The following is a 227064-nucleotide window of genomic DNA, read 5'->3' on the forward strand; positions in this document are numbered from 1 at the left end:
TTTCGTGACGGGCAGCGGCCTCGAACCGCATATCGACGTCCTGCAACACGCAGCGCAGCTGCCCCGGCTGATCGGCAACGATGCCGATGCGACCGCCGCCGTGCGCGAGCCGCGGCGCTTCTTCGCGATGCTCGATGAACTCGGCATCGCGCATCCCGATGTGGCGCTCGAGCGGCCCGAGCGTCCCGAAGGGTGGCTGCGCAAGCAGGCCGATGGCTGCGGCGGCACGCATATCCGCGCGGCGGCAAACGCAGACGCAGACGCAAACGCCGATGCAGAAGCCGACTCTTCCCGCTACTTCCAGCGAATGAGCGCAGGGCTTTCGATGTCGGCGCTCTTTATCGCCGCGCGGCGTGAAGCGTCGATCGTCGGCTACGCGGAGCAGCTTTGTGTTGCGAGCGGCGCGTTGCCTTATGTGCATGCAGGTTCGCTCGGACCGATCGATCTGCCCGCGCGCGTGACGGAACAGATCGGCTTCGCCGTGCGCTCGATTGCATCGCGCGCGAATCTGCGCGGACTTCATAGCCTCGATTTCCTGCTCGACGGCGATGACGTCAGCGTGCTCGAAGTCAACGCGCGGCCATCGTCGACGATGGCGCTGTACGAACGCGCGTCGCGCGACGCGTGGCCGCGCGGTCTGCTCGCCGCGCACATCGACGCCTGTCTGGACGATCGCCTGCCCGCCGCTCGCACGAATACGCCGATGAATACGCCGATGAACGCGCCTTCGTGCCGCGTCGCGCAACAGGTCGTGTTCGCGCCCGAAGCGTTCACGGCCACGCGCCGCTTCAGCGACGCCTTGTACGTCGATCCCGTCTGCCACGACATCCCGAACGCGGGCACGCGGATCGAAGCGGGGCAGCCCGTCTGCACCGTGCTCGTCACGGGCGATTCGCGCGCCGCGCTGCAACGCGAGCTGCAACGGCATACGCAACGTCTCCTGCAACGCATTGAAATTTGCCTCGAGCCCTCCCATGAATCCGTCGACTGACATGGCTGAACCCGACCGTCATCCACCGCCCATCGCCCGCGATGCGCCCAGCGTCAACGCATCCGCCGCGCCGCTCGTCGCGCAGCTTCTGACCGACGCAGCGCGGCTGCGCATCGCGTCGTCGCGCCATGCGTTCGGGCCGACCATCGTCGATGCGGGTGTCTCGTCGCCCGGCTGCGCGGAAGCGGGCGTACTGATCGCGCGCATCTGCATGGGCGGCCTCGGCCGCATCGAGACGCGCGTGAGCACCGAACTCGAGCCGCTCTGGCCCGCGACGATCGAAGTGCACACGTCGTCGCCCGTGCTCGCGTGCCTCGGCAGCCAGTACGCGGGCTGGAGCCTGTCCGCGACCAAGGAGCAGAACAACGGCAAGAAGTTCTTCTCGCTCGGCTCCGGTCCGGCACGCGCGCTCGCGGGCAAGGAGACGCTCTTCGACGAACTCGGCTATCGCGATCGTCACGACGCGGGCGTGCTCGTGATGGAAGTCGGCCAGCCGCCGCCGCAAGCGGTGCTGGAAAAAATCGTCAACGATTGCGGCCTCGCGCCCGAGCGGCTGACCGTGATCGTCACGCCGACACATTCTGTCGCAGGGACAGTGCAGGTCGTCGCGCGCGTCGTCGAAGTCGCGCTGCACAAGACGCATGTGCTCGGCGTGCCGCTCGCGGAGATCGTCGAAGCGAGCGGCACCGCGCCGCTGCCGCTGCCCGCGCCCGACGGGCTCGCCGCGATGGGCCGCACAAACGACGCGATCCTGTACGGCGGACGCGTGCATCTGACGGTGACGCGCGATGCCGTCGCGCGGCGGCTCGCGGCCGAGTTGCCGTCGTCGAATTCGCGCGACTATGGCCGCCCCTTCGCCGACATCTTCGCGTCGTTCAACCACGACTTCTATCAGATCGACCCGTCGCTGTTCGCGCCCGCCGAAGTATGGGTGAGCAGTCTCGAAAGCGGCACCACGTATCGCGGCGGGCGGCTCGACGCAGCGTTGCTGCAAGCGCTGTGGCAAGGCGACGCGTTCGCTTCCGCCGACGATCCCTCCGATGAAAACGCCGCCGGGCCCGGCACGCCGGGCGTCACCACGCCGGGGGCGCCATGAGCGATCCGCGATCGGGCGAACTGCTGGCGGGCGGACTGCGCGTCGCGATCATGACGGACGAAACCGGCTGGCACACGGGACGCCTCAAGAAGGCGTTTCGCGCGCGCGGCGTGGAGGCGCGCTGCGTCGATCTGGCCACGTGCCGCATCGACACGACGTGGTCCCCGTATGGCCTCGCGATTCCCGGCTTCGCGCGCGAGCTGCCCGATGCCGTCTTCGTGCGCGGCATCGCGGGCGGCACGTTCGAGCAGGTGACGCTGCGTCTCGGCATCCTGCATGCGCTGCGCGAATGCGGCATCCCCGTCTATAACGACGCGCGCGCGATCGAGCGCAGCGTCGACAAGTCGATGACGAGCTTTCTGCTGCATCGCGCCGGCGTGCCGACGCCCGCCGCATGGGCGACGGAATCGGCGGCGTTCGCGCAGCGCGTGCTGATGCGCGAGACGGCCGCGCGCCATCAGGTCGTGCTCAAGCCGCTGTTCGGCTCGCAAGGCAAGGGGCTGCGGCGGCTCGGCGCGAGCGCGGCGCGCGACGGCACGCTCAAGCCGTTGCCGTCGCTGCGCGGCTATCAGCAGGTCGCTTATCTGCAGAGGTTTGTCGACACAGCGGGCGCGGGCAGCGTCGGTGGCGCAACCCGCGGCACGAGCGCAAGCCGCGCGGGCTTCGACTGGCGCGTGCTGGTGATCGGCGGCCGCGCGGTGGCCGCAATGCGGCGCGTCGGCGGCCGCGGCTGGATACACAACGTCGCGCGCGGCGCGCAATGCGAACCCAGCGCGCTCGATCCGACACTCGCGGCCCTCGCCGAACGCGCGACGGCGGCGCTCGGCCTCGACTACGCGGGCGTCGATCTGATCCCCGACCCGTCGATGCCCGATGACGCCGGCGTGCCGCTCGTGCTCGAAGTGAACGGCGTCGCCGCATGGCGCGGATTGCAGTCGGTGACGTCGATCGATATTGCGGCGGCGCTCGTCGACGATCTGCTGGACCGCAAGCTCGCGGGCAGCCGCGCGGCGGCGCCTGCTGCATTGCCGCTCCATGCAGGCCGCTGACGATCCGCTCTCGCGCGCGCCCGACGCCTTTCTGCGCGCGTGCCGTCTCGACGTCGAAACGGCGAAGCCGGGCAACGTCAGCATCGCCAGCGCGGGGCATGGGATGGAAGCCGTGCAGTTCATCGACAGCGCCGAGGCCGCCGCGCCCGCGCTGTTCGCGCGAGGTGCGAGCGTCGGCGCGCGCATTCTCGATGCGGTGACGCGCACGCAGCAGGTCGCCGGCTGCAATACGAACCTCGGCATCGTGCTGCTGATCGCGCCGCTTGCAGCCGCGCTGGAAATCGCCGGCATCCCGAAGCATCGCGCATTGCAGGCGTCGGAATGGCACCGCTGCGCCGAACGCGTGCTCGCCGCGCTCACGGTGGACGACGCGCGCGCCGCCTATCGCGCGATCGCGCTGGCGAATCCGGGCGGGCTCGGCGACGCACCCGATCAATCGGTGCACGCGCCGCCGACCGTCGATCTGCGCGCGGCGATGGCGCTCGCCGCCGATCGCGACAGCATCGCGCGTCAATACGCGAACGGCTTCGCGGATGTGTTCGGCGCGGGCCTCGACGCGATCGCGAAGTCGCATCGCGCGACGCCCGCCGCGCTCACGCTCGATGTGTTCCTCACGTTCCTCGGCACGTGGCCCGACTCGCACATAGTGCGCAAGCATGGCGCGGCAGTGGCGCAAAGTGTCACGCGCGAGGCACGCCGGCGTCACGCTCGATGGCGCGCGACGGACGACGCGCAGAGCGTCGCGCAACTCGATGCATGGGACGCCGAACTGAAGGCGCAAGGCCTTAACCCGGGCACGAGCGCCGACCTGACTGTCGCCACGCTCTTTATCGCCGCGCTGCTCGATCCGCTGCGCTTCGCAAGCGGGCGCGGCTAGCCCGGAACGAAGGGCGCAAAACGCAGGCAAAACGCACGAAAACGCCGATTGGCATGTTTCCTGTTAGACGAGAACGCGGTGCGTCCCCCTCATACAACTCGCGGCGGGCTCCACGCGTCGCGAGTTCGTCCCACGTCGACAGATCCCAATCATTGGAGGAACAGCATGGCCAAGATCAACCGCGTCATGGTAGGCGAGTCGCTTATCGGCGAAGGCAACGAAGTGGCCCACATCGATTTGCTGATCGGGCCGAGAGGCTCCGCCGCCGAGTCGGCTTTCTGCCACGCGCTCACCAACAACAAGGACGGCTTCACTTCGCTGCTCGCCGTCGTCGCGCCAAACCTGATGACGAAGCCCAATACCGTGTTGTTCAACAAGGTGACGATCAAGGGCGCCAAGCAGGCGGTGCAGATGTTCGGCCCGGCGCAGCATGCCGTGGCGCTCGCCGTTGCGGATTGCGTCGAAGACGGCACGATCCCGAAGGACGAAGCCGATGACCTGTTCATCTGCGTCGGCGTCTTCATCCACTGGGAAGCCGACGACGACAAGAAGATCCAGGAGTTCAACTACAAGGCGACGCGCGAAGCGCTCCAGCGCGCGGTAGCAGGCGAACCGAACGCCGCCGAAGTCGTCGCGAAGAAGTCGAGCGCCGCGCACCCGTTCGCGCCGAACTAACGCGCGTTGAAGCACAGTCCGGATAGTGACAGGCGTGTTGCGTGCGCGAGGCGCGGCAGGACGGAAGCGTTCTGCGGCGCCTCGCGCCGCGCGCTAATATCGATGTATGCAGAACGCTCAAGCAGAGGCTTCGACATGACCTCATGTTGTCGCGCGGGCATCGCGGTCGCGGCGCTCGCGTGTGTTTCGCTCATCGCGCCACTCGCGTCGGCGGCCGGTTCCGCCGGCGGCGGCGCGCCACCTGCCAAAGGCTACGACTACCCGACGCAAGGCCGCGTCGAATACGTGCTCGGCTGCATGGACGACAACGGCCACGATTTCGCCAACGTCTACAAGTGCTCGTGCGCGATCGACAAGATCGCGGCCGCGCTCCCCTATGACGAATACGTCGAGCAGATGACCTTCTCGAAGTACGCGTCGCTCGGCGGCGAAGGCGGCAACGAATTCCGCGTCGACCGTGCGCGCGCGCAGACCAAAAAGTATCGCGCGTTGCAGGAAGAGGCCTATCAGTCATGCGGGCTCGCGAAGCCCTCGCCTTCCGCATCGAAGTGATGCGTGCGCGGTGAAACCCGCGCAGCGGCCGATCGAGACGGGCAACGCGTAGTGGTGCAGTTGCGCAGTTGACGACCCGCCGACACCGGCGGGCATAACGCGTGCGTGCGTATTATGCGTGGCCGTCGCCGCGCCGCCGTTCGATGATCACGCCGACGGCGGCGACGTCGTCGAACTTCGCGGGCTTGCACAGCTTCACGCGTACCCAGTGCGCGCCGAATCTAGCGATCAGCAGTTGCGCGATCCGCTCGGCCAGCGCCTCCAGCAACTGGACTTTGTGCGTTGCAAGAAGCGTGTGCAGTTCCGCGCGCACGGCGGCGTAATTGACCGTATCGCCGATCTGATCCGTCTCGCACGCGCGCAGCGACGGCACGCCGATCGACAGATCCAGCTGGATGGGCTGCGGCTCGTGCAGTTCGTCGGTGTCGATGCCGATCACCGTCTGCGCGACGAATCCCTCGATATACACGATGTCGAGCGCGACGCGCGGCGCAGTGGCCGGTTCGGTCCGCTCGGCGGGCGCGGGCATCGGGCGCGCGCTCGACGGCAGCACGACAGTGAAATGGAGAGGATTGCTGGCTGGATTGAAACGGTCCATGTGTGTGCTCCACCGTGGGCGCATCGTCGTTGATGAAGCCGCGCGCAGCGCCGCGGCGCGTTGCCGGGTTCCATCGGCCTCTGATGCAGGAAAACCCCGACTGGTAATGCGAAGCAAAAAGCACGCGCACTGGCCCATACTGGTACGACTATTTATTGATGTATCGCGACACGGGTTGTACAGTGATTGCTGAGTGCTGTTAAAGGCATTCAATCGACATATCAAGCGGTTCATCCACGCGCGCGACAGACGCGCGGCACATCGAAGTACACGGGGAAACACTTACATACAGCGCCGGCCGTCGCGCTTCGCATGTCGAAGCGGGTATCGAGCCGGACGCATCGGAGACGCCCCTGATGTCATCGCTCGTTGACATAGATTCGCACGTCCGGGATGTACTGAACATCGTCAACAACAAGTCTGCCACGTGTTCGATGAGCCCGTCGGTGGCGCAGTCGTGGACGCGCTGCCTCGTCGAATTCGGCCTGGACCCCGGACGTTTCGTGATGCCCCCGGTGCTCACGGAGCACGAACTGAGCATGGCCCGCGAAGCAGCGGGCGATCTGATCGCCTGCTCGAAACTGGAGATGACGACGCTCTATCAGCAGCTCGCCGATCCGGAACTGGCCGTGATTCTCGTCGATGCGAACGGCGTGATCGTCCATCAGGTTTCGTCGGTGCCGTTCGGCGAGACGGTCGCCGCCGACGGACTGCGCGCGGGGGCCGTCTGGAGCGAGCGCGAAGCGGGCACGAACGGCATGGGCACGTGCCTCACCGAGCGCGAATGCCTCGCCGTCTACCAGCACGAGCATTTCTATCCGCGCTATACGTCGCTCACCTGCTCGGCCGCGCCGATCTTCGACGAACGCGGCTCGATAGTCGGCGTGCTCGACGTGACGAGCCGCTCGAAGATGCTGCAGCAGCATTCGCTCGTGCTCGTCGGCATGTCGCGGCAGATGATCGAGAACCGGCTGATCGACTCGCGCTACCGGCGCGCGAACACGGTCCACTTCCATAGCCGTCCCGAGTTCGTCGGCACGCTGCACGCGGGCAAGCTCGCCGTCGACGACGAAGGCGTCGTGCTCGCGGCCAATCGCAGCGCGCTGTTCCAGCTCGACCTGCGCTCGCCCGACCAGCTGTGCGGCAAGCGCATCGAAGAAGCGTTCAGCGCGACGCTCGAAGACATGATCGCGCGCAGCATACGCGGCTCGTTCCATCCGATCACCGTGTATAGCGCGCATGCGAACAACCGCTTCTTCCTGATCGCGCAGACGCCGCGCGACGCAACCACGCTTGCGGGCGCGAATCACGCAACGTCGGGCATCGCACGCGGGCCCTGGAGCGACGTGTCGATCAATCGCAGTGCGCGCACGAAGAGCACGCGCGACGCACGCGACGCGAAACCCGCCGCAGCGGGACTCGACAAGCTGTCGCATCTGGAATTCGGCGATCCGCGCATGGCCGCGCAAAGCCAGCTGGCCGCGCGCGTGATCCAGCGGAAGATCCCGATCATCCTCAGAGGCCAGACGGGCACGGGCAAGGAAGTGTTCGCGAATGCGCTGCACAGCATCAGCCCGAACGCGGCGGGCAGCTTCGTCGCGGTGAACTGCGCGTCACTGCCTGAAACGCTGATCGAAAGCGAGCTGTTCGGCTATCGCGCGGGCGCGTTCACGGGCGCGCAGCGCGAAGGACGGCGCGGCAAGATCGTGCAGGCGAACAACGGCACGCTGTTCCTCGACGAGATCGGCGACATGCCGATGGCCTTGCAGGCGCGCCTGCTGCGCGTGCTGGAAGAGCACGAGGTGACGCCGCTCGGCGCGGAAACGACGATCAAGGTCGACTTCCAGCTGATCAGCGCGAGCCACCGCAATCTGCTCGATCTCGTGCAGCGCGGACTCTTCCGCGAAGACCTGTACTACCGCCTGAACGGCATCGAAATCAATCTGCCGCCGCTGTGCGAGCGCGCCGATCTGCTACCGCTCATTCATCATCTGCTGGAAAGCGAATCCGACGATCCGCCCGAACTCAGCGCCGAAGCGCGCCACGTGCTGCTCAACTACGCGTGGCCGGGCAACATCCGGCAACTGCGGCACGTGCTGCAAATGGCAATCGCGCTGTGCGACGGGCCGGACATCCGATGCGCGCATCTGCCGGCGGAGATCGTCGGCGAGATCAACGGCAACGGCCGCAACAGCAGTGGTAACAGCAGCGGCAACAACGCCGCGCATCCGCGCGCAGGGGCTCCCGCGCTCGCCGGACCGGCACACGCGCCCGCGCCGCCATTCGACGACGACACCGATCTTTCCGCGCTCAACGCAATCCAGGTCAAGGAGCGCGAAACAGTGCTCGCGATGCTCGACGAACATCGCTGGAACGTGAGCAACGTCGCGAAGACGCTGGGCATCAGCCGCAACACGTTGTACCGGAAGATGCACAGGCTGCACATCCGGCTTTCGCACGACGGCTCGCCCACTCCGACGGATGTTGCGCCCGGCGCATGAGTGGCATGTATGAGTGGCATGTGAATCGCGCATGAATGCACCGTCGCCCGCCCGCCGCCCCGGCGATTTCCGCCCCGACGCGCGCTTTGCGTGGTGCATCACGGGCTCGGGCCATATGCTCGAAGAATCGATCGACGTGGCGCTCGCGCTGCCGGGCGTCGATCTGTTTCTGTCGGCGGCCGGCGAAGAAGTGCTGCCGCTTTATGGCTGGCCCGTGCCGAAGCTGCGCGAGCACTTTCGCGTGATGCGCGACAACAGCGCGAGCAGCGTGCCCGTCGGCATGCTGTACGAGGGCTTCTATCACACCGTCGTGATCGCGCCCGCGACCAGCAACACGGTCGCCAAGTGCGCGCTCGGCATCTCCGACACGCTGCCGACCAATCTCTACGCGCAAGCGGGCAAGCAGTGCGTGCCCGGCATCGTTTTCGCATGCGACACCGAGCCGAGCGTCATCACGCAAAGCCCGCACGAGTGGGTCGAAGTGCGGCCGCGCGCGCTCGAACTGGAAAACGTCGAGCGGCTTGCGCGCATCGAGCACACGACCGTCGCGCGCTCGCTCGACGAATTGCGCGCGGCATTGAGCGAACGGCTATCGAATCTCGGGCTCGCATGGAACACATCGTCTTCCTGACAGGCAGGCTCGCCGAAAAAAGCGTCGTGCAGGTGCTGGAAGGCATGGCGAACGCGCCGTTCACGTGGGAAGTGCGCGAGATCGGCTTGCAGGTCGCCGCGCTGATGACGGCCGACATGATCCGCCGGCGCGTCGCGCTGCCGCTGCACGCCGATCGCATGATCGTGCCGGGCCGCTGCCGTGGCGACCTCGCCGCGTTGAGCGAGCACTTCGGCGTGCCCGTCGAACGCGGACCGGAAGAAGCGAAGGACTTGCCGCAGCACTTCGGGCAAGCTGCGCGCAAGTTCGATCTGTCGCGCTACTCGACGGAAGTCTTCGCGGAGATCGTCGATGCGCCCCGGCTCGACCTCGACGGCATCGCGGCGCGCGCGAAGGCGTATGCGGAGCAAGGCGCGGATGTAATCGACGTGGGCTGTCTGCCCGACACGCCGTTTCCGCATCTCGAAGACGCCGTGCGCATGCTGAAGGCGGACGGCTATCGTGTGAGTGTCGATTCGATGCTCGCCGAGGAGCTGTTGCGCGGCGGCCGCGCGGGCGCCGACTACCTGATGAGCCTGAACGCCGACACCCTATGGATCGCCGACGAAGTGAGCGCGACGCCGATCGTCGTCGGACGCGAGCCGCGCGATACGGCGTCGCTGCATCAGGCCATCGACACGATGCTCGAACGCGGCCGGCCCTTTCTCGCCGATCCCATTCTCGATCCGATTCCGTTTGGCTTTGCCGCGTCGATTGCGCGATATGTCGCGCTGCGCGAGCGATATCCGGATATCGCGATCATGCTCGGCATCGGCAATCTCACCGAACTGACCGAGGCCGACACGAGCGGCATCAACGCGGTGCTGCTGGGCATCGCGGCGGAGTTGAACGTGTCCGCCGTGCTGACGACATCCGTCAGCCTGCATGCGCGGCGCGCGGTGCGCGAGGCCGATGTCGCGCGGCGCGTGATGCATGTCGCGCACGACGCGCAGGTGCTGCCCAAAGGCATCGACCCTGCGCTTTCCGCGCTGCATGCGAAGCGGCCTTTTCCATACGATGCCGATGAAATCGCGGCATTCGCCGCGCAGGTGCGCGATCCGAATTTCCGCGTGCAGGTGACGACGGACGGCATTCATGTGTACAACCGCGAGATGCATCTCGTCGATGGCGATCCGTTCGCGCTGTATCCGCATCTGAAGCTCGAACACGACGGCGGCCACGCGTTCTATATGGGCGTGCAGACGGCGCGCGCCGAAATCGCGTGGGAGCTGGGCAAGCGTTTCGATCAGGATCAGCCGCTGGATTGGGGCTGCCAGGTCGACCGGCCGGAAGAGAATCTCGACGTGTGGTGCGGGCCGGGGACGACGAGGAAAAAGGGCGCCGACTAGCGTTGCTTGCGGCGTTGCTCGTGGCGTTGCGCTTCCTCGTGCGTGCAGGAAAAAAGGCTGACGGCCCCGCGCGGGGTACGGTCTACAGGCCGTCAGCCAACCACACAACCGAGACGCACGACCGAGACGCACGACAACACGCCCCCGCCAGCGTCACATATTCACGCCCTTGCCTGCCGGTCGCGCAACTGCAGGATCATCGGCGTGAAGATAAGCTGCATCGCCAGCCCCATCTTGCCGCCGGGCACGACGATCACATTCGGCCGCGACATGAACGAGTCGTGCAGCATCGTCAGCAGATACGGAAAATCGATGCCTTTCGGCTTCGAAAACCGGATCACGACGAAGCTCTCGTCGGGCTGTGGAATCTCCCGCGCGGTGAACGGATTCGACGTATCGACGGTCGGCACGCGCTGGAAATTGACATGCGTGCGCGAGAACTGCGGACAGATGTAGTTCACGTAATCCGGCATGCGCCGCAGGATCGTATCGACGACGGCCTCATGCGAATAACCGCGCAGCGTCTGGTCGCGATGCAGCTTCTGGATCCATTCGAGATTGATGATCGGCACGACGCCGACGAGCAGATCCGCATGCTGTGCGATGTCGACCTTGCTGGTCACGGCCGCACCATGAAGCCCTTCGTAAAACATCATGTCCGTGTCCGGCGCAATGTCCTGCCACGGCGTGAACGTTCCCGGGTCCTGCTTGTAGACGATGGCGTCCGCGTCGTCGTGAACATACCGGCGGAACTGGCCGGTACCCGACGCGCCATAGCTCGAAAACAGCTGCTCCAGTTCTTCGAGCAGATTCGCATCGGGACCGAAATGGCTGAAATTCCGGACGCCGTCCTGCTCGCTCCGCCGCAGCGCTTCGCGCATACCGAGACGGTCATACCGATGGAACGCATCCCCTTCGATGATCTGCGCATTGATCTTCTCCCTGCGAAAAATGTGCGCGAAGCTTTTCATGACGGTGGTCGTGCCCGCGCCGCTCGACCCTGTCACCGCGACGATCGGATGTCTGACTGACATGCGTTGTCTCCTGTCCCATTGCAAAGCTGCCGGCTGGAGTTGGCGCTTTAGCTGTCGGCTGGAGTTAGTGCTTCAGCACTTACTGCAGCCCCATGCAGAGCCCTTGCGCCAGCCCCATGCACAGCACTCACTCCCGTCCGATGCAGAGCTATCGATGGCAGCAAGCGCTTCAACGCATGCTGCCATCCCGTGCAGGCAACGCATCAAACCGACGCTTCCGGAAGGAACAACGAGCGCTCACGAAAAAGCGGCGACGTAAAAGGCGCGTCGATACCCAGATCGTGCTCGCGGTGATAGCGCCCGATGCGCGCCACTTCGTTCGCCGAGCCGAGTATCAGCGGCATGCGCTCATGGAACGCGCGCGGCGCGGCGTCGAGCACGCGCTCGCGTCCCGTCGTCGCCATGCCGCCCGCCTGCTCGACGAGAAAGCCGAGCGGCCTCGCGTCGTAGACGGCGGAAAGCCGCCCGCGCATCGCGGAGCGTGTCCGGTAATCGCGTGGCATCAGGAAGAGGCCGCCGCGCATCAGGATGCGATGCACTTCGGGCACCAGCGCATCGCTCCAGCGCAGGCTGAAATCGCGCTCGCGGCAGCCCGCGCGGCCCTCGCGGCACTCGCGCACGTAGCGGCGCACGGGCGGCTCCCAGAAGCGCTCGTTGGACGCGTCGACGGCGATCTCGGCCGTGTCGTCGGGAATGCGGATCGACGGATGCGTGAGCACGAACTCGTCCGTCTCGCCATCGAGCGTGAAGCCGTGCGTGCCGTCGCCGAGCGTGAAGACGAGCATCGTCGCGGGGCCGTAGATCGTGTAGCCGGCTGCCGCCTGTTCGCGGCCAGGCGGAAGGAGCGGCGCGCCATAAGGCTCGCCATTGTGTTCGCCGCCGGATTCGACATACGCGCCGTCGCGAAGCTCGCGGTTCGCCGCATCGCTGGCTTGCGACTGCACGCGCATCACCGAAAAGATCGAACCCGCCGTGCCGTTGACGTCCGCGTTCCAAGGGCAGTTGAGCGGATCGAATGCGAGCTGGTATGCGGGACTGCTCGCGTCGTTCGCGTTGCCGTTGCCCGAAGCCGCTTCGGCCCGCTTGCGCCGGCGCGCGGAGTACGCGAGCACGGCGCCGCTCGCGACGGAATCGGCGTGCGCGCTGTCGCCGAGCGTGCCGCGCGCGAGCGCGGCCGCGATCGCCTTCACCGATGCGGCGACTTCATGCAGCACCGCCTGCAACCCGGTGGGTGGCCGCGTCGACATCGAAAGCCCGGCATCGCCGCTCAGGAACCTCGTCAACGTGATGTTTGCGTGACGCATGATGCTCTCCTGCGAAGTGGTAAATCGGATTCGGTGGCGTGGCTCGCCTCGTCACCGATGGATTCGGAGAACACGCTGCTCGCGCGGATATCGGCGGCGTCAGCAGCGTCAGCGCGGCGGGGTCGGCGCTCGCGGCGCCACTTGGCGCACCCGCGAACAAACGATTGGCGTCGCGCAGGCGCGCGCGGTGATCGGGCGCGCTTCCGACGAGCCGCTGTGCGGCGATTTTCGCGGATACGCGTCCTGATGGGCGCGAGGCCGGACAGATCGCGGTCGAGTCCGTCCGGCTCGCCAGCGATGCCCGATTCGCGAAAGCGCGCGGGCAGATCGACTTGCGGATGCGCGCCCGGCGGTTGCGCTTTCGTCTGCGCTTTTGTCCGCGCTTTTGTTCGCGCTTTCGCGTGTGCCCTTGTCGGCGCTTTGGACGCGGTTTTGCGCTCCGCTTTGGAGTGTGCTTTCGGCTCCGCTTTGTCGTCTTCAACGACGGCGTTCATGACGATGTCTCCCTGTCGACCTCGGCTGGCGCATCGACGGGCGTTTGCGTCGACCAGAGTTTGGCGCTTTAGCGCGTTACTCCCGTTCGAGGCTTGCTCCCGTCTCTTGCGTTGCCCGGGTCCCATGCAAGATGGTTGCCGTATCGCGTTTTGGTTGGCGCGTCATGGAGGCAATCGGACGCTGGCGCGGTACGGCGTGCGCCGTCGTCGGCGAATAGCGCTGCGTGCGCCTTATCGGAAATGGGGGAAATGCTTGTGGGCATCGACGTCCGCGAGCCTTGCAGGTCACTGTAGGCGGCGTGCGGGATGAAGTGAATTCACGATTTTTTTCGGCAGGCTTAAGCGATCCGTTAACACGCGTGCACATAACGCAAAATGCGTCCACAATGGGATATCGGCTCATGAAACACTTTGCTGCGGTTCCGCTACAGTAAGGCGCGTAAGCTGGTTCGGGGCGCGTCACAGAGCACACTTCCCGGTGGGTTGGGTGTCTGGTACGACAGTTGCATCAGCAACATGGGCCGACGCGATCGGGTGTCCTGCACGTCACAGAGGGCGTCGGTCGCAATGGGACCGCCGTTTCCACTCGTAAAGGAGGACGACTATGCAATGGACTACCCCTGGCTACACCGATATGCGTTTCGGCTTTGAAGTCACGATGTATATCGCTACTAGATAGCCGGCCGGGGCCGGCCCGGTTTTCGGGCTGGCCCTTTTGCTTTTTTTTTGTCTGTGACGCTGTTTGGTTTTTCTGATGTCTGCGACGCTGTTTTCTTTTTGCCCTTAGCGCGGGCATCTGCGCTGCAGTTTTGTTTTGGTCTTTTTGGCTTGCCGCCGGCATCCGCGTTGCGCCTCGCGGCGCGGGCGTTGCCCCTGTGCGGGGCGGCACTTACTTTCTTTGCCGCCGCAAAGAAAGTAAGCAAAGAAAGCGGGCGGGCTCACACCGCCAATGCTTGACCTTTACCCACGGGCGCTCAACGTCCCCGTGTTTCTTGCGGCAATGTGCTCGCTCTCATTCGTTGCCCACGCTCTGGCCAAACGCCTGACCCGCTTCATGCACACATGGCACAACGAAGGGTATCGAAGATTCAGCGCCGCATGTCGGTAGTGAACGAGGCTGCAGTGTCGTACACGGCAACGCCCGCACTGGGTGTATCGCGTAGCGAAGGTTTCCTGTGCGGCGCGAATGCCTACACACAGTTCGCCGCAAGGGGGCTTGGGAATATTCGATGTCGCGCGCCGCAGTTCGGGTGCATGATGCAGGCGAGGCGTCAGATAAACACGTTGGCAACGCGCATGAGATAGCACGCTGCCGTATGAAACACGGGGACGTTGAGGGCCCGTGGGTAAAGGTCAAGCATTGGCGGTGTGAGCGGCTTTCTTTTGCCTACTTTTCTTTGCCGCTGCAAAGAAAAGTAGGTGCCGCCCCGCACAGGGGCAACGCCTGCGCCGCGAGGCGCATCGCGGATGCCGGCGCCAAGCTGTAAAGTCCCGAGCAAAAAGCATCGCAGACACAAACCGCATCGCGGATGCCGGCGGCACACTGAAATAGCGAAACGAACGCGGATGCCGGCAACAAACCATAAAGACCAAAACAAAAAGCCCTCGCAGACACAAAAGCCAAAAGGCAAACAGCGTCGCAGACAGAAAAGAGAAAACCCCTTCCATGATCCATGAAACAGTAATCACGACAGCGTCAAGCGATGGCCACCCCCACGTGGCGCCGATGGGTGTGCGCTTCGAACATGGTCTCGCGATCCTCGCCCCTTTCAGACCGTCGAAAACCCTCGACAACATCCTCGAAACCCAGGCCGCCGTCATCAACTTCACGACCGACGTGCGCGTCTTCGCAGGCTGCGTGACGGGCGCGCAGCGCGACTGGCCGACCCGCGCCGCAAGCCGCGTCGGCAGTGTGCGGCTGCAGCAATCGCTCGCGCACACCGAGCTGCTGCTCGACCATATCACCGACGATCCGCAACGCCCCGTGCTCCACATGCGCTGCGTGCACAGCGAAACGCACGCGCCGTTCGGTGGATTCAATCGCGCGCAGGCGGCCGTCGTCGAAGGCGCGATTCTGGTGAGCCGCCTCTTCATGCTGCCCGCCGACAAGATCGACCGCGAAATGGCCTATCTGCAGATCGCCATCGACAAGACAGCCGGCCCCGATGAGCTCACCGCGTGGCAATGGATCACGGCCGCCGTCGAACGCTTTCGCGCAACAGGCACCGCGTCGGAGAAGGGGAAAAGCAGCGCGCCCGCGCCGTCGCACGCCGGCACGACGTGATGCCGCCAACCGCACAACGCCGCGTACTGCCCACGCACCGCTCATGCGCTGCCCATGCACTGCCCACGCACGGCCTACGCACCGCCCATGCATCGCCCTACGCACCGCCCACGCTTCGCCTACGCACCGCCCATGCATCCCCTACGCACCGCCCACGCTTCGCGCAACCATCGCCAACGCATCGCACATCCGGAGACTTCGATGACCGCACTGCTCGCCAGCGTTCGCTCGACGGAAGAAGCACTCGACGCCGCCGCTGCCGGCGCCGATCTGATCGACCTGAAGGAGCCGCTCGACGGCGCGCTGGGCGGCGTGCGCATCGACGATCTCTGGCGAATTGCGCATGCGCTGCGCGCGCGCTACCCGGTCAAGCCGATCAGCGCGACGATCGGCGACCTGCCGTCCGATGCGCTCGATACGATAGCAGCGCGCGTCGCCGAAGTCGGCGATGCAGGCGTGGACTTCGTTAAAGTCGGCGTGACGCCGGGGCCGCATGCGCACGCGTGTCTGACGCACCTCGCCGGCCTGGACGCGACCGTGCTTCCCGTGCTGCTGTCCGACGACGGCGTCGACGCGTCGCTCGTCGACCATGCGGCGACGCTCGGCTTCGAAGGCATCGTGTTCGATACGGCGGGCAAGACGGGCCGCACGCTCTTCGATTGCATCGACGGCGCGACGCTCGCGCGCTACGTCGCGACGATACGCGCGTCAGGTGCGATGGCGTGCATCGCGGGCTCGCTCGGCTGGCCACAACTCGATCAGATTCGCGCGCTCGCGCCCGACGTCGCCGGATTTCGCACGGCGCTTTGCGAAAACGGCCGCATGTCGAGGCTCGATCCGCGACGCGTCGCGCAATGGGCGGACGCGCTGCATCACGCCGCGCCGAGCGCAGCCGCATGATGCGATGCGTATGCGCATACGCGGCGCGCCGTACCACCGCAGCGCCGACACGAACGCTCAAAGCCATTCAAACCGCCGACGCATTCAGCAGCCGCTCGCGCACCAGCGCGACATCCGTCTTGCTGAACAGCTCGACCTCGTAGTTCGCCTCTTTCACGTAGTGGACGAAGCTCGGATCGACCACGCCCTTCGACGCAAGCGTGACGAGCGGCACGCCTTCTCCGACGGGGCATGACTTCACGACCATCAGGCGCTCGGCGTTCAGCGTCGTCGACAGCCATGCGGCGAGGCTGTCGGACGTCGTGTCCCAGTTGGTCATCGAATCGGGCGTGACGCGCATCAGGCACACGGGCATCCACACGGCGACCTTGCCCTTGCGCAACGCTCGGCGGATCAGCTCCTCGTTCGTCGCGAGCACGAGATCGGGCAGGACGGCCTGCATCAGAAGCGCGTATTGCGTCATCGCGAGCAGACACATGTTGTGTGCGGCGAGATCGTCGAATTGCCATTCCTGCTGATACGCGCGCACGCTGTCCGCAAAGTCCCCGCCGCCGGGCACGATCACGACGCGCCCGCCGCCGACTTCCCAAAGCTGCGTGAGCCAGTCCCGCAGCGACGGGTCGTGACTCAGGCTTCCCCCGATCTTCACCACCCACATGTCTGTTACCTCGCTCTCGTTCGACTCCACTGCGGCATTTGCGCCGCGCTGATGGCCCCCTGCCTTGCCCACGCTGATGCTTGTCGGCGCCTTGCTATGCGCCACCCGCCCGATGCCGCGAGTCCGCACGCGGCCACGCGTGGAGCGCATTGACACGTGCCGCATGCCGCGCAGCGACATACGCCTGCGGAAACGTTCACGCAGCGCGCGCCACGTCCCGCAGCCACATACGCTCGGCGAAACACGCACGCAACGCGCGGCATATCGCGCAGCCACATACGCTCGCAGAAACGTTCACGCAACGCGCGTCGACGCTCGCCGTTGCTCGAACCCGTTCGCCATCAGCAATGCGACGGCGACACTCGGCGCGCACGTCGCGATCCATTCGTCCGCGTGCTCGGGCGTGCTCGCCGCCGTGCGCGTCAGCGTGCCGAAGTCCACGTATTCACGCGCGTCGGCGCGCGCCAGCGACGCCGCCAGAAATCTCCCGCATCCCGCGCCGACAATCGGCGCCCCTTGCAACGACGGATGCGCTTCACACACCTGCGCGAAACTCGCGCCGATCGCCTGCAACTGCGCGTCGCGCCATGCCTGCGCGAACTCGCGCCATTCGTGCGCGGACGCATCGGCGGCATCGCGGCCGATCATCCGCGCGAGCCGCGCGCAACTCGCGGCCACCGTCTTCGGACCGTTGTCCGCGCTCGCGTGCTGATCGTGCGGCGGCCATAGCTCGCCCGTCAGCCGGTAGACGTCGGCGCTCGTCGCGAACCATTCGTTCATCACGCCCGCCGTCTCGCCGCGAAACGCGATCCGGTGCGCGATGCCGCACAGCGGCGTGCGCACGACGCCGTGATACGCGAGCTCGCCTGTCGCGAGGCGCGCCGCATCGTTGGCGCCGCGCGCCGCGACGCGCCCCGCGACGACGGGCACGATATCCGTCGTCGTGCTGCCGATGTCGATCAGCACGCAATCGCGCATGCGCGTCGCGACGTATTGCGCCGTCGCGAGCCAGTTCGCCGATGCCACCGCTCGCCATTGCGCGACGCTCTGCGCGGCGTCGAGCCAACCGGAAGCGCCCGCAAAAAAGACCGTTTCGCTGCCGATGCGCGCGGCAAGCGTATCGACGATCGCGCGCACGCCGTGCTCGCGGTCCGCGAACAGGTCGACCATTTCGCCCGTCATCGTCACCGCGTGGCGCGAGCGCGCGTGAAACGCATCGGGCCAGCGCGCCGCCACATCGTCGATTGCGCGATGCAGATGTTCGAGCCCCTGCCATAGCGGACAGGCCCATTGGGCGATATCGTCGACGGCACCCGACGCATCGACGCGCGACACCTTCACGTGCGCCCCGCCGACATCCCAGCCGAAGATCGCGGCTTCGCTCGAAGCAGAGGACGCGCTCATGTTCCCGTTCCGCAAGTGGAGAACGCGTTGTTGGCAGCGGGACGCTCGCGGACATGCAGGCCGTGCGCCGCGAGCACATCGGCGGCGAGATTGCGGCCCAGCCGCGCCGACTGACCCGCATACGCGACGGTCGCGCGCGGATTCACTTCGATGACGACAGGGCCACGGCTTGCATGCCACACGACATCGATCCCGACGAATCCGCGCAGCCCCGGCACGGCGGCCGCGACCTGCTGCGCGAGCGCATCGAGCGCGCGGCCTTGCGCGCCGTTGCGGTCGATGCAGCCGATCTCCACGCCTTCGAAGCCGACCACCTGCCCCGGATGCCCCGCCACGGCCGCCGCCACGCCGATGCGCTGCCGGTTGATGCTGACGAGCGTCGCACGCGATCCATCGCGACCGTCGCCACCATCGCAGATCAGCGACACGCTCAGCGGATCGCCGTCCACCCATTCCTGAAGCACCGTATCGCGCCCCGCCGCGCAGCGCGCCGCATATTCGGCGCGCGCGCCGTCCGCATCGTCGAACACATGCGTGTCGAGGCCGCCCGCGCCGTCGTCGGGCTTGACGACCCAGCGCCGCTGCGTGCGCGCGTCGATCTGCGCGGCTTCGAGCGCCGGCGTCACGGCGATGCCGCGCGACGCAAGGCGCTGCGCTGTCGCGCGCTTGCTCGACGCGAGCGCGATCGCTTCCTTCGTGCAGCCTATCCAGCGCGCGGGGCCGACGGCATCGGCGAGATCGAGCATCAGGCCATCGCACTCGGGCGCGACGATCCACGCATAGTCGTGCTCGCGCGCCGCTCTCGCGACGAATTCGAGCATCGTTTCGCCGGGCTTCGCGCGACAATGCGCGACGCCTTCGTCGACGGTTTCGAAGCGCGAACTGGCGAAGCTCACCTGCACGCCGTCGAGCTGCCGCAGATCGCCGACAATCGCATCGCGCATCACGCGCCCTTCGACGACGAGCGCGCTCAGATCCGCGAGGCTGCTGTTGTCCGCGAACTGCCGGTCGATGCCGCCGCCGGTGAGATACTCATAAACCCAGAGCTTCATCAAGGAACGTCTCCGCATGCAGGTGATCCCGGTACTCGATCTGCTCGACGCTCACGCGGTGCGCGCGATACGCGGCGACCGCGCGAACTATCGGCCCATTCAGTCTTCCCTCTGCGCGTCGAGCGAACCGCTCGCCATCGCCCGCGCGCTGCTGGCCGCGAGCCGCGCGCATGTGCTGTACGTCGCCGACCTGGGCGCGATCATGTCGCGCGATGCCGACCCATCGACACTCGCCACGCTCGCCACGCGCCTCGCCGATCGACGCCGGCACGACCCGCAACAACCGCCGCTCGAAATCTGGCTCGACGCCGGCTATGCCGACTTCCCGTCGATGCTCGACCACTTCGCGCGCATCGCGTCCGCCATCGGCGCCACGCATGAACACGAGGCGATTGCGCGCATCGTGCCCGTGTTCGGCTCCGAATCGCTGCGCTCGCCCGATGCGTTGCGCGAAGCCGAGTCCGCCGGCTATGCGCCGATCCTGTCGCTCGATCATCGCGGCGGCCAGCTGATCGCGGCACCCGACATCGCCGATGCGCTGCGTTCGCCTTCGACATGGCCTGCGCGCGTGATCGTGATGACGCTCGATCAGGTCGGCGCCGATGCAGGCCCGGACCTCGATACGTTCGGCGCGATCCGTGCGCAAGCGGACCAGCGAGGCGAGCCAGGCCAGCAAGGCCAGCGCATGCTGATCGGCGCGGGCGGCATCCGTCATCGCGACGATCTCGATGCGGCGGCACGCAGCGGCGCCGATGTGTGGCTGATCGCGTCGGCGCTTCATGACGGCAGGCTCATCGACACACTTCCGACACGCGCACGATGAACGCGGACGCTTCGGCGTGATCGGCGAAACAATATCCATGCCACGCGGACTGCGTTGCAGCAACGGCGCGCGTCGCCTGCACATCGCGCGCCGTGGTGTCCCGAAGTGACACACTGTTGCAGCGCGGAGCACATACTGTGCTGCGCGCGCCGGGTCACGCTGAGCCGCGCCGAGCCGCGCAAGACGCGGAACTGATTCATTCGCAGAACACGCGCGCTCGCGTTCGACGCTTCGATGCCCTGCGCGCAAAAGCGTGACACGTGTGGCCCATCGGGTGGCCCATCGGCAAGCGCCGCGATAGCGTGCGATAGCGCGCATGCACGCGTTGCGCCACGCGAGCCGCCCCTCATGTGCGCACGACGCGCGGCATGCGCGAAATCGGCACGGACCTTGCTGAACGGCTTCTCATGCATGAGTCCAACTCCCACGTCACGAATGCCGATGCGGTGTCGCCCGCCGATGGGCCATTGACGTTCGCCGCCGCGACGACCGACTGGACCTGCCCGTTCTGCCCGCTGCTGTGCGACGACATCGAGGTCCATCCGGGCAACGACGGGACGCTCGCCGCGCCCTTCACCGATTGCCCGCGCCTCGCGCATGCCCTGACGCGCTACGACGCAAGCGACAACGTGTGCTCGCCTTCGATCGACGGCACGCCCGCATCGCTCGATGCCGCGCTCGACGAAGCCGTCACGGTGCTCGCCCGATCGCGCCGCCCGCTGTTCGGCTGCGCGACGGACATCGCGGGAACGCGCGCGCTCTATGCACTCGCGGCCGGCTGCGGCGCCATCGTCGATTCGCTGCAGGGCGACGCGATGACGGCCGCCACGCTCGCATTGCAGGATCGCGGCGCGTTCTTCACGACGCTTTCGGAAGTGCGCTCGCGCGCCGACCTGCTCGTTGTGTTCGGCTGCGAGCCGTCCGCGCAGCATCCGCGTTTCTACGAACGCATCGCGAGCGGCACGGCGATGGAGCGCGAAATACGCTTCGTCGGCTGCGAGGTCGATCCCGTGGCGAGCCGCCTCGACGATGCGCGCGCCGGTTCGATTCTTTCCACCGCGTCGCTGCACGACGTGCTCGCGCTGTGGTCGGCGATAGCCGAAGGCCGCAAGCCCGAAGCGCTCGAAGACGGCACAGGCATCGCAACGGAGCTGGCGTCGCTGATGGCGCGCATACACGAGGCGCGCTACACGGCATTCGTGATCGAGCCCGCCGCTTTGCCGCAGCCGCATGCGGCGCTGCTGATCGAAGCGCTGCACCGTATCGTCAAGGCGATCAACAGGACGAGCCGCGCGGGCGTGCTGACGCTCGGCGGCGCGGACGGCGCATTGAGCGTCAATCAGACGGTCACGTGGCTGGCGGGCTTTCCGTTACGCACGCGCGTGTCGAAGCCCGACCGGCTGCCGGGCACGCCGCCGCTCGATCACGATCCCTGGCGCTATCGGATGGCGCGCCTGCTCGCGGCAGGCGAAGTGGATGCGCTGTTGTGGATCGCGAGCTTCGAGCCGCATGCGCTGCCCGCCGAATTGCGCGACGACGTGCCCGTCGTCGTGCTCGGCGCACCCACGCTTGCATCCTCGATCGTTTCGCGCGGCGCGAAGACCGTGTTCATTCCCGTCGCTACGCCGGGCATCGACAGCGACGGACATTTGTTTCGCGTCGATGCGTCCGTCGTCATGCCGCTGCATCCCGCGCGGAACATCGCGCTGCCCAGCGTCGCGACGATCGCAGCACGTCTCGCCGACGATCTCGCCGCGCGCGCCACACTGACGCGGAGGCCGTCATGAGCATCGCGCGACTGCGAGGCGGCCGCCTCTACGATCCCGCGAACGGCGTCGACGGCGAAGTGCGCGACCTTTACATCAGCGAAGGCCGCATTGTCGCGCCGCCCGCCGATGGCGCCGTCGACGTGGACTACGACGCGCAAGGCATGGTCGTGATGGCGGGCGGCATCGATCTGCATTCGCACATCGGCGGCGGCAAGACGAACCTGTCGCGGCTGCTGTTGCCCGAGGACCACCGCGACGACGCGCCGCGCGACGCTTCATACGAAGCCGTGCAAGACGAACGGGGCCGCTATCTGCGCATGCCGTCGTGCGGCGTCTGCACGCCGGGCACGCTCGCCACCGGCTATCGCTATGCGGAGATGGGCTACACGGCCGCGTTCGAGCCCGCGATGATCGCGTCGAATGCGCGCCACGCGCATCTGGAAATGGGCGACACGCCGATCATCGATCATGGCGCTTACGTGATGCTCGGCAACGACGAGTTGTTCATGCAGATGCTCGCCGCGAAGGACGACTTCGAGCGCCTGCGCGATTACGTCGGCTGGACGATGCACGCGAGCCGCGCGCTCGGCGTGAAGGTGGTCAATCCTGGCGGCATTTCGGCGTTCAAATTCAACCAGCGCTCGCTCGATGTCGACGAGGCACACGCGCACTACGGCATCACGCCGCGCGACGTGTTGCGCACGCTGACGCGCGCGCTGACGGAACTGCGCGTGCCGCATCCGTTGCATGTTCATGCGAGCAACCTCGGCGTGCCGGGCAACATCGATTCGACAATCGCGACGATGGATGCGGCCGACGGCCTGCCCATTCATTTGACGCACATCCAGTTTCACAGCTACGGCACGGAAGGTCCGCGCAAGTTTTCGTCGGGCGCGCGCGCGATCGCGGAGGCCGCGAACGCGCGGCCCAACGTGTCGATCGACGTCGGCCAGATCATTTTCGGGCAGACGGTCACGGCATCCGGCGACACGATGATGCAGTTCAAGAACGCGCCGCTCGCGCGGCCGCATAAATGGATTGTCGGCGATATCGAATGCGATGCCGGCTGCGGCGTGGTGCCGTTTCGCTATCGCGAGCAAAGCTATGTGAACGCGCTGCAATGGATCATCGGGCTGGAAATTTTCCTGCTGATGAACGACCCGTGGCGCGTGTCGATGACGACCGATCATCCGAACGGCGGCCCGTTCACGAGCTATCCGCATCTGATTCGCCTGCTGATGGACAAGCCGTTCCGCGACGCGCAACTCGATCGGCTGCATCCCGAAGCGAAAGTCGCGAGCGCGCTCCAGGAATTGAAGCGCGAGTACTCGCTGTACGAGATCGCGATCGTCACGCGCGCGGGCCCCGCGCGACTGCTCGGCCTGAAAGACCGCGGCCATCTCGCGCCGGGAGCCGCCGCCGACATCTCCGTCTATCGCGACGACGCCGACCGCGAGCGGATGTTCACGTCGCCCGCGTATGTGTTCAAGGACGGCCAGCTGGTCGCGCGCGATGGCAACCTCGTGTCGACGCCGACGGGCGGCATCCACTTCGTCTCCCCCGACTTCGACAGGAGCATCGAAACGACGCTGCGCCAGTACAGCGAAGCGAATCTGGCCACCAATTTCGCCCATGCCGCGATCAGCGACGACGAAATCTGCGCGTGCTGTCGCGGCGGACGGCTGTTGCCCGTCGCGTGTTTCGCGCGGGCGTGAGCTTCCGACCGGGCACAACGCGCGATGCAGATCAACGACACCCTGATCGACGACACGTTCGCGGAAGCCTTCCCGATGAAGGCGACGCGGCTCGTCATCACCGCGCACACGCCGCGCTGGGCGCGCGCGGCAGCCGATTCGCTGACGGGCTTCGCGACGTCGGTGATCGACTGCGGCTGCGAGGCGGGCATCGAGCACGAAATAGCCGCCGACGCGTCGCCCGACGGCCGGCCCGGCATCTCCGTGCTGATCTTCGCGGTGTCGTCGAAGGAACTCGCGAAGCAGATCGTGCGGCGCGTCGGCCAATGCGTGCTGACGTGCCCGACGACGGCCGTCTACAACGGCATCGATCCCGCCACCACACGCGCGCCGCTGTCGGACGCGGCGCCGCTCGGCGGCTCGCTGCGCTTTTTCGGCGACGGCTGGCAGATTTCGAAGGTGCTGAACGGTGTGCGCTACTGGCGCGTGCCCGTGATGGACGGCGAGTTCGTCTGCGAGGAAACGGTGCAGACGGTGAAGGCCGTCGGCGGCGGCAATCTGCTGCTGCTCGCGCGCGATCTCGACAGCGCGCTGGCGGCAGCGGAAGCCGCCGTCGCTGCGATGCATCGACTCGCGAATGTGATTACGCCGTTTCCTGGCGGCGTCGTGCGTTCGGGGTCGAAGATCGGGTCGAAGTACAAAGGCGCCGTCGCGTCGACGAACGATGCGTTTTGTCCGACGTTGATCGGCTTGTCGCATCGCAGCGAACTCGATGCGCAGACGGGCTGCGTGCTCGAAATCGTCATCGACGGATTGACGGATGCCGACGTCGGCGAGGCCATGACGGCGGGCATCGACGCGGCATCGGCGGCAGGCAGTGGTGTCGTGCGTATTTCCGCGGGGAACTATGGCGGCAAGCTCGGGCCCTATCATTTCAGGCTGCGCGAACTGGCGGCGGGCATTGTGCAGCGCGATAGCGGCGACGCGCAGGACGACACGACGAACGACACGTCGGGCGGCGCGGCGAAGGCCACGAAGGACGGCGCGCCATGACCGCGATCACGTTGCGCGTGAAGCACGCGCCGGGCTTTCGCGTCGACGGCTCGCCGTTGCTGCCGTGCACGTTGTCGGCGCTGTCGGGCGATGCGATCGAACGGTTGCTGCTGTCCGCGGGCAACGAAGCGTTCGCGATCGGCGATCTGTTCGACGTATCGCTCGCGACGAACAATGATGAAGCGCGCGTCGTGATCGAAGGCGACGCGCGCTGGCTGGACGGCGTCGGCGCGCAACTCGATGCGGGCAGCGTGCGCGTGACGGGTTCGGTCGGCGATTACGCCGGCTTGCGAATGACGGGCGGCACGCTGGATATCGAAGGCAACGCGGGGCATTTCACCGGCTGCGAAATGCGCGGCGGACGTCTGACGGTCGAGGGCCACAGCGGCGATTTCGTTGCGGGCGCGCGGCCGGGCGGAATGGAAGGCATGACGGGCGGCACGCTGGTCGTCGCGGGCAACGCGGGCGCGCGCCTCGCCGACCGCATGCGGCGCGGCACCGTGCTGATCGGCGGCGATACGGGCGATTACGCGGCGTCGCGGCTCGTCGCGGGCACGGTCGGCATCGCTGGCCGTCTGGGTGCACACTATGGCTATGGCATGCGGCGCGGCACACTGTTGCTGCTGCAACGGCCGGAACGCGTGCCGCCCACTTTTACGGCAGGCGGACGCGGCTTCGACGTGTTCTGGTCACTGTTCGTGCGCGCGCTTGCCGCGCAATGCAGCGAGAGCGCTTGCGCATCCGCATTAATGAAGCGACGGCTTACGCCGTTCGCTGCGCTCGATGCGCACAGGCTGCCGCAGCGCTACGCAGGCGATCTTGCCGTCGACGGACGCGGCGAACTGCTGATCGTCGAATAATGCGGACGCCGCCGAATGATCGAGGGAACCGACATCATGAACGCCACACGCTCGACCGACGTCGCGCGCACGGAAAGGGAAGCGCCAATGCGCTACCCAATGCCGCTGATCGTGCTGCACTGGCTGATCGCGTTCGGCATCATCGCGATGCTCGCGATCGGCCTGTACATGGTTGGCTTGCCGCGCGGCTTGCCCTTCAAGGCCGCGCTGATCAACTTTCACAAGTCGCTTGGCTTGACGATTTTCCTGCTGGTGCTGATCCGCATCGGAGTTCTCATGGTATCCGGCAGGCCGCCGTTGCCGCCGATGCGAGCGTGGCAACGCGCCGCCGCGAGCGCCACGCAGGTTCTTTTATACGTTTCGATGATCGCGATGCCGGTGACGGGCTATCTGGGCTCGTCGTTCAACACCTACGGCACGCGCTTCTGGGGCATCCTGCTGCCGAAGTGGGGCTGGGACGACAAGTCGATGCGCGAACTGTGGTTCGGCATTCATGAGATCGTCGCATGGATCTTCATCGTCATGATCGCGCTGCACATCGCGGGCGCGATCAAGCACCAACTGATCGATCGCGACGGGCTGTTGCGCAGGATGCTGCCATGACACGCAATGCTCATCAATTGAAGCGCTATTTCACGGGATATTCAGGAGCGCGCGGACAATGAAGATCAAGGTGCTCGGTTCGTCGGCGGGCGGCGGCTTTCCGCAATGGAACTGCAACTGCCACAACTGCGACGGCGTGCGCAAGGGTACGCTCAATGCGCGGCGGCGCACGCAGTCGTCGATTGCGGTGAGCGTCGACGGCATTGCGTGGCTGCTCGTGAACGCGTCGCCCGACATCCTCGCGCAGATCGCCGCGAATCCGGAGATGCAGCCCGCCCGCCATGCCCGCGACACGGGCATCGCCGCCGTGCTGCTGATGGATGCGCAGATCGACCACGTGACGGGCCTGCTGATGCTGCGCGAGAACAGCGCGCCGCTTGCGCTGCATGCGACCGAAGCCGTGTGGCAAGACCTGTCGACGGGCTTTCCGATCGTCTCGATCCTGTCGCACTACTGCCGCACCGAGCGCCACACGATCGCGCTCGACGCGGGTCCGTTCGAGATCGGCGCGCTGCCCGGCGTGCGCATCGACGCGCTGCCGCTGTCGAGCAAGGCGCCGCCCTACTCGCCGCATCGCGCGGCGCCCGAGCGCGGCGACAACATCGGCTTGCTGCTCACCGCGCCCGATTCGGGCAAGCGCGTGTTCTATGCGCCCGGTCTCGGCGTGCTCGAACCGCACATCCGCGAGGCGATGCGCAGCGCCGATCTGCTGCTCGTCGACGGCACGACGTGGACGAACGACGAAATGATCGAGCTGGGTCTGTCGAAGAAAACGGCCGCAGACATGGGCCATCTCGCGCAAACGGGCGCGGGCGGCATGATCGACGTGCTGGATTCGCTCGATAGGCCGAACGCGCGAAAGGTGCTAATACATATCAACAACACCAACCCGATCCTGATCGACGACGGGCCCGAGCGGCGCATCCTCGCGCAGCACGGCATCGAAGTCGCGCACGACGGGATGCTGTTCGAACTGTAGGCAGCGAGCGCTGCCAGTACAGACCTGGAAACGGAGAAGCGATCGATGCCCCTCAAGAGCGACACCGGCCCCGCATGGACCCGCGAAGAATTCGAGGCGCAGTTGCGCGCAAAGGGTCAGGCGTATCACATCCATCACCCGTTCAACGTGAAGATGAACAGCGGCGGATGCTCGCGCGAGCAGATTCGCGGCTGGGTCGCGAACCGCTTCTACTATCAGATCAACATTCCGCTGAAGGATGCTGCGATCCTCACCAATTGCCCTGATCGCGCGACGCGCCGCCGCTGGGTGCTGCGCATTCTCGATCACGATGGCTACGGCGACGACGAAGGCGGCATCGAAACATGGGCGCGCCTGGGCGATGCCGTCGGGTTATCGCGCGACGAATTGTGGTCGCTCGAACATGTGGTGCCCGGCGTGCGCTTCGCCGTCGACGCGTATGTGAACTTCGCGCGCCGCGCGCCGTGGCAGGAAGCCGTCTGCTCGTCGCTGACGGAAATCTTCGCGCCGCAAATTCACAAGGACAGGCTCGCCACATGGCCCGAGCACTATATGTGGATCAAGCCCGAAGGACTCGCGTATTTCCGCTCGCGCATCTCGCTTGCGCAGCGCGATGTCGAGCATGGCCTCGCCGTCACGCTCGATCATTTCCGCACGCGCGAGCAACAGGAACGCGCGCTCGACATCCTGCAGTTCAAGCTCGACATTCTGTGGACCATGCTCGACGCGATCGAAAAGGCTTTCCCCGCATGAACACGCCCACGAACACTCCGCACGACAGCGCCGCGCAAAGCAGTGAAAAGCGCGGCCCGAAACTCAGCAGCCTGTTCCGTCTGCAATGGGAACCGGCGCAGGACGCGCATGTGCTGCTGTATCCCGAAGGCATGGTGAAGCTGAACCAGAGCGCCGCGCAAATCCTGTTGCGCTGTGACGGCACGCGCGACATCCCGACGCTCGTCGCCGAACTCGAACAGGCGTTCAACGCGACGGGCCTCGCGCCCGAAGTCCAGGCATTCGTCGACCACGCGCGCTCGCGTGGCTGGCTGGAGTAACAGCATGAGCGATCTCGCGATTGCAGAACGGGAGCACGCGCAGCAGGCGGCGCGAAGCGACGTCGGCCCGCCGTTGTGGCTGCTGGCGGAACTGACGTACCGCTGTCCGCTGCATTGCGCATTCTGCTACAACCCGGTCGATTACACGGACCATCGCGACGAGTTGAGCACCGAGCAATGGATCGGCGTATTGCGCGAGGCGCGCAAGCTCGGCGCCGCGCAACTCGGCTTTTCAGGCGGCGAGCCGCTGATGCGCGACGATCTCGAAGAACTCGTCGCCGAAGCGCACAAGCTCGGCTTCTACACGAACCTGATCACATCGGGCGTCGGGCTGACGGATGCGCGGCTCGGCGTGCTCAAGGCGAACGGGCTCGATCACATCCAGTTGTCGTTTCAGGATTCGACCCAGGAGCTGAACGACTTTCTGAGCAGCACGCGCACGTTCGACCTGAAGAACCGCGTCGCGCGCTCGATCAAGGCGCACGGCTTTCCGATGGTGCTCAACTGTGTGCTGCATCGCTATAACCTGCCGCACGTCGACAAGATCATCGACATGGCGCTCGCGATGGGCGCCGAATATCTGGAGCTTGCGAACACGCAGTACTACGGCTGGGCGCACACGAACCGCGCGCAACTGATGCCGACCGCCGGGCAGCTGCGCGAAGCGGAAGCCGTCGTCGAACGGTATCGCAAGGAGATCGGCAATCGCTGCAAGATCTTCTTCGTCGTGCCCGACTACTTCGAAACGCGGCCCAAGCGCTGCATGAACGGCTGGGGCTCGGTGTTCCTCGGCGTCGCGCCCGATGGCGCCGCGCTGCCCTGCCATTCGGCGCGCTCGCTCCCCGGCCTGACGTTTCCGAACGTGAAGGAGATGCCGCTCGCCGACATCTGGTACGCGAGCGACGCGTTCAACCGCTTTCGCGGCTTCGAATGGATGAAGGAGCCGTGCCGCAGTTGCGACGAAAAGACCAAAGACCTCGGCGGCTGCCGCTGTCAGGCGTATCTGCTGACACACGATGCCGCCAATGCCGATCCCGTCTGCGACAAGTCGGAGCATCACGAGCAGGTGGTGAAGGTGGTGCGCGACGCGGCGAAACGCGGCGCGTCGCTCGCACCCGACGAACAGCCCGTCATGTTCCGCAACGATGCGAATTCGCGGCGGTTCGCTGTCGATGCACAAGGCGGCGCGGAAAGCGGCACGTATGGCGGCACGCGCGCGGCTACAACAACGACAACGACGCCCCCCAAAGAGAAAACGCGATCATGACGACGCCCGCCATCTCCGTGCTTCTCGTCGACGATCATGCCGTCGTGCGCGAAGGCTATCGACGTCTGCTCGAACTGAGCCCCGATGTGCGCGTCGCGGGCGAAGCGGCCGACGCGATGAAGGCTTACCAGTGCTTCTGCGCGTTGCAGCCGGATGTCGTCGTGATGGATCTCGCGATGCCGGGCGCAAGCGGCATCGAAGCGATGCGCCGGATGCTCGCGCGCGAGCCAGATGCGCGCGTGCTGATCTTCAGCGTCCACGAAGAGGCGCTTTTCGTGCGCCGCGCGTTCGATGCGGGCGCGAGCGGCTATGTGACGAAGGCGAGCGCGCCCGATGTGCTCGTAGAAGCGGTGCGCGCCGTCGCGCGGCGCGTGCGCTATCTGAGCGCGGACGTATCGCACGCGCTCGCGTTGCGGACCATGTTCAACGAAGGGCCGCCCGGACGGCAGTTGTCCGCGCGCGAGTTCGAAGTGCTGCGTCTGCTCGTGCAGGGCTATACGTTGCCCGTGATCGCGGAGCGGCTCGGCCTGAGCCAGAAGACGATTGCCAATCATCAGTCCGCGATACGTCAGAAGTTCGGCGCGAACAACGGCGTGCAGCTCGTGCAGATCGCGCAGCGTCTCGGACTTCAGTTCTCCGAACTCGCCTCGCCACACGAGCTTTTCGGATCGTCGGGTTCGATGGGTACGCTCGGACCGCTGGGCTCGGGCAGCCCGACATGAGGCTGCACGCGCGCGCATAGGAGGAAACCTCGTCCCGGCTCGCTCGCGACATGGAACTCGCCGCCGAGCGCCTCGACGCGCTCGCGCATGCCGACAAGCCCTAGCCCCGCGCGAGGCTTCGACAGATCGGCGCCGGGGCCGTCGTCGGCGACCGTCACGACGATCTCGCCGCCGCGCTCGCCGTCAAGCGGCGCTCTCACCAGATAGATCTCGACGCTCGACTCGCGCGCGAACTTCGACACGTTCGTCAGCGCTTCCTGCACGAAGCGGTAGAGCGTGATGTTGAGCGCGTCGGTGAAGCCGTCGAAGTCGCCGTCGATGGTGAGCTTGAACGACGCATCGGGCAGCCGCTCGCGCCAGCCTTCGACACAATGTTCGAGCGCGCTCGGCAAGCCGAGTTCATCGAGGCCGATGGGCCGCAGCTTGCGGATCATTCCGCCGATCTGCCGGTAGACGAAACTCGCGCTCTGCATCACGGCAAGCGACGCGCGATGAATTTCGGGCTCGCGATTCGCCGACAGATCGCGAATCCGCCCGGCATCGAGCGCGATTGCGTTCAGGTACTGGCCCAGTTCGTCGTGCAACTCGCGCGCGAGATGACGGCGCTCCGCTTCCTGCGCTTCGATGCCTTCGCTCGCGAGGCGCCGGTTGTCGGCGAGCAGCCGCTCGGCCTCCTCCTCCGCTGCGCGCCTGCGCAGCAATTCCCTTTGCGATTCCCGATAGCGCCGCCATGCGAACCACGCGCAGCCCGCCGCGAGCACGAACATCGTGACGGGCAGTTCGTCGAGCTGATAGCGCTCGGCATTGCGAGTCCAGCGATACGCAAGCTCGCTGACGTCGAACGTCGCGCAGAGCGCCCAGACGATCGCCGTCAGCATCACGACGCACGCGAACTCGATCCATGCGGTTGAGTGCGACTCTTTTGCCCGGCCCTGGTCGTGGGCTTTCGCGTGACTTTTGGCGCGGCCTTTCGCGTGACCCTCAGCCTCGCGCGATGGCGTCGCGCACTGCTGCGCGGCGGGCGCTTGCGTCGCGCTCGCCGTATCGGCTCGGCTGCCTGCTGCTTGCCGCGGGTCCGGTGCGGGGTTAGCCGGATTCACTGAAGAGAGGGCTTCGGGCATGAGCGTATCGATGGAAGCAGTGACTCATTCTACTCATCCGACGGGCGCTTTTCGCGTCGTCGATACCTCAGGGAAGGCTTCCCGAAAGAATCGGGAAAGCTTCCCGGGCCTTGGACGCTCTTCATATGCGACTCTGCACCGAACGGCAAACAAGGCGGAAAGCAGGCAACAAGCAGGCAACAAGCAGCAGACCGGGCATTCATGCGCAGCCCGAACGACCTGCCGCCGCCGACAAGGCTAGAACAACCCGCTGGAGACGACAACCATGAAACAGACGCGGCGCACATCGCGGCGTGCGCGCTCGCATGCGCGCAAGGGCGCTTTTCAGATCGTAGTCGGCAGCGCGCTCGCGAGTCTCTGTGCGGCCGCGTGGTCGCAGGAAGCCGCGACGACGCCCGACAGCGTGCGGCAAGCGACGACGCAGGAAGCGCCACAAAACACGGCGCAAAACGAGTCGCAAGGCGGTTCGCAACAGGTGGCGCAAAACCAGAGCCCTCCGCAGGAAACCGAACAGCCGTCGATTCTCGTGATCGGCACGACGCCGCTCGTCGGCATCGGCACGGCCATCGAGCTCGTGCCCGCGAACGTGCAGACCATACGCGGCCGCGAGATCGCCGGGCAGCATCCGAACACGCTCACCGACTACTTCGCGAGCAATCTGCAAAGCGTCGATATCAACGATGCACAAGGCAACCCTTCGCAAGTCGACATCAACTATCGCGGCTTCACCGCTTCTCCGCTGGTCGGCACGCCACAGGGGCTGTCCGTGTTTCTCGATGGCGTGCGCGTCAACGAGCCGTTCGGCGACGTCGTCAACTGGGACCTGATACCGCAAGCCGCCATCGAAACGATCCAGCTGATTCCCGGCTCGAATCCGACCTTCGGCCTCAACACGCTCGGCGGCGCAATCGCGATCACGACGAAGAACGGCAGCACGTCGCCGGGCGGCGAGGCCGAGATCAGCGGCGGCTCGTGGGGGCGCAAGAGCGCGCAGATCCAGCAAGGCGGAATGATCGGCAGCAACCTCGACTATTACTTCACGGCGAACGCGACCAACGACGACGGCTGGGCCGATCACAACGGCAGCCGTCTGCCCCAGGCATTCGGCAAGCTGCGCTATCACGATGCCGACAACACGCTGTCGATCTCGGCGGGCGCCGCGGACAACACGCTCGACGGCTCGCAGACGATTCCGCGCTCGTTCCTCGACAATCGTTCGCAGGCTTACACGTTTCCGGATCAGAACAAGAACGAGGTCGGCTATCTGACGATCGCGGGCGAGCACTACTTCACGCCCAATATCCAGCTGAGCGGCAATCTCTACTATCGCCACTACCGCAACGAGAACGTGAGCAGCAACGTCAACGACGACTTCGATCCCGACGATCCCGACGATGCGCCGCCCGCGAACAACCTGCAGTCGACGATCTTCACCGAAGGCTATGGCGGCAGCCTGCAACTGTCGCTGCTGCAACAGCTCTTCGGCAAACGCAACGAGCTGGTGCTCGGCGTGGCAGCCGATCTGGCGAACTCGCATTTCACGCAGTCGTCGCAAGACGCGGTCTTCACCGACACGCGCGCGACCATCGGCACGGGTCCGTTCGTGCCGACGACCGATGCGAAGACGCGCAACGAAACATACGGCATCTATTTCAACGACACGTTCTCGTTCAACGAGCAATGGTCGATGACGCTTGCGGGCCGCTACAACTGGTCGCGCACGACGATCGGCGACGAGAGCGGCCAGCAGCCGCTGCTCGATGGCCGCCATGTGTTCTCGCGCTTCAATCCCGCTGTCGGCGTCAACTGGAATCCGACCGACGACTTCACCGCCTACGCGACCTACAACGAAGGCATGCGCTCTCCGACGTCGATCGAACTCGCATGCGCGGACCCGAACGCGCCATGCTCGCTGCCGAACGACTTCATCGCCGACCCGGCTCTGAAACCCGTGATCTCGAAGACCTTCGAAATCGGCGCGCGCGGAAGGCTCGGCGGGAATACGACATGGAGCGCGGCGCTCTATCGCACGACGCTCGACGACGACATTCAGTTCGTCAGCAGCAATGGCGCGTCGAGCACGCTCGGCTTCTTTCAGAATGTCGGCAAGACGCGCCGTCAAGGCATCGAACTCGCGGCGCGCACGAAGTACGGCCCCGTCGGCGTGAGCGCGAGCTATAGCTATGTGGACGCGACGTATCAATCGACGTGGACGGAGAGCAGCGCGAGCAATTCGAGCGCCGACGCGAACGGCAACATCACGGTGAAGCCGGGCGACCGCATTCCGGGCATCCCCGCCAATACCGTGAAGCTGCGCGTCGACTACACGCCGATCGCGCAGTGGAACATCGGCACGAACCTCACGTATCGCGGCAGTATCTTCGCGCGCGGCGACGAGAGCAATCAGGATGTGAACGGCACAGTGGCCGGCTATTTCCTGATCGATCTCGATACGACGTACAACGTGACGAAGCAGCTACAGGTATTCGCGACCGTCAAGAATCTGCTGAACAAGCACTATGCGAACTTTGCGATTCTCGGCGAGAACTTCTTCAACGGGCCGAACCATACATTTGATCCGAACAATGTCACCAACGAGCAGTTCCTCGGAATCGGCGCGCCGCGCGGCGTGTGGGTCGGCTTGCGCTACGCGTGGAAGTAATCGAAAGCGCCCGCTTTATATTCCCGCATACCACCAAAGTCATATAGGCCCAGGCGCGCGCGAAAACCATACTGGGTTCAAGCCGCGTGGCTGCACAGTCATCTTTCGCATGGCCGAGCTTTCGCGAGGCTGACTACGTGTCAACGAATTCAATCCTGTCTTGCTACAGATTCTGATGGTTGTGCACGTCTAAAAGTCGGCGTGGCCGTCCGCTTTCTTCGAATGCGACCCACGCTTTCGTCTCGGTCCGGCGCAACCGCGTAATGCGCTGCAATAGTTCGAAGGAGACTCAAATGAAGACGATGCTCATCCTCTGCGGCGGCGTGCTCTGCCTGTCGGCGTTGCAAGCGTATGCGCAGGAAAGCGCTACCAACACGGCAACCTCGACGTCCACGACGCCGGAAACCGTCGTCAACTCGGAAGGCCCCGGCATGTCGTCGACGTCGATGTCCGGCAGCGCCATCTCGCATGGAAAGACGCGCGCTGAGGTCTATCAGGATCTCGTCCGCTCGCAAAAGAACGGCGAAGCCGCGCGCCTGAACGACCTCTTCAAGGGCGGCAACTGAGCGCAACGATTGCATGCCGTTCGAAAGCCCGGCACGAAGCGGGGCCTGTCAGCGATGACAGGCCCCGCTGCATGTTCCCGTTATGAATCGATGCCGCGCTTCTTCGATCGGCGTGACTTGAAGCGCCCCGCGCCGCCCCGCTCCGCTGGCAGTCTCGGCAGCCACGCATGCTCGCCGACGGGCACGGTAGGCGGGCGCTCCGTGCCAGGACAGGTGCTGACAAGCACATGCGGCGATGCGCCCAACTTGGCCGGGTCTTCATTGGCCGCTTTCTGCGCGATCCACTTGCGGCTTGCGAGTGGGTTCATCGTCGTCGGCGCGATCTTCGCTGTTTTCTTCGACGCATTCTTCGCTGCTTTCTTCGCCGCATTCTTCGCTGCATTCATCGGCGTGATGACTACGGCGTCGCCCGTCACCTTCGCCTGCGCGAATAGACGCGACACTTGCGGCGCGGCCGCGCTCGTCCCCGTGATGGCGGCAAGACTCCCGCTGCGCGTGCTCGCGCCGAGCACGCCGGCGCAGGCGGGCGAGTCCTCGCTGACGGCCGTCGCATCGGGTCCGTTTCTCTGCTTCGTGCGAAGCGAAGGTCCCGTCGATGAATAGAGCGCCGCTTTGCCATCCGTGCGCCGATAAGCGCCGACGACAACGGTATAGTCACCCGTCGCGATCGAACTCAATGTGCTGCTGCGTCTTATCCACGAGTCCGTGTTGCCTTTGTCGAAGTCCCTCACATGCGAGCCCGAAAAGAAGCGCTTGTAACGCGGATCGTCGAAGCGCGACTGGCGTCCGCGCATCGGGTAGCCGAACGCCGTTTCATTGCGCTGTACCCACGCGTGCAAGGTCAGCGCGTCGCCGTGGCGCGCCGTGTTCGACACCGTCACGCTCCAGTTGCCAGCGGGCGTCGCATCGCGTGAAGGATCGCGCGTGAGCGTGGGCGCGAGCGCGATCAGGATCATCCCGTTGTCGCCCGTCGCGACGCGGTCCAGATACACGGACGCGCACAGCACATTGCCGCCCGGTTGCCACGCGTAGAAATTTTTCACCGACATGACGGGGCTTTTATCGCCCGTCGGCGGACAGACCTGGATTTTGACCTTCGACGGATCGGCATGCTCGGGCAACCATATCTCCAGAAAACTGGGCGTCGCGCAATCGGGCAACACACGCCATGTGAGGCTCTTCGATTCGCCATGCGCAAGCTCGATATTCGCGTGACAGCGCAGCACGTTGCTGTTTCCAGCAGGCACCACGACGCACAGATCGCGATGCTGATCGATCAGCTCGTCGATGGCTCGTTCGATGATCGAGCTGCCGTCATGCGGTCCCGCCATATAGCCGTAGCTCAGATTGAGCACCACGCAGTAGTCGTGTGCATGGCTTTGGGCGAGATCGTCGGCGCGGCGCAGGATGTAGCGCATCGCATCGAGCGCATGCGTGGCGAACCAGAGTCCCGATGTATCGCGCACCGTTCGCCCAGGCGTCCTGAACTGCACGCCGATCAGATGCACTTTCTCGAGCGCCTTCCTGTCGTCGCCCAGCCGCTGAAGGAAAGCCGCGTGCAGATCGCCGGGCCGCACGCCGCCCGCGAGATCCATCGCTTCCGTGCCGTGCGCCCAGCGCTTGCGCACGCCGATGTAGCCCGCCTCCCGATATACCGCGTCTTCGTCGATCAATCCGCCTTGCGTGTAACGCGCAAGCATATCGTCGATCCCGGCCTTCGAGAGTTCGCGTCCGTAGTGCAAGCCGGGCGGCGTGCCGGGCGCGTCGTCCTGATTCCAGAAGCATTCGATCCGCGTCGCCGACGGATTGCCGGAAGAACGAAAGCGTTCGTGCGCGAATGCGAGGCCGTCGTCCATCACGCCGAGGAACACGATGCGCTCGCGCTTCGCGCCCGCTGCCCTGGTTTTTGGCTGGGAAGCGGCCGTGAACTGCGGGCCCGTGCCCGTTGCGAGCGCCGTCGTGGCCTGCGATGCGTTAGCAGGTTGATCGTCGGGCACGACAGGCATGCCGAGTTCGAAGCGCTTCACGAAGCCCTTTAGCGTCGTGTCGAGCTTCGCAAAGAACACCTTCGTCACGGCGGCCGTCAGGAAATGCGTGTTCTCGAGATCGCGCGGCGGATAGCGATAGAGCGACGACACCCGTATCCACGCTTTCCACGCCGCGTGCGTGCTTTCGAGACTCTCCGCGAACGACTGTGCCGTGAGCGGCGTGCCACCGGGCCCAAGCTCTTCGAGTTCGATGATGACGCGCACCCAGCCCGCGGGCAGTCCGCCCAGATCGGCGAATAGCGTCGCATCGGCCCATGCGAGATACGGGTCGGCGCGCGCCGTCCCGTTCCCGCGCCCCGTCCAGTCCAGGCCGCTCCACGCGCCGGCCTTCCCCGTCAACGATTGCCAGGTCATCGCCCACCTCGCTCGAACAGGATGAAGACGCTAGAACGCCGTGTTCGCGAGGCCGTTGCCGTTCCACTCGCTCTCGGCCTGATTCCACAGCCACGACAGAATGTTCGAACCGTCGACGGATTGCGCGCCCGGCTTCTTCCAGCCGAGAAACGGAAACTTCGCCAACACGGCCGCCTTCGACATCTTGTGCGCCTTTGCGTATGCATCGACATCGTCGTCGCTCAGCGGCTCGTGATAATCGAAATCCGGATTGCCGTCCGGGTTCTTCGCCGACAGCACATGCCCCTTGAACTCGCGCGACGTGATCTTGCCGTCTGCGAGCGGATCGCGCTTCGCGTTCGGACCGCCTTTCGGCTTCTTCAGGTTGCGCGTGCAGCGCGCGACGAAGTACTCGCCGAGCGCGGTGCCGAGCACATGGCCCGCAATGCTGTCGATGGGGAAATGAACGCCCGCTACGGTCCGATTGACGGCGACGCGATACGCCTGGCGCATCGCCTGCTGGTAGTAGACGGTATGGCGGTCCTGCTTGAACAGCGCGCACAGCACGACGGCGATGATGAACGCCTGGGTCGAGTGGCCGCTCGGCAGCGAGCCATGCCCCGGCGTCTGGATCATCGGCTGCACCTGTTGCGAGTACTCCAGCGCCCTTGGCGCCGCAATCGCGTGCTTGAAGCGGATCTCGACGAAAATCGCGAGGCGCACTGCCGTGTCGAGCAGTTCGATCGTCTTCGGCGTGCGGCTCGGATGCAGATAGATCAGCATGCCCCAGAAGGCCAGTTGCGGCCCCATCTGGCAGAGTATTTCCGCCGAGCGATCTTCGCGAAGGTCCGCATAGAAGTCGAGCCATTCGGCCTGCTTCGCGAACACGTCCTTGTCCGGGCGATGCAGGCTCACGATATCGACTTCGGCGCCGCCCTTCGCCGGCCGGTGCGATAGCTGCGGATACGCGAGCGTTTTGCTCGCTTCGTTCTGTATCCGGAAGTGCAGGTTCGACAGGAGCTCGAAATCGAACGCCGTCGCGCGCACCCACGGCTCCCATCGCCATAGCTGACGGTAGTCGTCGATTGGACAGAAGTTCTGCTTGTCGTAATCGACCGTGACGCGTTCCGGCGGATGCCAGCTGCCGACAATGCCATCGCGATGCCCGATCAGCGCCCCGGCAAGAAGCGGCCCATCCGACGACCCGCCGCCCACATCGTATACGCCGCCCGCGCCGCCGCCGCCCGAAGGCACGCCTGCGCCGCCCGCTCCACCTGCGCCTCCTGCACCGCCCGCACCACCCGCTCCGCCTGCTCCGCCCGCTCCTCCTGCACCGCCAAGTCCGCTCACGATAGGCCTCCTCTGTCAGGAATCCAGCACCGCATTCAAACCTTCTTCTACGCAGGCAAGCCTGCTTGCCGCAATGCTTCCGACCATATCTTCCCGGTCTTGTACGCGCCGCTCGGCGAGCGTTCAAGATAGCGCGTGACCGTCAGCGTCGGCTCGATCGCGAGCACTTCGTTGAGCGTCAGCCTCGCGGCATCGAGATCGCCGAGCAGCGATTGCGCGATCGCCAGTGCGCGCAACGTCGATGTATGGGTGCGGTTCACGCGCAACGAGCGCTGCGCGAGTTCGACGGCACGCTCGTAACGTCCCGCCGACAGCGCCGCCGTCGCACCCAGTGATTCGTAGAAGTAGCGCAACGGATCGAGCGGCGACAGGCGCAGCGCGCGCTCGGTCGCGTCGACGGCGTCATCGCCAACGCCTTCGAATGCGAGCAGCGTGCCTTTGAGCAGCCACGCAAGCGAATCGTTTGGGTTGACCGCGAGCGCGCTTTCGTAGCGCCGCTGTCCGACGTCGAGTTGCTTGAGCAGGTTCGTATGCACGAAGCCGTCGATCGTCATCGCGAGCGAGCATTCGGGATCGGCGTCGAGCGCGCGGCGCGTGCAGCCAAGCGCGGCCTGCGCTTCGGCAGCGCGATCGTTGGTCCAGCCGCGATTGAAACGCAGTACGTGCCATTTCCCGAGCCACGCATGCGGCAAGGCCTGTCTGCGCGCGCGCTCGATCAGCGCTTCGAGCATGTCGCGCGCGCGGTTGAAGTCATGAGAGACGCCACGATGCATCAGCACGATCGCGCTCATCAGCAGCGTCGAGCTTTCGAGCGTCGGCAGCGCCTGCGAGCGCGCGCGCTGCAACTCGCGGTCGATGATCGCGCCGCTCGTTTCGGCGACGATGCGATCGATCATTTCATCCTCGCCGAGCATGATGTGCGTCGCGCGGCCTTTGATGCTCGCCGTCCACAGAATGTGGCGCGACTTCGCTTCCGCGAGTTCGGCGACCAGCACGACCTGATCGCCCGACGTGCGATACGCGCCCGACAGAACGTAGCGCGCGCCGAGAAACGCACTGATTTCGTCGAGCGTCGCGTCGCGCTCGCGAAACGCCGTCGTCGACAGACGCGAGATCACTTGCAGCTCGGCCGTGCGCGACAGCGACGAGATGATCTCGTCCGCCATCACTTCGCCGAGCACCTGTTGCCCCGGCTCGCCGCCGCGCGACACGAAAGGAATCACGGCGATCGTCGGCCGCAGCTCGGGCAGAAACGCAGTCCCGCGCTCGATCACGGGACGCGGACCAGGCGGGCCGATCCGATACGCGCGCACAGGCTGTTCGAAATGCTTGACGTGGCATTCGCCCAGATCTTCGATGTCGGCATCGAGATCGGGTGTGAGCTGATCCCGCACCTGCGCGGAAACGACGATCTCGCCGGGCCCCGCGAGCGTATAGAGCCGCGCGGCCAGATTGACGCCGCGACCGTATACATCGCGCTCGTCTTCGTAAAGCTCGGTGACGTGCAGGCACATGCGCAACAACATGTGCTGCTGCGGCGGCAGCCCTGTGTTGGCTTCGCCCGACGCGTGCTGGATCTCGAAGGTCGCCGCGAGTCCATCGCGCAATTCGACGAACGTGACCATCAGTCCGTCGCCTTCCGTTCTTATCAGACGTCCGTGATGCGCGGGTACGATGTCGTTCTCGATGTGCGCCTTGAACTTGCGCCACCGTCCCGCTGCTTCCACTTCGTTGTCCTGGATCAGCCGGCACGATTCCACGAGGTCCATGAACAGAACCGTGCGGACGACACGCGCCAATCCGTCGGATGGGCAGGAAGAATCTGTGATCACTTTCTTCAAGCCTTTTTAAAGAGCACCTGCTGCCGGCTCACGATCCGCTTCATGGCGATAAGGCAACTCTGCGAATGTCTCGCAATGCAACTGCGGCACACGCGCCATGCGGCGCTGCGCAGAGTTGATCGAACAAACGGATGGTCCGCCCTGTCTTGCCGGGAGCAGTGGAATGCGCGCCCGACACCTCGGAACGACGTGCGATTGCTATGTGTTATAGATCAAAAAGCACCGTTTAAAACGGCCTTTTTTTTCAAAGCACTCGCGACATTCAATGGTGGGAAGCATCGCATCGCGATTGACGTCGCGTATGTAAATAAACCGCTGCAATCGAAACTAATTTTTCGAACGCAGCTTGTCCGCTTCGAGTCGTCGCGTGATCAGGTGAATCAGATAGGTGGCGAACTCGGGGTCCTGGTAGTAGAGGCGCATCGCGTCGGTGGCCGACACCATCAGCAGTTCGCAATCGCTGATGCAGCGCGCGGTGCAGGTGCGCCGATGGTCCGGCGAGAAGAGTCCGATCTCGCCGAGTATCGCGCCGCGTCCCACTTCGATGTTGATCTCCGCGAGACTCACGGTGCCGCGCACGACGTAGTACAGCGCATCGCTGGGATCGTTCTTGTGAAAGAGCACTTCGCCGGACTTGAAGCGCGTGGGCGTCGTGAACGCGAGCAGCCTGCCGACGGAAAGCTGGCCGTCGAGCGCGCGATGCAACTGCGCGTCGCCGATCTGCCGCAGCCGCGCGGCCGCCACGCTCGCCTGCCCGCGGCTGCCGACCTTCAGCGCCTTGTACACGGTGTACAGATGCACCTTGACGGTGCCCTCCGTGATGTTCAACTGCTTCGCAATCGACTTGTTCGTCTCGCCGCGCGCCGCCAGCGCGAGCACCTGGATCTGGCGCGGCGTCAGCACGTGCTCTTTCATTTCGTCAGCGAGCGCATCGGATGCGCGCACATCGTTTGCGGATTCGGGCAGCGCTGCTTCATCCGGCGCGAGCGGCGTCGAAGCGGGATAACGACTGCCCGCGAGCAGAAGTCGCAGCGCATCCAGCAGCGCCTCGCCCGATTCCGATTTGTCGAGATGGCCCGCGACGCCCGCCGCGACGTATTCGTCGACGGTCTGCGAATCGACGGCCGTCAGCAGCACGAGCACGGGCAGTCCCGTTTGCAGCCGCTGCGACGCGTTCGCTACGCTGAGCGCATCGGGCACGCTGTCGCCGTCGAGCACGACGAGATCGGCGAGGCGCTCATCGTCGAGTATGTTCGAGGCGAAGTCAGCGCATTTCACTTCGACGCACTCGGCCAGGTCGCCGAGCAGACGCGCGACGCCATCGCGAAACAGACCTGCAGGAGCGATGAAAAGAATCAGCATGCGCGTGACGTGCTTTTCGGATGGTCCAGATTCCGTACGCACTGCTTGCAGCCGTCTTTATCGTATGAATATAGTGTCGTGACGAGATGAAAGCGTGCGCGTCGCTAACCGTTATAGGCGACGCAAGCCGATGCGTCTCGCTGCCGATCAGGTTTCAGTGCTTCAACGCACGAACGTCTCGACGATTCCCGCCCCTGCGCACAACATCACGACAAGCAATGGCCGCACGTTCCAGCGCGTGAGCAAGAACAGCGACACGACTGCGACGGCGAAATCGGTTGCCGACAAGATGGCGCTCGTCCATACGGGCGCATAGAAAGCGCTCGCAAGCAGCCCGACGACAGCGGCATTCGCGCCCGCAAGCAGCGCCGCAACGGACGGACGCGTTCTCAACGCCTGCCAGTGCGGCAACACGGCGATGACGAGCAACAGTCCCGGCAGAAAGATGCCGACGGTTGCGCAGAGCGCGCCGAACCAGTGCGCGGATGAAGGGCTCATCATCCAGCCGAGGTACGACGCGAATGTGAAGAGCGGACCCGGAACGGCCTGCGCCGCGCCGTAGCCCGCGAGAAAATCATTCGCGGAGATCCATCCGCTTGCGACCGTCGCCTGTTGCAACAGCGGCAGCACGACATGGCCGCCGCCGAACACGAGCGCGCCCGAGCGATAGAACACGTCGAAGATCCTGATCGTCCACGTGGCGGGCAGAAGCGCTTCCAGTGCGGGCAAGCCAGCGAGCAACGCGAAGAACAGCACGAGCGCGATGCCGCTTGCGGCGCGCGGCAACGCGAATGCGTGCGCGTCGGCGGATGCGCTGCCTGCAACGGGTGCCGACGTTGCCGACGCCATTCGCCACACGACGACGCCGAGCAACGCGCCGCCGCCGATCACGATGAGCTGCGCGTACACCGTATCGAGCACGCTCAGGAGCGCGAGCGCGGCGAGCGCGATGGCGGCGCGCGCACGGTCGGGACACAGGCGGCGCGCCATGTCCCAGATCGCCTGCGCGACGACGGCCACCGCGACGAGCTTCAGCCCGTGAACGAGTCCTTTGCCGAGCGTGTTGTCGAGCAGTCGTGCAAGGCTCGCGTAACCGGTCAGCAAGACGGCCGACGGCAACGTGAAACCCAGCCACGCCGCGAGTCCGCCCCACCATCCCGCGCGCAGCAAGCCAATCGAAAAGCCGACCTGACTGCTGGCCGGTCCGGGCAGAAACTGGCACAGCGCAATGAGATCGGTGTATGTCATATCGTCGAGCCAGCGGCGGCGCTCGACGAACTCGCGGCGGAAATATCCGAGATGCGCAATCGGCCCGCCGAAGCAGGTGCAGCCCATTTGCAGGAATACCCATAGCACTTCGAATGCGTTGCCTGCGCGCGTCCGCTGACGCGACGTGCTTTCACTTTCCATAGAGGTCGCCGACGGGCGTGAGGTTCGGATTGGGGGATCGCGCCGATACGCATGCCGATGGCGATGCGCGCATCACTCTAACGCAAACCGCGAGCGCGAGGTGTTATCCAACGTGCGTGAATGCGTGGGCAGTGAGATGCGCGGGAAACAGCGCGGCGAGTCTTGCGCCCGAAGCCGGCGTGCAGTGCGGGCATCGTGTGCCGATTGCCCGCCCTGCTTCGCGCTTCACTTGAGATCGACGGTCACGAAGCTGCGCGCGTGATTGCGCTGGATCAGCAACGCGGCCTTCTTGCCCGCCTTCGCCGCGAGCGACGCGAGTTCATCCTGCGACGCGACCAGCGTGCCGTTCAGCGACAGCACGACATCGCCGGGCTTGATGCCGGCGCTGCCCGCCGTCCCCGACACGTCGTCGACCATCAGGCCTTCGGCGAGGCCCGTGGTGCGCCGCTCGTCATCCGTGAGGGGATGCATCGTGAGGCCGAGATGATCCAGCGGACCTGCGCCGCTCATGCTCGTGCTCACTTCCGTGCCCCCGGCGGCATCCGGCTGTTGCGCCGAGGCGCCCACGCCGACCATCACCGTCATCTGTTTGCGATTGCGAATGAGCGTCAACGGGACTTTCGTTCCCGATTGCAACGCATCGTCCTGCGCGGAGAAATCGGCTGCGTGCTCGACCGGCTTGTCAGCGAGCTTCACGATCACGTCGCCGGGCTTGAGGTTGCTCGCCGCCGCAGGGCTGCCCGGCTCGACGGCGATCACGAGCGCGCCCGCCGCGCGCGGCAGGCCGAATGCGCCCGCCAGCCCCGGATCGACGTCCTGCACCTGGATGCCCAGGCTGCCGCGCGCATTCTTGTCCTGGCTTTGCAACTGCGCGCGCACCTTGTTCGCCATATTGATCGGGATTGCGAACGTCAGGCTCTGGGAGCGCTCTCCGTCGCCGTACACCTGCACGTCGATCCCGACCACTTCTCCCGCGCGATTGAACACGGGGCCGCCCGAATTGTCGGGGTTCAACGAAACATCCGTCTGGAAGAACGGGAACGTGCTGCCATCGGCGAGCTTGCGCGACGTCGCGCTGACGATCCCCGCCGTCACCGTGTTCTGGTAGCTGTCGGGCGAGCCGATCGTCATCACCTGCTCGCCGACTCGCACGCGCGTCGAGTCGCCGAGCTTGACGGTCGGCAGCTTTGTCGCGTCGATCTGGATCAGGGCGATGTCGCTCTGCGTATCGACGGCCACCACTTTGGCCTTGAACTCGCGCCGGTCGGTCAGGCGAACGGTCACGTCATCGGATTGATCGACGACATGCGCCGTCGTCAGAATGAGGCCGTTCGGGCTCACGATAAAACCCGAGCCGACACCTGAGATCGCGCGCGGCGAACTACTCTGGCCGTCCTGCGAATGCGGCGTCGCCTGCCTGAAGAACGCGAAGAGAGGATCGTCGCCGTCGATCGCCTCGGAGCCCGGCCCCGAAGCGGGCGCCGAGGCCGAAGCGGGCGCCGCGCCCGCCGCCGTCTTGTCCTGCACCACCGCGCGGATATTCACGACAGCCGGCCCATAACGCTCGACGATCATCGGAAAGTCGATGGACGTACTCGCCTGTGAGGTCCGTTTCTCTTTCACCGGCGTGACGGCCGCCGCCGATGCGGACGCGGCGGCGGGAGACGCGGTCGCCGCGTATGCGCCGGCGCAGGGATAACCGGCGAGACATGCCGTCGTCACGGCGATGTAAAACACGGTGCGGGATAGGGTCGGGTGAAGCACAGCGCACCTCCATGGCGGTCGTTATGCCTGGCACTGTGAAGAAATTATTTCGCGCGCGGCGGCGAGCGAGTGTGACGCAGCACACCGATGAAGTCGAAAAGAAAAGGAGCCCCGTCAGCCGGCGCGACGGAAAGAGCCGGGCGCTCCATACGCGAGCGCGTATGGATGAGATCGACCCGTTATGCGTTCTTCGGCGGATCGAAGCCGACGTGAGGTTCAGCTGCATGTTTGCCGCGATGGACGATCAGGATGCGAGCGATACGCTCGCACGCGCGTTCCCACGGCTCGGCCGTTGTGAAGAACGCAGCGTTCGTCCTGATTGATTTATAGGGAAGCGCAAAGAAAATTGCAGCGAGTACAAATCCTGGCGTGCGGCGAATGCACGGCTGCCGGTACGTCGATCATTTCAGGTGCGTTGAATGCCAAGCCGTCACGGCTTGCTTGCGATCACGCTTGCGCGATCACGCAGAACGCATCGCCGTCCTTCAGTGTCAGTTTTGCGTCGGCGAAACGGGCGCCCGTCACGCGTTCGACAAGGCCGCTTTGCTGCTGACCCGAATGGATCGTGAAGGCGAGCGCGAGCGTTGCGCCCGGCTTCATCACGCGCCGCAGCTCGGCAAGCCCCGCAGCCGGGTCGGGCCAGACCTGCATCGAGTTGACCGCGAGCGCCTTGTCGAATGTGCCGTCGTCGAACGGGAGGCGCTCGGCGGAGCCCTGGCGCAGATCGACCTGTCCGCGCGCGATCGCTTGAGCGTTGCGCGCGGCGGCCTGCGCGAGCATCTCCGCCGACGGATCGACGCCCGCGATCGTGCCCGCCGTCGCCTGCTGCGCGAGAAGCTGAATGCCGACGCCCGGTCCGAAGCCGATCTCGATCACACGGTCGCTTGCGCGGACGTCGAGCAGGCCGATCGCCCACGCCGCGCACGGCGCGTTCATGTTCGCCATGATCTTGCCGCCGATACGTCCCAGCGCGCCTTGCGGACGGCCGAACGCTCGCAGCAAGACACCTTTGAAAAAGCTCACGTCCGCTCCTCTGGCCAGGTCAAAAAAAGGCGCCGGCAAGCACGCGCTTGCCAGCGCTCCGACATTTGCGGCGAACCGCTATTGCGCACTCTGCAAGTCCGCGATGGTGGCCGCGAGAAACCGCGCCGCCTCGCCGCCCGTGACGACGCGATGATCGAACGTGAGGCTGAGCGGCAGGATGCGGTGCACGGCGGGCACGCCCTCCGCCGCGACGACCTGCTCGTGGATGCGCCCCGCGCCGAGGATCGCGACGGTCGGCGGCACGACGACGGGCGCCGCGTATTTGCCCGCGATCATCCCGAAGTTCGACAGCGTGATCGTGTTGCCGCGCATCTCTTCGGGCGGAATCTTGCGCGCGCGGATATCGGCGCGCATCCGGTCGAGCCCGCCGCGCAGATCGGCGGCGTCGCGATGCGCGACGTTGCGCAGCACGGGGACGAAGAGCCCGTCGGGCAGATCGACGGCGATACCGAGATCGATTTTCTCCAGCACGTGACGCCGCCCCGTATGGCCGTCGAACCACGCGTTCAAACCCGGCTCCGCGCGGCAGCCGGCAACCAGCGCGCGGATCAGCCGGATCGTCACGTCGGTGCGCGGCGGCCACGCGTGGATGTCGGCGTCGTCGATCACGGTCGCCGCGGCCACTTCGCTCTGCGCGCGCGCCATGTTGTGCGCCATCGCGCGACGCACGCCGCGCAGCACTTCGGGCGGCCCGAGTTCGCCGAGTATCTTCGCGACGCGCTGCACGTCCGCCGCCGTGATGACGCCTTCGGGCCCCGACGGCGTCACCATCGACAGATCGACATCGAGCTTGCGCGCGAGCGCGCGCGCGGCCGGAATCGCCTTGATCGCGCCGCCCGCGCCCACACCCGACGTGAGTGACGCGGGCGACTCCTGCACGACGTGCTGGCCGACTTCCATATGGCCGACCACGGTGCCCGCGTCGGCGGCGTCCTCGCCCTCACCTTCGAACGCGACGAGCGGCGCGCCGAGATGCACGATGTCGCCCGTCTGTCCGAACAGCTTCGCGATGCGGCCGGACTGCGGCGACGGAATATCGACGATCGCCTTCGCCGTCTCGACCGCCAGCAACGGTTGATCCGCGCGGACTTCGTCGCCGCTCTTCACGTGCCACTCGACGATTTCCGCTTCCTGCAAGCCTTCGCCCAGGTCGGGCAGTTTGAAGATCTTCATGGCCTCACGACGCCTCCAGAGCCTGCCGGACGGCCGCGACGATGCGCGCGACGCCGGGCATGTATTGATTCTCCAGCCGGTACAGCGGCACGACGACGTCGTAGCCGGTCACGCGCTGCACGGGCGCGAGCAGCGAGTAAAGCCCGCGCTCCGCGATGTTCGCGGCGATCTCCGCACCGATGCCGCCCGTGCGCGAGCCCTCGTGCACGATCACGCAGCGGCCCGTCTTCGCGACCGATGTGAGAATCGTGTTCATGTCGATCGGCTTGAGCGTCGCGACGTCGATCACCTCGGCCATCACGCCTTCCTGCGCGAGCAGATCGGCGGCGGCCTGCGCGTCCTGCACCGCGCCGCCCCAGCTGACGAGCGTGACATCGGAGCCGTCGCGCAACGTGAAGCAGGTGTCGAGCGGCAGCGCTTCGCCGTTGTCCTCGACCGTTTGCCGGTACAGGCGATAGAGGCGCGTCGGCTCGAAGAAGATCACCGGGTCGGGATCGCGGATCGCCGCGAGCAACAGGCCATACGCGCGCGCCGGCGACGACGGCGTCACGACGCGCAAGCCCGGAATGTGCGCGAACAGCGCCTCGGGGCTTTCGGAGTGATGCTCGGGCGCGTGGATGCCCGCGCCGCACGGCGCGCGGATCACGAGCGGACACGCGAGGCGTCCGCGCGTGCGGTGCCGCAGGCGCGATGCGTGATTCAGCACGTGATCGATCGTCGGATAGAGAAAGCCGCTGAACTGGATCTCCGCGACGGGCCGCAGCCCCATCGCCGCCATGCCGATCGCCGCGCCCGCGATCCCCGTTTCGGCGAGCGGCGTATCGAGCACGCGTTGCGCGCCGAAGCGCGCCTGCAAGCCGGCCGTCGCGCGAAACACGCCGCCGTTCACGCCGATGTCTTCGCCGAGCAGCACGACGGCGGGATCGTGTTCGAGCTCGTAGGCAAGCGCCTGATTGAGCGCATCGATCATGTTGAGATCAGCCATGACCGTTCTCCTGACCGTTGCCTTGCCCACTCGCCTGGCCATTCGCCTGGCCATTCGCCCGGCCGTTCGCCTGTCCATTCGCAGCAACGGGCGCGAAGCGCTGCGCGGCTTCGAGCTGCTCGCGCAACGCGTGAGGCAGGCTCTCGTACAGGTGATCGAACATCGCGGACACATCGGGCGGCGGCACGGCGAGATACGCTTCGACGGCCTCTTCGACTTGCGCATGACAGGCCTTGCCGAGTTCTTCGTCCTGCGCCTTGTCCCAGACGTTCATCCGCATCAGGTACGTGCGCAGACGCAAGAGCGGCTCATGCGCCCATTGCTGGCGAATGACTTCGGAATCGCGATAGCGCGTGGCGTCGTCGGCCGTCGTGTGATCGCCGAGGCGATAGCTGAGCGCTTCGATCAGTGTCGGGCCATCGCCGCGCCGCGCTTTTTCGAGCGCCGCATACACGACCTGATGCATCGCGATCACGTCGTTGCCGTCGACCTGCAAGCCGTCGATGCCCGCCGCGATCGCTTTCTGCGCGAGCGTCTGCGACGCGCTCTGCATGCCGCGCGGCACCGAGATCGCCCACTGGTTGTTGTTGATGACGAGCACGAGCGGCGCCTGCCAGACGCCCGCCATGTTCATCGCTTCGTAGAAGTCGCCTTTCGACGTGCTGCCGTCGCCGAAGATCGCGACGGCCACGCGCGGCTCGCCGCGCAGCTTGAACGCGTAGGCCGCGCCCGCCGCATGACAGACCTGTGTGCCGATCGGCACGCAGTTCGGAAAGTCGAGACGGGGCCCGCTGAAATCGCTGCCGCGCTCGTCGCCGCCCCAGTACAGCAGGCTTTCCGTCATCGTGACGCCGCGCAGCAATTGCGCGGCATGATCGCGGTAGGACGGAAACAGGACGTCGTCGGCGTGCATCGCGCTCGCGACGCCGACACCGATCGCCTCTTGCCCAACCGACGAAGCGAACGTCCCGAGCTTGCCGGTGCGCTGCAGCGCGACCGCTTTGGTATCGAAGGCGCGCGTCAGCACCATCGCGCGATAGAGCGGGATCAGCGCCGCCGGTTCCCGCGCGAAGGCCGGCAGGGGCTGCACGGGCTCGCCGTCGGAGCCGAGGTATTGCGTATACCCGATGTGAAAACTGGCAGTCGTGGTCATGACCGCCCTCCTTGTTCGTTCAGATCTGAATGCGTGCAGGAGCTCACGTGCACATCCTGTGCCGGTTGGCGCGGGCGTGCCCGGCTGCCGGGGACGCGAGTCCGGACAGCCTCTTCCTTTGACAGCCGAAGCAGGCATAAGGTGCGAACTTTTTGGCGATTTACACGTAACGGGGACGCATGGGCGTGTGGGCGTGTGGGCGTGTGGGCGTGTGGGCGTGTGGGCGTGTGGGCGTGTGGGCGCGTGGGCGCGTGGGCGCATGGGCGCATGGGCGCATGGGCGCGTGGGAGCATCGGCGCATAGGCGCGCGGCCGATGCCGCAATGCAATAAATGCTTCGCTTCGTGATGACCGTTTCAACGTGTTCATTCCGCGTGACGAACGCCTTGCATCCGTTGTTGAAAAACAGAAACCCTGCCTAAACTCACGCGATCCAAACCGGCCGCAGCCAGCACCGAGAACGCAGAAATGGCGCCGGTGTCCGTTGTCGGTATCGACACGAGGGGGTGATCGGATGCGCATTGGAATCTCTGTCCTCAGCCACAAGGACCAGAGCATCTGGCAAAACGGCATTGGACAGAATGTCGTGTTTCTCGCGCTGACATTGCAGCGGTTGCGGTGCGTGCAGTCGGTGCTGTTGATCGACGTCGGCAGCGAGCAGCAACTGCCCCGAGAAGTCAGCGCAATCGCCCCTTCTCTTCGTATCGTCACGCAACGCGAAGCGACCGATGAAGTCGACGTCATCGTCGAAATGGCGGGCGCCCTCGACCCTCAATGGCTCGCGTTGATGCGCGCACGCGGCCGCAAAGCGGTGTTTCTCTGTTGCGGCCAGCCTTATGTCGCGCTGATCGAGCCGGCCATCTTCGGGCGGCCCGTCTATGCGGCCCGGCCGGAGCGTTGCGACGAAGTGTGGTTGATGCCGAAAGACCGCGCCCATATTCCGCTGATGCGCACGCTGCATCGCTGCCCCGTGCATGTCGTGCCCTTCCTCTGGCATCCCGCGTTCGTCGAGGCGCGCGTCGCCGAAATCGAAGCGCTCGGGTATCGCTACGGCTACGACGCGGATCGCTCGGCTCGCACCGAATCCGGTTCAGGGCTGCGTGTCGCGATCTTCGAGCCGAACATTTCCGTGGTGAAAACGGCCAGCATTCCGATGCTGATCTGCGATGAAGCCTATCGCGCCGACCGTCACGGCATCTCGGCGATGCATGCCCTCAACACATTGCATATGAAAGATCATTCGACCATGCTGCATCTCGCCAACTCGCTCGACATCGTGAAAGAACATCGGGCGACTTTTCACGGACGTCACGATACAGTCGGCTTCATGGCGCAGCATGCGGACGCCGTGGTCGCGCATCAGTGGGAAAACGACCAGAACTACAGTTATCTCGATGTGCTGTATGGCGACTATCCGCTGATCCACAACTCGCCGTGGCTGCGCGATGCGGGCTACTACTACGCCGGTTTCGACGCGCAGGACGGCGGTCGTCAGTTGCAAGCGGCAGCGCTTCATCATCACGGGCAACTGGATGCATACCGCTCGCGCTCGCGCACGGTATTCGATGCCGTCAGCCCTTTCCAGCAGCGCAATGTCGACGCATACGAAGCGCGGCTGCAATCGCTCGTTTGCGGCACCGGCTTTGGATACGCGGCGTGAGCGGCGCGGCTCGATCGGCGAAGCGGCTTCGTGTCGGCGTCTCGCTCTATGTGCGCAAGGGCGAGCAATCGCTGTGGGAAAACGGCATTTTTCAGAACTGCCTGTTTCTCGTGACGCTGCTCAAGCGGATTCCGTCCGTGCAGGAAGCGAGCATCGTCGTGGGCGGCGGCGGCGATGTGACGGACGCGCGACGGTTCATCGAAGATACGGATGTCGCGTTGATCGACATGCAACATGCGGCGTTGCATCTGGACGTGATGATCGAAATGAGCGCGCAACTCGATCGCGAATGGGCCGTCAGGTTTCGCGAGCGCGGCGGAAAGCTGGTCACGATGCGCGTCGGCAATGACTACGTGATCGACATCGAGCGGATGATCTTCGACAAGCCGCACGCGCTGCTGATCAGCGGGTCGCCGTATCACGAAGTCTGGACGCTTGCCGAGTACGAGCGCACCTGCGCGCCGTACTATCGCAGTGCGATACGCGCGCCCGTGCGCATCGTGCCGCACCTGTGGAGTCCGCTCGTGCTCGAACGCGGGGCCGCAAGCCTGCCGCCCGGTCAATCATTCGGCTACCATCCGGGGCGCAGGCGCTGGCGCGTCGGCATCTTCGAACCCAATGTCTGCATGGTCAAGACAAGCCACTTGCCGATGCTCTGTTGCGAAGCGGCGCATCGCGTCAACGCCGATGCGATCGAACACGTCTGGGTCTGCAACACACTCGGCATGAAAGAGCACGCCGGCTTCGATGCGTTTGCACGCAGCCTCGATATCGTCCGGCATGGACTGACTACGTTCGAAGGGCGCTTTCCCACCTATCAGCTATTGAGCGAACACGTCGATGCCGTCGTCGCCCATCAATGGGAAAACGCGCAGAACTACCTCTACTATGAGGCGCTGCATGGCGGATACCCGCTCATTCACAACTCACATCTGATCGGCGATTGCGGTTACCGCTACGACGCATTCGATTGCGAAGAAGGAGGCGCCGCGCTTCTGCACGCGTTCGCCGCGCATGACGTCAATCTGGGCGAGTATCGCCGCACGGCACGTGCGTTCTTGCAAACGCTCGACCCGGAGAATGAACACAATGTCAGGTCGTACAGTGAAGCGATCGCTTCTCTGTTTTCCGCAGAGGTGCCGACATGAGCCGTCATATAGCGTTGACTGCCTGCCTGGGCGCGCTTGCCGCATTTGCCGCGCTCGCTGCAAGCTGGCTTGTTACGGCGAACTATGGTTTCGCGCAGGGCGTGCTTGCCCAACCCGGTACGCCGGCTGAAACACGCGATCCCCTCTCGATCGCCGCCGCCAACGCGGGCGTGCGCCAGTGCGCGCCTGTGCTGGGCGCGCTGTCGTCCATCGGCGGGCGTGACGCCCGCAACAGCGATGTGCTGTTCGACTGGGACCGCCGGCGCGCCGACGTGGCCGCGGCGTTCACGCTAGTCGGTCTGGAATATGCGCAAGGCAACGCAGCGCTTTCGCTCACGGCCGTTCCGGAGGCGGACGGCTCGTGCTCGGTCGCAGCAGAGCGGATCGCGTTCGATCTTCACGCATGCAAGGAGATCGCGCAGCGCGAACTGCATGGGTATCAGGCGACGCCATTGCTCGCGCACATGACCGTCTACACGAGAGCGCAGGATCGAGGCTCTTCCGTCTCGCTGATCGACTCGCCGCCCGGTTGCCTGACGATACGCCGCTATGTGAAGTACTCGACGCGCTCAACGGCTATTTCCGCCGGCAGCGGAGCGTCGCCATGAGCGGGGTGTCGTGCATCGGCATTACGATCGGACTTCACCAGCCCGACGAAACGCTCTGGAACAACGGCATCAAACAGAACGCGGCGTTTCTTGCCGAGACGTTGCGTTACTGTGATGGCGTCAACGAGACCTTGCTCGTCAATACCACTGAAGTACCCGTTTCTTCTGCGTTGCCCTGGGATCTCGCGACGTGGCCTACCGTTGCATTCGACGAGGCCAGGGACCGCGTCGACGTCATCATCGAACTCGGCGGTCAACTCGACGAAGCGCGAACGGATTATCTGAAGCGGCGCGGCGTGCGCGTCGTGTCCTACTGCTGCGGATTCGAATATATCCATGCAGTGGAAAGCATGCTCGCGGGCAAGCAGATGTTTGGCAAAAACCTCTTCATCAATCGGCGATATGACGACATCTGGGTTATTCCGCAGGTCGCGGGAAACAGTCAGTCGTTCTTCGAAGTGCTGCGCCGGCACCCCGCTCGAGTCGTGCCGTTCGTGTGGAGCCCCGTGTTTATCGAGGAACGCGCGGACAAGCTGCCCAATCGCGGGCTGTTCGAGCGCCGCGAAAAACCCGTTCGGCTGACGGTGATGGAGCCGAATATCAACATCGTGAAGTTTTGCCTGTATCCGGCATTGATAGCGGAACTCGCGTATCGCGAACGTCCCGGCGACATCGCGTTGCTGCAAGTCACCAATGCATTGACGCTCGCGCAGAACAACATCGATTTCATCGCGCTGATGAATCAGCTCGACATCGTTCGACAGCACAAGGCGGTGTTTCTCGGGCGCTACGATACGCCCGATTTTCTGGCGTCCAGCACGGAAATCGTCGTCTCGCACCAGTTCGACAATCCGCTGAACTACTTCTACCTGGAAGTATCGTGGCAAGGCTATCCGCTCGTGCACAACGCGCCGCTGTGCGCCGATCTCGGCTACTACTATCAGGGCAACGACGTGCACGACGGCGCTCGCCGCGTGCTGGATATTCTCGATGCGAGCGAGTTCGATGCGCATGCCTATCGAGAGCGCCAGCGACGGTTGATCGAACGCTACCTTCCGCACAACCGCGAGGTCGTGGCGACATATAGCGCGCTGCTTCAGGAGTTGCTGCGGCGGCCGGTCCGGTAGCGTGACTCGTGCACGCGAACGCAATGCGCGTTTGCCGATGCGGCATTTCCGGGCCGGCGCGGTATCACCATGAATAACCCATGCCTGCGTTGACCAGCACGCGGCTTCCGCCCGTTGCGCTCACGCCGAGCTTCACCACGGTAGACTGGGTCACGTGCGCACTCGCGCCCAACGCCAGCGCGGCGTAACCGCCATAGCTGCCGACGCCTGCTCCGATCTGGAACGTCTTGCCCGCTTCCACCTGCGGCAGGCCGGCCAGCGCGCCGGCCATCGCGACGCCCGAGTAGGCATAACGGGCGACGTTATTGACATCGCGCTGAACGCCCTGCAATTGCGACACATTGACGGCATCGGTTGGGTTGATACCGGGCGCGACGTTGGTGATGCGACGCTCGTTGCCGGGAGAACCGACCGAGACCGTATTGGGTTGATCCGCAATGGAGTTCGCGCCGATTGCGACGCTCGACGGCGCGGTGGCGCTCGCATTCGCGCCGAGCGCGACGGCGTTCGATCCGGATGCGATCGTGTTCGCGCCGACCGCGACGGTCGGATCGCCCAACGCCCGGCTTTGATAGCCCAGCGCGACCGAGCCTTCGTTCATCGCGGTGGCTCTGAAACCGATTGCGGTGGTGTTGGTGTCCTGCGCGAGGGATTGCGAGCCGTATGCCGTCGCGCCATTCGCGACCGTCGTGGCCGTTGCGCCGTTGACGTTGGCGATGCTGCCGGCACTGGCGCAGAGACCCGTCGCCGTCGTGTCGGTGCCGTTGGCGACGCCGCAGCCTGCCGCCAGTACGCCGCGCGCCTGCGTGCTGCCGAACGACCTGCCTTGAGTCGTCATTGCTCCGCCCGGACCCGCACCGCCCGACAGCGTGCCGGCCAGCGCCGCGCCGCGATTGGAGGCGACGTCCGATGCCGCGCTCAATTCCACCAGCGATGTCGAGAGCCTCGTGACGTTGAGGTTGGTCGAACTGATGCCCGCGACTGTGCTGCTGATCGTGCTCAGGCCCGTCGACAACGAAACGATGCCCGTCGATGTGGACGTCGAGAGACTGCCGAGCGCGCTGTTGGTTGCGTTGAGGCCCGTCGAGAGCGAGTCGATTCCCGTCGACAGCGATGCTATGCCTGTCGAGGTCGACGTCGAGAGGCTCGTCACGGTGCTGCTGGTCGTGCTGAGGCCCGTCGAAAGCGAGCTGATGCCTGTCGATGTGGACGTCGACAGAGAAGTCAGCTGGCTGTAGTTGACGGCGTCTGTCGGTTGAACGCCCGCCGCCACGTTGGTCAATGCCACCGGGGCGGAAGCGCCGGGGCCGCCCAGGGTGATCCTCGAGTGATCGGCGCCGTCGTACTGGACTGAATTGGCGACGCCAGTGGAAAGGGATGCGATGTTGCTGTTGGTTGTGCTCAGGCCTGTTGATAGAGAATTGACTCCGCTTTGTGCGGTGCTGATGCCTGTTGAGGTCGACGTCGAGAGTGACGTTATGTTGCTGTTTGTCGTGCTCAGGCCTGTTGATAGGGAATTCACTCCGCTTTGTGCGGTGCTGATGCCCGTCGACAGCGAACTCAGTCCCGTCGAAGTCGAGGTCGACAAAGACGCGACGTTGCTGTTCGTCGTGCTCAGGCCTGTTGATAGGGAATTCACGCCGCTCTGTGCGGTGCTGATGCCTGTTGAGGTCGACGTCGAGAGTGACGTCACATTGCTGTTTGTCGTACTCAGGCCTGTTGATAGTGAATTCACTCCGCTCTGTGCGGTGCTGATGCCTGTTGAGGTCGACGTCGAGAGTGACGCTACGTTGCTGTTTGTCGTGCTCAGGCCTGTTGATAGTGAATTCACTCCGCTCTGTGCGGTGCTGATCCCCGTCGACGCCGACGTCGACAGCGACGTCACGTTGCTGTTTGTCGTACTCAGGCCTGTTGATAGCGAATTCACGCCGCTCTGTGCGGTACTGATCCCCGTCGACGCCGACGTCGACAGCGACGTCACGTTGCTGTTTGTCGTACTCAGGCCTGTTGATAGCGAATTCACGCCGCTCTGTGCGGTACTGATCCCCGTCGACGCCGAGGTAGAAAGTGACGTCACATTGCTGTTTGTCGTACTTAGCCCCGTCGATAGTGAATTCACGCCGCTTTGCGCGGTGCTGATGCCCGTCGACAGAGAACTCAGTCCCGTGGAAGTCGAGGTCGACAAAGACGCGACGTTGCTGTTCGTCGTGCTCAGGCCTGTTGATAGCGAATTCACGCCACTCTGTGCGGTGCTGATCCCCGTCGACGCCGACGTCGACAGCGACGTCACATTGCTGTTTGTCGTACTCAGGCCTGTTGATAGTGAATTCACTCCGCTCTGTGCGGTGCTGATCCCCGTCGACGCCGACGTCGACAGCGACGTCACGTTGCTGTTTGTCGTACTTAGCCCCGTCGATAGGGAATTCACTCCGCTTTGCGCGGTGCTGACACCCGTCGACAGCGAACTCAGTCCCGTGGAAGTCGAGGTCGACAAAGACGCGACGTTGCTGTTCGTCGTGCTCAGGCCTGTCGATAGTGAATTCACGCCGCTCTGTGCCGTGCTGATGCCCGTCGAGGTCGACGTCGACAGCGACGTCACGTTGCTGTTTGTCGTACTTAGCCCCGTCGATAGTGAATTCACTCCGCTTTGCGCGGTGCTGACACCCGTCGACAGCGAACTCAGTCCCGTGGAAGTCGAGGTCGACAAAGACGCGACGTTGCTGTTTGTCGTACTCAGGCCTGTTGATAGCGAATTCACACCGCTCTGTGCCGTGCTGATTCCCGTCGACGCCGACGTCGAGAGTGACGTCACATTGCTGTTTGTCGTACTCAGCCCCGTCGATAGTGAATCCACCCCGCTTTGCGCCGTGCTGACACCCGTCGACAACGACGTCACGTTGCTGTTTGTCGTACTCAACCCTGTCGACAGCGAATCCACCCCGCTTTGTGCCGTGCTGATCCCCGTCGACAAAGAACTGAGTCCCGTGGAAGTCGACGTCGACAGCGACGCCACGTTGCTGTTCGTCGTGCTCAGGCCTGTCGATACGGAATTCACGCCGCTCTGTGCCGTGCTGATTCCCGTCGAGCTCGACGTCGAGAGTGACGTTACATTGCTGTTCGTCGTGCTCAGGCCTGTCGATACGGAATTCACGCCGCTCTGTGCCGTGCTGATGCCCGTCGAGGTCGACGTCGACAGCGACGCCACGTTGCTGTTCGTCGTACTCAACCCCGTCGACAGCGAATTCACGCCGGTTTGTGCAGCACTGATGCCCGTAGAAGTCGACGTCGACAAGGAAGCCACGTTACTATTCGCCGTACTCAACCCTGTCGACAGCGAATTCACACCACTCTGTGCTGTGCTAATCCCCGTCGATGCCGACGTCGACAAGGAAGCCACATTACTATTCGTCGTGCTCAACCCCGTCGACAACGAACTAATCCCCGTGGAAGTCGACGTCGACAGCGATGTCAGCTGCGAAACGTTGACGGCATCGGTGGGATTCACACCTGCCGCCAGATTTGTTATCTGGTGATCGTTAAGGGATGTCGTGCCATTCAGCGTAATCCCGGCCGGCCCATATAGCGTGATCGCTCCCGACGCGTTGTTCCCGGTCTGGCCTATCCACATGTAGGCCTGCGACCCGGCAACGCCTGCGTTAGCACTCGGGGCTTCCGTGAGGATCACCCCAGTTCCCGTTCCGCAATTGCCTTCAGCGAAACTAAAGTTCGCACCTGTATTCCACGCGCCGCTACCGGCGTTACTACGGCTATTAGCAGTGTTTGTAGCCGTTCCGGAACAGTTGGCGATCGCCCCAGCCCATGCGACATTCACTGCCCACATTGCAGCGACCGCGACTGCCACCCCTCTCGCGATCGGCCTTTTCATCCACACCCGCTTTACGTCTGAACGTCTGCCGCGACTGCTTCCGGATATCTTTCCACGAGCCCGCGCCAGTTCTGAAACAGCGACCCACGCACCCAATGCATCATTCCAGATCGACCGATACGCTGTGTTCATTTAAAACCTCATTGTTCGCCGATTGCAGAGCACGCGTGTCAATTCGCATATCTACGTTTCATCTTTCACACCTATATTTGTCGTATGGTTATTTAGCAAACAAGGGTCGCGATATCAGACCAACAGATCCTCTCGACGGAAGTCATCGAGAGAACGCCGCCAACTGAAACATAGGTTGATCTGCTGGACATGTTGAGAGCATCACGAGATCTTTTGAAAAAACGCAAATTTCGTGTACTCAAAGTCCTTCAGAGTGCCTCACAAGCCCGCGCTCAAATGAGCAGCTCGACCGAATACATGACGCGTCGAATATGGGGCGTACTGGTCCATGCTTCGTCGCGAATGATGCCGACCATCGAATCATCGAGTCGCTCGCTAACGGGGATCGCGCAAAGCGCATCACGCGATGCACAGAGTTCGATGAGCGGCCAGGGAAAGAGGCTCACCATATCCGTTCTTTGCAAGATCGCAACGGCGACGGCTAGCGAGTGCAGGAAATGGATGCTGCTTGGCACGGGCAGATTGTGTTGAGCAAACATCTTGTACGATGCGGAGCCCTCGGTCTCCGGGTCATCGACAATTGACGTTAGACACGCGAATGGAGGACACCATGCAAAGGCTTCGATAAACTGTGATCGGAGAATGCAGCTATCCGCCGATAAGCCGACAACCGCCCGCACTCGCGGCCTCACCGATCAATGCGAGGTTGAGCATGGAAACGAAACTGACTGCCCACTTGCCGACCGTCGATGTGGAAATCACTCGACGCAAGCTGCCCGATCTTGGCGCAGAAAGCATCGCGATTCACATCACGGCCGTACCGACCATCGAAGCGGCCGCGCAGTGGTTCTTTCAACCCGCCCTCTTTTCGCTGATGTCGCCCCTCATGTCGCCGATGTCGACGTGGGCAATCTGGATGCGCGCCTGGCAACCGTGGCTCGCCTCCATCGCCGTGCCCGAACGCGCGGCGCAAGGACGCGAAAAACGGCTCCGGGATGACAACGCCGCCCCTGATACGCGTTGACGCAAACGCACGCCGCCACAGCGCGCTAACATGCATGTTGCAGATGGGAATCGGCGTGCCGCATGACGCGGCTGCGCGATTCGATCGGCAGCGGCCATCGCCTGCTTAGTGCGAGGAGGATTGATCATGCGCGCCATGGTTTTCGACGGTTCGAGTCCGCAGCTCGCCGAACGCGATCTGCCTGACCGCGCGCCGGCAGCAGGCGAACTGCTGATCGACGTTCACGCGTGCGGCGTGTGCAGAACCGATCTGCATGTCGTCGATGGCGAGTTGAGCGAGCCGAAGCGTCCCTTGATTCCGGGCCATGAAATCGTCGGCAGAGTCGCGGCGCGTGGCGCGGACGTGACCGCGTTCGAAATCGGCGACCGCGTCGGCGTGCCGTGGCTCGGCAAGACATGCGGCGTCTGTCCATACTGCGCGGGCGGCCGTGAAAATCTCTGCGATGCGCCCGCCTTTACCGGCTACACGATCGACGGCGGTTACGCCGAACAGGTTGTCGCCGATAGCCGCTACTGCCTGCACCTGCCCGCGAACTACGACGACGCGCAAGCAGCGCCGCTGCTGTGCGCCGGGCTCATCGGCTACCGCACGCTGAGCATGGCGGGCGATGCGCGGCGCGTCGGCATCTACGGATTCGGCGCGGCAGCGCATATCGTCGCGCAGGTCGCGCGTCATCAGGGCCGCAGCGTGTACGCGTTCACGCGCCCCAGCGACACCACCGCACAACGGCTCGCGCGCAGACTCGGCGCCGTTTGGGCGGGCGGCAGCGACGAAACCGCGCCCGATCCGCTCGACGCCGCGTTGATCTTCGCGCCCGTCGGCGCGCTCGTGCCGGCCGCGCTGAAGGCCGTCGCGAAAGGCGGCATCGTGGTGTGCGGCGGCATCCACATGAGCGACATCCCCGCGTTCCCCTATGCGTTCCTGTGGGGCGAGCGCCGCGTGGTGTCGGTAGCGAATCTGACGCGAGCCGATGGCGCGGCGTTCATGAAGATCGCCGGGGAAACGCAGCTCGATATCGAAGTCACGCGCTATCCGCTCGCCGAAGCGAACCGCGCGCTCGACGATCTGCGCAACGGCCGCGTGTCAGGCGCGGCTGTGCTGATCGTGCGTGAGTGAAAAGCGAAGACTGATCGCGGCCGGAAACACGGCGATTTCACGGCTTACGGTGCGGACTTGTCCCCTCTCGCACGAAGCGCGGTGAGAATGCCCCTAAGCAGATCGACGGGCGGCGGCGGACAGCCCGGTATGGTGACATCCACGGGAAGAAGATTCGACAGCGGCCCGCACACCGCGTAACTGCCGCCGAAGATGCCGCCCGTGCATGCACAATCGCCGGCGGCAACCACCAGCTTCGGATGAGGCGTGGCCTCCCACGCGCGGCGCACGGCTTCCTTCATGTTCAGCGACAGCGGTCCTGTGACCAGCAGCATGTCCGCATGCCGCGGACTCGCGACGAATTTGATGCCGAGGCCCTCGATGTTGTAGTACGGGTTGTTCAGCGCATGGATTTCCAGCTCGCATCCGTTGCACGAGCCGGCGTCGATCTGTCGAATGCACAGCGCGCGGCCGAGCACGTCGAGAATGTCTGCGTGGAGTTGCTGATGCTCGGTTCGCCACGCATCGTTGTCGGTGGGGATGCGCTGGGACGGAATATCAGTCCGCGCGATCTGCTTGAGAAGTTGCCACATTAGAGATCGTGCCCCGCGTAGTTCAGATTGAACGACTTGTTGATCAACGGGAAATCCGGAACGATGTTGCCGATGATCGCGTGCTCCAGCGCCGGCCAGTTCTGCCAGGACGGATCATGGCAATGACAGCGCGCGATCGTCCCGTTTTCGCCCGTCTCGATCGCGACGAACACATCGCCACGCCAGCCTTCGACCCAGCCGACGCCGCAAGACGGCGGCTGGCCGGCGTCGATCGGTTCCGCAATGTCGCCATCTGGCAGAGCGTCGAGAAACGCGCCAATCAACCGCAGCGACTCGTAGACCTCGTTGAACCGCACAGCGACACGCGCGGCCACGTCGCAACGGTTGTCGGTGACGGCTTGCGCCTCGACTTCGTGATACGGCGCATACGGATGATCGACGCGCACGTCGATACGCAGCCCGCTCGCCCGTGCCGCGAGGCCGCATACGCTGAAATGTGACGCTACCTTCGCGGCGAGCTTGCCCGCGCCCGCAAAGCGGTCCTGCAAGCCCGACTGGTCGTCGTAGATGCGCTGCATCACGCGGACTTCGACCTCGATCCGTTCGCACTGCTCCGCGAGGGCCGCGATCAAATCCGCCGTCACGTCACGCGCGACACCACCCGGGATTATCTGATCCATCAGATATCGATGGCCAAACACCCGATCGTTCAGGCGCAGCCAGTCTTCCTTCATTCGGGAAAATTGCGCGAGGCCGAATGCGAATCCCGCATCGTTGCCGAGCGCGCCCAGATCACCCAGGTGATTGGCAACGCGCTCGCGTTCGAGCAATAGCGCTCTCAGCCACTGCGCGCGCGGCGGAACGAAAACGTTCCATGCACGCTCGACGGCCATGCAATAGGCCCACGAAAAGGCAACCGTCGTGTCGCCGGCAATGCGCGCGGCGAGGCGCTGGCCGCGCAGCACGGGCGTCTGCTCGAAGAGCCGCTCGATGCCCCGATGCGCGTAGCCAAGCCGCTCCTCCAGCCGCAACACCTTCTCTCCGACGACCGAAAAGCGAAAGTGCCCCGGCTCGATCGTGCCCGCATGAATCGGCCCGACCGCTATCTCATGCACACCGTCGCCGGCAACGGGCACGAACGGATAGTCCGCTTCCCGCGACTCGAAGCGCTCGTTTCCGGACGACTGCTTCTGAAGCGGAAAATAATCGGCGGGCCAGTTGCCGTGGTTCAGCCAGGGCCGCGTATCGGCGGCGCCCGTTGCGCGCACGCCGAGCAGATCGTAGACCGCGCGCTGCATCCGCGATGCACACGCAAAGATGCCGGAAAGATCCGGATAGCCGGCGTCTTTGCCGCCATCTCGCGCGACGGGCAATTGCGCCCACAGCAGGCCATCTTCCATTGCATAGGCAGCCGAAACGACGAACGCGCCCGTCGCCGCTTCCTTGCCCCACAGCGAGATCAGGCGCCCGCCGTGCTCCCGGACGGCGCCCGCGATGCGAACCCACGTCACGGAATCGACTTGCGCCAGAAACGCCGACGCCTTGCCGGTGAACATCGACAGCCGCACGACATCAGAAAGTCCGAGTTCGTCGATTCGCATGCATCACCCCGCGAGCATCGCCGCCGCCTGCCGATACCACGTCGCAAGATAAGGCGGAATGTAAAGCCCGAGCATCAGACCCAAACCCAGGTGAACGAATACGGGCAGCAGCGCCGGCGGATGCTCGAGCGCCGTCGCCGTGGTCTTGCCGAACACCATGTGCTGCACGCGCGCGAAGATGATCGCGAACGCCACCGCAAGCGCGAGCAGCAGAAACGGCGTCGCCCACGGCAGTTCGCTGATTGCCGTCGTGAGGATCAGGAACTCGCTCGCGAACACGCCGAACGGCGGCATGCCGAGAATCGCGAGCGCGCCGAGCATCATGCCCCACCCGACCGTCGGGCTCACGCGCAACAGTCCGCGTATGTCGTCGATCACCTGCGTGTGCGCCTTCTGCGCCGCGTGCCCGACGGCGAAGAAGATCGCCGACTTGACGAGCGAATGGACCGTCATATGCAGCAGACCCGCGAACGTCGCGGTAGGGCCGCCGAGCCCGAACGCGAATGTCATCAGCCCCATGTGCTCAATCGACGAATACGAGAACAGGCGCTTGACGTCCTTCTGACGCAGCAGCGAAAACGTCGCGACCAGCACCGACACCAGTCCGAATCCGATCAGCAGCCGGCCCGGCAGACCGTTTTGCAGCGCGCCGTCGGCGAGCACCTTGCAGCGGAGCACCGCGTACAGCGCGACGTTGAGCAGCAGGCCGGAAAGCACAGCGGAAATCGGCGTGGGGCCTTCGGCGTGCGCGTCGGGCAACCAGTTGTGCATCGGCACGAGGCCGACTTTCGTGCCATAGCCGATCAGCAGGAACACAAACGCCAGCGACATGATCGTCGGATCGAGTTGGCCCTTGACCGCGTTCAGGCTGCTCCACAGCAAGGCATCGCCGCCGCTCAGATGACGGCTCGCGGCGAGATAGAGCAGGATCGTGCCGAACAGCGCCTGCGCGATGCCGACGCCGCACAGGATGAAGTACTTCCACGCCGCTTCGAGACTCGCCGCCGTGCGATACACACTGACGAGCAAAACGGTGGCGAGCGTCGCGGCTTCCATCGCGACCCACAGGATGCCGACGTTGTTGGTCAGCAGCGCCAGCAGCATCGCGAACACGAACAGCTGATACATGCTGTGATAAAGGCGCATGCGCGCGCCCGTCATCTTGCCGCGGCTCTGTTCGATCCGCATGTAGGGCCGCGAAAAGATCGACGTCGTCCAGCCGACGAAGGCCGTCAACGCAACGAGAAAGACGTTGAGCGGATCGACGAAGAAGAGCTTGCCGAGCGCAAACGCGGGCCCGTGCGCGACCGTTTGCTCAGCGAGCACCATCGCGGCGATGAAGGTGAGGAAACTGAATCCGACGTTGAGATCCGGCGCCACGGCATGCTGCCCAACGAGCGCGAGAACGGCTCCCGCGCACAATGGAATCGCGAATACGAGCAGCAGTACCCAGGCGTCAGTCATCTTTGAGCTTTTCCAGGTGATGAATGTCGAGGCTGTCGAACTGCTCGCGAATCTGGAACATGAAGACGCCGAGAATCAGAATGCCGACCAGCACATCGAGCCCGATGCCGAGTTCGACGATCATCGGCATGCCGTTGGTCGCTGCTGCGGCGGCGAAAAAGAGGCCGTTCTCCATCGAAAGAAAGCCGATCACCTGCGGTATCGCCTTCGAGCGCGTGATCATCATCATGAACGACAGCAGCACGCACGCGAGCGCGATGCCGAGCGTGCCGCGCGCAACGGACGACGCGAGCTGACTGATCGGCGTCGCGACGTTGAACGCGACGATCACCAGCACGATGCCGATCAGCAGCGTCGTCGGGATGTTGAGCAGCGTCTCGACATCCGTTTTCACGTTGAGGCGCTGCACCAGCCTGTAGAGAATCCACGGAATCACGCCAACCTTGAGCACGAGCGTCAGCAGCCCGGAAATGTAGAGGTGAAGGTCGTCCGTGACGAAGCCGAGCACGAAGTTCGCCGAAACGAGCGCGATGCCCTGTAGCGTGTAGAGATGGATCAGCGAGAGGATTCGCCGCTGGCTGAGCATCGCGAACGACACCATCAGCAGAACGGCGGCCAGCAGGTTGATGATCTGCGTCGCGAGACCGTGCATTCACGCCCCCAGCAGAAAATGCACAAGCATGCCGATCACAGCGAGCAGGAACGCTGTGGCGAGAAACTCCGGCACACGGAAGATGCGCATCTTCGCGTTCGTGGTCTCCACGACCGCGAGCGCCGCGCCGCCGACCAGCAGCTTGACGAACAGCGCGGGAATCGCGAGCAGCAGCGCAACGGGATTGCCGGCCTCGGCAATGCCCCACGGCACGAAGAGCGCAAGCCCGATGCACGAATACGCAAACAGTTTCAGACTCGCGGCCAACTCCATCAGCGCGAGATGCCGGCCCGAATACTCGAGGATCAGCGCTTCGTGAATCATCGTCAGCTCGAGGTGCGTCGTCGGATTGTCGACGGGCAATCGTGCGTTTTCTGCGAGCGACACCATCGTGAACGCAATGCCCGCGAACGCGAGGCTCGGGTAGATCGCGAGTTCCTGGTGGCTCAACGTGCCGACGATCTGCGTGAGCAATGTGGAATGCGTGATTAGCGATGCGGAGAACAGCACCATCAGCAGGGCCGGTTCTGCGAGAAAGCCCACCAGCATTTCGCGGCGCGCGCCGAGCGTGCCGAATGCCGTGCCGACATCCATCGCCGCCAGCGAGATTGCGACGCGCGCCAGTGCGAAGAGCCCGACGAGAGCGATTGCATCGGCGGCAGGCGACAGCGGCAGTTCCGTCGACAGCGTCGGCACGATTGCACACGCGAGCGTCATGCACGCGCAGATCACATACGGCGCGCCGCGAAACACGGGACTCGCATGTTGAGCGACGATCGATTCCTTGTTGAACAGCTTGTGCAGCGTTCGGTACGGCTGCCAGATGGAAGGCGCGCGTTTGTTCTGCAGCCACGCGCGGCACATGGTGATCCAGCCGGACAACAGCGGAGCGGCCGCCAGCGCCAGCACGATTTCGAGCATCTGCGAGAGCAGTCCGGAGGGCGTCATCATCGTCGCACCAGGATCAGCAGGACAATGAGCACAAGGAAGCTGTACATCAGATACACGGCGATGCGGCCTGTCTGGAGCAAGCCCGCCACGGCCGCGATACGCGTGACGATGCGCTCGATCGGCTGGTAGATCAGCGTCCATGCGCGATCCGTTACGGCCACGCGATACACGGGGCGTGCATCGAAAGGCGAAGGCAACTGCCGTTCGATCCTGAAGAGCGGCGCAAAGATTTCGCGGATCGGCTGCCCGAAGCCCTCTGCCGTATCCTGCATGCGCGCGTTCACGAACGGATGGCCGCACGCCCACGGAATCGAGCGGCGCAAGCGCCCGTGATAGAAGCGGCGCACCAGTATCCACACCAGCGCGCAGCACGCAAGGAAGAACAGCAGAAACGCGACGGGCATGTAGCTCGCGCGTTCGATATTGACGGGCGCGAGCAGCAGCCAGCCGTTGCGGGCGACCGTCTCGCCGATGCCCGCGCCGATCATCGCATGCGTCACGCGGTCGAGCACCACAACGAACTGCACCGGCAACAGCCCGAGCAACACGCACATCGCCGCGAGCCACACGAAGCCGGCCCGCTCCCACGGGCTCGCGTCGTGGGCGTCACTCAGCTTTGCTTCGCGCGGCTGTCCGAGAAAGATGATCCCGAAGAACTTGACCATCGTGTAGCCGGCGAGCGCGGCAACGAGTGCGATCAGCGCCGCGACGAGCGGAACGATCATGTTCAGGAACGAGTTGGGCAGATCCGGCGTGAACAGGAAGCTCTGCAGCAGCAGCCATTCGGAGACGAATCCGCTCAAGGGCGGCAAGCCCGCGCTCGCGAGCGCGCCCAGCAGCGCGACCCACGCGGTCCATGGCATGAAGCGGATCAGGCCGCCGAGGCGTCCAAGATTGCGTTCACCCGTTGCGTGCAAGACGGAGCCCGTCGCGATGAACAGCAGGCTCTTGAAGGCCGCGTGGCTCGCGATCTGATAGAGCAGCGCGGTCAGCGACAACGCCGCGAGTGCCGGCATGTCGAACGCACGGAAAAGAATGGCCAGCCCCATGCTGACGAACATCAGACCGATGTTGTCGATCGACGAGTATGCGAGCAGCCTCTTCATGTCGGTCTGGATCGCGCTGAACACGACGCCGAACAGCGCCGTGAAGAGCCCGAGCGCGAGCAGCACCACGCCCCACCACGCGATCTGCACATGCAGCAGGTCGAACACCGTGCGCAGCACGCCGTAGAGCCCTGCCTTCAGGACAAAGCCGCTCATCAATGCCGATACGGGCGATGGCGCGGCCGGATGCGCCTCCGGCAACCAGACGTGCAGCGGAAAGATGCCCGCTTTCGCGCCGAATCCGAACAGCGCAAGAACAAATGCGATTGAGGCCCAGAACGCGTCCAGATGCTGCTGCCGCATGCCGGCAAACGTGTAGTCCCCCGTATTCGCCTGCAGCAAGCCGAAACACAGCAGCAAACCGAGCGCGCCGACGTGCGAGATCAGGAAGTACAGATATCCGGCACGGCGGATTTCGTCGATGCGATGGTTGCTCATCACGAGAAACGTTGCCGCCAGCGTCATCGTTTCCCATGCAACCATGAAGCAGTAGGCATCGTTCGCCACGAGCACGAGCGCGAGGCCCGCGAGGCACACGTGATATTCGAAGCAGAGCAGACCGGGGGGCGTGCCTTCGCCCTTGCGGAAGTAGCCGGCGGAGAACGCGCTGACGCCGGCGCCGACCATGCCGAGCACGGCAAGAAAATACGAGGACAGGCCATCGAGCCGCACATGAAACGGCAAACCGGGCAACCCGAGCGGCAGGATCGTTTCCTGAGGGGCGGAAAACACGCCGGCAAGTCCCAGCGCGCACAACAGGACCCCAAACGCCGCGCCAGCCGGAAACAACCCGTGCGCCACGACGCGCGTGCGGCGCAGGCTGGCGAGCCCCAGCACCGCGATGGCGAGCCAGCCCGCAATCACGAGCAACACGGCCTGAAGGATGGTGGGAGAAGCCATCGCGTGTCGTATCTACTTGCGCGCCTGGCGGCCCACAGCGACGACGCCGGCCCATAACGGACGATCAGCGGCTCTCGCACAGCCTTCACTGCACCGTGAACGCGAGCGCTTTCCTTCGCGTCCTTCCGTTTGAACAGGCTGTCCGTCTGCCGCAAATCCGCACTGCATGGGATGTCTCCGCTCGATGTCGGGACCCAAAACATCGGTCCCGCGTCAGGAACATACCGTTATCAGAGTATGATAATGGCGTTATCATCCTATCAGTTTTGCCCGCAGGATTCCATACAACGTCGACGACGCGCGCCGCTTAATGCCGGCCCCTCCGCCCTCGCCGCTGCTTCACTGCGATCCGTGCTTTGGACCCAAGGCCAGCGTGAAATCCGACGCTAAGGAGATCACGCCCCAACCGTACACGTGTACACGCCACGACAGCAGTCGATCTCACATGCCAGCACAGTTTTTTCGAACATTGACAGGAAAGGACCGGAGTACCGCGGCAAACAGGCGCCTCGGGTTTTCACTTGCGTTCGTCGCGGGCGCGGCGAACGCAGGCGGATATCTCGCCGTCAGGCAGTATACGTCGCACATGAGCGGCGTGGTCTCCTCGATCGCCGACGACGCCGTGCTCGGCGACTTCGCGCTGGTGCTCGCGGGCGTCGGCTCGCTGATTTCGTTTCTGCTGGGCGCCGCGTGCTCGGCCGTGCTCGTCAACTGGGGACGCCGCCAGCGCCTGCACAGTCAATATGCTTCGCCGCTTCTGCTGGAAGCGTCGCTGCTGCTGTGCTTCGGATTGCTCGGCAGCCATCTGGCGCTTTGGGACACGCTATTCGTCCCCGCAACCGTCATGCTGCTGTGTTTCATCATGGGCCTGCAGAACGCGATGATCACCAAGCTGTCGGGCGCGGAGATCCGCACCACCCATATGACAGGCATCGTCACGGACATCGGCATCGAACTCGGCAAGCTCTGCTACTGGAACGCATCTCGCGACGACCCGGCGCTCACGCCCGTACTCGCCAACAGGGAGCGGCTGAAGGTGCACGCCCGCATGCTCGCGAGTTTCTTCGCGGGCGGCGTAACGGGCGCACTGGGCTTCAAGCATGTCGGCTACGCGGCGACCATTCCGTTGGCCTGCGTGCTCACGGTGCTCGCGATCATTCCGCTGCTCGACGATCTGCGCGAGCGAACGTGGGGGCCCGCCCGCAGGCCTGAGTGAGCGCGTCATCGAGCAAGCGGGCGGCATGCATGGACGTTTGCGAGGCCTATCGACACGCACATGGTATTATCATGTCATTAACATATAATTCTGATCGATAACGGGTGAAATTGACGGACTGAACCTGCTGCGGCAAGCCATGAAGCAGTGCGGCACCGCTGGTTCGCGAAGTCCGTGCGAAAGCAAGGAACTCAATGTGATTGACCCTGGCGCAGCTCTGCTGTCATACGACCATGCGTGTCGTCTCGTACGGGATGTGACCGGCGATCACGGTCTGATCGTGATCGGCGTCGGCACGGCTGGGGAACGCGGGTTCCAGATGCTCTACCGGTTTGCGGAAGTTTGCGACCGGCTCGAAGCCCAGGGGATCAACGTCATCTTCGTTTATCCGAAGGCATCGGCACGCCATGTGTTCGATGCGATGTCGGTGCGCGGTTCCCGGTATCGAGGAAAGACATGCCTGTTTCTCGACGGCGATGGCCGGCTCTTTCGCAAGCCGGTTCAGCCGCGGGCGTTGCGTGCGGTGTATCTCGACGCCAGGATGCGACAGGCGGGAACGGCAGACGTAACGCTCGACAGCGAAACGTGGGACGAACAGTTGCGCAGTTTCTTTTCAGACGTCGTCGGTCGGCGACTGCATTGAATCGGGTTGGCGAATGATCGTCAGTAATTGTCAATGCGCGCGATTGTGAATGCCGTGCCGGACGATTATTCGCTAATGACATTCTCCTGATGTTACGCAGGCACGCGATCTATTATAATTTGATTAACATACCTGATCCCGCTCCCGCCATGGAAACGAAAAGTGCCCGATTAACCGTCCTGATCGACCCTGTCAAGAAAGAGGCGTTCGAGAAACTCTGCGCCGCACAGGATCTGACGCCCTCCCAGGTGGTTCGGCAGCTTATCAGAGAGTACCTCGAGCAGCACGGCGTGACCTGGAAGACGCGAAGCGCAATAGGTTCGCGCACACGGCAGAAGGCGGAGTAAAGCCGCGCACGCTTCGCTATAAGGCTAAAAGGTCGAAGAGGTACTTACCCCGGCTTTCGACAGCGCATGGTCATTGTCTTTTGACACGGTCCTTTTCTCCCTGACTATCTGCGCATACAGGTCTTCGCCATAGCTCGCCACCAGTTTCGTGCGCATGGCCAACATCTGTTCCGGAAACTGGCAGACAGTATTCAGAACTTCGCTGCGCTCGCAATCGCGCATCACGATCTGTGGATATTCGATCGCCCGTGGGTCGGTAGGCGGAATGCAAAAGTATTCATCCCGCTCGCGAATCGCTCAATCGATGATCTTGTCGAGGTCAACTCGGAAGCCCGCAAATAAAAATGCCTACTGTCCCGGCACATCCGGGACCATCATCTGCCGCGCACGATCGGCGGCGGATATAGGCAAGAGGTCGCTATACGCACAGTTGCAGCGGTCTAGTCTGCGCCTCCTTTGCGAAACAGCGAGAACTTCTTCGGATGATGCTGCGGATCGTCTTCACCCAGCACCCCGAACTCGATCGGCATACGCGTATAGAAAACGTGTACGCGCTCCGCGCGGACGACGTCGAGCAAGCGCTGCGCCTCTTCGTCGGTGACGGCAACGATGATCTGCACCGGCTGGTCGGCAAGCTTGAGCATGTGCGCAGCGTGATGAGCGCCCGCGTGTCCGACGCCCTCGCTGCCGCTGATGACCGTCGCGCCGCATATGCCCAGCGCCTTCACCTCATGCAGCAGCCACTCGCAAACCGTCCTGTGACCGTGCCGTTTGTTCTGCTCGGTATAGAACGTCAGTTGATATCCGTTCATACGAATCTCCGTGGACGGACCGGACCCGCTGGGCCACAAAGCCACGGTCCTTCCCGGCAACAGGCGCGCCGGAACCATGACCCATTTCATTCTAATGCAGGCCGTCGCGCGCATGCGGATTGTGCTGCTCGATGACCGCGCCCCGTATTCCGTCAAGAGAGCTTCTTGCGGAATTCCGTGGTCGTTCGCTTAGAGGTCCGGCTGCGGCCCGCCAGGCTCGCCGAGCATTTCGAATTCAACGGGACAACGCGTGTAGAACATTCGAACGCCACCGGCGTCGAGATTCGCAAGCAACACATCGATCTGCTCGTCCGCCGCCGCAACCATGACGGCGACGGACTGATCGGCGAGCTCGAAAAAGCGCGCAGCGTGATATTTTCCGTGGGCTTCGATTCCCTCGCTGACCTCGGTCACTGTCGCACCGTGGATGCCAACTTTCGCGATTCCACCGAGCACCCACTCGACGACCGTCGAATGCAGTTTGTGATGACTCGCGTTGGATGCGTAGAGTGTGAGCTGGCTGCCCTTCGTCACGAGAACCTCCTGTGAATTTCACCGATGGTCCGATACTGAACTTCGCCGGACGCGAATCCGCAACCGTCGTCAATACGACGAGCATTCGATCCGCGACAAAAAGACCGACAGGAGACAGAAAGCGGAGACATCGAACCAGACCTGAAAAGACGATCAAATCTGGGCAGCAGGACGCTGAAGGACGAACCTACGACTTCCTGACCCAGGAACCGTAGGCATCATTAGCCGGCAATCCGGCGGTTACGGGAGGAATGCCATCTCCGTGAATTAATACTAGCACGCGATATTTGCGTTCGTATCGATCGCGTTGTAACGCAAGCAAAACGCAAAGAAACAAAACGCAAAGCGGATCACGACGTGCGTGATCCGCTTGCAACGTCGAACGTATTAGCGCGCCGACATCCACTCTTCTTCTGAAAGACCGCTCGTCGCGTACTCAGCCTCTTTTGCGCGAATCGTGTCGCGCTCGTCGAGATAGGCTGAGCGATAGCCCGTATGCACGCCCCAGTAATAGAACACGAGCGAGAACACGATCACGACCAGCATGTCCCAGCCATACGGCAACAGCCCCATCCCGCCGAACTGCTTGCTGCCGATCAGCGACAGGATCGCCATGCCCGGCAGGTACGCGACCAGCCACCACGCCGCCTTCAGATCCTGGTTGAAGCCCGTGAAGCCCGACTTCGCCTGGAAGTAGAAAAACACCGGCAGCGCGACGATCATCAGCAGGATGATCTCGCCCGTCAGCGGCCACTTCGCCCAGTACAGGATCAGCGACGCGCACACGAACGCGAACGGCGCAATCACGCCCATGCCCGGAATGTGCAGCGGGCGCTCGAGGTCCGTCGCCGAGCGGCGCAGCGACATCAGGCTGATCGGGCCCGTCAGGTACGAGATCACCGTCGCCACCGAAATCACCGCCGCCAGCGAGCTCCAGCCGCGGAAGAAGAACAGGAAGATGAACGACACCAGCAGGTTGAACCACATCGCCGGACGCGGCACGCCGTACAGCGGATGCACGCTGCCGAACATCTTCGGCATCGTGTTGTTGCGCTCCATCGCGTAGATCATGCGCGTGGTCGTCGCCATGTAGGTCGTGCCCGTGCCGCTCGGGCTGATGAACGCGTCGACGTACAGCAGGATCGCCAGCCAGTTCAGGTTCAGCGCGATCGCCAGCTCCGCGAACGGCGACTTGAAGTTGAACTGGTTCCAGCCCTTCATCACATCGCCCGGGCTCACCGCGCCGATGTACGCAATCTGCAGCAGCACGTAGATCACCAGCGCCAGCAGGATCGAGCCGATCACCGCGAACGGCACGCTCTTCGCCGGATTGCGCGCCTCGCCCGCCAGGTTGACGGGACTCTGGAAGCCGTTGAACGCGAACACGATGCCGCTCGTCGCCACGGCTGTCAGCACCGCCGACCAGCCATACGGCGCGAACGTGCTCACCTCGCCGAGGTTTTCCTTGTGGAAGCCGCTCATCATCAGGCCGAGAATCGTCAGGCCCGGAATGATGAACTTGAAGATCGTGATCGCCGTGTTGGCGCGCGCAAAGACCTTCACGCCCCAGTAGTTCAGCAGGAAGTAGATGACCACCAGCACCGCCGACAGCAGCAACCCCGGTGTCGTCAGTTCGCCGTTGATGAACAGGTTGTGCGCCCACTCGTACGGCCACGTGCTCATGTACTGGATGGAGGCCTCGGCCTCGATCGGAATCACCGACACGATCGCGATCCAGTTGGCCCATGCACTGATGAAGCCCACCAGCGCGCCGTGCGAATAGCGCGCGTAGCGCACCATGCCGCCCGACTCGGGGAACATCGACCCGAGTTCGGCATACGTCAGCGCGATCGCGAGAATCACGACAGCGCCGATCACCCACGCGCAGATCGCGGCCGGACCTGCAATCTTGGCCGCCTTCCAGGCGCCGAACAGCCAGCCCGATCCGATGATCGAGCCGAGCCCCGTCAGCATCAGCGCGAATGGGCCGATGTGCCGTTGAATAGAGCTATTCAATTGTCTTCCTCATATCCCAGATGCACGGAACCGCCAGGTCGCTTCGTCCTGACGCTGAATATTCCGGCTTTCCTTGTAATTCGATAGCGAAGCGCGACAGTTGTCGCGATGTGCGCTGCGAGACGTGTTGTCGATAGAGCGCATGCCATCGAGCGAGTGCCGGATAGTCCCCGGAATGACACTGCGCCGTCCAATGCAAATTGAGCATGAGGGTCATGTCGAATAAACATAACGTCGCGCGAACGCCGATGCGACGGGGCGCGGCGGCGAGCGTCCGGAAGCCGCGACAGGAAAACAGGCACGGCATCTACCCGCGATTGCATGCGTGCTGGGTCGCGTTGCAATTGCCGAAAGGCTAGTGAGTACTCGTGCGGTCGCTGACGATGTGCATTCACCCACTATCAACGAGCTTTCAACGAATGAAGCATCGCACTCACTATCCGGACGCATCTCTCATCAAGCGCGCCGGGCCGGGTAAAAACGCCCGTCGACGTGCGAGAGCAGCTTGCGCGACAGTTGCGTCGCGCGGCCCTGTATCAGCCGGTCAGAGAGACGCGAGAACCCATACGACGCAGCGAGCGCGATCAATACAGTCGCGACGAATAGCGCAATCGACATGTCCTGGTCGCTCTGCCTGAATACGTCCGCGAAGAAATGAAATGTCGCGTACACGCAGATGAAGTGCCACAAATAAATGCCATAACTTTCGCGGCCTAACGCCGCTGCACATCGACGGAAGACGAACGCACCGCGCGATTTCATCAGATCGCGAATCGCATCGCACTGCGAGCCCACGAACAACAGGAACGCAACCGCGCTGAATGCGGCGAATACGGGCGCGAATTGATGTCCCTTTGCGAGCCATACGCCGAGCGCGGCCGTCGCAAACGCAAAGCCGAGAGCAAGACCGAAATAGAGCCACGCCGCGCGTCGCGTGACGTTGGACGTACCCATCAAATGCGAACGAAAGCCATACCACGCCCACATCCCGACGATAAAGCACGGCCCTTGCACGGGCGGCCAGAAATAACTGAACGAGTTGTTTCTGACGTGACAGTCGAGTGTGCCGTGGCAATCGCCGATCAACATCGATGCTACCGAAAGTGCCAGCAACACTAACGTCGCCAGCACGAGCCGCACGCGATTCATCGCTGCGAAGAACAAGAGCGGCGCGATCAGATAGAACAGCATCTCGACGCCGATCGACCATCCACCAGGCACGACGTTGTTGATTGCCGTCGGTGACAGCGCGTGAAGAAACAGTATGTTCAGCAGAACATCGAAGGGACCGTGCGAGCCGAGCACCCATGCACGCTCGTACCCCGACTGCATTGCGCCATAGCTTATCAGCCCGTAGACGGCAATCGCGACGTAATACAGCGGAGCGATGCGAAAGAAGCGTTTGATATAGAAACGCAATGTGACGTGACGCGCATCCACGCAACGTGCGTGATCGGTTTCGAGCGTCATGAAGATCGTGATCGCGCTGATCACGAAGAACAGCTGCACGCCGTATTGGCCCATGCGGGCCAGCAACGTCACGGCATGCGGCAGGTTGGGAAACTGAAACGACAGGTGTACGGCGACAACCCCGACGATCGCGAGCGCCCGACCGGCATCGAGCGCGGCAACGCGGCTTTTGTCCATCTGCAAGCCTCCTCGCGCTTTGACTGTGAATTACGCCCAATAAAGGGCCGCGAGGTTCGTCGACAAAATATGTTCGGCGGAAGTTCCTGGTTTTTTGTTTCGATGTTTTCCCGCTGTCTTTTTCGTTGGCGACTGAGGGCACCCGCAGTCGCGCTCGAACAGATCAGGCTGCTGCCGGCTGCTCCGCGAGATGCAGCGCGTCCCGGCTCGCCTTGTGCTCGTCGATCAGCCGATAAACCGTTTCACCCGGCACTGTCTCCGACTCCAGCAACTGGTTTGCAATCGCGCGCAGCACCGGCTCGTTGTCGCGCAACAGCGCATAGCAGGCTTCGTTCAGTTCCTTGAGCAAAATGTTCGCGTGTTCGATCGCGTTCTTCATCTGCAATCCCGCGTATTGCGCAGGCAGCGCGGCAAGACTGAACAGATTGCCCTCGGCGTTAAAGCCGAATTTCGACACCATGTCCAGACTGATTCGCGACGCTTCCTGCAAGTCCTGCGCCGCGCCACTCGATGCTTCCGAGAACATCAGCAATTCGGCATTGCGGCCGCCCAACAGCACCTGAATTTCATTGCGCATTTCGGTCTCGCGATACAGATGCTTGTCCTGCGTCTTCGTGATCAGCGCGACGCCCAATGCGCCGCCTCGCGGCAAAATTGTGACCTCTTCGAGTACGCCGGTGCCAAGCAGCGCGGCAACGAGTCCGTGGCCGGCCTCGTGAACCGCGATACGGGTACGCTCGTCTTCCGTGAGCGCGCGCTCCGCGCCATTCACGTCGCCGATACGCGCGATCTTGATCGCCTCGACAAAATGCTTCGACGCGATCACGTCGTCACCCGCCTTGCGCGCGACGAGTCCCGCCTGGTTGACGACCATCGCGAGCGTCGCGGGCGAAAGTCCCGTGGTCAATCGCGCGAGCTGGTTGAAGTCGATGTCGTCGGCTTTCGATTTCAGCTTCTCGGCATAGAAACGGATGATGTCCGCACGATCTTCGAGATCGGGCAAACGCACTTGCACTGTGCGATCGAAACGGCCTGGACGGCGCAACGCTTCGTCGAGATTGTCCGGGTGATTCGTCGCCGCGACGATGATCACGCCTTCATTCGACTCGAAGCCATCCATCTCCGCGAGCAACTGGTTGATGATGCGATTGCTCTCCGCTTCGACAGGACCGCCGCCCGTGTCTGTGCGTTTGGCGAGGCCGTCCGCTTCGTCGATGAAGATGACGGTCGGCGTATTTTTGCGCGCAAGCTCGAACAGGTGCTTGACCTTCTGAATTCCGACGCCGTAGTACTTCGCGCTGAAATAGCTACCCGTAATCGAAATGAAATTCGCGCCGCACTCGCCCGCGAGCGCCTGCGCGAGTCGCGTCTTGCCCACGCCGGGGCCGCCCGTCATCAGGATGCCGCACGGCGCGCGCACGCCCATGCCGGTGAACTGCTTCGGGTTCGTCAAATAGGCCTGAATGTCGGCCAACGCGGCCTTTGCTTCGCCCGCGCCGATTACGTCGTCGAAGGACAGTGCGGGTGTCTTTTCGAGCAGCCGCGCGCTGCCCGTCATTTCACGGCGCATGAACCACGCGAGCCCGCCGATCAGCAACAACGGCAACAGCAGGCTGAGCACATCGCGCGTCTTGTCGAATGCATCCGCCCAGCGCGCGGAACCCGTGTGGACATTCGCATCGGGCAGCCATACGAGTTGATATGGAGAAAGCGCGTCCGCCTTCATCTCGCCGAGAAGCAGTGCATTCGAAAAGGCTGCGTTGTGATCGGTGACGTAGTACTTCGCTCCGTCGCCCGTCGACACGAGGATCGCATTCGGGCTCACGCCGATGGCCGTCACGTTGTGATCGCGAATGTCGCGCAGCATTTCGGACGCGTCCCTTTCCTGATGGGTCCACGGCGACGTGTCTTTGCGCATTTCGCTCGCGACACCTCCGAGCACTGGCGACGCCATTGCATTGCGCTGCTCGTGGCGTAGATGCAAAAACGTGACAAGCGCCGCGAAGGCCGCCGCGATCACGCCAAGCATCACATAGCGGCCATAACGGGACCAGAACGTATTCTTTGCCGGTTTCATCAGTTGATTCCTAAAACGGGCCAAATCGCGGCCTTCACGAATGAGCGTGAAAAAAATAATAGGGAGCGCACTGCGCGCGATGCGCGCAACGAGGCTGGGTGGAATTGGCCGGGCTGCGTCGGAGCCACGAGCGAGGAAGGGACCAGCTCTTAGTGCAATGACGGTCGGTAAAAAAGAAACGTCCCTTTTTCAACGGCCGTGTACAACCAGCATTATGCCCAGGCCAGCGCCATTTCCAAAACGTAGAAAAGGGCCTGTTTCAGGGTTGATTCCGTTATTTGCCGTGTTTGGAATTGGCGTGGCGGATGAAGGCAGATCGAACGTCGGCCGGAGTGGATGGAATAGATAAAACCGGATGGGTCAGATGCGCACGCGATCGCGCCGGCGCACGAGTGCGTATGCATTGCATACACGCGCCTATACGAACGTATGAAGGATTGACGCCATCGATCAACCGGGTATCCCAATGTAGGGATAGTCGATTTCCTCGCCTCGCTTTATCGTTCATTCAGGCGGCAAAGCATTCATCAGCGAGCGGCCAGTTCGTGATCGACGATATCGAGGTGGCCGGACTTGCCGCGCTTGCCAGTGCGCGCATCCCGACATTGCCTGTTCATTGCATCGCCGACGATATTCGCAATAGAAGGCTCGTTCGGTTATTCGCTGATTCGCACCTTCAAAACATCCGCGTATTTGCCGTCTATTCATGTAGACGTCATGTCGACGCGAAGATCAAAACGCTTATCGATTTTCAGACGTCGTACTGTAGACAAATGCTCGACAGCATTCTTCTGGACGAGCACAAGGACGAGACGCCTGGCCGTCTCGCGCGCGCAGTGGAGAACGTATGATGCACACGATCAGCTTCCCTCACTTTCAGGCACGTTATGCCATTGCGGTTTGCGGTGTCGCGCTTGCCGTGACGTGCGCGTATCAGGCACCGGGTCTGATGCAGGCGATTCTCGTCGTCGGAGCAAATGCACAATTGCCGCTCGAACGCCTTGCCGCTGAAGCCGCATCGCCTGCGCCCGCTTCGGCGACAGTCGTTCCGGAACGCGAGCGAGCGCAGCCACAGAGACCCGAAGGATACGGCCGGGCTGCAGCGCGCAAGCGTCGTGAACCTCATGACATTCACGGCTATGAGCGCAGTGTGAGCGACCATAAGTACTGGACGTAAGCGCACTGCGCATTCTCTATTCGTCACGTCGCCCATACATAAACAAAAACGCGGCGTGTTTCCCTCAGAGCGGATTCGCATTCCTCAGCACAGACGCCAGTATCAACGCGTCGGCCTTTTTCCGTACTGCCGGCGGTTACGCGAACCGCCCTTCTCCCGCTGCGGGATGTTCGCGCGCAACGGCTCCCGTCAGTACATCCAGTACGAAGTCGCTCACGAGCGCGCGCACATCGCCCGACGTATTGCCGAACTCCGCGCCGATCAGTGTTTCGCCGCCCTTCGTGCGCCGGTTGCGCGCAATGCAGTTCAGCGGCGCCGTGCGCACACGGCCCGCGCGCGCGAGTGGGAGCGAGAGCTTGAAGTGCTCGCCGGGCGCGGGCGAATTCGCATTCACGAGCAGGCCCACGCCTGTCGAGCTGAGATCGACCGCGCGTACTTCCGTGCCCGCCATCGGCCGGTCGTTTCTCGACAGACGCGCAGCGACGTCGATGCCCACGCGAACATTGCGTCGCAGCGTGCGCGAGCGGACCTCCGCGGGATAGCGCAAATAGAGCACTTCGAACGGCATCGCGTGTCGGCCGATCACTTCCGACTGGAATGAATAGCGGTAACGCCCCGCGATGAACTGACCGTCGATGGGTGCGCCCGTCGTGAACGCGGGATCGATGTCATTGCCAGTGAGGAGAACACTGACCTTCTCCAGCAGGCCAACGAACTGCGTGCGTGCCGAAATTCCGCTGTCGTCCGCTAGCGTGACGATGAAATCCTCGGGCACGCACCCCGTCGTCGGAAAGCTTCCGATGAAGTCCTGCTCGTCGTAATTGCGGTGCGCGCGCGCGGCGGGTGTGGGCGCGTCGTCTGTCGGCTTCGCATCGTCGCGGTGCTCGCCGGGAAAGGTGTGCCGGTATGCGCCTAAAGCAAACAGCTTCTGGCACTGCGCTTCGCTGTGAACGACATGTCCCCGGCCTATCAGCAGCTTGCCGTCCGCCGTGTAGACGGAGAACGGCAACGGAACCCCGATCGTAACTTCCCGTTGCGACAGCGGCACCAACGGCATGGCTGGTCTTCTCCTCTCGTGGTGTTGTTCGAATTCATCGCACTGCACCGAGATGCCCATTCTCCAATGCGTGCAGTTTGCAAGTATGCACGACGACGAAGTTCACACCAACAGCGCAAACGTTTGTATCGAGCAAGTTTTTGCAGACGCAAGCGCTTGCCCTGGATGGTTGGGTCGGCTAGCCGCGTCGTCACGCGTGCTATCCCGCTCATTGCGGCGCGGCGGGCACCAGTCCGTAGGCGGACATGACGGCAAGGAGCTTCGTGCGATCAGGCGGACCGCCGGCATCGATCACCGCGCCGACATCGCGAAAGTACTGCGCCCCGATATCAGGTGTGAGAACGATAAGCGCGCGTGCCGTTGCGCCGTGCGGATTGCTGAAGGCATGCACCGATCCACGCGGCGTGTGCATCCAGTCGCCAGGCGCGAGATCGCGCACGACGCCATCGACGGCATAGCGCAGCGTGCCCTCCAGCACATAGACGCACTCTTCATTGTTCGTGTGACTATGCGGCGGCGGCACGCGCGAGCCAGTCGGCACCGTCAACTCGAATACGCCCATTCCGCCCGTCGCGGCTCCGTCGATCAGATACCGGATCGTCAATCCGCCGACTGTGATCGGCTCATTTGACGCCGCTGTTGTGTTGTCTGTCATTCCCGGCTCCTTATGTCGCGCCTGCGAGCGCCTGAGTATGATCAAGTGTAGATGAGGGCCGCGCGGCTGCAATAGACGCGTATTCCAGCACCAGCATCGCCGCGAAGCGTTTGCATCATGAGCCGTGACGCGGCACCCGCCATACGATGCGTCAGCACGATGCCCCGATCGCAAATCTCCGTTTCTTTTCGCTCAAGAATCTTTGCGAGCTCGCGTTCCTATAATTGCATCGATCGCGCCGCAAGCCGCGATCGCCCCGACTGCATAGGAAAACCCGACAATGACGACTCAACCGATCACCGCCGGTATCGATCACGTGGGACTAACCGTCGCGAGCTGAACGTGACGCGTGACTTCTTCATCAATTGCCTCGGCTGGACACAGGTCGGCGAAAAACCGGACTACCCTGCCGCTTTCGTATCGGACGGCAAGACCATGGTGACGCTCTGGCAAGTCGCCGATGCCGCCAACCGCATCGAATTCGACCGCAAGACGAATGTCGGGCTGCATCATCTGGCGTTTCGCGTTCGCAGTGAAGAGGAACTCGGCGCAGTGTTCGAGCGTGTGTCCCGATGGCCTGGCGTCAAGGTCGACTTTGCGCCGGAGAACCTCGGCGCGGGACCCAAGCGGCACACGATGATCTACGAACCCGGCGGCATCAGGCTCGAATTCGATTTCGATCCGCGCATTCAGATACAGGCGTGAACAGCACTAGCGGCCGGATTCGCGTTCCATTCTTCAGCGAGACCGCTCGGTTCGTTAGCTATCTCTCGCGGTGATACCCCTATCAAAACAAACCGCGCGTTCTCCCCGGAATCCATTGCTAGAGTAATGGCAGTGCTGTGAAGCAGCAATGGAACGGGAGTTGGACATGGACCAGCTTTACATGTTGAGAGCATTCGTCGCGGCCGCGCAGCATCAGAGCTTCAGCAAGGCGGCCGCGTCGCTCGGCGTCACAACGGGGTCCATTTCAAAGGCCATTGCAAAGCTCGAAGCGTCGATCCAGACCCGCGTGCTTCATCGCACGACGCGATCCGTCACGCTCACGGAAGAAGCGCAATCGTATTACGTAAGCTGCTGCCGCCTGCTCGAAGAACTCGACGAAGCCAATCGCCGCATTACTCGCGAGCGTGAAGTCGACAGCGGTAAGCTGCGCCTTGCCGTTCATCCGACGCTGATCGGCGAGACGTTCTCGCAGTTTCTGGCCGGCTATCGTGCGATTGCGCCCAACGTCAATCTTGTCGCGTCGATACACGAAGGCGCCGTCAATCTCTATGACGGACAGTTCGACATGGCGATGCTTCCGCCGCATCAGGTCGAACAGTCGGCCGTGATCCGGCGGACATTGTTCAAGTCACCGCGAATGCTCACGGCATCGCCCGATTACTTTGCCCGATACGGCACGCCTCGTTGTGCCGCCGATCTCACTGCGCACTTCCTGCTATTGCCTTCGCAGTCGCGTCAGCAAAACTCGAACTACGTGCAGATGATCGAAGACGGCGAGCCGGTGCAGGTAATTCCCGCGTCGTCGATGGATGGCAATGATGTGGTACTGCGTGCGGCGGCGCTCGCGGGTGCCGGCATTGCAGAGCTCCCCGAAGCGATGGTGCGTGAAGATCTCGCGAAGGGCAAGCTCATTCCCGTTCTGCCGAGCTGTTCGCTGTCGGACAGCGAAGTTGAAATCTGCTTGTTCTATTCGCATCGAGAACTGCTTCCCGCGCGATTCAGAACATTCGTCGACTATTGCACCGAGTTCTTTCGCCGCAATAGCATCAGCCGGCGCACCAGGCTCGTTGATACCCGCGCGCAAGCAGCCTAGGCTGCCGCCATTACAACGGGGCCGAGCCCAGAACGCGCCACTTCGACGAATGCCTGCATGGCGCTCGATACATAAGCATCGTGTCGGCGGATGAAGAGCGTCGAGACGCGCGCCGTGCTCGCGGCAACGGAGTGGATCGCGACGATATCCTGTTCGGCTGCGCGCGTGACGACGCCGCGAGGCAGCAGCGTAATGCCGATGCCGGCCGCGATACACGCGATGATCGCATCCAGCGAACCGAACTCGAGCGGTGTCGCGGTGACGATGCCCATTTCCGCAAGCAGCGCTTCGAGCCGCTGACGATACGAGCAGCCCAGCCGAAACACGATCGTCTTGAGTTCCTTGACGGCGGGTAGTGCATCGACCGAACGCACCGTGCGCGGCGTCACCAGCACGAGTTCTTCTTCGAAGATCGTCTCGGCATGCAAATCCGGATGATCGACAGGCCCTGCAACGAATGCGCCGTCGAGCCTGCATTCCGCAACATCTCCCGTGAGACTGCAACTCGTGCCCGTCGTCAGCGACAGGCGGACTTGCGGATACACGCGCGCGAAATTGCTCAATATGGGTGACAGCCTGAGCGCCGCCGTGGTTTCCAGCGTGCCCAATGCAAGTGTGCCCGAGGGCGGTCCGTCATCGAGCGCGGCGAGCTTCGCGTCAGCAAGCAGCTTTGTCATGCGCGCGGCGTACGGCAGCATCCGTTGCCCGGCGGGCGTGAGGCTGACACCGCGTACATGACGATGAAACAGCGCGACACCGATTTCCCGTTCGAGAGAGCGGATTCGCGCCGTTACGTTGGACTGGACCGTATGAAGTTCGGCGGCCGCCCGGTTCATGCTGCCGTGACGGGCAACCGCCTCGAACACCTTGAGGTCGGCGACATCCATGCTGTGCACCTCTATGAGATCGACAGGGCCGTTCGCTGCGAACGGCAACGCAAGGTGGACCTCATCGTACACCAAAGCCTGAATGCGCACTGTCGGAATAAATGTACCGTCACGCATGTCACGCATGCAATCAGCCGCTATTTACTTTCCTGAAGTCCTCTCCATTGATACGGCTCGACACGCTGATATTGGCGGGCGGATGTTCATGCAGGATCACGTTGATGATCTTCGGGTCCGAGCCGATCGAGTCGTGCGTCACCTGGATGATGTCGCGAATGAGCTGCTCGCGGCGCGCGAGCGTCAAGCCCTGTGTGATATGGCATTCGATAAAAGGCACAATGGTTCTCCTGTCTCGTGCAAAGGCTATTTGAGGCGGCTAATCAGGTCTTTGTCATTCGCCGCACCTTCGACGTACTCGGGAAGATGCTCGCCGTGCTCGACGAAGTTGATGCCTCTGCCTCCGCGAAAGACGATGAAGATATCGTTCTTCGTCTCGCATGTCGCCTCGCTGACGACCCGCAGTAGACCCGCTGCCAGCCGGCGTTTCTGCTCGTCTGTTCTGCCGTACCGCATATCGCATGAAATAAGGGCCATTCGAATCTCCTGATTGCCTGAATCGACTATTGAATGCCCGGGTGTGTTGCCCGGAATCCTGCAACTGGACTCGCCTTCGCGAGGAGTTGCATCAACTCCGCGACGGAGTGCGCTTCCAGCGTGGAGACCAGATCGATGACCTGGCCTCGAAGCGCTTCATCTGCGTATTGCTCGCTCAGCCAGTTGAACTTCTCGACGGTGCGTTCCCATGTCAATGGATTATCAAGTCCGCCTTCAAAGCCCACATGTTCTTTCGAATACACGCGGCCATCACGGCATCTGATCGTTATGCGCGTGTTCAAGGCATGCGGATATCGAGCGGAGAACGCCGCGTCGGGGCGTATCGTCACTCTCTTCAGCAATGCCTGGGCATCGGCGGCCTGAACGCGCGCTGGCTCCAGCTGCGCGGGCCCGACCTGATCGTCGAGTAGCGCCGCCGCGATCAGATACTTGAGGTTGTAGTCGGCCTGCTCTTTCGTCTGCGGGTCGTCTTTTGCACCGAAGCCTCCGCCGCCCGCGATGTCGTATCCCGTCTGAAAGATGTCGCACACTACTTCTTCTATATCGCTACTCGTCAGGCCATGTTTGCGCTTGAGTTCCAGTGTCGCTTCAAGCACGGGCTGACCGTGAATCAGCGAGCAGTACTTCTTCATGATCGTCTGATGCACGACGTCGAGCCGTTTGTCGTCCCAGTCGATATCGAGCGGCTGATCGAACATGCGCACGAGCCCATTGGGGCCTTCGAACAGTCGAAGCGGGCCCGTGAATCCGCGTTTGGCCAACGAAGCCGAATACACGGCCCGCATGCCCGTGATGCCCGGCGAAAAGCCCTTCCATTGCGACACGGGTTCGGAATGCACGCAGGAAAGTGAGATGTTGTCGACGGTTGCGATCGCGATCGCGTGCGCGATCTGATCGGCGCTCAGGCCGAACAGCTTGCCCGCGCCTGCCGCCGACGAGATCGCGAGTTGAATCGCGTGATTGAAGCCCTTCCCCATCACGGGGACGATCGCGGTGATTCGGCATCCGATCTCGTATGCAATCGCCAGCGCGAGCATGAAATCCTCGCCGCTCGCCGATGCATGTTCGGCGGCTGCGAGTATCGCGCCGAAGTTGTCGCTCGGATGACAGAGGCCGCCTGGCGACATATAGCTGTCGAGCAGATCCACGTATCGCACGAGACCCGAGTTGTATAGCGCGGCCTGGTCGGGCGTAGTCGTGCCGCCGCCTATCAGCGTGCACGTGCCGCCGCCGCGATACTCGTCGAACTGTTCTCTGAGCGCCTTGAATGGCGTGCCTGGCAGTGCGGCGATTGCGCAGCCGAGGCTGTCGAGGATGTTGCGCCTGAACGCCTGACGAGCCTGCGGCGTGAGATCGAAGAAGCGTGCTTCGTCGGCGAATCTGCCTATACGTTGCGCAGTGGTCAGGGTGCTCATTGGCCGGAAGTCTCATGAAAAACTGATGACTCAATGTCGCACCCGTCATGCAGAAGATCAAGCGAAGGGTTTGAATACGGCTATCTGCACGGCAGATACCTCGCTTGCCCTCCGCGTCGAAGCTCTGCTTCGACTTCGACGCGTCAACACGTGTCGATCAAGAGTGGGCGTAAACAGGACCGAGCCCGATGATCTCTTTCGCCTTCGCAGGCACCCACGATGCCGATGCCGTATCCGCAGGCGCGCCATATGAGTTCGCCACGGCATCGCGCTGTGCATCGATACGCGTGAGAGCGGCCTGGATGTTCTGCGGATATTGCGTCTCGTCGCTCGCCGGGTTGTAGCCGGCCTTTTGCAATTCGACCAGTTGCGCGCGCACTTCGGCACGCGTGACGGGTTGATTCGATTGAGCGAACGAAATAGCGGGAAGAGCGACGACGGCGGCAATAATGAGCGAGCGGAGTTTCATGGTTTCTACCTCACGAAATGAATTGATTCAAAAAGTGGATCGCCATCGATTTCAGACTTCGATCAGTAGCGATCCCTGACGTGTAGATAGTTAAACCGGTGAAAGTATCTGCTTTGTGTCCGGCGTGAATCCGTATTGCAGCATTGAGTATCCGACTGTGTCGCCTATACGTATCGATACAAACTCCGCGCGGCCGCGATCTTTCGATCGCGCTACGTCCGGGATTTCCGGCGCTTTTCGGAAGGCTGGCTCGCGCTGATCAGCGAACACTGAACGGGGTGCGCGATTTCGACGGCGAGTCCACCAGCAAGCAAGAAGAAGATAGCCAACAGACGTTTCATGTTTTGCTCCATCGTTTGTCAACGCCTGTTTATAGCCCAATCGGCACGGTCATTTGTGTCCCAATGTATCGGGCGCGGCCTCCGATACATGACGATTCAAATGCCCGACAGTCCGACACAGCCCGGATACGCGCAGCCGCTTCAATACGGTCATTCCTTCTCGATTGTCACTCACTAAAGGACGCCGACATGTTCACCCGACTCAAGACCGTGACTACCATTGCCGCATTGGCCGCTATCGCTGCGTTGGGCACGATGGTCGCCAACAGCGGCGCTGCGACGACGATGCCCGTCGAACAGAACAAGCCCGCACCGGAATTCACGCGCATCGACAAATGGCTCAATAGCGAACCGCTCACGATGCAGCAGTTGCGCGGCAAAGTCGTGCTGGTCGACTTCTGGACTTATACGTGCATCAACTGCATTCATACGCTACCTCAGGTCGAGAGCTGGCATCAGAAGTACAAGAACCAGGGCCTCGTGGTAGTCGGCGTTCACACGCCGGAGTACCCGTTCGAGCGCGACACGAAAAAGGTCAGCACGGCCATCGCTCAATATGGATTGCACTACCCCGTCGCGCAGGACAACCAGTACGCAACCTGGAACGCGTACGGCAATCAGTATTGGCCGGCGTTCTATCTGATCGACAAGAAGGGACGCGTGGTCTATAGCCACTTTGGCGAAGGCGACTACGAGAAGACGGAAGCCGCCATCCGCGAACAACTGGCCAAAGCGGACTGACGAAGACCGGGCGTTATCCGTGGCGAGCGGAGCGGATAACGCTTGACGGCGGACTTGCTTGCGCTCGATGCATGCGGTTAAAACGCGCTCCGATATGCGTACAGCCCAGGCAGGCCGCCCGTCATCACGAACAGCACTTTCGAGCGTGGCGCGAATGCGTTGCTTCTGACGCTCTGTAAAAGGCCGGCGAACGCCTTCCCGCTGTACACAGGATCGAGCAGCAGACCTTCGACGCTTGCCAACAGTCGCACGGCTTCACGCATCGCATCGGTCGGCATGCCATAGCCTTCGCCGCGCTGGCCGTCCTCGACGATGACGCTTCCTTCCGGCAACGTCATGCCGGGCCGCAGCAGCGCAAAGGTTTCAGCCGCCTTTACCTGCGTATTGGACAACGTGTGCTCATGCGTCGCCAGAACGTTGTACGCGAGTACACGCGTCGGGTCTTCGCCCATCGCCGCCATGCCCGCGACGAGGCCGGCCTGCGTGCCGCCGCTGCCATTGGGCAATACGATGCGTTCGAAGGAAAGACTGGCGTCGTGTGCTTGCGCCAGGATCTCAGCGGCACACGCCGCATAGCCGAGGCATCCCGTCGCCGACGAACCACCGAGCGGAGCGAGATACACGTTGTGACCGGCCTGGCGCAACTCGTCCGCGCGTGTCGTCGCGAATGCCATCGCGTCGGCATTGCCCGGCAAATCGTGGATGCGAGCGCCCAGCAGCGTATCGAGCAGGATGTTGCCGTTATCGAGGTAGTCGCTGTCATAGCGTGGCACCGCGCGCGTCAGCACCAGTTCGCACGCGAGACCGGCCTTCGCAGCCGCAGCCGCCGTGAGCCGCGCGTGATTCGATTGGCGCGCTCCAACCGTGACGATCGTATCCGCGCCCTGCGCGATCGCTTCACCCATGAGGAACTCCAGTTTCCTGAGCTTGTTGCCTCCGCCGCCGAGCCCCATGAGGTCGTCGCGCTTCACGTAGATATCGACATCGCCCAGCGCCTTGCTCAAACGGCTCAGATGCTGAATAGGCGTTGGCCCTTCGATCAACGGGTAGCGCGGAAATGCGGTGAGATCGAGTGAACGCGGTGCCGACATGCTGATGTCTCCGGGCGTGATGTGTGTAGTGTCGGACGCATGTTATCCGAAAGTATGCTGCTTTCGCCGATGGAATCGCAGCGCGAATGCGTTCGTCGTCGGCAGGAATGCGCGAGCTTTGCAACACAGCTTTGAAACACTATAGGCGGTGCTCGTCGAGTGTCCAGCGACGAACGCGGTGTCGCGAAAGCGGGGTGCCGCTCGCGAGTGTCGCGCCATTGCGCACCACAGGGCCTATCGTCAGTCGCGTCAATGGCGATGTATCGGCGTTGCAGTTGGAACGCCGTGACCGACTCCATAGAGGATCGGGAATAATGCGGGCGCCACGTGTCATCTAACGTCAGATGAACCTATAAGTCTGGCGGCCCTCTTCTCTTTTGAGGGCCGCACCACGCGCAAAGATCGGATCGCGCGTTACGTCGCAGTCGGCATTGCGAACTCCGCGCCCTTTTCGATGCTCTCGGGCCAACGCTGCATGATCGACTTCTGCTTCGTATAGAAGCGCACGCCTTCTTCGCCATACGCGTGCGTGTCGCCGAACAGGCTGCGCTTCCAGCCGCCGAAGCCGTGCCATGCCATCGGCACGGGAATCGGCACATTGATGCCGACCATCCCGACCTCGATCCGGCGGCCGAATTCGCGGGCAATGTGGCCATCGCGCGTGAAGCACGCGACGCCGTTGCCGAATTCGTGCGCGTTGATCAGATCGACGGCTTCAGTGAAATCCTTCACGCGCACACAAGCGAGCACCGGCCCGAAGATTTCTTCCTTGTAGATGCGCATCTCGGGCGTGACGTTGTCGAAGAGCGTGCCGCCCGTGAAGAAGCCGTCTTCATGGCCGGGCACCTTCAGGCCGCGCCCATCGACGACGAGCGTCGCGCCTTCCTTCACGCCCTCGGCGATATAGCCTTCGATCCGCTCCAGCGCCTGCCGCGTGACGATCGGGCCCATTTCCGCATCGGCTTCCATGCCGTTCTTGACGATCAGATTGCGCGCACGTTCCGCGAGCTTCGGGACGATCTTGTCCGCCACATCGCCGACGAGCAGCGCCACCGAAATCGCCATGCAGCGCTCGCCAGCGGAGCCGTATGCCGCGCCGACGAGTGCGTCGATGGTCTTGTCGAGATCGGCGTCCGGCATCACGACCATGTGATTCTTCGCGCCGCCGAGCGCCTGCACGCGCTTGCCGTGCTTCGCGCCCGTCTCGTAGATATAGTTTGCGATGGGCGTCGAGCCGACGAAGCTCACCGCCCTCACGTCCGGATGCGTGAGCAACGCATCGACGACGATCTTGTCGCCCTGCACGACGTTGAATACGCCGTCGGGCAAGCCCGCCTGGTTCAGCAGATCAGCCATGAAAAGCGCTGCGGACGGATCGCGCTCACTCGGCTTCAGAATGAACGAATTGCCCGCCGCGATCGCCACGGGGAACATCCAGCACGGCACCATGCACGGAAAGTTGAACGGCGTGATCCCCGCGACGACGCCGAGCGGCTGCCGCGTCGTCCAGTTGTCGATGCCCGTCGAGACCTGCTCCGTGTAATCGCCTTTGAGCAGTTGCGGAATGCCGCACGCGAACTCGATCACGTCGATGCCGCGCGACACTTCGCCTTGCGCATCGGAGAACACCTTGCCGTGCTCGGCCGTGATGATGGCCGCGAGTTCGTCGCGATGCCGGTTCATCAATTCGAGGAAGCGCAGCATGACGCGCGCGCGGCGGATCGGCGGCGTATCGCGCCACTTCGGAAACGCGGCCTTCGCGCTCGCGACGGCGGCTTCGACATCGGCGGCCTCGCCCAGCAGCAGCTTGCGGGCCCGCGCGCCCGTCGCCGGGTTGAAGACGGATTGGCTGCGCGTTCCCGTTCCGTTGACTCGTTCGCCGTGGATGAAATGTCCCACGTCTGCGCTGTCGATATAGGCTTGCATGTCGGCTCCTTCGTGATTGGCGTCAGAAGCAGTGTATGAAGCAGCGCACGCGCTGGAAAGACGCTACCATTGAAATCAATGTTTTCTATGGTGAACAATCGCTGTATGGATACGCAAAATATCGAGGAACTCTGGACACATCTGCATTGGCTCACGATGCTCGCCGAACAGGGCACCTATACGGCGGCCGCCGCGCGCCTCGGCGTCAGCAAGGCGGCGATGAGCCAGCGCATCGCCGAGCTGGAGCGCGCAGCGGGCATCTCGCTCGTGCAGCGCACGACGCGCAGCGTCCGCCTGACGGAAGCGGGCCAGCAACTCGTCGACAGCACGCGCGGCCAGTATGCGCAGATCGCCGCCAGCTTCGCGCAGGTCCGCGAACTGTCGGGCGTGCCACGCGGACTGGTGCGCGTCACGGCGCCCGTCGCCTTCGCGCGGCAGCAGCTCGTGCCGAAACTCCAGGCGTTCCTGCTGGCCAACCCCGAAGTGCGCGTTCAGCTCGAAGTGTCCGACAGGCTCGTCTCGCTCGCGACGGAGGGCTTCGACCTCGCGATACGCCACAGCGCCGAACCGCCCGATACGCACGTGGCCTGGAAGCTCTGCGACACGTACTCGGTGATCGTCGCGACGCGTGCATATCTGCGCAAACGCGGCACGCCGAAGACGCCCGAAGACCTGGCCGCGCACGATTGCCTGTTCTATCCGCGTTCGACGGGAGAGCCGATGTGGTCCTTCGAGCGCAAGAGCGCGCGAAAAAAGGCCGCGCAGCTTGTCACGCTGCCCGTCAACGGACAGTTTTCGGCCAACAACAGTGAAGCGTTGCGGGACGCTGCAATCGAAGGCCTTGGCATTGCGCTGGTGCCCGACTTCACGGCTCAGGCGGCCGTGCAGGCGGGCAAGCTGGTCGTCGTGCTTCCCGACTGGCGCGTGACGGGCGCGTTCGCGGAACAGCTCTATATCTTGCGGCCGTATGCGTCGCATGTTCCGCGCGCGGTCGGACTCTTTGTCGGTTATCTGCGAGAGCGTTTTGCCGACGGGTTTCCCGTCTAGTCGCGTTATCGGCCGTTGCCGTTCGCGTATCGCGAGCATGAGCGCTATTTCGACCTGAGCGCTACTACTAAATCGGAGCGCTGCGAAGAAAGCGATATGGGTATCGGCGGTCCATATCGCCCAGTAGGTTCTTCGCGAAGCACTCCCGTCTCTCGTCTGTTTTCCATGCACGCTGACTGCTGCCTATGATGTAGCCGCTCTTCTCCGCATTGAATCTCCCGACTTATTTCACATCCGGCGCGCAGAACCGCCTCTTCGCGCGTTGCATCGCTCGCGGCGCGAACGGCATTCGCTTTTTATAATCGATCTGATTCGAATGCAGGCGCGCGCAACCAATTGTGCAATGGACGAAGTGTTGGACGAAGAGTTGGACGCAGGAAACCGCCAGCGTGTATAACCGTCGAAAGAGCGCCTCGCTTGTCCATGCACCGCGCATAGCCGGACTGCATGCACGGCGCCGTTGGGTGCATCGCGAAAGCCGGACGATTCAGGTACGGCGTCTGCGACGCTTTCTCAAGCGACCGCCTGCTGGCGTCGAACGGAGCCGCCGACGATGAATGGCAGTCAGGATCGACAGATCGACATCACCGATATCGCCGCGCAACTCAATTGCGAGCGCTCGGCCAATACGCGGCTGCGCAAGCTGATCGACGCGCACTCGCGTATCGCCGCCGCGAAGCTCGACCTCGACCGCTTCCTGTCCCTCGTCACCGATGCGCTGCTCGAACTCGTGCCCACCGCGCATGCGTCGGTGGTCGAATGGGTAGAGGGCGACGAGATGGTGTATCGCGCGTGCAGCGGCACGATTGCGCATCATGTCGGGCTGCGCCTTAAGCGCGACGGCAGCCTGTCGGGATTGTGCTCGCGCGAAAAGCATCTTTTGTACAGCAGCGATACGTCGAACGACCCGCGCGTCGATGCGCAGGCGTGCGAGCGTGTCGGCGCGATGTCGATGGTGGTCGCGCCGCTGCTCTATCACGCCGAAGTGGCAGGCGTCGTCAAACTGATGTCGGGCAGGCGCGACGGGTTTTGCGCCGACGACGTCGAAACGCTGGAGCGCATTACGTCGCTGGTCGCATCGGGCATGGCGCATCAGCGCGTGTTCGCGGAGAACCGCGCGCTCATCGAACAGAATACGATCACGATCGCGCGGCTGCGCACCGAAATCAGTCTGCGCGAAGCCGCGGACAGCAAGCTCGAAGCATCGCTGCTGCGCCGCCGGCTCGTGCTCGATACGACGCACGACGCATTCGTGTGCACCGACACGGACGGCATCATCATCGACTGGAACGACGCGGCGACGCGCACGTTCGGCTATGCGCGCGATGCGGTGATGGGGCGCGCGATACTCGACACGCTGTTTCCGGCGCGCTGCAATTCGCATTACGCCACGCTCGACGTGTTCAAGCTCGCATCGGAGCGCGGCGCGGAAAGCGGCACGACAGGCGGCACGACAGGCGCAATAAGCGGCTCGGGAAGCGGCGGCTCGGGAAGCGGTGCCGAAAAGAACGCGAGCAAAGATTCGAGCGGCCACGCGAGCCGCAGCCGCACCGAGCTTGTCGCGCGCCGCATCGACGGCACGGAGTTTCCCGCCGAAGTGTCGATGTGTCCCGTGCATTTCGACGGCCGCGTCGAGCTTGCGTATTTCGTGCGCGACGTCACCGAGCGCTTCAACGCGCACGAACTCGACAAGCGCTTTCGCGTGCTCGTCGACGCGATCAAGGACTACGCGATCACGATGCTCGACGCGCAAGGTCATATCACGACGTGGAGCGCGGGATCGACGCAGGTGATGGGCTATCAGTCGCATGAAGTGATGGGCGAACCGGCGGCCTTGCTCTACACGCCCGAAGACGTCGCCGCAGGCAGGCCGCAGCGCGACCTGGAGCTTGCCGCGCGCGAAGGCCGCATCGAAGTGGAAGAGTGGCGCGTGCGCAAGAACGGGACGATCTTCTGGGCGAACGTCATCACGACGGCGCTGCGCGATCCGAACGGCACGCTGCACGGGTTCGCGAAGATCACGCGCGACATGTCGCGCCGCCGCCGGCTCGAAGAACTCGAAGCATCGAGCCAGCGGATGAGCCAGTTCCTCGCGCTGCTCGGACACGAGTTGCGCAATCCGCTCGCGCCGCTGCGCAACGCGGTCAGCATGCTGCAATTGAAGTCGGCGGATCATAGGGCGTATGTGCCCGAGCACGAACTGATCGACCGGCAACTGTCGCATCTCACGCGGCTCGTCGACGATCTGCTCGACGCAGGCCGTGTCACGCTCGGACGCGTGCAGATCGAGCCGAAGCCGGTGTCGATGCAGGCCATCGCGCAGTTGAGCATCGAAGGCAGCGCGCCGCTTCTCGCCGCGCGAGGACAGACGCTGAACGTATCGCTGCCCGATGCGCCGATGCACATCGAAGGCGATCTCACGCGCATGGTCCAGGTGGTGCAGAACCTGTTGAACAATGCGTCGAAGTTCAGTCCGGAGGGCGCGTCGATCGGCATGCACGTGTTCCGCTCGGGCCGCCTCGTCGCGATCCGTGTCGAGGACTCGGGGCGCGGCATCGATCCCGCCGCCATCGACGCGATCTTCAATCTCTTCGTGCAGGAAACGCCGACGGAAGAACAGGCGAACAAGAGCGGGCTCGGCATCGGCCTGACGCTTGCGCGCGCAATCGTCGATCTGCATGGCGGGCATATCGAAGCGCACAGCGAAGGCCGCGGCAAGGGAAGCGCGTTCACCGTATGGCTGCCCGAATACACGCAGACCGTCGCCGACGAAGACACGCATGATGACAAGCCGGCGCCCGCGCAGCACGCCGATCTGAAGGTGATGGTGGTCGACGACAACATCGATTCCGCCGATAGCATGGCGACGCTTGTCGGGGTGCTCGGTCACGAAGCGCATGCCGTCTATGACGGCGAGGCCGCGATCGAATGCGCGCAGACGCTGCAACCGAATCTCGTGCTGCTCGATCTGTCGATGCCCAAGATGACGGGCTTCGAAGCGCTGCCGCATATCCGCAAGGCGCTTGCGACGCCGGGCACGATCATCGCCGCGATGACGGGGCTCGGCACGAGCGAAGACCGCGCGAAAACCGAGGCCGCGGGCTTCGATTTGCATCTGACGAAACCCGTCGGCTTGCCCGAACTCGAAAACGTGTTGCAACTGGCCGTGACGCACGCTCGCGATTGAAGCGCCCCGCGCGGTCCAGACAGCAAGCGATTTGTCGCGCTCCTTAAAGAAAACGTTTAACTTTTCTTGCCTCTGAACAACACCTCCACCGCGCCCCAACGCGCACGGCATAGCTGAAAACACGTACTAGCCAAGCGGTGCCAAACCCTCTATTCTTAGAAAAACGTTTTCCAAAGCAGACGGAAACACGCCCGCACGGCACGCCCGCGCCGCGTGATGCGTTCCGTCCCGGTGCTCGTCGCCGGCCATGAAAAAGACGCGGCGCGACGAGCGGCGCCGCGAACGGAGACATACATGCAATCTGCCGTCGTCGGCGTCGTGCGCGTCGCCAGCCGCTTCCGCTGGACCGTCTGTGCGCTCCTCTTCTTCGCGACTGTCATCAACTACATGGACCGGCAGATTCTCGGTCTGCTCGCGCCGCTGCTCCAGCATGAAATCGGCTGGACGCAGGTGCAGTACGGCCGCATCGTGATCGCCTTTTCCGCGTTCTATGCGATCGGGCTGCTGTGCTTCGGACGCGTCGTCGACTGGCTCGGCACGCGCCTGTCGTATGCGGGCGCGATGCTCGTATGGAGCGTGGCCGCGATGCTGCACGCGGCCGTCGGCTCGGTGATGGGCTTCGCGGCCGTGCGCGCGCTGCTCGGCATCGGCGAAGGCGGCAACTTTCCGGCCGCGATCAAGACCACGGCCGAATGGTTTCCGCGCCGCGAACGCGCGCTCGCGACGGGCATCTTCAACTCGGGCGCGAACATCGGCGCGGTGTTCGCGCCCGCGATCATTCCGCCCATCGCGGTGATCTACGGCTGGCGCGCGGCGTTCATCATCATCGGCGCGATCGGCATCGTGTGGCTGGCCGCGTGGCTCGCGATCTATCGCCCCGCCGAGCGCAGCGTGCAAGACGAGGCCTTCGACGAACCGCGCGACGAAGTCGAAGCGCTCGACGCCCGCAACGCGAGCGCCCGCGCGCCCGGCTGGGGCGAACTCATCAGGAAGCGCGAGACGTGGGCGTTCCTGATCGGCAAGTTCCTGACCGATCCCGTCTGGTGGTTCTATCTGTTCTGGCTGCCGAAGTGGCTCAACGAGTCGCGCGGCATGGACATGCAGCACATCGGCCCGCCCCTCGTCGTCATCTATGCGATCACGACGGTCGGCAGCATCGGCGGCGGCTGGATCTCGTCGACGCTGCTGCGCAAGGGCTGGAGCGTGAACGCCGCGCGCAAGACGGCCATGCTGATCTGCGCGTGCTGCGTGCTGCCCATCGCGTTCGTGTCGCAAGCCGAGAACCTGTGGGTCGCCGTCGGCATCGTGGGTCTTGCTGCGGCCGCGCATCAAGGCTGGTCGGCAAATCTGTTCACGACGGCATCCGATCTCTTTCCGCGCCGCGCGCTCGGCGCCGTGGTCGGCATCGGCGGGATGGCGGGCTCGATCGGCGGCGTGCTGTTCTCTGAAGTGATCGGCCAGGTGTTGCAACGCACGGGCCACTACTGGGTGCTGTTCGCGATCGGCGCGCTGGCCTATCTGCTCGCGCTCGCAATCATGCACGCGCTGACGCCGCGCATGGCGCCCGCGAAGCTCGATGCATGAGCGTACATGGCGTGCGATCCGTGCATGGCGCGCGATCTGTGCGACCCGTGCGTCGCGCGCAAGCCGCGCCGTATCGCGCGGCGCGCATGCCGGAACGAAGCGCGCGAGTCAGACGTCAGCCGCAAGCTGCCGTCGACTCGCGCACGATGAGGCGAGGCTCGAACATCGAATGCTCCGCATCGGATCGACCCGCGAGTCCGTCGATCAGTTTCTGCATCGCCAGTTCGCCCATCTTCTCGCTTTGAATGTCAATGGTGGTCAGCGCGGGCGCCGCGTATTCGCCGTAAGGCACGTTGTCGATGCCCGTCACCGACACGTCGCGCGGCAGCTTGAAACCCAGCGACGCCGCCTCTTTCATGAAGCCGAGCGCGATCAGGTCGTTGTAGCAGATCACCGCCTGCGGCCGCTGCGGCCCGAGCATCACGCGCGAGCATGCCTGCTCACCCGCCTTCGCCGTCGGCGCATGGGCGTCGTGCACGTCGAGCGTGAGCCCCGCTTCATCGAGACATTCGCGCGCGCCGCGAATGCGCTCGTCGTTGATGCGTGCCTGGCCAAAGCCGAGATAGGCGATGCGCCGATGCCCGAGATTCAGCAGATGCCGCGCGAGCATGTATGTCGAGAGCCGGTTGTCGATGCCGACGCTCGGAATCGACAGACCTGGGCTGCGCCGCAGGAGCACGAGTGGCTTGTTGAGATCGAGCATCCACTGCGACTCTTCGTCGGGCATCCGCGAACTGACGATGAGTCCGTCGACGCGCTGCGCAAGCGCTTCGATCAGCGATCGCTCGCGCGCCTGGTTCTCTTCGGTATCGACGAGCAGCAGCGTGTAGTCGTGCTGGAGCGCGATGCGGTTCGCGCCCTTCACGACGTTCGTGAAGTGCGGATTGCTGATATCGAGGATCGCGAGGCCGATGGTGCGCGTGCGCCCCGTGATCATCGAGCGCGCGAGCGGATTCGAACGATAGCCGAGCCGCTCGATCGCTTCCTTGAGCCGCGCTTCGACAGCAGGAGAAAACCGCTGCGTGCCGTTCATGTATTTCGACACCGTGGCAACCGATACGCCGGCCTCGACAGCGACATCGCGAATCGTCGGGGAAACTTTTTTCATGCGAAGGGTAACGTTTTCTTTTCTCGTGAGGCGATTGTCGCAGAAAACGCATACGCGGGACATGCCGCGTTTCCCTTTACCGCTTGCAAGTGCGGCGATTGACGCGCCGTCGCCGTCACCCTTATAGTTTGGAAAACGTTTTCCTTATCTAACTCGAAGGAACCTCAATGAACGAATCATCCGCTGTGCGGCGCAAGCCGTTCCGTCGTCTGCTGCTGACGGGCGCGGCCGGCAACCTTGGCCGCCAGGTGCGCGGCGCGCTCGCCGATTGGGCCGACATCGTTCACGTGACCGACATCGTCCCGCACGGCGATGCGGCCGCGCACGAAGAAACGAGCGTCGTCGATCTCGCGGATCGCGAGGCGGTGATGCATATGGTCGAGGGAGTCGACGCGATCGTGCATCTCGGCGGCATTTCGATCGACGCGCCCTTCGACGATCTGCTCGAAGCGAATATCCGCGGCACGTACAACCTGTACGAAGCAGCGCGCAAGCACGGCGTGAAGCGCATCGTGTTCGCCAGCTCGAATCACGCGATCGGCTTTCATCCCGTCGCCGAAGTGCTCGACGCGGATTCACCGCATCGTCCGGACAGTCTGTACGGCGTGTCGAAGTGCTTCGGCGAATCGCTGTCGCGCTACTACTACGACCGCTTCGGCATCGAGACGGTGTGCGTGCGCATCGGCTCGTCGTTCGAAGAGCCGAAGAATCCGCGCATGCTCGTCACGTATCTGAGCTATCGCGACTTCATCGAACTGGTGCGCTGCTCGCTGTTCACGAATCGCGTCGGCCATGTGGTCGTCTACGGCGCATCCGACAATCCCGTCAAGTGGTGGGACAACACGAAGGCCGGCTTCCTCGGCTTCCGTCCGCGCGACAGCTCCGAGCAATTCGCGGAACGCTTCCCCGTCAGAGCGCCGACAGCCGAACGGGATGACCCGGCGCAGCGCTTTCAGGGCGGCGCATTCGTGCTCGGCGAGCCGCTCGCGCGCGAGCGTTGAACGTTGAATGGCCGTCGAACGGCAGTTGAATGGCTGCTGAACGGCCGTTGAACGATCGTTGAACGGCTGCCCCCGTCGCAGCGCATCAAACCATAGAGCGCAAAAAAGGGGCGTGCGGCAAGCGCGGCACGTCCCGTCGAAGTCCCCCTGAAACGCAGTCAATCTCCGCCAACCGTTCATTGCATAGCCGCAATCGAATTGCCCCCACAGTTTCGCAGCGTGTACCATGTGACCAGGGCAAAACCCAGTGGAGCATGATCATGGACAGGCACGCCGTGCATTACCGTCGCCATCTCATCATTCCACTAGCGTCCGTCGGCGTCCGCGGCTACGCTGCCAGCGTATTCGTCACGGGTCCAAGCGGACGGCGCAAAGCCTTTGGAATCCTCGGCTATTTTTCTTCCGAGGAAGAGGCGATTGAGTACGCGACGTCATGCGCGAAAGCGCGCATCGAAGGAAACCGGATGCCGGGCTTGCCGCGCAAGCTCAGTGCCGTCCGGCACTGGTTCATGCGTCACGGCATGCGTAGGCCGGGACTGTCCGACCCCACCGCGTGGGATTGATCGGACAAATGCGCGTCGAGCGGCGCGCGTCGTCGACATGTAAACTAAACCGAAGCGTTCGATAATCGGGAGGCTTCGACTGGCTCGCGGCATCGCGTGCGTGGCCGTCAACGCCCTTTTGAGAAGGTTTCGTTCTTCCGATATCGCTCGTCTGTTCCAACCTCATCAGGTCCGCCAATGGCTGGCTTTCGTCTGATGATAGGCGTGGGCAGTCGTCTATGATGGCTGCTCTCGTCGCTGAACGACTCGCACGTATGATGAATACCAGTAAAGTTTTGATGATCCTCGGAGGGCTTCTCGTCGGCGCGGCAGGCACGTCGTACATGATGCTTCTCCAGGCAGATCACCGCGCAGCAGATGAAGCGCGAGCCGGCATGGATGACTCGTCCTTGCAAGCTCCGAGCGCCAATTCCCGCGTCGGCGACAATCAGGTGACGCAAGGCAGTATCGATTCGTCGCAAGCGTCCGGTGCGATCACGAAGGGGGCTTCGATCCCGCCTTCGGTTGCACAGCAGCCGGCTGCGCCTGCTCCAGCGCCTGCGCCCGCGCCTAAAAAGGCCGCGCCAGAATCGGCTCCGCCTGCCGCGCAAGCGATGACTCAGCCGCAGTCGGCTCCGCCTGCCCCGCAAGCGATGACTCAGCCGCAGCCTGCCGCGCCTGCCTCGCAAATGACAGCTCCGCAGCGGCCCGCCGAGCCTACCGTGCAAGCGTTGACGCAGCCGCAACCGGCTGCACCGGCTCCGCAAGCAACTGCGCCCGCGCCGCAGCCCGCCGCGCCTGCCACACAAGCGATGGCTGCACCGCAACCGGCTGCTCCCGCGGCGCAATCCGCGCCTGCGCCGCGACCCGCTGCACAACCGAAGCAGGCTCCGTCTACGGCTGTCGCGTCCGTCAATTCGCGGGATTCGTCGCGCGTGAAGGTGTCACCCGCGCCGCGCGCGCAGCGTGAACGCGACGATCTGGATCGACGCGTGATGACGCTCCAGGGCGCAACGCCGGAAACGGAACAGTTGGTCCGGGAATCGGCCAAGCTCGATCCTTCGCTGCCGGCGCCGGACATGTCCGCGCTTCGTTCGACCCCGGAAGTGCACGCGCCATATCAATCGAATCCGCCGATGATCGGGACCACGGGTCAGCCGGCGCATGAGTCGAAGGCCGATCCCGCGTTGCCGCCGCCGGACACGACGGCCACTCGCGCCGCAATGAGCCGCGCCGCGACGACGGACCAGCCGGTCAGCTCGAGGTCGGGCACGCATTCGAACCCGGTTGCCGCTGCAATGACGGATCAACTGGTCAAGGGTTCGGCCATGCTCGATCCGTCGCTGCCGCCGCCGAAGTAAGCCGGCCAGCGCCGATCACGCGATCGGTGCAACGCGAACGCAAACGCATCGGCGCCCCCTGCTTTCGCAGCGGGCGCCGATTCATTTCCGTGCCGACAAACCAATCGTTCACCGGTCCATTAACGACCGACGACCGGTCGCGACTCAGACAGCGAAGTCGGTCGATTGCGACAACGCCTTCCACGTCTGCGTTTCCGCCGTCACATACGCGTTCTTGTCCGCGATGGCTTTCAGCGTGTCCGTGCCCAGCGGCAAGCGCAGCGGCGGCGTTTGCGCATCCGCGAGCGTGACGAGCGCGGTCGCCAGTTTCTCCGGATCGCCGGGCTGGTTGTGGTTCATCCCGACCGCAAAGCGGCGCACCTTGCCCGACGTGTCGTCATAGTCGTCGATGATGTCCTTGCCGACCACCAGCGACGACGCATCGAGGAAATCCGTGCGGAAGTAGCCCGGCTCGACGACGGTCGCGTGAATGCCCAGCGGCGCCAGCTCGGCGTGCAGCGCTTCCGTGATGCCTTCGACGGCGAACTTCGTCGAGCTATACACGCCGAATCCCGCCGCCGCGCGATAACCGCCAATCGACGACATGTTGATCACGTGCCCCGTGCGTTGCTTGCGCATCACGGGCAACACGGCGCGCGTCACATTCAGCAGACCAAAGACGTTGGTGTCATACATGCGGCGCACGTCGGCGTCGCCCGATTCCTCGACGGCCGCGAGCAGGCCGAACCCGGCGTTGTTGACGAGCACATCGATGCGCCCGAACTTCTCGACGGCCGCCGCGACGGCCGCTTTCGCTTGCGCCTCGTCGGTCACGTCGAGCGCGACGGGCAGGAGCGCGGGCGATTTGCCGAGACGCTCGACGATCGCGTCGATCTTGCGCCCCGCTGCGACGACGGCATTGCCATCGGCCAGCGCAGCCTGCGCGATCAGCGCGCCGAGGCCGCGCGATGCGCCCGTGATGAACCAGACGCGCTTGAACTGCTGTTTCGTGACGTTGTTCATGATCTGCTCCTTCGTTCGTGGTGAAAGTGAAACGAAGGATAGGACGTCCGATTCGCACAAACTAGCCGTGTATTGCTAGACTGATAATCAACGTTTATTTGCGAATCGGAGCTACCGATGAACGAGGTCCGCGCGATTTCGATTTTCGTCCGCGCCGCGACGCTGGGGAATTTGCGCAAGGCGGCCGTCGATCAGGGCATCTCGCCGCAAGCGGCCAGTCACGCGGTGATGCAACTGGAAAAGGCGCTGGGCGTGCGGCTGTTTCATCGGACGACGCGCAAGCTGAGCCTGACGGAAGAGGGACAACGGCTGCTGCAAAACGTGGAGCCCGCGCTCGCGATACTGTCGTCGGCCATCGACGACGCCCGCCACTCGAAAGAGGAAGTCGCGGGACCGCTGCGCGTGAGCGCGCCGAAGGCGTTGGGGCGCGCGGTGCTGTGGCCTTCGATCCTCGAATTCGCGGCACTCTATCCGGACGTGCAACTGGACGTGCGCTTCGACGATCAATTCACCGATCTCGTCGCCGATCGCGCGGATGTCGGCTTTCGCGGCGGATCGCCGCCTTCGGGCGGCTCGATCGCGCGACGCCTGCTTCCCATTCAGTTGATCGTCTGCGCGTCGCCAGACTATCTCAAACGGCACGGCAAGCCGAAGACCGTCGACGATCTCGACGCGCATCGCTGCACGAGCTATCGCCGCGCGAACACGGGCAAGCAGGCGCCATGGGAGTTCCTGATCGGCAACGAGATTGTCTATCGCGAGATTGCGGCGGCGCTGTGCGCGAACGATATCGACGCGGAAACGGAAGCCGTGCTCGCAGGTCTCGCGATTGGCCAGCTAGGCAGTTTCTCGGCTGCGTCGCACATTCGCGGCGGACAGCTCGTGCCCTTGCTCACGCAACACGTGACCCAGCGCGAGTCCATCTACATCTACTACCGGCATCGCACGGAACAGCCGTTGCGCGTGAGAACGTTCATCGATTTCATGATCGAACGGCTCGCGAACAACAGGGACTTCTTTCTCGATCCGTCCGAATTGCGCGCTTGATTGCGTCCCGAGCGCGCGCGAATAAAGACGCGAAAAAATGTTCGATAAAGTCATTCCCGGCTCATTCCGGCGATGCCAAACGACTGAATAAGAATTCCGGAAGTGAGTTCACGGCTTCCATATCGCGTATGCATAAAAGCACAAATGCACTTTAAACCGGAGATAAAGTTCTTATCGCGGCCTTTTAAAGTGACGCGGCAATTCGCATCGATCAGGAATACCGACGTATTGCCCTGTTTATCAGTGTGCTGGTACAAAACATGCGAATGGTTCGCGTGCTATATTGGTCCGATTATCACAACCGCACACGCAATGCGGTGAGGCGAACCGCGCATGTCTGCAATTCCGTATTACCGCCGGACCCCGATGTGAGAAAGCTTTTCGCTTTTCACAAACCCGCATTTACCGGACGTGGACTTACCCCGACGCTTGCGCTCATCGTCGCGGTGGCGTGTGGAATATGCGTCATAGCAACGGCCGTCATCTGGGGAAAGCACGCCGGCGACGAATCTGTGCGGGAGCGCGAGAGCCTGATCGCGCGCGACATGGTCGTGTCGATCGATCGCATACTCGACAACGTCGTCACGCGGCGGCGTGTAGAACTGCGCGGTCTTCCCGGGCAATCGTGCGCGCTCGTCGCGCATCGTCTCGCCGAATTGAAGACCTACGTTCACTATGTGCGCGCGATCAATCTCGTCGCGCATCGGCGTCTATATTGCTCGTCGGCACTCGGGCCGATCGACGTTCCGCTGTCGGACTATCTGAAACCGGCGCCGTCGGGTATCTCAATCGGACTGGCAGCCGGCACGTTCAATCAGCCTGATACGCCCGTGTTGCCGTTGTATGTCTCGACAGGGCCCGACACAGGCTTGCTCTACGTCGTCGAGGCAGCCTATCTCTCCGATACGCTCGCGCACGGCGTGCGCTATGAAGCGGATCACGTCGTCCTCGTCGTGTCCAATGCGGGCGCGCTGAACAACAGCGGCAACATGATTCCCGCCGACAGCGCAGCCGCGCGGCGAGGCACGCGCGCATCGTCGACGCGCTGGGCCTTCTCGATCGCCGTCGTCGCCGCGCAGGAATTTGTTTCGCAGATGCACTGGAAGTACGGTTTGCTGGCAGGCGCAGCGGCCCTGCTCGTGAATCTGCTGATCGCCGCCGCCTGGCTGATCGCGTTCGCTCCGCGCCGCCTGATGCTCGCCGCCGTGCGACGCGGCCTGAAGCACGGACAACTTCACCTCGCGTATCAGCCCGTCGTCGAAATCGCGACGCGCCGCATCGCAGGCGTTGAAGCACTGATCCGCTGGACGCATCCGAAGTGGGGCCCTGTCAATCCCGGCGTATTCATGGTCGAAGTCGAGCGCAGCAGCCTGCTGCCTCGCATCACGCGTTTCGCGCTCGAGCACGCGTCGGATGAAATCGCGCAGAAGACGAAGGTCCGTCCGCTACGCCTTGCAGTGAACATCGCGCCGATGGATCTGGAGCGCGACGGCTTCGTCGCCGACGTGCTGGCCGTGAACCAGAAGCTCCCCGACGACATCACGCTCGTGCTCGAACTGACCGAGCGGCTGTTGCTCCAGAAACATCCGCGAACGGAAGCGATTTTCCAGCGCCTCAAGGCGCACGGCGTGAAGTTCGCCATCGACGATTTCGGCACGCAGCACAGCAATCTCGATCTGCTCGGCCGTTTCCCGTTCGATTACGTGAAGATCGACGGGCAGTTCGTGCGGCAGATCGACAAGAAAGGATACGAACTGATCCGCGCGATCGCTGGCGTGGCCAGGCATTACGGCATGGAAGTGATTGCCGAAGGCGTGGAAACAGCAGCCCAGCACGAAGCGCTGCGCAGCCTCGACATTCCATTCGGGCAGGGCTATTTCTATCAGCGCCCGGTGCCCGTCTCCGCGCTTTTCATCGATGCCGATGCGGCATCGCAAGGCGCTAGCGTCGTTCCATAGAACGGCGTCACTGCCAGGACATGCTGTCGGCTCGCATCACGTGTCGATCTCTTCGCCTTGCGCATCGCGCGCCGCAATCTTGAGCTGACGCAGCTTGTGATAGAGCGTCTTCTTCGGCATGCCGAGCGCGTCGCTCGCATCGGCGACGTTGCCGTGATGACGGCGCAGCATGTCTTCGATCAGCATGCGCTCGAAGTACGCCATCTGTTCCGCGAGCGTGCCGCCTTTTGCGTCGCCCTTGTTCGGATCGCTGCCTTCCGTCAGCAGACTGTCGCCCGTCAACCCGAGCACGAAGCGGTCCGCGACGTTCTGCAGTTCGCGCACATTGCCCGGCCACTGATGCGTCATCAGCTCCGACACCTGCGCCGCCGACACGATGGGCGCAGGCTGCCCGAACCGGCGCGCGGCCGCGAGCACGAAATGCTCGAACAGCAGCGGCACGTCTTCACGACGCTCGCGCAAAGGCGGCAGTTCGATCTGCGCGACGTTCAATCGATACAGCAGATCCGCGCGAAAACGTCCGTCGGCGGATAGCTCTGCGAGATCGGCCTTCGATGCCGCGATCACCCTGCAATCGACCGATATCGATTCGTTCGCGCCCAGCCGCTCCAGCGTGCGCTCCTGCAACACGCGCAGCATCTTGATCTGCAGCGCGACGGGCATCGTTTCGATCTCGTCGAGGAAGAGCGTGCCGCCGTTCGCCCACTCGATCTTGCCGACGCGCTTCTTGATCGCGCCCGTGAACGCGCCCGCTTCGTGGCCGAACAGTTCGCTTTCGAAAATCTGCTCCGGCAGGCCGCCGCAATTGAGCGCAACGAAATGGTTATCGCGCCGCCCGCCGAAATCGTGCAGACTGCGCGCGATCAGTTCCTTGCCCGTGCCCGTCTCGCCTGTGATCAGCACCGACACCGACGTATCGGCGAGACGCAAGATTTTCTTGCGCACGTCGGCCATCGCGGGCGACTTGCCGAGCACCATCGCCTCGATGCCCTGCCAGTTGTGCAGCGCGGCCCGCAAGCCTTGCACTTCGAGCGTGAGCCGCCGCTTCTCGACGGCGCGCGCCACGCGGCCCGCGATATGGTCGGAAGAGAACGGCTTCTCGATGAAGTCATATGCGCCCACCTGCATCGCGCCCACGGCCGTCGATATGTCGGCGTGCCCGCTGATCAGCACGACAGGGATCTGCGAATCGATCGCCATCACCTTGTCGAGCAGTTGCAGTCCGTCGATGCCCGGCATCCGCACATCCGAAACGATCACGAGCGGCGCGCGCGGTACGACTTCAGCGAGCGCGTCTTTCGCCGACGCATACGCGCTGACGGGAAAGCCCGCCAGCGCAACCGCCTGCTCGACGCCGAAGCGAACGTTCTCGTCGTCCTCGACGACGAGCACTCGAATCTCATCTCCCATGAGCCATCCTCTGCGACGTCGCCGCCGCGAATTCGATAGTGAATTGTGCGCCGCTGTGTGGCTGGTTCGCAGCGGTGATCTTCGCGCCGAAGCCTTCGACGATGCGCGACGTGATCGCGAGCCCCAAGCCGAGTCCATGCCCGCGCGGCTTGGTCGTGACGAACGGCTCGAACAGATGCGCGAGCACTTCGGGCGCGATGCCCGCGCCGCTATCGGCGATCGTGAAGAGCACGCGCTCGCGTTCGTCGGGCTCGCCGGCGGCGATCGTGATGACGCGCTTGTCCTGGTTGCGCACGGCATCGAGCGCGTTGCCGAGCAGATTCACAATGACCTGCTGCAACTGGCTCGACTCCGCCCACACCATCGTTCCCGATGCAATCTTCACGTCGAGTCGCACGTCTTCGTCGCGAATGCGCGCATCGTAAATGAGCCGTGCATGCGCGACCGCTTCGTTGAGCGACACCGCGACGCGCTCGACCTCCGGCTTGCGCGCGAACGTCTTCAGTTCGGCCGTCAACACGGCCATGCTCTCGACGAGTTTCGCAACGCGTTCGAGATTCGCGACGGCCTGCGCCGGCTGGTTGCGCTCGAAGAAAGTGCGTGCGTTATCGCACAACGTCCGGATGGCGACGAGCGGCTGATTCAGTTCGTGCGTGAGGCCCGCGGCCATCTGCCCGAGCACGGCCAGCTTGCCCGCGTGCACGACTTCCTGCTGCGTATCGCGCAGACGCTGCTCCGTGCGCTTGCGCTCGACGATTTCCCGCTGCATGCGTTCGTTCGTCGCCGTCAATGCCGCCGTGCGCTGCGCGACGGTGATCTCGAGCTGATCGTTCGCGCGACGCAACGCATCTTGCGCGTTGAGCTTTTCGGCGATCGTCCGGCGGCGCTGGATCGCGTACAGCGTATAGAGACCGGCGATCAGGAAGGCGCCCGTCACGAACGCGAGCGCAAGCTGCTGCTGATGCCGCGCGCCCGCGACGTCGAGCAGCACCATCACCGAATCGCCCGCTTGTGGCGCGGACCGCGACATCGCGAGAAAGCGCGTCGTCTTGCCCGGACGCCGCCAGTCGGGAAAGCGTCCGAGCCACGCGTTGCCGTTCCAGTCGCCGACGCGTTGATATGACAGCGCATCGACGTTGCGGCCCGCGTATTGACGCGAAGCCTGAATCTCGCGCTGCTGCTGCGCGGTGATGGGCCGCAGCGCGGTGAACTTCCACGCGGGCACTGTCGAGATGACGACCACGCCGTTGCCGTCGATGACCATCGCCGCTTCGCCGGGCGTGCGCCATGCGGATTCGAGCGCATCGACGCTCACCTTCACGGCCGCCGCGCCGATCGGCTTGCCCGCGTCGCGCACCGCGCTCGCGAAGTACAGCCCGGGCATGCCCGTGTTCGTGCCGATGCCGAAGAAGCGCCCCGAGCCGTGCGCGAGCGCGTCCTTGAAGTACGGCCGATACGAAACGTTGGTGCCGACGAAGCTGAGCTTCTGGTTCCAGTTGCTCGCGGCGATCACGGAGCCTTGCAGGTCGATCACGTCGACAGCGAGGCTGCCCGCATCGTCGCTCACCGCTTCGAGGTAGGTGTCGACTTCGTGCAGCAGTTCGGGCGACGCGACGGGGCCCGCGCCCAGCAACGCGCGCACGCTGTCCTGCCGTGCGACGATGGCGGGCATCATCTCGAAGCGGCCTAGCTCGCTCTTCAGGCTCGCCGTGTACAGGTCCAGCCGATGCGCGCCGACTTCAGCGAGCGCATCGATCGCGCGGTCCCACGCAAACTCGACGGCCGCCGCAGCCACGCCGAAATACAGCGCGGCCGCGGCGGCCCATCCCCACAACGGTATCCCTCTTATTCTCACGCGCACGTTCAGCCTCATCGGTACGCAATGCCTGTTGGCGAAAGGCGCGTGAGCCGCGCTCGACACCCGGCGACGCCCGCGCCGCGCGTTGCCGCATGGTCGGGCCGCGTCGGGCGACGGCGCATCAACCGAAATGCGCAAGCAGGATCAGCGTCAGCGTGACCACGATCGCGCCGCCGATACGCGTGGCGATCTGCGCGAACGGCATCAGCGTCATGCGGTTCGCGGCCGTCAGGATCGCGACGTCGCCCGTCCCGCCCTGGCCGCTGTGGCAGGCGTTCACGATCGCCGTGTCGATAGGGTACATCTTCAACAGACGCGCAACCACAAAGCCCGTGCCCATCAGCGTCGCGACCGTCGCGACGATCGTCACGATGTTGGCGAACGTGAATGCGGCGATCAGCTTGTCCCACGGCGTCATCGCGACGCCGATCGCGAACAGCAACGGATACGTGACGGCCGTCGAGAAGAACTTGTAGACGACGAACGCGCCTTCCTGCAACTGCGGCGACACGGCGCGCGCGAGCTTCACGAGCACAGCGAGGAACAGCATCGCGACGGGCGCGGGCAAGCCGAACAGGTCGCGGCACGCCAGGCCGAGCAGATACAGCGTGATCGCCGTGATGCCGGCCGCTGCAATATGCGTCACGTCGATATGGCCGGTGATTTCTTCTTTCACGGGGTCCATTTCATCCGTCTCGCCGACCTGCAGACGCCCTTTGCCCGTCAGATGCGGAAGGCGCTTGCCGAGCATGTCGAGCGCGCCGGCGAGCACGATCGCCGTGAGGCTGCCGAGCATCACGGGCGGCAGCACCTGCGCGAACAGCTCGCCTTGCGGCAGATGCATGATCTCCGAGTAGCCGACCGACAGCGGAATCGCGCCCTCGCCCACGCCGCCCGCCATGATGGGGACGACGATATACAGCAGCGTGTGACGCACGCCAAGCCCGAACGCCGCGCCGACTGCGGTGCCGACGAGCGCAGCCGCGATCGAACCGGCAGCGAGCGGCACGAAGATCTTCACGAAGCCCTGAACCAGCACGCGCCGGTCCATGCTCAGAATGCTGCCGACGATGATCGACGCGATGAACAGGTACAGGAAGTTCGTCTGCTTGGTGAATTCGGTGGTGAGGTGAAGGATGGGCTTCGGCAGCAGGTGATAGAAGGTCAGCGCGGAAGGCACGAAGGTCGCGCAGATCGCGGCGGCGCCGATGTTGCGAAGAATCGGCAGACGTTTGCCCAGTTCGGCGCACGTGAAGCCGAAAAACGCGAGCACGGCGATCGCCATCGATATCTCGCCGGGCACCTTGCCCGTCACGGCGAAGCCCGCGATCAGCGCGAGCAGGATGAAATAGACTGGCAGCGGAATGATGCCGATCCGGTATTCCATCAGCTTCCACCAGCCTTCCGGCCAGAAGCGGGTCTTGCTGTCGGATGGCTGCGCGGGGATCGTCTGCGAGTGGCGCGGGGCGTGGGAACTCGTTTGCAAAGCATGTCTCCTTGATTTGAGTGCGCGGACTGCGTCGCGGCGTCGCGCATCGTCGTGGTGGCCGCGTGGCCAGTGGGCGGCTATACCGCAAGGGCCATGCCAGAATTTGCCCGGCGCGCATCGCTCCGTCTGATTGATTTGATTGAATTTTTGTCGAGCCAGAAAGTGCGGGCGGCCGCGTCGTTCTGAGAGTTCAGAATCACGCCGATCGGTAGGCTGAGATTTCAGCCATTCGCTAGAATCTCCGGGATGGCTTCAACGCGGAGGAACGATGGACAGCACGTGGCAATTCCAGATCCGGATCACCGTGGCCGACGACCGGGCCAGCGCGTTGCGCGCGGACCCCGCGTCGGACAGCTATCCGCCGCTGCGCGACATCTTGCGCCGGCACAAGGCGTCGCTGAAATGCCAGTTCGACGCATTCGCCGATTACGTCAAGGAAGCGGAAGCGATGGGCACGTCGGCGTACCGGCTATACGAATGGACCCGCCAAACAATCGAGAACCCCGAGAAGAAGGCGAAGTACTTGCGGTCCTTTACCGTGTATGTCGAAGGCGAAGATGTCTACGACGAGGACATCGCCGATTCGCTCGAATCGGCACTGTCGGCGCTGCCCGCCGATGCGGGCATCGAGCGCGTTTTCAAATACGACACCGATCCGGCGAATAATCCGCAACCGCCGCAGGCGAATCGCGGTTGAATCGGTCCGCTGATCCGTCCAATGAAAAGGACGTCGCGGACCGAGTCAAACACATCAAGCAAGCGCGATTTCAACGTCAATATTGCCGCGCGTCGCCTTCGAATACGGGCAGGTCTGATGTGCCGCATCGACGAGCGCTTGCGCGACGTCGCGTGCCACGCCCGGCAGGCTGACGTTCAGACGCGCCTGCAGGAAGTAACCGCCCTCGCCCGTGCCGAGATCCACTTCGGCGTCGACGCTCGCGTCGGCGGGCAACGTCACCTTCAGTTCACGCGCCGCGAGGCCCATCGCGCCGATGAAGCAGGCCGACCAGCCCGCCGCAAAAAGCTGCTCGGGGTTCGTGCCCTTGCCGTTCGTGCCGGGCGACGAAAGCTGGATATTCAGCCGGCCATCCGAACTGCGCGACGCGCCTTCCCGCCCACCCGACGTGTGGGTCTTGCCTGTGTAGAGTACGTTGTCGATGCGTGCCATGATCGTTTCCTTTGCGAGTTGTGTGTGATTAGTGATGCTTGAAGGTCGAGCCGATGTCGCTGGCGATCACGCGATGACCTGACTGAACGGTCGAATCCGCTACGCCGCCCACTGTAGCCATGTTCTCGTTGCCCGTCGCTTCGCGGCCGGCGTCTGCAACGATCGCGGCGGCGCCTTGCTGTGAAGCCGGCGCGCCTTGAATCGGGTTGTAGTGCGGCGCAGAACCGTATCCGCTCGCGAATGCGGAAGCAGAGGCAGCAACGCTCGCTGCAACGAAAACTGCGGCTTTGAAGAACTTGTTCATCATTTCTCTCCGGTAGTTGAAGACCCTCGGTCGAGGGCACTCTGTCTGTCTACAAATCGCTGATCGATGCGGACTGGCGCTTTCGGTTGCTCACCGCCCGACTTAACAGCGCACGCGATTCAATCGCATGCGATGCATTCTAAACAAAGCCAGATGCATGTCAAGCATGCGATTCAATCGCGTGCGATCATTTTTTGAAAAAGACTTGTGCGAAAAGAATGCATGGAGATCGGCACTGGGACAGGCGCGCGTAAACGCACAGCGCGGGCGCGGCAGATATGCCGGGCCCGCGCTGCATCAAGCGGAAATACCGATTATTGCTGCTCGTTTACCGCTTTGACCAGGTTGTTGCGCAGCGTAACGATCGCTTTCTGCACCTTCGAGAATTCATCGGGCGAGAGGCCCGTCGCCTCGACGAGATCCATGTTGAGCGCCTTCTCGCGCAGGCGCCGACCGCTCTTCGTCAGACTGACGCGCACCTGGCGCTCGTCTTCGGGATCGCGTTGCCGCTCCAGATAGCCCATGCTTTCGAGCTTCTTCAGGATCGGCGTCAGCGTGTTCGATTCGAGGAACAGCTTTTCGCCGAGGCTGCTGACAGTCTGATCATCCTCTTCCCACAACGCGATCACCGTGATGTATTGCGTATAGGTCAGCCCGAGTTCTTCGAGAATCGGCTTGTACGCCTTGCCGAATGCGAGATTCGCCGAATAAACGGCGAAGCACAGGAAATCGGCGAGCTTCGGGTTCGCGGCGTCTGCCTTGGCGGTGGTCTTCATATGCGTCCTCGTCGGCGTGAGACGGATGTTTCGTCAGAAGCGCATTATACATCGCATGCGATTTAATCGCAAAAGCCTGACATTGAGCGAGGGTTGCGCATCGCACGTATCATCGAAACGATTTTGGCTGCATGATAGCTGCCGATGGACATGGACTCGAAGCGCATCAAGGGGCACACCATGGACGATTCGACGAACACGGCGCGCGACTTCATCGTGCGCACGATGACAGCCGGCGAAGCGGATCGCGCGATCGAATGGGCCGCGAACGAAGGCTGGAATCCCGGCATCCACGACGCCCACTGCTTTCGCGCGGCCGATCCCGACAGGTTCTTCGTCGGCGTATGGCGCGGCGAACCGGTCGGCTCGATTTCCGCCGTCGCATACGACGCGCATTTCGGCTTTATCGGGCTGTATATCGTCAAGCCAGCGTTTCGCGGCAAGGGGCTCGGCCTGCGCATCTGGCAGCATGGCATCGCGTATCTCGGCGAGCGCAACATCGGGCTCGATGGCGTGGTCGCGCAACAGCCGAACTATCGAAAGTCGGGCTTCGCGCTTGCGTACCGGAACATACGGTTTCAGGGCATTGCAAAGGCTGGCATCGCGGGCAGCGTGGCGTTCGCCGATGCGCGCGAATTGCCATTCGATCAATTGAACGCCTACGACCGACAGTTCTTCCCTGCGTCGCGCAACAGCTTTCTGCGCGCGTGGATCGATCAGCCGGATGCCGTCGCGCTGGCGCACGTCGTCGATGGACAGATGCGCGGCTATGGCGTGCTGCGCCGTTGCCGCGAAGGCCGCAAGATCGGGCCGCTGTTCGCCGACGACGCACCGATCGCCGAAACGCTGTTCACCGCGCTCGTCGCGCATTGTCCCGGCGAAACCGTGACGCTCGACGTGCCCGAGCCCAATCCGGCAGCCATCGCGCTTGCCGTGCGCCACGGCATGACGAGCGTGTTTGAAACGGCACGCATGTACACGAAAAAGGCGCCGGACATTCCGCTCGCGCAGGTGTTCGGCGTCACGTCGTTCGAATTGGGCTAACGGCTTTAGCGCTTCTGATCGTAGCGATAGACGCCGTGTCCCGTCTTGCGGCCCAGCCGCCCAGCCGCGACGAGTTCGCGCAGCAACGGACACGCGCGATACTTCGAATCGCCGAAGTCCTTCAGGAACACATCCATCACGGACAGGCACACGTCGAGCCCGATGAGATCCGCGAGCGCGAGCGGCCCGATCGGGTGATTCGCACCGAGACGCATGCCTTCGTCGATTTCCTCCGCCGTCGCGATGCCGTCCGCCAGCGCGAAGAACGCTTCGTTGATCATCGGCACGAGAATCCGGTTGACCACGAAACCCGGCGCGTTCTTCACGTTGACAGGCGTCTTGCCGAGACGCTGCGTCAGCTCGCGCACGGTGGCGGCCGTATCGTCGCCCGTCTGCACGCCGCGAATCACTTCGACGAGCGGCAGCAGCGGCACGGGATTGAAGAAGTGCATTCCGACGAAACGCTCGGGCTTCGCGAGCGTCGCGGCGAGCGCGGTGATCGAGATCGACGACGTATTCGACGCGATGATCGTCTCGCCGCTCACGATGGATTCGATCTGCCGCAGGATGCGGACCTTCAGCTCGACGTTCTCCGTCGCTGCTTCGACGACGATATCCGCGCCGGCGAGGCGCTGATAGTCGGTCGACGTTTCGATGCGCGTGAGCGCCGCATCGCGCGCCGATCCGTCGATCTTGCCCTTCTCGACCAGCTTCGCGAGACTCGCTGTGAGCGTCGCGACGCCCTTTTCGAGCGCTGCATCCGTGACGTCGATGAGCACCACCTTGAGGCCCGCCACCGCCGACACCTGCGCGATTCCGTTGCCCATCGTGCCTGCGCCGACGATGCCTATCGTTTCGATCTTCGTTGCCATTGCTACTCCTCTGTTTGCTGATTTGTGCGGATAACCGGGAATGCCGTCGATGCGTTGCAGCGCGTCATCCGCGATACGATACCTGTTTCTCGTGGGCATTCACGTGAAACCGGGCATGCGCGATTGGCGTCAAAGGGAACTGATCGAAGCGAGCGGCTATATCATCGAGGGCAACCGATTCATCGAAGGTCTCACCATGTTGTCCGTCGATCTGAACCCGAAACGAAAACGCGAGAACCCGCTGCTGTGGATTTTCGATCCTCTCGAACGAGACCCCGGCTATTCGCGCGAACGATTCTTCAACATGCAGGCCGCCTGGCTCGACGGCCTGCTCTATCTCGCGGTCGCAAGCGGTGACGAGCCGTGGAATGGGCTCCTCGTGTGCACGTCACACGACCGGCAAGCGGGGTTGCTGCACGCGTACCCCGCGCTCGTCCCACATCCCGTGCTCGGCAAGTGGCTGTATGTGTCGCAGAGCCATCCCGAGTTCGAAACGGTTGTGCAGGATATGGTCGCGCTCGCACGCGAACGCGATCCGCGCATGGGTGTCGTGCCGGGCAAACGCAAGCGGTCGCCCGATGTGATCGAGATGAAGGCCTCGTCGGCGAAAAGGAAAAAGTAGGCGTCGCGCGTTTGACCGTAGGATCGGGCCTTTTCGTGCAAGGCCGGAATTGCCGCCGAAGGCGCATCGAGTGTGCGGTGGCGGAAGACCGGTAGTTGCGTTTTCGCTCGACAGCATGAGTCGTCTGCACACATGCTGTGGCCCTCGAATGGATAAGATGAACGGCCGCCTTTCAGCTGATGCGGCTAGCGCGACGCCGTCCCTCCCAAAACAGTCGCGACCATTGGCTTGTTCCTTCAAGGCCTGAAAATATTCGATGGAATAGAACGCGTGGGCAGGTGTCGCCGCTCGCGTTATCGGGAAGCACTGTGATTGCGATTGCGCGCGTCGAGTACGCTGCGGATCGATGCCCCCACGGAAGCTCCCGCGCCTTGTTCGCAGAGGTCCGCCCATCGGCTCAATGTTTCGGGATCGGCGCATCCGCTTTCGCAAAGCGCTGCAAAGCGCGCAAGCGCCGCCTCCGAGCCGACCACGCTATGAAACCGCTGGCTGCCGATGCACGCATCGAGCAGCACGGCCATGCCTGCCTCGCGGGCTTTGTCGAGAACGTCTTGCATGATGGTCTCCTGCGCAAATCCTTGTCTGCTGATCTGAGAACAGTGTTTCTCGCGCGCGTATTCCCCAAATGCCGGCAAAAAAATTGGCGAAATGCGCCCGAATAAATTGGCGCATCGAGTGTTATGTCGATATATGCGCGGCCCTGGAAGGAGTGGCGTCGATGAACGAAGAAGATTTGCCGACCATCCTGCCGACGCTTCTGCCGCGACTATGGCGCTTCGCGCTGCGCCTGACACAGAACCCTCACGACGCGGAGGATCTCGTCCAGCGCGCGTGCGTGCGCGCACTCGAGAGGCACCAGCAGTTGCAGAACGGCACGTCGGCGCTCGGCTGGCTGTTCGCGATCGTCCATACCACTTGGATCAACGAGTTGCGCGCCCGCACCATTCGCAGCAGAGGCAACATCAACTGGCACGACGACGAGATCGAAAGCCTTGCTGATCCGTCCGGTCACACGCCCGAGATCGACCTCATGCATCGGCAGGTCATCGATGCGGTCGAGGCATTGCCGGATGCGCAGCGCGCCGTGATGGTACTCGTCGCCATCGAGGGCCTCAGCTATCGCGAAGCTGCGGACGTGCTGGACGTGCCGATCGGCACGATCATGAGCCGGCTCTCGCGCGCCCGTCTGACGATCGGGCAGCGGTTCAGCGCGCAATCGTCTGCGGCTGTGCGCAAGGGAGAATCAATATGAAGAATATCGACGACTCGATGTTGATGATGTACGTCGACGGCGAGCTACCGCCCGAACAGCGGACGGAAGTCGAAGCCGCCGTCGCGCATTCGCACGATCTCGGCGCGCGCGTCGATGCTTTGCGCGCGTCGTGCCTGCCGTATCGCGCGGCATTCGAGCGGCAGCGATTGCCGCCCGTGCCGGAAAATCTGGTGCGGCGTGTCGATGAACTCGTCGCCGTCAGCGCGTCGCGGCAGCGCGGCGATGTGCGCCGCAACGCGCCCGCCATGCCCTGGCTCGCGGCCGCGTTCGTTGCGGGCGCGGTCGTCTCCGGCGTGCTGACGGGCTACCTGGGACCGCTCGCGCCGTTCCGCCATGAGGCGGTGTCGCCGTGGGTGCGCAGCGTCGCCGACTATCAGGTGCTGTACGGGCGCGAAACGATCGCGAGCATCCGGGACGATCCGGCGAATACCGAGCAGATTCTCGCGGATATCCGTCAGCGCGACGGCATGCCCGTGCGCGTGCCGGATCTGCAGCAGGCGGGCCTGAAGTTCAAGCGCGTGCAGCGGCTGAATTACGACAACCGTCCGTTGATTCAGATCGTGTATCTGCCGGAACGGGGCGACCCTGTCGCGCTGTGCGTGCTGGAGGATTCGCACGCCGATGAACCCGTGCGCGCGCAGCAGGTCGGTCAAATGAAAACGGTCACCTGGCGTTCGAACAAGCTTGCTTACGTGTTGCTTGCGAAGAACACGCCCGTCGATCTGCAGCAGATGGCGAAGCAGATTGCGAATGGCAAAGTGTCGTATCTGTATGGCAATGCGTAGAAAGATCTCGTCACATGAGCCGTCATTCGACGAAGAAAGAGTCGTCACGGTTTGAAAATAAAACTCGCAGCAATGTTGGGGCCGGTATTGCTGACGCAGGCCGGCTGACCTCCCCGCTCGCCTTTGTGGCGCCGCTGCCCCATCGCCCCATCGCGGACGCCTTTATCGTCTTTAGCATTCTACGGACGCGTAACCGTCCGATTTCCCCTCTCCCTTCGCAGCGGGCCAGCCGCAAACGGCGTATGGTTTATCGCTTGCTCATCCACATTTGCGAAACCCACGAGGACACGGGTTCGCCTGTTTAACGGTCGTCATCCGCCGACGAATACCTATGAGGGAGCCATCCATGGAAATGAGCACTGCGGGCTCGCGCTTCGTTTGTACAGCCGCTCTGGCCGCGACGTTTGCGCTTATCGAGGCGGATGCCGCCGCTCGGACCGAATGCCCTGATTTTGTCGAATTGCCATCGGGAAGCAGCTTCAACGTCGCGCGTCTGATCTACGACAGCGGTTCTCCCGATGCGGCGCTCCAAAAAGTGCGCCAGATGTTCGCTAGAGCGTCTGAAGGCGGATGCCCGAGATCGGAGAAGCCTGCTGCGTGCGACGAAACGTTGGCGGTTGCAAAGAAGGCCATCACGGCACTGGAACTTTGCACTGCCGATACCTCTGCCGCTAACCCGGGGCACAAGGGTGGAAGCGTTACCCCGAGATAGTCGCCGCAAGCTTCATCGGTTCAATAGCTCGACACCGTGCGGAAAACGAACACGGTGTACGTCGACGCAATTCATGCGCCCCATTCAGCCGAGCCGCAAAGCCATCCGATACAACGCCTCGCCCACGCCCGACACGAGTCGCGTGGCATTGCCGTCCTTCAACCGGCCTTGCGCGTCGAAGGCTTCATGCGCCATGCCCAACGCGAACGCTTGAGGAATGACGAGCATACCGAGCTTGTCGAGAACGGCGCGCATGCCCGTTTGAGAGCGCAACCCGCCGAGTGGCCCCGGCGATGCGGACACCAGCGCCGCCACCTTGCCCGCCATCAGTGCGACACCACTCGACCCGTCGCCGCGCGGCCGGCTGATCCAGTCGATTGCGTTCTTCAGCAGGGCCGTATACCCGCCGTTGTATTCCGGCGTCGCGATTATTAGCGCATCGTGCATCTCCATCAAAGACTGAAGCTTGCGTGCGCCATTGGGCAAACCGCGTTCGGCTTCGAGGTCTCCGTAATAGATCGGCAGATCGAAGTCGGCGAGCCGCGCCTGCGTCACCTCGGCGCCGGCATCGCGCGCGCCTTGCACGGCAATGTCCAGCAGTTTCTGATTCAGCGACTCGCGGCGCGAACTTCCGTTGATCGCAAGAATTCTGACACCCATAACCACTCCAGATACGTTTAAGGTTCGCACGCGCGCCGGCTCAATTGGCGGGCGGCGTGCGGTATTCGATTTCGCCGCCGGGCAGGAAATACATCATCAGTGCCCGGCCTGTTACGGTTGGAAAATGCTCGCTCATCGGCGGGAACACGCGCCAGCCCGCGCCGTGCCCGCAAAACTGGGCGCCTTCTTCGAGCGGAACGATCATGTTGATTTCGCCGTTCGTGTGGCAGTGGTACTGGCCTTTCACATCGCGCAGCAAGCCGCTTTCGACGCTCATATCCGACGTTTCGTGCGACGGTTCCGCGATACGGCCACGGCGATAGTCCTTGCCCTCGATATCCGCATAGGCTACCCAGCCCTCTTCGACACCGAGCTTCAATAGCTCCGCGAGCCGCGTGTACGCTTCGGTGCCTTCGCCATACTTGCTGTTCAGGCGCGCTTCGAGCGCTGCGTCGAGCGGCATCGCGCGAATGTCTTCGCACAAGCTGCGCAGCAGTTTCATCAGTTCTGCCTTGTGAGGTCCCGAAGGCAACATGTTCGTCTCCATTGAATGTACTTGTCAGGCGGCTGTCTTCGCGATGGTCAGACGGAAGAACTGCGCGGCATTTTCGCCGAGCATGCGCTGCTTCGCCCGCTCGCTCAGCGCCGGATGGTTTTCGATCAGATGTCCGATGCGCTGCTCGCCAAGCGGATATGGATAGTCCGAGCCGAGCAGCACACGCTCTTCGCCCATCACATTGACCAGCAGTTGCAACGCGCGCGGATCGAACACCGCACTATCCACCGAAAACCGGTCGACATATGAGGACGGCAGATGCGGACAGTCCTCACGCACGATGTCGCGCTCACGCCATGCGTTATCGACACGGCCAAGCAGAAAAGCGAAGCTGCCGCCGCCATGGGCGAAGCACAACTTCAGCGAACGCGGTATGCGTTCGAACGCACCCGACAAGATCAGCGACAGAATGCTCAACTGCGTTTCCGCCGGCATCGCGACCAGCCACGGCAGCATCCACTTCTTCATGCGTCCGTCCGTCATCATGTCCCATGGATGCACGAGCACGGGAATGCCCTCATTCGCGCAATGCGTGAGGAACTGCACGAGGCCCTCGTCGTCGAGATCTTTCGGGCCGACATGATTGCCGATCTGCACGCCGCGATGTCCAGCGGCAAAAGCCCGCGACGCCTCCGCGCAAGCCAGTTCGACATCCTGCAGCGGCACCTGGGCCAGCACCGCAAGCCGCTGCGGCGCGACGGCGCACAGCTCGAGCGCGTGATCGTTCATCCGCTGCGCCCATTGCAGCGCAGTCTTCGCGTCGTTGCGGTAGCCGAACATCACGGGCGTCGCGCACATCAGTTGCACGTCGATACCGAGTGCGTCCATATCCTCGATGCGCCGCGCAGGGTCCCACAATGCGCGCGTGACGGGCCGGAATGCGCGCTCGCCTGTCATGATCATGCCCGTCTCGCCGCCTGTATCGATCGCGAGCCACGGCGTATCCGCCGCACCGACGCGTGCGGCCTCTTCACGCGAGATACGCGGGAAGAAGTGTGAGTGCATGTCGATTCGCAATGTCATAACGATTGCCCTGAACCTTGTTGTTCCATCTGATTTGTTACGCTTCGCCGCGCGTCGTGAATTCGGCCTGGCCGAAGCGGTTCACCACGCATTGCACGTGCAGCCCCGGCGTCAATGGCTGGGCTGCCGTCGCGGCGCCCGCCATGATCAGCGTGCCGGCGGGCAGCACGACCTGGGCATCGGCGGCGACGCGCGATGCCTGCACGATCGAGCGCATCGGGTCGCCGAGTATCGCGGCCGTTGTTCCCACCTGCACGTCCCTGCCGTCGAAGCGCATGATGACGCCCGCATTGCGAAGACCATCGAATCGATTCGACCAGCCGCCGATCACGAGGCCCGCGCTGGAGCAGTTGTCGGTGATGACGTCTTCGAGCGTGAAGCGAAACGCCTTGTAGCGCGAGTCGATGATCTCCATCGCGGGCGCGACGGCTTCGAGATACGACTGCGCCTCGAGCGCGGTGAGCGGACGGTCGATATCGCGCTTCGTGAGAAAGCACACCTCCGGCTCGACGCGCGGATGAATGAAGCGCCGCAGATCGACGGGCGCGCCCTCTTCTTCGAGCATCGCGTCCGTCAACCAGCCCCAGATCAAACTATCGACGCCCATCTGGAGCATCTTCGCGCGGCTCGTGAAGCCGAGCTTGATGCCGATGATCCGCTCGCCGCGCGCCTTGCGCAGCTCGATCGACGCGCGCTGGATGCGATACGCGTCCTCGACAGAAAACGGTTCGTTCGCGCTCATCTGTTCGATCGCACTGCTGTGCCGCGCAGCATCGTCGACGCGTCGTGCCGCTGCTTCGATATTCATCGTGCCGCCTCCGCTACGCGATTCGTGCGCTTCAGCAGATCGAGCGCGACATCGACGATCATGTCCTCCTGCCCGCCAACCATGCGCCGCCGCCCCAGCTCCACCATGATGTCGAACGCCGACAGGCCATACTTCTGCGCGGCCGTCTCCGTATGACGCAGGAAGCTCGAATAGACGCCCGCATAGCCCAGCGCCAGCGTTTCGCGATCGACGCGAACTGGCCGCTCCTGCAACGGACGCACGATATCGTCGGCGGCATCGATCAGCTTCTTCACGTCGCAGCCGTGATTCCACTGCATCCTGTCGACCGCTGCGATAAACACCTCGAGCGGCGCATTGCCCGCGCCCGCCCCCATGCCGGCAAGGCTCGCGTCGATGCGGTCGCATCCTTCCTCCAGCGCGACGATCGAGTTCGCGACGCCGAAGCTCAGGTTGTGATGCGCGTGCATGCCCGTTTGCGTCGTGTCGTCCAGCACGTCCTTGAACGCCCTGACCCGCGCACGCACGTCGTTCATGTTCATCGCGCCGCCGGAATCCACCACGTAGATGCACGTCGCGCCATAGCTCTCCATCTTCTTCGCTTCGGCGGCGAGGTTTTGCGGCGTCGTCATGTGGCTCATCATCAGAAAGCCGACGGTGTCCATGCCCAGTTCGCGCGCGTACCCGATGTGCTGCTTTGCGATGTCCGCCTCCGTGCAATGCGTCGCGATGCGCACCACGCGCGCGCCCGCATCGTATGCGGCGCGCAGGTCGTGCACCGTGCCGATGCCTGGCAGCAACAGCGTCGCCACCTTCGCGCGCTCGACGGTCTGCGCGACGGCCTCGATCCATTCGATATCGGTATGCGCGCCAAACCCATAATTGAAGCTGGAGCCCGAAAGTCCATCACCATGTGCCACTTCGATGCTGTCGACGCCGGCCTCATCGAGCGCTCGCGCGATCACAACCGCCTGGTCGAGCGAGTACTGATGGCGAATGGCATGCATGCCGTCGCGCAACGTCACATCGGATACGTAGATTTTTTTCGTGTCGAGATTCGTCATGTCATCGCTCCGTTCACGCTGCGATCCGGCTGGCCGCGAGTTGCTCGGCCGCGCGCAAGGCCGCGGACGTCATGATGTCGAGATTGCCCGCATACGAAGGCAGGTAGTGCGCGGCGCCTTCGACTTCGAGAAACACGCTTGCTTTCAGCGCGAAATCCGGATTGCCGAAACGGCCTGCAAATTGCGGCGGAAACGGAATGCGATCGAACTGCACCGCCTGCTTGAGCCGGTAGCCGGGCACATAGGCGGCGACGTCGCGCACCATCGCGTCGACGGATGCTTCGATGCGCTCGCGATCCGCGTGCTCGTCGACGAGGCAATAAACGGTATCGCGCATCATCAGCGGCGGCTCGGCCGGGTTCAGCACGATGATCGCTTTGCCCACCGCCGCCCCGCCCACGCTTTCGATCGCGCGCGACGTGGTCTCGGTGAATTCGTCGATATTGGCGCGCGTGCCGGGGCCTGCCGAACGGCTCGAAATCGACGCGACGATCTCCGCGTAATGCACGGGCGTCACGCGTGAAACGGCGCGCACGACAGGAATGGTCGCCTGGCCGCCGCACGTCACCATGTTGATGTTCGGTGCGTCGAGATGCTGGTCGAGATTGACCACGGGAACGACAAAGGGACCAATGGCGGCGGGCGTCAGGTCGATCGCCGTGACGCCGCGCCGAGCCAGGATTTCGGCGTGACGGCGATGCGCGCCCGCCGACGTCGCGTCGAAGACGATGCGCACGTCGTCGAACTCGGGCATCGCCAGAAGACCGTCGATGCCGCCGGCCGTTGTCGCCACGCCCATGCGCGCGGCGCGCGCAAGGCCGTCGGAGGCGGCGTCGATGCCGACCATCGCGCCCATCTCGAGGTGCTTCGCATGTCGCAGGATCTTGATCATGAGGTCCGTGCCGATGTTGCCCGAACCGATCACCGCGACTGAGAGTCGAGTGTTGTCTTTCACGTTGCTGATTCCGTCTGATTGGAGAACAGTGCGCGCACGGCGCCGAGACCTTCGATGTGCGCGGCGAACGCGTCGCCGGGATGCACGGCGGCCATCGGGCCGAGCGCGCCCGTCAATACGATGTCCCCGGCACGCAGCGGCGCGCCCACGCGGACCATCGTGTTCGCGAGCCAGATGGCAGCATTGAGCGGATTGCCGAGGCACGCCGCGCCCGCACCGACGCTAACCTGATCGCCGCCGCGCTCCATCACCATGCCGCAGCCGACGATATCGAATGCGTCGAGCTTGACGGGCCGGCTGCCGAGCACGAACAGGCCGCTCGACGCGTTGTCCGCAACGGTGTCCGCGAGCCGGATATCCCAGTTCGCGATGCGGCTGCCCACGACCTCGATGGCGGGCAGCGCGAAAGTCGTTGCGCGCAGGATGTCCGCGACCGTGTGCCGTTCATGCAGCAGATCGCGTTCGACGACGAGTGCGATCTCCGCCTCGACCTTCGGTTGCTGCGTGAGGGCAAACGGAATTTCTTCGCCATCGCCATACGCCATGTGATCGAACAGCATGCCGAAGTCGGGCTGATCGACACCGAGCTGTGTCTGCACCGCGCGCGAGGTCAGGCCGATTTTCCGCCCGACGAGACGCGCGCCGGCTTCGATTTGCCGCTGCGTGTTGATCTGTTGAACGCGGTACGCGTTATCGAGCGAGTCGCCGCCGAGCGCGCCGATGGCATCGCGAACAGGCGGCGCCGCTTTGAACGGATGCTGCCGCTGCGCTTGCCAGAGCGTGTCGGCGATCGCCTGAAGGGTCTGTGCGTGCGTCATGTCAGGCCACCTTCACGCAAACGTTGGTCAGTTCCGAGTAGAAGTCCATCGAATGACGGCCGCCTTCGCGCCCGAAGCCCGAGAGCTTCGCGCCGCCGAACGGCGTGCGCAGATCGCGGACGAACCATGCGTTAACCCACACGATGCCCGTCTCAATCCGCGGCGCGACGCGATGCGCACGCGACAGGTTCGTCGTCCAGATGCTGGCTGCGAGCCCATAGGCGCTGTCGTTGACGCGCTGGACCACTTCGTCTTCGTTGTCGAAAGGCGCAATGTGACAGACGGGGCCGAAGATTTCTTCCGTCACGCAGCGCGCGTCATCGGGCAGTCCCGTCCAGATGGTCGGCTGCACGAACGCGCCGTCGTCGCATGCATTGCCGAACTTCGGCACGCCGCCGCCCGTGACGACCGTCGCGCCCTCGGCGACGGCGAGCTCGTAATAGCCGAGCACTTTGTCGCGATGGCCCTTCGAGATCATCGGTCCCGTCGTCGTGCCCGCTTCGTAAGGCGAGCCGACCACGAGCGCTTCCGTCTTGTTCTTCAGCGCCGCGACGAACCGCTCGAAGATGGGCCGCTCGACATACACGCGTTCCGAACACAGGCACACCTGCCCGGCATTCGTGAAGCTCGAGCGCAGCACGCCTTCGACGGCCGCGTCGAAATCGGCATCCGCGAACACGACGGCCGCGTTCTTGCCGCCGAGTTCGAACGACACGTTTTTCACGCCGTCAGCGACGGCTTTCATGATCGCGCTGCCCGTCTTCGATTCGCCCGTGAACGTGATGGCGTCGATATCCGGATGACGCGTGAGCCATTCGCCCGCCGCATGGGCGCCGTGACCGTGGATCAGGTTGAACACGCCTCGCGGCAGCCCGATATCGCGCATGACCTCGGCAAGCAGCGTCGCCGAGGTCGGCGTCTCTTCCGATGGCTTCGCGACGACGCAGTTGCCCATCGCGAGCGCGGGCGCCACTTTCCACGTGAACAGCAGCAACGGCAGATTCCACGGCGAGATCACGCCCACCACGCCGAGCGGCTTGCGCGTCACATAGTTGAGCATCTGGCCGTCGGCCGTAGACGTTTCGAAGAACTCGCCATGCGCGGTGTGCACCAGATCGGCGAACGTGCGGAAGTTGGCGATGCCGCGCGCGATGTCGAGACTGCGCGCCTGTGCAACAGGCCGGCCCGTGTCGGCAACTTCGGCCGCGACGAAGTCGTCGAAGCGCGCTTCGATGCCATCGGCGATCCGATGCAGCCATGCAGCGCGCTTCTGTGCGCTCAGGCTGCGCCACGGGCCTTGCTGCGCGCGCCGCGCGGCTTTGACGGCGGCATCGACGGCCGCCGCGTCCGCCTCTGCGACACGCGAAAGTTCGTGGCCGTCGACGGGGCTCACATTCGCGAAGGTATGCGCCGACCCGACGAATTCACCGTCGATGAAATGCCGCAGGCGCTGCGGCAACTCTGCTTGCGCGTTGGAATTCATCAAAACTCCTGCTGACTGGATGCGTTACAGCCAGTGTAGGAGCGACCGTTCACGCTGAATAATCAAACATTGAGCGGCTGATATGAGCGACTGGAATACCGGCGTTGCCGCGTTCAAACCTGGGTCGAAGCCTCGGCCACTTCACGCAGGCACGCGACGAACGCCTCGCACGCCGGGCTCAGTTCCTTGTTCGAGCGCACGGAATAACCCACTGTGCCGAACGACCCCGTCTCGGGTATATCGAGAATGCGCAGCAGCCCCGCCCGCACGAATTGCGTGGCGGCTACGCGCGGCATCACCGCGACGCGCGGGCTTTCGATGAGCAAGCCCAGGTTCGTCAGCACGGACAGCGATTCAACGAGATCGGCGGGCAGCGCGAGCCCCGCCTCGCGAAACATCCGTTCGACGGAAAGGCGCAGCGGCGACTCGCTCGTCGGCAGGATCCACGGTACACCGGCGAGTTCGCGCAACGACCCGATCGGCTCGCTTGCGAAGGCGTGCGCGCGGCCGACGACGATCGTCATCGCGTCGTCGAAGAGCGCATGATGCGTCAGCGCAAAGGCATCGGAGATCGGCAGCTCGACCTCGGGCAAGCGGCCGACGACGATATCCAGTTCACCCGTTGCGAGCGACGGAAAAAGCTGCGCGGTGGGCCCTTCGCGCACGGTGACGAGCACGTCGGGCGAGCGCGCCTTCAATCGCGTGATGGCCATCGGCAACAGATGCGCGGACGCCGAGATCAGCGTGCCGACGATCACATGACCCGCCGTGCCGAAGCGGAAGTGGTCGAGTTCGTCCGTCATATGACGAAATTCGGCCAGCAGCGATTTCACTCGTCGCCCGACCACGCGCCCCAGGTCCGTCGGCACGACGCCGCGATTCGAGCGTTCGAACAGCACGCCGCCGAGCGACGACTCCAGTTCCTGAATGACTTTCGTGACGGCGGGCTGGGTGAGGCCCAGATCGTTCGCGGCCCGCAGGATCGAGCCCGTCTCGATGACGCGATCGAAGATGAGCAGCTGGCTCAGCTTCAGATTGCGGCTCAAGCCGATCTGGCTAAGGGGAAACCGATGCATGGCGGCGGCGGGCGGGAAGAGGAACGAGCCTTGATCTTAGCAGCGCGACGGCCCGTTGGCGCCTGCGCCGCTCACTCGCGCGCGACGCCGACGGCAGGCATGTAGGTCGGCACCCTCAATTGCACGCGATCGGTCGAGCGGCAATAGTTCGGGCCGCCGAGGCGTCCATAGGGCTCGAAGCGATCGACGCGTATGCGCAGTTTCTCTGCATCGAACAGATCTTCGCGGACAACCATGCCGACGATCTCGCCGAATACGATCGAGCGTTGCTTCGAGAATTCGAGTACCTTGTAGAGCCTGCATTCCCACGCGATGGGCGCCTCCGATACGCGCGGCACACTGACGGAAGTCGACGCGGCGAGCGATAAGCCCACCGCCTCGGGCTCCGAAACATGCGCGGGAAAATCGCTGCCGCACTGCACGGCGCGCTCGACGATCGCCTCGTCGACCATGTTCACGACGAACTGCTCGCGCTCGACGATGTTCTTCAACGTGTCCTTCATCTCGCCGGGACGATGGCTTTCTTCACCGTAGTGATCGACGGCGATGGCGAAGAGGGGTGGATCTTCGCCCATGTAGTTGAACGCGCTATACGGCGCCGCGTTGCAAAGCCCATCGCGATTCAGGCTCGTCACCAGCGCGATGGGTCTCGGCCCGACGCTCCCCGTGATCAGCCAGTACTTCTGCATGGTGGACAGATTCGCCAGTGCAATGTGCGTCATAAGAACTCCCGTCTTCAGAAACTTTGCTGGAGGCGGCAGCCAGGCTCGCTGCCGCGCTTGCAACCGCAAGGCAATCGCCGGATCACTGACTGACGTCTATGTCCTTCGTTTCGCGCATGAAGAGCGCGCCGATCACGACCGAGACGCCTCCCACGATGATCGCGTACCACAGTCCGCTGTAGACATTGCCCGTCTTCACAGCGAGCGCCGTCGACATGAAAGGAGCAAGCCCGCCGAAGTATCCGGCGCCGATGTTGTAGGGCACCGAAATCGACGTGTAGCGCACCTTCGCCGGAAAGAGTTCGACGTAATAGGCGGACATGGGTCCATAGGCCATGGCGCCCCAGATCATCAGCAGCGCGAGCAACGCATACATTAGCGGACGGTTGATCTGCGTGACGTCGGCGCCGGACGGATAGCCCGCGTCCTTTAGCGCGCCACGGTAGGCTTTTTCATCGAACCCCGCGAGCCGCCGATCACCGACATGCGTGACAAGGCCACTCGACGACGCCGGGCGATCCACCTGGTACGACAGGCCGGCTGTCGTCAGAAAGTCTCGCGCCTTGTCGCAATCCGATGCCGGCGTGCCGAACAGGCTCGCGTTGCAATCGCTCGCTTCGAGCCGGATCGGGACCGCTTGCGCAAACTGCACGAGACGCGGGTTCACCGCATGCGAAAGGTGCGTGAAGATCGGCAGGAACGTCGCCACGGCAAGCGCACAACCCGACAGCACAATCCACTTGCGGCCCACCTTGTCCGATAGCCAGCCGAACAGCACGTAAAGCGGCAGACTGAACACCAGCATCGCCGCAATGAATGCATAGGCATCGCCTGTCGGCACCCTCAGCGTCGTGGTCAGAAAGTACAGTGCATAGAAGTTGCACGTGTACCAGACGACGCCGACGGCCGCTTGCGCGCCGAACAGCACCACGAGCATCGAGCGCACGTTGCGCCAGACCAGAAAGCTGTCGCGCAACGGGTCGCTAGAGAGGCGCTGCTCGCTTTTCATCTTCGCGAACACGGGCGACTCGGAAAGCGTCGTGCGGATATACACGGAGATCGCGAGCAGGATCAGCGACGCAACGAACGGCAGACGCCATCCCCACGACGCGAACTCATCCGCCGACACCCACGCGCGACACACGAGCGTGACGGCAAGCGAAAGCAGAAAACCGACGGTCGCCGTGGTTTGCAACCAACCCGTCGCGAAGCCACGTCGGCCCGGCTGCGTGTGTTCGGCGATGTACGTCGCCGCGCCGCCATATTCGCCGCCCAGCGCGAGCCCCTGGAAGAGCCGCAGCGCAATCAGAATGGCGGGCGACGCCCAACCGATACTGTGGTATGACGGCAGCAGACCGATGCCGACCGTCGCGAGCCCCATCACCGCAATCGTTGCGAGAAAGGTGGCCTTGCGTCCCACCTTGTCGCCGAAACGTCCGAACAGCACTGCGCCGAGCGGCCGGATCACGAAGCCGATGCCGAACGTCGCGAGCGACGCGAGATAGCCCGCCGTGGCGCTCCCCGCAGGGAAGAAATGCGAACTGAAGAATACGGCGAGACTGCCGTAAAGAAAGAAGTCATACCACTCGAGGACCGTCCCGACGGACGCACCCACCACTACCTTGATTTCATCGCGCCTCGTCGTACGGCACGCTCCTTCGATCACCAGTTCCGCATTCATATGTCCCCTACCTGTCGTAAGCAAATGAGTGATGAGTCGAGTCTAGGAAGGGCAAAAAAGGCGCGGTAATCAAAGATTGGCGGCTGGGTATTCGTGGCGGGAATACCGGTGTTCCCTGGCCCGCGAAATCGCTTCACGCCGAGTCGAGCATGACAAAGGCCAACGCCACACCGGCGCTATGCGAGCGCGGGTGTGGCATCGGCAATCACAGCGCTCCCGGCGAAGCCCGTGCTTCAGCGCGCATTAGCGTGCGTGCGCCGTCGCGTCGCGACCGGGATGAACCGCGCCGCAATGCGGACAGCGACGCTTGTCCTCGGAATCGTAGAAAGCGGCGAAGAGCGGCGGCAGATCGTCGACGATGCTCTTCAGTTGCACTTCGACGCGATGCACGAGCCGATCGCAATTGCCGCAATACCATTCGAAGCCGTCGATGGCGCCCGGCGCGCGCTGCCGCTCGATCACAAGGCATGCGCTGCCCGCCTCGGGCCGCTGTGGCGAATGGCGCAAATGCGGCGGCAACAGAAATACATCGCCCTCGCGCAGATCGACACGTTCGCGCTTGCCGTCGACGATCAGGTTCAGATACGCGTTGCCGGCGATCTGATAGAAGAACTCTTCGTGCGGATCGTCATGGTAATCGGTCCGATGATTGGGACCGCCGACCACAGTGACAATCAGATCGCTATCCTGCCAGATCTGCTGATTGCCGACGGGCGGCTTCAACAGATGCGCGTGCTCCTCGATCCAGCCCGCAAAGTTGAATGGCTTGCCGTACTTCAACATGCACGTTCTCCTCTTTACCCGGGACGGCCGTTTGCCTCAGCAGCCCGCGGCACCCAGGCAATCGCCTTGATCTCGATCGCGAGCAGCGGATGCGGCAGTTGATGCACGGCGACCGTCGTGCGAGCCGGACCCGTTTCGTCGAAGAACTCGCCATAGACTTCGTTATAGCCGCCAAAGTCGTTCATGTTGATGAGAAATGCCGTCACCTCGATGAGGTTCGACAGATCGGCGCCCTCCGCGCGGAGGATGTCGCGAATATTCTCGATGACGGCGCGCGTCTGCGCGCGAATATCGACTGAGGCCGTTCCGAACCCGTCCGCCGAAGCGCCGATAAAGGTATTGTCGGTTCGTCTCGAACTGGTACCCGACACGAAAATAAAGTCGCCGGCACGGACCACGTGAGGAAATCGTCCGCGCGGTGTCGCCTTTCCGGGGACAACCTGGCTTTGCGCTGTCTCGTTCATTCGCTGCTCCTGGCTCCTGCATTGGGTTCACAGGCGCCACTCTCATTGCATTGCAGCACCCGGTTCAGGCCAGTTTAGGGCGACGCGCGATGGCGTGATAATGAAATTTCACCGCGCTGATATTCCAATGCTTGATACCGTGGGCCGTTTCTTCGTTCTGGTTCTGGTCACGGCTCTGGTCACGGTCGCAACGGCCGTTGGCAAGCGTGGTGACGTCGCGTTCAGAAGTTCAGGCAGCCACGTACCGCTGCGCCAGCGCTTCATAAAGCGGTGGCGCAAAGAGCTTCGACACCTGGCTGGAAATCAGCGCCGTCGCCATCAACGAAAGCACCAGCGCGTGTCCGTTGATCATCTCGATCACGATCACGAATGCCGTGATCGGACTTTGCGTAACGGCCGCGAGATAACCGACCATACCGAGCGCGATCAGCATCGGCAGTTGCATCTGCCCGAACATCAGGTGCAGCGCGTTGCCGATGCCCGCACCGATCGCAAGCGAAGGCGCAAACAGTCCGCCCGGCGCACCAGGCAGATACGAGCCGATCATCGACGCCATCTTCAGCAGCGGATAGCTCGCGCCGAGTTGCGTATTGCCTTCGAGCATGCCGCGCGCTTCTGCATAGCCGCTGCCGAACGTATGACCGCCGGCGGCCACGCCGAGCGCTGCAATGAACAGCCCGCACGCGGCGCCGAACGCCACCGGATGTCTCTTGCGCCACGCTCCGAATCGCGCCGGCATCCAGCGCTCGGTGTTCAGCAGCAGCCAGCAGAACGCGCCACCCGCAACGCCCGTCACAGCGCCCAGCATCACGACAGCGACGGCAAGCAGATCGGGAAAGTGCCCGTCGACGTCGATCGTGCCGAAATACGTGTAGTTGCCCTGCAAACCGAGCGAGACGATGCCCGCAAAAATAATCGCCGTGATCAGGACGCCGCTCGTTCTCTGCTCGAAGCTGCGCGTCAGTTCTTCGATCGCGAAGACGACGCCGGCAAGCGGCGCATTGAACGCGGCCGACAAACCGGCGGCAGCGCCCGCCAGCGCGAGCTTGCGATCGAGTCCCGCGCCGCGAATATTGCGGAAGCGCACCGGATAAAAGCGCCGCAAGCTGAACATCAGCGCAGCGCCGACGTGTATCGTCGGCCCTTCGCGGCCGATGGTGAAGCCGCCGAGAATCGACAGAAACGACACGGCGATCTTGCCGACAAGAATGCGCATGTTCAAGAGACGCGGTCCGAGTTCACCGCCCTCGTGCAGCGTCGCGATGACCTGCGGAATGCCGCTGCCTTCAGCGCCCGCAAACCAGCGCCGCGTAATCCAGACGCCGAATGCGGCAACCGCCGGCGTGAGCAGCAGCGGCAGCCACCAGAACGAAGTCGCATAGCGCAGAAACGTCGCGTAGCCGAAATCGATCAGCCGCGCGTACATCACGGCGACGAGCCCGGTCGCGATCGCACCGAGCCAGAACACGCCGTAGTGCAGCCAAAGCCGCCTGCCGCGCATGATCGTGCGTCGGTCGATGAATCCGGGAATGCGCATTGAAGAGATTGTCTGGTCGAAGCAAAGTAAGGCAGATTGTGACATAAATCATCAAGCCACCGCGCCGACCCGCCTATCCACTCACGCACAACTAAGCGCCGCTATCGCCGAACACCCAGCCGAACGATCCGTAATGCGCCTTGTGCTCGGCGGCAAGCTTGAGCAGGCAACGTTCGCCCTTTCGCGTCAGATGCACCTGCACCTGACGTCGATCGCTCGCATCGGGCTTGCGCGCCACGAGCCCAGCCGATTCGCAGCGCGAGACGAGCGCGGCCGTGCCGTTCGGTGCGGCCTGGAGGCGTTCCGCGAGTTCGCCGACCGTGGCCCACTGCCGCCCCTCGAACCCGCGCACGTGCAGCAACAACTGATACTGAAGCGTCGTGACACCTGCGGCATTGGAGATTTGCTCCGACATGCGCAGAAACTTGCGCAGCTCATAGCGGAATGCCGACATGGCTTCCAGTTCCTCTTTGCCCGGAAGCGCGCTTCCGGGTTGCCTGCCTGAACTCATTCGAAGTCCTCGTGGGTTGATAGGCCTGCTAGTCACGCAATGCTTCAGCGAGATCGCCGGCGACGTTCGCGGATCATACACACGATGCAAACGGCCGCGACTACCTGCACTTTGTCTTTCGCCAATTTTTCTTCTTCCTATACTTTGCATGGGCGAGGCCGGCCCATCGTCGGCAATGCGGCAGCGCCTGTTTCGTCCGATCAATTCTGCCTTCGTTACGGAGGTGGCACATGCAATACGACGAACAGAAAGTGCAGGACTTCATGGGGCGCATGGTCGAAGAGTTCGGCGCAGTGGCATCCGCGCCGCTCATCGCGCTGGGTGACAGGCTCGGCCTTTACAAGGCCATGACCGAACAGGGCTGGATGACCTCGGAGCAGGTTGCGGAGCGCACGGGTCTTGCCGAGCGATACGTGCGCGAGTGGCTCGCAGCGCAGGCCGCATCGGGCTTCATCAGTTACGACGCAGCGACCGCGCGTTACCGGCTCGAAAACGAAATGGCGATGTGCTTTGCGGAAGAGACGAGCCCAACCTTCGTTCCGGGCTTCTGCGACTGCGCCGAAGCGATGTTCCGTGCGATACCCAAACTGGAAGCGGCGTTTCGCACGGGCCTGGGCGTCGGATGGCACCAGCATCATCCGTCGCTGTTCAAGGGCACCGAGCGGTTCTTCCGGCCTGGCTACGCGGTGCATCTCGTCGACGAATGGATTCCCGCGCTCGACGGCGTCGAAGCGGTCCTGAAAGGGCACGGCGCGAAAGTCGCCGACGTCGGTTGCGGACACGGCACGTCGACGATCCTGATGGCGCAGGCCTATCCGAACGCCACGTTCGTCGGCTTCGATTATCACGAGCCGTCCATCGAAAGAGCGCGCGAACTGGCTGGTGAAGCGGACGTCGCCGGTCGCGTCACGTTCGAAGTGGCCAGTGCGCAGCAATACCCAGGAAGCGGTTACGACCTCGTCGCATTCTTCGACTGCCTTCACGACATGGGCGACCCGACAGGCGCTGCGGCCCATGTGCTGCAGTCGTTGAAGCCCGATGGCTCGTGGATGATCGTCGAGCCCTTCGCAAACGATCGGCTGGAAGACAATCTGAACCCGGTCGGCCGCGTGTTCTACTCGGCGTCGACGATGATCTGCACGGCCGCGTCGCTATCGCAGGAAGGCCGAAAGGCGCTCGGCGCGCAAGCAGGCGAAGCACGGCTCAAGGAAGTCGTGACGGCGGGCGGCTTCACCCGCTTCAGGCGCGCAACGCAGACGCCGTTCAATCTGGTGTTTCAGGCGCAGGCGTGAACGGATACGCCGACACATGAAACGGCTATGGAAACGGGCCGGGCGCGCATGCACGCCCGGTCTCGCTCGCCGCCCCAAACCTACTCGGACATCGCGCCTGACGCGGGATGATCCATTTTCATCGAATCGTTCTTCTTCATCTTGTGGCTCTTGCTCATCTTGTCGTGAGACATGTCGCCCTTGCTCATCTTGTCGTGAGACATGCCGCCCTTGCCCATCGTGTCGTGTGACATCTGATCGTTCGACATCGCGCCGCTCGCCTGCGCGAATGCAGCGGATGTACCCATCGCCAGCGTTGCCGCGACTACTGCCGTCATCAGTCGTTTCATTGCTCATCTCCTTGGGGTTGAAAGTGGCATCCGGAAATACCGGAACCAGAAAGCGCGGCGGTGCTCACGAACCGCCGAACCAGTTGTAGCCCTGGTCGACCCAATAGCCGCCGGGATACGTGTTGGTGACGAAGATCTCGACGATATGCTTCGGGTTCTTGTAGCCGAGTTTGGTCGGCATGCGCAGTTTCATTGGATAGCCGTATTTCGCGGGCAGACGCTCGCCGTCGTAGTCGAACGTGAGCAGGGTCTGCGGATGCAGCGCCGTCGGCATGTCGATGCTTTCGTAGTAGTCGTCCGCGCATCGAAAGCCGACGTATTTCGCCGTCGTGTCGGCGCCCACGCGGCGCAGGAATTCCCGGAACGGCGTGCCGCCCCAGCGCCCGATCGCGCTCCAGCCTTCCACGCAGATATGCCGGGTGATCTGCTCCGCGTGCGGCAGCGCGTATAGCTCCGGCAGCGTCCACACGCGCTGCCCGCTCACGAGGCCGCTCACTTTCAGTCGATAGTCGCTGCCGTTCACCTCGGGCACTTCATCGATGCCGTAGTACGCGTTGAACGGAAACGGCCGCGTGATCTGCGCTTGGGTGTAAGTCGGCGCGAGTCGGTTCGGATCGAACAGCAGCGCCTGCGCTCGGTCGTTCAGGCGCGAGACCGCCATCAGAAACTTGTTGACCGACTCGTCATCGGTGATCGAGCAGCCTGTCAGCAGCGACAGGCCGCCCAACGTCAACAGCCGCTTGCCGAACAGACGGCGCGACGGCATGTCCAGTTCGCGGCTCGCATCCGCCAGAATCGCGGCGCGGTCGAGCTTGATGATTTTTCTGTCGTTGATGCTCATGGCGTGTGTCCTCGACAAAGATCAGCGGCCGCGCAGCATCGTCAGCAGCGAGCGTGGCACGAGCGCGACCATCGCGATGTGCACGACGACGAACGCCGCCATCACCGCCATCGCGCAGAAGTGAACGATGCGTGCGTTGTCGTAGCCGCCCATCAGTTCACGCAACAGCGGAAATTGCACGGACTTCCAGATCGCGAGCCCCGACAGCACGAGCACGACAAGATCGATGATGATGACGAGATACGCGAGCTTCTGCACCGCGTTGTAGTGGCGCAAGTCCGCGTGCGAGAGCTTGCCGCTCAATGCGGCGATCAAATCGCGCAGCACGTCGCGCGGCGACAGCGGAAAGAACTTCGACACAAAGCGCCCGCTCGCGATGTTGAGCGCGAGATAGACCAGCCCGTTGAACACCAGCAGCCACATCGCCGCGAAGTGCCATTGCAGCGCGCCGCCAAGCCAGCCGCCCAGGGTGATCGACGGCGGAATCACGATGTTATGAAACACCGGCGAAGCGTCGTAGATGCGCCAGCCGGAAAACATCATGATCAGCGCGGCCAATGCATTGAGCCAATGCGTGATGCGCAGCCAGAGCGGATGAATCAGCGGATTGCGTGGCGAAATCTCGCGCGCTGGCGTGAGAGGCGCTTTCATCGTTTCCATGTCGATCACCATGACGGTCGGATACCTGTCAATTCGCTGCCGACGCGCAATTGGTTACAGCGTCGCGCCAATCATGCGCAGATTCGTCCGGCGTTTTTGATCCGCATGAAAAATTTCGCGCGCGGTGTAACCGGCATCCGCGAAAGCGCGAACTAGCGTGATAAAGGAAGCGGGTGACGACGATGGACCACGACCGCGCTATAGTGGCGCATCACGGCTTCGGCTGTTCCGAAACGATCGATCTGAAACTGGGCGGCGCGCTCGCGTCTGCGGACGCGGGCTATTCGCATGGGTCGTCGACTCGTCGTCTCGCCAATAGGGGAACCATGTTGCAAGACGCGGAAAGCCGCCTGAAAGCGCTATTCGTCAGCGGTCTCGACGGCGATGCCGACGCTTATCGCAGCTTTCTGCAAGCGCTCACCCGGCATTTGCGCGGCTACTTGCGCAAGCGCATTCCGAACTACCGCGACGATATCGAAGACCTCGTCCAGGAGATTCTGCTCGCCGTGCACAACGCGCGTCACACGTATCGCGCGGACGAACCGCTGACTGCCTGGCTGCACGCGATCGCCCGCTACAAGCTGATGGACTTCTTCCGCTCGCGCGCGCGCCGCGAATCGTTGAACGATCCGCTCGACGATCACGCCGACCTGCTCGCCGACACCGACGACGAACCCGCGCAGGCGCGTCACGACATCGGCAAGCTGCTTGCGCATCTGCCGGACAAGCAGCGGCTGCCCATTGTCCATATGAAACTCGAAGGCTTGTCGGTGACGGAAACGGCACGCATCACCGGCCTTTCCGAATCGGCCGTCAAGGTGGGCGTGCATCGCGGTCTGAAGGCACTGGCTGCACTCATCCGGGGGCTGCGATGAAGACCGACGATCTCATTAGCCTCCTGTCGAATCAGGTGACGCGAGTCGATCGGGTGGCCGTCGCGCGCCGCTTCATCAAGGCGATGCTGCTCGGCGCGTTGGGCTCGCTGATCCTGATGACCATCGTGTTCGGCGTGCGGCACGACCTCGGCAGTGTCGCGCGCACGAGCATCTTCTGGGCGAAGGTCGCGTATCCGCTCGCGATTGCCGTCGGCGCGATGCTCGCCGTGATGCGGCTCGGGCGTCCGGGCGCACGCGCAGGTTATACGTGGGCGCTTGTCGCGCTGCCGTTCGTCGCGGTGTGGGTCGCAGGCGCGCTCGTGCTCGACGGCGCGGCACCCGCGGGACGCTGGCCACTCGTGCTCGGTCAAACATGGCGCACGTGTCCGTTCAACATCCTGCTGCTTTCCGTGCCGACGTTTCCTGCCGTGTTCTGGGCCGTCAAAGCGCTCGCGCCGACACATCTGCGGCTCGCGGGCGCCGCCGCCGGCCTGCTCGCGAGTTCCACCGCAACGGTCATCTACTGCCTGCATTGTCCCGAGATGAGCCCGGCATTCTGGAGCGTCTGGTACGCAATCGGGATGTTGATGCCGGCGGGCATCGGCGCGTGGCTCGGGCCGAAGCTGTTGCGATGGTAGGACGCGCTTCATCGCCGATTTGCACGCTAGAAAGCCCGTGGCGTCTTCATCGCGCTTACGCGTCTGTTCAATCTACGCATTGCGCGCGAGTGGTCGCGTGAGCTTCGCATTGTTGCCGACGGCCGGCCGCCGCGCCGAAGGTCAGAAAACTCGCCGCCGCAAGTATCCACACGCCCGTGCCGCCATACAGCATCACCCATCGGGCTTGCGCGCATTCCGTCCTGGCTGCTCGCGCGATATGTGAAAACGGGAGAGCTGGTGCTGGTCAAGGGACGTTGCAGCCTGCCGCCACAGGAGATCAACGTCGTCTGGCCGCGAACCCGCTATATGCCCTCTAAAACGCGTTGCGCGATCGATGCGCTCGTCGAGGAGATTCCTGCGATGATCGACGAATGAACGCGGCCAGTGCCCGTCACTCCTTTCGCGAGATGGCCTGCAGCAGGGAATCGCCGTGGACGGTCAGGCGCGGACGCAGAACGCCGCCCGCGATCTCTTCGAGTGCGACAAGCTGTTGTTCGAGCAGTTGATCCAGTTCCGCACGGTCAAGCTCGATCTGGTCGGGCGCGGACTTCACCAGCATCAAGGTTGCGAACTCATGAGGGCTCAGCATGTCGTGTCTCCGTCATATCGGTTAGTTTTTTTGCCGTGATAGAAACGACTAGCTCATCGCTTGCGGAGGCAATGGGTAAGACGCGACGAACAGTGCCGCGTCACGCCGGCCGCGCGCAATCAGCTTGTTGGCCAGGCTGCCGCGGAATTCCGCAAAGCGGCCGGGACCGTGAATCTGCAGGAAACACTGCACCGTCTCTTCCACCTGATCGCGCAAGCTCGCCTCGGTCTCGCAGTTCGCGATGCAAGACGCGCCTTGTGACAGTTCCAGTTGAAAATCGATTTCACACTGCCTGTAGAAAAGCCGCTTGCTTATAGTGTCATTCGACATTTTTGGCCTCGGCGCGCTGTCATCAGGGACATTAGATTTTATGTGGCCCCGGATATAAATGTTAAGTGCCTGGCTCTGTCCGTATCTCGTACTTTACGGACATACGAGCCTGCTCAAGGGCGACGGGCGATGCACGGCCGCCATCCATTTCCTTGCTAGTCACGAGAGGCTTCGGCGCAATTATTTCCGCCACTCTGGATGGCGGTGTACTTTTTACGGACTTCGGATACTGGACCGTTGCAAAGGGTTCGTTGCCGTTATTCATCAGCCAGCCTCCGCCCGCTTGCATCGGGGATACAAAACGGTATATATAGTTTTTAAGCGCTGCTGACAGACACGCGGCACGACGTCCATCTCGACGCAACCGTATTCGTTGTAGAGCTTTAGAGCAAAGGAGTTCGCCATGCCCGACAAGCATCTTTCCAGTCAGTTCGACGCTGCGCTCGACATGCTTTCGACTGATCTCCTGAAGATGGGCGGCCTTGTCGAAAGGCAGATTGCTCGCTGCCTCGAACTGCTGAACACATACGATCCCACGCTGGTCATGGAGGTTCGCGAGAGCGAGCGACAGGTGAACGCGCTCGAACTCGACATTGACGAAGAGATTCATCGCGTCATTGCCCGTCGACAACCCGCCGCACGCGACCTGCGCCTGCTGATGGCGATGTCGAAATGCGTGACGAACCTCGAACGCATCGGCGACGAGGCGCGCAAGATTGCGAAACGCGCGCGCCGCATCGACGAGACGGGCGCCGCGCCTGCGGCTCGCGTCATCGGACTCGAAAAATGCGGTGCGATGGCCGCGTCCATCCTGCATCAGGCACTCGATGCGTTCGCGCGGATGGATGCCGCCGCTGCTGCGCAGGTCGTTCGCGACGACAGGGCCGTCGACGAAACATTTCGCGATCTCGTCCGCACGCTCGTTACGCGGATGCAGGAAGCGCCCGGGACGGTTTCAGTCGCACTGGATTATCTGTTCATCGCCAAGGCGTTCGAACGCATAGGCGACCATGCGAAAAATATCGCTGAATTCATCGTCTATGCGGTTCGGGGCCGCGATGTGCGTCACGTCCCGCTAAGGGAACTCGAACGCGAGGCGTTCGAGACCTGAGGCAGCAACGTCCACCGTGTGTGCGGATGCCGGCCCTGTCCCGCGACAGGGCCACGACGGAGCCTGACAGGCAATGCAGCATCCACTTCCCCGCTCTCGCAATAGGTCCTCATGCGGCATTTCGCTTGCTGTTTCAAACAGCAGAGCATTCGATTACGGTTTCGATGGAAGTGCGCGAACCGTTCCCCGACATCCTCCGGAACGTCACGGCCCAGATTGAAAAGTATTCCCGGATTTAGCCATTTCATTGGGAAACTTCAGGCGCAACGTCGGGCGGGGCAAACAGTGATTTGCTTTTCGCTCGGCACCCGTTTTCGCGGCGCTCATCAGGCCCTATGCTTTCAATCGGATGAACGGAGCACGGATAGTCGCCATGGGTACACGCGAGGCATTCGATGCATCGCTGCGACTGGTCAATTTCGCGTTTGACGCAATGAACGTCGCATGCAATACATTCGGCGAGGGCTCGGTCGAGTTTGCGCGAGCGCGGGAACGCTACCGCATTGCGCTGCTCGCGTTGCGAGCCGACCACGTCTCGCTCGTTGCGGATGGAGCGCGCGCCCGGCTCCAGAACATCGGCGATGGACGGCGCCTGCTCGTGCTTCGCGACCCGCCCGAACCGATTGCGGAGTCCATTTTCGTTCTATCGCTGGTCCGAGGATTTGCATCGACTTGTGAAGCGTGTAGCAACGCGGCGCAAGCGGCGGATGCGAGCCGCTCGCAACTCGCATTCCTCGATGGAAACTGCCACATCGCGGCCAAGGTAAGAGCAATCGAGCGAGTCAAACAGCACAGCCCTCAGTGCATCACCGCGATCCTGTCGACGGCGCCTTCGCCATTCGAAGGCTGGCCTGGCGTGGATGCCATCATCGACAGCCCGGCGTCGGCGAAACACATATTGGAGCGTCTTTGCCAGCTGGTCGAACCGTCGGCATACGCGCCTCCGATGTGCACGCACAATGTTTCGGCCAATCAGGACAACCGGCTCGAGGCAGGCTAGGCATTGTCCAGGCTGTCGCCGCTGCGCCCGCTCGCGCGTCGAGGCGCGGCACGCGGACAGCGCACGCATGTCGATCGACATGCCGGAATCACTTCCACCCTTCTAGCCTGAGCGTCGCCCGTATCAGCCGCTGTTCTTCCTGTTCAATTTCCTGAAGGCTTTCGCGCACGCCGTTGATGTGATCCGCGGCTGCCCGATATGCCTGCTCGGGCAGCTTGCCCGTCACCGCGTTGTAGAGACGCGCATGCTGCCGGTCGATGCGCTTGCGATGCGGTTGCCGGTGATAAAGATTGTTCACCGATGCAAACACCGAACTCAGCAGCAGTTCCGTCAACGACCGCAACGTATGAACGAGCACGGGATTGTGCGAAGCCTCGCAGATCGCGAGATGAAACGCGTGATCGAGGCGCGCATGTGTCGCCGGATCGGTTTCGACGTTGTGCGCGGCGAGCATTTCTTCATAGCGCCGCGTAATCATCATGTAGTCGGCGGGCGTGCCGCGCAATGCCGCGAGCCGCGCCGACTCCGCCTCCAGCATGCCGCGCACTTCGAACAGGTCGAACAGCGTGCGCGGTTGCGACGCGAGCAAGTGCATCAGCGGCGATTGCGGCGGCTGCGCAGTCAGATTCGCGACGAACGAGCCCTTGCCGTGCGCCGTCTCGATGATGCCGCGCGCGCGCAGCAGCTTGAGCCCTTCGCGCAGTGCGGTTCTCGATACGCCGAGCTTGTCCGTGAGCCGCCGCTCCGATGGCAGCGCCTGCCCCGACCTCAATACGCCGTCCACGATCAGGCGTTCGATGCGCTCGGCGACCACATCGGCAATCTTGCGATCGGGCTCGTTGACCTCGTTTTCCGTGCTTGAAATCACTGGTATGACCACTTGATAAGCGAGTTGCGCGTGTCCGCCATGATACCGCCGATTCTGTCGTAGCGCCCGATTGCGCGGCTTCGGCGCGGCATTGACGCAGTGAAAAAACTGGTACGACCACTTGCGGCGTCCATCGACAGCGGAAGGCGAAACGGCAACAATCGGCGGCAATACGGATAAGCAGCGCGTGGAAGCCAGTCCCCGCGCTCATGGAGACACCCGATGAGCTATGCCTACGACGAACGGATCGACGGCACGCTTCCCTCGCATGACAAGGCCACGCTGGTCGCCGAACTTCAACGCCTCGTGCCCGGCATGCAGCTGCTGCACGACAAGGAAGATCTGCGCCCGTTCGAATGCGATGGCCTCGCCGCCTATCGCACCACACCGATGATGGTCGCGCTGCCCGACTCGATCGAGCAGGTGCAAGCGCTGTTGAAATTCGCCGCCGCGCGCAAGGTGCCCGTGGTCGCGCGCGGCGCGGGCACGGGCCTGTCGGGCGGCGCGCTGCCGCTCGAAAAAGGCATCCTGCTCGTGATGGCGCGCTTCAACCGCATTCTGCACATCGACCCCGAAGCATCGATTGCGCGCGTGCAGCCCGGCGTGCGCAATCTCGCGATCTCGCAGGCGGCCGCGATTCACGGCCTCTACTACGCGCCCGATCCGTCGTCGCAAATCGCGTGCTCGATCGGCGGCAATGTCGCCGAGAACGCGGGCGGCGTGCATTGCCTGAAATACGGCCTGACGGTGCACAACATCCTGAAGCTCGAAGTGCTGACCATCGACGGCGAGCATCTGACGATCGGCTCGGAAGCGCTCGACTCGCCCGGCTTCGATCTGCTCGCGCTGTTGACGGGCTCCGAAGGCATGCTCGGCATCGTGACGGAAGTGACAGTGAAGCTGTTGACCAAGCCGCAGAGCGCGAAAGTGCTGCTCGCGAGCTTCGACGACGTGGAGAAAGCAGGCGATGCCGTCGCGCAGATCATCGGCGCGGGCGTGATTCCGGGCGGCCTCGAAATGATGGACAACCTCGCGATCCGCGCCGCCGAAGACTTCATCCACGCGGACTATCCCGTCGACGCCGAAGCGATCCTGCTGTGCGAACTGGACGGCGCGGAATCCGACGTGCAGGAAGACTGCGATCGCGTCGGCGCGCTGCTGCGCGAAGCGGGCGCAACCGATATCCGCATCGCGAAGGACGAAGCCGAGCGTCAGCGCTTCTGGGCTGGCCGCAAGAACGCGTTCCCCGCCGTGGGGCGCATCTCGCCCGACTACTACTGCATGGACGGCACGATCCCGCGCCGCGAGCTGGCGCGCGTGCTGCGCGGCATCGCCGAACTGTCGAAGGAATACGGGCTGCGCGTCGCGAACGTCTTTCATGCGGGCGACGGCAACATGCATCCGCTGATCCTGTTCGATGCGAACGCACCCGGCGAAATGGAGCGCGCCGAAACGCTCGGCGCGAAGATTCTCGAACTGTGCGTCGAAGTGGGCGGCAGCATCACGGGCGAACACGGCGTCGGACGCGAGAAGATCAATCAGATGTGCGTGCAGTTCAGCAGCGAAGAACTCACGCTGTTCCATTCGCTGAAGGCCGCGTTCGATCCCGACGGGCTGCTCAATCCCGGCAAGAACATTCCGACGCTGCATCGCTGCGCTGAATTCGGCGCAATGCACATTCATCACGGCAAGCTGCCGTTTCCCGAGCTGGAGCGCTTCTGATGCGACGCGAATTCGATTCAACCGACGACAGCGCGCGCCTCATCGCACAGGTCCAGCGCGCGATCGCGGAGCACACGCCGTTGCGCATTCGCGGCAGCGACAGCAAGCGTTTTCTCGGGCGCGACGTGCAAGGCGAGGAGCTCGACACGCGCACGCATCGCGGCATCGTCGCGTATGACCCGACGGAACTCGTGATCACCGCGCGCGCGGGCACGCCGCTCACCGAACTGCACACCGTGCTCGACGACGCGAACCAGATGCTGCCGTGCGAACCGCCGCTCTTCAACGGCACGGGCACCATCGGCGGTGCGGTTGCGTGTGGCCTGTCGGGGCCGCGTCGTCCGTGGGCGGGCTCGATGCGCGATTTCGTGCTCGGCTGCCGCGTGATCACGGGCGATGGAGACCATCTGCGCTTCGGCGGCCAGGTGATGAAGAACGTCGCTGGCTACGACATGTCGCGTCTGCTCGCGGGCAGTTTCGGTTCGCTCGGCGTGCTGACGGAAGTGTCGCTGAAGGTGCTGCCGAAGCCGCGCGAGCACCGCACGTTCACGCTCATGCTCGGCGCCGACGAAGCGATGCAGGAACTGTCGGCATGGCGCAAGGCCGCGCTGCCCGTGACGGGCGCGTGCTATTTCGACGGCAAGCTGCATGTGCGGCTCGAAGGCGGCAGCGGATCGGTGAAGTCGGCGGTGGACCGGATCGGCGGCGAAGAAATCGACTGCGCGTTCTGGGATGCGCTGCGCGATCATCGTCTGCCGTTTTTCGACGACCGTACCGACACGAGGCCGCTGTGGCGTCTGTCGCTGCCGAACGCGACGCCGCTGATGCCGCTGCCCGGCGACGTGCTGATCGACTGGGCGGGCGCGCAACGCTGGCTCAGGAGCGACGCGCCCGCCGTCGACATTCGCCAGCTTGCGCACGCGGCGGGCGGACACGCGACGTGCTTCGCGCCGTCGCCGGAGCGTGAGCCGTTTCACCCGCTCGCCGCGCCGCTGCTGCGCTATCAGCATCAACTGAAACGCCGCCTCGATCCGAGCGGCGTGCTGAACCCCGGCCGCCTGTACGCCGACCTCTGAAGCGAGCGCAATCATGCAAACGAATCTCGACTCCCACGCGAAAGCGCTGCCCGACGCCGCGGAAGCGGAAAGCATCTTGCGTTCGTGCGTGCATTGCGGCTTCTGCAATGCGACGTGCCCGACGTATCAACTGCTCGGCAACGAACTCGACGGGCCGCGCGGGCGCATCTATCTGATCAAGCAACTGCTCGAAGGCGAGCCCGTCAGCGACAAGACGCAACTGCATCTCGACCGCTGCCTCACGTGCCGCAATTGCGAAACGACGTGTCCATCGGGCGTCACGTATCACCGGCTGCTCGACATCGGACGCGCGGAGCTGGAGCGCCGCGTCGAGCGGCCCGTCGGCGAGCGGTTGACGCGCCAGGGCCTGCGCGCGGTGATTCCGCGGCCCGCCGTGTTCGATGCGCTGCTCAAGACAGGGCGCGCGGTGCGGCCTCTCCTGCCCGCCGCCGTGCAGGCGAAGATTCCGACGCGCGCCGCCGCGCCCGCGAAGCCGCGCCCGGCGCCGCGTCACGCGCGGCGCGTGCTGATGCTCGAAGGCTGCGTGCAGCCGTCGCTGTCGCCGAACACGAACGCGGCGGCGGCGCGCGTGCTCGATCGGCTCGGCATCAGCGTGACGCCCATCAGCGAAGCGGGCTGCTGCGGCGCGACCGACTATCACCTGAATGCGCAGGACGCGGGACTCGATCGCGCGCGCCGCAACATCGACGCATGGTGGCCCGCAATCGAAGCCGGCGCCGAAGCGATCGTGCAGACGGCGAGCGGCTGCGGCGCGTTCGTGAAGGAATACGGGCACCTGTTGCGCAACGATCCCGTCTACGCGGCGAAGGCCGCGCGCGTGAGCGCGCTCGCGCGCGATCTCGTCGAAGTGCTGGCGGCCGAGCCGCTCGACGCATTGCAGCCCGCCGACGATGCCGCGGCGGCGCGCATCGCGTTCCACTGCCCTTGCACGCTGCAGCATGCGCAAAAGCTCGGCGGCGCGGTGGAAAGCGTGCTCACGCGGCTCGGCTTCGATCTTTCATCCGTGCCCGACGCGCATCTGTGCTGCGGATCGGCGGGCACGTATTCGATCACGCAGCCCGAACTCGCGCAGAAACTGCGCGACAACAAGATGGCCGCGCTCGAAAGCGGACAGCCAGACGTCATCGCGACGGCGAATATCGGCTGCCAGATGCATCTGGATGGCGCGGGCAGAACGCGCGTGTGTCACTGGATCGAGCTGGTGGAGGACGCGCTCGATGCGTCGATTGCGCAGACGCGTTCGACGCGCAAAAGCGCGGCAGCGGAGCCTGCTTGATGGCGGCCGTTGAGGCCGCTGAGGCCATTGAGGCGGCACAGGCCGCACAGGCCGCTCAGATCCCCGGCGGCATCGCAGCGAGCCGCTCGGCCGAAGCGCGCAATCCACCGAAGATGCGCTCCGCGACGCGCGCCGGGAAACCGTCGGGCAACGTGGCGGCGACCTTGTCGATGGCGGCGGGCGTGTCTTCGATCAGTCTGCCGATCAGCGGCTCGGCGTCGGGACCGTAGAAGCAGCGCGATGCCATCGCGTTGAAGTTGCGGCGCTGGATGTCCTTCATCAGGTAGTGCCGGTTCTTGCCCGCGACCGCCATCGCGAGCTTCGCCTTGTGCCAGGACCACTGGTTGCCGGCGTCGCCTTCGACGGGCCAGATCGACATGATGTCGTATAGCGGCGTGAGCGCGTAGCGCCCGCCCGCCAACAGATGCACGCTGAAGTTCTTCGCGTGGCCATCCGGCGCGGCAAGCATCCAGAACAGAATCTGCGTGGTGAGGAATGTCGCGAGATCGGCGTCGGGCCGCTGCGACTGGCGCAGCACGGCGGCGATGTCGACCATGCCGGGGCCGCCGTCCGCTTCGTACCGCTGATGCGACGGCTTGCCGAGCACCTGGCAAAAATCTTCTTGCGGCAGCCGCAAGATCCATTGCCTCGAAGGATGCAGCCGGCGATCGAAGCGCTCGACGGCCAGCACCTTCTGCTCGCCGAACGTCAGGATGTCGGCATTCGGCACGGGCAAACCGAACGCCCTGAAGAGCGCGAGACACAGCCATTCGTTTTCGACGGACGTCGTCCAGTCCGCCTTCTTGTTGCCGACGAGTCCCAGCGGCAGCTTGAAGATGTGCGTGGTGGGCGTCGCGCCATGCGGGCGCATCCACTTTCCGTCGTGCCGGAGAAACGCCGTCTTTTCCTGCGCGCCCGCAAGCGAGATGCGAAAGTCGTCGTGGTCTCCTCCCGCGCCAGGACCGCCCGACGCGACCGTGCGCGCCAGCATCTGCTCGATCTCTTCGTCCGACATCGGCGTGCCGTCGATGCCGTCGTACCCTTCCGGCTGCGCGTCCTCGGGAAGCAGTTGCGCCGCGCCCACGCAGTCGCGTCCGATGGCTTCGAGCAGATCGAAGGCGTCGGTGGTGGCCGTCCGGAAGCGGGTCGCGAGGCGCCGCCGGATCGGCTCGCTGTCGGGCAGCAGGTTGTCGAAGTAGTTGCGCACACGCTCGCCGCGCAACGGCGCATCGTCGATACCGAACGGCAGCGACAGCGACAGCGGCCGTCCCGTGGACGACGTCATCCAGCCGCGATCGTACTGAAGCTCCATGTCGCCACGCGACGGAATGCGCCACGTGCCGACCCGCAGCCCGTTGGACCATACCGACAGCGCGCGCGCGTGAGACGGCCGGCCCATGACTACCAGTCCTCCCTCGACGGCTCTGCGCGCGTGGGCCGGGTCTGCACCGCCAGTTCGAGGCCGTACATGGCCAGCAGCGTGAAAAGTTGCGCGGTTGTGATCGAGTCGGGATTGAGCTCCATCGCCGACAGCCGGCTCTGGCTCAAGCCCACGCGCGACGCCGCCTGGGCCTGCGAAAGCCCTTTCGCGCGCCGTGCGGTACGAAGGATATGGCCAAGCTGGCGCGGAGTGATCAGCGTGCGGTTCATCGAGGTGGCTTGCGGGATACCTGTATGGCAGGTAAGTGCATTTTACTCGCAAAACGGGTAATTGCAAGATAGCTGCTTTAAGGGTAAATGGCGATTAACTGTTTTACAGGTAACGCGTAGTCGCCGTCACGTCATCGCGAGTCAGTCATGGTGCGCGTGGGTCTCGGTGACGGACAAGATAGAACGGCCATACTCGACTTCATCGCACTCTGCGGCTGTTCTGCCATTGCAGATGTTCGACAATGCGGCTGTCACTACGGTCAGTTCCGCACCCGGATCGACGCGCCAGTTGACTACAATCAAGCAGTGACAGTGGGCTGTGAGACCACCGTGAAAAGGAGGATCGCGCCATGACTGCATACCTTATTGCCGATGTCGACGTAAAAGACGCCGCCGTTTTTGAAGAATACAAACGGGAAGTACCTGCTACCGAGGCGCGCTACGGCGGAAAATATTTGGGCCGTGGTGGTCTAACCAAAGTTCTCGAAGGCGATTGGCAGCCGCATCGACTCGTCATCATCGAGTTCCCGGACATGGATTCCTTAATGGCTTGGTATGACTCGCCAGAGTATGGCCGTCTCAAGGCGATCCGTGAAAAATGCGCGACCACAAGGATCATCGCGCTGGAAGGGGTTGCGCACGTAGCCTCGTAGCAAGTGATTCAGATGGAAGGGTTGTCGGTTTAAACCGCCCCTCGAAAGGCGGTCCTTCCTTGGCGAAATTAAGCACGCTTGACTTGCAGAGGAACTCAATTGACTCCCGGAAAATTAACCAGATAACGTCCACTTTGGCCAGATTCCGACGTCAAAACGGCCCTCGTTCACCGGGTCTGTTACCCAAATAACTTCCGGCGTCGGCAGGTTTCCACTGCAGGTATTCCATCGTCGTTCGGCGCACCGGCATCACGTCCGACCAGTTCCTTGAACGCCTCCTCCGACATGACGACATCATGCGCGCACCCCGCGCTGACGAAGCCGATTTTCTGGCCGCCTCGCTCCATTGTGGCGTAGCGCCCCGCTTTGGCGCGCGACACCGGCACCACTATTGCTCCTCTGGCTGGCCCCCTATCCCCGCCCGTTCTCGCGCTCCAACGCGTCCGTAATTACCCGGAGCCCCCGCAAACAGGCTTGCCATTTTAACTAGATATCTAATAGACTTTGGCAACACCTGTTGATGAAGGCGACCTCTCGCCGGGAGACAAACATGCTGACCCATGAAGAGAATGAACTGCTGTGCCGTGTTGAAGGCGATGCCCCGATGGGGCAGTTGATGCGCCGCCACTGGACCCCCGTCTGCCTGATCGAGGAAGTGAGCGAGCCGGACGGCGCGCCGGTAAAAGCGCGCGTGTTTGGCGAGGATCTGGTCGTATTCCGCGATACGGAAGGCCGCGTCGGCGTGATGGACGAGTATTGCCCGCACCGCCGTGCGTCGCTGGTTTATGGCCGCAACGAAGACTGCGGTCTGCGCTGCCTGTACCACGGCTGGAAGTTCGACGTGCTCGGCAACGTGATCGAAATGGTGTCCGAGCCCGCTTCGAGTTGCATGACCGACAAGGTCAAGCACAAAGCCTTTCCGACTCACGAATGGGGCGGCATGGTGTGGGCATACATGGGCCCGCAGGACGCCGTGCCGGAATTCGTTCCGCCCGCGTGGGCGCCGAGCGCGGACACCCGCGTGAGCATCGCAAAGGCGCTGCTGCCCTGTAACTGGGCGCAGATTCTCGAAGGCGCGATCGATTCCGCGCACAGTTCGAGCCTTCATTCGTCAGACTTCGTGCCGGCGCGCGTTGGCGGCGCTGAGGCAACTTCGAAAAACTGGCTGCGTCCCTCCACCGACAAGGCGCCGCGCCTGCAGGTCGAGCGCACCGGTTACGGCTTTCGCTACGCCGCGCTGCGCCGCCCGATCGTCAACGCCAACACGCACGACTACGTGCGCTCCACGGTATTCGTTGCACCTGCAACCGTGCTGATTCCGCCGAACAATCTCTACAACGTCGCGAACATCAACGTGCCGATGGACGACACGAACACCGCGTTCTACTTCATCGCATGGGGCGATCCGGCGACCACGCCTGAAACCGAAACGTGGCGCAAATTCCTGCGTCAGCAGGTCGGTGTCGATCTGGACGAACGCTACCGTCCGCTGCGCAATCACGAGAACCGCTTCTGGCAGGACCGCGCGGCGATGGCGACCGGAAACTTCACTGGCATCACGGGCTTCCCGAACCAGGACATCGCGATGTGGGTCACGATGGGCCCGATCGCGAACCGTTCGGACGAGCGTCTCGGCGCGAGCGATCTCGCCATCGTCGAATTCCGCCGGCGCATGCTCGACGCGCTCGCCGAGTTCCAGCAGGGTGACGAAGCGATCGGCACGGGCGCGAAAGCGATTGCACAAGACGTCTGCTCGTATCAGGCAGTCGTGTCCAAGGAAATCGACTGGCGCACCTATGAGGCCCGCTATGTCAGCGCGAAGCATGCGCTGCCCGACGACCAGTCAGCCGTAGTCGCGACCGACTATCAGGTCTCGCAATAACGGAGGGCCCAAGGCCATGGAAGATCGCCGCTTGCGCATTGGGGTAGCAGGACTCGGGCGGGCGTTTTCGCTGATGTTGCCCACCTTCCTGCGCGACCCGAGAGTCCAGCTCGTTGCCGCGTGCGATCCGCGTGAAGAAGCGCGGCGGCAGTTCGCCGCCGACTTCGACGCGCGAACCTACGCAGACGTGCTGCAACTGGCCGACGATCCCAACGTGGAAGTCGTCTACGTGGCGAGCCCACATCAGTTCCACGCGCAGCACACGGAAATTGCCGCGGCGAAAGGCAAACACGTGCTGGTCGAAAAACCGATGGCGCTCGACGCGGCCGACTGCGAACGCATGATCGCCGCGTGCCGCGCCGCGAACGTGCATCTGATCGTCGGCCATTGCCACAGCTTCGACACGCCCTATCTGCGCACACGCGAACTGATCCGGGAAGGCGATTTCGGCGCGGTGAAGATGATCCAGGCGGTCAACTACACCGACTACCTCTACCGGCCGCGCCGGCCCGAGGAGCTGATGACGGCCGAAGGCGGCGGCGCTGTTTTCAGCCAGGCGGCTCACCAGGTCGATATCGTGCGCATGCTCGCCGGCTCTCGCGCGGTTCGGCTGCGTGCGAGCGTCGGCCGGTGGGACCCGGCGCGCCCCACGGAAGGCGCGTACTCCGCGCTGATCTGGTTCGAAAACGGCGCTTACGCGTCCCTCTCCTACAACGGATACGGCCATTTCAACAGCGACGAGTGGACGGGCTGGATCGGCGAGATGGGCGACCAGACGAGCCCGGACGCGTATGGCAATGCCCGCAGGCGTCTGGCGACGCTCGCCTCGTCGAACGACGAAGCCAGGCTGAAGGCTGCCGGCACGTACGGCGGATCGGCATATAAAGCGCCTGGCGCCGCTGCGGACGAACCGCCGCGGTTTCATCAGCATTTCGGTCCCGTCATCGTCTCGTGCGAACGCGCGGACCTGCGACCCTTGCCCGACTCGATCGTCGTGTACGGCGAGCGGCGCGAGACGCTGCCGCTTTCGCGCCCCGCCGTGCCGCGCGCCGAGGTCATCGACGAACTGTATGGCGCCGTTGTCGAAGGACGACCGCCCCTTCATGACGGAGAATGGGCAAAGGGCACGCTGGAAATTTGCCTCGCCATACTGAAGTCGAGCGAGGCAGGCGGAGACGTCCTGCTCTGATACTTTGATATCGACGTGCTGCTCCGCCAACCGTCGGCAACAAAAAAGCCTTCGCATGCGAAGGCTTTTTTACTTCTGTGCGAACGTCACTGATCCACCAATCCACTGAACCACCGCTATGCGGCGCACTCGCGCGCCACGTCGCGCTGCGCGACGTCCGCCCCGACGTAAGCCCCAAAGCGCAGCGAAAAATCGACTGCCCTCACGTTCTTCGTGAGCCCACCCATGGAAACGCGATTCACGCCCGTCTCGGCAATCGCGCGCAGCGTTTCCGGCGTGACGCCGCCCGACACCTCCAGACTGGCACGCCCCTCGTTGACACGCACGGCCTCGCGCATGGCATCGAGCGAGAAGTTGTCGAGCAGGATCGAACTGGCGCCGGATTCCAGCGCTTCCGCCAGCTCGTCGAGCGTTTCCACCTCGACCTGAAGCGGCACTTCCGCACCAAGCGCCTGGGCGGCGCGAATCGTCGGCGCAATGCCGCCGCCCGCTGCAATGTGGTTTTCCTTGATCAGAATGCCGTCGTAAAGTCCGCGCCGATGGTTCTCTCCACCGCCCACGCGCACCGCGTACTTTTGCGCGAGGCGCAGTCCCGGCAGCGTTTTTCTCGTATCGAGAATGCGCGCCGCCGTGCCTTCGACAATGCGCGCCATCGCGTGCGTTGCCGTGGCCACGCCCGAAAGCAGCTGGAGAAAGTTGAGCGCGGTGCGCTCGGCGGTAAGCATGCTGCGCGCGGGCCCGGCGATCCTGCACACGGCCTGCCCTTCGCGCATCCATTCGCCTTCGCCGACGAACCATTCGACAGTGATGCGCGGGTCCGTCTGCAAAAGCGTTTCGTCGAACCACGGCCTGCCGCACAGGAGCGCGGCCTCGCGCACGGTGAGGACCGCCTCGGCCGAACCGGCGGCGTCGATCAGTTGTGAAGTCCAGTCGTTATCGCCGACATCTTCCGCGAGCGCTTCGCGGACATTGCGCGTCATGGCCGCACGGGTCATTGCATCCATTTCAGGGTCCCTATATTGAGCGGGAAAGCAGCGTGAAGCCACCTGCTGCCACGCCTTATGCGTAGCCGTCAATATTACTAGAGATTTAATAAAATGGAACCTGGCAAACGACCTGCGAAATCATGAAACCACTGGCCTCAGTTGCTCTCGTACTCCTCGCCGCGCGCAGCGATCAGGTTGCCCATTTCCCGCGTTGACGGAATGCGGCGCGCCGGATCGCTCGACTCGGCTTCGTCGCGCGCCATGTTTTCGATAATCGTCAGCAGGACCTTGCGCGCGACGTTGATCTCGGTCGCTTTCAATCCGGCGACACTGATCTCGTTGACTTCTTCCGCAAGCGGAACAAGCTTTTTTTTCAGGCTCCGGCCGCGCGGAGTGAGATAGACGTGCGTGTTCTTGCGATTGCCGGGCGCATAGCGGCGCTCGACATACCCGAGCTTTTCCATTGCCGACACCGCGCTGAACGTGGTGGGCGTCGTGGTGCCCGTCTCGTCGCTGAGTTCCTTCTGCGTGAGCCCGTCCGTGACCCACAGCACACGCAGAAACGCCCAGTGGCCGAACGAGACTTCGTGCTGCGCCAGGCGCATTTGCAGACCGCGAATCATCGCGCGGCCCGCATCCTTCACCAGGTGAGCAAGACGATCATCCGGCACCGCCTCGCGCCAGTGCCGCAGGATAGGGTCCTCGCTCGCGACCCCGCCCTTTCCCGAAGTACCTGCTGCCATACCTTCCTCGCCGTTATTGTGATCAGACTGGCGACAATCATAGCGCTTTAGCCGGCGCGAGAGGCACTGTTCTGCAGCGCCCGCCGCTCAGAAGGTGTGGCGAATGCCCACCGTGACGCCCGCCTGATCCATGCCGGGCGCGATGTCCACGCCCGTCCCCCGAATGCCGACATTGGAAAATGAACGATTGGAGACATACGCGCCTTCCGCGTACACATCGGTGCGCTTCGAGAGCGCGTAGTCGACCAGCAACGCCCCCATCGTCGGGCCGCCGTGCGGATTGCGAAACTGCGTGTGATAGACGCTGGCGGAAATGGAGAGCGGCGTATTCACTCGCCAGGTCACGCCGCCCCAATAGAGCATCGAACTGGGCGGCACGTCCGTGTTGCGCGTGTTCAGCCAGCGCAGGCCCGCAAGCGCCCTGACAGGCCCGATGTCGTACGAAAGGCCGAACAGCGCGCGCTGCTGCGTGTTGCTCTGCGTGGCGATCGAGGTGCCCTGCAACTGGTCGTACGTCACGCCGATGCTGAACGGCCCACGGTCGTACAGCACCGCGGCGCTCATCTCGCGGCCCACTTTCGTCGCGCCGGGCACGTTCGCGCCGTTTGGAATCGTCGAGTCGAAGCCCGTGCTGTACAGCGCCGCGAACGTCACGTCGCCGAGATGCACGCCGTAGCGCACCGAATTGTCCGCGCGGTTCACGAACTGGCTGTCCATGCTTTGCGCGGAATAGCTCGGATTGAACGTCAGCGCGTCGTACTTGTACATCAGCTCGTAGAGCAGATTCTGGTGACGCCCGAGCGTGAGCGTGCCGTACGGTGTCGCGAGGCCGACGAACGCCTTACGGCCGAACAGCCGCCCGCTCTGGCCGAGCGTTCCGTTGTTCACGTTGAATCCGCCCTCGAGCGTGAACACGGCCTTGTAGCCGCCGCCAAGATCCTCCGAGCCCTTGAGCCCCCAGCGCGATCCGGCAAGATTGCCCGACTGCTCCCGGATCACCGAGCCCGTCTGTTTGCCTTGGGGCACCCGGTTGACGTATTCGACGCCCGCATCGACGATGCCGTACAGCGTGATCGAACTTTGCGCATGAGCCGCCGTGCAGGCGAGCGCCAGCAGCCCGCCGCACGCGAGCGGGAATGTGTGTCCCTTCATGTTCATTTGTATTTTGGAGTCCGTATTATATTGAGTTGTCCCCTTCCACACATGCGTCGCGCAACCGTCAACGAACGGATGCGCAACGCCAGGACTACCGCGGGAGGTCAGATCTTGAAGCTTTCCAGGCTGGCTGGGTGGAACAGCTCAGCGGGCTGAAGGCGCCGGCTCGACAGGCCCTCGGCATGGTGCTGCGCAAGGAAGCGGTCGATCACGTGCTCATTGCCGGCGAATCCGTACGACCAGAAGTCGGAACCCATCAAGCGTCGCGCGTTGCGCAACTGGTCTTCGATGAACGGCAGCGTCACCTTGGTCGCCGAGGTGTCGCTCAAACGCGCGAGCGCCACCTGCTTCGCGTGCTCGAACGCCTTCGCGACCGCGCCCGGCAGCCACGGATGCTGCTCCGCCAGCGTCTTGCGGATGCCGAGCGTGTGCATGATCGGAAAGAGCTTCCTGCGCTCGTACCACTCGGCGGCGCGCTGCTGGGGGTCATCGAAGAGATACTTGACCTTGGGATGCCCGCGCTCGAAGCACGACGGCGCACGCGGCCCGATCACGCCGTCGATCTCGCCGTCGGCGAGCAGGTTCGAGATCGTCTGCCCTTCGGGCGCGTTTTCCAGCACGACGCCTTCCGGCAGCTTGAGCGCGATCTTCTCGACGCGCGTCGGGTCCTCGTAGCCGCCGCGCACCCAGCGGATATCCGAAGCCTTCACGCCATATTCCTCTTCGAGAAAGAGCCGCACCCACACGTTGGCCGTGAGCTGGTATTCCGGCACACCGATGCGCTTGCCCTTCAGGTCCTCGGGCCGGTCGATGCCACGGTCGGAACGCACGTAGATCGAGCTGTGCCGGAACGCGCGCGACGGAAACACCGGCACCGCGATGTAAGGCGAGGTGCCCGCGGCCGTCTTCACCGAATAGCTGCTGAGCGAAAGCTCGCAAATGTCGTAATCCGCGTGCCGGAACGCGCGAAAGAAGATTTCCTCCGGGTCCTGCAGCATGAACACAGGATCGACGCCGTCGATCTGAACGTCGCCGTCGATCAGCGGCCGCATCCGGTCGTAATTGCCCACGGCGATCGAAAGTTGAAGCTTGCTCATTCCTGCTCCTGTCTGACTGTCAAAATGCGATCCGTCGCGTGCATCGTCACGCGCCGGACTGAGGCGCCTGCCGCTCGCGCGGTACGCCGAAGAAGACGGCGATGCCGCCAATGAAAACGAGCGCCGCGACCAGCAGGATGCCGGCCGAGAAGCTGCCGGTGACGCTCTTCACCCAGCCGAGGACGATCGGCGCGAAGAACGCGCCCACCTGCCCGAGGCTGCTGATGACGCCGATTCCGCCCGCAGCCGCCTCGCCCTTGAGGTAGTTCGGCGGAATGGTCCAGATGATGGCGGCGGCCGCGAAATAGCTCACGGCAACGAGACTCAGGCACGCGATTGCGGCAACCGAGTTGTGCGTGAGAATCGTGAGCAGCACCGCGCCCGTTGCGCCCGCTGTCGTCGACAACACGAAGTGCCAACGGCGCTCGAGCCGCAGATCGGAGCTGCGCGCGATCAGCAGCATGGCGACCGCGCCGACGATGTATGGCAGCGCGGACAGCAAGCCGATCTGCAACATGTTGGAGACGCCCGCCTGCTTGATGATGGTAGGCGTCCAGTAATTGAGGATGGTCCCGCAAATGGGCACCGTGGCCCAGCCAGCGGCGATCACATACACCCGCGGGTCGCGCAGCGCGACGAGCAGACGGCTCGGCGCGTCGTGCGGCTTCTGCCGGTGCTCTTCCTCGAGCGCCTCCGTGACGATGCGCTTTTGCTCATCCGTGAGCCACGCCGCGTCCTGCGGCCTGTCCGTCAGGTAAAACCACGCGACCACGCCAGCAATCACGGCAGGCAAGCCTTCGAGAAAGAACAGCCACTGCCAGTTGCGAAAGCCCCATACATCCATGAAGTTCTGGAGGATCAGCCCCGAAAGCGGGCCGCCGATAATGCCTGCGGCGGCAATCGCGAGCAGAAATCGCGATGTGATACGGGCACGGCGTTTCGACGGATACCAGTACGAGAGATAGAGAATGATCCCTGGCCAGAAGCCCGCCTCCGCGGCGCCGAGCAGCGTCCGGGCGAGGTAGAACTGCCAGGGCGCGGTCATGAACGCCATGGCGGTGGAAATGACGCCCCACAGCAGCATGATTCGCGTAACGGTCCGGCGAGCGCCGATGCGCCTGAGCAGCAGCGTGCTCGGCACTTCCAGCAGGATGTAGCCGATGAAAAACAGGCTCACGCCGAGCCCATACGCGGCATCGCTCAGGCCAAGGTCGTGCTTCAACTGCAACTGCGCGAAGCTGACGTTGACACGATCGAGATAGTTCAGGACCCAGCAAAAGAAAAGAAAGGTCATCAACCTTAGTGTGACCTTGCGATACGTCGCCTCGACGACCGCCGAATCGGCGACTCGAAGCGGGGGCGCATCCTCGTAGCTCAACGTTGAATCTGTCATGTCCGGGGCTCTCCTGGTTTCAGACTTTTTGTCTACGTAAACCGACAGGCTATCCCTCCCGATGAGGGGTATTGTGTCCGCGTTCCGCATAATTAGACGTCTAGCAATTAGGCTACGGGTCCTCGATTACGCTGGCAAGTGGGGGTTTATACCGACCAAAAATTTGCGGTGGATCAACTTGCGTAATTAGATCTCTAGCAATAAGATACGATCCATGGTAGCGAAACGAGTCGAGCAGAAGGAGACGGACATGACCACCCCCGAAGGCGGTTTTCTGCATCTGAAGATTGCAGAAAAGGAGAAAATTGCGCGCGACATCTGGCGCTTTGAGCTAACCGACCCGCAGGGCGCCCTGTTGCCGCCGTTCGAAGCGGGGTCGAATCTGACCGTCGTCGTGCCCAACGGCGCGCGTCGCAGCTATTCGCTCTGCAACGACTCGCAGGAGCGGGATCGCTACGTCATTGCGGTGAAGCGGGACAGCAATGGGCGAGGCGGGTCGATGAGCCTCGTCGACGAAACCTCCGCAGGGGACGTGATCGAGGTCTCGCTGCCGCGAAACGAGTTTCCGCTCGACGAGCGGGCGAAATCGTTCATTCTCGTCGCGGGAGGCATCGGCATTACGCCCATGCTGTCGATGGCGCGCCAGCTCCGCGCGGAAGGTCTGAGGCAGTTCAAGCTGTATTATCTGGCCCGCGATCCGGAGGGCACCGCGTTTCTCGACGAACTCAGCGACGCAGAGTGGCGCCCGGCGGCAACGATTCACCACGACTTCGGCGAGCTGGCGAAATCGTTCGACTTTTGGCCTGTATTCGAACGGTCGAAGTCGGCGCAACACGTGTACTGCTGCGGGCCGCAAGCGCTGATGGACACCGTGCGCGACATGACGGGCCATTGGCCGTCCGGCACCGTGCACTTCGAGAGCTTCGGCGCGAGCAACGCGAATGCACGGGAAAGTACCCCATTTACGGTTCGGCTCAAGCGCAGCGGCACTTCTCTGGAAATCCCCGCCGACCGCTCGATCCTCGACGTACTGCGCGCCACGAACGTGCGAGTGCCAAGCTCGTGCGAAAGCGGCACCTGTGGGTCATGCCGCACAGGACTATGCTCGGGAGAAGCCGACCATCGCGATCTCGTACTGCGCGACGACGAAAAGGAAACTCAGATCATGGTCTGTGTTTCGCGCGCAAAGTCGGCGGAGCTGGTGCTGGATCTCTGAACACGCAACGCGGCATCGGCGCACCTTTCGATGGCGCAAAGCCTGATAGCCGCTACAACCCCCACCTCTGCGACGGCGTATGCATCGGACTATCCCAATGCCGCGGTCATTTCGTCGTCCAGCACAACGTAAGCTAATCGACGCACCCGCCATTTCCAGCGAGGTCGTCAGCGAACCGGCCTGCACGCGCGAGATCTTCAGATCGCGCTGTTGCAACCATAAGCGGGCGGAATTGATCGACGGGTACAGTTCGCCGAGCGCCGTACCGCCCAACCGGTGGATCAGGACCGGCAACTCCGGGCCACTCGCTGGCTTCAGGCCGGCGACGATCGCGGTCAGCAGTGCTTCGGCAATAGCATCGGTCGCGGCAAAACGCGCGCATCGCAGCCCACGTTCGCCATGAATTCCTGCGCCGACCTCGATTCCTTCGGACTCCGACTGTTCGAGGCCGTAGCGCTCGCCCAGTCACGTGCCTGCGAGCGCTCGACGTTCAACCCGCGCGCGCAAGAAACAGCCGTATTTCATCGACGAGCCAGTCGCGCAACGCACACACTTTCGGATCGTCCCGGCTGCCGATGCGATAGACGAGGTCATGGCCACGCTCGGCCTTGAGGCGAAACTGCGGGAATGGAGCAACCAGACGTCCGGCTGCGATGTCGTCCGCCACGATCACGCTGCGTCCCAGTGCGACGCCTTCGCCACGAATCGCCGCCTCGATGGCCAGGCTCCCGTGGCTGTACGCCGATCCGCGATCGCTACGCACGCTGCTGACTCCCGTCAGCGCGAACCATTGCTCCCAGTTCGCGAGCATGCCGTCCTCGTGCAACAAGGTACAACCGGCGAGACTCGCCACCGACGACAATCCCCCCATTTTCTCCCGATAGGCGGGACTGCAAACGGGCGTCACGGTCTCTTCCAGAACCCGCTCGGCGAGGACGCGCGGATAGCGACCGCTCCCGTAACGTATCGCCACATCCACTTCTCTGTCGTTGAGATCGACATATGTGTCGGTGACGTCGAGGTGAACGTCGAGTTCCGGGTGCAGCGCCTTCAGCCGATGCAGCCGTGGCGCGAGCCACTTGTTCGCGAACGAAACGCTGGCGTTGATCTTCAGGCGCGCGACGTTGTCATGCGCACGAAGGCGTTCGGCCTCGCTCGTCAGTTCTCCCAGCGCGCGAGTCACGACCAGCAGAAACTCAGCCCCGGCTTCCGTCAGGATGATCCGCCGGGTCAGGCGCTGAAACAGCGCGACACCGAGATGCTCTTCGAGCGTCTTGATATGCCGGCTCACCGCGCCGTGCGTGACGTGCAGTTCCTCCGCCGCCAGCGTCATGCTCAATAACCGCCCGGTTGCTTCGAAGGCGCGCAGCGTTTGCAGAGGGGGAAGCCGGTCGAACATAGATAGATACGTGTGAGTTTCGCTCACGCATTATATGACGACAAATGGTTTGTCAGCCGGGGCGGCGGCCCTCAATATCTACATACGGAAGCGGTGGACGCGCCCCTGGCCCGGATGTACCGGCTGGCGCTTCGGTCGCGCCCGGGTGGGTGATGTCGTTGTCGTCGGAACCACACTCGCTTTGCCTGTGCCGCGGATTCGCCCCGCGCGCGGCCTCCAGAGCCGGCATCCTTTTCATTGTTCGCAAATCATGAATCTTCTTGCTTTCAAGCTCATCGTTACGCCGCTGTTGCTGTTGGGTGCTTCTATGGCCGTTCGCCGCTGGGGCGAGGCGATCGGCGGGCTGGTGGTCGCGCTGCCGCTGACGTCGGGGCCGATCTCGCTTTTCCTGACGCTCGAGCATGGATCTGCGTTTGCCGCGCAGGCTACGGCGGGGTCGCTCGTCGCGACGGCTGCGCAAGCGGCGTTCTGTTTCGTCTATTGCAGACTGGCGGCCCAGGGATGGCCTGTGGCCCTCGCCGGCGCTTGCGCGACGTTTTCCATCGTCGCCGGTCTTTTGCAACACATCGCGCTCCCGGAAACGGGCCTCTTTCTTGTCGCTATCCTGGCCGCCATGCTTGCGCTCAGCGCCATCCCCAATACGGCAGCCAAGACCGGCAGGCTCGATGCGCCGTGGTGGGATCTGCCGACGCGTATGGCGCTCATCGCCGGCCTCGTCGTCAGCGTGACGTTGACCGCGCCTTACGTCGGACCGGAAGCGAGCGGCGTGCTCGCGTCCTTCCCGTTCATGGGGATCATTCTTGCCGTTTTCAGTCATCGGATGATGGGCCATGCAGCCGCGCAGCAAGTGTTGCGCGGCATGGTGGCGGGACTTCTCGCCTTCGCCGCGTTTTTCTATGTGCTCGGCCTGACGTTGACGCGGTTCAATCTGCTCGTCGCATACGGCGGCGCGATTCTCTGCACGCTCGCGATACAAGCCGTCTCCCTGTACCGGATGCGCGTCCCCGCCACCGTGCCTGCGGAGTCAGCGCGAGTGCAATGAATCGGCGAACATCGCGATTCCAATCGTTCACGCAACTACGCGCACGGCACGATCGGCCGCGTCTTCTCAGGGCGTGAGACGTCTCAGAGGAACGGCGAAATGTTCGCGATCGCGCGCGTCACGTACGTCTCCTTCTCTCCCACTGGCGCGACGTAGTGAATCGCGCTGCGCGCAGCCTCGACGCCGTCCAGACGCGCGATGAACCACGCCGCCAGATACTGCGACGACAGACAGCCGCCTGCCGTCGCGACGTTTCCCCTCGCCACGAACGGCTGATTCAGCACAGCCACACCCGCTTCTTCGACCCACGGCCTGGTGGTCAGGTCAGTACAGGCCGGCACACCGTTCAACAGACCCAGCTTCGCGAGTATCAATGTGCCCGAGCATTGCGCGCCCAGTAGCTGGCGCGCCGGATCGAGCTTCAATTGCGACATCAACGCCGCATCGCCGACGACGTCACGGGTCTGTATTCCGCTGCCGACCAGCACCGCGTCGGCCTCGCAAGCGTCCTTCAGCGACGCTTGCGCCTCCAGCACCACGCCGTTCATCGAACGCACCTTCGCGGCCGGACTCGCGATCGACACCCGCCATCCCGGCTTTTTGACCCGGTTGAGGATGCCGAATGCGATCAGCGAGTCGAGTTCGTTGAAGCCTTCAAAGGTCAGGATGGCGATGTGCATGGCGTCCTCGTGCGGGTGGAGACGTTGGATCGCTTCATCGTAGAGCCGACAATCAATACAATCAAATAATTGTCATGGATACATTCAGGCATGCCTCAGCCCCGCTACAAGGAACTGGTCGACCGCCTCGCGGCCGACATCCGTGCAGGCCGCCTGCGTCCCGGGACGCGTCTGCCGACTCACCGCGACCTCGCTGCGCGCGAAGGCCTCGCATTGGTCACGGCCACGCGCGTCTATGCGGAGCTGCAGGCAATGGGTCTGGTGAGCGGCGAAGCCGGCCGCGGCACGTTCGTCAAGGAGCCTCTGCCTCGCGGTCAGGGCATCGACCTGCATGCGTGGAGCACGGACATCGTCGACCTGAGCTTCAACTATCCGTCTGCGCCGGGCCAGACCGATCTTCTCAGGGCCGCGCTGCGTCAGCTTGCGGCAGCAGGTGATCTGGAGTCCCTGCTTCGATATCAGCCGCACGGCGGGCGCGAGCACGAGCGGAGGACGGTCGCGCGTCATCTGGCCAGCCGTGGAGTGCCCGCAACCGCCGACACCACATTGCTCGTGAGCGGCGCGCAGCATGGACTGACGACGACCGCCATGGCGCTATTCGAGCCCGGCGACGTCGTAGCCGTCGATGCGCTGACTTACCCGGGATTCAAGCTGGCCGCCGAGGCCAATCGTCTGGAGCTTGCGCCGATCCCGGCCGCTGGGCGCGGACCCGATCTGGATGCACTGGCGGCCCTGTGCAAGCGACGGCGAGTACGCGCCGTCTACGCGATGCCGACGCTGCACAATCCGCTCGGCTGGGTGATGAGCGCGACGCGGCGTCGCGAGCTTGTCGCCCTCGCTCGACACCACGGACTGATCCTCATCGAAGACGCGGCCTACGCATTCCTGGCCGAAGACGCGCCGCCGCCGTTGGCATCGCTTGCTCCCGAGACAACGGTGTATGTGTCGAGCCTGTCGAAGAGTGTCGCGACCGGGCTGCGCGTCGGTTTCGTCTGTGCGCCGCGCGAATGGATTGCCAGGCTCGAACGGACGATCAGGGCGACGACGTGGAACACGCCCGCGACCATGACGGCCATTGCGTGCGGCTGGATGGAGGACGACACCGTGGACCGGCTCGAAGCCGAAAAGCGGCGGGACGCGCGGATACGTCAAAGCCTCGCCACGGAGGTCCTGGGCCGGATCAAGCGGATCAGCCATCCGGCGTCGTACTTCGTCTGGCTTCCTCTGCCGCCGGAGGTTCGCGCGGACACGATTGCGATGGCGTTGATGCGCGAGCGGGTTTCGGTGTCGACGGCGCAGCCGTTTTCGACGTCGGCGCATGTGCCTCACGCCATCCGGCTGGCGCTCGGCTCCGTCGATCTCGACACGCTCAGGCGCTCTCTGGAAACCGTGGCACGGGTTGTCGCCGACCATACCTACTGACCGCGACTCGCGACGCTGCTCTTCAGCTCCGATGCAGCGGACACGTCCCCTGATTCGAAAGCGTTGGGCGTATCATCTCGCAGGAGACAACGAACGCCACACGGCATGCGTGGCGTCTCGACGTAACGCAGCGCAATCGCCCGTGACACGGGAGCGCGATCGCAAGTACAGAAAAAATGACAGTCAGATTCAACGGGAACGCGAGGAGCAGCCGATGCACGTGACAGAACGGGTGCCCACCACGAGCCCGCCGCTCATCCTCGCGACGAAGGTCTGTCCACCGCGCCTGCCCGCCGGCCTGATCGACCGGCCGCGGCTCGTCGCGCTGGCCGACAACGCGCAATCCAAACGACTCACGGTTATCAAGGCACCTGCCGGTTTCGGCAAGACATCGCTGGCGCTCACGTGGCTCGACCGGCTGACGGCAAGCGGCGCCTTCATCGCCTGGCTTTCGCTCGACAGCGACGACGACGAGCCCGCGCGCTTCTTCCATCATCTCGCGCGGGCATTGCGCAACGCGTGTAGCAGCGTTGGCGCGTCCGCGATCAGCCTGACGACGGAGGCATCGCTGCTGCCCACGCAGTCGATCGTATCGACGCTGATCAATGAACTGGTCGAGGTCGACGACGAGGTGTATCTGTTCATCGACGACTATCACGCGATCAGCCTGCCCGCGATTCACGATGCGATGTCGTACTTCATCGAGAATATCCCGTCGAACACGCATGTCGTGCTCTGCACGCGCACCGATCCTCCGCTGCCGCTCGCGCAACTGCGCGCGAAGAACGATCTGCTGGAAGTTGATGCCGCCGCGCTGCGCTTCAACTTCGACGAAACGCGCAGCTTTGTCGAACACGAATGCCCCGGCGGCTTGCACGCGGGCAGCGTCAAGTCGCTGTTCGCGCGCACGGGAGGCTGGGCGGCCGCGCTGCGCATTTGCGCGTCGGTGCTCTCGCGTGACGAAGGCCGGTCCGCTCAGGACGTGAGCCCGCTGTCCGGTGCTTCGCGGCCGTTCGCGGCCTACCTCGAAGACATGCTCAAGCGCCTGCCGGCCGACATGGTCGGCTTCATGCTGCGCACGTCGATACTCGATCGCCTGTGCGCGCCGCTATGCGAAGCCGTCACGGGCATCGCCGCCGAGCAAGGCCTGCTGGACACGATCGCCGCGCGCCAGTTGCTGCTCGACCCGCTCGACATCGAAGGACATTGGTTTCGCTATCACCATCTGATGGGCGAGTACCTGCTGCGTCGGCTCGAAACCCAGCATCGCGAAGAACTGGCCGGTCTGCATCGGCGCGCATGCCAGTGGTACGCCGAACAGAAACAATGGACGGATGCGGTCAAGCATGCGATAGCCGCAGGCGACATGGAACACGCCGTCTCCCTGATGGGCCACTGCGCCAGGACGCTCGTCGCGAAAGGCGACCTGCTCACGCTGCTCGGCTGGCAGCGCCAGTTCCCGGCGCATCTGATGCGCGGACAGGTCAAGGTCACGCTCGCGATCGCATGGGGCATGGCGCTCGCGATGCGTTTCGACGAAGCGCTCGCGATGCTCGGCGACATCGAGCGCGACGCGAGCACACGCACGGACGAGACCGCCGAAAGGATCGGCTGGGAATGCCGGGCGATCCGCTCGGTGATCGCCGGGCTACAGGACGATGCGCCGCGCGCGCTCGACATCGCGCAACACTGTCTCGAGCATCCGCCCGCTGACAGCTGGACCACCAACGTTGCATCCAACGTCGTGCGCTTCGGGCACTGGAAAGCTGGCAACCTCGGCGCGCTGTATGCAACGCCGTGGATTCCCGATTCCATCTACGACGACCACCGCAATGTGTTCGCATCCGTCTACCGGTTGTGCCTGCTTGGTCACGCGGAGATGCAGCAGATGCACTTCGTGCTTGCGGAACGCTACTTCACCGAGTCGATCCAGCTCGCCGAGCGGCATTCGGGCCCGAAGTCGATTGCGGCCGCGCTCTGCACGCCGATGATCGCGCAGATCTGGTACGAGCAGGGGCGGCTCGACGAAGCCGAAGCGCTGCTCGTCGACCTGATGCCCGTCATCGACCTCGCGGTTCTGCTCGACAGCACGTTCTTCGCGTATCGGGTGCTGGTGCGCATCGCCATCTCGCGCGCCGATTTCGAGCAGGCCTATGCACTGCTCGATCACGCGCTGGCACTCGGCTACACACGGCGATGGGACCGGATGATCGCGGGCGTCCATGCGGAACGCACACGGCTTTATCTGCGGGAGGGCAGGATCACGGAAGCGTCGGCGTGTGTCGCTCAACTGGATCGGCTGGTGGACACGCGCGCCGCCGCTTCGAAACCGGCGTCACCGGAAATCGAGACTTTCCGCGCGGTTGCGGTTGCGTCGCTGGCAATGGCGCAGCAGCGGACAGAGGAAGCCGTCGAGTCGCTCGAGTCCGCGTTGCGAAGCGTAGAAAGCCGGCACAACGACTACCTCGCGTTACGCCTGCGCACCGTGCTCGCACTCGTCTGGCTGCGCGCGAACGACCAGGCGCGCGCAGTCGAGATCTTTCGCGACGTGCTGAACGCCAATCGCGACATCTACCGCTCGATTCTCGACCAGGGGCCGGAAATCAGGCAGCTGCTGCAAGCATCACGCGACGACACGTGCGCCGTATCGATGACGAAGGACACCATCGCGTATATCGACCGTCTGCTCGATGGCGCGCGAGCGCTGTACGAGCCCGGCGCGACACCCGACCGCGACAGCAGCCGCGAGCCGTTGAGCACGAGAGAGCGCAGCATCGTCGAGTTGATCGCGCGAGGGCAATCGAACAAGGAAATCGCGCGCACGCTCGGGATCGCGCCTGAGACTGTGAAGACGCACGTCAAGAACATCTTCGCGAAGCTCGATGTCGACAAGCGCGCGCAGGCCGTTGCACGCGCGCAGGCGTTGGGACTGGTTGCGGCCGGCTGAGGCGATTTGGGCCTCGATCTTCCGCTCACTTTGTCCGCGTTCGCGACGCTGCATTCCTCGATGCTCATCGCGTTCGCGCCTTGCGAGGGTCAGGCGAACTGCTCGCGCAACCACTTCTTGTTCGTCTTGCCCACGCTCGTCTTCTGCAGCGCATCCACGAACTTGACGATCTGCGGCACCGCGTACTTCGAGATCTGCCCCGTCTTGCTGAAGCCCATCACGTGCTGCCGGACGTCGTCTTCCGTGACCACCGCGTCCTGCCTGAGCACCACGAGCGCAACGGGACGCTCGCCCCATTTGTCGTCCTTGATGCCGATCACCGCGACTTCCGAAACGCCCGGATGCAGTGAAATCAGGCTTTCTATTTCGAGCGAAGAAATCCACTCGCCGCCCGACTTGATGACGTCCTTGATGCGATCGGTAATCTGGACGTTGCCGGTCGTGTCGATGTTCGCGATGTCCTGCGTATGCAGATAGCCGCCTGCCCACAGTTGCGCCGACGCATCCGGATTGTTCAGATAGCCCTGCGTCAGCCACGGCGCGCGCACGACGATTTCGCCGTATGCCTTGCCGTCATGCTCGACGTCTTCCATGTGTTCGTTGACGATGCGCATGTCGACGAGCGGCACGGGATAACCGGTCTTGCAGCGCAGGCGCACTTCTTCATCGAGATCGAGCGGCTCCGTCTGCGGCTGGAGTTGCGCAAGGCTCAGCACGGGACATGTTTCCGACATGCCATAGCCCGTGAAGACATCGATGCCGCGATCGAGCGCGGCGCGCGCGAGACCATGCGGCAGCGCGCCGCCGCCGATCACGATCTTCCATTTGCTGAGGTCGACATGTTTCGCTTCGTCACACGAAAGCAGCATGTGCAGGATCGTGCTGACACAGTGCGAAAACGTGACGCCTTCGTCGCGCACCAGTTGCACGAGACGCTCGGGCACATAACGGCCCGGATAGACCTGCTTCACGCCGAGCATCGTCGCGATATAGGGCATGCCCCACGCGTGGACATGGAACATCGGCGTGAGCGGCATGTAGACGTCGCCGCGATGAAAGCGCTGGCCCGATACCGGGCTCGACAGCGCGGCCATCAGCGTGATCGTGTGCAGGACCAGTTGTCGATGCGAGAAGTACACACCCTTGGGCAAGCCCGTCGTTCCCGTCGTGTAGAACGTGGTCGCGCGAGTGTTCTCGTCGAAGTCGGGAAAGTCGTAGCTCGTCGCGCTTGCCGCGAGCATCGCCTCGTATTCCGTCGCGAACGGAATGGTGTGCGCGCACGCGTCGCTGCCCGGTTCGTCGATCCATACGAAAGTGCGGACCGAGTGAAGCTGATCCCTGATCGCTTCGACGACAGGCAGGAAGTCGGTGTGGACTAACAGCACTTCCGCGCCCGCGTGGTTGATCGTATAGGCGATCTCCGCTTGCGACAGCCGCACGTTGACGGTCTGAAGCACGGCGCCCATCATCGGAACCGCGAAGTACGACTCCAGATAGCGATGACTGTCCCAGTCCATCACGGCCACCGTGGCGCCGTGGCGCACACCCAGTCGATGCAGGCCGCTGGCGAGCTGCGCGATGCGTTCGCGCAGCGTCGTATAGGTCATCCGCAACTCGCCGCGATAGACGATTTCCTGGTCGCGCGCCTGAACGAACGGCGTATGCAGCAGATGCTTGATCAGCAGCGGATAAGCGTAGGGTGATGGCGTCGAATCGTGCCCGGCGTCCTGCATCGATGTCTCCTCATGTCGGGTGATGGGTCGGGTACGCACAGGTCCTTCGATGCTTGTCGCGCCTGGTGCGTCCCGAGTGAGGCCATGATCGGATTGTTCGGAGGGACGCGACATCCCCTGAACGGGGGAGCCACAAGATGCGCCCGCCTGGCGACAATGCCTTGCAGGAAATCCCCACGCCTGCCTGCATGGCGACTAGTGCTTTCATCGACTCACATGGCGCTCATGACGAACACGTCCGAAGCAATGCGGACAAACCTGTGGTTCAGTTCCTTGCCGCTTGCAATGCAAGAGGCGCTCATGCGCTTGTGCGAGCCGATCACGCTGCATGCCGGCGAGTACGTGTTCCGCCGGGGCGACGCGCCCAACGGATTCTTCGGCCTCGAAAGCGGCAGGCTTAAGGCCTGCACGCTTCGCGAAGACGGCAAGGAAGCGATTCTCGCCGTCGTCGAGGCCGGCAACTGGTTTGGGCAAACGAGCATGGCAGCCCGACATCCGCGGCTGCGCGATGTCGTCGCGCTCGAACGATCCAGCTTGTTCGTCGTCAGGACACGGGCCTTCGACGAGTTGATGAAGAATCAGGTCTTCTTCCGCGCGATCGCCGAATTGCAGTCGATCCATATGAACTGGCTTTATCGCATGGTCGAAGACGCAACGCTGCATTCGACGCGCGCGCGCATTGCCCGCAGGCTGCTGCTGCTCGCATCGGGTGACGTGACGATGCTGTCGCAGAGTCGCGCTAATGTCGATGTCTCGCAGGACACGCTTGCGATGATGCTCGGTATCACGCGACAGACGCTCTCGCTGGAACTCAAGGCGATGGCGGAGAAAGGAGCGATCGCACTCCGCTATGGTCGAATCGAGATCTGCTCGAAAGACGTGCTGTCCTCTTTTCAGGAATGACACCGATCGCTCCCGCCAGGTTCCGCTCGCCTAGAACATATGACGCAAGCCGGCCATGATGCCCAGTTGCGTCGTACCGAACGCGAAACTCAAGCCATTGATGCCCTGGAACTGCGCACCGACCATTCCGCCGCGATATAGCGAGTAGTCGGCTTCGAGATACGTATCCGTGCGTTTAGACAAGTTGTAGTCCGCAACGAGCTGGAATTGCGTCGAGTTCCCGTCGCCGGATTGTGCCTTCCCCGTCTGGATCGTGCGCCACACGTTGGCCGAAAGATGCGTTGTATCGCCTATCTGCTGCGTGACGCCGCCGAAGAACATCTTGCGGGCGCTGAATGTATTGAACTTCAGCGCGGTCAGTTCCGGCTGGCTAAACGGCCCGTTGGGGAAATTGCCGACGAAGCCGTTGTCCTGCCGGTTCACTGCCCAGCCTGCCATCACCGTGGTGCTGCCGAATGAATATGAGCCACCCGCCGTCCACGATTTGAGGTGCGCCGACGAGTTGACCGCGTCGCGCGAATCAAGGTACGCGGCACCAAGACGCAGCGGTTCGCCGGGCAAATAAAGAAGCGACGCGCCGATCTGACTACCCGCGCCGAACGCGCCCGCATTGCCGCCAAACACATACGACACCTCGGCTGTCAGGTATTGCCATCGCGCTGCATACTTGACCATGTTGCTGGTCCATACGCCCTGCGCCATCATGACTTCCGGACGAAACTGATAAAAGGTCGGCAACCACGGGTTAGTGACGAAAGCGCTCAGTACCGCATCGGAAAGCGGATTGAGCTGACGACCCATCGTCAGCTTGCCATAGCTGCTGGACTGCACGCCGACGAGAGCCGTATTGAAGAACGGATAAGCCGGATCGATTACACCGGAGTTCGGGAAGAACCGATCCTCTAGCTGGAATACCACCTTCGTGCCGCCGCCAATATCTTCCGTTCCCTTGAAGCCGAAAGTACTCTCGGTCGCTCCGCCGTTAGCGAGTCGAATAGCCGAATCGCCATTCGGGTTCGCGTGAGTCGTGTAGCGAATGCCCGTATCGACAACACCGTAGAACGTCACGAGCGATTGCGCACTCGCTGGAACAGCGTAAAGCGTCGCTGTCGATATGACGCCCGCCAATATTCCGCCTCTCCGGGCGGTTTTGCAGAACACTCTCCTTGCCTTCATCATGCATCGTCTCCAACCATTATGATTATGTCGTGCTACGTAATATGTTCGGGCTCGACGGCAATTTCATCGCAATCGCGACTCGCGGCAATCAGCGCTTCGCGCCACACCCACACGTTGCCCGGAAATAATCGCGGCAACTGCCAGAAAAATTACAATTGGCGGCGGGCGGTTCCTGGGACGTCGAAGCCGGAGAACCTTGCGGCCCGCTTCTAAAATCGGTGTAAAGACACGACGCTGACGAGTAAACGCGCCATATAGATCGCCATAATTTTTCGCGCGCAGGCGCTTTTTTTACGCGAACTTTATTCGCGTGGCGCTACGCTAGGTTCGTCTCGACTAACTGAAGCTGGACTCAACGATATGGGCTTCGCACAAGTTCTCACCCGACACGACACCGTCCCGGATATCCAACCCCGATCGCGCTCCAACGTCGTTCCTCTGCGCGCCCCGCGCGTGCGACTCGAAGTTCTTCTCACCGGCACGCAACCCGAAAGATTGCGCACCAATCTCGCAACGCTGTTCCATTCCCCACTCGGCGTCTACGTCTCGCATACCGAGGTATCGCGCAACGACGTATGCGTGCATTTCAACATTGCACCCGAAGACCTCGACTTCACTCTCCACACGCTGATCACAACATTGTCCGAAGCGACGATCGGCCGCATCACGCGCGTCGGCATGCGCACGGAGGGCTGACATGTATTCGGGAATCTGGCTTCCGCTCGTTACGCCGTTTCGATCAGGCGAAGTCGATGTGGAAGCGCTTCAGGCGCTTACCGAGCACTACGCGCGCACAGGTATCGCCGGTATCGTCGCGTTGGGCACGACGGGAGAAGCCGCGCTTCTTTCGGAGATCGAGCGCGTCACGGTTCTGCAATCGATCGGCGACGTCGTCGCGGGCCGCTTGCCCGTACTCGTCGGCGTCGGCGGATTCGATACGCGCGAGTTCGTGCGAGAAATCCAGCGCTTCGATCGCTGGGACGTGACAGGCTTTCTGGTCTCCGCGCCCGCGTATGTCTGCCCGGATCAGCTGGGCATCGCACGGCACTTCGAGCAGATTGCGCGTGCAACGGAGCGGCCCATCGTGCTCTACGACGTGCCTCACCGAACGGGCGTATCGATCGAGCCCGACACGGTTCGCCGGCTAGCGGAATGCGAAAACATCGTGGCCATCAAGGCGTGCGCGAGCCGTCACTTCGACGCGCTGTGCGATCTGCCCATCAACGTGCTGTGCGGTACGGACGAAGCGCTCATCGACTGTCTCGCGGCGGGCGGGGACGGCGGCATTCTTGCGAGCGCGCATGTGTGCGCGGATCTGCTCGTCGAAGTGCATTCGCTGATGCAGGCTGGAGACGGCGATACGGCACGCCGCATTTTCAGCCTGCTCAAGCCTGTGATCAAACTGTTGTTCGCTGCGCCCAATCCATCGGCAATCAAGTCGATGCTGTCACTCGAAGGCCGCATCTCCGACGAAGTTCGAATGCCGCTCACGCCGGCTTCAGCCGAACTGGTCGAGCAACTAAGACAAAGTTTCGCGGTGCTGCAAGACCTGCGAGCCGAGTTCGCGGTGGCCGTGCAGTAGGCTCGATCGAATCGACATCACGCTGCGCGCGCCGAAGCACGATGCTCCGGATGACGACGCAGCGTTCCGTCGATCGCGTGGGCGATGGCTTATACCGGGAACGGATTGAGTTCCGGGAATCCTTCCTGGTGCCAATAGGGATACGCGGGCCTGACCTTGCTCGCCTCGTCGAGTTTCGCGACCTGCTCCCGCGTGAGATTCCAGCCGACCGCGCCGAGGTTTTGACGCAACTGTTCCTCGTTGCGCGCCCCGACGAGCACGGTCGCGACAGTAGGACGCTGCAGCAGCCAGTTCAACGCAATCTGCGGAACGGTCTTGCCGGTTTCCTTGGCGATATCGTCCAGCGCATCGACCACACGATAAAGGTACTCGTCAGGCACGGGCGGTCCGATGTCGGCCGTCTTGTGCAAGCGGCTCTGCGCGGGCAGCGGCTGGCCTCTGCGGATCTTTCCCGTCAGACGGCCCCAACCCAGCGGGCTCCACACTACTGCACCGACGCCCTGATCGATGCCGAGCGGCATCAGTTCCCACTCGTAGTCGCGGCCGATCAGCGAATAGTAGGTTTGATTCGCGACGTAGCGCGGATAGCCATAGCGGTCCGCCACATCCAGCGATTTCTGCAAGTGCCAGCCGGAGAAATTCGACACACCGGTGTAACGGATCTTGCCTGCGCGCACGAGATCGTCGAGCGTCGAAAGCGTTTCCTGCACCGGCGTCTTCGCATCAAAGCCATGCAACTGGAACAGATCGATGTAATCCGTCTGCAGGCGCTTCAACGCGGCGTCGACCGCCTTGATCAGATGAAAGCGCGATGAGCCGACATCGTTCGGGTCGCTCTCGGAGAAGCGGAAAGTGGCCTTCGTCGAGACGATCACCTCGTCGCGCCGCCCCTTGAGCGCTTCGCCCAATATGGACTCCGATGCGCCGCTCGAATAGATGTCGGCGCTGTCGAACATCGTCACGCCGGCGTCGAGACAGATATCGACGAGCTTGCGCGCCTCCGCGACATCCGTTTCTCCCCACGCCTGAAAGAGCTCGCCCTTTCCTCCGAACGTTCCCGTGCCGAAACTCAGTACGGGAACCTTGAATCCCGATGCGCCGAGATGACGATATTCCATGCTGGCCTCATTGATGAATGAACCGTAATGAACGAATGAACCGGACTGGATGATGCGCGTCCGCATCGTGCGATGCGGCGCAAAGCAAAACGCCGAGCCGACAGCCTACTCCATCCATTTCCGATGTGCAGGACAGGCAACGTCAACGGCATGAAAGACGAAGCGCGCTTGCGCCGCCAGCTAGCCGCCCGCCTTTGTCACGCGCCAGATGGTATTGCCGACGCCGTCGGCGATGAAGACATTAGCGCAAGTTGCACAGACCGCCAGCAGACACAGACACACACATCAGCGCAAAAAACTTCCACGTCCACGGATACTTTTCCTCGCCTCAGGCATCATAGGTAGCGTTACCTCGAACGCAGCATGCTGCGCACTGGAGGCCGGATGAAAGGTAGACGCATATTCGTTGCAGGTGCGACCATCGTCGTTCTTGCTCTCGCGGCTGCATACGGTGGCCGCGCCGCGCATGCGTGGCAATCGCGACTCGAACCCGTATCGATACCGTCGGCGCCCGCAGGCGATGCGGCGGCCGTGGCGCGCGGCGCAAAGCTCGCGGCAATCGGCGACTGCATCGGCTGCCACACCGCGCCCGACGGTCAACCGTTCGCGGGCGGACTGCCGTTGCAAACGCCGTATGGCGTCATCTATTCGACCAATATCACACCCGATAAGGACACGGGCATCGGCCTCTGGTCGCTCGACGCATTCACACGCGCGATGCGTCACGGTGTTTCGCGCGATGGCCATCTGCTCTATCCCGCGTTTCCGTATCCGCACTTCACGCGCATGAGCGACGCGGACATCGCATCGCTCTACGCGTGGCTGATGAGCCGCGAAGCCGTCAACGCACGCGCGCCGAAAAACGAGTTGCGGTTTCCGCTCGGCTTCCGGCCGATCATGGCCGCGTGGAATTTGCTGTATCTGCATCCGGGGCCTGACGAACCGTCGTCCAGCACCGCCGATCCGCAAATCGCGCGCGGGCGCTATCTCGTCGACAGCGTCGGCCACTGCGGCGCATGCCACACGCCGCTCAACCGCCAGGGTGCGGAGCAACGCGACAGCGCGTTGCAAGGCGGCACGCTGGAAGGCTGGGATGCGCCCGCGCTGACGAATCTCTCGGCGCGTCCCACGCCCTGGACGCAAGCGCAGCTCGTCAGCTACTTGCGCACGGGCTTCGCCAGCGAACACGGCGCTTCGGCTGGACCGATGCGCCCCGTCACGCGCCTGCTCGCCGATGCGTCCGCAGAGGACGTTCAGGCGATGGCCGCTTATCTGATCGCGTTGCAATCGAATGCGCGCGCAGCGCCCGGCGATGCCGCCGCTTCTTCCGCTTCGTCGATGAATTCCGCTGCTTCCATCTCGCACGTCAGCGTCGCGGCCCAGCCCGGAAACGGCGCGAGCCTGTTCGTCGCGGCCTGCGCATCGTGCCACGGCATCAGCGCGCCGATGTCGGGCGGCCAAGGCCATCCGCCGCTGTCGCTCGGCACGGCCGTCAATGCCGACAGCCCGCGCAACATGGTCCGCATCATCCTCGATGGAATCGACTGGGACGACAGCGCGTCGGCGCAGTTCATGCCGCCTTTTGCAAGCACCTTCACCGATGCGCAAATCGCCGAGCTTGCGAACTACACGCGCACGCGCTTCACCGCTCGCGGCCCGTGGCCCTCGCTCGATGCCGACGCGGTCGCCCGTCTTCGAAAGGAAAGCTCACAACGATGATCACGCTCAACGTCAATGGAGTCAGTCACACACTCGATGTCGACCCGTCCACGCCGCTGCTCTATGTGCTGCGCAACCAGTTGCAGTTGAACGGCGCGAAGTTCGGCTGCGGACTCGGCCAATGCGGCGCGTGCACGGTCAGCGTCGGCGGCGACGCGGTGTTCTCTTGCCTGATGCCCGTCGTGGCCGTCGGCGAGCGGCCGGTGCGCACCGTCGAAGGACTCGGCACGGCGGACCATCCGGGACGGCTGCAACAAGCGTTCATCGATCAGCAAGCCGCCCAATGCGGCTACTGCATCGCGGGCATGATCATGCGCGCGCAGACGCTGCTCGACCGCACGCCGCATCCGACCGACGAACAGATCCGCCGCCACATGCAGCCCAACCTGTGCCGCTGCGGAACGCATATGCGGATACTCGCCGCGATCCGCGAAGTAGCGGCGACTGCGTCGCAGGCAAACGACGGAGCGAAGTCATGAGCAACGATCACCGCTATACGACCGCTGCCGGCGACGCACCAGGCGATGCGGGACGGCGCCGCTTCCTCGTCGGCGGCTCGCTGATGGTGAGCTTCGCGATCGTGCCCGGCGCGGCCGCAATCGCGCAAACCACGACGGAAGCGGGCACCTTCAACGCGAGCGCCCCGAAGCTGCCCGGCAGCCTCAAGACCACGCCGTTGCTCGACGCGTGGATCAAGATCGATCCCGACGGCCGCGTGAGCGCATGCACCGGCAAGGCGGAGCTCGGCACAGGCGTGCGCACGGCCCTGTTGCAGCTCGCCGCGGAAGAACTCGACCTGCCGCCGGATGCGATCGACCTGATCACCGCCGATACGGGCGCGACGCCGAACGAGGGCTATACGGCAGGCAGCCACACGATGGCGGACAGCGGCACCGCGATCCTCAACGCGGCGGCTCAGGTGCGCGCGCTGCTCGTCGCGAGCGCGGCCTCGCAGTTGGGTGCCGACGCAGCGATACTCACGACGCGCGATGGCGCGATCGTCGCGGCGGATGGACGCCGCGTCACATATGGCGAAGCCGTCCGTCACGCGAACCTGCACCAGAACGCACAGCCCGATGCGCCGAAGAAAGCGCCAGCGCGTTACGCGGTGATCGGCCGCACGCTGCCGCGCATCGATATCCCCGGCAAGGTGACGGGCGGCACTAGCTACGTGCAGGACTTGCGTCTGCCCGGAATGCTGCATGCCCGCGTCGTCAGGCCGCCGGCTTATGGCGCGACGCTCGCTTCCGTCGATACCAGGCGCGTCGAAGCGCTGCCCGGCGTCGTCAAGGTCGTGCGCAACGGCAGTTATCTCGCCGTGGCCGCCGATGACGAATGGCGCGCGATCGTCGCGATGCGCGAGCTGATGCTCGCCGCGCAATGGCACGCGGGGCCGCCGCTGCCCGATCCCGCGAAGATTCACGACGTGCTGATGCGCCTGCCGGCGCAAGAGATCGGCGTGGCCGATCGACACGCTTCCGACGCCGCGCCCGCGACGACGCTGCGAGCCCGCTATTCGAAGCCCTATCTGACGCACGGCTCGATCGGGCCGTCGTGTGCGCTCGCGCATCTGGACAACGGCGTGATGACGGTGTGGACCCACACGCAGGGCGTCTATCCGCTGCGCGCGGGCCTCGCCGAACTGCTCTCGATGCCGCGCGACAAGGTGCGCTGCGTACACATCGAAGGCTCGGGCTGCTATGGCCACAACGGCGCCGACGACGTCGCCGCGGACGCCGCACTGATCGCGCGCGAGCTGCCCGGACGCCCCGTACGCGTGCAGTTGATGCGCGAGCAGGAGCACACATGGGAGCCTTTCGGCCCCGCGATGACCGTCGATGCCAGCGCGTCGCTCGACGCCAGTGGCGCGATCGTCGACTGGCGTTACGAACTGTGGAGCAACACGCACAACAACCGCATCGAGAATGCGGGCCGCCTGTTGCCCGCGCAACTGCTCGAGCATCCGTTCACGCCCGCGCCGCCCAAGCCGATTCCGATGCCCGAAGGCGGCGGCGATCGCAACAGCATTCCGCTTTACCGCGCACCGAACCTGCATGTGCAGCATCACTTTCTGCCCGACATGCCGATACGCGTGTCCGCGATGCGCTCGCTCGGCGCGCACATGAACGTGTTCGCGATCGAGAGCTTCATCGACGAACTCGCCGGCGCGGCGCACGCCGATCCCGTCGCGTTTCGCGTCAAGCATCTGGACGATCCGCGCGCGCTCGATGTCATTCGCGCGACGGCCAAACAATTCGACTGGCAACCGCGCGCGGCACGCATAGTGAAAACGGGCACGAGTCCGCGCGGCACCGGCTTCGCGTTCGCTCAATACAAGAACCTGATGGCGTACCTTGCGATCGCGATGGACGTGACCGTCATGCGCGATACCGGCGAGGTTCGCATCGAACGCGTGGTGGCCGCAGTCGATTGCGGACAGATCGTCAATCCCGATGGCGTGCGCAATCAGATCGAAGGCGGCATCCTGCAGACGAGCAGCTGGACGCTGTTCGAAGAAACGCGTTTCGACACGGAGCGCATCACGAGCGCCGACTGGAGCACGTATCCGATCATGCGGTTTTCATCGGTGCCGAAACGTGTCGAGGTCACGTTGATCGATCGTCCGGGCTTGCCTTTTCTCGGCGTCGGAGAAGCGGCGCAAGGTCCGGCCGCTGCGGCGCTTGCGAATGCGATCTACGATGCGACGGGCGTGAGAGTGCGCGACATGCCGCTGCTTGCAGCGAAATCGAAGGATGCGCTGAAAGCGTAGTGCATGGGCTCACATCGATTGAAATCAGCCCCGGCGTCCCGGATTGCGCTCGTCGAGCAGGCCATCGCGCCGGTCGAGCAGATAGCGCGCGCGTTCGATGCCCGCGCGAAGTGCTTCGGCGCGCGTCGCCCAAAACGGGACTGCGCTTTCTGGCGCGTCGAGTTCCACTTGTTGTCCGTCGCGCTCGACATCGATCGCGGGCAGCCAGTTCTCACCGTCCTGGCTCGTCGCGCCGACCGTCACCGTATAGCCGTGATACACGTAGCATGCGCCGTCGGCCGAGGTTGTAGATGGGTTCATAGTCGTCACCTCATTTGAAACGAGAGCCTGCTCTCGATGAGCAAGCGGTGTGCCCCTCGCGAAGGCTTCGCGACGGCATCGCGACACTAAGGGTTTGTTAAGAAAACATCGGTAGCCTGTCGCCTTGCGCCGCTGGCAGCCCGCCGATTTGCGCATGGGTTCGACAGCAATCGACGACAGCAGCGAGCGGTTTTATCGATCAACATGTCTCACTGAATTTCACGCTAACGCCATGGAAAAAGCGAACAACGCGATAGTCAAGGTTCCCGAGGTCACACTCGCATTCTGGATCATCAAGATCGCCGCAACGACGCTCGGCGAAACGGGCGGAGATGCCGTCTCGATGTCGATGAATCTGGGTTATCTGATCGGCACGATCATCTTCGCCGCGATATTTCTCGTAGCGGTCGTTGCACAAATGAAAGCGGATCGCTTCAGCCCCGCGCTGTACTGGGTCACGATAATCGCGACCACAACGGTCGGCACGACGCTCGCGGATTTTGTCGACCGGTCGCTCGGCATCGGTTATGCGGGCGGCAGCACGCTGCTCGTGTTCCTGCTGCTCGCCTCGCTCTTCGTCTGGTATCGCACGATGGGCTCGGTGTCCGTCACGACGGTGTCGTCGAGCAAGGCCGAGGTGTTCTACTGGGTCACGATCATGTTTTCGCAGACGCTCGGCACCGCGCTGGGCGACTGGACAGCCGACACGGTAGGTGTCGGCTATTCCGGTGCCGCGCTGATCTTCGGCGGATTGCTGCTCGTGCTCGTCATTGCGTATTACGCAACGGAGATTCCGCGCACGCTGCTCTTCTGGGCCGCGTTCATCCTGACCCGGCCGCTCGGCGCCGTCGTCGGCGACTTTCTCGACAAGCCGATCGCCAACGGCGGTCTTGCAATGAGCCGCTATCACGCGTCGATTGCGCTCGTGCTGTTCATTCTGGTCTGCGGTTCCGTGTTCAGGCAACGGCCCGCTGAGGCATCGCACTAGCGTGCAATCCATCGCGCGACGTTCATCATGCCGCGCGATGGGCAATGCGATGGGTAATGCGATGTGTAGCGCGTTATCGCAGCCGATAGCCGATGCGACTTATTCGGCGAACAGATCCGGCCCGAACACCTCGTAGTGAATCTTCGATTCGTGGATGTCCATGCTCTTCAGCTTGTCGTGCTGCATGCGCATGAACGGAATCGGCCCGCAAATGTAGTAGTCGGCGTCGGGCAGCATGACCTCGCTCGCAATCCGGTCGAGTTCGATGAAGCCGGAATGGTCGTAGTCCTGTCCCTGCACGTCGGCGGGCAGCGGCGAATCGTAGAAGATGATCGCGCGGAAGTTCGAATGCGTCGCGACGGTCTGCTTCAGCTTGTCACGCATCGCGTGGACGGCGCTGTTGCGCGCGCCATGCACGAACACGACGCGGCGCGCCGGGTCCTGGATCGCGCGCTTGAGCATGCTGATCATCGGCGTGAGGCCGACGCCGCCGCTGATGAGCACGATCGGCGTCTTCGCGTCGACGTCGATATGAAAGCTGCCGTAAGGCGCGGCGAGTTGCAGTTCGTCGCCGACTTTCACCTGTTCGTGCAGCAGCGACGACACGTAGCCTTCGCGCCGTTGCGCGTCGCCCGCTTCGCGCTTGACGGTGATCCGGTACGTCCTGCCGTTGGGCATGTCGGACAGACTGTACTGGCGAATCTGCTGCAGCCCCAGCGCGGGCACGCGCACCGCGACGCTCGTGTACTGGCCCGGCTCGAAGTTGACGACAGGCTTGCCGTCGGTGGGCTCCAGCACGAATGACGTGATGACGCTGCTTTCAGCGCGCTTCTCCGTCACGACGAACGTGCGCCAGCCCGTCCAGCCGCCTAGCTGCGCGGCTGTCTCTTCACGCAATTCGCTTTCCATGCCCATCAGCACATCCGCGAGATTGCCGTAGGCCTGCGCCCAGGCAGAAATGATCTCGTCGGTAGCCGCGTCGCCGAGCACGTCCTTGATCGCGCCGAGCAGATGCTCGCCGACGATCGGATAGTGTTCGGCACGCACATCGAGGCTCGCGTGCTTGTTCGCAATGTTCCTCAGCACGGCCGCCAGGCTGCGCGGGTCTTCGATATTTTCCGCATACGCATAGACGGCGCGCGCGAGCGCCTGTTGCTGCTGCCCCTGCTCCTGGTGCGCCATGTTGAACACGTTCTTCAACTCGGGATGCGCGTCGAACAGCCTCGTATAGAAGCGCTGGATGATCGGGTATCCATGTTCGGCGAGCACGGGAGCCGTCGCCTTGACAATGTCCTTCGTACGCTGTGTGAGCATCGTTCCCTCCATTTGGTGGTCGCATTGCATCGCGCGTGCGCCGCATACGGGATGCCTCGCCCGCGCTGGTCTTGCCGCCTTCTCGTCGAATGAAACCGGCTGGCGTCGGCCGATTCTCATCGCGAAATCGATCGACCGCCTATCAAGTTTTCAATTAAGCGCCCGTTAACAAAACCGCGGCGATACGTTGCTGCCTCTCGCGCTCGTGACGAGCCAGATTCACGGCTCATTTTCGAAAAGACAACTATGAAATTGAAAGATCTGCCCGTGCGAACGGGTTTTATCGCAGTGCTCGCGCTATTTGGGACGCTGGTTCTGGCGACCGCGTTGTTCGGCATCTACTCGCTCACGCGGACCAACGCGTTGTCCGAGCAGATCAATACGCTCAACGCCGAAACCGTCCACCTCAAGGATGTATATATCAACAATCTGAAGACCCGTAGTGCGTTGAGCCGCGCCTACATCGCGCTTTCCGCGAATCCCGCGGACAAGGATACTGCCGTCGCGGCCGCGCAAGGCTACTACGACGTGGCGAAGAAGGCGTTCAGCGCCTTCGAGTCCATCCCCAAGGAAACGGCGGATCAGCAGCAGGCGGCCAATCGCGTCGCCGACGCATTCCATACGCACGCGAATGCGATCGACCAGCTCTTCAGCGCGATCGGCAAGAACGATGTGACCGCGTATGCGCAGACGAACGAAGGGCCGATGACCAGCACGAGCGCGGCGTTCGGCAAATCGGCGGACGCGTTCTTTGCGGTGGCCTCGCGTGAATCGGCGCAACTTCAGAACGCCAAGGCACGGAACGCAGCCTTGCTGAAAGGTATCGCCATCGGCCTGCTGGCGTTGTCGTGCGCGCTGATCGTGCTCGTCTACTACGCGCTCGATCACACCGTCGTGCTTCCGCTGAGGGAAGCGATGAACGTGCTCGCGCACGTGTCGCGCGGCGATCTGACCGTCGCGATTCGTCATGAATCGACCAACGAGATCGGTAAGCTCTTCGAGTCGATGCGGGACATGAAGCGCAGCCTGGGCGGCATCGTGCAGGCCGTGCATGGCGGCACCGACACCATTGCGACAGGCGTTCATCAGATGGCGAGCGGCAATACGGATCTGTCGCAGCGCACCGAGGAACAGGCCGCCGCGTTGCAGGAGACGGCCTCGTCGATGGAGCAGTTGACGGGCACGGTGCGCCAGAACGCCGACAACGCGAAGCAGGCGACGCAGCTCGTGCGCAGCACCGCGCTCATCACGGAACAGGGCAATCGCGCGGCGCACGACGTCGTGCTGACAATGCAGGGGCTGTCGGACCTGTCGGGAAAGATTGCGGACATTACGAACGTGATCGAAGGCATTGCGTTCCAGACCAACATCCTGTCGCTCAACGCTGCCGTGGAAGCCGCGCGCGCCGGTGAAGAAGGGCGCGGCTTCGCGGTCGTCGCGAGCGAAGTCCGTTCGCTTGCCCAGCGCAGCGCCAGCGCGGCGAAGGAAATCAAGGAACGCATCACCGATTCGCTCGGCCGCGTCGAAGCGGGCACGCAGCAAGCCCGACAGGCAAGCCAGGTGATGGCCGATATTTTGACCTCGGTAAACAGGGTCAACGATCCGATGGGCGAAATCGCGGCTGCTTCCGAAGAGCAATCGTCGGGCATCGAACAGGTCAACCGCGCGATCGCGCAGATGGATCAGGTGACGCAGCAAAACGCGGCACTCGTCGAGCAGGCTTCGGCAGCCGCGCTTGCGCTCGATGAGCAAACACTCGCGCTGAAAGGTTCGGTCTCGGTATTTCGCGTCGAAGGCGCGCGAACCTGACAGGCCCGCTGCGCCGCCTTGACATCCAATGCGCATCAGACGAATAATGAGCCGCCGTTCGTTTATCGAAGTAACGTTCGAGTAGCGAACGCCCTGCCGAAGCGTGCAGCGCGGTCAGCAGGCGCGGGCTCGGCGAGGACGCATCGCGTTCCCGTCGGCTTGCGCACAGAGTCGTGACCTCTTTCCCTCATCAACGGAATCAGACCAGGCTTGCCGGCATGCGTGCGTCGCTTATCGGCAGGCCGCGTATCCCTCTTCTTCTCGCCGGTCCGCAAACGGCCGGGCCCTACACAGGGCAATACCGCAGAGCAATGCACATGAAGCGAGACACCTACCCTACCCCCGCTGCAAGCCAGCCTGCCGGCTCACGAGGGGTCGTCGAAGGCCTGGTTTATGTTTTCGAGCGTGTCATGCCAGATCCGTTCGTGCTGTCCATCGCCCTTACGTTCGTCGTGGCCGTGCTGGCGCTTGTCATCGCGCCGCAAGGCAAGATGCCGACGCTGCTCGACGCGTGGTACACGGGCACCTTCGGCATTCTGGGCTTCGCGCTGCAGATGATCCTGATTCTCGCGACGGGCTACGCGATCGCAGAGGCCCCGATCGTCCAGCGCGGATTGCGCGCGCTCGCCGCCCATGCGCAGACGCCCGCGCGCGCCGCGCTGCTCGTGTTTCCCGTCGTCGCGATCGCGGCGTGGTTGAACTGGGGGCTCGGCCTGATCGTCGGCGCGATGCTGTCGCGCGAGATTGCCCGCCGCGTCAAGGTCGACTTCGCATGGCTCGTTGCCGGCAGCTATTCGGCCTGGTCGATCTGCAACAGCGGGCTTTCGAGTTCGATCGCACTTTCGCAGGCCTCGCATGGCAACGCGCTGAATCTCGTCGAAAAGGCGACGGGCCACGTCGTGCCGCTGAGCGAAACCATTTTCGCGCCGTTCGTTTTCATTCCGACGCTGCTCGTCGTGATCGTGATGACGGTCATCTTCATCAAGATGCATCCGAAGCCGGAGAACGTCGTCGCGTTCCACAACGCCGATGAAGACGCAGGCAACGCGGCCGACGCCGACCCGCATGCGCGCACGGGCGAATCCGCATCGTTTGCAGCGCGCCTCGAACAGTCGATGCTCGGCACGCTGCTTCTGCTCGCGCTCGGCATCGGCTACCTGTGGATGGCGTGGCACGGAAAAGAGTTCGACCTCGACATCAACACGACGATCCTGATCTTCCTGCTGATCGGTCTCGCGCTCCAGCGCACGCCGATCGCGTATGCGAACGCGATCCGCCGCGCCGCGCGTCAGACGGGCTCGATGCTGCTGCAATATCCCGTCTACGGCGGCATCATGGGCATCATGAAGGGCACGGGGCTCGCATCGATGATCGCGAAAGCGTTCGTGACGATCGCCTCGCCCGCGATGCTGCCGATGTGGAGCTTCCTGAGTTCGCTGATCATCACGCTGCTGGTGCCGAGCGCGGGCGGCCACTGGGCCGTGCAGGGGCCGTTCGTGCTGCCTGCTGCGATGAGCCTGCATGCATCGGTGCCGCGCACCGCGATGGGCGTCGCGATGGCGGAGAACGTCTCCAACATGCTGCAGCCGTTCTGGGCCGTGCCGATCGTTGCGATTGCCGGCATCCGCATTCAGCGCGTGATGGGCTATACGGCCGTCACGTTCGCCGTTTCGCTCGTGATTTATGCTGTCGCGCTGTGGCTCGTGCCGTAAGCATTCGAACGACAAAATGTCGACCGTTCGCGGCGAGCTTCCGATTCGCTAGAAGCGCGTCGATACGCCGATGCGCGCGAGCGTCTGCGAACGGTTGCTTGCTGCCGCGCCCGGTTGCAGCAGTGCATTGATCCATGCCTGTGTCACCGCGTTGTCGCCGCTCGCGCGCTGATAGATGACCTGCCCGTAGACTAACGTGCGCTTCGACAGGTGGTACTGGAGCGCGCCGCTGATCTGATGCGCGCGGTTGTGGTCGAGCGTCTCGTTGCCGTGCATGAACGTGTAGTCGAGACCCGCCGACCACGGCCCGCCGATCTCCCACTGCGCGCCCGTCTTGTACACGTCGATCTGCGCGCCCGTCGCCGTGTTCTTCGTATTCGTGTACAGCAGCATCGCGAGCACGCTGCCGAGCTTGCTGTCGAACTGATAGTGCGCGCCGAAGCCGAAGTTGCGGATGCCGTCGTGGCCGTTGCCAAGCTGCGGATACTTGACCTCGACATACGCGGCCCCTAACCCGAGCGGACCGTTTGCATAGTTGAGGCCGAAGCTCATCGTCGAATCCGCCGAGAACGAGCCCGGCACGCCGCCGAATCCATACAACGCGCCGAACCGCAGTCCTGAGATTTCGGGGCTGCGGTACTTGACCGAGTTCGGCACGCGCGTCGCGCCCGCCATACGGTCGAAATCGAATGAGCCCGTGGGGTTGTCGGGCACGCCCAGCGCCGTGAACGGCCCTTGCCGGAAGTCGTAAATGCCACCCGCGAGAAACGCGCCGTCGAAGAGCCCGAGCGTCAGCGATTCGAACATGAAGTCGTACTGGCTGCCGAACGTCACCGTGCCGAAGCGGTCGTTCGACAGCCCGACGAACGCCGTGCGATTGAAGAGCTGATTCGCGCCCGGAATCGTCGAGCCGTTGCCGAGATCGAATTGCGACGTCAGCTCGAACAGCGCCTTGTTGCCGCCGCCGAGGTCTTCGGCGCCCTTGAAGGTCAACAGGTTCGGTGCGTACACGCCGCTGTCGAACAGCGTCACCGCGCCGCCGTGCTGGTTGTTCACGTAGGTGACGCCCGCGTCGATCATGCCCGTCAGCGTCACGCTGCTTTGCGCTGAAGCAGCCGCCGGCGATGACAAAGCGATTGCGCCGACCCACAGCGAAATTCCCGTTCGTTTCATTCCGGCTTTCTCCGATGCCCTGCGTTGCCCCTGCGTTGTCACGCAATGCCCCGCGTTGTCCCGCGTTGCCCTCGTGACTGGCGGCATAGCGTGCCAGAGTCAGAGCATTCACGTCGGCGAGGGTCCCGATTCGACGTCGAGCGCGAGACGGGCGTGACGCCAGGGCATGACGCTAGTGGTCCCAGTCACCTTCGTGGCCGAAGGTCGGCACGCAACTCGACGGCGCGAAAAAATTGCCGACACACGACAGCCGAAGGCTCGATGAATGCATCCGTGCAACTCGCCGGCGAAATCGCTGCGGAAGGGGCAAACTAGGAATGACCATCCCGCAAGAAAGAGGAGTTCTTCATGCCCGCTCAATCGCTCAGCCTGAACGATCGCGTCGCTCTCGTCACAGGCGGCTCGCGCGGAATCGGACGCGCCATTTCGATTGCGCTTGCGTCAGCCGGCGCCGCCGTCGCCGTCAACTACCGGCAACGCGAGAGCGAAGCCGCTGACGTCGTCGCGGAAATCGAGCGCGCCGGAGGCCGCGCGATCGCGGTCCGCGCCGACGTATCGATAGCAGATGAAGTCAAGGCGATGATGCAGGAAGTGGGAAGCCGCCTCGGCGCTGTCGATGTGCTCGTGAACAACGCGGGCACCGCGACGATCGTCGACATCGACGATCTCACGGAAGCGGAATTCGATCGGACGCTCGCCGTCAATCTGAAGTCGGCGTTTCTCTGCACGCAAGCCGTGTTGCACGGCATGCGGGCGAAACGGTGGGGACGCATCGTCAACCTGTCGTCGGCGGCCGCGCGCGGCGCGGGGCTGGTCGGCATTCACTACAACGCGTCGAAAGCCGGCATCGAAGGTCTCACGCGCGGCTATGCGGCACGCCTCGCGCGCGAAGGAATCACCGTCAACGCGGTTGCGCCGGGACCCATCGACACGGAAATGGCCGGGCCGCTCAAGGCGGCCAATGTCGCGGAACGGCTGCCCGTCGGGCGCCTGGGCGAAGCGAGCGAGGTCGCGGATGTCGTGCTGATGCTCGTCGGCAACGCGTTCGTCACGGGCCAAACGATTCCTGTCAACGGCGGGATTAGTTTCGTGTAGTCGCTTTGTGGTGCGGCTTTGTATTGCGGCTGAGTATAGCGGCTTTGTGTTGCGGCTGTGTGTTGCCGCTTTGTTTTGCGGCCCGATATTGCGGCTGTGTAGTGCGGCTTCGTGTTACCGCTTCGTGTTACCGCTTCGTGTTACCGCTTCGTGTTACCGCTTCGTGTTACCGCTTCGTGTTACCGCTTCGTGTTACCGCTTCGTGTTACCGCTTCGTGTTACCGCTTCGTGTTACCGCTTCGTATTTCCGCTTCGTATTTCCGCTTCGTGTTGCAGCTCGGTGTTGCCGCTTCGTACAAGCTCGCAGCCGCAACGCTCGCGCAATGCAAGTGCCGATGCGCGAGCCCAGCATTGCGCTCACTTCATGCCGCAACGGATTACGTCTTTTGCTCGCATGCGCTCGCAGCAGGATAGGGCTCCAGCAGAGCGATCGACCCCGTCTCCAGCAGCGACTTGAGATTGGAAATGACCTTCGGCCATCCACCGGACACCGCGTCGATCAGCTTCGACTGTTCGCGCTCGATCGTGTGCGTGATCGAGAGCTTGACGGCCGATCCGCTGGGCTCCAGTTCCATCGTGCACAGCGACGCGCCTTCGGCTTTCAGTTCGGGCTTGTTCTCGTGCTGCCAGCGGATCACGAGACGCCGTGGCGGTTCGGCCTCGACGATCTCGCCGGCATCGAAGAGTTGCCCCGCGCTGGACACCAGCTTCCACGCCGATCCCGCCTTCCACTCGCTTTCGCAGTGCATGCCGAACCAGTACTGCTTCATGAACTCCGCATCGGTCAGCGCCGACCACAGCTTTTCCGGCGTGGTGCGGATGTAGGTCACGTAGACAAAGGTCGATCTAGTCATTGCCTTTCTCCAGACGTCGCTTCAGTTTCGAAAGCGCCTTGAGGCGCGGCTTCTCAAACTTGGCAATCCAGCGCTCGTAGATTTCCTGTAGCGGCACCGGATTGAGGAAGTGCAGCTTTTCGCGCCCGCGCCGCACGGTGGCGACGAGGTTCGCCGCCTCCAGCAAATCCAGATGCTGCGTGACGCCTTGCCGCGTCATGTCCATGTGCTCGCACAAGTCGTTGAGCGTGCGGCCGTCGTGCGCGTGCAGCAAGTCCAGCAGCTTGCGCCGGCTCGGATCGGCGAGGGCTTTGAACAGCAGGTTGTCATCCGGGCGTTCGGCCATGAACGGCGATATGCAAGTGATCTCTTGCACGAATAATAGGCAAGCGATTGCTTGCATGTCAAGTGGTCGTTTGCGATTGACCGTGCGCGTTGCAACGCGTCGCGCAAATGCTGAACGACGTCACATCACCTGCATATGCCGATGATGTGACGTCGTTCGGAAAGCAAAAGCGCCGACGCGTTCAAGGAAGCAGCGCCGACACGTCGAGGTCGGCCATCTTGTCGAGTTCGTCGCGGCGCGAATCGCAGGCTCGACGTATCCGCGCGCCTTGCGCAATCCACACGGCCAATGAGATCGCCGCGAGGCTGCCTAGCGCGACAAACGCAAGCGAAAAGCCGAAGCGGCTCGCGAGCCATCCGCCCAGCAACGGACTCAAAGAGGCGCCCGCCGCTTCCACGCCCTTCACTGCGCCTTGACCGAGATTCACGCGGCCGCTGCCATGCAGCAGATGCACGACGAGCGCGGGTATCGCGACGCTTTGCAGGCCGGAGCCGACGCCATCGAATATCTGCACGGGCAAGATGCCCAGAGGCGTCGTGAGCCAGGCAGCGGTGAATGCTCGCAGAGGCAATGTGATCAACGTCGCGAGGATGATCCACCAGAAGCCCCAGCGGCGAATGAGACGGCTCGCGTACACCGCTGCGATCAACATCACGACCTGCGAAATGATGATGTTGGCCGCTGTGATCTGGCTTGCGCCGTCCTGGTGAGCCGCCGCGGCTGCGAGGCTGTAGAGCGGCAACATCGCGGAATTGCCGAGGTTGAATGCGGCGAGCACGACGGCAAGCACCAGCAGCGGCCGGCAGCGCAGCAGCACGCGCATGCTGTCCGCGTGTACTTGCGACGGGTCCTGCTCGTCGTCGTGCGCGAGGCCGCGCGCATAGTGTCGGTGCACGGCGCGCGGCGGAATCAGCAGCACGGAGCCGATGCACGCGAGACCGAACGCGGCGGAAAGCGCGAACACGTATTCAATGCCGAGCCACCATCCGAGCACGCCCGACAACGCCGCCGCCGCGATGTTGCCCGCATGGTTCGCGACCTGATTGCGGCCATACTGCCGGTCGAAGTTCTTGCGCCCGGCCATGCCGAGCGTCAGGCCGGCCAGCGTGGGACCCATCGCCGCGCCGGCAATCGCCGTCGCGATCTGTGACAACGTGACGGGCCAGAAGCGTTGCGACAGCCAGATCACGCACGCGGCGGCGATCGTCAGCGCGCCCGCGCCGACGACGATCGCGCGCCGATGAGACGTCGCATCGACGAGCGCGCCAGCAGGCGCCGTCACGAGCATGCCGACGATTCCGCCGAGCGTCAGCACGGTGCCGATCGTATCGGGCGTCCATCCTCGCGCCTGCAAGTAGATGCCGAGAAACGGGCCCACGCCCGCCTGCACGTCGGCCGCGAAGAAACTGACGGCCAGTAGCGGTTTGGTGGGCTTCACGTGCGTGGCGAACGCGTCGACGGGTCCCGCTGACGCGCCTGCGCCGCGTTCACCCGCTGCGCTGCCTCGCGCCATTCGACGGACAGATCGTAGTCAGGGTCCGCGCAACCCGCGCCCGCCTTCTGCGTGACGGGCGCCTTGCGGCCCTCCTGATACGCCTGCCACGCAATCGCTTCGAGGCGCGCGATGGCATCGTCTTCGGCGCGGAAAGCGGGATCGTAATAGCGCGCGTTGAAGCGCTCGCGAAACGCCTCGCGCGTCATTTTCTGCGTCACCTGTCCTTTGATCACGACAGGCCGCTCACCGTCGGACTTCTTTGTCGGGCTCGTCACGAGATTCAATCCTGCTTCGATCGCCGCCATGACGCGCGCAAAGGCGCGCGAACGCTACCCTTCCTGCAAGCAGCGTACCCACGCCGATTCGATCGTCCGATGACCGTCGATGACGCGAACTTCAGACGCCGAACGGATAGAGGTCTGGCGCGCGCTCGGTGGCGCGCGTGGCAAGCGGCGCGATCGCGTGTGACGAGTCGAACCATACGAACGCGTCGAACTGTTCGGAGAGCGTCGCTTCCATGTAGTGACTGTGCATCTCCGTATCGGGCCGGTAGATGACGCCGATGAAGCGTTCGAGTCGCGACTCCCGCAGGCGCTCGCGCAACTGCGGATGCGCCGTGCCCGTCAGATCGACCACGCAGCGCGTCTGGCCGGATGCATGGAACTGATGCTCGTAACTGTCGGGCCGCGAAGGCCGCACGACCCTGATCTGCATCGGACCGTCCCAGTCGGACGCGGCGGCCACGGTGCCCACATGCGTGCCGAATCCCACGAGCGCGACGGCGTCGCCGAAGCGCTCGCGGCAAAGCTGGCCGACGTTAAGTTCGTCGCGCACGCGGCCCATCTCGGTTGCGGCCGCATCGCCGATGTGCGAGTTGTGCGCCCACACGACCGCCTTGCCATCGGGTCCACGCGATTCGAGCAGATGCTCAAGCGTTTCGAACATATGGGTGTCGCGCAGATTCCAGCTATCGGCGGCGCTCCGGTACATCATCCGGTAGTAGCGCTCGGCCGATGCGACGAGCCGCGCGTTCTGCGCTGCGTCGAACCAGGTTTCGGCATCCTCATGCGCGTCGTCGAGACGCGTGCGCAATAGTTGCCGCAATTGCTCGACGACGGCATCTTCGCAGGTCTTGAAGCCCGTCGAGAACGCCGCCCGCCCATACACCTGAGGGTCTTTCTGCCAGGGCGTCAGGCAACCGTAGCGCTCGCGCGCAACGGCTGCCGCTTCGGGATCGGTGCGATCGAGATAATCGAGCACGGCCGCCACCGACGCCGCCAGGCTATACATGTCGAGACCGTAGAAGCCGCAGCGCTGCCGCGCGTCGAGCGGCTCGTTGTGGCCGCGCAGCCAGCGAACGAAGGCGGCGAATTCTTCGTTGCGCCACATCCATGCGGGAAAGCGCTGGAATGGAAGCGCGTCGCTTCGCCCATCGCGCTGCCGCACGTAACGATCGACGCTGGCCGCGTCCGGCCAGTCCGCCTCGACAGCGACGATATCGAAGCCGTGCCGTTCGACGAGACGCCGCGTGATCGCCGCACGCGCGTCGTAGAACTCCGACGTGCCGTGAGTGTTCTCGCCCAGCAACACGATGCGCTTCGCCGCGAGGAAATCGAAGACACCGCCGAAAGATGCATCGTCGAATGCGGGCAACGGACGCGCCGCCTCCGCAATCAGGCCCGCGAGCGACATCGCTTGCGATCGCTCGCGCTCCGATGTACGCGCGGCTTGCGGCGATGCGGCGAGCGCATCGTCGATCTCCGGCCAGCCCTGCTCGCCGATCAGCGGCACGAAATGCACTTCGCCCAGGTCCTCTTCGTCGAACTGCGTCGCGCTCTTGCGCGTGAGCTTGATGAGCCGCTGACGCTCGCGATGCACGCCGATCGGCATCACCAGCCGTCCGCCCATCGCGAGCTGTTCACGCCATGCGGGCGGCACGTCCGGGCCGCCCGCAGCCGCAATGATTGCGTCGAACGGCGCGCGCGCAGCCCAGCCGAGCGTGCCGTCCGCGTCATGCACGTCGATATTGGAGAAGCCGTTGGCAGACAGCGTTTGCCTCGCCGATGCCGCGAGCGACGTATCGCGCTCGATGCTGTCCACATGCGATGCAAGCCGCGATGCGACAGCGGCCGCGTAGCCCGACCCCGTGCCGACGTCGAGCACGCGATCTTGCGGCGACAGTTCCGCCGCCTCGATCATCTTCGCGACGATGAACGGCTGCGAAATGGTTTGACCGCCCACTAGTGGCAACGGCGTGTCGCTGTAAGCAAATTCCGTCAAGTGGTCCGGCACGAACACATGTCGCGGCAACGTGCGCATCGCATCCAGAACACGCGGATCGCGAACGCCTCGCGATGCGATCTGCCTGTCCACCATTTGCTGCCGCTCGAAATCGAATGCTTCCATTTTTTGCAGGGACGTTATTGATGAATACACCTGCATTGCGAGCATCGGCTGTTCCCCGAATATACTGTCGCGCTTGTGAGAGCACTTCGGCTGCTTACGTGCGCCACGACCTGCTCGATGCCGAGCGCCAGCTTTCGCAGGCCCGCCAGCAACATGCACAGGCGACGATGCAGGGGTCCACCGATCTCGTCTCGCTGTACAAGGCGCCTGGCGGCGGCTGGCAGGAGGATGCCGTCCGCGAGTTACAGCCTCGCTGACGTGACGCATCGTCGTTCTCCATAGCGCCCGATGCAATGGCCGCGCGCCGTTTGCACGCGATGCGGCTCACGTCACTCGCTCACGTCACTCTTCGTCGTCGGGCAAGACCTGGCCGGGCTCCAGATCCTGAATCTCAACCAGCTCGCCGTCGATGACCATTTCCGCCCCTGGCTCGATCGTCTCACCCAACACCGGGTCGCCGTCCACGATCAGGCGGATGGGCGTGTCACCCTCATTGGTCACTCTCACTTTCATCGCAGTGCTCCTTGACGTCATTAAAGTCCGATGATCAACCGGCTCCTGCATGTACCTGCAAGAACGCGGCCCGCTCCTTGCGGCGTGTACGTCGCCGCAAAGAGCCCATGTGCACCATCCGCGACGGGGCGAACGCTGGAATATGCGTTGCTATACCGACTATATACGGACGGGCGCGCGTCGTCAGGCGCCATACCGTTCGCAAAGGAGCTTCCGACATGAAACTCATCGCGCGTCATTTCGCTGTCGCGCTCGCAGCCGCCGCGTTTGCATTCGGCACAGCCGCTTGCAAAAAGGTCGACGATAAAAATGCCAACAGCGACGCCAGCAGCATGGGCTCGGGCAGCAGCGGCGTGATGAGCAACACGGCGAGCATGAGCGGCACGCCGGGGCAAAGCGCGGCGGCTAAAGGCGCCAGCGGCAACGCGCCCGCTGCGAGCATGCCGTCCCCATCGAGCGAGGCGCCCGTCGCCAGCAGACCTTCGGCGGGTGCAAGTGCCGTGCCTTCCGGGGCCAGCCGATAGACGATCATGAAGACCATCACGACGTAGACCACCAGGACGCAAACCGATTGGAGAACCGATATGCCGATAATCGCCCGAGTCATCGAAACCTTGACGGAAGCCAATGCGGCGCGCGACGCCGTACTGCGCTGCGGCGTGCCGCCCGACTGCGTGACGCTATGGTCGCAAGCCGACGAAGCAGGCGGCGTGCGCGGCAACTTCCTGACGGGCGACTGCGAAACGGGACGTTCGGAACCTGACGAATACGACCGCAGATTTAAAGACGTCGATACGGGCGCAAGGTTCACGCTCAGTGTGGACGCGAGCGACGAGCAGATGCCATCGGTGGAAGCCGCGCTCGAGGCGAGCAAGCACGACGGCCGATGACGCGGTCCCGTCCATTCGCGCCGCCCGTCAGTTCGCAGTCACTTCGAGGTCACTTCGAGCTCGCTTTGAGCTCAATTCGCCCCGCGATCGAACGCGGGGCTACCGTCGCCGGCGAGCTTGCTGCCCGCCGCCGCCAGTCTTTTCATCAGCAGTTCCTTTTGCGTGGCGAGTTCCTCGCCGAGCGTCACGAGATCGATACCGCTCTTGAGCAACTCGGGAAACAGAACCGATTCCTCTTCCTCGATGTGATGACGCACGATCCCCGACAACACTTCGAACGTCGCATCGAAACCGCGGTCGCCGGGCTTCAGCCATTCGAATCGTGCGACCAGCGTTTTCATCACGAAGTGCTCGACGTAGGCTTCATCCACGTCGATTTCCTCTGACTGCTGCAACGCGTTGTACGCGGCGGGATAAAGAATCTTTTCCTCGATCAGCGTGTGAACGGTCAGTTCTTCGCATGCGCGCTGCACGAGCGCGCGCTTCGCTTCGTGGTCGGTGTCCGCTATCCGGTGGAATGCGTCGAAGAGTTGCTCGGCAATCCGATGGTCTGCCTTAAGCACTTCGATGGCGTCGTGCGCCGCGTTTTCCACGGCGGCCTCGGCTGCGAGTTCCTTGTTTGCGTCTTCGCTCATGATTGCCTCCTGGAAAATTTCGCTAATAGATAAACACGGCGTCGATCGACGTGTCTAGCAAACGCCATTCCGGACGTCTCCGCGATGCGTGCCCGCTCGCGCACGGGTACGGTGATTGCGCGAAGCAGCAAGGTCACGAACCACGCACTGACTGTAGAGGAAGATCATGAAACAACGCTCCGACCATTCACGCGTACAGGATACACACCACAAGAAAAACCCACCGGCCGACGCTGCGCAACAGGCAAAGGACGAGAAGGAAAGAAGCAAACATCCGGCATCGGAAAACGCACTCGAATCGACGCAGGAGAAGAATCCTGTGCCGGACGAATCGAAACGCCAGGCCGATGTTGCCGGATTCGTCACGCCGCGCGCGTTCGTCCGAAGCGGCACATCGATTGCAGCGTGAAGGGTTCATGGATCGCAATCCATGTGAACGCAGGGAGGCCGCGATGGTGAACTGGTTCGAAGGCAAAGTCGCGATCGTCAAAGGCGCCGGGTTCGGCATCTGATGACCTCGAACGGGCAGCCACGTGAAGCGTGAGCACGCGCGCCGAGCATGCGGTTCACTGCTTGCTCCAGTCTTCAATGAAGTTAACCGCTCATCGGCCAGACAGGTTCGATGCACAACTCAGGGAGGAAATAGATGAAGCTCAAATACGCGATCATTTGCACGAGCCTCTATGCGGGCGCGCTCGCTGTTTCGCCGCTAGCCGCGGCGCAAACGGAAGCCGCTTCGACCACATCCGCCAATCCGCTTGCGCAGGCCGACAAGGACTTCGTGCAGGCGGCGTCGATGTCGTCATCGACAGAGATCGACGCGGCCAAACTGGCCACCAAGCATTCGCAGGACAAGGATGTGAAGTCGTTCGCGCATCACATGATGCTCGATCACACCAAGCTGACCGTTCAACTGAAAATGGCCGCGCCTCATGGCGTGACGGTGCCGAAGGACAACTCCGACACGGAACTGGTCGGCGCGCTGCGCAAACTCAATAACAAGGCATTCGATCAGGAATACATCACGAAGGTGGGCCTCGAAGGCCACAAGGAAGCCGTCGCGGCATTCGAGAAAGAGATCTCGGACGGCCAGGACGCGAAGCTGAAGAAGGCGGCGCAAGACGCATTGCCGACCATCCAGAAGCACTATCAGATGGCGCAGGATCTTGCGGCCAAGAAGGGGGTTTCAGAGTAGCGGCGGCAGCGTCGATAGCATAACGGCCGCAATAACAGGCTGGCATCGCGTATGCAACTTCTCGCAGATCGCGGCAGGCAACACGATCCGCGCTGCGTTGATAACCAGGGAGAAAGCTCATGTCACAGCATCCGGCTCGTTCGCAGGATCAACGTCATCCGGGACAACCCAACCCTATCGACATCCAGAAGGCGCTCTCGGGCGTCGACTATCCGACCACGCGCGAGAAGCTCGTCGAACGGGCTCGCCATAATCACGCGAACACGGACATCGTGGATCTGATCGACAAGCTTCCCGATCACAACTACGACAGTCCGGCGGCGGTGTCGAAAGAAATTTCGCGCATCCAGTGATGCAAGCCAGCGCTTCTAGCGATGCGCAACGGCGTGCGGGCTCGCGCATCAGCGTCGTCGTACTGACGCACAACCGGGCCTCACGCCTTCTCGATACATTGCGGCGTCTGCGCGCGCTGCCCGAGCGTCCCCCCATCGTCGTCGCGGACAATGCGTCCACCGACGAGACAGTGCTGATGGTCGACCTCACCTATCCCGACGTACACATCGTCCAATGCGAGGGCAACATGGGCGCGGCGGGCCGCAATCGCGCGGTCGAATGGGTCGATACCGAGTACGTCGCGTTCTGCGACGACGACACATGGTGGGAGCCGGGCTCGCTCGAGCAGGCGGTGCAACTGCTCGACGCGCACACTGAAATCGGCGTGCTCAACGCGCGCATCGAAGTCGGCGAGTCGGGCGATACAGACGCGACGTGTCTGTTGATGCAGCACAGCCCGCTCGATTCGGGCTCGCTGCCCGGCCCGTCGCTCATCGGCTATATGGCGGGCGCCTGCGTGTTCCGGACTGCCGTGTTCCGCGAGGCAGGCGGCTACGATGCGCGCCTTTTCATCGGCGGCGAAGAAGAACTCGTTGCGCTCGACGTGCTCGCGAATGGACACGCGATCGTCTATCGCGACGCGCTTCTGGTCAGGCATCACCCGTCGCCGGCACGCGACAGCGCGTTGCGCCGGCGCACGCTCGCGCGCAACGCGGCGTGGATCGGATGGATGCGTCTTCCTGTTGCGGAGGCATTGACGCGGACGCTGCGCGCATTCTCGATCTTCAGGCGCGAGCGCACGCTATGGCACGACGGCTGTGCGATGCTGCGCGGCCTGCGCTGGGCGCTGCGCGAACGCAAGCGCTTGCCCGATAGCGTGCTTGCGATGCGCCGCGTGGTCCAGCGTCGCGAACGCAATCTGCAATCGATGCCGCAGCCGGTCCAAACCGCGAACACGGGCGAATCGCACACGACACAGTACGAAGAAACGACCGGGCGATAAGTTCTCCATTCCTTATGACGCAAGCGACTCGTCTCGTCTGTCGGCAACATCGCGAATCGCGGCGATCAACGCGGGCGCCGCAATGGGCTTGGTCAGATGCGCGGCGAAGCCGGCCCTGGCCGCGCGGTCGCCATCGTCCGTTTGTGTGTAGCCCGTCAACGCAATCGCGGGCAGACGTCGTTGAGAACACGCTTCATGGTGCGCTTCAAACGCTCTGACGCGTTCGAGTACCTGATAGCCATCTTCCGCGCCCAGCACGATATCGCACAGCAGGACATCCGGCCATTGCTGCGCCGGTGTGCCGGCGAGCACGGCCAGTGCCTCGTCGCCGGACGCCGCGAGTCGCACGCGCGCGCCGCTCGCGTCAAGCACGGCTTCGAGCGCATCGCGCGCATCTTCCTGATCATCGATGGCGAGCACGCACAAGTCCTTCAGCGGCGCCTGCATGTCGAGCGTCCGTCCGTTGCTGACGGCCGGCGGCGCTTCGCGCGGCAAAGCCGCGGCATCGTCGTCGAGAACGGGTCGCAGCGGCAAGACCATCACGTACGCGATGTGGTTGTCGACGGGCATCACGGTGAGTCTGCCCCCAAGCGCGGCGAGCTTCGCTTCCATCGTTCGCGCGGCTTCCTGCGAGAGCTGAACGGAGCCCTCACGCGCGCCCGTCACGCTGATCCACGCATGATTCTGCCGACGCTCGACGCGCAATTCGACACGCCCGCCGATGCGCGTCTGCTCGATTTCGCTCTGGCACAGCATGCCGATCGCCTGTTGCAGTTCGACTGGATCGCCCGTGACCCGCAACTCTTCCGGTGGCACGACCATCCGCCACGTGATGTGCCTTTGCGCGATGGCGGCTTGCAGCGGCGCCATTGCATCGGAGATCACCACATCGAGGCGCAGCGATTGCGCGGATACCTTGCGCTGCAGATGCTCCAGTTCTCCCTGCTGCCATTGAAGCGCCCACATCTTCGCGTAGACGGCGTTGCGCGGCAGCAACTCGTCGTGCGTGCCTTGTTCGACGATGCGCCCATGCTCCATCACGAGTATCCAGTCTGCGTCGACGACGGTCGACAGACGATGTGCGATCGAGATCGACGTGCGCCCTTGCGCGAGCCGGTTCAGCTCGCTCTGGATCGCGCGCTCGGAGCGGGTATCGAGCGCCGATGTCGCCTCGTCGAACACGATGATGCGCGGGTTCTTGAGGATCGCGCGCGCAATCGCGATGCGCTGCCGCTCCCCGCCCGACAGCCGCACGCCGCGTTCGCCGACTCGCGTGTCGTAGTGATCGGGCAGGCGCTCGATGAATTCGTCGAGCTGCGCCGCTCTCGCCGCGCGCACCACATCGGCGCGCGATGCGCCCTGTTTGCCATAGGCGATGTTGTACGCAATCGTGTCGTTGAACAGCACCGTGTCTTGCGGCACGATTCCGATCGCTTCGCGCAGGCTCTTCTGCGTGACGACTTGCAGATCCTGGCCGTCGATCAGCACGCGGCCCGACGTCGGCTGATAGATGCGGAACAGCAGCTTGATCAGCGTCGATTTGCCCGAGCCGCTGCCGCCCACGACGGCAAGACGGTGCCCGGGATGAACGCGGAACGTCACGTCGCGCAGCACCTGGCGCGCGGGATCGTAGCCGAAGTTCACGTGCTCGAACTCGATTGCGCCGTCCGTGATCGCGAGCGGCCGCGCGTTCGGCAAGTCGACGTCCTCGCCCGGCACGCCGCGCGCGACAAGAATCGCAAACATGCGCTCGACGTTGACCTTCGCGTCGTTGGTCTCGCGAAACACGAAGCCGAGCGTATTGAGCGGCATGCACACCTGGATGATGTACGCGTTGATCAGCACCAGATCGCCGACGCTCATCGCGCCCGTCATCACATGCTGCACGGCGAGCAGCAGAACGGCCGCAATGCCCATCGCGATCACGGCGCTCTGTCCGACGTGCAGTGTAGTGAGCGCGCGCTGGTTCGCGATGCGCGCCTCCACCCATTGCGCGAGCACAGCGCCCAGTCGGCGCGTTTCCGTCTCTTCCGTCGCGAAGAACCTGACCGTGTCGTAGTTCAGCAGACTGTCGACGAGCCGCCCGTCCGACTGCGCCTCGATTTCGTTGACGCGGCGCTGCACGACGAGACGCCGCTGCGTAAAGATGTACGTGTAGATCGCATAGCTCGCAAAAGTTGCCGCAATGATGATCGTGAAGGTCCACGAGTAGTTGCGCATCACGATCGCGACGATCGTGCCGATCTCGATGAAGGTCGGCACGATCGAAAAGAGCGCTGTACCGAGCAGGAAGCCGATCCCGTCCGTGCCCTTCTGCACGTCGCGCACGACGCCGCCCGTTTCGCGCTGCGCATGAAAGCGCGCGCCGAGCCGATGCAGATGCGCGAAGGTCCGCTCGGCGAAATCCGCAACCGTGCGCTGGGTGACGGCGCTGAACACCACGTCGCGCGCCTCGTTCAGCGCATCGGCGAAAAAGCGCAGCAGCGCATACGCAAGCACCAGAAACACGGGGAATACGACGGGCGATTCCGGGTGGCTCAATTCGTCGACGATATGTTTGAGCGTCAGCGGAATCGCGACTGCGGAGAGCTTCGCGAAGATCATCAGCGCGAATGACGCGGCCGTGATGGTCCGGTAGCGGAGCATCGCGCGCAGCAGGTCGCCGACGATCAAACCTCGGATGCGCGAAACAGATTGGCTGGCGTGAGTCGTATCCATCGTCCTGTGCCGCCAGCATGCCGTGCGCCCGGCGCCGTGCCCAACGGCCTCCCACATTGCGAAGCGATTTTTACACGAGGCTTGTAATTCGGGGCGCGCCACAGCGCTTCGAGCGATGCGCGTTCAACGAAATAACCATCCGCCCCGAGCGCAACGATGGAAACGCGCGTTCTCACCCAGCGGCACATCGCATGCTGAAACGAAGGTACGCACTGCTCAACTGCGATTGCGAAGAAGCAGCGCCATTCCGATCAACTGCCCTATGTCCATCAGCACACGGGCCATGAAGGAACCAAAAGGGATCACGATGAAGATTGCCATCATCAGCGAACACGCGTCTCCCCTTGCCGTTGCGGGTGGCGTCGACAGCGGCGGACAGAACATCTATGTCGCGAACGTCGCAAGACAGCTGCAGCGTAGCGGCCATCAGGTCGACGTCTTCACGCGGCGCGACCGCGCGTTGCTGCCGTCCATCTCGAACATGGACGGAATCCGCGTGATCCATGCGCCGGCGGGCCCGCCGCTGCAACTGCCCAAGGAGCAGTTGCTGCCGTACATGGGCGCGTTCGCCGACTTTCTGATCGGCTTTTTCCGCCGCGAGAAAACGCCGTATCACGTGATGCACGCGAACTTCTTCATGTCCGGGCTGGCTGGCCTCAAGGTCAGGCGCGCGCTCGGCGTGCCGCTCGTCACGACGTTTCATGCGCTCGGACGCGTGCGCCGGCTTCATCAGGGCACCGACGACGGCTTTCCCGACGAGCGCTTTGCGATCGAGGACGAACTCGTCCGGCGTTCGGACGCGATCATCGCCGAGTGTCCGCAAGACGAAGCCGATCTGATCGACCTGTATCACGCGGACGCCGAACGCATCGACATCGTGCCTTGCGGCTTCGACGCCGACGAATTTCATCCGATGGACCGCGACGCCGCGCGCGATGCACTAGGCTGGCCGCGCGACCGGTTCATCGTGTTGCAGCTCGGGCGCATCGTGCAGCGCAAGGGCATCGACAACGTGATTCGCGGCGTCGGCGCGCTCAAGATGCAACATGGCATCGATGCGCGGCTTTACATCGTCGGCGGCAATTCCGACGCGCCGAATGAAATCGCCACGCCCGAAATCGCGCGGCTGCGCGGCATCGCGACTCAGGAACAGATTGCGAACGAAACGGTCTTCGTCGGCCGTCGCGGACGACGGCGTCTGCGCATGTTCTATAGCGCGGCGAACGTATTCGTGACGACGCCGTGGTACGAGCCGTTCGGCATCACGCCCGTCGAGGCGATGGCATGCGGCACGCCTGTGATCGGCGCGGACGTCGGCGGCATCCGCCATTCGGTGAAGCACGGCGAGACCGGCTGGCTCGTGCCGCCGCGCGACCCCGCCGCGCTCGCGATGAAGCTCGCCACGCTGCAACGCGATCCCGAGCTTGCGCGCCGGATGGGTGAAGCAGGGCTCGCGCGCGCGCAAGCGGAGTTCACGTGGAGCGGCGTGGCCGACTCGCTGACGGACATCTACCGGCGCGTCGCCGACGTGAACACGGTCTTTGCCCGAAGCGAATCGACAGAGGCGCTGCGCTCGGCGGCGGGCGGCGCGGCCGGATAGCGACGCACAACGTCCGAATAGCGTCCGCTCATCTTCCCCACGTCGAGTCACATCCGATATCCGATCCAGCCGAGGTTGCAATGCTTACGCCCTCCCGCATGTCGCACGTCAAGCCGTCTGTCAATCCACATCAGTCGGCCGTCTTTATCGACAAGGACGGCACGCTGCTCGAGGACGTACCGTACAACGTCGATCCGCAGCAGATGCGTTTCGCGCCCGGCGCATGCGAAGCGCTATGCGCGCTCGCGTGCTGTCCGTTCAAGCTGATCGTCATCAGCAATCAGAGCGGGGTCGCGCTGGGGCGCTTCGATATCGGCGCGCTGGATGTCGTCGAAGCGAAGCTGCGCGCGATGTTTGCGTCGTGCGGCGCGACGCTCGACGGCGTGTACTGGTGTCCGCACCATCCCGAAGGCAGCGTGCCGACCTACGCGCAGTCATGCGACTGCCGCAAGCCCGCGCCGGGCATGCTGTTGAGGGCCGCCCGCGAGCACGGCATCGACTTGGGCACGTCGTGGTTCGTCGGCGACATACTCGATGACGTCGAGGCGGGCAACGTCGCGGGCTGCAAGACGATCCTGCTCGACAACGGTCACGAGACGGTATGGCGCCACACGCAAACGCGCGTACCGACCGCTTATGCGCGCGACCTCCATCGCGCGGCGCTGATGATCTTGCAGTACCACGAAAAATGCAGTGCGAGCGCATCCGATCTGTCCGGCCAGGCGGCATGATGAAGAGTCTCGCGCTGCTTCCACCGCCCGGCGCGGCGCATGCGAGCGTCGCGGCATCGCGCGCGCTCGCGCCGTGGGGCGACGACGTCAAGCGCATCCTCTGCGTGCGCACGGACAATCTCGGCGACGTGCTGATGACGACGCCCGCCTTTCACGCATTGCGCGCCGCGTGCCCCGGGCGTCACCTGACGATGCTCGCCTCGTCGGCCGGCGCGGCCCTTGCGCCCTTCCTGCCCGATATCGACGACGTGATCCACTATGAAGCGCCGTGGTCGCGCGCACGCCCGCCGCGCTCGCATCCCGCCGATCTGGCCATACGCGCGTTGCTCGAAGAACGGCGATTCGATGCCGCCGTGATCTTCACCGTCTACAGCCAGAACCCGTTGCCCGCCGCGACGATGTGTTATCTCGCGGGCATTCGGCACCGGCTCGCGCGTTGCCGCGAGAACCCGTATGCGCTGCTCAACGACTGGGTGCGCGAGACGGAGCCGGAACAAGGCACGCAGCACGAAGTCGAACGGCAGCTGACGCTCGTGCAGGCCGTTGGAGCGAGCACGAATGACACGCGCATGCGCATGCGTCTGCACGAACTCGATCGCAGGACACTGGCCGCGACGCTCGCCCGGCGACATATCGATGCCGACGTTCCCTTCATCGTCATTCATCCCGGTGCGAGCGCCGAGTCGCGCCGTTATCCCGCCGAACGCTTCGGCGCGGCCGCCGCGCAGTGTGTTCGCGCGACGGGGATGAACGTGCTGGTCACGGGCAGCGAAAGCGAAGCGTCACTGGTACGCGCCGTGATCGATGCCGCAGGCCCGTCCGCGCGGCCGTTCATGCACGATCTGACGGATGCGTTCGACCTCGGCGCGTTCGCCGCGCTGATCGAAAAAGCGGCGGTCGTGGTGTCGAACAACAGCGGGCCGGTTCATATCGCGTGCGCGTTCGGCACGCCCGTCGTCGATCTGTATGCGCTGACCAATCCGCAGCATGGGCCGTGGCAAACACCGCATCGCGTGCTGTTCAACGATGTCGAATGCCGCTGGTGCTATCGCAGCGTCTGTCCCCAGGGACATCACGCGTGCCTGCGCGGCATCCCGCCCGCCGAAGTCGCAATGGCCGCGCTCGATCTGCTCGACGAAACGAGCCGGCCCTCGTCGGGCGCGCCACTCGCATCCAATGTAATCGCAGCTCAAACGGGGTGACGTTCATGTACACACTGGGAATCAATGCCGTCTATCACGACAGCGCCGCCGTGCTCGTGCGCGATGGCGTCGTGCTGGCCGCCGCCGAGGACGAGCGGTTCACGCACGTCAAGCACGCGAAGCGGCCCGTGCCTTTTTCGACGTGGCAACTGCCGTTCGATGCAATCGACTACTGCCTGGGCGCCGCCGGCATCGCGCTGAAGGACGTCGATCACGTCGCGTACTCTTACGATCCCGCGCTGTTCGCGGGCATGCCGAAGGAGCCGCAAGCGACGATCGCGCTTCCGTTCGATCCCGCGCAATCCATTATCGAAAACCCGTCGGAGTCGCCGTGGGACCCGCTCTTTCTGAGCTATATCGCGAACGCGAAAGGGCAACTGCTCGACGGCGCGCCGCATCATCTGTCGAAGCGATTCAAAGGCATCGATCGCAACGACTGTTTCGAGTGGCACTTCGTCGATCACCATCTCGCGCATGAAGCGAGCGCCTTTCTCGCGAGTCCCTTCGACGATACGGCCGTGCTGACGATGGATGGCCGTGGCGAAGGCGTGACGACGAGCATGGGGCAGTTCGTCGGCGGCAGGTACACGCGGCTGCGTCAGGTGGAGTTGCCGCATTCGCTGGGGCTGCTGTATGAAGCCGTGACGGCATGGCTCGGCTTTCTTCACTCATCCGACGAGTACAAGGTGATGGCGCTCGCGTCGTATGGCAAGCCCGTCTATGTCGATCAGTTCCGTGCGATCGTCAAGGTGAGACAGGACGGCACGTACACCGTCGATGCGCCGCGTCTCGTCGAACGCTTCGGCGCGCCGCGCGAACGGGGCGCCGCGCTGGAGCAGCGCCACTTCGACATCGCGCATTCGCTGCAATGCGTGCTGGAGGAAACGGTGTTGCATCTCGCGCGCTGGCTGCATCGGCGGACGGGTTTGACGCGGCTGTGCATGGCGGGCGGCGTCGCGCTCAACTGCGTGATGAACTCGAAGATTCGCGACCAGGGGCCATTCGACGAAGTGTGGGTTCAGCCCGCCGCCGGCGATGCGGGCACCGCGCTCGGCGCCGCGCTATGGACCGACTATCGCGAGCGCGGCGACAACACGCGCCACTGGATCATGGACCACGCGTACCTCGGTCCCGACTACGCAGACGATGAAATCGAGCGCTTCCTGAAGTGGTCGAAGATACCGTATCGGCGCGCGAAAGATGTCGTGAACGAAGCCGCCGACATGCTCGCCGGCAACAAGGTGATCGGCTGGTATCAGGGGCGCACGGAGTTCGGGCCGCGCGCGCTGGGCGCCCGCTCGATACTCGCGTCGCCGGTCGATGCGGGCATGCAGGCAAGGCTCAACGAGATCAAGGACCGCGAAGATTTCCGCCCCGTCGCGCCCGTCGTGATGGAAGAGCACGCGGCGCAATGGTTCGTCGGCGGGCAGCGCGCGCCCTTCATGCTGTTCGTGTTCGATGTTCGCGATGAACAGGCGTCGCGCATTCCGGCCGTGCGGCATGTCGACGGCACCGCTCGGGTGCAGACGGTGAACCGCGCGCAGCACGCGCTCTATTACGATCTGCTCGACGCGTTCCGGCAGCGCACGGGCGTGCCCGTGCTGGTCAATACGTCGTTCAATACGCGCGGCGAGCCGATGGTCAATTCGCCGCGCGATGCCGTCGAATCGTTCTGGACGTCCCCGCTCGATGCCCTCGTGATCGGGCCGTTCATCATCGAAAAGGCGGGCTCGGCGCGTTCGGAGTCGGCGACATGAATGCGCGCAGCTTCGATACTTTCGATCACGGCTCCGCGCGACATGACGCCGGGGCGGGCGCGGCGGGCGCCGACTGCGCACAGTGCGATATCTCCGTAGTCGTGCCCACTTATAGACGGCCCGCGCTGCTCATCGTCTGCCTGAACGCGCTGGCCGTGCAGGACTTCGACGTGCATCGCTATGAAATCATCGTGTGCGACGACGGCCCCGACGACGCGACGCAATTGACGGTGCAGCGTTTCGCGGATCAGGTGTCGGCGCGCGGGCTCACGGTCCGCTACGTGCCCGTGCGGGCGACGCAAGGGCCAGCGGGGGCGCGCAACGCGGGCTGGCGCGCGGCCCGCTCGCCGCTGATCGCCTTCACCGACGACGATACGATTCCCGATCCGCACTGGCTCACGGCGGGCGCCGCCGCGCTCGCGACGGGCGCCGACGCTGCCTCGGGCACGATCGCCGTGCCGCTGCCCGATACGCCCAGCGATTACGAACTCGATGCGAGCGGCCTCTCGCACGCCGAGTTCGCCACCGCCAATGCGTTCGTGCGCCGCTCGCGGCTCGCCGCAATGGGCGGCTTCGACGAGCGGTTCACATCGGCATGGCGCGAGGACTCCGATTTGCAGTTCGCGGTGATGCAGGCGGGCGGCCGCATCGTGCGCGCCTACGATGCCGTCGTCGTGCATCCCGTGCGTCCCGCGCGCTGGGGCGTGAGCCTCGCGCAGCAGAAGAAGAGCCAGTTCGAAGCGCTGCTGTTTCGCAAGCATCCCGCTTTGTACCGGCAGCGGATCGATGCGGGGCCGCCGCACCTCTATTACGCGATCGTCGCGAGCATGCTGTGCGCGTGCTTCGCGGCGCTCACGGGGCACGGACTGCTCACAGCGGCCGCGCTGACCCTATGGGCGCTGCTGACCGCGAGCTTCTGCGTCGCGCGTCTGCGCCGCACGCGACGCGATCTTCCGCATATCGCCGAAATGGCATGGACGTCGATGCTCATTCCGTTTCTTTCGATCTACTGGCGCCTGCGCGGCGCGATCCGTTACAAGGTGTTCTTCCTGTGAGTTCCTTCATCGATCGACTCGCCCCGCAACGCATCGTGATCTTTCGCGCGCTGCAACTCGGGGACATGTTGTGCAGCGTTCCCGCGTTGCGCGCGCTGCGGCGCGCGGCGCCGCGTGCGCATATCGCGCTGATCGGTTTGCCGTGGGCTCAGGTGTTCGTCGACCGATACCCTGCGCTGCTCGACGAACTGATCGTTTTTCCGGGCGCAACCGGCTTTCCCGAACGGCGCGAAGACGACAGCGCGCTGCCCGCGTTCATCGACGCGATGCGGCAGCGCACGTTCGATCTCGCGATCCAGTTGCACGGCAGCGGCGGCATTGCGAACGACATCGTGTGCCGCTTCGGCGCGCGCGCGTATGCGGGCTTCGTGCAGCCCGGCGAGATTGCGCGCCCGGGCTGCTTTATCGAATGGCCGGACATGCTGCCGGAGCCGCATCGCTATCTCGCGCTGACGAATGCAATGGGCGCGCCGTGCGAAAGCGATGCGCTCTCGTTCGATCTGACTGCGCGGGACGAAGCCGAATATGTGTCGCTCGCCGCCGCGCAAGGGATCGACGCGCATCGGCTCGTGCTGATTCACCCAGGCGCGCAATTGCCGTCGCGCCGCTGGCCCGCCGCGCGCTTCGCGCAAGTCGCCGATGCGCTCGCTGCCGACGGCTGGCAGATCGCCGTGACGGGCACGGCTGCAGAGGCGGAGTTGACGGCCACCGTGCTCGGCCTGATGGCCGCGCCCGCGCTGCATCTGGCGGGCTCGACTTCGCTCGGCTCGCTGGCGGCACTGGTCGATCGCGCGCGGCTCGTCGTCTGCAACGACACAGGCATGTCGCACATCGCGGCCGCGATGCGCACGCCGAGTGTCGTCGTCGCGTCGGGCAGCGACACGCGGCGCTGGGCGCCACTCGATCGCGAGCGGCATCGCGTGCTCGCGGACTATCCGCACTGCCGTCCGTGCGCGTTTCGCGTGTGTCCTTATGGGCACGAGTGCGCGTTGAACATCGCCGTGCCGGATGTCGTGCAGGCAGCGCGCGACATGCTCGCGCTCGACCGCGATGCGAATCCGGCCGCGCCCTGCACGTTGCACGCGGCCCATGCTTCCGATCCGTCTGCTGATGAGGAGGTGCGCCATGTTGCATAGCTGTCGCCGACTGCGGGTGCTGACCTGGCATGTGCACGGCAACTATCTGTACTACCTCACGCAGGCGCCGCACGATTTCTATCTCGTCACCAGGCCCGGCAATCCGCCGGGTTATGCGGGCGCGAACGGCACGCTGCCGTGGGGCGACAACGTGCACGAGGTGAGCATCGACGACGTGGCGTCGAAAGAATTCGACGTCGTGCTGTATCAGCATCGCCAGCATTGGGACCATGACCGCGAGCATGTGCTCTCCGATGCGCAGCGCCGCTTGCCGCGCATCTATGTCGAGCACGATCCGCCGATGGAGAACCCCTATCAGCAATGGCACTGGGTCGACGATCCCGATACGCTGCTCGTCCATGTCACGCACTTCAACCAGTTGATGTGGGATTGCGGCGTGACGCCGACGCGCGTCATCGAGCATGGCGTGGTCGTGCCCGAGGGCGTCCGGTATAGCGGCGAGCGCGAATCCGGGATCGTCGTCGTCAATCATCTTGCGCAGCGCGGACGGCGCCTCGGCTGCGATGTATTCACGCAGCTGCGCTCGCGCGTGCCGCTCGATCTCGTCGGCATGGATGCGCAAAGCTGCGGCGGCATCGGTGAAATTTCGAATCTCGAGCTTGCCGCGTTCATCGCGCGCTACCGCTTCTTTTTCAATCCGATCCGCTGGACGAGCCTCGGGCTCGCTATCGTCGAGGCGATGACGATCGGCATGCCGATCGTCGGCCTTGCGACGACGGAGTTGTCGACGGTGATCCGCAACGGCGAAAACGGCTTCATCGACACCAGCACGGACGCGCTCGCCGATGCGATGCACACGCTGATACGCGATCCGGCGCTCGCGCGCTCGCTGGGCGACAACGCGCGGCGCACCGCGCTCGAACGTTTTCATATCGACCGTTTCGTGCAGGGCTGGCACGACACGCTAACGCAGGTCACGGCCTGACACGGAGCACGACGATGAAAGAGATATCGCGCAAACGCATTCTCGTGACGGGAGGCGCCGGATTTATCGGCTCGCATCTGTGCGAGCGGCTCGTCGCGCAAGGCCACGACGTGCTGTGCGTCGACAACTTCTATACGGGCACCAAGGACAACATCGCGCATCTGCTCGACTGCGCGAACTTCGAACTGATGCGTCACGATGTGACATTTCCGCTATACGTGGAAGTCGATGAAATCTATAACCTCGCCTGCCCCGCTTCGCCGATTCACTATCAGCACGATCCCGTGCAGACGACCAAGACCAGCGTGCACGGCGCGATCAATATGCTGGGGCTCGCGAAGCGCGTGAAGGCGAAGATCTTTCAGGCGTCGACGAGCGAAGTCTATGGCGACGCGCGCGTGCATCCGCAAAAGGAGGACTACTGGGGCCACGTGAATCCCATCGGCCCGCGCTCGTGCTACGACGAAGGCAAGCGCTGCGCGGAAACGCTCTTCGTCGATTACCGGCGGCAGCATGGGCTCGATATTCGCATCGCGCGCATCTTCAACACATATGGACCGCGCATGCATCCCGCCGATGGACGCGTGGTGTCGAACTTCGTGATCCAGGCACTGAGCGGCGAACCGCTGACCGTCTATGGCGACGGCTCGCAGACACGCTCGTTCTGTTTCGTCGACGATATGATCGATGCGTTCATCCGGCTGATGAACCTTGACGAAGATCCCAACGGACCCGTCAATCTGGGGAATCCGCACGAAGTGTCGATGCTCGCGATCGCGCAACGGATCGTCGAGATGACGGGTTCGTCGTCGGTCATCGAGTTTCGCCCGCTGCCTGTAGACGATCCGTGGCATCGGCAGCCGGATATCGGCCGTGCAAGACAGTTGCTGGCGTGGGAGCCGCACACGTCGCTGAACGAAGGGCTCGACGCGACGATCCGCTATTTTTCGGCGCTGCTACGCGCGACGCCGCGCACGCGTCACGTTGCGCGCGATGCTGGCGCGACGGCGTCGATGATGCAGCCGTAGCATTCGCGCATTCAATGCCCGTCGGCGGATAGGCTGCTCCATTCTCTTTGCAGCGTGGCGGCGAGAATCATGTCGAGCGCGTTCAACGGCTTCGCGCCTGCGCGAACGAGCGGCCGGAATACGGGATCGCCGCGCCGCACGGGCGCGCCCGTCAGCCCGCAGACGCCGGACGTGCGCGCAAAGCCTGCCCGCCACATCTGATCCCGATACCGGCCGAACGTCGAGTCGCTCCACGAAACGAGTATTGTCGACGTCGTCTGCCGCTCGATGCGATCGATCGACGCTGCGTTCGCAACGGGGGCCCGCGCCGGACGACAGAGTTCGCGAGACTCTCGCATATCGGGAGCCTGCCCGCGCAACCAGCCAACGATCTGAGACCACGGATCACAACCGTTCATGTTCGACCTCCTTCGCTGCTGCGCACGCGCGGCGTTACGCTTCGTCAGCGCCATCCGCCCGCGCGAGCACGACGACGTTTTCGATGCCTTGCCGCGCCATCTTCGTGTACGGGCAAAGGCGTTCCGTGTCGCGCACCAGTTGCTCCGCCAGCGCGCGCTCGACACCCGGCAAGCGGATGCGCGTATTGGCGGCCAGCAGGAACAGGCCATCGACGGGGTCACGGCCGAATTCGACTGTGACCTCCACCGATGCATCAGCAGCCGGAACGCCTGCCCGCGTTGCAAGCAGGCTCAACGCGCCGTGAAAACAGGCCGCGTATGCAGCCGCGAACAACTGCTCGGGGTTCGCGCCGCCGCCGGGTCCGCCGAGCGCTTCGGGCAAGCGCAACTCGATCGCGAGATTGCCGTCGTCGGAACGCACGATGCCCGACGCGCGTCCATGACCCGCATCGCCGCCCGTCACGCAGACCTTCGCCGAGTACAGCGTTCGAGCGTCTTTACCGCTGTACTTGTCGAGCATCGTCAATGGCGGTGGACGTAATGCGGTCACGGCGCGCGTCATCCGTTCAAGCTGTGACTGCCGCTTGGCGCGATGGCCTTGCTGCCGATCAGTTCCATGCTGCCGGTCACTACGATCTTCATTCACTTTCCTTGTGAGCTTGTGCGCGGCCACGACGCCGCTACTGCGCGCGAATCGCCAATTGCGAATTGCGCGCTCCGTATGTGCTCCGTATGTGAAGCATCGTAGGCTCGCGCGCCGCCCGGCAGAAGAGCTGCGGAAGGCCCCATCGTGTTGCGTCACGGGCACCAATCGCAACGAACCGCTATGTCGAGGAAGGTCGATGCCGGGCGCGTCGTCAATCGACGACGGATTCGACTTCGGGCATCTCGTGCGTCGTGATCAGATACTGGAGATCGAGTGCTCTCGTGTGCTCGGTCATGTAGTCGACGAACACGCGGATTCTCGCGGGAAGATGCTTGCGGCTCAGATAGCAGATGTAGTGGCCGCCGTCGTCGGGCGCGTATTGCGGCAGACAGCTGAGCAGCCGGCCCTGCTTGAGCAGGTCGCACACCTGATACGCCGGCAGTTGCGCGATGCCCTCGCCGTCGAGCACGGCCTGCAAGATCAGTTCGGCGTCGTTGAACGTGTGCTGCGCGGCCGGCTGGCGGCGCAGCGGCAAGCCATCGACCTTGAATTCCCATTCCCTGATGCGGCCCGACGTCATGCGGAAGTTGATGCAGTCGTGAGCGGCCAGCTCGCCGACATCGCGCGGCAGGCCGTAGACCTGCGCATACGCGGGCGATGCGCAGACGATCATCTGCATCGGTATCAGCTGGCGCGCGACGATCTCGCTGTCCTCCATGCGTCCGTCGCGAAACGCCACGTCGATGCGGTCGGCCGTGAAGTCGGTGGGACGGTCGTTCAGCAGCAGTTCAAGCGCGATGTCGGGATAGCGCGCGCGAAAGCCGCGCAACAACGGCGCGACGATCTTGCGGCCGAAGCCCGGTGTCGAGCCGACGCGCAGACGGCCGCGCGGCGGCCCGTTGCGCAGCTCGCGCATGTCTTCCAGCGCCTGCGCGATGCGCTCGACGCCCGGCTGGCACTTCTCATAGAACAGTTCGCCCTCGCGCGTCAGCGACGTGCTGCGCGTCGTGCGAAAAAAGAGCCGCGCATCGAGCTGGGCCTCGAGCTTCTGCACATTGCGGCTGACAGAAGAGCGGCCGATGCCCAGGCGATCGCCCGCGCGAGCAAAGCTGCCTTCATTGGCGACGGCCAGAAAAGAGACGACGCCGGCGTAACTGGTCGCGAAGCTGCTGGCGATCGGATCGTCGGCGCTTAAGGCCGAACTGCGTGGTGAGTAGTCTGACATGGCGCGCATAGTCGGTGGGTCGATATCCGACTAGACGTATGAGCGCCCCCGCTTGTGACATCGCTCGCGACTTTTCACGCAGATTTTTTCATCGGCCCGGCTCGCCACCGCCCGCCGCGCTCACTTCTCCGGCACGAGAATGGGCGCGCCCTTGTTCTTCAGGAACACCACGAGGAATTTGGCCGGCTGTGTCTGGCTCGCGTTGCGCCCGACCGTGTGCACATCGTTCGGCCCTTCATAGAAGCTCTGCCCGGGCTTGAGCGTGACTTCCTTTCCGCCCTTCACCTGCATCACGATCGACCCTTCCAGCACGTAGATGAACCCGTGCGCGTAATGGCGATGAACGGGATCGACGGACCCGGGCGGATATTCGACCGTGATCATCAGCGCTTCCTTGCCGGGATAGTCATCGAGCGGCTGTGTCATCACAGGCGTAACGATGGCCTCCGGCGCCGCGGCGCGGGCCGCCTGTCCCATCAATGCGCCCGTGACGACGAGCAAGGACATGATGGATCTCTTCGAGCGAAACATGGTGTGCTCCTCAAAGACGCGGCCCACGCGCGCGGGCCGGGATAGCGAACAGACAGCGCGCCTCAGGCGAGGTTGGCCTTGTCGAGGCCGTATGCCTTGTCCTGCGAACCGGGCACTGTCCTGAACGCGATGTTGGCACGATTCCATCCGTTGATGGCCATCACTTCGTACGTCAGGTCCGACAATTCCTTTTCGGAGAACTGGCCGCGCACGCGCTCGTAGATATCGTCATCGACGCCGTGCTCAGACAGCTTCGTCAGCACTTCCACCCATGCGAGCGCGGCACGTTCGCGCGAGGAGAAGAGCGTCGACTCGCGCCACGTCGGAAGATGATGGATGCGCAGTTCGCGCTCGCCGTGCATGCGCGCTTCCTTCACGTGCATGTCGAGGCAGAACGCACATCCGTTGATCTGCGACGCGCGGATCGAGATCAGGTCGCGGATCGTCTCTTCGATCGCGCTGTCCTTCAACAGCGTCGTGAATTCGAGGTACTTCTTGAACAGTTCCGGCGATTGCTGAACGTAGTTAATGCGCTGGGTCATGATGTCTCCTGGCGACGATGAGAGAAACACCCGCACTTCCAGGGTGCCATGAACGGCGATGAGCCGCATGAAGTGATGGTAGGTGTGCGGGGTGAGCGGCGGTAGACATGGGATCGGGCTCACGCTGTTGCCCGTGAAGCACCAATCGGCGCATCGGTCATCTGGTACTCGCCGCGCGTGCGCGCAGGATGGACGCTCAGGGATTGCCGTGCGCGGCGACGATGCGCGCCAGCTTGTCGGGATTGCGCTGGACGTGGATGCCGACGATGCGTTGGCCGTCCGTCTCGAACGTCTGCGCCGATTCGAGCTGGCCTTCGAAATAGCGCAGCAGCGCCCATTCGCCGTTCAGCATCACGAGCTTCACGCGAAGCTCGCTCTTGTAACGCAGCGACGACGCGTAGAAAAGCTGCGCGATGCGCCGGCCGCCGAGCATCGGACGCGGGAAGCTGGGCACCTTGCCGCCGCCGTCGCCGATCAGCGTCGCGTCTTCGGCGAGCAGCGCGTTGATCGACGCGAAGTCGCCGCCTTCGCACGCCTGCGCGAATGTCTTCAGCAGCCGGCGATGCGTCTCGCGCGGCACCGCATGACGCGGGCGCGCCTCGCGCAGTTGCGCCTTGGCGCGGCTCACCAGTTGACGGCACGCCGCTTCCGTCTTGCCGATGATATCGGCGATGTCGGCATAGTCCGCGTCGAAGACCTCGCGCAGCAGAAACGCCGCGCGTGCCTCCGGCGTCAGCCGTTCGAGCAGCATCAGGAAGGCCACGGAGACATCGTCGGCGCGCTCGGTCACTTCCTCGGGTGTCGCCGGCGGCTCTGTCAGCAGCGGCTCGGGCAGCCAGATGCCCGCGTAGTGTTCGCGCTGGATTTTCGCCGCGCGCAGACGGTCGATCGACATTCTCGTCGTGACCGCGACGAGCCAGGCTTCCGCATTGTCGATGCCCTCGCGGGCCGCCGAATGCCAGCGCAGCCATACGTCCTGCACGATATCCTCGGCTTCGGCCACGGACCCGAGCATTCGATACGCAATCTTCTGCAAACGCGGGCGAAGCTGATTAAACGCATACGCGTCGTCGTCCATCACGGTTTCCTCTTTTGCACGGAAAAGCCCAAACGCCGCACGAACGTCGTGCCAGCAGTCAGATATTGCCATGGTAACTATTACGACCTGAGCGGCGCGAATCAGGCGGGCGCGTGGACAACGCGGCAAGACCGCGCCATATCGTGCCGCGCCGCGATGGACATGGTTTTCGGAGTGCGGCGGGATATCGCGGGCAGCGTCGGCCGCCGCCCTGAAAAACGACAGGGCGCGTGTCACTTCACGCGCCCTGCCCGGTGCTGCTTTATCTTCTGATCAACCGTTGACGGCTTCGCACTCGCGAGTGGCCGGCCTGGTCTTGCGGCGCAGTTCCTCCGTGGTTTCGCCGCCGCCGTCGGGCAGCCAGCCGGGCGGCTGGATCACGTGGTTGATCGCGATCCACACGCTCTTCGCCTTCACGACGTCCCGAACCAGCGTCGCCCAGTGCTCGAACTCGACGACGAACGGATTGCGCGACGTGGTCGGCGTGACGAGACCGTAGACGCAGGGCTCGTCGGCGCGTTCTTCGACGTAGGTGCCGAACAGCCGGTCGAAGACGATCAGCACGCCGCCGTAGTTCGCATCCAGATAGTCGACGTTCGACGCATGGTGGACTCGATGCGAGGACGGCGTATTGAACACGTACTCGAGCCAGCCGAGCTTCGGAATCCACGTCGTATGCAGCCAGAACTGATACAGCAGGTTGATCGAGAGCGTCATCAGCACGACTTCGGGACGCACGCCGAGCCAGACCAGCGGCACGAAGAACACGGCCGCACCCGACACCTTGCCCGTGATGCCGAGACGGTACGCGGTGGACAGCGTCAGCTGGTTCGGCGAGTGGTGCACGGCGTGCGTGGCCCAGAAGTAGCGCACGCGATGCGACGCGCGGTGATACCAGTAGTAGCAGAATTCCTGGCCGACGAAGAGCGCCAGCACCATCAGCGCGCTATTGAGTTCCACCGTGAAGAGGCGGTGGTCCCAGGCGAAGGCGAAAACAGGTGCCGCGAGCGAGAGCGGCAGCAGCGCAAGCAGCTTGCGCGCGACCAGATCGACGATCGACAGCCAGACTTCGTACCATGCAAACGGCGTGGCCGTATTGCGGTTCTTGCGGGTGAGCCACACAGCTTCGATCATCGATACGACGATGACGAAAGCCGTGACGTACAACGTGAATTTCCCAAGATTTTCCATGACGATGCCATAACGGTTGTGGCGGGAGGTATCGTCTGCGGTGAAGTGGTAGGTCAGTGCATCGCATCCGATATGCGCACTGTAGTGATGGGCGCCGTTACAGGCTATGCGGAAGTTATTTCACCGTGTGTCATCGGGCGGAGAGCCTTGCTGGGCGGGCGTTTCGGGCGCTTTCGACACGCGATGGAATGCGCTGGAATTGCGCGAATGTGGGGGCGTCGGATGGCGGGCATCGCTCTGAGCCCGGTCGGCGGAAATTCGCGCGTGGGAGTGCGCTTGTGCTTCATGGACAGGCCGGTTGCATCGCCGGCGCATTTGGGCCTCGGATGCAACCGCCGTCGTTCGTCAGATCATTGGGATGTTCGCGGCCAACGTCGGGAGCGCCCGCCAGTCAAGCAGCGGACGCCTCGACGATGCACACCCGCGCGATCACGACATGGGCACGCTTTTCGGAAAGTCCCATTTGCCGTCGAGAACTTCAGGGCGCGGACGATAGAGACGTACCGTGTAGTTCCAGCCGGGCTCGATCGGCAGGCAGTTGTCGCGCTTGCCGTCGCATCCGCCGAACTGCACGTCCACCGCGCCGTCGGCGCCTCTCTTCGCGCCAACGCTGTTGATCGTGTAGGCGTTCAGCGGATTCGGGTCGATATAGCCCGACGCGTTATAGACCGTGACCGACCAGAAGCCATCGACGGGAACATCGCGTACATGAAGCTTGTACGACGTCTTGCCATCGTTCCTGGGCGGCGTGACGGTCAGATAGACGGCATCCTTGTCGGGATTGCCGCCCCAGAGCACGGCCGCCCCGATGAGATGGCGTATCGGCGAAACCTCGCCCTTCCGGCCGAAGGCCTGCCGCGTGTCCGGCACGGTCGAACCCAGGACTCTGAGCGCGTCACGCACCTTCTTGTGGCTTGCGGGGTCCCAGTTGGGCACTTCGAACTGGCCCGCGCCGCGCTGCTCGACCTTGATTCCGTCCTGCAGCGCATGAGCCTGCTTGAGATCCTCGGCGTTTGCCGGATCGACCAGCGTTCGGACTGCCACCAGCACGTAGCGCGTACCGATCTTGTCCTTCGTGAGCGTGTACTTGCCCTTGTCGTAGACCACCTCCTGCGCGTAGTGATCCTGGTTGATGACGATCATCGAGCGGAAACGCTTGCCCGCATCGGGAAGGTCGATCGTGACGGGGCCTGCGTCGAGATCGAATACCGCCGTCGAATACAGCGTGTCGCGATTGACGCGCACGACGATCTGCCGGCTCAACGGCGCAAGTTCGCGAAGATGTCCGAAACGCCCAAGGCCGTTCATTTTGACGACTGCGGCAAACTCCATGTCCGACTCGGCACGGACAAAGTTGTCTACCGTCACGGGGACTGTCGGCGTTGACGAACCGGCCGTCTGCGCCGATGCCTGCAAGGCACCGCAGATCAGAGTCAGTCCGAGAAGAAAACGCTTTACCGGGAACATCGGAACTCCTGGAAAGTAGACGGAACGAGAGAGATGGGTGGCACGCCCGCTCACACTGCGGGAGCGATGAACGCAGACACGTCAGGGAGGTTAGTACGGGCGGCGCGGGCGGACCCCTGCCGTTTCGAGGGGTGACAAACCACGCAGACGCGAGAGACGGGCTTGCGATGACGTGGCCCGCCGATCAGGACGGCAACGCGCAATGGCAGGCGATCCGCTGCGCGAGGCAGCTATCGATACCAGTCGATTCGCGACATCAATCCGCAATCCCCCCTCGTCGCGGGCGAAAAAAATCGCCTCACGAAAGGAGGCGATCAGAAAAAGCGTCCGGTTTTGCAGCCTATCGGCTCACCACGCCGGGATGCGCGTCCGTCGCGTGTTGTCGGTGCCGTTTGTTCTTCCAGGCGCCGCGCATCGCGAATGCGATCTGCGCGACGATCAGCAGTGTGCAAACGCCGATGAATCCCGCGCTGATCGGATGCTGCACGAAAACCAGCATGTTGCCGTGCGAAAGCAGCAGCGAGCGACGAAAGTTCTCTTCGAGCATCGGGCCGAGCACGAAGCCCAGCAGAATGGGCGCGATCGGAAAGTCGAGCGCAAGCAGGATGGCGCCCACGACGCCGAATACCAGCACCTCGCCCACTTCGAACAGGCTGTTGTTCGTGCTGTACACGCCGACGGCAATGAAGAAGAGCGCCGACGGATACAGATACCGATACGGCACGCGAAGGAACCTGACCCACAGGCCGATCAACGGCACGTTCAGGATCATCAGCAGCACATTGCCGACCCAGAAGCTCGCGACGAGTCCCCAGAACAGATCGGCATGCTCGGCGATCAGCATCGGGCCCGGCTGAATGCCCTGGATCAGCAGCGCGCCGAGGATCAGCGCCATCACGGGATCGCCGGGAATGCCGAGGCTCATGGTCGGAATGAAGTCGACCTGGGTCTTCGAGTGCGACGCCGCTTCGGGCGACGCGACGCCTTCCAGCGCGCCGTGCCCGAAGCGCGACGGCGTCTTCGACACTTTCTTCTCGACCGCGTAGGCGATGAACGTCGTGATCGTCGGCCCCGTGCCCGGCATCGCGCCGAACAACGTGCCGACCAGCGTGCCGCGCAACATCGGACTGAACGCCTTCTTCAACTCGGCCTTGCTCGGACGCATGTCGCGCAGCCTGACCTTCAGGCCGCTGCCCGCCACCTCGATCCGGTTCACGTTGCGCAGGAATTCCGCGACCCCGAAGAGGCCGAGCGCCAGCGCAACCAGCTGGATGCCGTCCGCGAGCGGCGGCAAGCCGAAGGTAAAGCGCATCGTGCCGCTGTTGACGTCGGTGCCGACCACGCCGAGCAGCAGGCCGAAGACGGTCATCGGCACGCCTTTGAGCGGCGAGCCGCGCGACATCGTGCCTCCCGCGAGCAGGCCCAGCAGCATGATCGAGAACAGTTCGGCGGGGCCCAGCTTGAACGCCACCTGCACGAGCAGCGGCGACGCGAAAATCATCACGACGATGCCGAACGACGCCGCGAAAAACGACGAGATCATCGCCACGCCGAGCGCCGTTCCGCCCTTGCCCTGCTGGGTCAGCGGGTAGCCGTCGAGGCAGGTCACGGCGTGAGGCGGATGACACGGCAGATTCAGCAGAATCGCGCCGATCGCGCCGCCGTACTGCGAGCCGTAGAAGATGCCCGCGAGCATCAGGACCGCCGAGACGGGGTGCATCGTATAGGTCAACGGCAGCAGGATCGAGATGGCCGAGAGCGGCCCCATCCCCGGCAACACGCCGATGAGATTGCCCATCAGAACGCCGAAGAACGACCACATCAGGTTGTGGACTTCGAGCGCGACGCCGAAGCCCTGCCACAAATCCGCAAGCGACTGGCCGATCATAGGTTCCCCCACGCGAACAGCGGAAACTGCAGTTGCAGCCCCAGGCGGAAAACGAGCACGGACACCACCGACATGCACACCGCCAGCAAGAGCGCGCCCTTGAACGAGTTATCGCGATCGCCGATCGCCGAAATGAACACGACCGCGAACGTGGCGGGCACCAGTCCGCCGAATCTCCCGAGGATCACGAACGCCGCGATCGCCGCGAGAATATGAAGCCAGGCCACCCACTGACGAGGCAGCTTCTTTTCCTCTCCCGGCACCGGCGCCGACAGGCCCGATGCAACCAGAAGCGCCACGCCGCACAATGCCAAGATGACACCCAGCGCCATCGGAAAGAAGCCGGGGCCCATTTCGACGAGCGATCCCGTTCGATAGCTCCAGCCCTGCAACGCGGCGCCGAGGCCGATGAGAAGCAGCAGCATGCCGCCGAGATAATCGCGGCGGTTCTTGTTGAACAGATTCAGCATCGAATGTCTCCTCGAATGCAGTCTTCCGGTTAGATGCGCTCACGCGGGCGGCCGTGGTTTTTTATCGTTATGCCCTCGTGTCCCGCCTTTGCAGCGCATCTTTGCAGCGCATCTTTGCAGCGCATCTTTGCAGCACATCTTTGCAGCACATCTTTGCATCGCACCTTCGCATCACACCGTCACCACGCCTTTGCATCCGTCACGCCGCTGCTTCGTTTCGATGCGTTGCACCGTCGAATGCGGGCGCAACGCATCGCAGCGATCCGTCTCACTGCGCCCGGATGTTGTTCTCCTTCGCGAGCGAGTCCCAACGCTTGAACTCGGCGTCGAGGAACTTCTTGAAATCGGCTTGCGAATCGCCCACCACATCGACGCCCGCCGTTTCGAGCGCATGCTTGACCTTCGCGTCCTGCACGACTTCCTGGAAGTTCTTCGACAGCTGATCGACCACGGCAGGCGGCGTGCCCTTCGGCACATAGGCGCCCGCCCATTCGAGCACGACAAAGCCGGGGAACCCCGATTCTTCGAGCGTCGGCACATCGGGCAGACGTGGATTGCGCTGCGCCGACGTCACGGCCAGCGCGCGCAGCTTGCCGCTCCTGATGTACTCCATCGCCGAGCCGAGGTTGGCGAAGTACGACGTGATCTGTCCGCCGATCAGATCGACGTAGACGGCCGCGCCCGCCTTGTACGGCACGTGCAGGATGTCGACGTGCGCGCGGTCGCGAAACAGCTCGCCCGTCATGTGCTGGCCGGTGCCGATGCCCGCCGAGCCGAACGTGATCTTGCCCGGACGGTCCTTCGCCGCCTTGATGTAGTCCTGCAGCGTCTTGATGGGAGAGTTGGCCGCCACGACGAGCACGTTCGGCTGGCTCACGGACAGCGACAGCGGAATGAAGTCGTTGACGGGATCGTAGGAAAGCTTGCGAATCGCGGGATTGACCGTGAACGAAGCCGAGTCGTACAGGATGCTGTAGCCGTCGGCGGGCGACTTCGCGGCGATGTTGTCACCGATCAGGCCCGCCGCGCCCGGATGGTTTTCCACGACGACGGCCTGCCCGAGTTTCTTGCTGAGACCGTCCGCGATGATGCGGCCCGTGATGTCGGTCCCGCCGCCCGGCGCGTTCGAAATGATGAGCTTGATAGGGTGATCCGGATACTCCCCGGCACTGGCGTACGCAGACGCCGCGCAAACCGCAATCACGACTGCGGCCTTCAGGAACTTGAGCATGCTTGTCTCCTTTCAACCTAGCGTTGGTCGCTATGTATAAGCGGCGCGCGCCCCGCGCGCCGGGGCACGACTTATTGCACCACCGCTTCGAGATTCGGCCGCGGGATCTTCGGTCCCTGGCCCTTCCGGAAGATCATCATCGTTCGGTGGAAGCTGATGACGACCGTGCCATGCTGGTTGAAGCCTATCGTCGACACCTTCAGGATGCCGATGTTCGGACGCGACTTCGAATCGCGCAGGTCCAGCACTTCCGAGCGCGAGTAGATCGTGTCGCCCTCGAAGACGGGCTTCGGCAGACGCACCTGGTCCCAGCCCAGGTTCGCAAAGACGTTCTGCGACAGATCCGTCACGCTCTGTCCCGTCACCAGCGCGAGGATGAACGTCGAGTTGACGACGGGCTTCTCCCACTGCGTCTGACCCGCGTAGCAGTGGTCGAAGTGAATCGGCGCAGGTGCCTGCGTCAGCAACGTGAACCACGTGTTGTCCGCCGGCAGGACCGTGCGGCCCAATGGGTGCTCGTACACATCGCCTACCGTGAAATCCTCGAAAAACCGGCCTGACCATCCTTCCTTCTTCATGTCCAGATCTCCCATCCATTCGTTTGTGAAGGCACTGCTAAGAACAGGCACCGACCCCGCCCGCGTGATCGTCGGAGGTGATCGCCGCGCCGCGTTGCGCAGACTCGTCGATGGCCCGGCCCGGGTGCGCCGGCTTCGCGGCACGAAGCGAAACGTCCTCCGTGCATTGCATCGCCGAACCGTTTGCGTAGAACTCGTTGATCTGCTGCTCGCTGAAATCCAGCTCGGACAGCACGCGGTGCGTGTCTTCTCCGAGCGCGGGGACACGTCCCATGACCGCTTCGAAGCCGTCGAACGTCGCGGGCGGCAGCAACGCATGAATCTTTCCGCCGCCGGGAATGGCGACCTCGCGCCATCTGTCGCGCGCGATCAGTTGCGGGTGCTCCCACAGGTCCTTCGGCGCGTTCAGCCTGCCGTTCGCAATGCCCGCCTTGTCCAGCAGATCGACCACTTCGAGCGACGACAGGTCCGCGAATTTCGCTTCGATCAGCTGCGTCAATGCCTTCACGTTCGCGACTCGCGCGGTGTTCGAGCCGTATTCGCCGGAATGCGTCAGCTCGGGCATCGCCAGAACGAGTTCGCAAAAGGCCCGCCACTCGCGCTCGTTCTGCACGCTGAACACCACTGCGCCGTCGCGTGTAGCATGAGCGCCGTATGGCGCGATCCACGGATTGTTCATCGCCTGGCGCGGTATCACGCTGTTGTTGTACGCGTGCCGGTACATCGGGTAATGCATCCATTCGGCCAGCGCGTCGAGCATCGCGACCTGCACGTGGCTGCCGCGCCCCGTCTTGCCGCGCCGGATCAGCGCCGTGAGGATCGCATTCTGCGTGTAGAGACCTGTCGCGAGATCGGCAACCGAGATGCCGACGCGCGCAGGCGTATCCGCAGCCCCGTTGATGCTGATGAGCCCTGACTCCGCCTGGATCAGCATGTCGTAGGCTTTCTTTTCAGCGAACGGACCGCTATCGCCGTAGCCGGAAATGTCGGCGACGATCAGCCGCTCGTTGATCGCGCTGAGCCGCTCGTAGCTGAGCCCGGCGCGTGCCGCCGCGCCGGGCGCGAGGTTTTGCACGAGCACGTCGGCCGATGCCGCGAGCCGGTCCAGCACCATCCTGCCGCCTTGCGTCTTCACGTTGAGCGCGAGGCTGCGCTTGCCCCGGTTCAGCCACACGAAGTAAGTGGACTGCCCGTGAACATACGTGTCGTAGCTGCGCGAGAAGTCGCCGCCATCGATTCGTTCCACCTTGATGACCTCGGCGCCGAGGTCCGCCAGATGACGCGAGCAAAGCGGAGCCGCCAGCGCATGCTCGAGAGAGATGACGCGGATGCCTTCTAGCGGCCTGTCCCCGGCCGCTGATGGTGTGCTTTCGGACATAGGATTCGTAGGCTGTCGAGAGAGTCGGTTCGATGGCAGGACACGACCGTTCATCGAAGCGGTGTGTGTCCACGATCAGCGTTTGGCACTCGCTTGCGCTCAATAGGGGGCGTAGGTATGCACGAGGTCGAGCGCTGTCGCGTAGTCGCCGAACGGCTTCAGGTCGATCGTGTCTTCGAGCGGCGCGCGCGCATCCACGAGGCCGATGAAGTCGATGCCCGCTCCCGTGTCGTGGGCGAACACGCGAACCTGGATCGTCTGCGGCCGCCGCTCGAAATTCGCGCGCATGCCCGCGACGATGGTTTCCTGCGCGTGCCCATCGAGTCCGCTGAAGCGCAGCATCAGCACGCGCGCCGCGCGCGGCGTCAACGCGTTGCCCGGATAGACCTGCGCGCCCGCCAGACGGTTGACTCGCGCGCGGCTCGTGACGCGCTTCGTCCACGGACTCGATCTGTCGAAGGACACGGCGAGATACGCATCGCTTTCGAGCACTGCGGGACTCTCCATGTCGTAGACGGCGAGATAGCCGGGGCACCCGGAAATGCACACATAGCGACGCGCCGCCTCGAAGCCGGGAACGGACATCCGCTCCGGCAGATGCTCGGTGTCGTACCACGCGTTGAACTCTTCTTCGAGGTGAGGCGCCGGATGCGCGAGGACGATGAGAAAACCCTTGTTCTTCACGGTTGCAGTGCTCCAGGTAGTCTGATGCGCGCGGCTTCGCTCAGAAACGCGAGGACTTGCGTGGCGAATTCGATCGGCATCTGATAGGGAACGAAATGAGCTGCGTCTTCGAACAGCGCGTAGCGCGCGCGAGCGATGCGGTTGTGGACCTGCCGCGCGTCGTCCGGCGGAAACAGTACGTCATGTCCGCCCGCGACGATGAGCGCCGGACAACGGATCGCGGCAAGTTCCGCCTCGACGTTCGCATCGACGACGCCGAGCACCGACGTTGCATACGCGGCCGGGTCCTGGCGCGCGAAGCGGGCGGCGTAGCGGGCGCGCCGGTCGTCGTCGGGACGACCGACGAACGGCCGCTCGACGGCGCCCGGCAGGATGGCCTGCATGCCGCCGCGTTGCACCTGCTGCGCGCGTTCGGACAGGCGGCGCGCCGCTTCCTCCGACGACCTCGCGGCGGGATTGGACAGCACGAGCGCGGCCGTATGCTCGGGATACGTCGCCGCATAAGCGGCTGCGATCATCGCGCCGATCGCGCAACCGACAGGCACCACAGATGCAATCCCCAGCGACAGCCGCAGCGCTTCCAGATCGGCAACGTGCGTTGCGATCGAAGGCGGCTCGCCGGAGCGCGGCGATTCGCCCGCGCAGCGCAAGTCGCACGCGAGCGTCGAAATCCTGTCCCGCCAGATGTCCGCGCACTCGTCCCAGAACGTGTGGTCGGCGCCTAGCGGGTGAATCAGCATGAGCGTCGGGAGCGTCGCATCGCCGACATGCGATACGTGATGCAACGCCGCGACGGATCGATCTTGCGTGTTCATCGCGATGTCCTTCGCGATACCGTCGATGTGTGATCAAAAGCGCGATCGAATGCGCTTTCGAGGAACGCCGTCACGACGGCATTGAGTGCGGCGCTGTTTTCGAGCTGCATCATGTGCGGCGCGTTCGGCAGCGCGACCCATTGCGCGCCGGGAATCGCAGCGGCGAGCTGCCGTGTCGCGGCGAGCGGCGTCGCGGCATCGCATTCGCCTGCCACGACGAGAGCAGGGACCGAAACCTCACCGAGACGCGGCAGCATGTCGTGCAGCGCAATGGCGTCCCACGTGGCCGACCAGTTCGACACGCGGTCATTCAGCAGACGCTCACGCGCCGCGTCCGCGAACGGGCCGTGCCGGGCCTCGGCCGTGAACCAGCGGTCGAGCGTCGCCTCGACGACGGCACTCATGCCGCCCCGCTCGGCTAAGCGTCCCCGCTCGCGCAGAATGTCACGGACCTCGGCAGGAAACGTCGCCGCGCAGCCGCAGAGCACGAGCGCGGATACCGCTTGCGGATGCAGGCAGGCGAGAGTCTGCGCGACCATGCCGCCCAGCGACACGCCCAGCACCACGGCCGCCTCGTCGCAATGACGGGCGATCGTTGCGCGCACATCGGCGGCCCAGTCCGCGAGGCGCGAGCCTGCCGGCGCATCCGGCGACGCACCGTGCCCGCGCAGATCGACCGACACCACGCGATACGCGCGCGCCAGATGATCCGCGACGGCGTTCATCGACGCATGGTCGAGCCCCGCCGGATGCAGCAGCACGACATCGCGGCCCGCGCCCCGAACGTTGCAATGCAGTTCCATACCGTTGTCCGACATGATCAGACCGAGAAGATGTGAACGGCGCACACGCCGTGATCGAAGCCGCTGATGCCGCCACCCGTCGCATGCGTGAGTCCGACCTTCGCGTTCGCGACCTGGCGGCTGCCGCATCGGCCCTGAAGCTGGCGCACCACTTCGACGACCTGCGCGGCGCCTGTCGCGGCGACGGGATGTCCCTTCGACAGCAGTCCGCCGCTCGGATTGACGGGAATGCGCCCGCCCAGCGACGTCGCGCCGCTTTCCAGCAGTTGCGCGGCTTCGCCTCGCTCGCAGAAGCCGAACGCCTCGTAGTACATGAGCTCGGCGCTCGTGAACGCGTCATGGACTTCGGCGACGTCGATGTCTTCCGGGCCGATGCCCGCCTCTTCATACGTGTCCTTCGCGCAGCGCACCGTGATCTCCGGGCTCGTCATGTCGCGGAACCCGCCTTCGAAAATGCCCGAAGCGACGTGCGACGCCGCCACGTTCACCGGCCTGTCGCTGTACTTGCGCGCGAGATCGCTGGCGCACAGGATGACGGCCGCGGCGCCGTCGCCCGTCGGACAGCACTGGAACAGCGTGAAGGGATCGGCGATCATCCGCGAGGCCAGCACTTCGTCGACGCTCGTCTCCTTGCGCAACTGCGCATCCGGATTCAGCGCGGCATGGCGGCGCGACTTCACGACCACGCTCGCCAGCTGCTCCTTCGTGAGGCCGTAGTCGTGCATGTAGCGCCGGGCGCGCATCGCATAGAGCGCGGGCATCACGAGGCCGTTGCTGACTTCCCAGTCCTCTTTTTCGAGTGGAATCGTGCCGCCGTTGAACTTGGTGAGCTTCTCGACGCCCATCACCATGACGACGTCGTAGCGTCCGCTCGCAATCGCCGTATAGCCGAGGCTCAACGCGGACGATCCGCTGGAGCATGCGTTCTCGACGTTGATGATGGGAAGCCCCGCAATGCCCAGCCGTCCGAAGATGCGCTGGCCAGGCATCGGCCCACCGAGGCCCGTGCCGCAATAGAGCGCGTCGATGTCGCGTGCTTCGATGCCGGCGTCCCTGATCGCCTGCTTCACGGCGGGCCAGCCGAGATCGGCGAGGCTCACATCGGAATACTTGCCGAACTTGATCATTCCCGTTCCGATCACTGAGACTTTGCGCATCACGCGTTCTCCCCGGCGACAGGATTGAAAGTGAAAAGCGGCGTGCCGGCCGGCCGCTCTTCCGAAACGGGCGTGGCCGCATGCAGGCGCACGGGCATATCCACGCGCAACACCTGTGGATCGCCGCCGATATGCGAGAACACGCGCACCGTATCCGACAGATCGACATAGCCGATCACGTATGGCGTCACCCAGGGCTTCGGCGCGACATGGACGACCGACCAGCTATAGAGCGTGCCGTGCGCGGGCAGCGCGACATCGACGACGCGCTCCGATTGACATCCCGGGCAGATGCCCGTTTTCGGAAACAGCGCCTTGCCGCAATCTTCACAGTGCTGTCCGATCAGATGAACGCCCGTGCCGTCGGATCGCAGATAGTCCGCCGACAAGCCGGGATTCGCTTGTGGAACGATGGGTGTCTCGAATTCCATGTCTGATTCCTCGTTGATGTCCTGACGACGTGACGAACGCCTCGGCGTTTCGCCTGTGCTTCCGCGTGACGCGGCGCGACGACGCATAGGGCCTCGCGGCGCTACGCGATCACGCCGCGTTCCTTCAACCTGCCCACTTCATCGGCTGCATATTCGAGTTCGCGCATGATTTCATCCGTATGCTGGCCAAGCAGCGGCGGACTGCGAAACGTCCCGCACGGCGAGCGCGACAGCTTGATCGGATTGCCCAGCACGTCGATCTCGCCGCCCAGCTGATGGGTCAGCGAGCGCACCATGCCGCGATGCCGGACCTGCGGATCGATGAGCGCATCCGCGACCGTATTGACGGGCGCACACGGCACGCCTTTCGCAGTCAGGAGTTCGAGCCATTGATCGCGCGAGCGGCGCAGAAATGCCTGCGTGAGCAAGGGCTCCAGTGCGTCGCGGTGCGTGTGACGCAGTTCGTTCGTGAGAAAGCGCGCGTCGAGCAGCAGTTCCGGTTGCTCCAGCACTTCGCAGAGCCCTTGCCACATCTTTTCGGTGTTCGCGCAGATCAGCACGTCGTTGCCGTCGGCGGCCTCGAACGATGCATAGGTGGGAATGGACGCGTGGCCCCTGCCCTGACGTCCGGGCACTTCACCCGAGAACAGGTGATAGACGCCCTGATACGACAGCATCGCCACCTGCACGTCGAGCATCGAGATGTCGATGAATTGCCCCTTGCCCGACACTTCGCGCTCCGTGAGCGCTGCCAGGATGCCGATCACGGCGTGAAGCCCCGCGCAGATATCGCCGATCGGAATGCCCGCCCGCACCGCGCGCGCACCGGGCTCGCCCGTCAGGCTCATGCCGCCCGACAGGGCCTGCACGATCATGTCGTAGGCGGGCCGTTTCGCGTATGGGCCGTCTTGTCCGTAGCCGGATATCGAACAGCACACGATGCGCGGATTGATCTCCGACAGCGTCGCGAAGTCGACGCCCAGCTTCGCGGTTACGCCGGGCCGGAAGTTATCGACGACGACATCCGCGCCCGTCACGAGCCGGTGAAAAACCTCGCGCCCTTCGGGCTGCGCGAGATCGAGCACCATGCCCCGCTTCGAACGGTTGGCGCTCAGGAAGTAAAGGCTCTCGCCCTTGTGAAAGTGCGGAGGCAACGCGCGCGTGGAGTCTCCGTTCCTGGGCTCGATCTTGATGATGTCCGCACCCAGATCGGCGAGTTGCTGTGTACAGAATGGCCCGGCAAGGAACATCGACAAATCGAGGATGCGCACGCCTCTCAGCGGAGGCTTCGACTCATCGTTGCGCCGGCTGTCGCGGTTTTCGAAAGATAGGGTCATCGCTTCTCTTCTGGTCAGCCTCGACCGGGCACGCCTGTGCTCGAGTCCGGGATAAGGGTTTGGCCAAGTGTCGACACATTTAACGTGACTGCACGGCAATACTACCCCTCTTGCGCGCCTTGTCAATCTTTCTGTCGACACTTTAGAGAATTTTTCGTTGAAGCCCGAAAACACACCATGCGTGCCGGAATAGCGGATCGACGAGACGAATCGGCGCGCGCGCCCGTAGAAATGCGCTACGGGCGATGCCGCCGATATGCTGGGCGCCAGAAAAGACGAGGAAAAGCTGTTACGTGGCCAATCGTCCGGCGCTCAAAGTGGATACACTTTTGTCCCGATTCGGGCGCTAGATGCCCTTGAACTGCGGCCTTCGCTTCTCGTTGAACGCAAGCACGCCTTCGAGCCGGTCTTGCGTGGGAATAGTCCGGTAATACGATTCGAGTTCGAAGCGATACCCGCTCGACAGGTCCGACTGCGTCGCCATGTTCAACGACTTCCTGGCCTGCCGCACGGCGATGGGCGCGTTGTTCGCGATCCGCTGCGCCGTCTCCAGCGTCTGCGCGAAAAGATCGTCCGGCGCGCACACCTTGTTGACGACGCCCCATTCGAGCGCTTCCTGCGCCGTGAACGGCAGGCCAGTCAGCGCGATTTCCTTCGCTCGCCGGATGCCGCATGCGCGCGGCAGATTTTGCGTGCCACCCGCGCCCGGGATGATGCCGAGCGTCACTTCGGTAAGAGCGAAGCGCGCCGTTTCGCTTGCGTACGCGAAATCCACGGCGACAGCCAGTTCGCAGCCGCCGCCGAACGCCGCGCCGTTCACGGCCGCAATGACGGGAATCGGGCACTCCTGCAAGTGGCGCATCATCTGCTCGGTCAGCGCGTGCTGACGACGCCACGCTTCCTCGGTCATGCCCTTGCGCTCTTTCAGGTCGCCGCCCGCGCAAAAGATCCGCTCTCCCGCGCCCGTCAGCACGATGCAGCGCACGTCCGACGGATCGACGTAGAGCGACGCGAACAGATCCACGACTTCCGTCAGCATCTGCGTGTTGAGCGCGTTGCCCGCGTCGGGCCGGTTCAGGACGATCGTCAGCACATGTCCGTCCTGCTTCTGGAGCAAGGTTTCGTAATGTTTCATCGGTCTCCTCCGACTCAAAGTGTGTACACTTTAGGTCATTAAACCATGAATCGCTGACTTATCCTCGGAGATTTTCGTTGTTTTGTATGCAGTTCGTGCGCCTGTACACACTTCGCAGTGATGCCCGGCAATGAGAGGCGTGCAAGAAAACGGTGCCGGGCGATTACCGGATGGAGCGCGGCCTACTTGTCGAGGCTATGCTCCAGCGCCTTCAGCGCGGACTGGATGTTGCTGCGAATGATCGCCGACGCGAGCGTCGGGTTGCGTTCCTCGAAGGCGCGCATGAGCAGGCAATGGTCTTCGAGCGAACGCTTGATGCGGCCTGTCTGCGAAAGCGATTGATAGCGCAGGTTGAACGTCGTGAGGCCGAGCAGGTCGAGCGAGCGTTGCAGCATCGGGTTGCGGCAGATGTCCGTCGCGGTATCGTGAAACGCCATGTTCGCGACGAAATACTGGTGCACGTCGCCCGATTCCGCAGCTTCGCGCATCGCTTCGAAGGCGCGCCGAAGCAGCGCGATATCGTCGTCGCTCGCGCGCTCGGCGACGAGTTCGCACACGAGCGCATGCATTGCGGCGCGGATTTCGTAGATGTTGCGCAGTTCCTCGATACTGACGCCGCGCACGCGGGGCCGGCGACGCGGCAGCACCTCGACGAGACCTTGCTTCTCGAGAAGCGCCAACGCTTCGCGCACAGGTGTGCGGCTAATGGAGAAGCGCTCGGCGAGATCGACCGAGTTGAGATCGTCGCCAGGCTTGAGCCGGCCTTCGATGATGTCGAGCCCCAGTTCGTAGGCGATCGACACGACGAGCGAATCAGAAGGGTTCTCTCCCGTCAGCAGCCTGCGGAGCGTCGCGGCGACTCCGGACACGGTCTGAGCCGCATTGCCTTCGGCGCGTTGCAGGGCCGACATGCGTTTTGCCTTCACGCCCGCGAGTTCCTCGTCATGCGACTTCGTTTTCTTCGACATTGTTGCTCCGCGATATTGGCCTGATCCCAGGAGCGCCGATTTTACCTTTATGGATCGCAGCCACGGGAGCGGCTTGTCGTTGAAGAGCATTCGATGGCCGCGCGCGGAGCGGGCCGCTTCGTCGATTAACTTGCGCAATTCGCCCGGCACGATGCGAGCCGTCGCGATGTTGCGCGAACATCGTGACGAATGCAAAGGCGACACGCGATGCAACATCGTGTGAGCAACGTTCATGGCAATTCCTCGAGTGGCGCGCGCCCGCATGACGCGAGCTGCACACTTAGACAGATCGCGATTTAGATTGCAATCCTCATCGATAAAGAAGTTCGCCTGATCGGCCGATGCCAAATCCTAATTGCGGATGTTCTGGATGAACCACTCGCGCGGCAACCTCATGCCGACGCCCTGCCTGACTGCCTCGCGGTACACATGTCCGCCGACGGCCGCGAACTGCACGCCCCAGTTGCCGACCGTGTAGTAGAACGTGATCTGCTCCGCGCTCGTGCGGCCTGGCGTGCGGCCCGTTATCACGTCGGTATAGATGGGCCAGCCGCTCGTATCCACGCGCTCGCCGCGAGAAACGGGCAGCCGTCGCCGTTCGTCAGTGCTGCCGCCGACGAACGCATTCGGGCTTCCCGAGATACGCTGGCTGAACCGCTCGCTCTCGTCCAACGGCAAGCGCTCGCGGCCCTGCGCAATCGCGACGTCGAAGCGCTGCGCGACGCTCGCGTCGAACTCGCGCGGCGTCAACGCGACAACGTGCATGCCCGGTTCGAGCCACGCGGCGTCGAGTACGGGCGACATGCTGTCCGTACAGGTCGCGACGATATCCGCGCCACGCACCGCATCGCGAGCGCTGTCCACGGCTTCGATGTCGATCTGCAACCTGTCCGCCATCGCGCGAGCGAAACGCCGGCGGTTCTCTTCGCGCCGGCTGTACACGCGCACGCGGCGAATTTCACGCACGCAGCACAGCGCATCGAGAAACGTTTCGGCCATGCCGCCCGAGCCGATCATGCCGATGGTGTGCGCATCTTCGCGCGCGAGCAGACGCGTGCCGAGCCCCGCCGCGCCGCCGACGCGCATATGCTGCAGATGACCATCGTTGATGATCGCGAGCGGCGCGCCGTTCTCGGTGCTGAAGAGCATCACGAGCCCGCAATACGTGCCCGGCTCGATGCAGTACTTCTGCTCGCTGCCCGCGCGATGCGATCCCCGCTGACCGGCGCCGCCATCCTGATCCCGAGGCCACACCATCACGTCCGACTTGAGCCGCACGGCGAGAATGCCGTCCGTCGCGCCGTCGACGGAACCGAAACGATAGTAGCCGTCGTCGCGCGCGGTCGGCACATAAGTGTCGAAGCGCGGGCGGCCGATCGACGCGCCAGCGGGCAGCCCCGCAAACGCGCGCGCCTGCGCGTCGATACAGTCGCGCATCGTCAGCAGACGCGCGACGCAATCGTTGTCCAGCAGCAGCATTGGAAAGCGCCCTCCGCTATGCAGCGATCAGCGAGCGACGAGGCGCGCCGCGCCTTCGCCCGCGAGCCTGCCGAACACGACGCCCGCGACCAGTCCCGTGCCGCTGCCGTAGTTGTGATAGTAAAGACCGCCGACGATTTCGCCCGCCGCGTAAAGCCCCGGAATCGGCGCACCCGACACGTCGAGCACTTCCGCATCCGTCGATACCCGCAGCCCGCCGAACGTGAAGGTCACGCCCGCCGTCACGCCATATGCTTCGTAAGGCGGCGTATCGAGCCGGTTCGCCCAGTTGGTCTTGTCGATCGCGAGCCCGCGCGTGCGCAAGCCGTCGTGCACGTTCGGATTGAACGACACGTCGGGACGCTCGGCGGCGTTGTACGCGCGCACCGTGCGCAGAAAACCTTCGGGGTCGACACCCGTCAGCTTCTGCGCGAGTTCTTCGAGCGTATTCGCCGTTTCCTTCGTGATGCGCGCAATGCGGTATTCGTCGCGCAACAGCTTCACCACTTTCTGATCGAAGATCTGCCATGCGAACAGGCCCGGCTGGCGAAGCACTTCGTGGCCGTACTTCGCGTACGTGAAGCTGTGAAAGTCGAGCCCTTCGTCGAGGAAGCGCTCGCCCTTTGCGTTCACCAGAATCCCGAACGGATAGTTGTGCTTCTGGAAGCGATCGCCGATCGTCAGGTCGCCATACTCGGGCGCATTCATGTCCCACTGCACGGCGTGCGCGCCGGACCAGTGACCCGTCACGGCCGCGCCGACCTCCATCGCCATCCGATGACCCCAGCCCGTGTTGTAGCGCGTGCCGCGCACTTTCGCGAGATCCCAGTTCGGACCGAGATAGCGGGCGCGCATCTCCGGGTTCGATTCGAAGCCGCCGCACGCGAGCACGACAGCCTTCGCGCGAATTTCGACGGGACGTCCGCGATGCAACGCACGCACGCCTTCGATGCGACCGTCGCCATACAGCAGCCCCGTCGCCTGCGTCTGATAGACGACGCCGACTTCCGCGCGCTTGAGCGCGTCGTGCAGCGTTTCGACGAGATGCGTGCCGCCGCCGAGGATATGGCACGCAAGGCCGCCCCAGAAACGAAACTTGCCTTCGACGCGAAACGCCTGGCGTCCGAGCGCCGGCTGAAAGCGCACGCCGTGCCGCTTGAGCCACAGCGCGGCTTCATAGCTGTTGCCGATCAGCACTTCCGTCAGGTCAGGGTCGGCGCGATATTCGGTCAGGCGGCCCACGTCATCGAAATACTGCTCGCGCGTATAGGTGCCGAAATCGATGTTCGGCAGATCGAGTTCGGCAATGTCGGGCGCGAGCTTCAGCAAGTCGTCGACCGACTCGTAGACGAAACGGAACGCGCCGCCCGTGAATGCCGAGTTGCCGCCACGCGCATTTTCGGGCGCGCTTTCGAGCATCGCGACGCGGCGCGCGCCGCCTTCGCGCGCGGCCAGTGCCGCATTCGCGGCGGCATTGCCGGCGCCGATCACGAGTACGTCGATATCGTTGAGTTCGTCGAGAGTCATCAGTCAAGTCTCCAGTGCGTAGTCAGCGGCGTGGATAGTCGGCAAGCGGCTGCAGCGACGCATCGCCCGTTGCGTTCGGATCGACGGCGGGGCTCAGCGTTTCGAGGCTGCGGCCCGTCGTGCGCGGACCGAACACCAATGTGATCAGCGCGGTGAGCGCCCACGCGCCTGCGATGTACATGAACACCGTCACATAGCCGTAGCTGGTGTAGATCGCCGCGATCACGAAGGCGTTCGCCACGTTGGCAACGCGGCCCGCGCCATACGTCAGGCCCGTCGCGCTGTTGCGCACGCCCGTCGGAAACTGCTCGGGCGTGTACGAGTACAGGAGCGTCGCGAAGGTCTGCGTCAACATGCCGACCGCGAAACCGAACGTGACGATCAGAACCGGCTGGAAGCTCAGCCCGTACAGCAAGCCAAAGCACGCGATCAAAAACGCGACGAGCGCGATCAGATGCTTGCGCTCGAAACGATCCGCGAACGCGACTGCAATCAACGCACCCAGCGGCGCGCCGACGTTGATCAGCGTGAAGTACGTGAGACTGCGCGCGACCGTGATGCCGTGATGCACGAGCAGCGTCGGCACCCACGCTTCGAAACCGTAGAAGCCGATCGTCTGCAGCAGCCAGATCGCGCACAGCGTGAGCGTGCGGCGGCGGTAGAGGCTGTTGAACATCGCGGTCCACGGCTCGCGCGCTTCGGGCGCACGCGCGACGACGGCAGGCGATGAGAGCGCATGCCCTTCGGCCGTCACGCGCGCTTCCATTGCGGCGATTGCTGCTTCGGCGTCGTCGAAGCGGCCGACGCGAGCGCTCCAGCGCGGCGATTCGGGCAAGCGCCGCACGATCAGCGGAAACACGATGCCGAGCGCGCCCCATACGAACACCCAGCGCCAGCCGTCCGGACCGAACGGCACGACGAGCCGCGCGACGAGATTCGTCAACGGAATCGCGCAAAGGTTGATCACCATCGCCCACGATTGCCACGTGCCGCGCGACCTCGCCGGAAACAACTCGGCGATGTACGTCATCACCGTCACCATGCCCGCGGAAATGCCGAAGCCCGTCACCACGCGCGCCGCGAACAGCCAGGGAACGCCCGGCACGAGCGCGGTCGCGAGCGAGCCGAGCGACGAAATCAGCACGAACACCGTCAGCGAGCGCCGGCGTCCCATGCGGTCAGACAGCATCCCACCCAACGTCGCGCCGAAGAACATGCCGATAAAGCTCGCGGACGTGATCAGCGCGATTTCGTTGATCGCGATATGCCAATGCCGGATCAGCGCGGGCGCAGCGGAAGCAAACGTGTTGATGTCGCAGCTGTCGAAAAACAGCGGGATCGCAAACAGCAGCATCCATTCGCGATGCATCCGCGAGTTCGGCAAACGGTCGACGCGCGCGGCGACGAGTGAATCGTTCATGCCTGTCTCCTTCGAATCCGCGCGTTCGTGGCCGCGCGATTTGCTATCGGGTCTGCGGGACGGTGCGTTGCTCATCCGCTGGCGTGCTTCAACCGGGCTTCAAATCGGGCTTTAAATCAGGCTTCAAGCCGGCCTCCATCTGCGCAGTGAAACCGGCGATATCTTCGAGTCGCTCGACCTGCCACAGCGCAGCGAGCGCACGCGCGCTCGCATCTGTCGTCAGCGCGTGCGAAGCGCAATCCAGAAACTTCGTCTCGATACGCGCGTCCGGCAGCGGATTCGCCGACGTGCGCCCCGCCGCGCGCGCGACGCGCTTCGACACACGGCGTCCATCGCGCAACTCGACGACCACTTCCGCGCCGAAATGATCGGGCTGCTGGTCCGCGAGCGGATCGGGCTCGGCCGTCACTTTCTTCATCACGGCCTGGATCGATGCGTTCGCATACGCATCGCCTTCGAAATCGGACAGCACGACGCGGCCTTGCGCGAGCGCTCTGGCAACGCAGTACTGCACGCTGAACTTCGCGTCGAGCGCGCTCTTCGGCTGCGGACGGTTCGTATGCTGCAAGCGGCGCGGATGCGTGCGCGAGATCACGCGCTCG

General features: G+C 63.6%; 213 protein-coding genes, 4 pseudogenes and 1 riboswitch (2 of these 218 cut by a window edge). Of the genes and pseudogenes, 95 read left to right on the plus strand and 122 right to left on the minus strand.

What is annotated here, in order from left to right; translation table 11 throughout:
- The 6 genes from VSR68_RS04575 to VSR68_RS04600 form a co-directional block, all read left to right on the plus strand.
- Window positions 1-991 carry the 3' portion of an ATP-grasp domain-containing protein gene (locus tag VSR68_RS04575; protein WP_342938978.1) on the plus strand. It extends 272 nt beyond the left edge of the window, so 991 of the gene's 1263 nt are visible here — the last part of the coding sequence; its start codon lies off the left edge, out of view; it ends in the stop codon at window positions 989-991.
- A complete protein-coding gene (gene mch / locus VSR68_RS04580; protein ID WP_342938654.1) occupies window positions 975-2087 on the plus strand; it encodes a methenyltetrahydromethanopterin cyclohydrolase in 1113 nt (370 codons plus the stop codon). The genes VSR68_RS04575 and mch overlap by 17 nt, the downstream gene beginning before the upstream one ends.
- Entirely contained in the window at window positions 2084-3136 is a 1053-nt protein-coding gene (locus tag VSR68_RS04585; RefSeq protein ID WP_342938655.1) for a RimK family alpha-L-glutamate ligase, read from the plus strand. Before mch ends, VSR68_RS04585 begins: the two co-directional genes overlap by 4 nt.
- Complete coding sequence (locus VSR68_RS04590) at window positions 3123-4013, plus strand: triphosphoribosyl-dephospho-CoA synthase (protein ID WP_342938656.1); 891 nt, start codon at window positions 3123-3125, stop codon at window positions 4011-4013. Before VSR68_RS04585 ends, VSR68_RS04590 begins: the two co-directional genes overlap by 14 nt.
- Before the next feature lie 165 nt (window positions 4014-4178).
- Window positions 4179-4688 (plus strand): formaldehyde-activating enzyme, encoded by a 510-nt coding sequence (gene fae / locus VSR68_RS04595; protein WP_342938657.1) that lies wholly within the window; start codon window positions 4179-4181, stop codon window positions 4686-4688.
- A 135-nt stretch (window positions 4689-4823) separates the two neighbouring features.
- The gene (locus tag VSR68_RS04600) at window positions 4824-5240 is read left to right on the plus strand and encodes a hypothetical protein (protein ID WP_342938658.1); all 417 of its coding nucleotides are present in this window, start codon (window positions 4824-4826) and stop codon (window positions 5238-5240) included.
- Between the two features lie 112 nt (window positions 5241-5352).
- Here VSR68_RS04600 and VSR68_RS04605 read toward each other — a convergent pair whose 3' ends face one another.
- A complete protein-coding gene (locus tag VSR68_RS04605) occupies window positions 5353-5838 on the minus strand; it encodes a dihydroneopterin aldolase (RefSeq protein WP_342938659.1) in 486 nt (161 codons plus the stop codon).
- A 356-nt stretch (window positions 5839-6194) separates the two neighbouring features.
- Here VSR68_RS04605 and VSR68_RS04610 point away from each other — a divergent pair, with 356 nt between their 5' ends.
- From VSR68_RS04610 to VSR68_RS04620, 3 genes are read left to right on the plus strand one after another with little or no spacing between them, the layout of a single operon-like run.
- Window positions 6195-8339, plus strand: a complete 2145-nt coding sequence (locus VSR68_RS04610) for a sigma-54-dependent Fis family transcriptional regulator (RefSeq protein WP_342938660.1) — start codon at window positions 6195-6197, stop codon at window positions 8337-8339.
- Between the two features lie 31 nt (window positions 8340-8370).
- Complete coding sequence (locus VSR68_RS04615) at window positions 8371-8970, plus strand: flavoprotein (protein WP_152762993.1); 600 nt, start codon at window positions 8371-8373, stop codon at window positions 8968-8970.
- The gene (locus VSR68_RS04620) at window positions 8949-10337 is read left to right on the plus strand and encodes a DUF6513 domain-containing protein (RefSeq protein ID WP_342938661.1); all 1389 of its coding nucleotides are present in this window, start codon (window positions 8949-8951) and stop codon (window positions 10335-10337) included. Before VSR68_RS04615 ends, VSR68_RS04620 begins: the two co-directional genes overlap by 22 nt.
- Window positions 10338-10498: 161 nt before the next feature.
- Here VSR68_RS04620 and VSR68_RS04625 read toward each other — a convergent pair whose 3' ends face one another.
- Window positions 10499-11371, minus strand: coding sequence for a phosphoribulokinase (locus VSR68_RS04625; RefSeq protein WP_342938662.1), 873 nt, complete (start codon window positions 11369-11371; stop codon window positions 10499-10501).
- A gap of 203 nt (window positions 11372-11574) precedes the next feature.
- On the minus strand, window positions 11575-12675 hold the full coding sequence (locus VSR68_RS04630; protein ID WP_342938663.1) for a class 1 fructose-bisphosphatase: 1101 nt from the start codon (window positions 12673-12675) through the stop codon (window positions 11575-11577).
- A 1098-nt stretch (window positions 12676-13773) separates the two neighbouring features.
- Between VSR68_RS04630 and pqqA the strand changes: the two genes are divergently transcribed.
- The 3 genes from pqqA to VSR68_RS04645 all read left to right on the plus strand — a co-directional run bounded on the left by pqqA (window position 13774) and on the right by VSR68_RS04645 (window position 16353).
- Window positions 13774-13848 carry a pyrroloquinoline quinone precursor peptide PqqA gene (pqqA, locus tag VSR68_RS04635; RefSeq protein WP_082426903.1) on the plus strand — a complete coding sequence of 25 codons (75 nt, stop codon included), beginning with the start codon at window positions 13774-13776 and terminating at the stop codon, window positions 13846-13848.
- Window positions 13849-14835: 987 nt separating this feature from the next.
- Entirely contained in the window at window positions 14836-15453 is a 618-nt protein-coding gene (locus tag VSR68_RS04640) for a DUF447 domain-containing protein (protein ID WP_342938664.1), read from the plus strand.
- Between the two features lie 201 nt (window positions 15454-15654).
- Entirely contained in the window at window positions 15655-16353 is a 699-nt protein-coding gene (locus VSR68_RS04645; protein WP_342938665.1) for a (5-formylfuran-3-yl)methyl phosphate synthase, read from the plus strand.
- A gap of 67 nt (window positions 16354-16420) precedes the next feature.
- Here the strand turns inward: VSR68_RS04645 and VSR68_RS04650 are convergent, their stop codons facing one another.
- The 3 genes from VSR68_RS04650 to VSR68_RS04660 all read right to left on the minus strand — a co-directional run bounded on the left by VSR68_RS04650 (window position 16421) and on the right by VSR68_RS04660 (window position 19467).
- On the minus strand, window positions 16421-17011 hold the full coding sequence (locus VSR68_RS04650; RefSeq protein ID WP_087736475.1) for an aspartate kinase: 591 nt from the start codon (window positions 17009-17011) through the stop codon (window positions 16421-16423).
- Between the two features lie 294 nt (window positions 17012-17305).
- Window positions 17306-18415 (minus strand): hydantoinase/oxoprolinase family protein, encoded by a 1110-nt coding sequence (locus VSR68_RS04655; RefSeq protein ID WP_342938666.1) that lies wholly within the window; start codon window positions 18413-18415, stop codon window positions 17306-17308.
- A complete protein-coding gene (locus VSR68_RS04660; protein ID WP_342938667.1) occupies window positions 18412-19467 on the minus strand; it encodes an ATP-grasp domain-containing protein in 1056 nt (351 codons plus the stop codon). Before VSR68_RS04660 ends, VSR68_RS04655 begins: the two co-directional genes overlap by 4 nt.
- Before the next feature lie 16 nt (window positions 19468-19483).
- Here VSR68_RS04660 and VSR68_RS04665 point away from each other — a divergent pair, with 16 nt between their 5' ends.
- The 11 genes from VSR68_RS04665 to VSR68_RS04715 all read left to right on the plus strand — a co-directional run bounded on the left by VSR68_RS04665 (window position 19484) and on the right by VSR68_RS04715 (window position 30289).
- A complete protein-coding gene (locus VSR68_RS04665; protein WP_342938668.1) occupies window positions 19484-20290 on the plus strand; it encodes a HisA/HisF-related TIM barrel protein in 807 nt (268 codons plus the stop codon).
- Window positions 20291-20697: 407 nt separating this feature from the next.
- Window positions 20698-22077 carry a formylmethanofuran dehydrogenase gene (locus VSR68_RS04670; protein ID WP_342938669.1) on the plus strand — a complete coding sequence of 460 codons (1380 nt, stop codon included), beginning with the start codon at window positions 20698-20700 and terminating at the stop codon, window positions 22075-22077.
- Complete coding sequence (locus VSR68_RS04675) at window positions 22074-23774, plus strand: formylmethanofuran dehydrogenase subunit A (RefSeq protein ID WP_342938670.1); 1701 nt, start codon at window positions 22074-22076, stop codon at window positions 23772-23774. Before VSR68_RS04670 ends, VSR68_RS04675 begins: the two co-directional genes overlap by 4 nt.
- A 24-nt stretch (window positions 23775-23798) precedes the next feature.
- Entirely contained in the window at window positions 23799-24806 is a 1008-nt protein-coding gene (gene fhcD, locus VSR68_RS04680) for a formylmethanofuran--tetrahydromethanopterin N-formyltransferase (protein WP_342938671.1), read from the plus strand.
- Window positions 24803-25666 carry a formylmethanofuran dehydrogenase subunit C gene (locus VSR68_RS04685; RefSeq protein WP_342938672.1) on the plus strand — a complete coding sequence of 288 codons (864 nt, stop codon included), beginning with the start codon at window positions 24803-24805 and terminating at the stop codon, window positions 25664-25666. Before fhcD ends, VSR68_RS04685 begins: the two co-directional genes overlap by 4 nt.
- 36 nt (window positions 25667-25702) lie before the next feature.
- A complete protein-coding gene (locus tag VSR68_RS04690; RefSeq protein ID WP_342938673.1) occupies window positions 25703-26269 on the plus strand; it encodes a cytochrome b in 567 nt (188 codons plus the stop codon).
- Window positions 26270-26327: 58 nt separating this feature from the next.
- Window positions 26328-27248: a pyrroloquinoline quinone biosynthesis protein PqqB gene (gene pqqB / locus VSR68_RS04695; protein WP_342938674.1), complete on the plus strand. Its 921-nt coding sequence runs from the start codon at window positions 26328-26330 to the stop codon at window positions 27246-27248.
- Between the two features lie 45 nt (window positions 27249-27293).
- Window positions 27294-28001, plus strand: a complete 708-nt coding sequence (gene pqqC, locus VSR68_RS04700) for a pyrroloquinoline-quinone synthase PqqC (RefSeq protein ID WP_342938675.1) — start codon at window positions 27294-27296, stop codon at window positions 27999-28001.
- Complete coding sequence (pqqD, locus tag VSR68_RS04705) at window positions 27998-28300, plus strand: pyrroloquinoline quinone biosynthesis peptide chaperone PqqD (protein ID WP_342938676.1); 303 nt, start codon at window positions 27998-28000, stop codon at window positions 28298-28300. Before pqqC ends, pqqD begins: the two co-directional genes overlap by 4 nt.
- 4 nt (window positions 28301-28304) lie before the next feature.
- Window positions 28305-29567 (plus strand): pyrroloquinoline quinone biosynthesis protein PqqE, encoded by a 1263-nt coding sequence (gene pqqE / locus VSR68_RS04710; protein ID WP_342938677.1) that lies wholly within the window; start codon window positions 28305-28307, stop codon window positions 29565-29567.
- Window positions 29564-30289 (plus strand): response regulator transcription factor, encoded by a 726-nt coding sequence (locus VSR68_RS04715; protein ID WP_342938678.1) that lies wholly within the window; start codon window positions 29564-29566, stop codon window positions 30287-30289. Before pqqE ends, VSR68_RS04715 begins: the two co-directional genes overlap by 4 nt.
- Here the strand turns inward: VSR68_RS04715 and VSR68_RS04720 are convergent.
- Complete coding sequence (locus tag VSR68_RS04720) at window positions 30196-31167, minus strand: sensor histidine kinase (RefSeq protein WP_342938979.1); 972 nt, start codon at window positions 31165-31167, stop codon at window positions 30196-30198. The genes VSR68_RS04715 and VSR68_RS04720 overlap by 94 nt on opposite strands.
- Before the next feature lie 508 nt (window positions 31168-31675).
- On the opposite strand from VSR68_RS04720, the gene VSR68_RS04725 reads away from it, so the two are divergent.
- Together VSR68_RS04725 and VSR68_RS04730 are read left to right on the plus strand one after the other, a co-directional pair.
- Complete coding sequence (locus tag VSR68_RS04725; RefSeq protein WP_342938679.1) at window positions 31676-34072, plus strand: TonB-dependent receptor; 2397 nt, start codon at window positions 31676-31678, stop codon at window positions 34070-34072.
- Window positions 34073-34365: 293 nt separating this feature from the next.
- On the plus strand, window positions 34366-34638 hold the full coding sequence (locus VSR68_RS04730; protein WP_342938680.1) for a hypothetical protein: 273 nt from the start codon (window positions 34366-34368) through the stop codon (window positions 34636-34638).
- 80 nt (window positions 34639-34718) lie between these two features.
- Here the strand turns inward: VSR68_RS04730 and VSR68_RS04735 are convergent, their stop codons facing one another.
- The 6 genes from VSR68_RS04735 to VSR68_RS04760 all read right to left on the minus strand — a co-directional run bounded on the left by VSR68_RS04735 (window position 34719) and on the right by VSR68_RS04760 (window position 44746).
- Window positions 34719-37040, minus strand: a complete 2322-nt coding sequence (locus VSR68_RS04735) for a S8 family serine peptidase (RefSeq protein WP_342938681.1) — start codon at window positions 37038-37040, stop codon at window positions 34719-34721.
- 30 nt (window positions 37041-37070) lie between these two features.
- Window positions 37071-38369, minus strand: a complete 1299-nt coding sequence (locus VSR68_RS04740) for a phosphatase PAP2 family protein (RefSeq protein ID WP_342938682.1) — start codon at window positions 38367-38369, stop codon at window positions 37071-37073.
- A gap of 47 nt (window positions 38370-38416) precedes the next feature.
- On the minus strand, window positions 38417-40138 hold the full coding sequence (locus VSR68_RS04745; protein ID WP_342938683.1) for an adenylate/guanylate cyclase domain-containing protein: 1722 nt from the start codon (window positions 40136-40138) through the stop codon (window positions 38417-38419).
- A 399-nt stretch (window positions 40139-40537) separates the two neighbouring features.
- A complete protein-coding gene (locus VSR68_RS04750; protein ID WP_342938684.1) occupies window positions 40538-41572 on the minus strand; it encodes a LuxR C-terminal-related transcriptional regulator in 1035 nt (344 codons plus the stop codon).
- Window positions 41573-41734: 162 nt separating this feature from the next.
- A complete protein-coding gene (gene chrA / locus VSR68_RS04755; protein ID WP_342938685.1) occupies window positions 41735-42982 on the minus strand; it encodes a chromate efflux transporter in 1248 nt (415 codons plus the stop codon).
- Window positions 42983-43207: 225 nt separating this feature from the next.
- Window positions 43208-44746, minus strand: a complete 1539-nt coding sequence (locus tag VSR68_RS04760; protein WP_342938686.1) for a trypsin-like peptidase domain-containing protein — start codon at window positions 44744-44746, stop codon at window positions 43208-43210.
- A gap of 161 nt (window positions 44747-44907) precedes the next feature.
- Between VSR68_RS04760 and VSR68_RS04765 the strand changes: the two genes are divergently transcribed.
- Complete coding sequence (locus tag VSR68_RS04765) at window positions 44908-45069, plus strand: hypothetical protein (protein WP_342938687.1); 162 nt, start codon at window positions 44908-44910, stop codon at window positions 45067-45069.
- 124 nt (window positions 45070-45193) lie between these two features.
- On the opposite strand, the gene VSR68_RS04770 is transcribed toward VSR68_RS04765, so the two are convergent.
- The 4 genes from VSR68_RS04770 to pdhA all read right to left on the minus strand — a co-directional run bounded on the left by VSR68_RS04770 (window position 45194) and on the right by pdhA (window position 49101).
- Window positions 45194-45769 carry a class I SAM-dependent methyltransferase gene (locus VSR68_RS04770; protein WP_342938688.1) on the minus strand — a complete coding sequence of 192 codons (576 nt, stop codon included), beginning with the start codon at window positions 45767-45769 and terminating at the stop codon, window positions 45194-45196.
- 78 nt (window positions 45770-45847) lie between these two features.
- Entirely contained in the window at window positions 45848-46963 is a 1116-nt protein-coding gene (locus VSR68_RS04775) for a dihydrolipoamide acetyltransferase family protein (protein WP_342938689.1), read from the minus strand.
- A 4-nt stretch (window positions 46964-46967) separates the two neighbouring features.
- Entirely contained in the window at window positions 46968-47948 is a 981-nt protein-coding gene (locus VSR68_RS04780; protein WP_342938690.1) for an alpha-ketoacid dehydrogenase subunit beta, read from the minus strand.
- Window positions 47941-49101 carry a pyruvate dehydrogenase (acetyl-transferring) E1 component subunit alpha gene (gene pdhA, locus VSR68_RS04785; RefSeq protein WP_342938691.1) on the minus strand — a complete coding sequence of 387 codons (1161 nt, stop codon included), beginning with the start codon at window positions 49099-49101 and terminating at the stop codon, window positions 47941-47943. Before pdhA ends, VSR68_RS04780 begins: the two co-directional genes overlap by 8 nt.
- A 513-nt stretch (window positions 49102-49614) precedes the next feature.
- On the opposite strand from pdhA, the gene VSR68_RS04790 reads away from it, so the two are divergent.
- The 4 genes from VSR68_RS04790 to VSR68_RS04805 are packed head-to-tail and all read left to right on the plus strand — an operon-like array spanning window position 49615 to window position 53643.
- Window positions 49615-50760 (plus strand): DUF2827 domain-containing protein, encoded by a 1146-nt coding sequence (locus VSR68_RS04790; RefSeq protein ID WP_342938692.1) that lies wholly within the window; start codon window positions 49615-49617, stop codon window positions 50758-50760.
- Complete coding sequence (locus tag VSR68_RS04795) at window positions 50757-51908, plus strand: DUF2827 domain-containing protein (RefSeq protein WP_342938693.1); 1152 nt, start codon at window positions 50757-50759, stop codon at window positions 51906-51908. Before VSR68_RS04790 ends, VSR68_RS04795 begins: the two co-directional genes overlap by 4 nt.
- Window positions 51905-52516 (plus strand): hypothetical protein, encoded by a 612-nt coding sequence (locus tag VSR68_RS04800; protein WP_342938694.1) that lies wholly within the window; start codon window positions 51905-51907, stop codon window positions 52514-52516. Before VSR68_RS04795 ends, VSR68_RS04800 begins: the two co-directional genes overlap by 4 nt.
- Window positions 52513-53643, plus strand: a complete 1131-nt coding sequence (locus tag VSR68_RS04805; protein WP_342938695.1) for a DUF2827 domain-containing protein — start codon at window positions 52513-52515, stop codon at window positions 53641-53643. Before VSR68_RS04800 ends, VSR68_RS04805 begins: the two co-directional genes overlap by 4 nt.
- Window positions 53644-53707: 64 nt before the next feature.
- On the opposite strand, the gene VSR68_RS42735 is transcribed toward VSR68_RS04805, so the two are convergent.
- The 3 genes and pseudogenes from VSR68_RS42735 to VSR68_RS04830 form a co-directional block, all read right to left on the minus strand.
- Window positions 53708-57271, minus strand: a complete 3564-nt coding sequence (locus VSR68_RS42735) for a YadA-like family protein (RefSeq protein WP_428983465.1) — start codon at window positions 57269-57271, stop codon at window positions 53708-53710.
- A 324-nt stretch (window positions 57272-57595) separates the two neighbouring features.
- A pseudogene (locus tag VSR68_RS42740) lies at window positions 57596-57661 on the minus strand (ESPR domain-containing protein); the annotation flags it as partial.
- 272 nt (window positions 57662-57933) lie between these two features.
- Complete coding sequence (locus VSR68_RS04830; RefSeq protein ID WP_342938698.1) at window positions 57934-58341, minus strand: hypothetical protein; 408 nt, start codon at window positions 58339-58341, stop codon at window positions 57934-57936.
- 32 nt (window positions 58342-58373) lie between these two features.
- Here VSR68_RS04830 and VSR68_RS04835 point away from each other — a divergent pair, with 32 nt between their 5' ends.
- The gene (locus tag VSR68_RS04835; protein WP_342938699.1) at window positions 58374-58685 is read left to right on the plus strand and encodes a hypothetical protein; all 312 of its coding nucleotides are present in this window, start codon (window positions 58374-58376) and stop codon (window positions 58683-58685) included.
- 126 nt (window positions 58686-58811) lie between these two features.
- Window positions 58812-59801 carry a zinc-dependent alcohol dehydrogenase family protein gene (locus VSR68_RS04840; RefSeq protein WP_342938700.1) on the plus strand — a complete coding sequence of 330 codons (990 nt, stop codon included), beginning with the start codon at window positions 58812-58814 and terminating at the stop codon, window positions 59799-59801.
- 44 nt (window positions 59802-59845) lie between these two features.
- On the opposite strand, the gene VSR68_RS04845 is transcribed toward VSR68_RS04840, so the two are convergent.
- From VSR68_RS04845 to hyfB, 6 genes are read right to left on the minus strand one after another with little or no spacing between them, the layout of a single operon-like run.
- Window positions 59846-60373: an NADH-quinone oxidoreductase subunit B family protein gene (locus VSR68_RS04845; RefSeq protein WP_342938701.1), complete on the minus strand. Its 528-nt coding sequence runs from the start codon at window positions 60371-60373 to the stop codon at window positions 59846-59848.
- Window positions 60373-61935 carry an NADH-quinone oxidoreductase subunit C gene (locus VSR68_RS04850; RefSeq protein WP_342938702.1) on the minus strand — a complete coding sequence of 521 codons (1563 nt, stop codon included), beginning with the start codon at window positions 61933-61935 and terminating at the stop codon, window positions 60373-60375. The genes VSR68_RS04845 and VSR68_RS04850 overlap by 1 nt, the downstream gene beginning before the upstream one ends.
- A 3-nt stretch (window positions 61936-61938) precedes the next feature.
- Window positions 61939-63399, minus strand: a complete 1461-nt coding sequence (locus VSR68_RS04855) for a hydrogenase 4 subunit F (RefSeq protein WP_342938703.1) — start codon at window positions 63397-63399, stop codon at window positions 61939-61941.
- Entirely contained in the window at window positions 63392-64051 is a 660-nt protein-coding gene (locus tag VSR68_RS04860; RefSeq protein WP_342938704.1) for a formate hydrogenlyase, read from the minus strand. The genes VSR68_RS04855 and VSR68_RS04860 overlap by 8 nt, the downstream gene beginning before the upstream one ends.
- Window positions 64052-65002 (minus strand): respiratory chain complex I subunit 1 family protein, encoded by a 951-nt coding sequence (locus VSR68_RS04865; protein ID WP_342938705.1) that lies wholly within the window; start codon window positions 65000-65002, stop codon window positions 64052-64054.
- Window positions 64999-67008: a hydrogenase 4 subunit B gene (gene hyfB / locus VSR68_RS04870; RefSeq protein ID WP_342938706.1), complete on the minus strand. Its 2010-nt coding sequence runs from the start codon at window positions 67006-67008 to the stop codon at window positions 64999-65001. Before hyfB ends, VSR68_RS04865 begins: the two co-directional genes overlap by 4 nt.
- 445 nt (window positions 67009-67453) lie before the next feature.
- Between hyfB and VSR68_RS04875 the strand changes: the two genes are divergently transcribed.
- From VSR68_RS04875 to VSR68_RS04885, 3 genes are all read left to right on the plus strand, one after another.
- A complete protein-coding gene (locus tag VSR68_RS04875) occupies window positions 67454-68224 on the plus strand; it encodes a YoaK family protein (RefSeq protein ID WP_342938707.1) in 771 nt (256 codons plus the stop codon).
- Window positions 68225-68420: 196 nt separating this feature from the next.
- The gene (locus VSR68_RS04880) at window positions 68421-68867 is read left to right on the plus strand and encodes a hypothetical protein (protein ID WP_428983454.1); all 447 of its coding nucleotides are present in this window, start codon (window positions 68421-68423) and stop codon (window positions 68865-68867) included.
- A 149-nt stretch (window positions 68868-69016) separates the two neighbouring features.
- The gene (locus VSR68_RS04885; RefSeq protein WP_087736466.1) at window positions 69017-69214 is read left to right on the plus strand and encodes a ribbon-helix-helix protein, CopG family; all 198 of its coding nucleotides are present in this window, start codon (window positions 69017-69019) and stop codon (window positions 69212-69214) included.
- Between the two features lie 440 nt (window positions 69215-69654).
- Here the strand turns inward: VSR68_RS04885 and VSR68_RS04890 are convergent, their stop codons facing one another.
- From VSR68_RS04890 to VSR68_RS04910, 5 genes are all read right to left on the minus strand, one after another.
- Window positions 69655-70026 carry a DUF190 domain-containing protein gene (locus VSR68_RS04890; protein ID WP_342938709.1) on the minus strand — a complete coding sequence of 124 codons (372 nt, stop codon included), beginning with the start codon at window positions 70024-70026 and terminating at the stop codon, window positions 69655-69657.
- A 189-nt stretch (window positions 70027-70215) separates the two neighbouring features.
- On the minus strand, window positions 70216-70560 hold the full coding sequence (locus VSR68_RS04895; protein ID WP_342938710.1) for a DUF190 domain-containing protein: 345 nt from the start codon (window positions 70558-70560) through the stop codon (window positions 70216-70218).
- Window positions 70561-70765: 205 nt separating this feature from the next.
- Window positions 70766-70831, minus strand: a riboswitch (Fluoride riboswitch).
- Between the two features lie 116 nt (window positions 70832-70947).
- On the minus strand, window positions 70948-72576 hold the full coding sequence (locus VSR68_RS04900; RefSeq protein ID WP_342938711.1) for an APC family permease: 1629 nt from the start codon (window positions 72574-72576) through the stop codon (window positions 70948-70950).
- Window positions 72577-73032: 456 nt separating this feature from the next.
- On the minus strand, window positions 73033-74223 hold the full coding sequence (locus VSR68_RS04905; protein WP_342938712.1) for an acyltransferase: 1191 nt from the start codon (window positions 74221-74223) through the stop codon (window positions 73033-73035).
- A gap of 163 nt (window positions 74224-74386) precedes the next feature.
- Window positions 74387-76300: an AAA family ATPase gene (locus VSR68_RS04910; RefSeq protein WP_342938713.1), complete on the minus strand. Its 1914-nt coding sequence runs from the start codon at window positions 76298-76300 to the stop codon at window positions 74387-74389.
- 545 nt (window positions 76301-76845) lie between these two features.
- Between VSR68_RS04910 and VSR68_RS04915 the strand changes: the two genes are divergently transcribed.
- Window positions 76846-77151, plus strand: coding sequence for a hypothetical protein (locus tag VSR68_RS04915; protein ID WP_342938714.1), 306 nt, complete (start codon window positions 76846-76848; stop codon window positions 77149-77151).
- A complete protein-coding gene (locus VSR68_RS04920; protein ID WP_342938715.1) occupies window positions 77148-77477 on the plus strand; it encodes a hypothetical protein in 330 nt (109 codons plus the stop codon). Before VSR68_RS04915 ends, VSR68_RS04920 begins: the two co-directional genes overlap by 4 nt.
- A 136-nt stretch (window positions 77478-77613) precedes the next feature.
- Here the strand turns inward: VSR68_RS04920 and VSR68_RS04925 are convergent, their stop codons facing one another.
- Complete coding sequence (locus VSR68_RS04925) at window positions 77614-78534, minus strand: PilZ domain-containing protein (RefSeq protein WP_342938716.1); 921 nt, start codon at window positions 78532-78534, stop codon at window positions 77614-77616.
- A gap of 208 nt (window positions 78535-78742) precedes the next feature.
- On the minus strand, window positions 78743-79189 hold the full coding sequence (locus VSR68_RS04930; RefSeq protein ID WP_342938717.1) for a cupin domain-containing protein: 447 nt from the start codon (window positions 79187-79189) through the stop codon (window positions 78743-78745).
- Window positions 79190-79469: 280 nt separating this feature from the next.
- On the opposite strand from VSR68_RS04930, the pseudogene VSR68_RS04935 reads away from it, so the two are divergent.
- Together VSR68_RS04935 and VSR68_RS04940 are read left to right on the plus strand one after the other, a co-directional pair.
- Window positions 79470-79894 (plus strand): annotated as a pseudogene (locus tag VSR68_RS04935) (VOC family protein).
- Window positions 79895-80060: 166 nt separating this feature from the next.
- A complete protein-coding gene (locus tag VSR68_RS04940) occupies window positions 80061-81008 on the plus strand; it encodes a LysR family transcriptional regulator (protein ID WP_342938718.1) in 948 nt (315 codons plus the stop codon).
- Here the strand turns inward: VSR68_RS04940 and VSR68_RS04945 are convergent.
- The 6 genes from VSR68_RS04945 to VSR68_RS04970 form a co-directional block, all read right to left on the minus strand.
- Window positions 81005-81895 (minus strand): LysR substrate-binding domain-containing protein, encoded by an 891-nt coding sequence (locus VSR68_RS04945; RefSeq protein ID WP_342938719.1) that lies wholly within the window; start codon window positions 81893-81895, stop codon window positions 81005-81007. The two genes, VSR68_RS04940 and VSR68_RS04945, sit on opposite strands and share 4 nt — an antisense overlap.
- Before the next feature lie 130 nt (window positions 81896-82025).
- Window positions 82026-82232, minus strand: coding sequence for a tautomerase family protein (locus tag VSR68_RS04950; RefSeq protein WP_342938720.1), 207 nt, complete (start codon window positions 82230-82232; stop codon window positions 82026-82028).
- A gap of 26 nt (window positions 82233-82258) precedes the next feature.
- Window positions 82259-82489, minus strand: a complete 231-nt coding sequence (locus VSR68_RS04955; protein WP_342938721.1) for a tautomerase family protein — start codon at window positions 82487-82489, stop codon at window positions 82259-82261.
- 26 nt (window positions 82490-82515) lie between these two features.
- Window positions 82516-83925 (minus strand): MmgE/PrpD family protein, encoded by a 1410-nt coding sequence (locus tag VSR68_RS04960; protein WP_342938722.1) that lies wholly within the window; start codon window positions 83923-83925, stop codon window positions 82516-82518.
- 157 nt (window positions 83926-84082) lie between these two features.
- Window positions 84083-84394, minus strand: a complete 312-nt coding sequence (locus VSR68_RS04965) for a DUF4148 domain-containing protein (RefSeq protein ID WP_342938723.1) — start codon at window positions 84392-84394, stop codon at window positions 84083-84085.
- A gap of 212 nt (window positions 84395-84606) precedes the next feature.
- Window positions 84607-84735, minus strand: coding sequence for a hypothetical protein (locus VSR68_RS04970; protein ID WP_342938724.1), 129 nt, complete (start codon window positions 84733-84735; stop codon window positions 84607-84609).
- A 189-nt stretch (window positions 84736-84924) separates the two neighbouring features.
- On the opposite strand from VSR68_RS04970, the gene VSR68_RS04975 reads away from it, so the two are divergent.
- Entirely contained in the window at window positions 84925-85476 is a 552-nt protein-coding gene (locus VSR68_RS04975; protein WP_342938725.1) for a thioredoxin family protein, read from the plus strand.
- A 77-nt stretch (window positions 85477-85553) separates the two neighbouring features.
- Here VSR68_RS04975 and VSR68_RS04980 read toward each other — a convergent pair whose 3' ends face one another.
- Together VSR68_RS04980 and VSR68_RS04985 are read right to left on the minus strand one after the other, a co-directional pair.
- On the minus strand, window positions 85554-86567 hold the full coding sequence (locus VSR68_RS04980; RefSeq protein WP_342938726.1) for a D-cysteine desulfhydrase family protein: 1014 nt from the start codon (window positions 86565-86567) through the stop codon (window positions 85554-85556).
- 414 nt (window positions 86568-86981) lie between these two features.
- Window positions 86982-88493, minus strand: coding sequence for a CoA-acylating methylmalonate-semialdehyde dehydrogenase (locus tag VSR68_RS04985; protein ID WP_342938727.1), 1512 nt, complete (start codon window positions 88491-88493; stop codon window positions 86982-86984).
- A gap of 105 nt (window positions 88494-88598) precedes the next feature.
- On the opposite strand from VSR68_RS04985, the gene VSR68_RS04990 reads away from it, so the two are divergent.
- The 3 genes from VSR68_RS04990 (at window position 88599) to VSR68_RS05000 (ending at window position 94311) form a co-directional block, all read left to right on the plus strand.
- The gene (locus VSR68_RS04990; RefSeq protein ID WP_342938728.1) at window positions 88599-89540 is read left to right on the plus strand and encodes a LysR family transcriptional regulator; all 942 of its coding nucleotides are present in this window, start codon (window positions 88599-88601) and stop codon (window positions 89538-89540) included.
- A 553-nt stretch (window positions 89541-90093) separates the two neighbouring features.
- Window positions 90094-92727 carry a PAS domain S-box protein gene (locus tag VSR68_RS04995; protein WP_342938729.1) on the plus strand — a complete coding sequence of 878 codons (2634 nt, stop codon included), beginning with the start codon at window positions 90094-90096 and terminating at the stop codon, window positions 92725-92727.
- Between the two features lie 294 nt (window positions 92728-93021).
- On the plus strand, window positions 93022-94311 hold the full coding sequence (locus tag VSR68_RS05000) for an MFS transporter (protein ID WP_342938730.1): 1290 nt from the start codon (window positions 93022-93024) through the stop codon (window positions 94309-94311).
- A 115-nt stretch (window positions 94312-94426) separates the two neighbouring features.
- On the opposite strand, the gene VSR68_RS05005 is transcribed toward VSR68_RS05000, so the two are convergent.
- Window positions 94427-95482, minus strand: coding sequence for a LacI family DNA-binding transcriptional regulator (locus VSR68_RS05005; RefSeq protein WP_342938731.1), 1056 nt, complete (start codon window positions 95480-95482; stop codon window positions 94427-94429).
- Between the two features lie 104 nt (window positions 95483-95586).
- Between VSR68_RS05005 and VSR68_RS05010 the strand changes: the two genes are divergently transcribed.
- From VSR68_RS05010 to VSR68_RS05020, 3 genes are all read left to right on the plus strand, one after another.
- A complete protein-coding gene (locus VSR68_RS05010; protein WP_342938732.1) occupies window positions 95587-96420 on the plus strand; it encodes an NAD(P)-dependent oxidoreductase in 834 nt (277 codons plus the stop codon).
- 260 nt (window positions 96421-96680) lie between these two features.
- Window positions 96681-96983: a hypothetical protein gene (locus VSR68_RS05015; RefSeq protein WP_090873718.1), complete on the plus strand. Its 303-nt coding sequence runs from the start codon at window positions 96681-96683 to the stop codon at window positions 96981-96983.
- A 374-nt stretch (window positions 96984-97357) separates the two neighbouring features.
- Window positions 97358-98323, plus strand: coding sequence for a hypothetical protein (locus VSR68_RS05020; RefSeq protein ID WP_342938733.1), 966 nt, complete (start codon window positions 97358-97360; stop codon window positions 98321-98323).
- Between the two features lie 144 nt (window positions 98324-98467).
- Here the strand turns inward: VSR68_RS05020 and VSR68_RS05025 are convergent, their stop codons facing one another.
- On the minus strand, window positions 98468-99325 hold the full coding sequence (locus VSR68_RS05025) for an oxidoreductase (RefSeq protein WP_342938734.1): 858 nt from the start codon (window positions 99323-99325) through the stop codon (window positions 98468-98470).
- 117 nt (window positions 99326-99442) lie between these two features.
- On the opposite strand from VSR68_RS05025, the gene VSR68_RS05030 reads away from it, so the two are divergent.
- On the plus strand, window positions 99443-100372 hold the full coding sequence (locus VSR68_RS05030) for a LysR family transcriptional regulator (RefSeq protein ID WP_342938735.1): 930 nt from the start codon (window positions 99443-99445) through the stop codon (window positions 100370-100372).
- 512 nt (window positions 100373-100884) lie between these two features.
- A complete protein-coding gene (locus VSR68_RS05035) occupies window positions 100885-102330 on the plus strand; it encodes a cyclic diguanylate phosphodiesterase (RefSeq protein ID WP_342938736.1) in 1446 nt (481 codons plus the stop codon).
- Window positions 102331-102366: 36 nt separating this feature from the next.
- Here the strand turns inward: VSR68_RS05035 and VSR68_RS05040 are convergent, their stop codons facing one another.
- The 3 genes from VSR68_RS05040 to VSR68_RS05050 all read right to left on the minus strand — a co-directional run bounded on the left by VSR68_RS05040 (window position 102367) and on the right by VSR68_RS05050 (window position 107045).
- The gene (locus VSR68_RS05040; protein ID WP_342938737.1) at window positions 102367-103740 is read right to left on the minus strand and encodes a sigma-54 dependent transcriptional regulator; all 1374 of its coding nucleotides are present in this window, start codon (window positions 103738-103740) and stop codon (window positions 102367-102369) included.
- Window positions 103730-105613, minus strand: a complete 1884-nt coding sequence (locus tag VSR68_RS05045; protein ID WP_342938738.1) for a sensor histidine kinase — start codon at window positions 105611-105613, stop codon at window positions 103730-103732. Before VSR68_RS05045 ends, VSR68_RS05040 begins: the two co-directional genes overlap by 11 nt.
- Before the next feature lie 106 nt (window positions 105614-105719).
- Window positions 105720-107045, minus strand: a complete 1326-nt coding sequence (locus VSR68_RS05050; protein WP_428983466.1) for a 2-hydroxycarboxylate transporter family protein — start codon at window positions 107043-107045, stop codon at window positions 105720-105722.
- Window positions 107046-107355: 310 nt separating this feature from the next.
- On the opposite strand from VSR68_RS05050, the gene VSR68_RS05055 reads away from it, so the two are divergent.
- Complete coding sequence (locus VSR68_RS05055) at window positions 107356-107784, plus strand: hypothetical protein (protein WP_342938740.1); 429 nt, start codon at window positions 107356-107358, stop codon at window positions 107782-107784.
- Window positions 107785-107838: 54 nt separating this feature from the next.
- Here the strand turns inward: VSR68_RS05055 and VSR68_RS05060 are convergent, their stop codons facing one another.
- The 3 genes from VSR68_RS05060 to VSR68_RS05070 form a co-directional block, all read right to left on the minus strand.
- On the minus strand, window positions 107839-108255 hold the full coding sequence (locus VSR68_RS05060; protein ID WP_342938741.1) for an organic hydroperoxide resistance protein: 417 nt from the start codon (window positions 108253-108255) through the stop codon (window positions 107839-107841).
- 28 nt (window positions 108256-108283) lie between these two features.
- Window positions 108284-108562 carry a hypothetical protein gene (locus VSR68_RS05065; RefSeq protein ID WP_342938742.1) on the minus strand — a complete coding sequence of 93 codons (279 nt, stop codon included), beginning with the start codon at window positions 108560-108562 and terminating at the stop codon, window positions 108284-108286.
- Window positions 108563-108873: 311 nt separating this feature from the next.
- On the minus strand, window positions 108874-109335 hold the full coding sequence (locus VSR68_RS05070) for a MarR family transcriptional regulator (protein WP_342938743.1): 462 nt from the start codon (window positions 109333-109335) through the stop codon (window positions 108874-108876).
- Window positions 109336-109515: 180 nt separating this feature from the next.
- Here VSR68_RS05070 and VSR68_RS05075 point away from each other — a divergent pair, with 180 nt between their 5' ends.
- On the plus strand, window positions 109516-110379 hold the full coding sequence (locus VSR68_RS05075; RefSeq protein WP_342938981.1) for a GNAT family N-acetyltransferase: 864 nt from the start codon (window positions 109516-109518) through the stop codon (window positions 110377-110379).
- Between the two features lie 5 nt (window positions 110380-110384).
- Here VSR68_RS05075 and VSR68_RS05080 read toward each other — a convergent pair whose 3' ends face one another.
- Window positions 110385-111251, minus strand: coding sequence for a 3-hydroxybutyryl-CoA dehydrogenase (locus VSR68_RS05080; RefSeq protein ID WP_342938744.1), 867 nt, complete (start codon window positions 111249-111251; stop codon window positions 110385-110387).
- 196 nt (window positions 111252-111447) lie between these two features.
- Here VSR68_RS05080 and VSR68_RS05085 point away from each other — a divergent pair, with 196 nt between their 5' ends.
- The gene (locus tag VSR68_RS05085; protein WP_342938982.1) at window positions 111448-111873 is read left to right on the plus strand and encodes a hypothetical protein; all 426 of its coding nucleotides are present in this window, start codon (window positions 111448-111450) and stop codon (window positions 111871-111873) included.
- Window positions 111874-112166: 293 nt separating this feature from the next.
- On the opposite strand, the gene VSR68_RS05090 is transcribed toward VSR68_RS05085, so the two are convergent.
- Window positions 112167-112430, minus strand: a complete 264-nt coding sequence (locus tag VSR68_RS05090; RefSeq protein ID WP_342938745.1) for a hypothetical protein — start codon at window positions 112428-112430, stop codon at window positions 112167-112169.
- Window positions 112431-112582: 152 nt separating this feature from the next.
- On the opposite strand from VSR68_RS05090, the gene VSR68_RS05095 reads away from it, so the two are divergent.
- The 4 genes from VSR68_RS05095 to VSR68_RS05110 are packed head-to-tail and all read left to right on the plus strand — an operon-like array spanning window position 112583 to window position 114643.
- Window positions 112583-113125 (plus strand): RNA polymerase sigma factor, encoded by a 543-nt coding sequence (locus tag VSR68_RS05095; protein ID WP_342938746.1) that lies wholly within the window; start codon window positions 112583-112585, stop codon window positions 113123-113125.
- Window positions 113122-113931 (plus strand): anti-sigma factor, encoded by an 810-nt coding sequence (locus tag VSR68_RS05100; protein WP_342938747.1) that lies wholly within the window; start codon window positions 113122-113124, stop codon window positions 113929-113931. The genes VSR68_RS05095 and VSR68_RS05100 overlap by 4 nt, the downstream gene beginning before the upstream one ends.
- 14 nt (window positions 113932-113945) lie before the next feature.
- Window positions 113946-114236, plus strand: coding sequence for a hypothetical protein (locus VSR68_RS05105; RefSeq protein ID WP_342938748.1), 291 nt, complete (start codon window positions 113946-113948; stop codon window positions 114234-114236).
- A gap of 41 nt (window positions 114237-114277) precedes the next feature.
- The gene (locus VSR68_RS05110; RefSeq protein WP_342938749.1) at window positions 114278-114643 is read left to right on the plus strand and encodes a hypothetical protein; all 366 of its coding nucleotides are present in this window, start codon (window positions 114278-114280) and stop codon (window positions 114641-114643) included.
- Window positions 114644-114727: 84 nt separating this feature from the next.
- On the opposite strand, the gene VSR68_RS05115 is transcribed toward VSR68_RS05110, so the two are convergent.
- From VSR68_RS05115 to VSR68_RS05185, 15 genes are all read right to left on the minus strand, one after another.
- Window positions 114728-115303, minus strand: coding sequence for an NAD(P)H-dependent oxidoreductase (locus VSR68_RS05115; protein WP_342938750.1), 576 nt, complete (start codon window positions 115301-115303; stop codon window positions 114728-114730).
- A 40-nt stretch (window positions 115304-115343) separates the two neighbouring features.
- Window positions 115344-115838, minus strand: coding sequence for a DUF4863 family protein (locus VSR68_RS05120; RefSeq protein WP_342938751.1), 495 nt, complete (start codon window positions 115836-115838; stop codon window positions 115344-115346).
- 24 nt (window positions 115839-115862) lie between these two features.
- Window positions 115863-116882, minus strand: coding sequence for an amidohydrolase family protein (locus VSR68_RS05125; RefSeq protein ID WP_342938752.1), 1020 nt, complete (start codon window positions 116880-116882; stop codon window positions 115863-115865).
- Window positions 116883-116919: 37 nt separating this feature from the next.
- Window positions 116920-117690 (minus strand): 2-keto-4-pentenoate hydratase, encoded by a 771-nt coding sequence (locus VSR68_RS05130; protein ID WP_342938753.1) that lies wholly within the window; start codon window positions 117688-117690, stop codon window positions 116920-116922.
- Complete coding sequence (dmpG, locus tag VSR68_RS05135; RefSeq protein ID WP_342938754.1) at window positions 117687-118733, minus strand: 4-hydroxy-2-oxovalerate aldolase; 1047 nt, start codon at window positions 118731-118733, stop codon at window positions 117687-117689. The genes VSR68_RS05130 and dmpG overlap by 4 nt, the downstream gene beginning before the upstream one ends.
- A gap of 13 nt (window positions 118734-118746) precedes the next feature.
- Window positions 118747-119688 carry an acetaldehyde dehydrogenase (acetylating) gene (locus VSR68_RS05140; protein ID WP_342938755.1) on the minus strand — a complete coding sequence of 314 codons (942 nt, stop codon included), beginning with the start codon at window positions 119686-119688 and terminating at the stop codon, window positions 118747-118749.
- Complete coding sequence (locus tag VSR68_RS05145) at window positions 119685-120506, minus strand: 2-keto-4-pentenoate hydratase (RefSeq protein ID WP_342938756.1); 822 nt, start codon at window positions 120504-120506, stop codon at window positions 119685-119687. Before VSR68_RS05145 ends, VSR68_RS05140 begins: the two co-directional genes overlap by 4 nt.
- Window position 120507: 1 nt before the next feature.
- A complete protein-coding gene (locus VSR68_RS05150) occupies window positions 120508-121989 on the minus strand; it encodes a 2-hydroxymuconic semialdehyde dehydrogenase (protein WP_342938757.1) in 1482 nt (493 codons plus the stop codon).
- 113 nt (window positions 121990-122102) lie between these two features.
- Window positions 122103-123065, minus strand: a complete 963-nt coding sequence (locus VSR68_RS05155) for a LysR substrate-binding domain-containing protein (RefSeq protein ID WP_342938758.1) — start codon at window positions 123063-123065, stop codon at window positions 122103-122105.
- A gap of 71 nt (window positions 123066-123136) precedes the next feature.
- Entirely contained in the window at window positions 123137-123787 is a 651-nt protein-coding gene (locus tag VSR68_RS05160) for a flavin reductase family protein (protein ID WP_342938759.1), read from the minus strand.
- Between the two features lie 82 nt (window positions 123788-123869).
- On the minus strand, window positions 123870-125468 hold the full coding sequence (locus VSR68_RS05165) for an MFS transporter (protein WP_342938760.1): 1599 nt from the start codon (window positions 125466-125468) through the stop codon (window positions 123870-123872).
- Window positions 125469-125711: 243 nt separating this feature from the next.
- The gene (locus VSR68_RS05170) at window positions 125712-126251 is read right to left on the minus strand and encodes a 3-hydroxyanthranilate 3,4-dioxygenase (RefSeq protein ID WP_342938761.1); all 540 of its coding nucleotides are present in this window, start codon (window positions 126249-126251) and stop codon (window positions 125712-125714) included.
- 14 nt (window positions 126252-126265) lie between these two features.
- Window positions 126266-126715: a RidA family protein gene (locus VSR68_RS05175; RefSeq protein ID WP_342938762.1), complete on the minus strand. Its 450-nt coding sequence runs from the start codon at window positions 126713-126715 to the stop codon at window positions 126266-126268.
- A 229-nt stretch (window positions 126716-126944) separates the two neighbouring features.
- On the minus strand, window positions 126945-128252 hold the full coding sequence (locus tag VSR68_RS05180) for a chloride channel protein (RefSeq protein ID WP_342938763.1): 1308 nt from the start codon (window positions 128250-128252) through the stop codon (window positions 126945-126947).
- A 91-nt stretch (window positions 128253-128343) separates the two neighbouring features.
- The gene (locus VSR68_RS05185) at window positions 128344-128763 is read right to left on the minus strand and encodes a MarR family winged helix-turn-helix transcriptional regulator (protein WP_342938764.1); all 420 of its coding nucleotides are present in this window, start codon (window positions 128761-128763) and stop codon (window positions 128344-128346) included.
- 230 nt (window positions 128764-128993) lie between these two features.
- Here VSR68_RS05185 and VSR68_RS05190 point away from each other — a divergent pair, with 230 nt between their 5' ends.
- Window positions 128994-130055 carry a class I SAM-dependent methyltransferase gene (locus VSR68_RS05190; RefSeq protein ID WP_342938765.1) on the plus strand — a complete coding sequence of 354 codons (1062 nt, stop codon included), beginning with the start codon at window positions 128994-128996 and terminating at the stop codon, window positions 130053-130055.
- A gap of 80 nt (window positions 130056-130135) precedes the next feature.
- On the opposite strand, the gene VSR68_RS05195 is transcribed toward VSR68_RS05190, so the two are convergent.
- The 3 genes from VSR68_RS05195 to VSR68_RS05205 form a co-directional block, all read right to left on the minus strand.
- Complete coding sequence (locus tag VSR68_RS05195) at window positions 130136-130384, minus strand: pentapeptide MXKDX repeat protein (protein WP_342938766.1); 249 nt, start codon at window positions 130382-130384, stop codon at window positions 130136-130138.
- A gap of 64 nt (window positions 130385-130448) precedes the next feature.
- Entirely contained in the window at window positions 130449-131225 is a 777-nt protein-coding gene (locus VSR68_RS05200) for a molybdopterin-dependent oxidoreductase (protein ID WP_342938767.1), read from the minus strand.
- Between the two features lie 21 nt (window positions 131226-131246).
- Window positions 131247-131885 carry a cytochrome b/b6 domain-containing protein gene (locus tag VSR68_RS05205; protein WP_342938768.1) on the minus strand — a complete coding sequence of 213 codons (639 nt, stop codon included), beginning with the start codon at window positions 131883-131885 and terminating at the stop codon, window positions 131247-131249.
- Window positions 131886-132214: 329 nt separating this feature from the next.
- Between VSR68_RS05205 and VSR68_RS05210 the strand changes: the two genes are divergently transcribed.
- From VSR68_RS05210 to VSR68_RS05220, 3 genes are all read left to right on the plus strand, one after another.
- Window positions 132215-132760 carry a sigma-70 family RNA polymerase sigma factor gene (locus VSR68_RS05210; protein WP_342938983.1) on the plus strand — a complete coding sequence of 182 codons (546 nt, stop codon included), beginning with the start codon at window positions 132215-132217 and terminating at the stop codon, window positions 132758-132760.
- Complete coding sequence (locus tag VSR68_RS05215; protein ID WP_342938769.1) at window positions 132757-133398, plus strand: DUF1109 domain-containing protein; 642 nt, start codon at window positions 132757-132759, stop codon at window positions 133396-133398. Before VSR68_RS05210 ends, VSR68_RS05215 begins: the two co-directional genes overlap by 4 nt.
- A gap of 240 nt (window positions 133399-133638) precedes the next feature.
- A complete protein-coding gene (locus VSR68_RS05220) occupies window positions 133639-133794 on the plus strand; it encodes a hypothetical protein (protein ID WP_428983455.1) in 156 nt (51 codons plus the stop codon).
- A 16-nt stretch (window positions 133795-133810) separates the two neighbouring features.
- On the opposite strand, the gene VSR68_RS05225 is transcribed toward VSR68_RS05220, so the two are convergent.
- Together VSR68_RS05225 and VSR68_RS05230 are read right to left on the minus strand one after the other, a co-directional pair.
- The gene (locus VSR68_RS05225) at window positions 133811-134008 is read right to left on the minus strand and encodes a hypothetical protein (RefSeq protein WP_342938770.1); all 198 of its coding nucleotides are present in this window, start codon (window positions 134006-134008) and stop codon (window positions 133811-133813) included.
- 48 nt (window positions 134009-134056) lie between these two features.
- Window positions 134057-134338 carry a hypothetical protein gene (locus VSR68_RS05230; protein WP_342938771.1) on the minus strand — a complete coding sequence of 94 codons (282 nt, stop codon included), beginning with the start codon at window positions 134336-134338 and terminating at the stop codon, window positions 134057-134059.
- Between the two features lie 403 nt (window positions 134339-134741).
- On the opposite strand from VSR68_RS05230, the gene phoU reads away from it, so the two are divergent.
- On the plus strand, window positions 134742-135449 hold the full coding sequence (gene phoU, locus VSR68_RS05235; protein WP_342938772.1) for a phosphate signaling complex protein PhoU: 708 nt from the start codon (window positions 134742-134744) through the stop codon (window positions 135447-135449).
- 373 nt (window positions 135450-135822) lie between these two features.
- On the plus strand, window positions 135823-136449 hold the full coding sequence (locus tag VSR68_RS05240) for a hypothetical protein (RefSeq protein ID WP_342938773.1): 627 nt from the start codon (window positions 135823-135825) through the stop codon (window positions 136447-136449).
- Window positions 136450-136537: 88 nt separating this feature from the next.
- On the opposite strand, the gene glcC is transcribed toward VSR68_RS05240, so the two are convergent.
- Window positions 136538-137317, minus strand: coding sequence for a transcriptional regulator GlcC (gene glcC, locus VSR68_RS05245; RefSeq protein WP_428983456.1), 780 nt, complete (start codon window positions 137315-137317; stop codon window positions 136538-136540).
- 222 nt (window positions 137318-137539) lie between these two features.
- Between glcC and glcD the strand changes: the two genes are divergently transcribed.
- From glcD to glcF, 3 genes are read left to right on the plus strand one after another with little or no spacing between them, the layout of a single operon-like run.
- Window positions 137540-139039, plus strand: a complete 1500-nt coding sequence (gene glcD, locus VSR68_RS05250; protein WP_342938774.1) for a glycolate oxidase subunit GlcD — start codon at window positions 137540-137542, stop codon at window positions 139037-139039.
- Window positions 139039-140115 (plus strand): glycolate oxidase subunit GlcE, encoded by a 1077-nt coding sequence (glcE, locus tag VSR68_RS05255; RefSeq protein ID WP_342938775.1) that lies wholly within the window; start codon window positions 139039-139041, stop codon window positions 140113-140115. The genes glcD and glcE overlap by 1 nt, the downstream gene beginning before the upstream one ends.
- A gap of 13 nt (window positions 140116-140128) precedes the next feature.
- Window positions 140129-141412: a glycolate oxidase subunit GlcF gene (gene glcF / locus VSR68_RS05260; protein ID WP_342938776.1), complete on the plus strand. Its 1284-nt coding sequence runs from the start codon at window positions 140129-140131 to the stop codon at window positions 141410-141412.
- Between the two features lie 55 nt (window positions 141413-141467).
- Here the strand turns inward: glcF and VSR68_RS05265 are convergent, their stop codons facing one another.
- A complete protein-coding gene (locus tag VSR68_RS05265) occupies window positions 141468-142811 on the minus strand; it encodes a type II toxin-antitoxin system HipA family toxin (RefSeq protein WP_342938777.1) in 1344 nt (447 codons plus the stop codon).
- 2 nt (window positions 142812-142813) lie between these two features.
- Window positions 142814-143062 (minus strand): helix-turn-helix domain-containing protein, encoded by a 249-nt coding sequence (locus VSR68_RS05270; RefSeq protein WP_342938778.1) that lies wholly within the window; start codon window positions 143060-143062, stop codon window positions 142814-142816.
- Window positions 143063-143412: 350 nt separating this feature from the next.
- Between VSR68_RS05270 and VSR68_RS05275 the strand changes: the two genes are divergently transcribed.
- The 3 genes from VSR68_RS05275 to VSR68_RS05290 all read left to right on the plus strand — a co-directional run bounded on the left by VSR68_RS05275 (window position 143413) and on the right by VSR68_RS05290 (window position 146786).
- Complete coding sequence (locus VSR68_RS05275) at window positions 143413-143715, plus strand: DUF1330 domain-containing protein (protein ID WP_342938779.1); 303 nt, start codon at window positions 143413-143415, stop codon at window positions 143713-143715.
- Window positions 143716-144265: 550 nt separating this feature from the next.
- Window positions 144266-145597, plus strand: a complete 1332-nt coding sequence (locus VSR68_RS05285; protein ID WP_342938780.1) for a Rieske 2Fe-2S domain-containing protein — start codon at window positions 144266-144268, stop codon at window positions 145595-145597.
- A gap of 16 nt (window positions 145598-145613) precedes the next feature.
- Window positions 145614-146786 (plus strand): Gfo/Idh/MocA family oxidoreductase, encoded by a 1173-nt coding sequence (locus VSR68_RS05290; protein WP_342938781.1) that lies wholly within the window; start codon window positions 145614-145616, stop codon window positions 146784-146786.
- A gap of 116 nt (window positions 146787-146902) precedes the next feature.
- Here VSR68_RS05290 and nadC read toward each other — a convergent pair whose 3' ends face one another.
- From nadC to VSR68_RS05315, 5 genes are all read right to left on the minus strand, one after another.
- Complete coding sequence (gene nadC, locus VSR68_RS05295) at window positions 146903-147790, minus strand: carboxylating nicotinate-nucleotide diphosphorylase (RefSeq protein ID WP_342938782.1); 888 nt, start codon at window positions 147788-147790, stop codon at window positions 146903-146905.
- Between the two features lie 137 nt (window positions 147791-147927).
- Complete coding sequence (locus VSR68_RS05300) at window positions 147928-148515, minus strand: MarR family winged helix-turn-helix transcriptional regulator (RefSeq protein ID WP_342938783.1); 588 nt, start codon at window positions 148513-148515, stop codon at window positions 147928-147930.
- A gap of 87 nt (window positions 148516-148602) precedes the next feature.
- A complete protein-coding gene (locus VSR68_RS05305) occupies window positions 148603-149673 on the minus strand; it encodes a porin (protein WP_428983457.1) in 1071 nt (356 codons plus the stop codon).
- Between the two features lie 101 nt (window positions 149674-149774).
- Window positions 149775-150767, minus strand: coding sequence for an ABC transporter substrate-binding protein (locus VSR68_RS05310; RefSeq protein ID WP_342938785.1), 993 nt, complete (start codon window positions 150765-150767; stop codon window positions 149775-149777).
- Window positions 150768-150813: 46 nt separating this feature from the next.
- Complete coding sequence (locus VSR68_RS05315; protein WP_342938786.1) at window positions 150814-152160, minus strand: MFS transporter; 1347 nt, start codon at window positions 152158-152160, stop codon at window positions 150814-150816.
- A gap of 250 nt (window positions 152161-152410) precedes the next feature.
- Here VSR68_RS05315 and VSR68_RS05320 point away from each other — a divergent pair, with 250 nt between their 5' ends.
- On the plus strand, window positions 152411-153376 hold the full coding sequence (locus tag VSR68_RS05320) for a PDR/VanB family oxidoreductase (RefSeq protein WP_342938787.1): 966 nt from the start codon (window positions 152411-152413) through the stop codon (window positions 153374-153376).
- Window positions 153377-153428: 52 nt separating this feature from the next.
- On the opposite strand, the pseudogene VSR68_RS05325 reads toward VSR68_RS05320, so the two are convergent.
- A pseudogene (locus VSR68_RS05325) lies at window positions 153429-153799 on the minus strand (dihydroxyacetone kinase subunit DhaK); the annotation flags it as partial.
- A gap of 67 nt (window positions 153800-153866) precedes the next feature.
- Window positions 153867-154775, minus strand: a complete 909-nt coding sequence (gene gcvA, locus VSR68_RS05330; RefSeq protein ID WP_342938788.1) for a transcriptional regulator GcvA — start codon at window positions 154773-154775, stop codon at window positions 153867-153869.
- 250 nt (window positions 154776-155025) lie between these two features.
- Here gcvA and VSR68_RS05335 point away from each other — a divergent pair, with 250 nt between their 5' ends.
- Window positions 155026-155817, plus strand: coding sequence for a hypothetical protein (locus VSR68_RS05335; RefSeq protein ID WP_342938789.1), 792 nt, complete (start codon window positions 155026-155028; stop codon window positions 155815-155817).
- An 83-nt stretch (window positions 155818-155900) separates the two neighbouring features.
- Here VSR68_RS05335 and VSR68_RS05340 read toward each other — a convergent pair whose 3' ends face one another.
- Window positions 155901-156497, minus strand: coding sequence for a DJ-1/PfpI family protein (locus VSR68_RS05340; RefSeq protein WP_342938790.1), 597 nt, complete (start codon window positions 156495-156497; stop codon window positions 155901-155903).
- 90 nt (window positions 156498-156587) lie between these two features.
- Here VSR68_RS05340 and VSR68_RS05345 point away from each other — a divergent pair, with 90 nt between their 5' ends.
- Window positions 156588-157919 carry a PLP-dependent aminotransferase family protein gene (locus VSR68_RS05345; protein ID WP_342938791.1) on the plus strand — a complete coding sequence of 444 codons (1332 nt, stop codon included), beginning with the start codon at window positions 156588-156590 and terminating at the stop codon, window positions 157917-157919.
- A gap of 214 nt (window positions 157920-158133) precedes the next feature.
- Entirely contained in the window at window positions 158134-160866 is a 2733-nt protein-coding gene (locus VSR68_RS05350) for a LuxR C-terminal-related transcriptional regulator (protein ID WP_342938792.1), read from the plus strand.
- Between the two features lie 89 nt (window positions 160867-160955).
- Here the strand turns inward: VSR68_RS05350 and VSR68_RS05355 are convergent, their stop codons facing one another.
- The gene (locus VSR68_RS05355) at window positions 160956-162599 is read right to left on the minus strand and encodes a fatty acid--CoA ligase (protein WP_342938793.1); all 1644 of its coding nucleotides are present in this window, start codon (window positions 162597-162599) and stop codon (window positions 160956-160958) included.
- 285 nt (window positions 162600-162884) lie between these two features.
- Between VSR68_RS05355 and VSR68_RS05360 the strand changes: the two genes are divergently transcribed.
- Entirely contained in the window at window positions 162885-163502 is a 618-nt protein-coding gene (locus VSR68_RS05360; RefSeq protein ID WP_342938794.1) for a Crp/Fnr family transcriptional regulator, read from the plus strand.
- A gap of 30 nt (window positions 163503-163532) precedes the next feature.
- Here VSR68_RS05360 and VSR68_RS05365 read toward each other — a convergent pair whose 3' ends face one another.
- Entirely contained in the window at window positions 163533-164681 is a 1149-nt protein-coding gene (locus VSR68_RS05365; protein ID WP_342938795.1) for a porin, read from the minus strand.
- A gap of 453 nt (window positions 164682-165134) precedes the next feature.
- Here VSR68_RS05365 and VSR68_RS05370 point away from each other — a divergent pair, with 453 nt between their 5' ends.
- Together VSR68_RS05370 and dapA are read left to right on the plus strand one after the other, a co-directional pair.
- Complete coding sequence (locus tag VSR68_RS05370; protein ID WP_342938796.1) at window positions 165135-165377, plus strand: hypothetical protein; 243 nt, start codon at window positions 165135-165137, stop codon at window positions 165375-165377.
- A gap of 1 nt (window position 165378) precedes the next feature.
- Window positions 165379-166263: a 4-hydroxy-tetrahydrodipicolinate synthase gene (dapA, locus tag VSR68_RS05375; RefSeq protein WP_342938797.1), complete on the plus strand. Its 885-nt coding sequence runs from the start codon at window positions 165379-165381 to the stop codon at window positions 166261-166263.
- A gap of 89 nt (window positions 166264-166352) precedes the next feature.
- Here the strand turns inward: dapA and VSR68_RS05380 are convergent, their stop codons facing one another.
- On the minus strand, window positions 166353-167381 hold the full coding sequence (locus VSR68_RS05380) for an aldo/keto reductase (RefSeq protein ID WP_342938798.1): 1029 nt from the start codon (window positions 167379-167381) through the stop codon (window positions 166353-166355).
- A gap of 384 nt (window positions 167382-167765) precedes the next feature.
- On the opposite strand from VSR68_RS05380, the gene VSR68_RS05385 reads away from it, so the two are divergent.
- From VSR68_RS05385 to VSR68_RS05395, 3 genes are read left to right on the plus strand one after another with little or no spacing between them, the layout of a single operon-like run.
- Entirely contained in the window at window positions 167766-169100 is a 1335-nt protein-coding gene (locus VSR68_RS05385) for a cytochrome c (protein ID WP_342938799.1), read from the plus strand.
- Window positions 169097-169579: a (2Fe-2S)-binding protein gene (locus VSR68_RS05390; RefSeq protein ID WP_342938800.1), complete on the plus strand. Its 483-nt coding sequence runs from the start codon at window positions 169097-169099 to the stop codon at window positions 169577-169579. The genes VSR68_RS05385 and VSR68_RS05390 overlap by 4 nt, the downstream gene beginning before the upstream one ends.
- A complete protein-coding gene (locus VSR68_RS05395; RefSeq protein ID WP_342938801.1) occupies window positions 169576-171870 on the plus strand; it encodes a xanthine dehydrogenase family protein molybdopterin-binding subunit in 2295 nt (764 codons plus the stop codon). Before VSR68_RS05390 ends, VSR68_RS05395 begins: the two co-directional genes overlap by 4 nt.
- A gap of 24 nt (window positions 171871-171894) precedes the next feature.
- On the opposite strand, the gene VSR68_RS05400 is transcribed toward VSR68_RS05395, so the two are convergent.
- Window positions 171895-172170, minus strand: a complete 276-nt coding sequence (locus tag VSR68_RS05400; protein WP_342938802.1) for a DUF6566 family protein — start codon at window positions 172168-172170, stop codon at window positions 171895-171897.
- A gap of 232 nt (window positions 172171-172402) precedes the next feature.
- On the opposite strand from VSR68_RS05400, the gene VSR68_RS05405 reads away from it, so the two are divergent.
- Complete coding sequence (locus VSR68_RS05405; protein ID WP_342938803.1) at window positions 172403-173158, plus strand: hypothetical protein; 756 nt, start codon at window positions 172403-172405, stop codon at window positions 173156-173158.
- 99 nt (window positions 173159-173257) lie between these two features.
- Here the strand turns inward: VSR68_RS05405 and hmpA are convergent, their stop codons facing one another.
- Entirely contained in the window at window positions 173258-174472 is a 1215-nt protein-coding gene (hmpA, locus tag VSR68_RS05410) for an NO-inducible flavohemoprotein (RefSeq protein WP_342938804.1), read from the minus strand.
- 246 nt (window positions 174473-174718) lie between these two features.
- On the opposite strand from hmpA, the gene VSR68_RS05415 reads away from it, so the two are divergent.
- Window positions 174719-176281 carry a methyl-accepting chemotaxis protein gene (locus tag VSR68_RS05415; protein ID WP_342938805.1) on the plus strand — a complete coding sequence of 521 codons (1563 nt, stop codon included), beginning with the start codon at window positions 174719-174721 and terminating at the stop codon, window positions 176279-176281.
- Between the two features lie 317 nt (window positions 176282-176598).
- On the plus strand, window positions 176599-177993 hold the full coding sequence (locus VSR68_RS05420; RefSeq protein ID WP_342938806.1) for a TIGR00366 family protein: 1395 nt from the start codon (window positions 176599-176601) through the stop codon (window positions 177991-177993).
- 48 nt (window positions 177994-178041) lie between these two features.
- Here VSR68_RS05420 and VSR68_RS05425 read toward each other — a convergent pair whose 3' ends face one another.
- A complete protein-coding gene (locus tag VSR68_RS05425) occupies window positions 178042-179166 on the minus strand; it encodes a porin (RefSeq protein WP_342938807.1) in 1125 nt (374 codons plus the stop codon).
- A gap of 348 nt (window positions 179167-179514) precedes the next feature.
- On the opposite strand from VSR68_RS05425, the gene VSR68_RS05430 reads away from it, so the two are divergent.
- On the plus strand, window positions 179515-180261 hold the full coding sequence (locus VSR68_RS05430) for an SDR family NAD(P)-dependent oxidoreductase (RefSeq protein WP_342938808.1): 747 nt from the start codon (window positions 179515-179517) through the stop codon (window positions 180259-180261).
- Window positions 180262-180638: 377 nt separating this feature from the next.
- Here the strand turns inward: VSR68_RS05430 and VSR68_RS05435 are convergent, their stop codons facing one another.
- The 5 genes and pseudogenes from VSR68_RS05435 to VSR68_RS05455 all read right to left on the minus strand — a co-directional run bounded on the left by VSR68_RS05435 (window position 180639) and on the right by VSR68_RS05455 (window position 185341).
- Window positions 180639-181115, minus strand: a complete 477-nt coding sequence (locus VSR68_RS05435) for an SRPBCC family protein (RefSeq protein WP_342938809.1) — start codon at window positions 181113-181115, stop codon at window positions 180639-180641.
- Window positions 181108-181440, minus strand: a complete 333-nt coding sequence (locus VSR68_RS05440) for an ArsR/SmtB family transcription factor (RefSeq protein WP_087732560.1) — start codon at window positions 181438-181440, stop codon at window positions 181108-181110. Before VSR68_RS05440 ends, VSR68_RS05435 begins: the two co-directional genes overlap by 8 nt.
- 181 nt (window positions 181441-181621) lie before the next feature.
- Entirely contained in the window at window positions 181622-182878 is a 1257-nt protein-coding gene (locus VSR68_RS05445; RefSeq protein ID WP_342938810.1) for an MFS transporter, read from the minus strand.
- Window positions 182879-182886: 8 nt separating this feature from the next.
- Window positions 182887-183141 (minus strand): annotated as a pseudogene (locus VSR68_RS05450) (NADPH-dependent FMN reductase); the annotation flags it as partial.
- Between the two features lie 190 nt (window positions 183142-183331).
- Window positions 183332-185341, minus strand: a complete 2010-nt coding sequence (locus VSR68_RS05455) for a protein-L-isoaspartate(D-aspartate) O-methyltransferase (protein ID WP_342938811.1) — start codon at window positions 185339-185341, stop codon at window positions 183332-183334.
- Window positions 185342-185439: 98 nt separating this feature from the next.
- On the opposite strand from VSR68_RS05455, the gene VSR68_RS05460 reads away from it, so the two are divergent.
- Entirely contained in the window at window positions 185440-185598 is a 159-nt protein-coding gene (locus VSR68_RS05460) for a hypothetical protein (protein ID WP_342939002.1), read from the plus strand.
- Window positions 185599-185683: 85 nt separating this feature from the next.
- Here VSR68_RS05460 and VSR68_RS05465 read toward each other — a convergent pair whose 3' ends face one another.
- Together VSR68_RS05465 and VSR68_RS05470 are read right to left on the minus strand one after the other, a co-directional pair.
- Window positions 185684-185854: a hypothetical protein gene (locus tag VSR68_RS05465; RefSeq protein ID WP_342938812.1), complete on the minus strand. Its 171-nt coding sequence runs from the start codon at window positions 185852-185854 to the stop codon at window positions 185684-185686.
- A 235-nt stretch (window positions 185855-186089) separates the two neighbouring features.
- Window positions 186090-186482, minus strand: coding sequence for a hypothetical protein (locus VSR68_RS05470; protein WP_342938813.1), 393 nt, complete (start codon window positions 186480-186482; stop codon window positions 186090-186092).
- On the opposite strand from VSR68_RS05470, the gene VSR68_RS05475 reads away from it, so the two are divergent.
- On the plus strand, window positions 186469-186744 hold the full coding sequence (locus VSR68_RS05475) for a hypothetical protein (protein ID WP_342938814.1): 276 nt from the start codon (window positions 186469-186471) through the stop codon (window positions 186742-186744). The genes VSR68_RS05470 and VSR68_RS05475 overlap by 14 nt on opposite strands.
- A gap of 71 nt (window positions 186745-186815) precedes the next feature.
- Here the strand turns inward: VSR68_RS05475 and VSR68_RS05480 are convergent, their stop codons facing one another.
- Entirely contained in the window at window positions 186816-187379 is a 564-nt protein-coding gene (locus VSR68_RS05480) for a hemerythrin domain-containing protein (RefSeq protein ID WP_342938815.1), read from the minus strand.
- Window positions 187380-187545: 166 nt separating this feature from the next.
- Between VSR68_RS05480 and VSR68_RS05485 the strand changes: the two genes are divergently transcribed.
- The 4 genes from VSR68_RS05485 (at window position 187546) to VSR68_RS05500 (ending at window position 189910) form a co-directional block, all read left to right on the plus strand.
- Entirely contained in the window at window positions 187546-187788 is a 243-nt protein-coding gene (locus VSR68_RS05485; protein WP_342938816.1) for a hypothetical protein, read from the plus strand.
- A 237-nt stretch (window positions 187789-188025) separates the two neighbouring features.
- Window positions 188026-188574, plus strand: a complete 549-nt coding sequence (locus VSR68_RS05490) for a DUF4142 domain-containing protein (RefSeq protein ID WP_342938817.1) — start codon at window positions 188026-188028, stop codon at window positions 188572-188574.
- 119 nt (window positions 188575-188693) lie between these two features.
- A complete protein-coding gene (locus VSR68_RS05495; protein WP_090868762.1) occupies window positions 188694-188927 on the plus strand; it encodes a DUF2795 domain-containing protein in 234 nt (77 codons plus the stop codon).
- Window positions 188927-189910 (plus strand): glycosyltransferase family 2 protein, encoded by a 984-nt coding sequence (locus VSR68_RS05500; RefSeq protein WP_342938818.1) that lies wholly within the window; start codon window positions 188927-188929, stop codon window positions 189908-189910. Before VSR68_RS05495 ends, VSR68_RS05500 begins: the two co-directional genes overlap by 1 nt.
- A 12-nt stretch (window positions 189911-189922) precedes the next feature.
- Here the strand turns inward: VSR68_RS05500 and VSR68_RS05505 are convergent, their stop codons facing one another.
- Window positions 189923-192628 carry an ATP-binding cassette domain-containing protein gene (locus tag VSR68_RS05505; RefSeq protein WP_342938819.1) on the minus strand — a complete coding sequence of 902 codons (2706 nt, stop codon included), beginning with the start codon at window positions 192626-192628 and terminating at the stop codon, window positions 189923-189925.
- Window positions 192629-192935: 307 nt separating this feature from the next.
- Here VSR68_RS05505 and VSR68_RS05510 point away from each other — a divergent pair, with 307 nt between their 5' ends.
- From VSR68_RS05510 to VSR68_RS05545, 8 genes are all read left to right on the plus strand, one after another.
- Window positions 192936-194228: a glycosyltransferase family 1 protein gene (locus VSR68_RS05510; protein ID WP_342938986.1), complete on the plus strand. Its 1293-nt coding sequence runs from the start codon at window positions 192936-192938 to the stop codon at window positions 194226-194228.
- 80 nt (window positions 194229-194308) lie between these two features.
- On the plus strand, window positions 194309-194959 hold the full coding sequence (locus tag VSR68_RS05515; RefSeq protein WP_342938820.1) for an HAD family hydrolase: 651 nt from the start codon (window positions 194309-194311) through the stop codon (window positions 194957-194959).
- The gene (waaF, locus tag VSR68_RS05520) at window positions 194956-196161 is read left to right on the plus strand and encodes a lipopolysaccharide heptosyltransferase II (protein ID WP_428983458.1); all 1206 of its coding nucleotides are present in this window, start codon (window positions 194956-194958) and stop codon (window positions 196159-196161) included. The genes VSR68_RS05515 and waaF overlap by 4 nt, the downstream gene beginning before the upstream one ends.
- Before the next feature lie 5 nt (window positions 196162-196166).
- Window positions 196167-197918, plus strand: coding sequence for a carbamoyltransferase family protein (locus VSR68_RS05525; RefSeq protein WP_342938821.1), 1752 nt, complete (start codon window positions 196167-196169; stop codon window positions 197916-197918).
- Window positions 197915-198973 (plus strand): glycosyltransferase family 2 protein, encoded by a 1059-nt coding sequence (locus VSR68_RS05530; RefSeq protein WP_342938822.1) that lies wholly within the window; start codon window positions 197915-197917, stop codon window positions 198971-198973. The genes VSR68_RS05525 and VSR68_RS05530 overlap by 4 nt, the downstream gene beginning before the upstream one ends.
- Window positions 198970-200109 (plus strand): glycosyltransferase family 9 protein, encoded by a 1140-nt coding sequence (locus VSR68_RS05535; RefSeq protein ID WP_428983459.1) that lies wholly within the window; start codon window positions 198970-198972, stop codon window positions 200107-200109. The genes VSR68_RS05530 and VSR68_RS05535 overlap by 4 nt, the downstream gene beginning before the upstream one ends.
- The gene (locus VSR68_RS05540) at window positions 200099-201055 is read left to right on the plus strand and encodes a glycosyltransferase family 4 protein (protein ID WP_342938823.1); all 957 of its coding nucleotides are present in this window, start codon (window positions 200099-200101) and stop codon (window positions 201053-201055) included. Before VSR68_RS05535 ends, VSR68_RS05540 begins: the two co-directional genes overlap by 11 nt.
- Window positions 201056-201069: 14 nt before the next feature.
- Window positions 201070-202083, plus strand: a complete 1014-nt coding sequence (locus tag VSR68_RS05545; RefSeq protein WP_342938824.1) for a UDP-glucuronic acid decarboxylase family protein — start codon at window positions 201070-201072, stop codon at window positions 202081-202083.
- Window positions 202084-202094: 11 nt separating this feature from the next.
- Here the strand turns inward: VSR68_RS05545 and VSR68_RS05550 are convergent, their stop codons facing one another.
- The 25 genes from VSR68_RS05550 to VSR68_RS05670 all read right to left on the minus strand — a co-directional run.
- On the minus strand, window positions 202095-202481 hold the full coding sequence (locus tag VSR68_RS05550; protein ID WP_342938825.1) for a DUF3331 domain-containing protein: 387 nt from the start codon (window positions 202479-202481) through the stop codon (window positions 202095-202097).
- A gap of 34 nt (window positions 202482-202515) precedes the next feature.
- Complete coding sequence (locus VSR68_RS05555; protein ID WP_342938826.1) at window positions 202516-203031, minus strand: Ohr family peroxiredoxin; 516 nt, start codon at window positions 203029-203031, stop codon at window positions 202516-202518.
- A gap of 307 nt (window positions 203032-203338) precedes the next feature.
- Window positions 203339-204352, minus strand: a complete 1014-nt coding sequence (locus tag VSR68_RS05560; RefSeq protein ID WP_342938827.1) for a LysR family transcriptional regulator — start codon at window positions 204350-204352, stop codon at window positions 203339-203341.
- A gap of 120 nt (window positions 204353-204472) precedes the next feature.
- Complete coding sequence (locus VSR68_RS05565) at window positions 204473-204883, minus strand: cupin domain-containing protein (RefSeq protein ID WP_342938828.1); 411 nt, start codon at window positions 204881-204883, stop codon at window positions 204473-204475.
- A 62-nt stretch (window positions 204884-204945) separates the two neighbouring features.
- Window positions 204946-205425 carry a carboxymuconolactone decarboxylase family protein gene (locus VSR68_RS05570; protein ID WP_342938829.1) on the minus strand — a complete coding sequence of 160 codons (480 nt, stop codon included), beginning with the start codon at window positions 205423-205425 and terminating at the stop codon, window positions 204946-204948.
- 196 nt (window positions 205426-205621) lie between these two features.
- Window positions 205622-206503, minus strand: coding sequence for an RNA polymerase sigma-70 factor (locus VSR68_RS05575; RefSeq protein ID WP_342938830.1), 882 nt, complete (start codon window positions 206501-206503; stop codon window positions 205622-205624).
- A gap of 273 nt (window positions 206504-206776) precedes the next feature.
- Complete coding sequence (locus VSR68_RS05580) at window positions 206777-207694, minus strand: sterol desaturase family protein (RefSeq protein ID WP_342938831.1); 918 nt, start codon at window positions 207692-207694, stop codon at window positions 206777-206779.
- Between the two features lie 429 nt (window positions 207695-208123).
- On the minus strand, window positions 208124-209161 hold the full coding sequence (locus tag VSR68_RS05585) for a DUF1254 domain-containing protein (protein WP_342938832.1): 1038 nt from the start codon (window positions 209159-209161) through the stop codon (window positions 208124-208126).
- Window positions 209162-209501: 340 nt separating this feature from the next.
- On the minus strand, window positions 209502-211049 hold the full coding sequence (locus VSR68_RS05590; RefSeq protein WP_342938833.1) for a tripartite tricarboxylate transporter permease: 1548 nt from the start codon (window positions 211047-211049) through the stop codon (window positions 209502-209504).
- A complete protein-coding gene (locus VSR68_RS05595; RefSeq protein ID WP_342938834.1) occupies window positions 211046-211519 on the minus strand; it encodes a tripartite tricarboxylate transporter TctB family protein in 474 nt (157 codons plus the stop codon). Before VSR68_RS05595 ends, VSR68_RS05590 begins: the two co-directional genes overlap by 4 nt.
- 268 nt (window positions 211520-211787) lie before the next feature.
- Entirely contained in the window at window positions 211788-212750 is a 963-nt protein-coding gene (locus VSR68_RS05600) for a tripartite tricarboxylate transporter substrate binding protein (protein WP_342938835.1), read from the minus strand.
- A gap of 71 nt (window positions 212751-212821) precedes the next feature.
- On the minus strand, window positions 212822-213328 hold the full coding sequence (locus tag VSR68_RS05605; protein ID WP_342938836.1) for a MaoC family dehydratase: 507 nt from the start codon (window positions 213326-213328) through the stop codon (window positions 212822-212824).
- Window positions 213329-213365: 37 nt separating this feature from the next.
- Entirely contained in the window at window positions 213366-214706 is a 1341-nt protein-coding gene (locus tag VSR68_RS05610; RefSeq protein WP_342938837.1) for a CaiB/BaiF CoA-transferase family protein, read from the minus strand.
- A gap of 99 nt (window positions 214707-214805) precedes the next feature.
- Window positions 214806-215390, minus strand: coding sequence for a hypothetical protein (locus tag VSR68_RS05615; protein WP_342938838.1), 585 nt, complete (start codon window positions 215388-215390; stop codon window positions 214806-214808).
- Window positions 215387-216205 carry an alpha/beta hydrolase gene (locus VSR68_RS05620; protein WP_342938839.1) on the minus strand — a complete coding sequence of 273 codons (819 nt, stop codon included), beginning with the start codon at window positions 216203-216205 and terminating at the stop codon, window positions 215387-215389. Before VSR68_RS05620 ends, VSR68_RS05615 begins: the two co-directional genes overlap by 4 nt.
- Window positions 216202-217008: an alpha/beta hydrolase gene (locus VSR68_RS05625; protein ID WP_342938840.1), complete on the minus strand. Its 807-nt coding sequence runs from the start codon at window positions 217006-217008 to the stop codon at window positions 216202-216204. The genes VSR68_RS05620 and VSR68_RS05625 overlap by 4 nt, the downstream gene beginning before the upstream one ends.
- Window positions 217009-217025: 17 nt before the next feature.
- Window positions 217026-218165: a thiolase family protein gene (locus VSR68_RS05630; RefSeq protein WP_342938841.1), complete on the minus strand. Its 1140-nt coding sequence runs from the start codon at window positions 218163-218165 to the stop codon at window positions 217026-217028.
- Complete coding sequence (locus VSR68_RS05635) at window positions 218165-218596, minus strand: Zn-ribbon domain-containing OB-fold protein (protein WP_342938842.1); 432 nt, start codon at window positions 218594-218596, stop codon at window positions 218165-218167. The genes VSR68_RS05630 and VSR68_RS05635 overlap by 1 nt, the downstream gene beginning before the upstream one ends.
- Before the next feature lie 101 nt (window positions 218597-218697).
- Window positions 218698-219933, minus strand: a complete 1236-nt coding sequence (locus VSR68_RS05640) for a CaiB/BaiF CoA-transferase family protein (RefSeq protein WP_342938843.1) — start codon at window positions 219931-219933, stop codon at window positions 218698-218700.
- 346 nt (window positions 219934-220279) lie between these two features.
- Complete coding sequence (locus VSR68_RS05645; RefSeq protein WP_342938844.1) at window positions 220280-221068, minus strand: enoyl-CoA hydratase-related protein; 789 nt, start codon at window positions 221066-221068, stop codon at window positions 220280-220282.
- 182 nt (window positions 221069-221250) lie between these two features.
- Window positions 221251-222036, minus strand: a complete 786-nt coding sequence (locus VSR68_RS05650) for a GntR family transcriptional regulator (RefSeq protein WP_342938845.1) — start codon at window positions 222034-222036, stop codon at window positions 221251-221253.
- Window positions 222037-222387: 351 nt separating this feature from the next.
- The gene (locus VSR68_RS05655; protein WP_342938846.1) at window positions 222388-223515 is read right to left on the minus strand and encodes an ornithine cyclodeaminase family protein; all 1128 of its coding nucleotides are present in this window, start codon (window positions 223513-223515) and stop codon (window positions 222388-222390) included.
- Window positions 223516-223542: 27 nt separating this feature from the next.
- A complete protein-coding gene (tcuA, locus tag VSR68_RS05660; protein WP_342938847.1) occupies window positions 223543-225042 on the minus strand; it encodes an FAD-dependent tricarballylate dehydrogenase TcuA in 1500 nt (499 codons plus the stop codon).
- A gap of 22 nt (window positions 225043-225064) precedes the next feature.
- Window positions 225065-226462: an MFS transporter gene (locus VSR68_RS05665; RefSeq protein WP_342938848.1), complete on the minus strand. Its 1398-nt coding sequence runs from the start codon at window positions 226460-226462 to the stop codon at window positions 225065-225067.
- An 88-nt stretch (window positions 226463-226550) separates the two neighbouring features.
- Window positions 226551-227064, minus strand: partial view of an MmgE/PrpD family protein gene (locus VSR68_RS05670; RefSeq protein ID WP_342938849.1) — the 3' end only. The gene runs 881 nt beyond the window's last position; only the last 514 of its 1395 coding nucleotides appear in the window; its start codon lies beyond the right edge, outside the window; the stop codon is at window positions 226551-226553.

Source organism: Paraburkholderia phymatum (assembly GCF_038900715.1).
Classification (GTDB): Bacteria; Pseudomonadota; Gammaproteobacteria; order Burkholderiales; family Burkholderiaceae; genus Paraburkholderia; species Paraburkholderia phymatum_A.

Bases quoted from the DNA above. Each gene is read 5' to 3' on its own strand.
- VSR68_RS05510 (WP_342938986.1), top strand. From the start codon at position 192,936: ATGAAGATTGCCATCATCAGCGAACACGCGTCTCCCCTTGCCGTTGCG.
- VSR68_RS05195 (WP_342938766.1), bottom strand. From the start codon at position 130,384: ATGAAACGACTGATGACGGCAGTAGTCGCGGCAACGCTGGCGATGGGT.
- VSR68_RS05540 (WP_342938823.1), top strand. From the start codon at position 200,099: ATGTTGCATAGCTGTCGCCGACTGCGGGTGCTGACCTGGCATGTGCAC.
- VSR68_RS05420 (WP_342938806.1), top strand. From the start codon at position 176,599: ATGAAGCGAGACACCTACCCTACCCCCGCTGCAAGCCAGCCTGCCGGC.
- VSR68_RS04845 (WP_342938701.1), bottom strand. From the start codon at position 60,373: ATGTGGCAACTTCTCAAGCAGATCGCGCGGACTGATATTCCGTCCCAG.
- VSR68_RS05285 (WP_342938780.1), top strand. From the start codon at position 144,266: ATGCTGACCCATGAAGAGAATGAACTGCTGTGCCGTGTTGAAGGCGAT.
- VSR68_RS05385 (WP_342938799.1), top strand. From the start codon at position 167,766: ATGAAAGGTAGACGCATATTCGTTGCAGGTGCGACCATCGTCGTTCTT.
- VSR68_RS05070 (WP_342938743.1), bottom strand. From the start codon at position 109,335: ATGAAGACCACCGCCAAGGCAGACGCCGCGAACCCGAAGCTCGCCGAT.
- VSR68_RS05265 (WP_342938777.1), bottom strand. From the start codon at position 142,811: ATGGGCCGGCCGTCTCACGCGCGCGCGCTGTCGGTATGGTCCAACGGG.
- VSR68_RS05200 (WP_342938767.1), bottom strand. From the start codon at position 131,225: ATGAGCATCAACGACAGAAAAATCATCAAGCTCGACCGCGCCGCGATT.
- VSR68_RS05125 (WP_342938752.1), bottom strand. From the start codon at position 116,882: ATGACATTGCGAATCGACATGCACTCACACTTCTTCCCGCGTATCTCG.
- VSR68_RS05150 (WP_342938757.1), bottom strand. From the start codon at position 121,989: ATGAATTCCAACGCGCAAGCAGAGTTGCCGCAGCGCCTGCGGCATTTC.
- VSR68_RS04850 (WP_342938702.1), bottom strand. From the start codon at position 61,935: ATGCGAATCGACGAACTCGGACTTTCTGATGTCGTGCGGCTGTCGATG.
- VSR68_RS05160 (WP_342938759.1), bottom strand. From the start codon at position 123,787: ATGACGCACATTGCACTGGCGAATCTGTCCACCATGCAGAAGTACTGG.
- VSR68_RS04590 (WP_342938656.1), top strand. From the start codon at position 3,123: ATGCAGGCCGCTGACGATCCGCTCTCGCGCGCGCCCGACGCCTTTCTG.
- VSR68_RS04715 (WP_342938678.1), top strand. From the start codon at position 29,564: ATGACGACGCCCGCCATCTCCGTGCTTCTCGTCGACGATCATGCCGTC.
- VSR68_RS05170 (WP_342938761.1), bottom strand. From the start codon at position 126,251: ATGTTGAAGTACGGCAAGCCATTCAACTTTGCGGGCTGGATCGAGGAG.
- VSR68_RS05055 (WP_342938740.1), top strand. From the start codon at position 107,356: ATGGACAGCACGTGGCAATTCCAGATCCGGATCACCGTGGCCGACGAC.
- dmpG (WP_342938754.1), bottom strand. From the start codon at position 118,733: ATGACGAATCTCGACACGAAAAAAATCTACGTATCCGATGTGACGTTG.
- VSR68_RS04790 (WP_342938692.1), top strand. From the start codon at position 49,615: ATGCGCATTGGAATCTCTGTCCTCAGCCACAAGGACCAGAGCATCTGG.
- VSR68_RS05650 (WP_342938845.1), bottom strand. From the start codon at position 222,036: ATGTCGAAGAAAACGAAGTCGCATGACGAGGAACTCGCGGGCGTGAAG.
- VSR68_RS05175 (WP_342938762.1), bottom strand. From the start codon at position 126,715: ATGAACGAGACAGCGCAAAGCCAGGTTGTCCCCGGAAAGGCGACACCG.
- VSR68_RS04910 (WP_342938713.1), bottom strand. From the start codon at position 76,300: ATGAAACCGGCAAAGAATACGTTCTGGTCCCGTTATGGCCGCTATGTG.
- VSR68_RS04670 (WP_342938669.1), top strand. From the start codon at position 20,698: ATGCATGAGTCCAACTCCCACGTCACGAATGCCGATGCGGTGTCGCCC.
- VSR68_RS05060 (WP_342938741.1), bottom strand. From the start codon at position 108,255: ATGGCACGCATCGACAACGTACTCTACACAGGCAAGACCCACACGTCG.
- VSR68_RS05085 (WP_342938982.1), top strand. From the start codon at position 111,448: ATGTTGTCCGTCGATCTGAACCCGAAACGAAAACGCGAGAACCCGCTG.
- VSR68_RS04735 (WP_342938681.1), bottom strand. From the start codon at position 37,040: ATGACCTGGCAATCGTTGACGGGGAAGGCCGGCGCGTGGAGCGGCCTG.
- VSR68_RS05045 (WP_342938738.1), bottom strand. From the start codon at position 105,613: ATGAGGCTGAACGTGCGCGTGAGAATAAGAGGGATACCGTTGTGGGGA.
- glcF (WP_342938776.1), top strand. From the start codon at position 140,129: ATGCAAACGAATCTCGACTCCCACGCGAAAGCGCTGCCCGACGCCGCG.
- VSR68_RS04875 (WP_342938707.1), top strand. From the start codon at position 67,454: ATGCCAGCACAGTTTTTTCGAACATTGACAGGAAAGGACCGGAGTACC.
- VSR68_RS04645 (WP_342938665.1), top strand. From the start codon at position 15,655: ATGACCGCACTGCTCGCCAGCGTTCGCTCGACGGAAGAAGCACTCGAC.
- VSR68_RS05145 (WP_342938756.1), bottom strand. From the start codon at position 120,506: ATGACGCACGCACAGACCCTTCAGGCGATCGCCGACACGCTCTGGCAA.
- VSR68_RS05315 (WP_342938786.1), bottom strand. From the start codon at position 152,160: ATGACAGATTCAACGTTGAGCTACGAGGATGCGCCCCCGCTTCGAGTC.
- VSR68_RS05305 (WP_428983457.1), bottom strand. From the start codon at position 149,673: ATGAACATGAAGGGACACACATTCCCGCTCGCGTGCGGCGGGCTGCTG.
- VSR68_RS05345 (WP_342938791.1), top strand. From the start codon at position 156,588: ATGCCTCAGCCCCGCTACAAGGAACTGGTCGACCGCCTCGCGGCCGAC.
- VSR68_RS05390 (WP_342938800.1), top strand. From the start codon at position 169,097: ATGATCACGCTCAACGTCAATGGAGTCAGTCACACACTCGATGTCGAC.
- VSR68_RS04745 (WP_342938683.1), bottom strand. From the start codon at position 40,138: ATGGACCTCGTGGAATCGTGCCGGCTGATCCAGGACAACGAAGTGGAA.
- VSR68_RS04855 (WP_342938703.1), bottom strand. From the start codon at position 63,399: ATGACTGACGCCTGGGTACTGCTGCTCGTATTCGCGATTCCATTGTGC.
- VSR68_RS04665 (WP_342938668.1), top strand. From the start codon at position 19,484: ATGCAGGTGATCCCGGTACTCGATCTGCTCGACGCTCACGCGGTGCGC.
- VSR68_RS05165 (WP_342938760.1), bottom strand. From the start codon at position 125,468: ATGAATGCGGAACTGGTGATCGAAGGAGCGTGCCGTACGACGAGGCGC.
- VSR68_RS04620 (WP_342938661.1), top strand. From the start codon at position 8,949: ATGGAACACATCGTCTTCCTGACAGGCAGGCTCGCCGAAAAAAGCGTC.
- VSR68_RS05340 (WP_342938790.1), bottom strand. From the start codon at position 156,497: ATGCACATCGCCATCCTGACCTTTGAAGGCTTCAACGAACTCGACTCG.
- VSR68_RS05300 (WP_342938783.1), bottom strand. From the start codon at position 148,515: ATGGCAGCAGGTACTTCGGGAAAGGGCGGGGTCGCGAGCGAGGACCCT.
- VSR68_RS05180 (WP_342938763.1), bottom strand. From the start codon at position 128,252: ATGCGCATTCCCGGATTCATCGACCGACGCACGATCATGCGCGGCAGG.
- pqqB (WP_342938674.1), top strand. From the start codon at position 26,328: ATGAAGATCAAGGTGCTCGGTTCGTCGGCGGGCGGCGGCTTTCCGCAA.
- VSR68_RS05320 (WP_342938787.1), top strand. From the start codon at position 152,411: ATGACCACCCCCGAAGGCGGTTTTCTGCATCTGAAGATTGCAGAAAAG.
- VSR68_RS04840 (WP_342938700.1), top strand. From the start codon at position 58,812: ATGCGCGCCATGGTTTTCGACGGTTCGAGTCCGCAGCTCGCCGAACGC.
- VSR68_RS04905 (WP_342938712.1), bottom strand. From the start codon at position 74,223: ATGGACAAAAGCCGCGTTGCCGCGCTCGATGCCGGTCGGGCGCTCGCG.
- VSR68_RS04600 (WP_342938658.1), top strand. From the start codon at position 4,824: ATGACCTCATGTTGTCGCGCGGGCATCGCGGTCGCGGCGCTCGCGTGT.
- VSR68_RS04945 (WP_342938719.1), bottom strand. From the start codon at position 81,895: ATGGATGTCGCCGACCTCAAGGTGTTCGAGGCGGTTGCCCGTCACGGC.
- VSR68_RS05105 (WP_342938748.1), top strand. From the start codon at position 113,946: ATGAGCCGTCATTCGACGAAGAAAGAGTCGTCACGGTTTGAAAATAAA.
- VSR68_RS04775 (WP_342938689.1), bottom strand. From the start codon at position 46,963: ATGAAGATCTTCAAACTGCCCGACCTGGGCGAAGGCTTGCAGGAAGCG.
- VSR68_RS05005 (WP_342938731.1), bottom strand. From the start codon at position 95,482: ATGTCCCGCGTATGCGTTTTCTGCGACAATCGCCTCACGAGAAAAGAA.
- VSR68_RS05065 (WP_342938742.1), bottom strand. From the start codon at position 108,562: ATGATGAACAAGTTCTTCAAAGCCGCAGTTTTCGTTGCAGCGAGCGTT.
- VSR68_RS05525 (WP_342938821.1), top strand. From the start codon at position 196,167: ATGTACACACTGGGAATCAATGCCGTCTATCACGACAGCGCCGCCGTG.
- pqqC (WP_342938675.1), top strand. From the start codon at position 27,294: ATGCCCCTCAAGAGCGACACCGGCCCCGCATGGACCCGCGAAGAATTC.
- mch (WP_342938654.1), top strand. From the start codon at position 975: ATGAATCCGTCGACTGACATGGCTGAACCCGACCGTCATCCACCGCCC.
- VSR68_RS05100 (WP_342938747.1), top strand. From the start codon at position 113,122: ATGAAGAATATCGACGACTCGATGTTGATGATGTACGTCGACGGCGAG.
- VSR68_RS05365 (WP_342938795.1), bottom strand. From the start codon at position 164,681: ATGATGAAGGCAAGGAGAGTGTTCTGCAAAACCGCCCGGAGAGGCGGA.
- VSR68_RS05620 (WP_342938839.1), bottom strand. From the start codon at position 216,205: ATGAACACGCAAGATCGATCCGTCGCGGCGTTGCATCACGTATCGCAT.
- VSR68_RS04985 (WP_342938727.1), bottom strand. From the start codon at position 88,493: ATGCAAGCCTATATCGACAGCGCAGACGTGGGACATTTCATCCACGGC.
- VSR68_RS05430 (WP_342938808.1), top strand. From the start codon at position 179,515: ATGCCCGCTCAATCGCTCAGCCTGAACGATCGCGTCGCTCTCGTCACA.
- VSR68_RS05350 (WP_342938792.1), top strand. From the start codon at position 158,134: ATGCACGTGACAGAACGGGTGCCCACCACGAGCCCGCCGCTCATCCTC.
- VSR68_RS05500 (WP_342938818.1), top strand. From the start codon at position 188,927: ATGCAAGCCAGCGCTTCTAGCGATGCGCAACGGCGTGCGGGCTCGCGC.
- VSR68_RS05530 (WP_342938822.1), top strand. From the start codon at position 197,915: ATGAATGCGCGCAGCTTCGATACTTTCGATCACGGCTCCGCGCGACAT.
- VSR68_RS04660 (WP_342938667.1), bottom strand. From the start codon at position 19,467: ATGAAGCTCTGGGTTTATGAGTATCTCACCGGCGGCGGCATCGACCGG.
- glcD (WP_342938774.1), top strand. From the start codon at position 137,540: ATGAGCTATGCCTACGACGAACGGATCGACGGCACGCTTCCCTCGCAT.
- VSR68_RS05225 (WP_342938770.1), bottom strand. From the start codon at position 134,008: ATGCTGAGCCCTCATGAGTTCGCAACCTTGATGCTGGTGAAGTCCGCG.
- VSR68_RS04655 (WP_342938666.1), bottom strand. From the start codon at position 18,415: ATGAGCGCGTCCTCTGCTTCGAGCGAAGCCGCGATCTTCGGCTGGGAT.
- waaF (WP_428983458.1), top strand. From the start codon at position 194,956: ATGATGAAGAGTCTCGCGCTGCTTCCACCGCCCGGCGCGGCGCATGCG.
- hmpA (WP_342938804.1), bottom strand. From the start codon at position 174,472: ATGCTCACACAGCGTACGAAGGACATTGTCAAGGCGACGGCTCCCGTG.
- VSR68_RS05130 (WP_342938753.1), bottom strand. From the start codon at position 117,690: ATGAATATCGAAGCAGCGGCACGACGCGTCGACGATGCTGCGCGGCAC.
- VSR68_RS04805 (WP_342938695.1), top strand. From the start codon at position 52,513: ATGAGCGGGGTGTCGTGCATCGGCATTACGATCGGACTTCACCAGCCC.
- VSR68_RS05030 (WP_342938735.1), top strand. From the start codon at position 99,443: ATGAACGAGGTCCGCGCGATTTCGATTTTCGTCCGCGCCGCGACGCTG.
- VSR68_RS04940 (WP_342938718.1), top strand. From the start codon at position 80,061: ATGGACCAGCTTTACATGTTGAGAGCATTCGTCGCGGCCGCGCAGCAT.
- VSR68_RS05090 (WP_342938745.1), bottom strand. From the start codon at position 112,430: ATGCAAGACGTTCTCGACAAAGCCCGCGAGGCAGGCATGGCCGTGCTG.
- VSR68_RS05465 (WP_342938812.1), bottom strand. From the start codon at position 185,854: ATGAAAGTGAGAGTGACCAATGAGGGTGACACGCCCATCCGCCTGATC.
- VSR68_RS05025 (WP_342938734.1), bottom strand. From the start codon at position 99,325: ATGAACAACGTCACGAAACAGCAGTTCAAGCGCGTCTGGTTCATCACG.
- VSR68_RS05575 (WP_342938830.1), bottom strand. From the start codon at position 206,503: ATGGACGACGACGCGTATGCGTTTAATCAGCTTCGCCCGCGTTTGCAG.
- VSR68_RS05625 (WP_342938840.1), bottom strand. From the start codon at position 217,008: ATGGAACTGCATTGCAACGTTCGGGGCGCGGGCCGCGATGTCGTGCTG.
- VSR68_RS05580 (WP_342938831.1), bottom strand. From the start codon at position 207,694: ATGGAAAATCTTGGGAAATTCACGTTGTACGTCACGGCTTTCGTCATC.
- VSR68_RS04960 (WP_342938722.1), bottom strand. From the start codon at position 83,925: ATGAGCACCCTGACCACTGCGCAACGTATAGGCAGATTCGCCGACGAA.
- VSR68_RS05600 (WP_342938835.1), bottom strand. From the start codon at position 212,750: ATGCTCAAGTTCCTGAAGGCCGCAGTCGTGATTGCGGTTTGCGCGGCG.
- VSR68_RS04640 (WP_342938664.1), top strand. From the start codon at position 14,836: ATGATCCATGAAACAGTAATCACGACAGCGTCAAGCGATGGCCACCCC.
- VSR68_RS04730 (WP_342938680.1), top strand. From the start codon at position 34,366: ATGAAGACGATGCTCATCCTCTGCGGCGGCGTGCTCTGCCTGTCGGCG.
- VSR68_RS04690 (WP_342938673.1), top strand. From the start codon at position 25,703: ATGAACGCCACACGCTCGACCGACGTCGCGCGCACGGAAAGGGAAGCG.
- VSR68_RS05040 (WP_342938737.1), bottom strand. From the start codon at position 103,740: ATGGGAGATGAGATTCGAGTGCTCGTCGTCGAGGACGACGAGAACGTT.
- VSR68_RS04605 (WP_342938659.1), bottom strand. From the start codon at position 5,838: ATGGACCGTTTCAATCCAGCCAGCAATCCTCTCCATTTCACTGTCGTG.
- hyfB (WP_342938706.1), bottom strand. From the start codon at position 67,008: ATGGCTTCTCCCACCATCCTTCAGGCCGTGTTGCTCGTGATTGCGGGC.
- VSR68_RS04860 (WP_342938704.1), bottom strand. From the start codon at position 64,051: ATGCACGGTCTCGCGACGCAGATCATCAACCTGCTGGCCGCCGTTCTG.
- VSR68_RS04990 (WP_342938728.1), top strand. From the start codon at position 88,599: ATGGATACGCAAAATATCGAGGAACTCTGGACACATCTGCATTGGCTC.
- VSR68_RS04920 (WP_342938715.1), top strand. From the start codon at position 77,148: ATGATGCACACGATCAGCTTCCCTCACTTTCAGGCACGTTATGCCATT.
- VSR68_RS05215 (WP_342938769.1), top strand. From the start codon at position 132,757: ATGAAGACCGACGATCTCATTAGCCTCCTGTCGAATCAGGTGACGCGA.
- VSR68_RS05335 (WP_342938789.1), top strand. From the start codon at position 155,026: ATGAATCTTCTTGCTTTCAAGCTCATCGTTACGCCGCTGTTGCTGTTG.
- VSR68_RS05595 (WP_342938834.1), bottom strand. From the start codon at position 211,519: ATGCTGAATCTGTTCAACAAGAACCGCCGCGATTATCTCGGCGGCATG.
- VSR68_RS05185 (WP_342938764.1), bottom strand. From the start codon at position 128,763: ATGAGTTCAGGCAGGCAACCCGGAAGCGCGCTTCCGGGCAAAGAGGAA.
- VSR68_RS05360 (WP_342938794.1), top strand. From the start codon at position 162,885: ATGCAAGAGGCGCTCATGCGCTTGTGCGAGCCGATCACGCTGCATGCC.
- VSR68_RS05665 (WP_342938848.1), bottom strand. From the start codon at position 226,462: ATGAACGATTCACTCGTCGCCGCGCGCGTCGACCGTTTGCCGAACTCG.
- VSR68_RS05610 (WP_342938837.1), bottom strand. From the start codon at position 214,706: ATGTCCGAAAGCACACCATCAGCGGCCGGGGACAGGCCGCTAGAAGGC.
- VSR68_RS04980 (WP_342938726.1), bottom strand. From the start codon at position 86,567: ATGTCGGCACCGCGTTCACTCGATCTCACCGCATTTCCGCGCTACCCG.
- VSR68_RS04995 (WP_342938729.1), top strand. From the start codon at position 90,094: ATGAATGGCAGTCAGGATCGACAGATCGACATCACCGATATCGCCGCG.
- VSR68_RS05080 (WP_342938744.1), bottom strand. From the start codon at position 111,251: ATGGCAACGAAGATCGAAACGATAGGCATCGTCGGCGCAGGCACGATG.
- pqqE (WP_342938677.1), top strand. From the start codon at position 28,305: ATGAGCGATCTCGCGATTGCAGAACGGGAGCACGCGCAGCAGGCGGCG.
- VSR68_RS05000 (WP_342938730.1), top strand. From the start codon at position 93,022: ATGCAATCTGCCGTCGTCGGCGTCGTGCGCGTCGCCAGCCGCTTCCGC.
- pdhA (WP_342938691.1), bottom strand. From the start codon at position 49,101: ATGACCACGACTGCCAGTTTTCACATCGGGTATACGCAATACCTCGGC.
- VSR68_RS05120 (WP_342938751.1), bottom strand. From the start codon at position 115,838: ATGTTGCCTTCGGGACCTCACAAGGCAGAACTGATGAAACTGCTGCGC.
- VSR68_RS05455 (WP_342938811.1), bottom strand. From the start codon at position 185,341: ATGGAAGCATTCGATTTCGAGCGGCAGCAAATGGTGGACAGGCAGATC.
- VSR68_RS04955 (WP_342938721.1), bottom strand. From the start codon at position 82,489: ATGGCCCTTATTTCATGCGATATGCGGTACGGCAGAACAGACGAGCAG.
- VSR68_RS05155 (WP_342938758.1), bottom strand. From the start codon at position 123,065: ATGCATCGGTTTCCCCTTAGCCAGATCGGCTTGAGCCGCAATCTGAAG.
- VSR68_RS04720 (WP_342938979.1), bottom strand. From the start codon at position 31,167: ATGCTGACGGCGATCGTCTGGGCGCTCTGCGCGACGTTCGACGTCAGC.
- VSR68_RS04750 (WP_342938684.1), bottom strand. From the start codon at position 41,572: ATGCTGATTCTTTTCATCGCTCCTGCAGGTCTGTTTCGCGATGGCGTC.
- VSR68_RS05495 (WP_090868762.1), top strand. From the start codon at position 188,694: ATGTCACAGCATCCGGCTCGTTCGCAGGATCAACGTCATCCGGGACAA.
- VSR68_RS05590 (WP_342938833.1), bottom strand. From the start codon at position 211,049: ATGATCGGCCAGTCGCTTGCGGATTTGTGGCAGGGCTTCGGCGTCGCG.
- VSR68_RS04835 (WP_342938699.1), top strand. From the start codon at position 58,374: ATGGAAACGAAACTGACTGCCCACTTGCCGACCGTCGATGTGGAAATC.
- VSR68_RS05010 (WP_342938732.1), top strand. From the start codon at position 95,587: ATGAACGAATCATCCGCTGTGCGGCGCAAGCCGTTCCGTCGTCTGCTG.
- VSR68_RS05565 (WP_342938828.1), bottom strand. From the start codon at position 204,883: ATGTTTCGCTCGAAGAGATCCATCATGTCCTTGCTCGTCGTCACGGGC.
- nadC (WP_342938782.1), bottom strand. From the start codon at position 147,790: ATGGATGCAATGACCCGTGCGGCCATGACGCGCAATGTCCGCGAAGCG.
- fhcD (WP_342938671.1), top strand. From the start codon at position 23,799: ATGCAGATCAACGACACCCTGATCGACGACACGTTCGCGGAAGCCTTC.
- VSR68_RS04765 (WP_342938687.1), top strand. From the start codon at position 44,908: ATGGATGAGATCGACCCGTTATGCGTTCTTCGGCGGATCGAAGCCGAC.
- VSR68_RS04975 (WP_342938725.1), top strand. From the start codon at position 84,925: ATGTTCACCCGACTCAAGACCGTGACTACCATTGCCGCATTGGCCGCT.
- VSR68_RS04800 (WP_342938694.1), top strand. From the start codon at position 51,905: ATGAGCCGTCATATAGCGTTGACTGCCTGCCTGGGCGCGCTTGCCGCA.
- VSR68_RS05550 (WP_342938825.1), bottom strand. From the start codon at position 202,481: ATGAACGGTTGTGATCCGTGGTCTCAGATCGTTGGCTGGTTGCGCGGG.
- VSR68_RS04930 (WP_342938717.1), bottom strand. From the start codon at position 79,189: ATGACAGACAACACAACAGCGGCGTCAAATGAGCCGATCACAGTCGGC.
- VSR68_RS05560 (WP_342938827.1), bottom strand. From the start codon at position 204,352: ATGTCAGACTACTCACCACGCAGTTCGGCCTTAAGCGCCGACGATCCG.
- VSR68_RS04925 (WP_342938716.1), bottom strand. From the start codon at position 78,534: ATGCCGTTGGTGCCGCTGTCGCAACGGGAAGTTACGATCGGGGTTCCG.
- VSR68_RS05355 (WP_342938793.1), bottom strand. From the start codon at position 162,599: ATGCAGGACGCCGGGCACGATTCGACGCCATCACCCTACGCTTATCCG.
- fae (WP_342938657.1), top strand. From the start codon at position 4,179: ATGGCCAAGATCAACCGCGTCATGGTAGGCGAGTCGCTTATCGGCGAA.
- VSR68_RS05290 (WP_342938781.1), top strand. From the start codon at position 145,614: ATGGAAGATCGCCGCTTGCGCATTGGGGTAGCAGGACTCGGGCGGGCG.
- VSR68_RS42735 (WP_428983465.1), bottom strand. From the start codon at position 57,271: ATGTGGATAGGCCAGACCGGGAACAACGCGTCGGGAGCGATCACGCTA.
- VSR68_RS05435 (WP_342938809.1), bottom strand. From the start codon at position 181,115: ATGACTAGATCGACCTTTGTCTACGTGACCTACATCCGCACCACGCCG.
- VSR68_RS05380 (WP_342938798.1), bottom strand. From the start codon at position 167,381: ATGGAATATCGTCATCTCGGCGCATCGGGATTCAAGGTTCCCGTACTG.
- VSR68_RS05110 (WP_342938749.1), top strand. From the start codon at position 114,278: ATGGAAATGAGCACTGCGGGCTCGCGCTTCGTTTGTACAGCCGCTCTG.
- dapA (WP_342938797.1), top strand. From the start codon at position 165,379: ATGTATTCGGGAATCTGGCTTCCGCTCGTTACGCCGTTTCGATCAGGC.
- VSR68_RS05075 (WP_342938981.1), top strand. From the start codon at position 109,516: ATGGACGATTCGACGAACACGGCGCGCGACTTCATCGTGCGCACGATG.
- VSR68_RS05395 (WP_342938801.1), top strand. From the start codon at position 169,576: ATGAGCAACGATCACCGCTATACGACCGCTGCCGGCGACGCACCAGGC.
- VSR68_RS05605 (WP_342938836.1), bottom strand. From the start codon at position 213,328: ATGAAGAAGGAAGGATGGTCAGGCCGGTTTTTCGAGGATTTCACGGTA.
- VSR68_RS05425 (WP_342938807.1), bottom strand. From the start codon at position 179,166: ATGAAACGAACGGGAATTTCGCTGTGGGTCGGCGCAATCGCTTTGTCA.
- tcuA (WP_342938847.1), bottom strand. From the start codon at position 225,042: ATGACTCTCGACGAACTCAACGATATCGACGTACTCGTGATCGGCGCC.
- VSR68_RS05240 (WP_342938773.1), top strand. From the start codon at position 135,823: ATGGGTACACGCGAGGCATTCGATGCATCGCTGCGACTGGTCAATTTC.
- VSR68_RS05515 (WP_342938820.1), top strand. From the start codon at position 194,309: ATGCTTACGCCCTCCCGCATGTCGCACGTCAAGCCGTCTGTCAATCCA.
- VSR68_RS04865 (WP_342938705.1), bottom strand. From the start codon at position 65,002: ATGATGACGCCCTCCGGACTGCTCTCGCAGATGCTCGAAATCGTGCTG.
- VSR68_RS05505 (WP_342938819.1), bottom strand. From the start codon at position 192,628: ATGGATACGACTCACGCCAGCCAATCTGTTTCGCGCATCCGAGGTTTG.
- VSR68_RS05440 (WP_087732560.1), bottom strand. From the start codon at position 181,440: ATGGCCGAACGCCCGGATGACAACCTGCTGTTCAAAGCCCTCGCCGAT.
- VSR68_RS05635 (WP_342938842.1), bottom strand. From the start codon at position 218,596: ATGGAATTCGAGACACCCATCGTTCCACAAGCGAATCCCGGCTTGTCG.
- phoU (WP_342938772.1), top strand. From the start codon at position 134,742: ATGCCCGACAAGCATCTTTCCAGTCAGTTCGACGCTGCGCTCGACATG.
- VSR68_RS04630 (WP_342938663.1), bottom strand. From the start codon at position 12,675: ATGCGTCACGCAAACATCACGTTGACGAGGTTCCTGAGCGGCGATGCC.
- VSR68_RS05485 (WP_342938816.1), top strand. From the start codon at position 187,546: ATGAAACAACGCTCCGACCATTCACGCGTACAGGATACACACCACAAG.
- VSR68_RS05115 (WP_342938750.1), bottom strand. From the start codon at position 115,303: ATGGGTGTCAGAATTCTTGCGATCAACGGAAGTTCGCGCCGCGAGTCG.
- VSR68_RS04965 (WP_342938723.1), bottom strand. From the start codon at position 84,394: ATGAAACTCCGCTCGCTCATTATTGCCGCCGTCGTCGCTCTTCCCGCT.
- VSR68_RS04675 (WP_342938670.1), top strand. From the start codon at position 22,074: ATGAGCATCGCGCGACTGCGAGGCGGCCGCCTCTACGATCCCGCGAAC.
- VSR68_RS05630 (WP_342938841.1), bottom strand. From the start codon at position 218,165: ATGCGCAAAGTCTCAGTGATCGGAACGGGAATGATCAAGTTCGGCAAG.
- VSR68_RS05400 (WP_342938802.1), bottom strand. From the start codon at position 172,170: ATGAACCCATCTACAACCTCGGCCGACGGCGCATGCTACGTGTATCAC.
- VSR68_RS05480 (WP_342938815.1), bottom strand. From the start codon at position 187,379: ATGAGCGAAGACGCAAACAAGGAACTCGCAGCCGAGGCCGCCGTGGAA.
- VSR68_RS04970 (WP_342938724.1), bottom strand. From the start codon at position 84,735: ATGAAACGTCTGTTGGCTATCTTCTTCTTGCTTGCTGGTGGACTCGCC.
- VSR68_RS05655 (WP_342938846.1), bottom strand. From the start codon at position 223,515: ATGCTGCTGCTGGACAACGATTGCGTCGCGCGTCTGCTGACGATGCGC.
- VSR68_RS04780 (WP_342938690.1), bottom strand. From the start codon at position 47,948: ATGGCTGATCTCAACATGATCGATGCGCTCAATCAGGCGCTTGCCTAC.
- VSR68_RS04685 (WP_342938672.1), top strand. From the start codon at position 24,803: ATGACCGCGATCACGTTGCGCGTGAAGCACGCGCCGGGCTTTCGCGTC.
- VSR68_RS05230 (WP_342938771.1), bottom strand. From the start codon at position 134,338: ATGTCGAATGACACTATAAGCAAGCGGCTTTTCTACAGGCAGTGTGAA.
- VSR68_RS04650 (WP_087736475.1), bottom strand. From the start codon at position 17,011: ATGTGGGTGGTGAAGATCGGGGGAAGCCTGAGTCACGACCCGTCGCTG.
- VSR68_RS04625 (WP_342938662.1), bottom strand. From the start codon at position 11,371: ATGTCAGTCAGACATCCGATCGTCGCGGTGACAGGGTCGAGCGGCGCG.
- VSR68_RS05275 (WP_342938779.1), top strand. From the start codon at position 143,413: ATGACTGCATACCTTATTGCCGATGTCGACGTAAAAGACGCCGCCGTT.
- VSR68_RS05020 (WP_342938733.1), top strand. From the start codon at position 97,358: ATGGATGACTCGTCCTTGCAAGCTCCGAGCGCCAATTCCCGCGTCGGC.
- VSR68_RS04885 (WP_087736466.1), top strand. From the start codon at position 69,017: ATGGAAACGAAAAGTGCCCGATTAACCGTCCTGATCGACCCTGTCAAG.
- VSR68_RS05490 (WP_342938817.1), top strand. From the start codon at position 188,026: ATGAAGCTCAAATACGCGATCATTTGCACGAGCCTCTATGCGGGCGCG.
- VSR68_RS05205 (WP_342938768.1), bottom strand. From the start codon at position 131,885: ATGGAAACGATGAAAGCGCCTCTCACGCCAGCGCGCGAGATTTCGCCA.
- gcvA (WP_342938788.1), bottom strand. From the start codon at position 154,775: ATGTTCGACCGGCTTCCCCCTCTGCAAACGCTGCGCGCCTTCGAAGCA.
- VSR68_RS05415 (WP_342938805.1), top strand. From the start codon at position 174,719: ATGAAATTGAAAGATCTGCCCGTGCGAACGGGTTTTATCGCAGTGCTC.
- VSR68_RS05405 (WP_342938803.1), top strand. From the start codon at position 172,403: ATGGAAAAAGCGAACAACGCGATAGTCAAGGTTCCCGAGGTCACACTC.
- VSR68_RS05640 (WP_342938843.1), bottom strand. From the start codon at position 219,933: ATGACCCTATCTTTCGAAAACCGCGACAGCCGGCGCAACGATGAGTCG.
- VSR68_RS04725 (WP_342938679.1), top strand. From the start codon at position 31,676: ATGAAACAGACGCGGCGCACATCGCGGCGTGCGCGCTCGCATGCGCGC.
- VSR68_RS04585 (WP_342938655.1), top strand. From the start codon at position 2,084: ATGAGCGATCCGCGATCGGGCGAACTGCTGGCGGGCGGACTGCGCGTC.
- VSR68_RS05570 (WP_342938829.1), bottom strand. From the start codon at position 205,425: ATGACCCAGCGCATTAACTACGTTCAGCAATCGCCGGAACTGTTCAAG.
- glcE (WP_342938775.1), top strand. From the start codon at position 139,039: ATGCGACGCGAATTCGATTCAACCGACGACAGCGCGCGCCTCATCGCA.
- VSR68_RS05310 (WP_342938785.1), bottom strand. From the start codon at position 150,767: ATGAGCAAGCTTCAACTTTCGATCGCCGTGGGCAATTACGACCGGATG.
- VSR68_RS04610 (WP_342938660.1), top strand. From the start codon at position 6,195: ATGTCATCGCTCGTTGACATAGATTCGCACGTCCGGGATGTACTGAAC.
- VSR68_RS05645 (WP_342938844.1), bottom strand. From the start codon at position 221,068: ATGAAACATTACGAAACCTTGCTCCAGAAGCAGGACGGACATGTGCTG.
- VSR68_RS05545 (WP_342938824.1), top strand. From the start codon at position 201,070: ATGAAAGAGATATCGCGCAAACGCATTCTCGTGACGGGAGGCGCCGGA.
- VSR68_RS05015 (WP_090873718.1), top strand. From the start codon at position 96,681: ATGGACAGGCACGCCGTGCATTACCGTCGCCATCTCATCATTCCACTA.
- VSR68_RS05190 (WP_342938765.1), top strand. From the start codon at position 128,994: ATGCAATACGACGAACAGAAAGTGCAGGACTTCATGGGGCGCATGGTC.
- VSR68_RS04890 (WP_342938709.1), bottom strand. From the start codon at position 70,026: ATGAACGGATATCAACTGACGTTCTATACCGAGCAGAACAAACGGCAC.
- VSR68_RS04615 (WP_152762993.1), top strand. From the start codon at position 8,371: ATGAATGCACCGTCGCCCGCCCGCCGCCCCGGCGATTTCCGCCCCGAC.
- VSR68_RS05585 (WP_342938832.1), bottom strand. From the start codon at position 209,161: ATGTTCCCGGTAAAGCGTTTTCTTCTCGGACTGACTCTGATCTGCGGT.
- VSR68_RS05270 (WP_342938778.1), bottom strand. From the start codon at position 143,062: ATGAACCGCACGCTGATCACTCCGCGCCAGCTTGGCCATATCCTTCGT.
- pqqD (WP_342938676.1), top strand. From the start codon at position 27,998: ATGAACACGCCCACGAACACTCCGCACGACAGCGCCGCGCAAAGCAGT.
- chrA (WP_342938685.1), bottom strand. From the start codon at position 42,982: ATGGAAAGTGAAAGCACGTCGCGTCAGCGGACGCGCGCAGGCAACGCA.